Raw genomic sequence first — 224,762 nt, 5'->3', positions numbered from 1 at the left:
ACGTCGGTGAAGTTGGAGATCCGGGGGAGGCGTACGACGGCGACCTTCCGGGTGGCGCCGGCCGCTGCGCGGCGGCCCTCGAGATCGAGGGCGTCCTCCGAGTCGAGCCACAACGACGGGTCCCAGGGGAGCACACCGAAGACCGGGCGCTCGGTGAGCTTCTCGAGGGAGGTGAGCCCGGGAGTCAGCAGCCCGACGTCACCCCGGAACTTGTTGATCACGAAACCGCTGATCAGGGCTTGGTCCGCGGCATCGAGAAGAGCGAGGGTGCCGTACATCGCCGCGAAGACCCCGCCCCGGTCGATGTCACCCACGACCACGGTCGGCAGCCCGGCATGCTGGGCCAGCCCCATGTTCACGTAGTCGCCCGCCCGCAGGTTGATCTCGGCCGGACTCCCCGCGCCCTCGGCGACGATCACCTCGAAGCGGGCGGAGAGATCGTCGTACGCCGCATGGGCCGCGGTCGCCAGATGCCGGCGTCCCGCCTCCCAGTCGTGCGAGGACACCTCCCCGGCGGGCTGCCCCATCAGCACCACATGGCTGCGGCGGTCGGAGCCCGGCTTGAGCAGCACCGGGTTCATCGCCGGCTCCGGGCTCACCCGGGCCGCCAGCGCCTGCACCCACTGCGCCCGGCCGATCTCGGCCATCGTCCCGTCGGGCGCCTGGCAGACCATCGAGTTGTTGGACATGTTCTGCGCCTTGTAGGGCGCCACCTTCACGCCACGGCGGGCGAACGCCCGGCACAGCCCGGTAGTCACCACCGACTTCCCCGCGTCAGAGGTCGTGCCGGCGACGAGCAGCCCGCTCATCGCCGCGGGGCCCGCAGGAGGTAGATGTCCATGACCCAGCCGGACGTCTCCCGCAGCCGGTTCCGAGCCTTCTCGATCGCCGGAAGGACCTCACCGACGGTGCCGGCGACCAGCTCCTCCTCACGAGTGCCGAGGTTGCCGCCCCACCAGATCCGCCAGTCCTCCAGGCCGGGCAGATCGACGACGCGGTTGAGCATCACCACGAGATTGTCGTGACCGGCCTCGACGGCCTCGTGCACCGCACGGCCGGTGGTGACGTAGAGCGGGCGACCGACGTCATGGAGCACCAGCCGGTGTCGCGCGGCGAGCAGCTGCACCGAGGAGATCCCAGGGATGACGTCGACCTCGACGTCGAGCTGCTCAGCGATCTGGTCGACGACCCGGATCGTGGAGTCGTAGAACGCCGGGTCGCCCCAGACCAGGAAGCCGACGTCGCCGGGGTTCTCGGCCAGCACGGCGAGATACTTCTCGACCCGGGCCCGGTGCCATGCGGCGACCGCCGCCCGATACTCCGCGTCGGTCCCGGTGAACTCCTCGCGCCGCTCGCGGGGCGCGTCGGCGACCTTGACCACCCGGGCAGGCTGCTGGAGGTGACGGTCGAGCAGCTCCTCGCGCGCCCGCACCAGCGGATCCGGCATTCCGCCCTTGGCCGTCCCCGACTTGTCGGTGACGAGGAAGTAGTCGACCGACCGCATCGCGGCGACGGCCTCGAGAGTGACCTGGTCGGGGTCGCCGGGACCGACGCCGATGATCTTGATCCGACGCTTGGCTGAAGAGCTCATTCCTCCTCCAGATCACCTTCGATGTCGAGATAGATCTCCTGCATAGCCGCGACGACCTCGGGGTCGGGCGACTCCCACAGGCCGCGCTCCGCCGCCTCGTGCAGTCGCTCCACGATGCCACGCAGGGCCCACGGGTTCGAGGTCCGCATGAACTCCTGGTTGGTCTCGTCCAGGACGTACTCGCGGGCGAGCTTCTCGTACATCCAGTCCTGCACCACGCCGGCGGTCGCGTCGAAGCCGAAGAGGTAGTCGACGGTCGCGGCCAGCTCGAAGGCGCCCTTGTAGCCGTGCCGCTGCATCGCCGAGATCCAGCGCGGGTTGACCACGCGGGCACGGAAGACGCGGTTGGTCTCCTCCTGCAGCGTCCGGGTCTTGATGGCGTCGGGGGAGGTGGAGTCACCGACGTACGCCTTCGGGTCCGAGCCGGTCAGTGCGCGGACCGTGGCGACCATGCCGCCGTGGTACTGGAAGTAGTCGTCGGAGTCGGCGATGTCGTGCTCGGCGGAGTCGACGTTCTTGGCAGCGACCTTGATCCGGCGGTAGTTGGCGCGCATGTCGTCGGCCGCCGGGGCGCCGTCGAGGTCGCGGCCGTAGGCGAAGCCGCCCCACGCCGTGTAGACATCCGCCAGATCGGCATCGGAGCGCCAGTTGCCGGCCTCGATCACCTGCAGGATCCCGGCACCGTACGAACCGGGCTTGGAGCCGAAGATCCGCGAGGTCGCGCGGCGCTGGTCGCCGTGCTCGGCGAGGTCGGCGAGCGTGTGCGCACGGACGTAGTTCTCCTCGGGCGACTCGTCCAGGTCGGCGACCATCCGGACCGCGTCGTCGAGCATCGAGACGACGTGCGGGAACGCGTCGCGGAAGAAGCCGGAGATGCGCACGGTCACGTCGATCCGCGGCCTGCCCAGCTCCTCGAGCGAGATGATGTCGAGGTGGGTGATGCGGCGCGAGGCCTCGTCCCACTCGGGGCGCACCCCGAGCAGCGCGAGCACCTCGGCGATGTCGTCACCGGCCGTACGCATCGCGGACGTGCCCCACACCGACAACCCCACGCTCGTGGGGTAGTCGCCGGTCTCGTCGAGGTAGCGCTGCAGCAGCGAGTCGGCCATCGCCTGCCCGGTCTGCCACGCCAGCCGCGACGGCACCGCGCGCGGGTCGACGGTGTAGAAGTTGCGCCCGGTCGGAAGTACGTTGACCAGCCCCCGCAGCGGCGAGCCCGAAGGCCCCGCGGGGACGAAGCCACCGTCCAGCGCGTGCAGGATGGCGGACAGCTCGTCGGTCGTCCCGTTCAGCCGCGGCACCACCTGCTCGGCGGCGAAGACGAGCACCTGCTGAACCGCCGGGTCATCGTGGAGCGTCTCGGCAGTGGCCGGGTCCCAGCCTGCTGCGTCCATCCGCTGCACCAGGTCCCGGGCCTTGGCCTCGATCTCGTCGACCGCCGATTTCCCGGTGGTCGAGCCTGTCGAGCGGTGTATCGAGCCTGTCGAGATGACCCCTTCTTTGAGCCCGAGCGCCGCCCGGAGCCCGGGCACGGCGCCCCCGACGCCACCCCAGACCTGCGCGGCCCGCAAGATCGAGAGCACCAGGTTGATCCGCGCCTCACCCTCAGGCGCGGCACCTAGCACGTGCAGCCCGTCGCGGATCTGGGCGTCCTTGATCTCGCAGAGCCAGCCGTCGATGTGGAGCATGAAGTCGTCGAAGTCGTCGTCCTCGGGCCGCTCCTCCAGGCCGAGGTCGCGATGGAGTTCGGCGGCCTTCATCAGTTGCCAGATCTCGCCACGGATGGCGGGCAGCTTGGCCGGGTCCATGGAGGAGATCCGGTCGTACTCCTCCATCAGCCCCTCCAGCCGCGCGATGTCGCCGTAGGACTCCGCGCGCGCCATCGGGGGCACCAGGTGGTCGACGATCGTGGCGTGCGCGCGGCGCTTGGCCTGGGCGCCCTCGCCGGGGTCGTTGACCAGGAACGGGTAGATCAGCGGCATGTTGCCGATGGCCGCGTCCGGACCGCAGGAGGCCGAGAGGGCGGCGTTCTTGCCGGGCAGCCACTCCATCGAGCCGTGCTTGCCGAGATGGACGACCGCGTCGGCCTTGAATCCGTGCTCGAGCCAGCGGTAGGCACCCAGGTAGTGGTGGCTCGGCGGCAGGTCCGGGTCGTGGTAGATCGCGACCGGGTTCTCCCCGAACCCGCGCGGCGGCTGGATCAGGATCACGATGTTGCCGGCCTGGAGCGTGGCCAGGACGAGCTCGTCGTTGTCGTTGACGAAGAGGCTCCCCGGCGTCGGCCCCCAGGTCTCGACCATCTGTTCGCGCAGGTCAGAGGGGAGGTCGGCGGTCCACGCGTCGTAGTCGGCCTTCGAGATGCGGACGTGGGCGTCGGTGAGCTGGGCGTTGGTCAGCCACTCCTCGTCCTGGCCTCCGGCCGCGATCAGCGCGTGGATCAGCGCGTCACCGGCAGCGGTCTCGCGCTCGGAGAGGACTGTGTTGGTCTCGACACCGCTCGCTGCGCTCGCGGGCTCGACCGACGTATCGCTGGTCGAGCCGCCGGAGCCGCTAGGCGGAGGCGTGTCGAGACCAACAGAGTCGATGATGCGTACGACCTCGTTGTCCTGCCCCAGGTCATACCCCTCCTCGCGCAGCCGCCGGAGCATGCGGATCGCGGAGACCGGGGTGTCGAGGCCGACGGCGTTGCCGATGCGGGAGTGCTTGGTCGGGTAGGCGGAGAGCACGAGCGCGAGGCGCTTGTCCTGGTTGGACGTGTGCCGCAGACGCGCGTGGTTGACCGCGATCCGGGCGACCCGGGCGGTGCGTTCGGGGTCGGCGACGTAGTGGGGGAGCCCCTGCTCGTCGAGCTCCTTGAAGGAGAACGGCGCGGTGATGATCCGCCCGTCGAACTCCGGGATCGCGATCTGGTTCGCCGAGTCGAGCGGCGTCACACCGTCGTCGGAGGCCTCCCACTCCGCGCGCGAGCTGGTCAGGCACAGGCCCTGCAGCACCGGGATGTCCAGCGACGCCATCCGCTCCACGTCCCAGGCCTCGTCCTCACCGCCGGCGCTCGCCGAGGCCGGCACGGAGCCGCCAGCCGCGAGCACGGTCACGATGAGCGCATCGAGGCTGCCGAGCGCCTCGTAGAGGTCGTCGGGGGCAGAGCGCAGGGAGCCCGCGAAGACGGGTACGCCGGTGGCCGCTCCGGTCGCGTCGATGGCGTCGGCCAGCGCGTGGGCGAACGCGGTGTTCCCGCTGGTCTCGTGGGCGCGGTAGTAGAGGATCCCGATCTTCGGCTTCCCGCCTGTCGGCTCGAGACCGGCACGTTCGGCGAACCCCCAGGCGGGCACCTCCGCCGGGGGCTCGAAGCCGAACCCGGTCAGCAGGACCGTGTCGGAGAGGAACGCGTGCAGCTGGGCGAGGTTGCCCGGCCCGCCCTCGGCCAGATAGCGGTGCGCCTCCGCGGCGACACCCATCGGGACGGTGGAATGCTCCATCAGCTCGGCGCTCGGCTGCTGCTCGCCGCCGAGGACCACCACCGGGGTGCCGCGCTCCTTGACGGCGCTCAGGCCGTCCCACAGGTCGGTGGGCGAGCCGAGGAGCCGGAAGACGACCAGGTCGGCGTCGGCGACGATGCGCTCGAGGTCGGCGGCCCGCGACGGGTTCGCCCAGACATAGTCGGCCTCGCTGGCACGGGCCGAGAGCAGGTCCGTGTCGGAGGTGGAGAGAAGAGCGATGCGTACGCGTGCAGGATCGGCCACGGCCAGTTCCTCCTCAGGGGTTCTCGCCCCATCGATCGGTCGGATCACCCGTGGCCAGTGTCTGGCTGTGTCCGTGCTCCAACACGGACAACACAGTGGCGGAACCGCCCCGGACTCTCACCGGGTTCCTGCACCACGAGCGTGGTCGCAGCCTACCCCGGCCGGCTCGCGAGCCACTGCGCGCGGGTGATCTCGTACTCGACCTCGCCCTCGGTGTGCCCGGCGAGCGGCTCGTCGAAGTCCTGGTGGAAGCTGCGTGCGAAGCTCATCCCGACCGCGACCATCGTCGCGCGCGAGGCCTCGTTGACGGCCATCGTCTGCGCGATCACCCGGTCGACGCCGAGGTCCTCCAACCCGTGTCGGAGCAGCTCGAGCGAGCCTTCCTTCGCGTAGCCCTTGCGCCAGTGGCGCTGCGGGAGCCGATAGCCGAGCTCGGCGGCATCGGTGCGCGGCGGGTCGTCGGGTGGCTCGAGCATGTAGAGCCCGACCGGCTCCCCGGCGGCGTACGCGATCCACTTGCCCTGCCCGTCGGTCTCCTTCGCCGCCCGGATCCACCGGTGCATCCGCTCCTCGGTCTCCTCCGGCGTCAGCGCGCGGGTGAACAGATAGCGGAGCACCACCGGATCGGAGTTGAGCTCGACGAGGAACGGCAGGTGCTCCTCGCTCAGCGGGACCAGCTCGAGGCGCTCGGTGCGCAGATGGGCCTGTGGCATGAGCGAGACATTAGTGGGGACGTACGCCGCGGGCACCTGGGTTCTGGGACGATCGACCCAATTGACAAATTAGTTTGTCAATTGCATCCTGGTCTCGTGAGCAACAACATCGTCTATGTCGATGAGCCGGACCGGGTGGCCGCGGCGCTGTCGCCTCTTCGTCGGCAGCTGCTCGGTCACCTGCGCGAGCCCACGTCGGCCAGCCAGCTCGCCGCGGCGCTCGATCTTTCTCGCCAGCGGGTCAACTACCACCTGCGGGCACTCGAGTCGGCGGGGCTGGTGGAGCTGGTCGAGGAGCGGCAGCGCCGGGGATTCGTCGAGCGGATCCTCCGCGCGAAGCCGGGTGCGTTCGTGGTCGACCCGTCGGTGATGGGCCGCGGGTCCGAGTCCGCCGAGAACGCGGGGCGGATCCAGGACCAGTTCGCTGCCGGGCACCTCGTCGGGGTGGCCGCCGCCACGGTGCGGGATGTGGCCCGCATGCAGGTCAAGGCGGACGAGCAGGGGAAGCGGCTGCTCACGTTCACGATCGAGGCGGCGGTGCGCTTCGCTGACGCCGCCGACGTGCACAGATTCACCGAGGAGCTGAGCGAAGCGCTTCGACGTACGGCCGAGGGCTTCGACAGTCCGACCGGTCGCCACTACCGCGTGATCATCGGGGGGCATCCCGCCCCGGCTGCGGCGACAGACCCAACCGAACAGGAGCAGAGCAATGAATGACATCCAGCGCGGCGAGACGCCGCGGATCGTGGTCACAGCGGCGGCCTCTGCCGATGCCGCGTGGCAGGCGCTGCGGGACCCGGCCACCATCCGGCAGTGGCACGGCTGGGAGACCGCCGAGCTCGAGACCGAGATCGACTCGATCTACTTCACCGACGTCGTCGAGGAGGCTGACCGGCGCACCCTGGTCGCCAACGGCGGCGACAGGTTCGAGATCCGGCCGGAGGGTGACGGCGTCCGGATCACCCTCACTCGCGCGCCACTGTCCGGCAACCCGGACTGGGACGCCTACTACGACGACGTCACCGAGGGCTGGAGGTCGTTCCTGCATCAGCTCCGGTTCGCGCTCGAGCGCCGGCCCGGGATGAGACGCCGAACGCTGTTCTTCGCCGACCGTGGCACCTACTCGGGCACCGTCATCGAACGGCTCGGCCTCGACGCGGTCGCCGGCCAGCCGGTGGGCAGCCGCTATGCGGCGACGATCGCCGGCGAGGACGTGGCCGGCGAGGTGTGGTTCCGTTCGGCGAACCAGCTGGGCTTGACGGTCGACGCCTGGGGCGAGGGCCTGCTGGTGATCGCCGGCACGGCGCCGTCGGATGCCGACCCGGCCGGTACGTCGATGGCCATCCTCAGCACGTACGGCCTCGACGACACCGACTTCGGGCAGCTCGAGGCGAGATGGTCCGGCTGGTGGGCCGACCACTAGGCGGGTGTGATTCCCCCGGCGCCTATGCCTCGCTCAGGTGGCGCAGAGCGCGGTGAGCGGCGTGGTAACCGCACATGCCGTGGACGCCGGCACTCGGCGGGGTGGCCGCGGAGCAGAGGAACATCCCGGGGATGCCGGTGTCGTAGGTGGCGAGCGTGGGACGGATGATGAGCTGGCGCAGGGTGTTGGCGCCGGTGCCGATGTCGCCGCCGACGTAGTTGAGGTTGTACGCCGCATAGTCGGCCGGCGTGGTGACGTGGGTGTCGACGATCTGGGACCGGAAGCCAGGAGCGAAGCGCTCGATCTGGGCGAGCACGGCATCGGTCGCGTCGCCCTCGTAGGCGTGCGGCACCTGGGCGTAGGCCCAGACGGGGTTCAGGTCGCCGGCCGAGCGGGACGGGTCGGCGACGTACTGCTGGCCCAGCAGCACGAACGGCCGCTCCGGCATCCGGCCGGCTGCGATCTCCCGCTCGCTGTCCGCCACCTCGGCGATGGTCCCACCGAGATGGACCGTCCCCGCGCGGGCGATCTCCGGGTCGCGCCACGGGATCGGGCCGCGGACGGCCAGATCGAGCTTGTACGCCGCGGGGCCGTACTTCCATCTCCGCATCGCCCGGCGTGACCGCGGGGGGAGAGCGGCGCCGGCGATGTCGGCGAGGGCTTCGGGGCTGGTGTCGAACAAGGTGACATCGGACTCGGGCAGGTCGGCGAGGGCGCGGACCGTGGTGCCGGTGACGATCGTGCCGCCGAGCTCCTCGAGAAGCTGCGCCATGGCGAGGGTGATGGCGTGCGAACCGCCCTCGGCGACCGGCCAGCCGTAGCGATGTCCGCTGACCAGGAGCATGGTGCCCACCGCGGCCGTGCCCGGGCGGTGCAGCGGCTGGAAAGCGTGCGCGGCGCAGCCGGCGAAGAGCGCCTTCGCACGCTCCTCACGAAAGGCCCGGGCGAGCACGGTGGCCGGCGGCGCTGCCCGCACCCCGAAGGCGGCCATGCGGAACGGGTGGCGGGGAAGACGCAGTATCGGACCGAGGACGTGGTCGGCGATCGAGTCGAAGTCTCGTACGACCGGGCCGAACACCTGCTCCCAGCGCCGGCCGTCGGCCCCCAGACCGGCGGCGGTCTCCTCGATGGAGCGGTGCAGCAGCGCGGCCTGGTCCCCGTCGAGGGGATGGGCGAGCTCGATCTCGGGATAACGCCAGGCCAGGCCGTACTTCTCCAGCTCGAGCTCACGCAGGAACGGCGACGCCACCCCGAGCGGATGGATCGCCGAGCAGATGTCGTGACGCAGCCCGGGCGCGGTCAGCTCGGCCGTGCGAGTGCCGCCGCCGACCGTCTCCGCAGCCTCCAGCACGACGACCTTCACGCCGCGCCGGGCGAGCACGATCGCGGCCGCCAGGCCGTTGGGTCCGGCGCCGACGACGGTCGCAGTTTGCGTCATGTGAGACATGCTCTCGCTGGTCGGCCGCGAGCGCCAGCGAGGTGTGCTCGCAGGTCGAGCCGCGAGCGCCAGACGGGTGCGTCCCGTCCGTCGGGCCATGAGCGTTGGGCGAGTGTGCCCCGTCGGTCGAGCCATGAGCGTCGGGCGAGGTGCCCCGTCGGTCGAGCCGCGAGCGCCAGCGAGCGTGTCGAGACCAACACGGTCGACTCGAGCGCCGATGGGACCGTGTTGGTCTCGACACGTCGTCGTTCGTTCCTCACGACGACGGCTCGACCGACGGAGAGGCGACGACGGCTGGGCCGACGGATGGATCAGTCGTTCAGGACCCGGTTGGCGACGGCGAAGGCGCTGTTGGCGGCGGGTACGCCGACGTAGACCGAGGTCTGCAGGAGCACCTCGATGATCTCCTCGCGGGTCAGCCCGTTGGTGAGCGCGGCGCGCAGGTGGAACTCGAGCTCCTCGAAGTGCCGTCCGGCGACCAGAGCGGTGAGCACGGCGATCGAGCGGTCGCGACGGGCCAGGCCGGGGCGGGTCCAGATCGTGCCCCAGGCGTAGCGGGTGATGAGGTCCTGGTAGTCGCGGGTGACGTCGGTGATCGCGGCGGTGGCCCGGTCGACGTGCGGGTCGCCGAGCACCTGGCGGCGTACGTTCATCCCTGCCGCATAGGCCGGGTCCGCCGCGGTCACGTGGGACGTGATCAGGGTGGCGACGGTGTTCGGTGCCTCCGCGGGCGCGAGGTGACCGACGCCGTCGAGCGAGACGAGTCGACCGTTCCGCACCCCGACCGCGATCTCCTCGAGCGAGGCCGGCGGAGTCGGGGCGTCCTCGACTCCCGCGACCGTCAGGACCGGTGCGGCGATCTCGGCGAGCCGCCCGCGGACGTCGTACGCCGCCAGCGCCCCACAGACCAGCGCATAGCTCTCCGCATCGGCGTCGCGCAGCGAGTGGAGCAGGGCGCCGCCGCGGGCCGGCTCCCGCTCGAGGAAGCCGGAGGCGAACCAGCGCTGGGTGGAGCCGGCGATCTGGGACGCGGTGCCGGCGGAGCGTACGGTCTCGGCGCGGTCGTTCCAGCCCTCGGGCTCGCCGATCTTGGCGCCGGTGTTGGTGAGCACCGCGGCACTCACCCGGGTGGGCGCGTCGAGCAGCAGCTGGAGGCCGACGGCCCCGCCGACCGAGTCGCCGGCGTAGGCGAACGTGCCGTGGCGCTCGCCGCGGTCGGCGAGGACCGTGTCGACGCTGGCCAGGACGCCGGCCGCGAGGTCAGCCATCGAGAACGCGTCGGTGGTCGGCGAGCCGTGGCCGTGCCCCGGGAGCTCCCACCCGATGACGTGGAAGCTGTCCCCCAGCAGCTCGGCGGTGGCCGACCAGAGCGCGGTCACCGAGGTGCCCAGGGACGGGCCGACGACCAGGATCGGCTTGCTCGGGTCGCCGGCCAGCTCGACAGCGGTGATCCTCGGCGTCATTTCAGGTCCTTCCAGGTTTCGTGGGCACGGGCGACGGTGGCGTCGATAAGAGTGTCAGTGGCGCCGAGGTAGTCCTCTAGCCGGGCAGCAGCCTCCGACCCGGTGAGTACGCCGCCACCCACGAACCCGGTCAGCGACCGCTGCTCGGCCAGCAGGTCCGCACCCGCGGCCTCGGCGGTGGCACGCATCCGGGCGGCGTCGACGCGCAGCCCGCCGAGGAGCTCGGTGGTCTGCGAGGCGGCGACGACGCTGCGGCGCGCGAGGGTCGCCAGGGTCTCCCACTCGACGTGCCAGGCGCCGTCGGGGCGCTCGTCGACATAGCTCGCCGCGGCGGTGTGGAGCGTCGCAGCCAGTGGGGGAGCGGCGAGCGCGTGGCGGCGGACGAGGACCGAGAGCACCGGGTTGGACTTGTGCGGCATCGTCGAGGAGCCGCCGCGTCCTTCGCCGGCCGGCTCGGTGAGCTCGCCGATCTCCGGACGGGTGAGCAGGGTGATGTCGCCGGCGATCCGGCCCCAGGCGCCGGCGGCGGTGACCAGCGCGTCGGCGGCCGCGGTCAACGGTGCGCGGTTGGTGTGCCACGGGGCCCGCGGGGTCAGCCCGAGGGTGGTCGCCGTGGTGGCGGCAGCGGTCTCGGCGGCGGCCACGGGGTCGTCGAGACCACGGAGCCGGGCCAGCCCGACGACTGCCGCCAGCGTCCCGGCGGCACCACCGATCTGGGCGGGCAACGACGTCCGCGCGCGTCGGAGAGCCTCGGCGGCGTCGGTCAGCCCGGAGAGCCAGGTCGCCGCCTTGAGCCCGAAGGTGATCGGCACCGCGTGCTGGGTCAGGGTGCGGCCGGCCATCACGGTGGCGCGGTGCTCCCGGGCGAGGCCGACCAGGGAGGCGGCTTGCGCCGCGAGCTCGTCCTCGACCCGGTCGAGCACATCGGCCAGGCAGAGCACGATCGCGGTGTCCACCACGTCCTGGCTGGTCAGCCCCTTGTGGAGCCACCGCGCGGACTCGCCCTCGAGGCGGCCGCGCAGGAGCTTCACGAGGCCGATGACCGGGTTGCCCCCGGCCTCGGCACCCTCAGACAGCTCCTGGACGTCATCTTCAGAGACGAGGCCGGCCAGCGGCGTACGCGCTTCTCCCGGGGCTATCCCCGCAGAGGCGATCGCGGCCAGCCAGGCCTCCTCGACCCGCACCATCGCAGCGAGGTAGGCCGCCTCGGAGAAGAGATCCCCGGCGCGCTCCTCGCCTGGCCACAGCAGCGACATTCGACTCCTCAACCGTAGGTAAGAAAAGTGGTCTCGCGGTCGCCCTGGAGGTGGATGTCGAATCGCAAGCCGGTTGCGTCCGCAGTGGCCACCAGCGTCGCACGCTCGTCCTCGGACAGCGACACCAGCAGGGCGTCACCGGTGTTGGCGGGGTGCTCGGGCAGGTAGATCCGGGTGTGCAGCTTGTCGAGCAGACCACGGGCGAAGACGGTGACGCCGATGAACGGCGCCTTGCCCTCCTCGGAGGGACCGGGCAGCACCGTCGAGAACGTGTAGTGGCCGTTCAGGTCGGCGGCGGCGCGGCCCCAGCCGGTGAAGGTCCAGCCGTCACGGAGCAGCGAGCCCTCGGCCTGGGGGACGTTGCCCTCGGCGTCGGTCTGCCAGATCTCGATCAGGGCGTCGGGGATCGGGTTCCCGGCGCCGTCGTAGACCCAGCCGTGCAGCCGGATCGAGCCCGGGCTGCCGGGCGGGACCAGGTCCGCGTCGCCCTCGTAGGGGAGCGCGTAGCCGAAGAACGGGCCGATCGTCTGCCCGGGGGTGGGAATCCTAGGGGTGCTCACAGGTCGCCCTCCTCGGGCTCGGTCCAGGTGCGGCTCGGGCCGGTCAGGACGATGTCCCAGCTGTAGCCCATCGAGTATCCCGGGGTGGAGAGGTCATGGTCGTACGTCGCCACCAGCGCGTCTCGCGCCTGCTGCGAGGTGATCGACTGGTAGATCGGGTCGAGCGCGAAGAGCGGGTCGCTGGGGAAGTACATCTGCGTGATCAGTCGCTGCGTGAACGCCCGCCCGAAGAGCGAGAAGTGGATGTGCGCCGGACGCCAGGCGTTGATGTGGTTGCCCCACGGGTACGGTCCGGGCTTGATCGTCTGGAAGCGGTAGCGTCCCTCGTCGTCGGTGAGGCAACGGCCGACGCCGGTGAAGTTGGGGTCGAGCGGTGCCGGGTGCTGCTCGTGCTTGTGGATGTAGCGGCCGGCGGAGTTGGCCTGCCAGATCTCGACGAGCTGGTTGCGCACGGGACGCCCCTCGCCGTCGAGCACCCGCCCGCTGACCGTGATCCGCTCGCCGATCGGCTCGTTGCTGCCGGCGATGGTCAGGTCGGCCTCGAGCGGGTCGACGTCGGAGTGCCCGAAGCACGGCGACCACAGCTCGATGGTCTCCGGGTCCGCGTGGCGCGGGTCCTTCGTCGGGTGGCGCAGGATGCTGGAGCGGTAGGGCGGGTAGTCCAGCAGAGGCTGACGGCTGGGTTCGTCTCCCCGGGCTTGACCCGCTGCGTCCGCCTCGATGCTGAGCTTCTCGAGCTCGGCGATCTCGGCCGAGAGGTCCGCCTGGGTCTCGACTGGCTGTTTCTTGGTGGGCGCTGTCACATCCCGAACGCTAGGTGGCGGGAGCGTACGATGAAAGCACGGACTTCCGGTGAGCGAAAGTGGGCGGTCGAATGGCTGGCGGCAGCGCAGGCCGCACGGTCGCGTCCCGGGTCCTCGGCCTCATCGGCGCCTTCGACCCCGACCACCGCCGGCTCACCCTGAGCGAGCTCGCCGCCCGGGCGGACCTCTCCCTCCCGACCGCCCACCGGCTGGTCGCCGAGCTGGTCGAGTGGGGTGCCCTGTTGCGCGATGAGGACGGGACGTACGCCGTCGGCCGACGCCTGTGGGACGCCGGCCTGCTCGCCCCGGTCGCCACCGACCTCCGCTCGGTCGCGGCCCCGTTCCTCCACGACCTCTACGGCGCCACGCTGGAGACGGTCCATCTCGCCGTCCGCGAGGACGACCACGTCCTCTACCTCGAGACGCTGCGCGGCACCCGCAACGTACCCATCGTCTCCTCCGTCGGCTCTCGCCTGCCGATGTACTCCACCGGCGTCGGCAAGGTGCTGCTGGCCCATGCCCCCGAGGACGTACGCAGCCGAGTGCTGTCCGGGCCGCTGAAGCCGTTCACCCGCCACACCATCACCACACCCGGCCTGCTGCGCCGCCAGCTCGACCGGGTGATCACCGAGGGGTACGCGACCACCGCCGAGGAGATGACCCTAGGCGCCTGCTCGGTCGCCGTCCCGATCAGGACCTCGTCCGGCGTCGTCGTCGGCTCCCTCGGCATCGTCGTCTCCGACCTGCGGCGCAACCGCCTCCGCCTCGTCTCCGCCCTGAAGGTCGCCGCCCAGGGCGCCTCCCGCGCCCTCCCGTAGCCGCCCGTCGGTCGAGCGCCTGACCCGCTGGTCGAGCCGCCGGAGCCGCTAGGCGGAGGCGTGTCGAGACCAACACAGTCGATTCGAGCGCGACAGCAACTGTGTTGGTTTCGACACGCTCGCTTGCGCTCGCGGCTCAACCAGCGGGGACCGGTCCCGACGCCGTGGGGTACCTTGCGCGGGTGACGATCCAGACGCCGAACGAAGACGTACGCCGCGCAGCCACCGAGCGGCTGGGCGCGCTGGCCACGCCGCCGGGTGCCCTGGGCCGCCTCGGCGAGCTGGCGGTCTGGATGACGGCATGCCAGGGCGAGGTGCCGCCGCGGCCGGTCGAGAACGTCCGGCTGGTGATCTTCGCCGGGGACCACGGCGTCGCGCAGCACGGGGTCTCGGCGTTCCCGCCGGCGATCACGGGCGCGATGGTGCGTACGTTCCTGAGCGGACGTGCCGGGGTCAGCGCGCTCGCGAAGGCGCACGGCGTGCAGGTCCGGGTGCTCGACCTCGGTGTCGACGAGGAGTTCGAGGATCTCGACGCGGCGACCCGGGAGGCGCTGACCCGCCACAAGATCCGGCGGGCGAGCGGCGCGATCCACCTCGAGGACGCTTTGACCGCCGAGGAGACCGCGCGAGCGCTGGCGGCCGGCGCCGCCGTGGCCCGCGAGGAGATCGCCGCCGGAGCACAGCTGCTGATCAGTGGTGACATGGGCATCGGCAACACCACCCCTGCGGCGGCGATGGTGGCCGCCGGGCTCGGGCTGCCCGCGAGCGAGGTCACCGGTCGCGGGACGGGCATCGGCGAAGACGCGATGCGGACCAAGACCGACGTCATCACCACCGCCCTCGCGCGTGCCGGTGAACGCGCCGACGACCCGATCGAGACCCTCGCCGCGCTCGGCAGCGCCGACCTCGCCGCGACGACCGGCTACCTCCTCGAGGCCGCCCGCAACGGCGTCCCCGTCCTCCTCGACGGTCTGATGAGCGTCGCGTGCGCGCTCACCGCCGACCGGATCGAGCCTGGCGCCGCGAAGTGGTACGCCGCCGGTCACCGCTCCACCGAGCCGGCCCAGTCGCTAGCCTTGGAGAAGCTCGGCCTGGAGCCGCTGCTCGACCTCGACCTGCGGCTCGGCGAGGGCTCCGGTGCGGTCGCCGCGGTGCCGGTCGTCCGCAGTGCCGTCGCACTGCTGCGCGACGTCGCCCTGCTCTCCGAGCTCGCTCCGGGAGAGCCTGCCTGATGCTCGTGCGGGACGCCTGGCGTCTCGCGGTCGGCACGCTGACCGCGATGCCCGTGCCGCCTCCTGAGCACGTCGACCGTCGCCGGGCCGGGGTAGCGATGGTGCTGGCGCCGCTGGCCTCGCTGCCGCTCGCGCTAGGTGCGGCCGCTATCGCACTCCTGGGGCAGCTCGCCGGGCTGCCGCACCTGGTCACCGCCCTGCTCGCGATCGGCGTCGTGGTCGTCGGCAACCGGGCGCTCCACCTCGACGGTCTCGCCGACACGGTCGACGGGATGGCCGCCTCCTACGACCGCGAGCGTTCGCTGGAGGTCATGAAGACCGGCACCTCCGGCCCTGCCGGCGTCACCGCGATCGTCCTCGTCCTCGGTCTCCAGGTGGCGGGGCTGGCCTCGGTGCTGGCGGGGGAGGGCGGCGTACGCCTGGCCGTCCTCGTCCTCGTCGCCGTCTGTGCCTCGCGCGCGGCGCTGGCGATGTGCTGCACCCGCGGCATCAGGCCGGCGCGTGAGGACGGTCTGGGGCGTACGTTCACCCAGACCGTGCCGCCCCTCGTCACGGTTCTCGTCTGGACCGTCGTCGCCGCCGCGCTCGCCGGCGCCGGCGCCTGGGCGGGCCTGCCGTGGTGGCGAGGCGCCCTTGCGGTCGCCGTTGCCGCAGCCGTCGTCGGCGCGATCATCCTCCGGGCGATCCGGCGGTTCGGGGGAGTGACCGGCGACGTCTTCGGCGCAGCCGTCGAGGCGGCGCTGGCAGCGCTGCTCGTCACCTTGGCCTGACCCCTGCTGGTCGAGCCGGATTCGTGAGGAACGAGCGAATCCGTGTCGAGACCAACACGGTGACCTCCGCGCTCGATGGGACTGTGTTGGTCTCGACACGCTCGGCCGTAGGCGGCCTCGCGGCTCGACCAGCGGGGCAGCTAGAGCTTCAGGACTCGCCCGGCGATGACGAGATGCACCTCGTCGCAGGCCGCTGCCAGCCGCTGGTTGACCAGCCCGAGCAGGTCGCGGAAGAGGCGGCCCGAGCGATGGGCCGGCACGACCCCGAGACCGACCTCGTTGGTCACCAGGACCACATCGCCGCGCTGCTGCTCGAGCACCGCTGCCGCGTCATCGACCAGCGCGGAGACGACCGCGGTCGCCTCCTCCGAGGTGGACTCCCACAGCTCGCGGGCGTCCATGACGGCGGTGAGCCAGGTGCCCAGGCAGTCGACGATCACGGCGTCGCCCGCGGCCAGCCCCTTGGTCAGAGCCCCAGCGAGATCCCGCGACTCGACCGTACGCCACCGGGCCGGCCGCCTGGCCCGATGCGAGGCCAGCCGGGCAGCCCAGTCCGGGTCCGGCTCCTCCTCGAGCGTCGGCCCCGGCGCGACGTACGCCACCGACGGCGTCGCCGCGAGCAGCGACTCGGCGTGCCGCGACTTCCCCGACCGCACCCCACCGGTCACCAGAATCCTCATCGGGCCAGTCTCCCAGCCATCGCATAGCCTGCGGCCCATGACCCCAGAGCGGATCGCGCTGATCTCGGACGTACACGGCAATCTCACCGCCCTTGAAGCAGTCCTCGCCGACATCGAGGCGCGCGGGATCACCAGGATCTTCAATCTCGGCGACTACGTCGGCAAGGGACCGCGAGGACGCGAGGTCGCCGAGCTCTGCCGGGAGCGGTGCGAGGTCAACATCCTCGGCAACTGGGAGGACTTCCTGCTGGCCCCGCAGCCCGACTTCGGTCGCGAGTCGGTCGGGCTGATGTGGTGGCGGTTGCAGGCGTGGGAGCAGGCCGAGTGGCTGCGTACGCTCCCGTTCTGCCACGACTTCATCCTCAGCGGCCGCCGGATCAGGCTCTTCCACGCATCGGAGGAGACCGTCCACCGGCGGGTCAGGTTCGACCATGACGAGCAGGAGTTCCTGGGGCTGTTCCGGAACACCGAGGCGACCGGCCTGGACGTGCCCGAGCCGGACATCGTCGGCTACGCCGACACTCACGACCCCTACTACGAGACCGACCGGGACCGGCGCACCGTCTTCAACACCGGCAGCGTCGGCAACTGCATGAGCGACCCGACCCCGGTCTACGTGATCCTCGAGGGTGTGCTGGACAGCGAGCAGGAGGCTCCGTTCGGCATCCAGTGGGTCCGGGTTCCCTACGACGTGGACGCCGAGCTCGAGTACGCCGCCGGCGTCGGCATGCCCGAGCTCACCGAGTACACCTACGAGCTGCGGACGGGCTTCTACCGGGGCAACCTCAGGAGCGGTGTCGAGAACGGCGAGCAGCCGACCTACCACCGGAAGGGGTAGATCGGCTCTTCACCGTGCTCGATTCGGTCAACTGATCTTGCGGCGGTAGACGGCCATGGCGGCGAAGTACGAGACCACCAGGATGCCCACGCACCAGGCCAGCGCCACCCAGATCTCGTCGCCAACCGGCTCGCCGGCCCACAGCGCCTGGATGGTGTTGACGATCGAGGTGACCGGCTGGTTCTCGGCGAAGGCGCGCACCGGACCGGGCATCGTGTCCGTCGGCGCGAACGCCGAGCTGATGAACGGCAGGAAGATCAGCGGGTAGGAGAACCCGGTGGCTCCCTCCATGGTCTGTGCCGCGAGCCCGGGGATGATCGCGAGCCACGTGAGGGCCAGGGTGAGCAGCGCCAGGATCCCGGCGACCGCGAGCCAGGCACCCAGCCCGGCCGAGGTGCGGAACCCCATCACGAACGCGACGCCGACGATGATCACCAAGGTGAGCATGTTGGCGACCATCGAGGTGCCGACGTGCGCCCACAGCACCGCCGAGCGGGCGATCGGCATCGACTGGAACCGCTCGAAGATCCCGCTCTTCATGTCGGTGAAGAGCCGAAGCGCGGTGTACGCGATCCCCGAGGCGATCGCCATGACCATGATCCCCGGGAGCACGTAGTTGACGTAGTTGTCCGTGCCGGTCCGGATCGCCCCACCGAGCACGTAGACGAAGAGCAGCATCATCGCGATCGGGGTGAGCGCAGTGGTGATGATCGTGTCCGGACTGCGAGTGATGTGCCGCAGCGAGCGTCCCAGCAGGGTGCCGGCATCGGCAAATGCGTACGTGTTCATGCCCGTTCTCCTTGGGTAGAGTCTCCTTGGCTGGTGGAGCCGGTGAGTGAAAGAAATATTTCTTCCAGCGACGGCTGCTTCTCGACGTACTCGACCTTCGCCGGTGGCAGCATCGCCTTGAGCTCGGCGAGGGTGCCGTTGGCGATGATCGTCCCGCCGTGCAGGATGGCGATCCGGTCGGCGAGCTGCTCGGCCTCTTCCAGATACTGCGTGGTGAGCAGCACGGTCGTGCCCTGCGCGGTCAGCTCGCGAACGACCCGCCACACCTCGATGCGTGCCTCCGGGTCCAGCCCGGTGGTCGGCTCGTCGAGGAAGATCACCGACGGCGAGCCGATCAGTGACATGGCGATGTCCAGCCGCCTCCGCATGCCGCCGGAGTAGGTCGCGACCTTCCGGGCGCCCGCCTCGACCAGGTCGAAGCGCTTCAGCAGCCCGTCGGCCACATCACCGGGGGAGGGGAGGTGGCGCAGCTTCGCGACCAGGATCAGGTTCTCCCGCCCGGTCAGGATCTCGTCGACCGCCGCGAACTGGCCGGTCAGCGAGATCGCCTCCCGCACCTGCTGCGCCTCGTCGACGACCGAGGCACCCTCGACCAGCGCCGTGCCGGCATCAGGTTTCAGGAGCGTCGAGAGGATGCGTACGACCGTTGTCTTTCCGGCTCCGTTGGAGCCGAGCAGCGCGAAGATCGTGCCCTGCGCGACCTCGAAGTCGACTCCCTTCAACACCTGGTTCTCTTTGTAGGACTTCTCTAATCCCCGTACGGAGATGGCAGCTGTCGCGCTCATGACTCGTCCTTCCGGTGATCGAGCTTGTCGAGATCACCGTCGGTGATCGAGTTGATGGCGTCCTCGAGCCGGGCGCGCTCCTTCTTGATCCAGGCGCCCTCGGAGTAGTTCCTGGCGAACTCCTCGGCGAACTCCACCGGGTCGTCGCCGACGATCGCGCTGACCGGGGTGCCGTCGGCGGCACCCTGCTCGAAGAGGTCGAGGAGGTCCTCGGCCATCGCTGTCAGGATCGCGCCGTCGGCGATGCCGGCGGAGTACATCAGATAGCGCTCGACCGCGTCGTGCGCCTTGCGGTGGCTCTCGGGAAGCTGCTTCTTGCGGGCCTTGAGCTGCCGCCAGCGCTTCTTGAGCTCGAGCTCGCCGACGACGGACTCGATCATCGATCGGATGGACATGTCTTACTTCCCTTCGGTACGGAGGTTCTCGAGCCGTTCGGCCAGGAACCCCCAGGTGGTCCAGAACTCTTCGAGGTACTTCTCGCCATCTGCGTTGAGCGAGTAGACCTTGCGCGGCGGTCCCTTCTCGGACGGTCGCTTCTCGACGTCCACCAGTCCGTTCTTCTCGATCCGGACCAGCAGCGCGTAGACTGTGCCCTCGGCGATGTCGGTGAATCCCTGGCTCCGCAGCCAGGCGGTGATCTCATACCCGTACGCCGGGTTGCCGGTCAGGAACGCCAGCACGATCCCCTCGAGCGTCCCCTTGAGCATCTCGGTCATCTGCTTGCCCATCGGGCACCTCCTCCACTACTCAGTGTTGCTGACTACCAGTACATAGTAGCGCTGAGTAGTGATCGAAAAGCAAGTCGTTTGGCCAGCTGGTGGCCGAGATGGATGGCTACGATGCAGTTCAGGAAGGTCGCGAGGCCGCGGTGCGTCACGCCGTGATGACCCTTGACCAGCGCTGAACCGTCTGAAACTTTTACGTTTAGAACCCCTGCAACGGGGTATGAGGTGGTTGTAACCATCGCCAAAGGTCTTGGGGGCCGCGCATGAATGTGCAGATGATCGAGGCAGACGTCAGGAAGTCTGCGCAGAAGATCCAAGCAGCAGCGAACAATGTCAAAGGGATCGACTTTTCCGACTCGATCAGTGCGATCACCTCCGCCCTTCCGGGCAGCACGTGTGTCGGCGCGGCTAACAAGCTCAAGACCGAGCTGAAGACCAACCTCGACAGCTGGGTCAAGTCGGCGAACAGCCACCACGAGCTCACCAACAACGCTGCTGACCACATCGTCGCCTCCGATGAGACGAGCGAGCGGACCGGGAACAAGATCAACCAGCAGGTGGGGCCCCGATGACTGTCACCTACGAGAAGCTGCAGAGCTGGAAGCCTGACGGCCTCAGCGGCGCTGCCGACAAGCTCAACAGCGTGCGCAAGACGCTCATCGACCAGCAGGATGAGATGGATGCCGGCAAGCCGCCCGACTCCTGGCAGACCCCGAACAGCTCGGAAGCGGCGCGCAACCGGCACAAGCGCCTGGTCGAGGACCTCAACGACATCGTTGCCCCGCTCTCCGCTGTTGTTGCTGGTCTCGACAGCGCGGCGTCGTCGCTGCGCAGCGCGAAGGAGTCCGCGAAGACGGCCTACGACGGTGCGGTTGCCAAGGGCTGGACGGTCAAGTTCCCTGGTGGCACACAGGTCGAGATCGAGGATCCCAGCCCGCCCGAGTCGACGGCTCCGGGGCACCGTCGAGGAACGCCGACCGGACATCCCGATCAGGCCACGATGGACTCCTACGCGCAGACGATCTCGAAGGCGCTGGCCGACGCGACGGAGGCCGAGACGGAGCTGGAGGGCGTCCTCAACACCGCGACAAGTGGCGGGTACGACGGTGGTGACGGCGAGATCGCCGACGCCATCCCGCCCGAGATCGGCAAGATCCTCGCCGCGGGCCAGGAGGACGGCGACAAGCCTGACAAGGCTGCGATGCAGCGGTACGCCGCTTACATGGATGAGCTCGAGGACGAGCCCGAGCTCAAGCGCGAGATCATGAGCCAGATGGGTCGCGAAGGCATCGCCAACGCCTTCAAGAACGCCGAGGCCGCGGGGGTCGACCTGCACGCCGCGATGGGCGCGACGGGTCGCGGTGTGATCGAAGACTGGGTCGAGCATGACGTCAAGAACAAGGGCGTCAACGGAGACACGACGACCCTTCTCGGCGCGTACAAGAAGGACGCTGAGTTCACCAAGGAGCTCTTCACCAACGTCTCGCCCGCCGAATGGGCTGACGCCATCAAGCATGAGAACGGCGAGGCGTTCAGCCACGGCAAGATCGATGAGGCAGATCGCAAGGTCTACTCCGAGTTCCTCCGCGCCGGCGGAACGGCGCTAGCGACCTACACCCAGGGCCACCCGGATCCGAAGGGGCTTGCCGGCGAGTGGTTCAAGTCGATCACCGATGGGGATGACGAGAACGCTTCTGCTCTGACCCTGATGATCAAGAAGGGCGGCGAGGACGGGGCGACGTTCCAAACCGACTTCATGTACAACCTCGCCGACGACGTCTACAACTGGGAGAAGAGCCACGACGGTGACCCGGTATGGGGCCCGAAGAGTTCTGGGCTGCTGGACCCTGACGCCGACGTCCAGTCAGCGGCGCGTGGTAGAGGCGCCTACGAGTGGACCTCGGGCCGGGCTGACGATGGGATGGCCAATCTGCTTGGCGGCATGGCTAATTCTCCCGAAGCTGCTCAGCAGTTTTTCAAAGATGGAACTCTGGACGACGGTGAGAAGGACGATCGCTACAAGTACTTTATGTTCGACCGCGACTTCTCGGCAGGCGTTGGAAGTGACGAAGGCGATGGCTTCGGGTTGGCGCTCGAAGCAGCGACAGTCGGATCTCGAGAGTCGGGCGACACGGAGTTCGCCAACCACCTCACTGAGAGAATGCTCAAGGATATCGCCCTGCACAGCGGCGAGGACCCTGATCGTGCCTTCGGCGTCGACTGGAACCAGGGGTGGCATACCTGGCCAGAGTTCAATGACAGTCTCGGGACGATCATGTCGGGATACTCCGACGATATCTACAACACCCTGTCGGACGACAATGTTGGAGGTGCTGGTGGCCCAATCGACGTGTCGAGGAATGAGTTGAAACTCGTTCTGGGCGAACTGGGCCGAGGCGAGGACACGGGCCCAGTCGAGATGGTGACGGCGTCCTTGGCGATAGAGGGTAATGAGAGGGTGGATCGCATCATCGCCGAGAACCCGGGGAAGTCTGCGTCTGAGCTTCGAGACCTGATCTCGGGACAGACCACCAAGACCGGATCGGCGCTCGGCAACGCGCTGGGATACTCGGTTCTTGTCGACATGGAGGACTCGGAGAGAGCGGCCGCGCAGGCCGCCTTTACACAAAAGGCGTTTGATGTCGCTGCTGGGTTCGTGCCAGGTTCTGGGGATCTCCTGAGCGAGAGTTTCAAGGCTGGCCTAGGGGGTGCCAAGGAACATCTCCTTACGACCGCCATCGACACCGCTACGTCGGAGGGGCTCGATGCGCTTAAGAACACAGTCGCCGCCACTCCGAGTGCTGGGGACCTGCAGGGAGCCGGAACCACGCCGTCGCCGGAAACGCTGATCGAGCGCAACCTGATGAACAGCTATCTGAAAGCGGGTCTGCTCGAGGATGTCCCGCCTGAGTTTGTAACTAAGACGCCCGATCCGTCTGATCCGAACAAGACGGTCATGACGTTCCGTCCCGACATCTACAAGTCGGATGACATCGCGGATATCCCGGAGTTCAAGGGGCGGACTGACCAACTTGAGGACCAGTGGGAGAAGATGATGACCGAGAACGATAGCGTGGCGCGGTCCTACGAAGCGGCGACAGCAGGCCGACACGAGTATCAGGACCGTTTCGATGACGCAGTCAAGGAGGCGCGTCACGTCGTGGACAAAACCTACGAAGAGCAGGTCGAGTGGATGAAGGCGAACAAGGACGAGATACCTAGTGAGTAGTTCGCTGGCGAAAATTCTGGTCTTCGTTGCCGTTGCCACTGTGGCAGCGGCATGTGGGGGTGGCTCGTCATCTAGTTCGGAGGAACCTATGCGTTATGGAGTGTTTAGTCCGGACGTCGTGAAGGAGGCAGCGGATGATCACGACGTCAAGATGGATAAGTTCGAGGCATCCAGTCGGGGCGTGCTTTGCGTTCTCTACGACGACACCGACACGCAGCCAATCTTGACTGTGCAGGCGAGGAAACGTGGCGACGAGAGCATTCAGTCCCTTGAGGCAGCGGCGTCCAAAGCCACGGACGTAGGTGACCCGATCACGGTGCCGGATTTGGCTGGTATGCCCGTAAGCCAGGTAGCTCGGGAGGAAGCCACGGTCTCCGGTGGCGTACAGGTCAAGTATCACGTTGCGGTGGCAACCGAGCAGAACTACATCTACCTGATCTACACGCCGCCGGCGAACAAGAGAGAGTCAGCGGATTCAGTACTTCGGGCGCTGGTCGAGGATGTTGACAACAACTTGGATGCTGCGTTGGAGCAAAGCAAGTCCTCCGAGACGACGGTCTCGTCGGAGCCTGCCTCGAAACCGATGAATGAAGAGTCGGATATCGGCGTGGTGCCCACGGCCTCGACGCTGTCAAGTCGGCTGGGTTAGGGCACGATGACACAGCCGAACGAGGCGGCAGCGGCAGGACCGGCATGGCCGGCGCCGAACCAGCCGGCACCCACAGGCGGTTCGCGAAGCGGCGGATGGCTCGGGCTTGCCGGGCTGGGGCTCGGAGCGGGAACGCTGGTGTTCGTCGCTCTGGTGCGGGTGATCGTGGGTATACCGAAGGTCAGCCAGAGCTACTACAACTCCTTCTACAACATGGAGGACCGCTCGGTCGTCTGGCTGATCCTGGGGCTTCTGCTCATCGCCTCGATCGTCCCGATCGCCCTCGCGGTCGTCCTCGGCCATGTCGGCGTGAGCCGGGCGAAAGCGGCCGGAACCAGCGCCGCCGTCTCGGGGATCGCGCTCGGGATCGGCTACACGCTGGTGGTCTTCTGGGTCGTACGCCTCATCAACGCGATCACGAACACGGCCCAGTTCGACGGCGGACTCAGGGTTCTCATCGAGTATGGCGGCGTCTGGGCGTAGAGCGGCGCGGCCGAACAGCGATGCCGTTCACGGTCGAGGTACGTCTGCCCAGAACCTCTCGAGCTCGGCGTCGAGCTCAGGGGCGACCTGCATGGGCAGCGAGTGGGTCGTCTTCGGCCAGACCTTGACGGTCGCGGTGCTGATCAGCTCGGCCTTCTCGGCCGCGTCCTCGCCACCGGCCAGTGACTTGTCGCTCGCGATGGCGACGTACACCGGCATCGTCAGCCCACGCATCTGGTCGTCGCTCAGCCGTGAGGGTGTCGGCAGGCTGCCGGAGTCGAAATGGGTCGTGCCGGCGGCGATCATCCGGGCCATCGGATCCTCGGGGTCGACCTCGTCGTCCTCGACGCCGCCGATCCGGTTCAGCGCATGGTCGCGCCAGGAGTCGGGGAGGAACGGGAGCGCTGCCACCGCCGACCAGGCGATCGCCCACACCGGCAGCATGCCGAACGTCATGATCGGCTCGAGCAGGGTGAGGCTGGCCAGGCGGTCCGGGTAGCGCACCGCGACTGCCGCTGCGAGCCCACCTCCCTGAGAGTGGCCGACCAGGTGGATCCGGTCCAGGCCGAGCCCGTCCAGCGCCTCCTCCACCCAGCGGGCGTTGTCGTCCATGTCGCGCAGCGGCAGGGTCTGCTCCGAGAGCCCGCTGTCGCCGATCGCGTCGAAGGCGTAGACGGTGCGGTGCTCGACGAAGTCGCGCAGGTTCTCTCCCCACATGGGTACGCCGCTGGCCCGCCCCGGCACCAGCACGACCGGGACGTCGTCGACCGGGTCCGGATTGATCCAGGCGTACGCACGGACCGTGCCGAAGGTGGTCTCCACGTCATGGGTCCTGGTCGGCTTCGGCAGCGCGGCGAAGGCGGCGTCGTACGCCTCGGTGTAGGCCTGCCGCCCCTCGGGTGTGCGGAAGTGGCCGACGCCCGGCCCGCTCGTGCTGAGCACCATCGCCAGGCAGCCGGTCGAGACGACCGCGATGGTGGTGACGAGGACGACCGGCCAGCGCCGGCGCTTCCTGCGCGTACCGGTGTCCTCGTTCTCGACGTCAGTGCTCATGTCATCCCGTCCCCGATAGCGATGCGATCGCATTGAAACCCGTTGCGATGCGACTGTATTGCTAATCTGGCGTCATGCCAAGAGCCGTCGACCATGAGCAGCGCAGGTTCGAGATCGTCGCCGGCCTCTGGCAGGTCGTCGCCGAGCAGGGGATCGAGGGCGTCAGCCTGCGGATCGTCGCCGCCCGGGCGGGGGTGTCGATGGGTCGCGTACAGCACTACTTCGGCACCAAGGACGCTCTCGTCGTCGCGGGTATCGACCTGCTGGTCAAGCGCGCCGTCATCGAGTACGAGGCGACCGCCGGCCGTCCGCCGCAGGACCGCCTCCTCCACATCCTGCTCCAGCAGATCCCCGCCACAGACGCGGGTCGCATCGGAGTCACCGTCTGGTACGCCTACGTGGCCAAGGCGATGACCCATACCGCCGTACGCCAGATCCTGGCCGAGGCGACGAGGGTCGGCGTCGCGGAGTGCACCCGCCACATCCAGGAGGCTGACGGGCTCGACGAGCCCGAGGCACGTGCGCGCGCCATCGAGCTGCTCGCACTCTCCGACGGCCTCACCCTTCGAGTCCTCATCGGGGACATCACCGCCGACGAGGCCGAGACCTCCATCAGGGCGTACAGGTCGCGGCTTCTGGGGTCATGAAGAGCTCGGCCGAACCTGCCGGACCTGCATCCCCGCGAGGACGTTGCTGAGCCCCCGGTGCTCGTCGGTCCGGGGGAGGGCGACGATGGTTGCGGCGACGAAGACGAGCAGAACGAGGCCGGAGCCGGGGAAGTCGGCGACGAGGAGCAGGGTCAGTCCGCCGACGCCGGTCAGCAGCTTGAAGATCCGGCGCCACCACGTCCCCGACCCGGCAGTGGCGCGAAGGCCGACGACCCACTCACCGACCGTACGTCCGAAGCCGAGGACGGCAATCGCCTCCAGCACGATCGGTGGGCCCCACAGCAGCCAGAACTGAATGGTGGTCGAAACCTCGTCGAACGGCACCTCGAGCCCGTAGAGCTGCCAGGCACGCCAGGCCAGCGCCAGAGGAGCGCCGGTGCCGAGGATGACGAGGAGGTCGGCGACCATGCCGACCAGGCGGCGACCGACGGTGATCGTGCGTGGCGCCGGTCGCGCGTGCGGACGCACCAACAGCACCGAGATCGCCGACCCGAGCACGGCACCGGCGGTGTTGACCAGCAGATCGTCAACGTCGAAGACGCGGTAGGCGCAGGAGTACAGCCCCCAGATCCCGGTGAGCTGGGTGGTCTCGATGAGGAGGGACGTCGCAAGGCCGAGTGCGCCCGCGACCACGATCCCGCGTCCGGTGATCGCACGGACGAAGAACCCCAGAGGTACGAACAGGACGACGTTGAGGGCCACCTGGAGGAACACTGCGTTGGTGAGCAGCGCTCGGGCGCCGATCTCGGCGCGGGTGCGGAGGATGTCCTCGACGAAGCCGAACGCGTGGACATGGGTCCCCGCGCAGGTGAAGGAGCCCGCTTCGGGCATCGGGACGAGGGTGTAGGTCCACAGCGCCACCGCGTAGATCGCGGCCGCCAGCAGGAGCAGGATGCGGCCCAGCGGGAACGAGCCGCTGCGGCGATAGGCGACCGCCGCGGCCGGGACGAACCCCGCGACGGCCAGCCCCAGCCCGAAGAAGATCGCCAGAACCGCGTTCCCGACAACGTTGTCCACGACGTCAGGCTAAGCCAGGATCCGGGCCCGCCAGCGGTACGACGGGGAGATCGACACGACTTACCAGTCGGTAACCCATGCGGTTCTCCCCGTCGTACCGGACTCCTACGCCTCGACCAGGCCCGGCTTGCCGGCCTCGGTGAAGAACCGGCCACCCACCGTCAGCGGCGCGCCGGGAGTGCTGACCTGGGCGACGTTCTTGTAGGTGATCTCCGCGCCGTCGGCATTCAGCGAGACGGTCGTGTAGCCACGGAGGCCGTTGTAGAACTTCATGTGCGGGTTGCGCTCCAGGTAGGCGGCCCAGTTGGCGGGACGCTCGGCGCCGTTGCCGCCCGAGGTGATCGAGCTGGTGACGACCTCGGTCCCGATCACCGGAGACGACAGGTCGTCGAAGTCGTCGTGGATGTTCAGCCCGTAGTGGACGTGTACGTCGCCGGTCAGCACCATCAGGTTCGACTGCCCCGACGCCTTCCAGCCATCGAGGACCCGTCGGCGAGACGCCGGGTAGCCGTCCCAGGAGTCCATCGAGCGCGTGCCGGAGCCGTTGGGGTTGTCGCGGCGGGCGAAGGTGACCTGCTGCGGGACGATGTTCCAGGTCGCCTTGGAGCGACGCCAGCCGTCGGTCAGCCACCTCTCCTGCTCGAGGCCCGGAAGGGTCATCGACTCGGCCTCGGACTCAGCCGTCGGCACCTTCCAGCCGTCGCCGTTGGCCTGGTTGGTGCGGTACTGGCGGGTGTCGAGGATGTCGAACTGCGCCAGCCGGCCCCACTTCAGCCGCCGGTACAGCTTGAGGTCCGGACCGGTCGGCTGCTGCGGAAGACGCAGCGGCTGGTTCTCCCAGTAGGCGCGGTAGGCGGCGGCACGACGCACCAGGAACTCCTCCGGCGGCACCGAGTTCTCCGGGTTGTCGCCGGCGTAGTTGTTCTCGGTCTCGTGGTCGTCCCAGGTGACGATGAACGGGTGCGCCAGGTGCGCGGCGATCTGGTCCGGGTCGGACTTGTAGAGCCCGTAGCGTGCCCGGTAGTCGTCCAGCGTCACGGTCTCGTGGTTGAGGTGCGCGGGCAGCGGCTCGCTGTAGGCCCGCGCGCCGGCGGAGGCGTTCACGGCGTACTCGTAGAGGTAGTCACCCAGGTGGAAGACCGCGTCCACGTCCTCGTTGGCGAGATGCCCGTACGCGGTGTAGTAGCCCTGGTCGTAGCGCTGGCACGAGGCGAGGGCGAAGGTCAGCGATGACACCGCAGCCCCCACCGGCGGTGCGGTCCGGGTCCGCCCGACCGGGCTGATCCACTGGCCGACCCGGAAGCGGTAGAAGTACTCGGTCGCCGCGTCCAGGCCGCGGACCTCGGCGTGCACGGCGTGGTTGAACTCGCTGTGCGCGGCGGCGACCCCGCGGCGTACGACGCGCCTGAAGGCCGAGTCGCGGGCCACCTCCCAGGAGACATCGAAACGTGAGGGTGGCATCCCGCCGGTCGGCTCCAGCGGGAGCGGCGCGAGCCGGGTCCACAGCAGCACCGAGTCGGACAGCGGGTCTCCGGAGGCGACCGCGAGGGTGAACGGGTCGGAGGTGATCGCCGATGGCGAGGCGGCGGGGGAGGCGAAGGCGCCGGTACGCGGCAGGCCGGTGGTGAAGGCCAGCGCAGTCGCGGCGGCCGAGACGGTCAGGAAGCGGCGGCGGTCGAGGCCCCGAAGGGCGCCGCGGAGATCAGGAGTGTTGCTGGGGGCAGGCATGGACGTGCTCCTGTCGATATGGGGGTTATCGACAACAGCGAAGCGGTGCCCGGTGAAGGACTCGTGAAGTGCGGGGGAGGGGTGGGCTACGGCTTGGTGCCCACGTGCACCGGGCACCCGGGCGCGAAGGTGCCGAGCTCCTCGGTGTTGAAGCCGTGCGGGTAGCTCTTGATGCGGGGCATGTCGCGGACGTACGCCGGCTTCTTTCGCGGCGGCAGCACGGCGACGAAGCGCGCCCGCGCCTTCAGCGCCCCACGAGATAGCGCCCGCGCGAGACGCCCGGGCTCGGGGTAGCCGAACGCCTCGAGCAGATGTGGCTCCATCAGCGACAGCGAGAAGGTCCGGATGAGCGGCGCCAGCGGGCGCGGGTAGAAGGTCGTCAGCAGCTCGAGCGTCGAGTCGGCGACGGCGCGGCCGCCTTCGTCGAACCCGAAGTGCTCGGCCTCGTAGGAGTCGAGGAGCTGCTCGAACTCCTCGTAGGTCGCCGGGATGTCCTTGATCCCCATCCGCTTCCCGAGCGCCTGGTAGTAGCGCAGCGCCGCGAGCTGCTCGTCGGGGGTCGACTGCCGCCAGCCGAAGTCCTGGTTCCAGCGTCGCGGGATCACCACGAACGTGGAGAGGACGTAGCGCATGTCGTCGTTCGAGATGTCGTACATCCGGTGCATCTGGTTGATCCGCCGCACCGCGGCCCGGCCGCGGGGACTGTCCAGGTCCTCGATCGCCGTGTCCTCCAGCAGCAGCGCGGTGTCGTCGTAGCGCTTCTGGGTGTTCTCGGTGAACTGGTGCGTGTCGGCCAGCAGTCGGCCGATCGAGGGCACCGCGTACGTCCGGAACAGGGCGAAGCTCAATGCCTGAGTCGTGTCCCAGGGGAACTCGTAGAGTCCCAGGCTCCTCGAGATCTCCTGATAGTCGGTCTCCGGGTCCAGCCCTGCTGTGCGCGACTTCTTGGCCATGACGCCTCCTCGCTCGATACATAACTGTATCGTTTTTCTGCCTCCCTGGGGTGGCTCTCCCCGTACTGTCTTCGGCATGGAGAAGTCGGGAACGCAGACACCGCTGTCCCTTGCTGCCGCCGAGGCAGTCCGAACGTACGCCGCCACCGCCCGCTCCGCTCTCGATTCCGCCGAGTCCCCGGTGATCTCGTACGCAGGTCTGTGGCTGCTCCTCGCCTCGTTGGCGCCCGCCGCGGAGACCGAGACGGACGAGGTCCTGGGCCTGAACCGGGCCGACGCGCGAGCCGCAGCGCTGGCGCTGCTGGAGGCGCCGCACCCCACGATCGGCGCCGCGGTCGCCGGCTGGCTGCGCCCGGGGGTCGAGCTGACGAAAGCTCTGCCGGTCATGCTCGACCCGCTCCCGGAGCAGGCCGGGCTCGACGCGTGGGCTGACGAACACACCCGCGGGCTGATCACGGAGTTCCCGCTGGAGATCGACTCCTCGACCCTTCTTGTCTTCGCCTCTGCGCTGGTGGTGACACCGCGCTGGAGCGAGCCCCTCGACGACGACGGAGACGGGTTGCTGCTGCTCGAGGGCGGATTCCAGGCGGTCGTGGAGACCGAGGCCGCCGGCCCGGTCGCGGTCGCCTGCCCGTCGAGCGAGGACGGCATCTCGGTCTACTCCGTGGTCGCCGCCGACGGAGTATCGGCAGCCGACGTGTGGCTGGCCGCCGACGAGGTCGTCCGGAGGATCGACTCGGGCGAGGTGCGCAACCGCACCTTCGAGCCGGGGACCGATGCCGCGGGCGGCCACGCCTGGGCGGTAGAGGAGGTTACCGTCTTCGGCGGCGCTCCCGCTGACCGCTGGCGCAGCCATCTTCCGGAGTGGAGTGCTGAAGACCGTCACGATCTGGACGCCGCACCGGGAGTGGCCGAGATCGCCCGCGGAGTGATGGCTGCCGTCGAGAAGGAGTCGGAGGCTGCCTGTGTGCAGAAGGCGGTCGCCTCCTACGACCGCGAGGGCTTCGAGGCGGCCGCGGTGACCGGAATGATGGTGCGGGCAGGCGGCGCGCCCCGCGAGACGACGGTGCGGCAGATCGATCTGAGGTTCGACCGGCCGCACGCTGTGGTGGCGGTGGCGCGCGGGGGAGCCTGGGAGGGTATCCCGCTCTTCAGCTCCTGGGTGACCCCGGCATAATTTCCGCTATGGATCAGCTTCCCCCGATCGCCGGCCGTTACCGGCTCCTCACTCTGCTCGGAGCCGGCGGTATGGGAGAGGTCTGGCGCGCGCGTGACACGGTCCTCGACCGCGACGTCGCGGTGAAGCTGCTGCGCGACGTGGACGACCCCACGATGGCCGAGCGATTCCGTCGGGAATCGCACTCGACGGCCCGCGTCGTCCACGACGACGTGGTCAAGATCTTCGACGCGGGCAGCGACGACAACGACGTCTTCCTGGTCATGGAGCTGCTGCCCGGGCCGACCCTGGCCGAGCCGATCGCGCAGCGCGGCGCGTTGCCGATCGACATGGCCGTCGAATACACCCGTCAGGTCGCGGGCGCCCTCGGTGCCGCGCATCGGGCCGATGTGGTGCACCGTGACATCAAGCCGGCGAACCTGATGTTCGACGCTGACGGCCGGCTGACCGTCCTCGACTTCGGCATCGCGTACGCCATGACCGGGGTCGACGCCGGCCTGACCCAGACGGGCCATGTGATCGGGAGCCCGTCCTACCTCTCGCCCGAGCAGGCCTCCGGTGATCCCGTCGGTCCGCCGGCCGACGTCTACTCGCTGGGCTGCGTGCTCTTCGAGATGCTGACCGGGAAGGTGCCCTACTCCGCCCCGCACCCGGTCAGGATCCTGCACATGCACCTGAGCGAGCCGGTGCCGCGGATCACCGACTTCCGGGCAGTCCCGCCGCCGCTGGCGCGCCTGGTCAACCGGATGCTCGACAAGAACCCGGCCGCCCGGCCCTCGATGGACCAGGTAGCGCACGAGCTCGGCTACGTGCTCAACGGCGCCGACCCCGACGCCACCGACCTGCTGTCCGCCGGGCAGGCGCCGCGGCCGACCCAGGCGATGGCGCAGCGACGGCTCGACGAGCCGATGGCGCTGCCCAACTCCCGCACCGGCGTCATGCGCGGCCCCGACACCCCGCCTCCCGTACGCGCGCCCCGCCCGGCCTCGCTCCGGAAGTTCCCCACCAGCCGCCTCCTCGGTGCGGTGGCGATCGTGATCGCCTGCGTCTTCGCCGCCTCCTGGCTGGCCGCGTACGAACCCGCACCTGCCGAGGCCGACCAGCCGTCCCAGAGCTCCGACAACGCCAACGGCTCGGACAACACCGACCGCAGCTCCGACAACTCCTCCGGCTCTGACGACTCCGGCAACTCCGACAACTCCGCCGACAAGCCCACCGACAAGTCGGACAACAAGACCCTCAACCGCCTCGACAAGCTCGACCGCTGGCGCGAGAACCTGGAAACCTGGAACATCATCGACGCCGGCCAATCCCAGGAGTGGGAAGACCAGATCGACCAGATCCGAGACCTCGTCGAGACGGGTGAGAACGCCAAGCGCGAGATGGAACAGCTCCGCGACGAGTTCAAGGGCATCCGTGAAGGCGAAGGCCAGAACGGCGAGAAGATCCTCGACGGGCTGCTCAAGCAGAGCTAGCGGTCGCGGTGGGGGCATCCGTCGCTGTGCTGACATGTCGGCGGCGGACTGAAAACCCCTGCGCGGTGCTGTGGCGCCTGGGCTGGTGGCCGCCGACCCTGTATTGGATGGTGTTCACGCCGGTTCCCGGAGTCAAGGACGGCCTTCGGCCGCCGGCTTCGCCGGTCGCCTGCGGCGATCCTTGACACCGTGATCCGGCGAGAAATTTGGCTGGCTATCGGATCGGCGGCGGGGTCTGGCGCAGCGGTTTCGGGTGGGCACGGGTCTGGGGGTCGTGGCAGGTGTGCTGCTGGTGCGAGGGGACCCGGGGCGTCGGTTCCTACGCCAGTGGGCAAGACCTTGTGAATCGATCACAAGGCCGCCTGAACCGGTGGACAACCCGCAGGACGGGGTTTCCCCATTCCTCCGCACTGTCCCCCACTACCGCGGAGCTTCCCAACTCTCCGGAGCGTGGGGGAACCTCCGTGGGAGTGGGGAAGGTCTGCACGCGTGGGGAAGGATCAGGACGCGCGGAGAAGAACGCGCCGATCGAGGGGGAACATCAGGCCGCACGGGCAGGCGGGCTCCAGGAGTCAGGGCCGAGGAGTGCGGTCGCAATTGGTCGACGGCAGGCGAGCGCGCGTCCTTCCACGCTCCGGCGTCCAGCGTCGACGAGATCTGGACCGTTGACGCTATGCCACACTCTCCGTGCACGTCGAGTGGTCAAGCGGGTCGCCCTGGCCCGGGGCAGGCGAAGGTGCCCGCGCATAGGCGGGTCTTGGCGGGATGGCCGTGGCGGTGTGGTCTCGACTTGCCGGTTTAGGACCGTCGGGCGAACCGGACCGTGCCGTCGGGCAACCGCTCATGAACATAGGCAGGGTTGTGCGCCAGACGATGATGGTGCGGACAGAGCAATACCCCGTCCTTCAGATCCGTCTTCCCGCCAGCAGCCCAGGGTTCTAGATGGATGCTCCTATGCATGTCAAGCGGCGGGTTCGTGCTCTGCGGCTGGTTTGTTGAGGTCTGTCAGGAGAGCGCGGTAGAGCTCGCGGACGGCCGCGCGCTTGAGGCATCGGATGATCTCGCTTTTGGTCTTTCCTTCGGCGGTGCGGCGGGTGACGTAGGCCTTGGTGGGTTCGTGCCATCGGAGCCGGTTGATGATGATCATGTGAATCGCGGAGTTGGCTCTCCGGTCGCCGCCGCGGTGGAGTCGATGCCGGGTTGTGTTGCCGCTGCTGGCTGGGATCGGGGCGACACCGCAGAGGCGTGCGAGTGAGGCCTCGGTTGAGATCCTGTCGCGGTTCTCTCCTGCGGTGGTCAGGAGTTGCGCAGCTGCTTCAGGTCCGGCGCCGAAGACCTGGAGCAGGGCGGGCGCTGCGTGTTGAACGAGTTCTGTGAGTTGCTGGTTGGCTTCCTCGATCTCTTCATCGAGAGCTTGAACGCGCCGTGCGAGTCGGCGCAGCATCGTCTTGGCGATGACTGTCAGCTCCCCGGACTGGGTTGAGGTCGTTGGTCGCAGGCGTAAGCAGCGGGCAACCAGTGCGGCGCGGTTGAGCCCTCGCAGCTGTTCGCGCAGTGGTTCGGGAGCGGAGTAGATCAGGCCGTGCATCTGGTTGATCGCGGCCTTGCGTGCTTTCGAGGCGCTGCGCCTGGTGGTTTGGATCATTCGGATCGCTTCTACGTTCCCGTTGCGTGTCTTGGGGACCGTGGTGGCCATGCCGGCCAGCACGGCGCGCGCAGCATTGATCGCGTCTAGAGGGTCCGACTTGCCCTGCAGATACCGGGCCTGACGGTTCGCGCGGACGACCTCGATGACGACCACGTCGCGGCTGGTGAGGTACCGGGTGAGCCCTGCTCCGTAAGACCCGGTTCCCTCGACCCCGACCGCTTCGACCCTCCCGTACCGCTGCAGCCACTTGAGGGCTTGGGCGTAGCCCTTCGCAGTTGCTGGGAACTCGCTGTCGCCCAGCAACTTCCCTGTTCGCGCGTCGAGCGCAGCGCAGTGGTGAGTGGCGCCGTGGGTATCGACGCCGCCGATCACCTCGCGATCCTCGCTTCGATTCGTCATGCTGGTGATGCCGTCCTCTCCTCGTCGGGTGGATGGACAGACCACCGGCATCGCCAGGGCGGACAACACAGAGATGGGCGTGTTCCTAGCAGGCTCCTATCAAGTCACGCCCAGCGTGCCGGTGGTCTGACAGCACGCCACCTCGTGCAACGGTCGACCAATCCATTTCAGGACAGGCGCGCTTCATGCTCGCGCCGTCAATGAGCGCTCAGAGTCAGGCCGCCACACGAGATGACGCACCGACATCCTCTCTGTGGGCGTCGCACCATTCCGGTGGCATGTCGCAGCCTTCGGCTTGGCAGCACTTCTGCTGCAACCGGAGTGCTTTGCGTTGGATCGGCACGAAGAACCTGCTGGCCCGGCCGGCGTCAAGGACTTCGCTGTCGCCGCCGAGGACCCAGGGGATGATGGTGGCGTTGCACGCCATCCGCCGGGCCTCAGCAGCGGTGATGGTGGTCCCGTTGGTCTCGTCGTAGCCGAGGGTCGCGGTGCCGAGCTCTTTGCGGAGCTCCTCGAGCGAGATCACCACATTCACGACCGTGGCGTCGCCACCGTGTCGGGGCAGCACATTCGGGTCGATGGTCTCGATCAGGCGGGCGAAGCCTTGTCCCATCATCCGCTCCCACGGCGGGAGCGGGGCGCCTTTGTCGACCAGCTGCTGCTTGCGGGGTTGGGCGTAGGCCTCGACCAGCCGTTTGAAGCGCATCCCGATCGAAACAGGGAGGACACCGTCGAAGCCGATGGTGCCGTCGTGGTTGTCCCAGACCCGCAGGGCGGTCTTCTGCTGGGCGCGTTCCTCTTCGGCGAGGAGTGCTTTGGCTTCGGCTGCCTCGAACCGGGCGGGGTCGACCTCGAGCAGGATCCGTTTGCCGACGACCCGCAGTTCCTTGGCTGTGAACTGGGTGGCGTACTCGACCAGCAGCTTCTCAGCGAGAACCAGGTCCTCACCAGTGGCGATCGGGTCGGCGTCGACCTTGTCCAGGGCCTTGGTGATCACCCGGGCTTTCGCCTCGGAGACGATGCCCTCAGCGAGGCCGGCGGCGACCAGCTCGTACTTCGTCACCGCGTTGGCGAGCTTGATCTGCGATCGCGCGGCACCTTTGTCGACGAGCAGTTCGGCGCGCATCCAGGCGGAGGCGTCTTTGTCGCCGGTCTCTGCGGCGATGTCACCGGAGGCAGCGAGGACCCGCAGCGTCAACGCCGCTTGTTGGGCTTGGAGCTTCTCCACCTTGGCCAGGAAGTCTTTCTTCTGGCTGGTGTGCCAGTAGGTCGGGTCCATCGCATGGAGCTGTTGGAGGGAGGTTTCGATGGCAGCAAGAGCCGACGAGACGAGGTCTCCAGGGTTGGTGTCCCAGTGGTCGATGCTCATCGCTGTCACCTCCCTTCAAAGGTGTGTCGTAGTGCCTCCGATTCTACTCCGACCCGGCCTTCGTGAACACCTATTTGTGCAGGTCAAGCGATGTTTTCGCGGTCAGCGAACGGCGTCATACCTGTGGATGGTAGGTGGCTCGAAGGGCCGCCCTCCTGCCCGTTCAACAGCACCGTTCTGAAGCAAGATTGCGCTGCGCCACACCCGGGCCGCCGCCCCGATAGCCAGCCAAATTTTTTCTCGACGTGGTCCGGTGTCAAGGACCGCGAAGCGGCCGGCGGAGCCGGCGCCCGGAGGGCGTCCTTGACTCCGGGGCAGGTCGAGAAGACCCTCGAAGTCGGGTCGGCGGCCCTGTCCGGCCTTGGGGTGGGACGTTCCGGCAGGGAACTGTGTTGGTCTCGACACGCCTCCGCCTAGCGGCTCCGGCGGCTCGACCAGCGGGGGCGAGGGGGTCTCGACAAGCTCGACCAGCGGGGTGAGGTCTCGACGAGTTCGACCAGCGGGGTGAGGTCTCGACGAGTTCGACCAGCGGGGTGAGGTCTCGACGAGTTCGACCAGCGGGGTGAGGTCTCGACGAGCTCGACCAGCGGGGTGAGGTCTCGACAAGCCGACCACCGGGTGGCGAAGTCACCCGAAACAGATGCGCACCACACACTCAAAGGTGCAGACTTCGCGCAACCCGAACGAAGGATGCGCCGATGACCCGACTCCAGCTTGCCCGGGCAGCCGTCTTCGTCGCGTTCGCGATCCAGGGCCTGACCTTCGCCTCGCTGATCACCAGGCTGGAGTCGATCGCGACAAAGCTCGACCTGAGCGCCGGTGACGTGTTCGTCGTGCTCGGAGTCACCACCGCGATCGGGGCGGTCGGCAGCGTCACCGCCGGCCATCTCGCCACCAGGGTCGGCAGCGCGGCGACTCTCTCGCTGATGCTCGGCGGGGCCTCGCTGGCCGCGGTGGCGCCGGCGTTCGCGCCGACGATGGGGACGCTGCTGCTCCTCAACGGCGTCTACGGCTTCTTCCTCGGCGGCGTCGACGCCTCGATGAACATGCAGGGCACGGCCACCCAGGACGCGTACGGCCGCCCGCTGATGAACGGCTTCCATGCGATGTGGAGCGCGGCGGCCGTCCTCGGCGCCGTCTACGCGACCGTGACGATCGCCCTCGGCGTACCTCTTGGTCTGGACATGGTCCCGATCGCCGTCATCGGCCTGGTCGCCAACGCGGCCACGTTCCGGCTCCTGCTCCCGCCGGAGGCGGTGGACGCTGCGGAGAGACGGACCAGCAGTACGCGACGACCGAGGCCCAGGCTGCCGTTGCTGCCCCTCCTCCTGGTCGCGGTGCCGACGTTCGCGATGTGGTTCGTCGACTCCGCGGCCTCCGCCTGGGGCGGGATCTATGTCGTCGACGGCCTGGGTGCCGCGGCGGCGGTCGCGCCGGCGATCTACGCCGCGTACCAGCTGGTGCTCCTGGCTGTACGTCTCCCCGGTGACCGCCTCGTCGCCCGCTTCGGCGCGGAGCGGGTGATCCGGATCGGCGGCGTCATCGGCGTCGGCGCGCTCGTGCTGATCGTCGCCGCCCCGCACTGGAGCGTGGCGGCGGTCGGATTCGCCATCCTCGGTGGCAGCCTGGCGCTGGTCCCGCCGCAGTCGTTCGTCGCCGCCGCCCACATCTCCCCGGACAACGCCGAGGAGGCGATCGCCCGCGTCAACCTCGCCAACTATGCCGGCTATCTCGCCGCCGCCTCGCTGATCGCCGCTGTCGCCGAGGTCTTCGGCGAACGCTCGATGTTCGTCATCCCGCTCGCCGTCGCCGTCCTGATCCCGCTGATGGCCGGCCGCTTCGCCACCCGACCAGCTCTGGACCCCGTGAAGACCGGTTGAGACGCCAGAAATTCTCTTCCCGTTTCTTGACTCATTCAAGATTTCGCGTAGGCTCTGGGGTGTGGGGAACGCGGACTATGAGCAGCTGCTGAGAGGTGCCTCCCTGCGCGTCACTCGCCCGCGAGTGGCCGTTCTGGGAGCTGTCGCCGAGAACGCGCACGCCGACACCGAGACCATTCTCGGCGCGGTGCGCGAACGGCTTCCGGACGTGTCTCATCAAGCTGTCTACGACTCCCTCGCCGCCCTGTCGGCGGCCGGGATCGTTCGCCGCATCCAGCCCTCCGGCTCGGTGGCTCGTTACGAGACCCGGGTCGGGGACAACCACCACCACGTGGTCTGCCGTTCCTGCGGGAACATCGCCGACGTCGACTGCGCCGTCGGCCATACGCCCTGCTTGACGGCGTCGGACGACAACGGCTTCGTCGTCGACGAGGCCGAGGTCATCTACTGGGGCACCTGTCCGCAGTGCCAGGCCGCCCAGCGCAGCAAGTGATCCGAACAAGAAGGATTGGAACCTGATGTCAGAAGAGTCCGTGAGCAAGTGCCCGGTCATGAACGCCGGCCGCGTTCACCCGACCGTCGGCAGCGCCAACCAGGAATGGTGGCCCAACAAGCTCAACCTGAAGATCTTGGCCAAGCATCACCCCGCGGCCAACCCGGTCGACCCCGACTTCGACTACAAGACGGCCTTCGAGGCCCTCGACCTGAACGCCGTCAAGGCTGACATCGCCGCGGTCCTGACGGACTCCAAGGACTGGTGGCCGGCCGACTTCGGCAACTATGGCCCGTTCATGATCCGCCTGGCGTGGCACGCCTCGGGCACCTACCGCAGCCACGACGGCCGCGGTGGCGCCGGCAGCGGTCAGCAGCGCTTCGCGCCGCTCAACTCCTGGCCCGACAACGTCTCCCTCGACAAGGGCCGCCGTCTGCTGTGGCCGGTCAAGGCCAAGTACGGTCAGTCGCTCTCCTGGGCCGACCTGTTCGTGCTGGTCGGCAACGTCGCGCTGGAGACCATGGGTCTGAAGACCTTCGGCTTCTCCGGCGGTCGCGAGGACGTGTGGGAAGCCGACGACGACGTCTACTGGGGCCCGGAGAAGGTCTGGCTCGACGACGAGCGCTACTCCGGCGACCGTGACCTGCAGGCGCCGCTGGCCGCCGTCCAGATGGGTCTGATCTACGTCAACCCGGAGGGCCCGAACGGCGAGCCCGACCCGATGAAGTCCGCGGTGGACATCAAGGAGACCTTCCGCCGGATGGGGATGAGCTCGGAGGAGACCGTCGCGCTGATCGCCGGTGGCCACACCTTCGGCAAGACCCACGGCGCCCACCCCGACGACCTGATCGGCCCCGACCCGGAGGCCGCGCCGCTGGAGAACCAGGGCCTCGGCTGGAAGAACGGCCACGGCACCGGTGCCGGCCCCGACACGGTCACCTCGGGCCTCGAGGTCACCTGGACCTACCACCCGACCCGGTGGGACAACGAGTTCTTCCACATCCTCTACGCCTACGACTGGGAGCTCACCGAGTCCCCGGCCGGCGCCAAGCAGTGGAAGCCGAAGAACAACGGCGGTGCCGACCTGGTGCCCGAGGCACACGGTGAGGGCAAGCGTGAGCCGCGCATGCTCACCTCCGACCTCGCCCTGCGCGTGGACCCGGAGTTCGGCGAGATCTCGCGCCGCTTCAAGGACGACCAGGCCCTGTTCGCCGACGCCTTCGCCCGCGCGTGGTTCAAGCTGACCCACCGCGACATGGGCCCGAAGAGCCGCTACGCCGGCGCCGAGGTCCCGGCCGAGGACCTCGACTGGCAGGACCCGCTCCCGACCGGTTCGGCAGCGACCGACGACGCCGCGATCGCGGCTGCCAAGAAGGCGATCGCCGAGTCCGGTCTGACCGCTCAGCAGCTCGTCTCCACCGCTTGGAAGGCTGCGGCCACCTACCGCAGCTCGGACAAGCGCGGTGGCGCCAACGGTGGCCGGATCCGCCTCGAGCCCCAGGTCTCCTGGAAGGTCAACCAGCCCGACGAGCTCAAGCCGGTCATCGCGGCCTACGAGCAGATCGCGGCCGAGACCGGGGTCTCCTTCGCCGACGTACTCGTCCTCGCCGGTGGCGTGGGTGTCGAGCAGGCCGCGAAGGCCGCCGGCTACGAGGTGACCGTGCCGTTCACGGCCGGTCGCGTCGACGCCACCCAGGAGCAGACCTCCGAGGAGAACTTCGCCTGGCTCGAGCCGGTCGCCGACGGCTTCCGCAACTACGACTCCGGGTTCCTGAACCTGCCCTCGGAGTTCCTGTTCATCGACCGCGCCAACCTCCTGAGCCTCTCCGCCCCGGAGGCGACCGTCCTCACCGGCGGCCTGCGCGTGATCGGCAACAACTGGGACGGCTCCGACCTCGGTGTCTTCACCAAGGCCCCGGGCGCGCTGACGAACGACTTCTTCGTCAACCTGCTCGACTACGACCAGCAGTGGACCCCGTCCGCCGACGAGTCGACCTACACCAGCACCAACGGCTGGGTCGGCTCGCGCGTCGACCTGGTCTTCGGTGCCAACTCCGAGCTCCGCGCCATCGCTGAGCTCTACGCCGGCGCCGACGCCAAGGAGAAGTTCGTCAACGACTTCGTCAAGGCGTGGGTCAAGGTCATGGAGAACGACCGCTTCGACCTGAAGCGCTGATCCCCAGGGATCTGAGGCAGTACGCCGCGGCGTACGACTGACGCGGAGGCCGACCTTTCGGGGTCGGCCTCCGTTGTCATACCCGCCCCGGTAGGATCAACGGCCGCCGTCTCGGGCCTCTCGCACCATGCGCGAGGGAATCTGCTGTCTATGTCAGGTGGAGCAATGGAACAACGGAGACCCGAGCCTCCGAAAGGTCCTATCGGTCCGCCGCCGTCGTGGCGGCCGCCTGCCCCTCCAGCCCCTTCGATCCCGACCGGCCAACGGCCTGCCGCGACGGCCAGCCGTCCCGGAGCGCGTCGTGCGGAGCCCAAGCCGTCCTCGGCTCGGGACTGGCTCGCCAGGGCCGAGCCGGCCAAGGTCTGGGCGACCGAGAAGCTGGCAGCGGCCCGGGAGGCGGCGGCCAAGAGGTCGGCATCGGGAAGCTCAGGGTCGAGGAGCCCGCGATCCGCGACCTGGCGGCGCTGGGGCAAGCTTTCGGCCAAGGTGGCTCTGGTCGGTTTTCTGACGCTCGCGCTGATCGGTTCGGTGACGGCGATCGTGGCGTACAACCGGATCTCGGTGCCGGACCCCAACGCGGCGTTCGAGGTCGAGACCTCGTTCGTCTACTACAGCAACGGCAAGACCGAGCTCGGCCGCTACCAGGACGGCGACCAGAACCGGATCAAGCTGGAAGCCGACGAGATCCCCGAGACCGTCAAGCACGCCGTTGTCGCCGCCGAGGACCGTACGTTCTACGAGAACAGCGGCGTCGATGTCAAGGGCATCCTGCGCGCGGCCTTCTCGAACACGACCGAGGGCACCTCGGGTGGCGCGTCGACGATCACCCAGCAGTACGTCAAGAACTACTACCTCAGCTCCGAGCGGTCCTACTCGCGCAAGCTGAAGGAAGCGGTCATCGCGCTGAAGCTGACCAGGCAGAAGAGCAAGGACCAGATCCTCACCGACTACCTCAACACGATCTACTTCAACCGCGGCGCCTACGGCATCGAGGCTGCCGCGAAGGCCTACTTCGCCAAGCCCACGAAGGACCTGTCCTTGCAGGAGACGGCGGCGTTGGCGGCCATCCTCAACAACCCGGCCGGCTTCGACCCCGCCAGCGCGAAGTTCCGGGGCGCGGAGAAGCTGCTCGGTCGCTACCAGTACGTCCTCTCCGGGATGGTCGACCTCGGCTATCTGAAGCAGGCCGACGCCGACAAGGTGAAGGGCGCGCTGCCGAAGTTCCCCGAGAAGACCGTGCCGAGCCGACTGGGCGGCCAGCGCGGTCACGCGCTCACCATGATCAAGGCCGAGCTCCTCGGCCTCACCGACGCCCGGGGCAAGCCGCTGTTCACCGAGGAGAAGATCGACAGCGGTGGCCTGAGGATCACCGCGACGCTCTCGCCGAAGGTGATGAAGGCCTCGGCGAGTGCGGCCAAGACCGTGAAGCCGAAGAACCGGAAGGCGTACGTCAAGGGCGACCCCGAGCAGAAGAACGCACTGCACGTGGCGACCGCGTCCGTCGACGTCGGGTCAGGTGCGCTCCTCGGCTTCTACGGCGGCCAGGACTACCTCGACAGCCAGCACAACTGGGCCGCGACCGGAGGCCACGCCGGGTCGACGATGAAGGTCTTCGCCACCGCCGCTGCGATCGACAAGGGCTACTCGCTGAAGTCGACCTGGGCGGGCGACTCGCCGTTCACGACCTACGCGGGCTCCGAGGTCGTCAACGAGGGCGAGCAGGCCGGGATCGCCGACGGGATGGACTACGGCCGGCACATCACCATGCTCAAGGCGATGGAGCAGTCGGTGAACACGGCCTACATCGACATGACCGAGTCGATGGGAGGCCCCCAGGCGGGTCGCAAGGCGATCTACGACACCGCGGTCGCTGCCGGTCTCGCACCCGCGAAGCCGAACCCGAAGTTTCCGGGCATCCCCAGCACCACCACCGACTTCGACCACAAGACCGACGACCGGATCGCGCTCGGCCGGGCCAACGTCAGCCCGATCAACCTGGCCAACGCCTACGCCACGATCGCCAACGGCGGCTACCGCCACGATGTGCACGTGGTGAAGAAGGTGCGCGACCGCGCCGGCAACGTCCTCTACAGCTGGAACGGCAGGAAGAACGGGCGGCACGCGATCTCCGAGGACGTCGCCGCCGACGTGACCTACGCGATGCAGGGTGTGGTGCAGAGCGGCTCGGGTCAGAAGGCCCAGACCATCGGTCATCCCGTGGCCGGCAAGACCGGCACCGCCACCTGCGGCGAGTCGCAACACGTGTGCACATCGTGGTTCGCCGGGTTCACCCCGCAGGTCGCCACCGCTGTTCGCTACTCGCGCGGCAACGGCGAGGGGAAGCTCGACGGCGGCTGGATGCCGTCCTACTTCGGCGCCGACTATCCCACCGAGACGTGGGCGGCGATCATGGGGAAGGCCATGGAGGGCAAGGACGTCGAGAGCTTCCCCGAGCCTGTCTACGTCGATGGCCAGGATCCCGAGTCCGGTCACGAGGCCCATCTGATCGCTCCGCCTCCGCCGCCGGAGGGGGAAGGTGACGAAGAGGGCGAAGAGGACTGCGACCCCATCGCGGAGTTCTTCGGAGCCTGTGACGGCGGCGACGGTGGCGGCGACGGTGACGAAGGAAACGGAGACGGCTGGGGAGACGGCGGTCGCCCGGGACGAGGTGGCGACTGACGCGCTGACCGTCCGAATCGCGAGACTTGTGTCCGTGTAGCGAGACGGTCGGTTTGCGGGGGCACTGGGTTCTCCGGCACCATCCTCGGCGAAGGTCACGACTGCCAGCGCGAAGCCCCGGCTTGCTGGCGGGCAACCCTCCCACGCGGCGGGGTGCTCCGGGTGACGACCTGGCCCTCGCCGAGGTGGCGTGGGCAAGCGCGTGCTTCGCCGGGCAGCCCTGGGAAGCCATGACCCCGAAGGGTGCCCCCATGTCCCTGCTTCCGCTCGTCGGCTCGAAGACCCAGGTCCCATTGTTGGACGGCGCCACCACGACGTACGCGAACCTCGACGTCGCTGCCTCGGCACCGGCGCTGCGGAGCGTGGTCGACCGGGTCGCCGAGGTCCTGCCCTGGTACGCCTCCGTCCACCGCGGCGCCGGCTACCTGTCCCAGGTCTCGACCGCCCTCTACGAGGAGTCGCGCGCGACCGTCGGCGCCTACGTCGGTGCCCGCGAGGACGATGTCACCGTCATCACCCGAAACACGACCGACGCGGTGAACCTGCTGGCCGGCTGCGTACCCGGCCGCGTGCTCGTCCTCGACATCGAGCACCACGCCAACCTGCTGCCGTGGCACCGCGTCGAGGCGGGCGTGACCGCCGTCGCCGGGCGCGAGACGCTCGCCGGCACGATCGACGCTCTCGCCGGCGAGCTGGCCCGAGGCGGCTACGCCCTGGTCGCGATCACCGGAGCCTCCAACGTCACCGGCGAGGCCCTGCCGGTCGCCGAGATCGTCACCTTGGCTCACGCCCACGGCGCCCGCGTCTTCGTCGATGGAGCCCAGCTGCTCGCCCACCGTCACTTCTCGCTGGCCGCGACCGGTGCCGACTACGTCGCCTTCTCCGGCCACAAGCTCTACGCGCCCTACGGCGCCGGCGCCCTGGTGGGGCGCCGCGACTGGCTCGACGTCGGCACTCCCTACCTCGCCGGGGGAGGGGCGGTCGACGACGTCGAGGTGGGGGAGACGACGTGGCAGCCTGCCCCGGCGCGTCACGAGGGCGGCTCTCCCAACGTCGTCGGCGCGGCCGCACTGGCCGCTGCCTGCACGGCTCTCGGCGGCCTCGATCCCGCCGAGCTGGACCGCCACGAGGCGTCGCTGAGGGGGCGGCTGGAGGCCGGCCTGTCCGCGCTGGACGGGGTCGAGGTCCTGCGACTCTGGCCCGACTCCGACGAGCCCGTCGGGGTCGTGACGTTCACGGTCGACGACATCGAGCCGGGCAGGGTCGCCGCCTATCTCTCGGCCGAGCACGGCCTGGGTGTACGCGACGGCCGATTCTGCGCCCAGCCGCTCCTCAAGCGCCTAGGGCTCAGCGGTGGCGCCGTCCGCGCCAGCATCGGCATCGGGACCGCGGTCGGTGACGTGGACCGGCTGCTGGCCGGCGTACGGTCCCTGCTGGCGGGTGACGTCCGGGGCGACTACGTCGCCGTCGACGGCGCCTGGACGCTCGCCGAGGACCCACGCCCGCTCGTCGGGCCGGTCGGTCTCACCCGGCTCGCCGACACCGCCGGATCGTGCGGAGCGACCGTCTAGAGGGGATGAAACCGCGCGCTCACGGCGTTGAGAAGATGTGAGCGAACGAGTGCATGGCGAGCGGAAGGTACGCGGCGGCAAGCTGGTCGTCGTCGACGCCACCGTCTCCGCGGACAAGATCATCGATGTCGTCCTCTCGGGCGACTTCTTCCTGGAACCCGACGAGGCGCTCGGGTGGTTGACCGCGGCGCTGGAGGGGCAGTCGGCCGACGTGTCCCTCGACCACCTGACCGCGGTCCTCGACACTGCCGCCCGGGATGCTGACCTGGTCGGCTTCGGCACCCGCGACATCGCCCTGACAGTGCTGCGGGCGCTCGGCCGGGCCACGACCTGGGACGACCTCGACCTCGAGATCATGGAGACCGGGCCGCTGCCGCCGCGGATGCAGATGGCCCTCGACGAGGTCATCGTCCGCCAGGTCGCCGAGGGCCGTCGCGCCCCCAGCCTGAGGTTCTGGGACTGGGCCAGCAGCGCGGTCGTGATCGGCAGCTACCAGTCGCTGTCCAACGAGGTCGACGAGGCCGCCGCCGAGCGTCACGGCATCGAGGTCGTACGCCGCGTCTCGGGCGGAGGCGCGATGTTCATCGAGCCGGGCAACACGATCACCTACAGCCTCGCCGTGCCCGACACGCTCGTGGCCGGCATGTCCTTCCAGGACTCCTACGCGTTCCTCGACGAGTGGGTGCTCCGGGGTCTGCGGAGCGTCGGGATCGAGGCCGCCTACGCCGGCCTGAACGACATCGCCTCGCCGGTCGGCAAGATCGCCGGCGCCGCGCAGAAGCGGATCCCGGGCGGGGTCCTGCACCACGTCACGATGGCCTACGACATCGACGCGGACAAGATGCTCGAGGTGCTCCGGATCGGCCGGGAGAAGATGTCCGACAAGGGCACCAGGAGCGCTGCCAAGCGGGTCGACCCGATTCGTTCGCAGACCGGGCTGAGCCGCGAGAAGGTCATCGACGCGCTGCTGGCCGAGTTCGAGCAGAGCTTCGGGGCTGCGTACGTCGGCCTGGATCAGGCCACGATCGACGAGGCGGCAGCGCTGGTCGAGAGCAAGCACGGGACCGCGGCCTGGCGCGCGAGAGTGCCCTAAAAGTTGGACTCCGCTGCTCGGAGCGTTCCTTGGATGAGATGGGGGGGTCCTCATTCACGACCGACATCACGAGCAGCGGAGCGCCGCCAGTTTGGCACGCCCAGATATGGGGTCGCAATAGGTGAAGCCCCCTCTGTGGCTATTTTCTGTCGGTCGATCTGCAGGGTGGAACTCATGGGGTATGGAAAGTGCCTTTCTAGAGGACTTCGACCCTGTCGACGTCGTCGGCTGCGGGGGTAGGGCAGGACTGCGAATGACTATGGCGGCGGTGGTCGGCTACCCTGGGGACATGCAGATGTCTGTCCTGCTTCTTAGGCAGCCGCGCTGACCCTGAGGGACACACCCCGGTCACGCGGCCACCCCTCCATGTGAGGGGCCCTTCTCATTTGTAGGGCTCATTCCAGAAGCAGTCTTGACGCACGACACTCGACAAGGACGAAAGACCAATGACGCAGGAGCAGGCTGAGCAGGCGACGTACGACGTCGTGGAGCTGCAGGACAAGTGGCGCCCCATCTGGGAGAAGCTGGAGCCGTTCAAGGCCGGCCAGCGTGACGGGGCCGAGAAGCGCTACGCGCTCACGATGTTCCCCTACCCCTCCGGTGACCTGCACATGGGCCACGCCGAGGTGACCGCCCTGCACGACGTGCTGGCGCGCTACTGGTGGCTGAAGGGCTACGACGTCCTCAACCCGATCGGCTGGGACTCCTTCGGCCTGCCCGCCGAGAACGCCGCGATCAAGCGCAACGAGAACCCCGCCGGCTGGACCTACGCCAACATCGAGACCCAGGCGGAGTCCTTCAAGCGCTACGGCATCTCCTTCGACTGGTCGCGCCGGCTGCACACCTCGGACCCTGAGTACTACAAGTGGACGCAGTGGATCTTCCTGAAGCTGTACGAGGCCGGCCTGGCCTACCGCAAGAAGTCGCCGGTCAACTGGTGTCCCAACGACCAGACCGTGCTGGCCAACGAGCAGGTCGTCAACGGCGAGTGCGAGCGCTGCGGCGCGGTGGTCACCAAGCGTGACCTGACGCAGTGGTACTTCAAGACCACGGCCTATGCCGAGGAGCTCTACAACGGCCTGGACCAGCTGCAGGACACCTGGATCGGCAAGGTCGTCAACATGCAGCGCAACTGGATCGGCCGGTCCGAGGGTGCGCACGTCGACTTCGAGATCTCGCTCGCCAAGCAGTCCGGCACAGCGGGTGAGACCAAGAAGGTCACCGTCTTCACGACCCGTCCCGACACGCTCTACGGCGCGACCTTCATGGTCGTGGCCGCCGACGCGGACCTGGCTGCCGAGATCGTGGCGCCGGAGCGGGCGGCCGCGCTGGAGAGCTACCTGGAGGACGTACGCAAGGCCTCCGACATCGACCGGCTGGCGACCGACCGTCCGAAGACCGGTGTCGACCTGGGCGTCACCGCGACCAACCCGGTCACCGGCGAGCAGATCCCGGTGTGGGCGGCCGACTACGTGCTGGCCGACTACGGCACCGGTGCCGTGATGGCCGTTCCCGCGCACGACCAGCGCGACCTGGACTTCGCCAAGGCGTTCTCGCTGCCGGTGCGCCGCGTCGTGGACGTGCCGGGTGCGGAGAACCCGGAGGAGACGTACGTCGCGACCGCCGGCGACGGTGCGTACGTGAACTCTCCCGAGCTCGAGGGCGTCGCCGACAAGGCGAGCGGGATCCACAAGATCATCGAGAAGCTGGAGGCCGAGGGCCACGGCAAGGGCACGATCAACTACCGGCTGCGCGACTGGCTGCTGTCGAGGCAGCGCTACTGGGGCGCGCCGATCCCGATCGTCCACTGCCAGGTCGACGGCGAGGTGCCGGTGCCCGAGACCGAGCTGCCGGTGAAGCTGCCGGAGCTGAAGGGCGCGGACCTGAAGCCGAAGGGTGTCTCGCCGCTGGCGGCCGCCTCGGAGTGGGTCAACGTGTCCTGCCCGAAGTGCGGCGGTCCGGCCACACGCGACTCGGACACGATGGACACCTTCGTGGACTCGTCGTGGTACTTCCTGCGTTACCTGACGCCCAACGACGAGACCCAGGCGTTCGACCCGAAGCTGGCCTCCGAGTGGGGCCCGGTCGACTTCTACCTGGGCGGCGACGAGCACGCGGTGCTGCACCTGATGTACGCCCGCTTCTTCACCAAGGCGCTGCGCGACATCGGCCTGATCGACTGGGACGAGCCGTTCTCGGCGTACCTGTCCCAGGGCAAGGTCATCAACGGCGGCAAGAAGATGTCCAAGTCGCTGGGCAACGGCGTGAACCTGTCGGACGTCCTGGAGGTGTTCGGCGTCGATGCGACTCGGCTGACGCTGGTCTTCGCCTCGCCGCCGGAGGACAACATCGACTGGGCCGACGTCTCGCCGGCCGGTTCGGTGAAGTTCCTGCAGCGGGCCTGGCGCCTGGCCGGTGACGTCACCTCTGCTCCTGGCGTGGATGTCTCGACCGGGGACGTGGCGCTGCGGCGTACGACTCACAAGACGGTGGCCGAGGCCGAGCAGCTGATCGACTCCTACCGCTTCAACGTGGTCGTGGCTCGCATGATGGAGCTGGTCAACGCCACCCGGAAGGCGATCGACTCCGGTGTCGGTCCTGCCGACCCCGCCGTTCGTGAGGCCGCCGAGACGGTCGCGATCCTGCTCTCGCTGGTCGCGCCCTACACCGCCGAGGAGATGTGGGAGCGGCTGGGGCACGAGCCGACCGTCGCGCGGGCCGCGTGGCCGACGCCTCTGCCGGAGCTGCTCGTGGACGACTCCGTGACCGCCGTGGTGCAGATCAAGGGCAAGGTGCGTGCGCGGCTGGAAGTCTCGCCGACGATCTCCGAGGCAGACCTGGAAGCCGCCGCGATGGCCGACCCGACGATCGCTGCCGCGATCGAGGGGCAGACCGTACGCAAGGTCATCGTCCGGGCGCCGAAGCTGGTCAACATCGTCGTGTGACCGGGCTCGGCCGGCTCGGGCCGGCTCTGCTCGTGGTGCCGTCGCGATGGGTCGATCTGTAGGCTGCTGGGCATGGCCCGGGTAGCGATCGTGACTGACTCGACCGCGATGCTTCCATCCGATCTCGGGGATGCTGCGGAGCTGATCACATCGGTCCCGTTGCAGGTGATCGTGGATGGGACCTCGTACGACGACGGCGTGGAGGAGACCTCGCCGGAAGCGCTGCTGGCGGCCCTGGCCGCGCACAAGACCGTGACGACCTCACGGCCTTCGCCGGCACTCCTGGCTGAGGTCTACTCCAAGCTCGCGGCTCAGGGTGTCGAGGAGATCGTCTCGATCCATCTCTCGGCGGAGCTGAGCGCGACGTGCGAGTCCTCGATGCTCGCGGCGAGGGAGTCCCCGGTCCCGGTCTTCACCGTGGACACCCGGCTGGTCGGGCCCGGTGTCGGGTTCGCGGTGATGGCTGCCGCGGCGGTGGCGGGTCGTGGCGGGAGCGCTGCCGAAGCGCGCGAGGCTGCTCTGGAGCGGTCCGCAGCCACCCAGTCCTACTTCTACGTGGACACCCTCGAGTATCTGCGCCGGGGTGGGCGGATCGGTGCGGCCGCCGCCCTGCTCGGCACTGCGCTGGCGGTCAAGCCGTTGCTGACGATCGAGGAGGGGCGGGTCGTGCCGAGCGAGCGGGTGCGTACGGCCGACCGGGCGATCGCGCGGCTGCAGGCCCTTGGGGTCGAGGCCGGAGAGGACGCGGATGCGGTCGACGTGGTCGTCGCTCATCTGGGTAGTCCCGACCGGGCGGCCACGACGGCCGCGGGGGTCGCCGAGCAGCTGGACGGCAAGATCAACGGCGACGTACGCGTCGGGGTGCTGGGCGCGGTGCTCGGTGCGCATGTCGGGCCGGGGTGCGTGGCGGTCGTCGTCGGGCCTCAGCTCTGATCCCGAACCCTGTTTCGGGCACTCTCTCGGGCCGGTTACCGTCCACAGGGCGGGTTGAGGATCGGGTTCTCCACAGGCACTGAATTCGCGCTCGGAACTGTCGGCCCGGACGCATAGTTTCGGCGCCATGCGCACCCGACCGACCTCTGATCACGCCGATGCCGTCGCCCGGCGCCTGGAGCTGCTGCGCGCCGAGCTCGATCCGCCGGACGAGGAGGACGAGGGCGAGGAGGAGTGGCAGCCGCCGTGGTGGGACGGGCCCGGTGCGACCGAGACCGCCGAGCTGGATCCGTTGGTTCCGGTCCCGGGGAGGCACGCGTCTCGGCGTCAGGTCGTGATCTCGCCCGACGCGGTGCTGCCGGAGCCGCTGCGCGGGCGGGTGAGCCTCGGCCCGTGGCACCTCGTCGTCGTCTCGCTGGTGCTGGTCGCCGGCTTGGCGGTGGCGTGCTGGTGGATGATCCGGGCCGACCCGGAGGTGGTGCCGGCCGCCCGGGCGGCGCCGTCGGCCTCTCCGCTGGTGCCGTTGCCGACCGACACCGCGGCGCCCGGAGGCTCGGTTGCGGTTCCGTCGGCCGGGGCATCAGCAGGGGCGTCGGCGGGGACCGTGACGGTCGACGTGGAAGGCAAGGTGCCCAAGCCCGGCATCGTCGTGCTGCCGGTCGGGTCAAGGGTGGTCGATGCCGTCGAGGCGGCCGGTGGGGCGCCCCACAAGCATCTCGCCGGTCTCAACCTCGCCGCCCTGCTCAGCGACGGGCAGCAGATCGTGGTCGGGGCGCCCAACGGTGGAGCGGGTGCTGCGGCACCCGGCGCCGGTGGCCCGGCAGCCGGGGCGACCGGTGCGGGAGTGAGCCTCAACGCGGCCTCCATGGAGGAGCTGGAGACCCTGCCCGGCGTGGGGCCGGTGACAGCGCAGGCGATCATCGACTGGCGCACGACCAACGGTGCGTTCACCTCCGTCGACGAGCTGCTCGAGGTCGACGGGATCGGCCCTCCGACACTCCCAAACTAACCTATAGAGTGGTCTCTTGTGAAGACTCCACAAAGAGCAGTTGTCTACGTCCGCATCTCGGATGACCGAGAGGGCGTCGGCGCCGGCGTCGCGAGACAGGAAGCCGATGCCCGCCAGCTCGCCGCGCGCCTCGGTTGGGAGATCGGCGAGGTGATCGTCGAGAACGACACCTCCGCCTTCAAGCGCCGCAAGGTGCGCACGCCAACCGGCCGAGCAGAGCTCCGCGTCTACCGGCCCGGGTTCCGGCGATTGCTCGACCTCCTGGAGAACGGCACGGCGGACGGGATGTTGGCCTACGACCTCGACCGCACCGCCCGTGACCCGCGCGACCTCGAGGACCTCATCGACGTGGTCGAGTCCCGGGAGCCGCGCCTCCCCGTGGAGTCCGTCTCCGGCTCGCTGCGTCTCGCCAACGATGCCGACGTGACCATGGCGCGAGTGATGGTCGCCGTGGCCAACAAGTCGAGCCGCGACACCAAGCGCCGCGTCGCCCGCAAGATGGAGGAGATGGCCCGCGAGGGCCGTTACGCCGGAGGAGGGGCGCGCCGGTTCGGCTACGAGCGGGACGGGATCACCATCAACGAGCCCGAGGCCGAGGCTATTCGTGAAGCTGCCCAGCGCATCGTTCTCGGCGAGTCGGCCAACGCCATCTGCAAGGACCTCGACGCGCGCGGCATCCGGCCCGTCAGCGCCGCGAAGTGGTCGACCAATAGCCTCATCGGCATCTTGCGCTCAGGGCGCATCGCTGGCCTGCGCGAACACCGCGGGGAAGTCGTGGGCCCTGCCCAGTGGCCGGCCATCATCGACGAGGAGACGCGCGGAGAGGTGCTCGCGGCGCTTGATGTCAGAAGCCGTCACAGGGGCAAGCCGTCGCTGAGGTACTGGCTCAACGACGGGTTACTGATCTGCTCTCAGTGCAAGGGTTTCCTCTATGGCGACTATGGCAACGTGAAGGGGAAGTACCGCTATTGGTGCCGTCCAGACCGCGGAGGCTGCGGCAAGATCGCGATCAAGGGCTCAGGTGCCGAGGGATTGATCGAGGCCCAGGTGCTGGAGATCCTCGCGGACGCCGGGACCCTCTCGGCATTCGCGTCTGGCGCCTCCGCTGCGTCTGCCGCTGAGACCCGACGTGCCATCGCCGAGGAACAGGAGCAGCTGCGCGCCCTGGCGACCGCGCACGGCAACAAGCAGATCAGCATGGCTGAATGGCTGGCCGCACGGGCGCCCATCGACGAGCGGTTGAAGATGCACGAGGCGGCGCTGCGCGCGATCGTGCCGTCGAGCATCCGACAGGTCGTGGAGTCTGGAGACCCCGCGAAGGAGTGGAACGCGCTCGATGCGCACGGCAAACGCCAACTCACTCGAGTCATCCTCGAGGCCGTCGACCGCAGTGGCTGGGAGGTCGCCCCGGCTGACATGACCAAGGCGCGGAAGTTCGACCCCGACCGGATGCGCCTGGTCCGGATCGACACGCCAGGATAGAACAGGTGGTCGAACGGCACTCCCTACCGCTAGACTGACATTCGACCTCACAAGAGGCAGAGCCGAGGGTCGCAGCGCGAGATTCGTCCCGCACGACACACGGTGATTGCAGGAGCTGGAACGTGTAGCAGCCGCGCGGCAGGAGAACCCCACCGCGCCGAAGCCTGACGTGGTATCCGTCAGGGGCCTAGCCGAGTACCTGTCAGATGTGCCACCAGCGTGGCAGAGATTGCGCGCTGGTGGCTTCCTGACAGGAGCAACTCCGTGTCTGCATGGAACGACCCTGAACACCCCACCCCGCGCCGCTGGCTCAATCAGGCCCAGGCCGCCGAGTATCTCGGCGTCACCGACCGCACCGTCCGCGTCTATGTCACCCGCGGCACGCTGACCGGTCACAAGATCAAGGGCTCTCGCCTGATCCGGTTCGACGTCTCCGACCTCGACGCGCTGATGCAGCCGATCCCGATCCCGACCGCGGACGGTGCCGCGTGACCGGCCGGAGGCAAGATCACGACGTCGCCGAGGACGACGCCCGAGAGACTCTCGCGGACATCTGGACGACGCCGGATGCCGAGACCGCCCGACGGATGCTCGCAATCCTCCGAGGCGGTGCTGCATGACCGGCCCGGACGTCGAACGCCGCCCCCTGCCAGAGAGCGGCGCCCAGGTCGACCACAACGACGACAGGGCCGATTCTACCGTCCACTGCTGGCTCTGCGGGCGACCACTGACCGCCAAGGCGTCGGTGCTGCTGGGAATCGGCCCGAAGTGCTGGGCCGACCGGATGGGCGGTGCAGCATGAGCGCCCGCATCCTCGGCCGCTGGGTCATCACGCACTGGCGCTCGCCCGACAGCACCACCGGCCGCATCCTCGTTCGCGGTCGCGATGCTCGAGACACCCTGCAGCGGTACGGCCTGTTCCCGAGCTGGAGCAGCAAGGGGAAGGGCTGGGCGCTCTCTGACGAGTTCCTGTCTGACGCCTGCGCGATCGCCGGCCTAGAGACTCTCGGCTACCGCGTGGCCGATGTCGATGGCAGCGAGTGCCAGCACGCCGACCTTCGGGCCGAGAAGCGCACCGAGCTGCGCGACGTCGACCCGTCTGACGACGGATGCACATGCGCGCTCCCAAACGAGCTGGCGCCGCTGCTGGCCGATGTCCTCGGCGCCGAGGAACTGTGGCATGAGCATCGGGGCGCGGCATGACCGCTCGTCGCGAGAAGCCGTGGGCACGGCACTACCAACACATTTGGCACGAGCGGGCAGCCGACAGCAGGTTCCCCCTCTGGGCACGTGTGGCGTGGTTGGCCTACGGGTCACATCGGGCCAACGGTCACGCGAACTACAAGGCGGGCGAGATCGCTCTGGTCTTCAGCCGCGTGAACACCGCCACCGGTGAGGTTCGACCCGAGGACAAGCACAACATCCAGCGGGCCATCAAGGCAGCCATCGCATCGGGGTGGCTCTCGGAGGGCTCCTCAAGCCTCTGCCTCGTCGTCCCGGCACACGCCGTCGCCGGCGGCATGGGCCATCCCGGCGAGGTCTGCAAGATCCACGAGCGCCGAGCGAAGCGGTCCATTCGCCAGAGCAAAGGTGGGTCAACCAGTGACTCACTCTGACGCAAAGGTGAGTCAACCAGTGACTCACCCGGTGAGTCACCCACTGACTCACTCTCAAGGCGTTTGTGCAGGTCAGGGGTATGCGCCCTCTATATATCTCTCTCACAGGCTTGTCACCGGTGCGTCAGCACCGGAGCACACCCCGCATACCTGCCCGACTCACCCGGGCCAGCCCGCCATCCACTGCGCCTGCCCCGATGGCGAGGCGCGGTCGTCCGAGGACTTCGCCCGCGCGGCCGTCGCGATGTGGGCAGCCGTCACTCGACCGGAGATGACCGCATGAGCGCCTACCGCTGCAGCTGGTGCGACGCGGCCATGACCTACTGCGACGGCAAGACCCGCGTACCCCATCTGTCGTGGTGTCCGCGGGCGCCATACGACCCGCCCGAGCGCCTACCTCTGCTCGAGCCCATCCGAGACGAGGAGTCGGAGGCGGGCAATGAATGACGAGCGTCTCGCGCGGCGGCTCGGCAACACCTCTGCAGTCCTGCGATGGCTTGCCGCCCAGCTCGCCGCGGACAAGCACCCGTTGGCACACGTGCCCGCCGACCTCGCCCGATCGCTGCTGGACGTGCCCGCGGAGGGTTGCCGGTCCTGCGATGGACCGCTCCCGCCTGCCGAGCGCACAGGCCGGCCTCGGGTGCTCTGCCTGACCTGCTCGCCGCGCCGCGGAAAACCCATGCAAAACGCCACTGTGAAGACAGACCACATCACTTCGACCAAGGAGAACACCCATGGCTAGGACCACCAACACCGGATGCCGATGCCGCGTCCCGCTGTCCGACGCGCCGGTTCCGACGATGCTCAGCCAGGGGCTGATGGTGCAGTGGTGCGAGGAGCGCGGTGTCGCTCTCGAGCTGGACCACATGAACCGGCTCAGCATCTCCCTCGATGACGCCTACCGGCTCCGCGCTGAGGCCAACAAGCGCGCCGAGGAGAACGCACGCATCGAAGCGGAGCGGGCCGAGAGGCTGCGCCGCGACATCGCCAAGGCGCAGGAGCGGCGACAGGAGGTCTACCTCAAGGCGTTCCTGAAGTACGAGCGCACCGAAGGCCGCATTGACGCCCTCGGCCTTGCGCAGAAGGAGCTCGACAAGGCAGAGGCCAGCCTCGACCCGTCCGTCCGCGCCCAGCTGCAGCCCGCCCGCATTCCCGCCCAGCAGATGCCATCGCCGACTGCCGGCATGGCCCAGCCCTACTGACCGGCCACAGATCGAGAGGAACAGCCATGGACATGCGAATCACAGACCGAGGCCGCGGCACAGTGGAGATCGCCGCCAGAGCTCGAGGCATCGCCGACTTCCCCAAGCGCTGGGGTACGCCTCAGGGTGACCGCTTCAGCGAGGAACGCCAGGCGTGGATCCGCCGGAACATCGAGGAGGACGAGCGCGACCCCGAGTTCCGGCAGAAGAAGGAGTACATGCGCCAGCATCGCGCACTGAGCCGCTGGACCGACGCACTCGTCGCCACCGTCAACGACCTCGGGGACGTCAGCTACCGGGCCGAGCGTGACGCACAACGCCGCGAGGACGAGCGCGAGCGCCGATACGGATGGACGCGCGAGGCCTGACATGACCCGGCATGCGTGCGTCAACGTCACCGCCTCGGGGGTTACTCATGACTCCATCGCGGATCGAAGGTTGCCCGGTAGGTTCCGCGCCTCTTTCGCGGGGCCGCTCGAAGGTCCTCCTGCGCGCGCACGCCACTCCTCCGGTTTCTTAGAGACCGGGGGGTCCCACTGCAGGCCCGGGGTGGGATCCCTCTCCCCGGGTGAAAAAAACGAAGAAGGGATCCGCCGCCGATGACCACCGACGCCCAGATCGACGACCCGATCGCCGAGTTCGCGGAGCTGCCGCCCGACGTGCAGCAGTCCCTTCTCACCATCACGGCCGCCACCGAGTTGATGCTCCCTGACGAGCGGTCGGAGGCTGCGCACATGCTGCTCGGAGCCGTCGCGATGCTCGAGCAGGTTGACGTCGGTCGCATCACGCGGCTGGTCCTCAACGAGGTCGGATCGCTGCTCGTAGCCGCTGACCGCGAAGAGCGGGCCGCAGACGCAAGGGCCGGCCTCTGACATGGGGATTCGTACCGAGAAGGTAGTCCTCACTCTTGACGACCGATTCTCCACCAAGGGCGCGCGAGTCGCCGCCCAGGCCGCGCTCATGGCCTCGGCAATGGACCGCCTCGGCGACAACGCAGACCGCGCAGGCGTCTCCACCAAGCGCCTGGGCCGCGACGTCGACACGAGCACCAACGCCTTCCGCAAGGCCGGCGCGGACATCGACGTCTTCTCTGGCCGCTTGAAGGTCATGGCGCAGTCCGCCGCCGTCCTCGGGCCCGCCCTAATCCCTCTGACTGGCGCTGCTGTACCCGCGGTCGCCGGCCTGGCCGCCGGCCTGGGCGCCGCTGCTGGTGCTGCCAGCATCGCCATGCTCGCCTTCAACGGCGTCGGCGACTCTCTGGAGGCGCTGAACACGTACCAGCTTGACCCGTCCGCCGAGAACCTGGCCGCACTCCGCGAGGAGTTCGACCGGCTCGGCCCGGACGGTGAGCGATTCGTGCGCTTCCTGGACTCCATCGGTGGCGACCTCGCGGAACTCCAGCAGGTCGCGCGCGAGGGCATGTTCCCCGGCATGGAGCAGGGCATCACCGACCTGCTGACTCTTCTGCCCCAGGTCTCAGACATCGTCTCGCGCATCTCCAACGAGATGGGCGACCTCTCGGCCTCGGCCGGCGCTGCTCTGTCGAGTGACGCCGACTGGGGCGAGTTCTTCAACTACCTGCAGACCGACGCCGCCCCGACCCTCGACGCCTTCGCGCGCTCGGCAGGGAACGTGGCGGCGTCTTTCGCCAATCTCATGGTCGCCTTCGCCCCGCTGTCCCGCGACTTCACCCGAGACATGCTCGAGGGATCCCAGGCGCTGCGCGAGTGGACCGCGAACGGCGACAACTTCCAGGGCTTCATCGACTACGTCCGGTCGGTCGGTCCTCAGGCGTCGGAGTTCCTTGGTGCCCTGGTCGATGCCATCGTTGCACTGACCACGGCCCTTGCCCCCTGGGGCTCGACCGTGCTGCCGATCCTGACCACGGTCCTCGAGCTCTTCACCGCGATCGCGTCCTCGCCCATCGGCGGACCGCTCGCGACGGCTGCCATCGCCATGCTCGCGTTCAACCGTGCGGCGGCCGGATTCGGCGCCGTGATGGGTCGCGTGACGCCTGCCGTGAGCTCGGCCCGCGCTGGCCTGGGCCAGATGCGCGCCGACCTCGGGACCGTGGCGACGAGCTGGGCGACCGCCGGCGCCGCCACTGAGCGCGAGTCCAAGCGCGTACAGGCCGCAGGAGGTCGCATCCGCACCTCGATGGCCGCCATGGGCAAGGGCGCCGGCGTCATCGGTGCTGTCGGCGTCGCGGCCACTGGCGCAGCGTCTGGCATCGGTCTCCAGAACACGGCGATGCTCGGTCTCGCGGGCACGATGATGGGTCCGTGGGGCGCCGCTGCTGGCGCCGGCATCGGGCTCATGCTCGACTTCCAGGCGGCACAAGACCAGGCCGCCGCCTCGGCCGACTCGTTCGCTGCCACCCTCGACCAGCAGACCGGGGCGCTCACCGCGAACTCGACTGCCTGGGCTCTCGATGCACTCACTGGCGACCAGCTCGCCGCCCTGGAGGCCGCGGGCGTGAACATCGAGGAGATGACACAGGCGGTCCTCGCCGGCGCAGATGCCTGGGACCAGTACGCCGCATCGGCAGGCCTGGACACTCCGGCCGCAGACGGAATCCTCGGCCGCTCCTTCCAGGACGAGCTCGGGAAGGCCGCGATCGACCTCAACAAGCTCTCCCTCGAGGTCGACGACGGCCGAAAGAAGTTCGAGCTGACCAAGCCTGCCGTCGATGCCGCGGCTCAGGCGGTCCAGGGCTACGGCGAGACCTCGGCCGAAGCAGCGGCTGCCACGCAGGCCCAGCGCAACGCCGCTCGTTCGACCGCTGAGCAGTTCGTCGGCCTCGGCAACTCCCTCGACAACGCCAAGGTCTCCCTCGGCGGATGGCTCGCCGAGATGGAGAAGGCTGCCCGCGACCTCGAGCGCTTCGGTCGCAACGCCGCGACGGCCGCCCGCAAGGGACTCGACCAGGGCCTGATCGCCTCGCTGAACGAGGCAGGCCCCGCCGGCGCGCGTCGCATGGCACAGCTGGCCAACGCGACCGACGCCGAGATCGCCCGTGCGAACGGTGCATGGCGCCGCGGTCAGAAGGCGATCCAGGACTACGTCAACCTCACGGTGCCACCGAAGACCATCACGGTGCGCGACCAGGCCACTGACACCTTGGCGCGCGTCAAGGCGATCATGAACTCGATGACCGACAAGACGGTCACCTTCACGACCGTCTACCACCAGGTCAACACTCAGTCGAAGGTCGAGCGCCAGCTAGAGCGCGCCAGCGGTGGCCCCGTCCGTGGTCCCGGCACCGGCACCTCCGACGACATTCCCGCCTGGCTCTCGAACGGCGAGTTCGTCATCAAGGCCGCGGCGGTCGACAAGTACGGCGAGGGCTTCTTCGAGCGCCTCAACGCGATGCAGTACGCCGACGGCGGCTCAGTGCGCGTCGACGGCTCTGTCGGCTACGCGCGTGGCGGCCGCGCCAAGGGCCCCTGGGTCCGCGCCGAGGGGTTCGGCAAGATCCGCCACACCGAGCGCGGCTGGAAGGAAGTCGCCAAGCGGATGGACCGTCTCGGCGACCGCCTGGACCGCACTAGCGCTCGCATCGAGAAGTCGATGAAGTCCCACGAGAAGGCGATCGACCGCACCACCAAGACCCTGGAGACGTGGAACCAGCGCCGCGACCAGATCAAGTCGGCAGTCACCGGCTCCCTTGAACGCAACTGGCTCGACGGCGACGCAGGCGGCGTGTGGTCCAGCGACACCAAGTCAGGCACCGCGGCATTCGCTCAGCAGCAGTGGAAGCAGCAGGCGGCCGACGCCAAGCGCCTGACTGCGCTCATTGCGAACATGCGCAAGCGCGGCGCTGGCGACGCGTTCATCGCCGAGATCCTCAACTCATCCGATCCGCTGGCCGCGGCGAAGATGTTCAACGGGCAGACCCCCAGCGCCATGTTGGCCAGCCAGAAGCTGTTCCTCGACGCCTCCCGCGCCACCGCCTCGGCCGCCAACTCGACCTCGTCGATCTATGCCGATGAGCAGCGCCGTGCCACGGCCGAGCTCGCGGGTCTGCGTAAGGACCTCTCCACGCTGGGAAAGCAGCTCGACCGCAACCACAAGCAGGCCGAGCAGACCAGGAAGAAGGAGTCCGCCGCGGCTGCAGCGAGCAAGGGCGCCCGAGACCGCCGCTGACAAGCGTAATTGTACCGTTCGGATACCCAAATGACACTCCGAACGGTACAATTAGCCTCATGGGAAGAGGACTAGGGCCGACGCAGCGGGCACTGCTGGAGTACCTCGACGAGGCCGAAACCAGGGAGGCCCCGCCCGGAAGAGTGGCGCCGGCCTTTGTCACCGTGGCCGAGCTCTCCGAGGTGGTAGGCCGTAGCAACCGGCAGGTGCTGACGGCCATCAGGGCGCTCGAGGCTCGCGATCTGGTCAAGGTGGGCAGGGGCGAATTGCGCGGAGAGCCAACAGGGAGACTCGCGACCCGACGCCCCATCCGCGGCGGACTCGTCGGAACGTCCGAGCCAGTCGTCATCCGCAAGGGCGAGCCGTGGCCCTACAAGCCGGGCTATGTCGCCGCCGAGGACGTCACGATGTACCACGCTTGGAGAGCCGTCCATGGTCTCGTCGTCGCGTCGGTTGCGGTCTTGGAGCGCCGCCTGGAACTACGGGAGGAGAGAAGGGCCGAAACCCACTGACCTGTGGGTTTCGGCCCTTCTAGACTTGCTGAGCCGGTCGAGGGCGTTACGAGCGCTCTCGACCGGCCTTCTGTTCGGTGGCGATGTGTTCCTCGGCCGCAGCCTCGGCCTCCTCACGGGACCCGAACCCGCCGATCGTGCATCCGCAACTGCAGGCGTAGCGGAAGACCGTCCACACGCCCATCAGCGAGCGGCGGATCCGGTAGACGTGCGCCGAGATCGGCTCGTCGTCGCTCACCGGGTGCTCCCGAACAGCAGGAGATCCATCGGGACTCCCGTGGCGTCCGCGACGATGTCGATGTCGTTGACGAACATCGAGCTGGGCTCCTCGATCGCTCGGCCGAGCATGGCACGCCCGATCTCGGCCCACGCCGTCTCGTCGGCGTCCTTGACCGCGCGGGACAGGTTCTTGGCGAGCCGGCGCATGTAGGCGCTGTCTCCGGTGAGGCCGATGTCGTCGAGGGTCTCCTCGTCGAGGGTCTCCCGGGCGTGCTCGTCGCAGATCAGGAGCTGGCCCCAGGGGATACCGGGCTGGTCGGTGGCGATGGTGGCCGCGTGCGTGCACTCGGGCCACTCGCACAGGATGCCGGTGTTGCGCTTGGGGTTGAGTCGGTAGGTGTGGTGGGTGTTGCGGTCGGCGAGGAGCTCGGCTGCCTCGTCGTTGGTGCTGGTGCTCTTGTCGCCGGACTCTGCCGGCAGGGATGATGTAGCCACGGTGGCTGCCTTCTCTCGCTAGGTGGTCGCCCAGGCCCTGGTTGGTGTTCCCGCACCGTCCAGGGCCGCTTTGGCTCTAGGTTGTATTTGTAGCGTCGGTCCGAAGACCTACGACTCGCTGAAACCGCTGGTCACGTTGTGAACGACCTACGCCTCCCGCTTCTCGGGGCCGGAGCCTGGGCAGGGGCGTTGGTCGGGCCCGTCGTCGTCGAGGGCGGACGGGTGGGAGCGGCTCTGCTGATGCTGCTCGCGGTGGTCGTCGGTGTCGGCGGCGGCTGGGCGATCCGGAGACGAGCCGCGACGGCGCTGGCGTTGGCGCTGATGATCGCCGGGTCCGCGGTCGTCGCGGGTCTGCACGCCGCCCGGGTCAGCGACAACCCGGTGGCGGACCTGGCCGCTCGGAAGGCGCAGGTTCGGGTGGTCGCCACGGTCACGACCGACCCGAAGGAGGTGACCGGTGAGCACGCGACCTACCAGCTCCGGCGCGCCAGCGTGCGGGAGGTCAGCGGCCGCGGCGTGGTCTACCGGCTGCGTACGCCGGTGGTCGTGCTCGGTGACGACGCGTGGGCCGAGATCCCGCTGGGGACGACGGTGTCGACGACCGGGCGGCTGAGGGCGAGCGACTCGCACGAGGAGTCCGCGTTGCTGATCGCCGCAGAGCCGCGGGTGGTCGCCGGCCCGGGGGTCTGGTGGCGAGCCTCGGAGAAGCTGCGCGGCTCGATCCGGGACGCCGTGGCACACCGTCCGCCCGACCAGGCCGCCTTGGTGCCGGCGCTGGTCGATGGTGACGACACCGGCCTCTCCGACGACCTCGAGGACGACTTCCACACCACCGGCCTCACGCACCTGCTCGCGGTCTCGGGCACCAACCTGACCCTCGTGGTGGGCTTCCTGCTCATCGTCGCCCGGTGGGCCGGGGTGCGGGGGAGAGGGCTGTACGCGGTCGGGGTCCTCGGCATCCTCGGGTTCATCGTGCTCGCCCGCACAGAGCCCAGCGTCGTACGGGCCGCCGCGATGGGTGCGGTCGGACTGCTGGCGATGACGCACAACGGGCGACAACGTGCTCTGCGTGGGCTCGGGGCGGCGGTGATCGGGCTGCTGCTGATCGATCCGGGGCTGGCGATCTCGATCGGGTTCACCCTCTCGGTGCTGGCCACTGCCGGCATCCTGCTCTTCGGGCCACCGTGGCGAGATGCGCTGCGTCGTTGGATGCCCCAGTGGTGCGCGGAGGCGATCGCGGTCCCGGCCGCGGCGCAGCTGGCGTGCACGCCGGTCGTGGCCGCCATCTCCGGGCAGGTCAGCCTGGTCGCGGTGCTGGCCAACCTGCTCGTCGAGCCCGCAGTTGCCCCGGCGACCGTGCTCGGTCTCCTAGGAGGCCTGTTCGGACTGGTTTGGGATCCGCTCGGGATGGTGGCGGGCACGATCGCGACATGGTGCGTCGCCTGGATCATCGCGGTGGCTCGCTTCGGTGCAGACCAGCCGACCGCGGCGGTCGGCTGGGCGACCGGACCGCTCGCGCTCGCGGTCCTGGTCGCCGTCTGTGCCGCCATCGCCTTCCTGGCGCCACGGGTCCTGCGGCATCCGGTCACCGGAGCGGCCGGATGTCTCGTGCTGCTCGCGGTGGCGCTGGTGCGGCTGCCGAGCCCGGGCTGGCCTCCGTCGGGATGGGTGCTCGTGATGTGCGACGTCGGGCAAGGAGACGCGCTGGTGGTGCGTACGGGGCAGGGGAGCGCGGTGGTCGTGGACGCCGGCCCCGACCCGGACCTCGTCGACGACTGTCTGGACCGACTCGAGATCGAGGACGTTCCGCTCGCGGTGATCACTCACTTCCACGCCGATCACGTCGACGGCGTCGAAGGGGCCTTCGCCGGGCGTCGGGTCGGGGAGCTGTGGACCTCACGTCTCCAGGACCCGCCCGAGGGCGTGCGGGTGCTCGGGGAGACCGCGGCTGCGGCCGGCGTGGTGCCGGTTCCCGCTCCGTACGGAGTCACGACCAGCATCGGCGAGGCCCGGATCCAGGTGCTCTGGCCTACGGGCGAGACCGACACCCGCGGCCCCGGTGACGGCTCCACGGCCAACGACGCGAGCGTGGTCCTCCTCGTCGAGTCCCGCGGCCTGCGCCTGCTGCTGACCGGCGACATCGAACCGGAGGGCCAGGACCAGCTCGCCGACGACCTGGCCGGGCTCGACATCGACGTTCTCAAGGTGCCCCATCACGGCTCGCGCTACCAGGACCTGGCGTGGCTGCGTACGCTGCGGGCGCAGGTCGCGCTCACCTCGGTCGGTGCCGCCAACGACTACGGTCACCCGGCCACGGCCACGGTCCAGGGGCTGGAAGAGAGCGGCACCAAGGTCTACCGCACCGACCGCGACGGCTCGGTCGCGGTCGTCGAGTCAGGAGGTGAGGCCGCGGTGGTGACGCAGTAGGTGTCGGTGCTGTGTGGGAAGGTTTGAGCATGGCACGCACCGCCTCCGCATCGACCCCCACCGACAGCCTGACCGCCTCCGACGTCTTGGGCCGGGTGACCCTGGTGACAGGCAAGGAGGAGTTCCTGGGGGAGCGTATGGTCGCGGCCGCGAAGGCCGCCGTGAAGGCCTTCGATCCCGAGGCAGAGGTCTCGGATGCGACCGCCGCCGACCTGACCCTGGCCACGCTCGGCGAGATGAGCGCGCCCTCGCTCTTCTCGAGGATCCGCTGCGTGGTCGTGCGAAATCTGGAGAACCTGCCGGACGAGTCGGTGGCGGGCCTGATGGAGTATGCCGGCATGCCCTCGGACGAGGTCGCGCTCGTCCTCGTCCACGGCGGAGGGCAGAAGGGCAGCGGGACGCTCGCCAAGCTCCGCAAGCTCCCGAAGGTGACCGAGCACAAGTCGGTCGAGCTGAAGGCGCGCGAGTTCGGCAGCTTCGTGAAGTCCGAGATGCGCCTGCACGGCGCGACCATCGACGAGGAGGGCGCCGACTTCCTGATCCAGGCGGTCGGTCAGGACCTCCGCGCGCTGTCGGCCGCGACCAGCCAGCTCGCCAACGACAACGACGCGAAGCGCCTCGGCCTTGAGCACGTGAAGCAGTACTTCGGCGGTCGGGCCGAGGTGAAGAACTATGTGATCGCCGATGCGATCATCGCCGGTGACCGGGTCAAGGCCCTCGAGGAGATCCGCTGGGCCCTCGACACCGGCTCCTCCCCGGTCTACGTCCTCTCCGCGGTCGCCGGCCAGCTGCGCACCGTCGCCAGCCACGTCGCCGGCATCCGCGACAGCGGCACCCCGCCCTGGAAGCAGAAGACCGTGGCCGGCCTCGCCCGCGGCTGGTCCAGGGAAGGCATCGGCGAGGCCCTCCGCTCGGTCGCCCGAGCCGACGCCGACCTCAAGGGCGCCGCCAGCGACCCGGCGTACACGCTCGAGCGCCTCGTCCTCACCATCGCCGCCCTGCGCCAGCGCTGACCACCCCACGCCGAGACGTCACCCAAGTCGGCCGAGACGTCAGGTAGGTCACCCGAGGCGTCAGGTAGGTCACCCGAGGCGTCAGGTAGGTCGCCCGAGGCGTCAGCACGGTGCCCACTCGGCCGGCGCGAGTGACGTCTCGGCCGACGCGAGTGACGTCTCGAGCGACGCGCGTGACGTCTCGACGAGAATGCGAAAGCCCCCGCCACGGACGACGGGGGCTTTCGACGGGACTTACCTCAGAGAGAGGCGGCCTTCTTGGCGATCGCCGACTTGCGGTTGGCGGCCTGGTTCTTGTGGATGACGCCCTTGGAGACAGCCTTGTCGAGCTTCTTGGCGACAACCTTGGCGTTCTCGACCGCAGCGTCCTTGTCGCCGGCCTCTGCGGCGGCGGTGAACTTGCGGATGACGGTCTTGAGCTCGCTCTTGACGGCCTTGTTGCGCTCGTGCGCCTTCTCGTTCTGCTTGTTGCGCTTGATCTGCGACTTGATGTTCGCCATGGGTGAATAATCTCCAGTGCTTCGACGTGTGGTGGTGCGAGCTCTCAATCCGGCCCCTCGGGGAAATGAGAGGGGAGAGGCCTACGCGAACACGCTTGCGGTCAAGATTACAGACTCGCGTCCCGTGGCCTCAAATCGCCGTACCCGGAGTAGCTACTCCAGGGTAGGCTGTGGTGATCTCGGTCACGAGATTTCCGAGCGGGACCCCTGTTGCGACGCCACTCGAGCGTCTAAGGTCCCCCGCGCGGCGGCTCTCGTGCAAACCGTCCATTGCTCACCCCCCACGCTCATACTGCAGGCCAGGAGAATCATGCCGACCCAGTCCGCGACCGATCTCGCATTTCTCGACGAGATGCCGGCGAACTTCGCCCTTCACTTCCTCAACCGCGTCAAGGCCACCCCGAATGCGGAAGCCTTCCGCTATCCCGTCGTCGGCTCGACGACGGAGGCAGGTGGTGAGGAGTGGAAGTCACTGACCTGGAAGGAGGCCAGCGACCTGGCCAGCCGGCTCGCCGCGGGTCTGGTCTCGCTCGGTCTCGAGCTCGAGCAGCGGGTCGGGATCGCCTCGACCACGCGCTACGAGTGGATCATCGCCGACCTGGCGGTGATGCTCTCCGGTGGCGCCACGACGACCGTCTACCCGACGACCAACGTCGAGGACACCGCCTACATCCTCGGTGACGCCGAGTGCCGCTTCGTCTTCGCCGAGGACGACAGCCAGCTCGCCAAGATCGCCGAGAAGGCTGCAGAGCTGCCCGAGATCGTCAAGGTCATCACCTTCGACGGGGCGACCGACGGCGACCGGGTCATCGGCCTGGACGACCTCGCGGCCCTCGGCGACAAGTACCTCGCCGACCACCCGGGCCTCATCGAGGAGATCGCGGCCAAGATCACCCCGGACCACCTGGCCACGCTGGTCTACACCTCCGGCACCACCGGAAAGCCGAAGGGCGTGCGCCTGCTCCACCGCGCCTGGGTATACGAGGGCGAGGCCGTCCGGGTCCAGGGCGACGTGCTCGGTCCCGACGACCTGCAGTTCCTGTGGCTGCCGATGTCGCACGTGTTCGGCAAGGTGCTGCTCTCGATCCAGATCGCCTGCGGCTTCCCGACCGCGATCGACGGTCGGATGGACAAGATCGTCGACAACCTGGCGATCGTGAAGCCGACCTTCATGGGTGCGGCCCCGCGCATCTTCGAGAAGGTCCACTCCAAGATCGTGATGATGGTCGAGAACGACGGTGGCGTGAAGAAGAAGCTCTTCGACGCCGCCTTCGCCAACGGCATCGCGCGCGACCGGCTCCTGCGCGAGGGCAAGTCGGTGCCGACCGGGATGGCGCTCAAGCACGCTGTGCTCGACAAGCTGGTCCTCAGCAAGGTCCGTGACCGGTTCGGTGGCCGCGTACGTTTCTTCATCTCCGGCTCCGCACCGCTCAACCGCGACATCGCCGAGTGGTTCCGGGCGGCGGGCATCCTGATCATGGAGGGCTACGGCTCGACCGAGAACGCCGCCGGTGCGTCCGTCGGCACCCTGAAGGAGAACAAGCTCGGCACCGTCGGCAAGGCCTTCCCGGGCAGCGAGGTGAAGATCGGCGAGAACGACGAGCTGCTCATCCGCGGTCCGCACATCATGCCCGGCTACCACAACCTGCCCGAGGAGACCGCCAAAGCGCTCGACGCCGAGGGTTGGTACCACACCGGTGACAAGGCCTCGATCGACGAGGAGGGCTACATCACCATCACCGGCCGGATCAAGGAGCTGTTCAAGACCTCGGGCGGGAAGTACGTCGCCCCGCCGGCGATCGAGTCGAAGTTCGCCGCGCTGTGCCCCTACACCAGCCAGTTCCTCGTCTTCGGTGCCAACCGCAACTTCGTCAGCGCCCTGATCGCTCTCGACCCCGAGTCGATCACCGCCTGGGGCGCCTCCCACGGTCTGGAGGGGAAGTCCTACGAGGAGATCGTCACCTCGCCGCAGGTGCGTGAGCTGATCGGCGGCTACGTCGACGAGCTCAACGCGAGCCTCAACCGCTGGGAGACCATCAAGAAGTGGGAGATCCTGGAGCACGACCTGACCGTCGAGAGCGGTGAGCTGACCCCGTCGCTGAAGGTGAAGCGGAAGGTCGTGGAGGAGAAGGAGCAGGCGCGCATCGACGCCTTCTACGCCGGCTCCTGATCCCAGCCTCGACGCTCGATCAGCCAGTCCAGACACACCTCGCCCTGCCACCGCTGCATCCTGCGGAGGTGGGGCGAGGTCGTCTTCACCGGCTGCTCGGCGGCAGCCAGGAAGTAGCCGGCGAAGATGGCCAGGACCGAGTCGATCGCCTCCGGCGCAGCCTTCGAGAGCAACGGATGGCCGGCCAGGAACGACTCGGCGTCGAGACCGTCGCCGCGCGGCCCGATCAGCAGCAGTAGCGAGTCGATCCAGTCGGCGCCGAGGACCGGCCAGGTCCACTCGACGAGCAGCACGCCACCGTCGGGGCGGATGAGGATGGTGTCGTCTCGTACGTCCAGGTGGACCAGCGTCTCGCCTGCGGTGTGCTCCGCGAAGCCGGCGGCCAGCCCAGCCGCCCTCTCGGCGTGCGGGTATTCGACCACCCGCTCCCACAGCTCGGGGTACGAGGCGTGCTCCTCGGCGAAGGTCGGCCAGCCGATGCCCGGAGCCGGGGTGAGCGTGGCGGCGGTCTCGACCAGCGCCTGCGAGACGACCTCGAGATCCGAGGACGTCCAGGGCCGCGACGGCAGCCGACCCTCGACGTGCTCGAAGGCCAGGACCACCCACTCGCCGTCGTCGAACCACTTCAGCTTCGGGGCAGGGACCCAGCCGGCGAGCTTCTTCAGCTTCGCGGCTTCTTCACGATGGAGCGTCGCGGAGTCGCGCTGGGCTTTGGCGGAGGCCGCCTTCACGAAGTGCTTGGAACCGTCCTCGCAGGTCAGCACAGAGGCGAACCCGGGCGTGTAGCCGGCACCGTGCGACTCCGCCGACACCACCGGTCCGCCGCCGAGCCGCTTCTCGATCGCCGACCTCAGGAACGGGGGCAGGTGGGGCCACTCCAAGCGACGGGCAGTCTGTCCGTGCGGGATGTTCGTCGGGATCGCCGGTATCACGGGTACATCTTGGCCGGGAGTCCCCGGCTCCGCCAGATGCGGCAAGACCTCATGACGACGTCGGAGGCAGGGTGAACCTGGTGCCGGGCTCGTCGCCCGAGAGGTCCCAGGCGGTGATTCCCGTGTCCCCTGTCGCCGCGTAGAGCGTCGCGCCGTCGGGGCCGAAGGCGGTCATCACCGGACCCTCGACGGTCCGCCCGGAGTCGACGAGCCCGGCCAGCGTACGTGGCTCGCCGTCGCCGCCGAGGGCCTTCGGGCTCCACACGGCCGCGGCGTTGTCCGCGGCGAAGCCCACCGAGCTGCCCGAGAAGGAGAAGCCGGTCGCATCGGTGGTGGGCAGGGTCTCGACGACCTCGAGATCCTCGACGCTCCAGACCGTCGGTGCGCCGCCCGTGCCCGGGCCCGCCAACCAACGCCCGTTCGGGCTCCACGCGGGTAGGCCCTCGGCGCCGGTCACCTGACCGGTCGACTCGCCGTTGTCCGTGTCGAGGATCTCGACGCCGGCGTCGCTGGTGACGGCCAGCTGCGCACCGTCCGGGCTGAAGGCGAGGGCGCCAGCGCCCTCGACCTTGGCGTCGACGACCTCCTCGCCGTCGATGGTCCAGACCATGAGCGTGTCATCGGTGCCGGTGCCTGCCACGAGCTTCCCATCGGGGCTGATCGCGGCGTCCTGGATCCAGCTCATGTCGGTGACGTCGTCCTCGTAGGGCAACCCGGTGAGGGTGCGTACGCGCTTGCCACTGTCCAGGTCGACGAGCGCGATGTCGCCGCAGCCGCCACCGGTGGCGACCAGCGACCAGTCAGTGGCCAGAGCGATCGGGTTGCCTTCGAAGGCCACCTCGTACGTCCCATCAGCGGTGTCCCACCGGCACAGGCCCTGCCAGCAGCCGGCCGCGACCGCGTCGCCGCCCGGACTCACGCTCAAGCTGTCGGGGAACACCGCGCCGGGAGCGACAGCAGCCGGGCGGAACATCGCGGACGACGAGCAGGACGCGCCCTCGCTGGCGGAGCAACCGGTGAGCAGCGCGGCAAGCAGGATTCCGGATAGGGGCAGTACGGGTTTCATTCAGGGGCCTTCCGCGACCGATTCAGTGGGCGACGAGCTGGGTGGCGTCGAAATGGTAGACGCCGCCGTCGGTCGTTTCGTGGCGGTCGACGTCACGAGCGCCTCTTCGCAGCAGTGACTGGCGGACCGGCGTCTTGCCCATTGCGCGGAGCATGTCGTACTCGTCGTTGATACGCAGCACCGACCACGGGCGCTGCTCGCTCCCGTCACCGGTCGAGCGGATGCTGCGCAGCGCGGCCCGGGCGACCTGTCGCTCGCGCGCCGCGCTCCGCTCATCGCCGGACCGCTCCAGCGCGGCGGCCATCCGCAGGTGCGCTGAGGGGCTGAAGATCGCCCCTGGCATGGCCCGCTGCAGCTCGGCCGTGGCCGCCGCGTACGAACCCTCGGCGAGCAGCCTGTCGGCCTCGTCGAGGTCGAGGTCGGGGGTGAAGCCGGCCGAGCCGCGGACCGCCCGGCGGAGCGGACCGAGGGCGTCGGGGCCGGGGTCGTCGAGGTACGCGCTGACCAGGTCGGCGTACGTCGTCACTTCGACTCCTCCAGGAGGCGGTTGAACTCCTCCTCGGAGAGGTTGTTCAGGTAGTCACGGCCCGACTTGCGGGCGTCGACCTCGACCGGCTGGTTGTAGTACTCGTCGAAGGTGTCGCCCTTGCCGGTGCTCTTGTAGTCGTCGAAGTTCTCCTCCCACTCTTCGGTCTGCTCCTCGGTGATCCCGTCTTCCTTGTGCTCGTCGAAGGGGTCGTCCTCCCACCAGAACTGCCAGTCGTTGTTGTCGTCGATCGCCTCGTACTGGCGACCGTGACGGACCTCGTGGGCGACGGTGTTGATCAGCAGGCCGGGGTCGTCGAGCATGTTGGGGTTGAGCGCCATCTTGCCGTCCCCGTCGCTCCAGTAGCCGTAGGTGATGCTGCCGTCGTCCCAGGTGTCGTTGGCCAGGTCGTCCCAGTCGATGTCAGGCATCTCGACGCCGCTCTCCTCGGCGATCTTCCTGGTCATCTCCTCCAGCACGGCCTTGCGCTCCTCGGTGCTGAGCGTCGCCCACTTCTCCGCGATCGCCGGGTCGATGTTGCCGTACTCGTCGCCGTCCTTGTTGACGCCGGCCGGCAGGGCACGGGCGAGGAGGGCGTCGACGCCGGCGGCTTTGGCGAGGGCGTTGGTGATGTCTTCGGCGATCTCTTGGGCGATGGTGTTGCGGCTGGTGCCCCATTCTTCGGCTTCGTAGCGGTTGGTGAAGGTGGGGGGTGTGGCGGTGCTGGTGACGGTGCCGTCGTCGCTGACGTTGAACTCGCTGGTCTTGGCGCGGTCGAGGATGCCTTGGACGAGGCGTTCGATGGCTTCGACCTGGGTCTCGGCGTTGTAGAGCGCTTTCTGCATCTGTTGTTTGCCGGTGATGTGGCTGGTGAGGTCGGCGACGAGGGTGTTGCGGTGGCTGCGGGCGCCTTCGGCGGCGATGCCTGTCCAGGACTTGGCTACGCCGCCTGCTTCGAGCTCGTCGCGGCTGGTCTCGAGGTTGCGGAGGTCGGCTTTGAGTCCGTCGCCGGCGTCGCCCAGGGGCGCTGCTTTCCAGGTCTTGACCTGGCCGAACGTGATCGCCATCAGACGAGCGTGGTGGCGTCGAAGTGGACGAGGGTCCCGTCGGCGCAGGTGTGGCGGTCGATGCGCCGTCCGTCGGTCTCGAGGAGCTCCTGCTGGCCCGGCACCTTCTTGAGGGCACGGAGCAGGTCGTACTCGTCGTTGATCCGCAGCACCGTCCACGGGTGCTCCTCGGAGCCGTCACCGGTCGACCGGATGCTCCGCAGGGCGGCGCTGGCGACCTGACGCTCGCGGGCCGCAGAGCGTTCCTCGCCGGAGCGCTCCAGGGCCGTCGCCAGGCGCAGATGAGCCGACGGGCTGAAGATCGCCCCGGGCATGAGCGCCCGCAGCGCGGTCGTGGCCTCGGTGTAGGCGCCCTCGGCGAGCAGCTTGTCGACCCCGCCCAGGTCGAGATCGACGGTGAAGTTGGCGGAGTTGCGGACCGCGCGGCGAAGCGGCGCCAGCGTCTCGGCGCCAGGGTCGTCGAGGTAGGCGGTGACCAGGTCGGCGTACGTCGTCATTTCGACTCCTTCAGGAGACGGTCGAGCTCTTCGGGGGTCACGTTGTCGAGATATTCGCGACCGGTCTTGCGGGCGTCGACCTCGACCGGCTGGTTGTAGTAGGCGTCATAGTCGGGGTCGGGGCTCTTGTAGTCGTCGAAGTTCTCCTCCCACTCCTCGGCCTGCTCCTCGGTGATCCCGTCCTCCTCGTGCATGTCGAACGGGTCGTCCTCCCACCAGAACTGGAAGTCGTTGTTGTCCTCGATCGCCTCGTTCTGCCGGGCGTGACGCATCTCGTGGGCCACGGTGTGCAGCAGGTCGGGGTCGCCGAGCCGGTCGGGGTTGAGGCGTACGGCCTTCTCGCTCTCGCTCCACGATCCGTTGCCGCTGATCGAGTCGTCCCAGATGATGTCCTCGACCTCGACGCCGTACTCCTCGGCGAGCTCCTCGATCTTCTGGTCGATGATCGCCTTGCGCTCGGCGTCGGTGAGCTGCGCCCACCGCTCGGCGAGCTCGGGGGACGCCATCCCGCGCTCCCGGCGGGTGTCGTCGAGGCCGTCGTTGGTGCCGGTGGGGATGCCGTCGGTGAGGAGCGCGTCGACGCCGGCGGCTTTGGCGAGGGCGTTGGTGATGTCTTCGGCGATCTCTTGGGCGATGGTGTTGCGGCTGGTGCCCCATTCTTCGGCTTCGTAGCGGTTGGTGAAGGTGGGGGGTGTGGCGGTGCTGGTGACGGTGCCGTCGTCGCTGACGTTGAACTCGCTGGTCTTGGCGCGGTCGAGGATGCCTTGGACGAGGCGTTCGATGGCTTCGACCTGGGTCTCGGCGTTGTAGAGCGCTTTCTGCATCTGTTGTTTGCCGGTGATGTGGCTGGTGAGGTCGGCGACGAGGGTGTTGCGGTGGCTGCGGGCGCCTTCGGCGGCGATGCCTGTCCAGGACTTGGCTACGCCGCCTGCTTCGAGCTCGTCGCGGCTGGTCTCCAGGTTGCGGAGGTCGGCTTTGAGTCCGTCGCCGGCGTCGCCCAGGGGTGCTGCTTTCCAGGTCTTGACCTGGCCGAACGTGATTGCCATCAATTGCCGCCCATGACGCCGCCGGCGTTCACTCCTGCGGTGGCGTCGGCGGCCTCGACCTCGTCGAGAGCCTTCTGCATCTGGGTGGCGAGCCGCTGGGAGCTGTCCGCGGCGGCCTTGGTCTCGTCGGTCCAGCGGTTGCCGAGATCGGACATGTAGCCGACTGCCTCCGCGCCTGGGATCGCGGCGCCCGCCTTGCTCAGGTGGCCGGCGGAATCAGCTTTGCGGACGCTGCTCTCGGCCTCTGTGGCGACCGTGATGGCTGCCTTCATGTCCTTGGGGACGACATGGATCTCGCTCATGGTCTGGTTTGGTCCTCCTGGGCCCGAAACGGGAGACGGCTAGGCGGACCCTAACGGAAACTCGGGTCCAGCGTCTTGGTAAAAAGAGCGCCGCCGTCGATGTCGCGCAGCGTGACGGTGAGCTGCTGCGTACGCCCGTCGATCTCGACCTCGCCGAAGAACTGGAATCCGTCGGCCGGTGAGGCGTTCGCGGCCGGGGGAGCGGCCACGAACTCGGCGGCCGGACCGAAGGTCGCGTCCAGCGTGTTCGGGCCGAAGGCGCCGGCGTTGAGCGGACCGGAGACGAACTCCCAGAACGGGTCGAAGTCCTGGTAGCTGGCGCGGGCGGGGTCGTAGGAGTGCGCCGCTGTGTAGTGGACGTCGGCGGTCAGCCAGACGTGGTTGCGGATCCCGAGCCGCTTGAGCCCGGTGAGGACCTTCGCGATGTCGATCTCGCGGCCGAGCGGCGCGCCGCCGTCGCCCTGGGAGATGCCCTCCTGCAGGGTGCCGTCGGGGACGACCAGGCCGATCGGCAGGTCCGCAGCGATCACCTTCCAGGTGGCGCGAGAGGCGGCCAGCTCGCGCAGCAGCCACCTCGTCTGACGCTCGCCGAGCACGCCACCGTCGGCGCTGGTCTCCGCGTTGGTCGTGTTGGTGTTCTTGTGGGTGCGCATGTCGAGGACGAACAGGTCCATCAGCGGGCCGTAGGAGAGCTTGCGGTAGATCCTGCCGTCGGGGTCGGGGGAGGCGTCGCCGACCGGGATGTACTCGTGGAAGGCCTGCTTGGCGCGGGCCGCGAGGACATCGACGCGGCGCTCGGTGTAGCGACCGTCGTTGGGCAGGATCTCTCCTGGGTACCAGTTGTTGGTGACCTCGTGGTCGTCCCACTGCGCCACGATCGGCGTCTGGGCGAGGAAGGCGCGCCAGTTGTCGGCGAGCATGTTGTAGGCGTACTGCCCACGGAACTCGGCCAGCGTCTCGGCGACCTTGTGCTTCTCCTCGGTGACGATGTTGTTCCAGACCCGCCCGTCGGGGAGGGTCACGGTCGGGGTGAGCGGGCCGTCGGCGTAGACGTTGTCGCCGGAGCTCAGGAAGAAGTCGGCCTCGCGTGCCGCCATCGCGGGCGCGATCCGGAAGCCACCGAAGTCCGGGTTGGCGCCCCAGCCCTGGCCGGCGATGTCGCCGGACCACAGGAAGCGGATGTCCTGGCGGGTGCTCGGTGCCGTACGCAGCCGCCCCAGCTCCCAGTCGCTGCCACGTCGCGGGTCGTCGGCGTCGACGGCGCGGATCCGGTAGAAGTAGTCGCGGCCGGGCTCGAGGCCGTGGACCCGCAGCTCGCCGGTGAAGTCGCTCCGCGCGGTCACCACCGGTCCGTTGACCGGGCGGGCCCGGCGGAACGACTCGTCGGCCGAGATCTCCGCGACCAGTCGGGAGGTCTTGTCGGCGCGGCTCCACAGGACGCCGCCCCGGGTGCCGATATCGCCGGACTGGACGCCGTGGGTGAGGTTCGGGCGGTCGCTCCGTACGAAGTTGGCAGGGCCGAATGCGGGGGCGGAGGCAGCGGTGGCGGGGACGACGGTGGCGGGGACGACGAGTCCGGCACCAGCAGCGGCACCGAGGCCGAGGACGGAGCGGCGGTTGAGTGGGGTCATGTGCACAACCTGCCGATGCCGGCGGAACGGCTGGTTAGTTCCGCAGGTCGTGTCGGTGAACACGTACGCGGTGGGGTGTCTGCCGCGGATGAAGGAAACTTTTTCTTTCACGAGATGTCGAGATCGCTGAGCGGGCTCCGAGAGAAGGGGTGAAGGCCGGAGACGCCGGCCGCAGCAGAGGAGCGACACCATGAACGACGAGTACGCCATGCCCGCAGCACCCGCGCCGAGCCCGGGCATCCGGGCCCTGGACCGGCTCATCGGCACCTGGAAGGTGACCGGTGGAGCGGAGGGCGAGGTGACCTACCGCTGGATGGAGGGCGGCTACTTCCTGCTCCAAGACGTCCGTCTCGAGCAGTTCGGGCAGGTCACGACAGGGATCGAGGTGATCGGCAACCTGCGCCCGTTCGGGGAGGAGCCGAGTGCCGACGTGCACTCGCGCTACTACGACAACACCGGCGCCACCCTCGACTACGTCTATGAGCTCGACGGCGACACCCTGACGATCTGGGGTGGGGAGAAGGGCTCGCCGGTGAAGTTCGTCGGCGCCTTCGACGAGACCGGCGACGTCATGGCCGGCGAGTGGGACTACGCCGGCCAGGGCGGCTACGAGTCGACGATGACCCGCGCCTGACCCGCGCGCCGCAGCAGGTAGTCGCGTTCGGCCTCGTTGGCGGTCATCTCCGCAGCCGCCCGGAACTGGGCGGCTGCGGACGGGTCGTGCCGTTGCTCCAGCAGGTGCGCCCGCACCGCCAGGACCCGCTGTGCGGTCAGCGGGTCGCCGGCGAGGCCGTGCTCGGCGTCGAGCTCGTCCAGCAGCTGCAGGCCGACCACCGGGCCGAACGCCTGGGCCGCAGCGACCACCCGGCCCAGGCGGACCGGAGCGGTGGGCAGCGTACGTTCCAGGAGCAGGTAGAGGCCGAGGATCTCGCGCCAGTCGGTCTCCGCCGCGGACTCCGTGCGGGCATGGACGGCCGCGATCGCGGCCTGGAGCCGGAACGGCCCGGGATCCCCAGACCGCCACACCTCCGCCAGCACTGCCAGCCCTTCGTCGAGCAGAGCGCGATCCCACTGCGTACGGTCCTGCTCGGCCAGCGGCACCAGGCCGAGGTCCGGGGAGGTGCGCGCGGGCCGGCGCGCCTCGGTGAGCAGCATCAGCGCCAGCAGGCCGGCGACCTCCGGCTCGCCGGGAGCGATCCGGGCGAGCATCCGGGTCAGCCGGATGGACTCGTGCGCCAGGTCGACGCGTCCCAGGTCGGCTCCGGCGGTGGCGGTGTACCCCTCGTTGAAGACGAGGTAGAGCACGTCGAGCACGGCGTCGACCCGCTCGGCGAGCTCGGCCCCCTCGGGCGGCGTGAAGCGGGCGCCGGCCTTGCGCAGCGTCTGCTTCGCACGGCTGATCCGGGTGCCCATCGTGGTCTCCGGGACCCCGTACGCATGGGCGATCTCGGCCGTCGTCAGCCCACCCACTGCGCGCAGCGTGAGCGCCACCTGCCCGGTCCGCGACAGAGCCGGATGACAGCACAGCAGCAACAGGGTCAGGCTGTCGTCGGTCGCTGCCGCCGGGCCGGCCGGAGTGACCACCTCGGCGATCCCGACCTGGAGCTCGCGGCGGTGGGCGGCCTGCTCCGAGCGGAGCAGGTCGACCATCCGCCGGTAGCCGATCCGGGTCAGCCAGGAGCGCGGGTTCTCCGGAACGCCGTCGCGTGTCCACTGCTCGCTGGCGTCCAGCAGCGCCTCCTGGACCGCGTCCTCAGCGGCTTCGAACCGTCCGAAGCGGCGGACCAGTGCACTCAGGACGTACGGCGCCTCGGTGCGGAGGAGCTCCTCGAGCGCTGGTCCGGTCATGTCGATAGAGACTAGTTTCGGGGACTAGGTTCAGGGCATGAAATACCTGCTGCTGGGATACACCCCCGCCGATGCGTGGGACGCGGCCGACACGGCCTCCGAGGAGGCCCTCGCTGCGTTCGCGGAGTATCAGAGGTTCGAGGAGGAGCTGGTCGCCAACGGCGAGCTGATCAGCACCGAAGGGCTGGGGCATCCGGCGGTCTCGGTCACGGTGCGGCCTGGGACGAGCGGTCCGGTCGCCACCGACGGCCCGTTCGCCGAGCTGAAGGAGGTGCTGGCGAGCTTCGCGGTCATCGACGTGGCCAGCCAGGAGCGCGCGATCGACATCGTGTCGCGGATGGTCGCCGCCCTCGGGGAGCCGATCGAGATCCGGCCGGTGATGGGAGACGACTTCGCTCAGGTGTGACCCGCTGGGGTCGGGTGGCAGTATCTGCGGTGATGTGGCCGAGAAGGAACACCTACCCCGCTGTGCTGCTGCTCCTGCTGGCACCGGTGCTCTTCGGGTGTGCCGGCGAGCCGGAGACGGGTGCGGAGTCCGCCTCGCCGTCGGCGCCTGCCGAGGTGGTGCCCGAGGAGAAGGCCCCGACGAGCACCGCGCCGCGGCCGCAGGAGTCGATCGAGGTGCCGACGCTTCCGCCGGCGAACGATCGCGGGATCGTCGAGGGCGGCGACGTGAGCTGGCCGCAGTGCCCCAAGGGGATGGGCATCAAGGAGCGCCGGACGCTGGGGCTGCCGATGCCGCTCGAGACGGCGGAGTACGTGGTCATCGGGCTCACCAACGGCCCCGCGTTCCATCCCAACCCGTGCCTGGCCTCACAGGTCGAGTGGGCCAAGAAGAACAAGCTGATGACCTCGGCGTACGCGGTCACCTCGTTCCCCGACGAGGCCACGACCCGCAGGTACGGCGACGAGGGACCGGGCGACCCGGAGACGCGGATCGGCCGGCTGACCAACGTCGGCTACCAGCAGGCGCGGTGGAACCTCGAGACGATGAAGCGCGCCGGGCTCGAGTCGCCCGCGGTCTGGGTCGACGTCGAGCCGGTCGCGGTGTGGGAATGGTCCGACGACATCGCCGCGAACCAGGCGGTGGTCACCGGTGTCGTGGCCGGTTATCAGGATGCCGGGAAGCGGGTCGGCGTCTACTCGATCGAGGGGTTGTGGACGCCGATCGTCGGTGACCTGCAGCTGCAGCTGCCCGAATGGCGCCCGGCGGGCGAGAGCTCGCGGTCCGCGGCCCTGGAGCGCTGCGGTGGTGACTGGATGTTCCAGGGCGGTGCCGCGGTGATGGTGCAGTGGCTCGAGGACAACCGCGACCGCAATGTGACCTGTCCCGGCGAGTCGGTTCAGCTGCCGCTTTGGTTCCATCAGTACTGAGCGTGGGACAATCGAGAGAAGACGTACGTTCCCCCCAAGAGACACAGAGCGAAAGCAGCCCGTGCCCACGAACTCCGCGCCGAAGCCTGGGTCCACCGCCCCGGCCATCATCCGCAACTTCTGCATCATCGCCCACATCGACCACGGCAAGTCGACACTGGCCGACCGGATGCTGCAGTTGACGGGTGTCGTCGGCGAGCGTGAGGCCAAGGCGCAGTACCTCGACCGCATGGACATCGAGCGCGAGCGCGGCATCACGATCAAGTCGCAGGCTGTCCGCATGCCGTGGACGGTGGCGGAGGGCAACGAGGCCGGCGCCGAGCCGGGCACGTACATCCTCAACATGATCGACACCCCCGGTCACGTCGACTTCACCTACGAGGTCTCCCGGTCGCTCGAGGCGTGTGAGGCCGCGATCCTGCTGGTCGACGCCGCGCAGGGCATCGAGGCGCAGACGCTGGCGAATCTCTACCTCGCCATGGGCGCGGACCTGCAGATCATCCCGGTGCTCAACAAGATCGACCTGCCGTCGGCCAACGTCGAGAAGTACGCCGAGGAGCTGGCCAACCTCGTCGGCTGCGACGTCTCGGACGTCCTGCTCACCTCCGCCAAGACCGGTCTCGGCGTCGAGAATCTCCTCAACGAGATCGTGAAGCAGGTGCCCGCGCCCGTCGGCGACCCGGATGCGCCCGCGCGGGCACTGATCTTCGACTCGGTCTACGACACCTACCGCGGCGTGGTCACCTACGTCCGGGTCTTCGACGGCAAGCTGACCCACCGCGACAAGATCAAGATGATGTCGACCGGCGCGGTGCACGAGATGCTCGAGCTGGGTGTGATCAGCCCGGAGCCGGTCAAGGCCGACCACATCGGTGTCGGCGAGACCGGCTACCTGATCACCGGCGTGAAGGACGTCCGCCAGTCGCGCGTGGGTGACACCGTCACCGGCAACAACCGCCCGGCCAAGGAGATGCTCAGCGGGTACTCGCACCCCAACCCGATGGTCTTCGCCGGGCTCTACCCGATCGACGGCGACCAGTACCCGGTGCTGCGCGAGGCGCTCGACAAGCTGCAGCTCAACGACGCGGCCCTGACCTACGAGCCGGAGACCTCGGGCGCGCTCGGCTTCGGCTTCCGCGTCGGGTTCCTCGGCCTGCTGCACATGGAGATCACCCGCGACCGTCTCGAGCGCGAGTTCAACCTCGACCTCATCTCGACGGCCCCCAACGTGGTCTACGAGGTGATCATGGAGGACGGCTCCGAGCACATCGTCACCAACCCGTCGGAGTTCCCCGAGGGCAAGATCCGCGAGGTGCGCGAGCCGGTCGTCAAGGCCACGATCCTCTCGCCGTCCGACTACATCGGCACGATCATGGAGCTGTGCCAGAAGAAGCGCGGCACCCTCGGCGGCATGGACTATCTCTCCGCGGACCGCGTCGAGATGCGCTACGTCCTGCCCATGGGCGAGATCGCCTTCGACTTCTTCGACCAGCTCAAGTCCTCGACCAAGGGGTACGCCTCGCTGAACTACGAGTTCACCGGCGACCAGGCCTCCGACCTGGTCAAGGTCGACATCCTGCTCCAGGGCGAGCCCGTCGACGCGTTCTCGGCGATCGTGCATCGCGAGGCCGCGTACGCCTATGGGGTCATGATGGTCGGCAAGCTGCGCGAGCTGATCCCCAGGCAGCAGTTCGAGGTGCCGATCCAGGCTGCGATCGGCGCCCGGGTGATCGCCCGCGAGACCATCCGAGCCATCCGCAAGGACGTTCTCGCCAAGTGCTACGGCGGTGACATCTCGCGTAAGCGCAAGCTGCTCGAGAAGCAGAAGGAGGGCAAGAAGCGGATGAAGATGGTCGGCCGCGTCGAGGTTCCCCAGGAAGCCTTCGTCGCCGCCCTCTCCACCACCCAGCCCTCCACCGAGAAGTCCGCCGGGAAGAAGTGACCCGACCGGTGGTCGAGATCCGGCCGGTCTCCGGCGAGGCCGAATGGGAGACCGTCGCCTGGTTGTGGCAGGACTTCCGTCATGACCTCGCGCCCATCGTCAATGGCTTCCCGCTCGCGGACGGCCGCTACCGGCACGAATGGCTCGACGAGTATCCGGCCGACGACCGCTGCGGCTATCTCGCCTGGGCGCCCCACCCGAACACCGGGGAGCCCGCGCCAGTGGGTTTCGCGCTCGTTCGGGGCCTGGGGTTCGTGGAGCGCGTCATGCAGGCGTTCTTCGTCGTCCCGGCCGCGCGTCGTGGTGGGTTGGGGCAGACTCTCGCGCTTGACGTGATCGCTCGGCACGCTGGGCCTTGGGCCATTCCGTTCCAGCATGACAACACCAGGGCCATGGCTTTCTGGCGTCGGGTTGCTGAGCGGGCTTGGGGTGAACGATGGGCGGAGACTTTCGAGGCTGTTGCTGGGCGGGATGATGTGCCTCCGGATCATTGGATCCGGAGTCTCTGAGACCTCCCACCCCGCTGGTCGAGCCGCCGGAGCCGCTAGGCGGAGGCGTGTCGAGACCAACACGGTTCGCGTCGGGGAAACCTCGCTGAGCGACTGTTACTTCGTTTCAGCGTTCGCCGCCGACCCTTCTTCGAGTGTTTCTCGATCATGCGCCGCGTCAAGGACGCCCTTCGGGCGCCGGCTTCGCCGGCCGCTTCGCGGTCCTTGACTCGGCACCTGATCGAGAAAGATTTCGCCTGTATCGGGGCGGCGGCGAGGGTGTGGCGCGGGGTTCAAGTTGCTTGTTCGCTGACTGTGTAAATCGGGGCTGACCAGCACAAACAGGTAGCCACAGACGACTCTTTCACATATAATGAGGCGTATGAACGAGACCGTCGACGAGCTTCTCGCCGGGCCGCCTGCGGGTGCGTCCGAGAAGGAGCTGGTCGACTGGATCAGTCGGCTCGAAGAGATCAAGTGCACCGCTGAGGCTGTTCAGGCAGAAGCAGCCGTACGCCTCGAGGAAGCCACCCGCGCCCGGCAGGCCGAGGCCGGGATCCCTGCCCGCAAGCTCGGCGAAGGCGTCACCTCCCAAGTCGCGTTGGCGCGGCGGGTTTCACCCGCCAAAGGCGCCATACTGCTCGGGCTGGCGAAGATCCTGGTTGCGGAGATGCCCCACACCTTCGCTCTGATGAAGGCGGGCCTGTTCTCGCAGTGGCAAGCCACCATCCTCGCCCGCGAGACCGCCTGCCTCTCGATGGAGGACCGGCGGGTCATCGACTACCAGCTCTGCGCGCCCAGCCCCGACGGCGAACCGCCTGCTGTGGTGACGATGGGACTGCGACAGCTCGAGAACGCCGCCAAGAAGCTCGCCATCACCCTCGACCAGGAATCCGTCGTCAACCGAGCCGCGAACGCAGAGAAAGACCGCCGAGTCAGCGTGCGACCGGCACCGGACACGATGACCTGGCTGGGTGCGCTGCTCCCGGTCAAGGACGGCGTTGCCGTCTACGCCGCACTCGATCAGGCAGCCAAGGCTGCCCAAGCTGCTGGGGATGAACGGACCCGCGGACAGGTCATGGCCGACACCCTGGTAGACCGTGTCACCGGACGTGACGGCGTCGATGCGAAGCCTCGGATCGAGGTCAAGATCGTGATGACCGCCGACGCGTTGGCTGCTGACAGCGACCAGCCGGCCATGGTGGAGAGCTACGGACCTGTCCCTGCTGCTTGGGCGCGTGAGTCGCTCGCCGATGCCGAGGTCTTCGTCCGTCGCTTGTTCACCGACCCGGCCGGGCAGCTGGTCGCGATGGAGTCCCGCTCCCGCAAAGCGCCTGAAGGGCTGGCCGAGTTCATCGCCGCCCGCGACGGCGGGATCTGTCGCACCAACGGCTGTGACGCCCCGATCCGCAACGTCGACCACGTCGAACGCCACGCAGACGGCGGCACCACCAACGCCGAGAACCTAATACCCGGGTTACCTAGCGAGACGCTGGCGGCCTAACGGCGGTCGCGGATGGCCTTAGCCACGGCCTTGTCGCGCTTCACGAACTCGTCCTCCAACGCCTTCACCCGCTCCGTAAGCCCTTCCACGACCTTCGCGACCTTCTTGAGCTCGGCCGCCAACTTCTCCTCGTTATCCATGCCGGGCAGGTTGTCAGGGTCTCCGCCGACGCCTCTGGCCTTCGCGATGCGCGTCCTCCACGTTGGGTACGTGTGAATCGTGGGTTCCATCGCCCTGCCAGCTACGACGAGCGTCCTTCGCCCAGGTAACGCTGGCGCTCCCGGAGTCGCTCCTCGAAGTCGGACAACGGCGTGGTGACCGGGGTGGCTGGGGTGTGTCGTCGGAGGAGTGCGCGGAGTTCCATTTGGCGCTCGCCGATCCGGATCACGCGGTCCACGGCCTGGACGTCACCCCGGCGGGCCTTGGACCACAGACCGGCCCTCATGGCGTCGAGCCGGAGCAACTCCACCTCGATCTCGGTGGCCCGGTCATCGCTGTCTCCGTCCTCGTCGTCGCCTGCTGGGGCTGGGTTCGCGGGCGGGGGTTTCCCGGCCGTCAGGGCCCGTCGTACAGCCTTATAGGCACCGCCCTTGTTGGCGTAGTCGAGCACCTCGGCGATCCGCTGATACGGCAGGCCAGCCAGGTGAAGTTCGAGTGCCTTGTCGGCGCGGTCGTCCGGGTCAACGGCAGCCATCCGGGGCTCCTCTCGGGGCCGTTCCGGGGCATCGGGCGTTTCCCAACGGGGGTACTAACCCTATGCCGGAGGAGGGTTGTTGAGGGTGGGGAGAGGGGTCTTCCCCCTGGGGGTCGGTCACCATGTCCGGCTCGTCGCGATCACCTCGACGGCCGGGGCCCGGTGACCTCGGGTGCCGTTGCCTCGACGCTGGTTGCACAGCCGGTGAGCCAGCCGACAGTTGGCCCGGTCGTATGGGTCTCCACCGCGGCTGACCGGTACGACCTCGTCCACCTCGGGCGAGGTGGGGAGCCCTGGTGGAAGTGTGGTGTCGACCGACTGACCGCATAGCCAGCACTCGGTCTCCTCTCGGAGGACTCGGGCCCGCACCTTGTTTCTGCGGTGGCCGTTGCTGCGGCGCGGGTTCGTCTTGGTCGTCATCGTGGTCCCGGTTCGGGTGGGGCAGGTGGGTCGGTACGGGAGAAGTCGGCCCGCTCTCCACCTTCGATCCGGGGTCGGCTCCCATGACTAGCCGTCCCGGTGACGTTGACCCCCACCCCAGGTGCTACTCGCCTGCGGCGGTGAGCCAGTCCTGGATGGGGTCCCAGGACGTCATGGTGGGCGCAGTGTTGATGGTGAACGCTCCGCCGTTGACGCCGCCGGAGCAGACCTCCTGAAGCTGCTCTATCTCGCTGGGCCAGAACATCGCGCGGCGCTGCTGGCGGGTGTCCATCTGCACGGTGAAGGGGCCAGCGGTCTGGGCCTGGAAAGCTCCGGTCCCGGTGTCGTTCCAGCGCAGGATCGCCCCGCGCAAGATCGCCTTGGCGGCGGCCTTCTGGTGGTCGGTCAGGCCGCCCTCGTCGCCTAGGCAGGGGGCGACGAGGACGGCGAGCGCGACCGCGTCGGCGATCATCGCGGTGGCCTGGCTGGCCTCGATGTCGGCGAAGGCCGCCAGGTCGGTGGTCTCGATGAGCGCCATCGTGATCAGTTCTTAGGCCGGGAGGCCGACGGTGAACTTCCCGATGCGCTCGGGGTGCACGACGTTCCAGCCGGAGCGCCAGGTGCACCGGACCCCGATGGAGTCGGCGGCGAAGTAGACGTGCTCACTGGTCGCGACGACGACCTGACCGATAGCCGACATGACAGCGGTCCGGTCGAGGATCATCCCGGTGTCGGCCGGGAGCGCGTTCGTGACGATCACCGGCTTGTCGATCAGGAAGGGGACGGCGTCCTCGGCTCCGACGCCGAGGAGGCTTTCGGCGGAGCCGGTGGCCCGCTTGAGCTTCCTCAGCGAGGCCCACGCGGTCGGGGAGGCCAGGACGTGGGACGGGGTCCCGTCGTTTCCGGCGAGGGTGGCGTCGAGGTCGACGAGCGCGTCGAGGTCTCCGGCGACCTCGCCCCCGTCGATGACTCCGGGGAGGTTGAGCAGGCCGGTGGGACCCACGGCCGGTGCGACCGGTGCGGGCTGCTGGAGGTAGGCGAGGTTGGCCCGCTTGGTGACGGCTCGGGCTACGGACTCCGAGAGCATCCCGGCGGCCCGGTCCTGGTTCCACTGCTCGGCCGAGAGCCGGAGAAGCTGGGTGACCTTGATCGTGGCGACGAGGACTTCGGCGAGGTCGGGGTCGGCCTCGGGGATCGGGTCGCCCTCGGGGGTGATCTGGGCCTCGGCGTCATCGACGTAGGCGACCCGCACGACCGGGGCGTCGCCGTCGACATCACCGGCGATGGTGGAGGTGGAGTTGATCAGGGCGTCGGGGACGGCGTCGGAGGCGGCGAAGTAGGCGTCGGGTGCCCAGGCCTTGGCAGAGGTGGTGGTGGTTTCGGTGGCCACGACGTGGCTCCTTGTCAGGAGGGCGGCCACCTCGATCTGCCGTTGAGGAACTACGCCTCGAAAACGGAGCAGCGGCCGCCGGTGAACGTGTTGTTCACGGGCGGCCGCTGGCCTGGTCCCATGCGCCCCCTGGGGCTGCTGTGAGCCCGCTGCCGGTCACGGACCGGGGTACTGGCTCTGGGGTAAAGCCTACGCGCTGCTCGGCTTGAACGCGTCGGCGAAGGTGCGCTCCTGGAGCTTCGGGGTCCCGGTGTTGCGCCCTTCGAGTGGGACGCGGAGTCCTCGGCGCTGATTGAGTCCGAGGATTTCCACGGCGGCCTTCGCTGCCTTGGTGACCTTGGCGGGGTCGACGTTCCCGTCGTCGGCGAGCAGCTCGGCCAGGGTTGCGCCGGACGCCCACAAGGCTTCGGCCTTGATTCCTTCGGCGACGGCGAGCCGGTTGATCTCGGTCCGCTGGAGCGCCTCGACCTGGCTGGCGAGCCGGTCCCGGTCGGCCTCGGTGTCCCGGAGGCGGCGGCGGTACTTGGCGGCCTCGCGGTTGCCGTCCTCGGCGGTCTCCTCCGGCTCCTCCTGCGGCCCCGTGGAGCCCTCGGGCGGGTCGGTGGGGGTCTCGGGTGCCGGGGTCGGCTCCGGGGTGCCCTGGTCGCCGTTCTGCGGCTCCTCGGGGAGGTCCGAGGTGGTCGTGGTGGTCATGGTTGGTTCCTTCCATTTCGATGGCTAGAGGGATCGGCCCTATGCCGGGGGGTGGGTCGTCATCGAGCCGGGGAGGGGACCATCCCCTCCCCGGTGGCTAGTGGTCGTCCCCTACGACGGTGAGCCAGGGCACGTCCGCCTCGGTGAGTCCGGCGCGGTCGAGCTGCGCCCGGAGCACCGCCCAGGTGTTGGGGCTGTGTACGGCGGTCGGGTCGGCGGCGGCCTTCTCGGCGTCGGCGTTCATCACCAGCAGACGGGCGCGCAGTTCCTCAGGGGACGGTCGCAGGTGCTCCGGCGGACGAGGGCCGAGCAGGTAGTCCGCCGCCGCCTTTCTATAGTCGAGGTCACCGAGGGCTTCGGCGTCGAGGTCCACGTGTCGTCCGGGGTCCGGGGCGTTCTCGGTCATGGTGGTCATCTCCTTCGGTTGGGTTCTCCGCGCGCGCGTGCGTGCGCGTGAGAGTTCTCTTGTTCTTGGCTTCTTTAGGCAGACAGTCAGGGAGACGTGTCACGTGACGCGTCACTTCCCGGGGTGGTTGAGCCGGTAGGTCCGGCTCGTCTTCTTCGACGTCTCCCGCTGCTTCCGCTGCGCGCCGAGCGAGGACCGGATGGTGTCGGCGTGGTGGATCACCTCGAAGTCGTCGCCCCGGTCCCGCCACCAACCGAGGCCGACAAGCTCCTTCGCGGCGACCTCGAACCCTTCCGTGGTCGCGACCTTGCGGAGCATGCGCCTCGGAATCCGGCAGTCCATCCGCTCGACTAGACAGATCCACGTGATGACCTCGTGGTGGGTCCTGTAGGCGGCGTCCGACAAGTCGACGTTGGCCGCGTCGGCGGGGAACTCGGTGCCGGTCCTCACCCACGTCATCCGGTCACCTCCTTGATCCGGCACCGGACGCCGACGAGGTCCCCAGCGGCCAGGAGGTCCGGGAGGTGGGCCCGAGACAGGACCCACCCGTGGCCGCCCTGGGACCAGCGGGCCAGACCGTCGAGGTGGGCGGCCTGGAGAACCTGTTGAGTGGGCGCTCCCCGGAGGAGGACGGCACCTCGGACTGGGTCGTCGTACACCCAGACGAAGGGACTAGTCATTCGACCATCCCCCTAGCGATGCGGACGATGGCTGCGAGCTCGTCGGCGTACGTCCGGCGGAACTCCTGGACGCCGTCGTCGTCCAGTTGGGAAATGCGATCAGCGAGGGTGTCGAGGTCCCTCCGAATGCCCGCGATCAGGGTCGGATCTCCGACGAAGACCGCAGGCGGCTTCCGTTTCGTCACGGGCGGGACGGCCATCCCCATGTCCTCGGTCGAGGCGGCGTCCGGCTTCCCCGAGGGCAACAAGCGGAGCTTCCGGTAGGTCTTCCCGTCTTCGCCGGTGACCGGCGGGGCAGGTGTATCAGATGAGACACCTGCCTCCGCGAGGTCCCGTTGCACGGTGTCCTTGCTGACCCCGACGACCTTGCCGATGGCGCGGGTCGACATGCCCAGCTCGCGCATCTTCGCCACGACAGGGCGTCGGTCATCGCGGCTGATGCCCCTGAGGATGTCGCCGAACTCGGCGGACCAGTACGCCGTCCATGAGGCGTACCCCAGGGCCTTCCACGCTCCGCCGGCCTCCGCCTGCTCCATGAGGTCGACGGCCTTGCTCCACGAGCTTGCTACGGCCTTGAGGGTGTACTGGATCGACAGAGTGACCTTCTCAGCCTCGGCCTTACTCATGGCGACTTCGAGGGCACCCATCAGGCCACCTCCTGGCGACAGAGGCAGACGAAGACACCTCGGCCAGTCCAATAGCCGCGCTGGCATCGGCAGTCGGCGTACGGGTCGAGCCACCAGTCGTCGGGTCGGTCAACGGGATCGAGTCCGAGCTTGCGGCGGTATCGGTCGAGCGGACTGGTGTCGGTGATGCAGTCGACCCCGTTCACGCAGCCGCAAACGCAGCCGGTGGGCCGTACGATGTGGGCCAGAGGTTTGGTCTGCGTCTCCGCCGCCTCCTGGTGTTGGTCGCACCAGGGGCGGCGTTCCTCGTCAGGCGGCGGCATCTGCATCACCGCCCGTCCCCTTGGTGAGCCCAAGGTGGGCGGCGAGACGGCGGACCTTCTCGTCGGGCCACTCGGACAGTGGACGGGTCTTGGCGAGCTGACGGTCGATGGCAGCCTGCACCTCGGGGGCCAGGTCGTCCCACCGGGTCATCACGCGACCTCGTCGGACGGCTCCGGCTGGTCGCCGGTCATCCAGGCGTCGATGGCGCTCTGCCGGATGCGGAGGTTGCGGTTGAACCGCGCTGCTGCGAGGTCGCCTCGACGGATCGCGCGCCGGAGCGTCTCGGGGTGAGCGTCGGCGTATTCGGCCCCATGGGTGAGGGTGAGCCAGGGGTCGGAGATGGGGGTGCGCATAGGCTGGGTCCTGCCTTTCCTGTTCGGATAGGTAGCGGACGCTCGGTGTGTGCTTGGCCGTGCTAACCGGGCGTCCGCGTCAACGGCCGTTATCGACGCGTCGCGATCCATGCAAACAGATGATTTCGACTTTCCGACGGTCACATCCGCATGGGCGTGACCCACCCTGAATGGGGCCAGGCCATAACTCCGATGCCCCGGTGGATAACAGCGGTGCGCCTGTGAACAACCCCGCCCCAAATGTGGAAAGGCCCCGAGTCCGATGTGGACTCGGGGCCTTTCGGGGCCGGTCAGATTCCCTTGGCGAATGTGGTGCCGGAGCGAAAATTGATCTCGGCGACCTGGCAGATCTTCTTCGCTGAGGTGGGGTTCACCCCTCGGCGCGGGCCCATTCCTGGAGCTTGATCGTCACCTGCTCATCGATGGGGGTGTTGCCCTTCCGGGGTCGGCGGTGGACCTCGATGGTCTCCACGACGTCTCGGATCACGTTGCGCAGCGGCTCCTTGTCGTCGGCCTCGACCAGCGCGTCCCAGGCCGCCTCGATGTCCTCCTCGGCGAGCAGTGCGCCGACCGAGGGTCGACGCGACACCTTCGCCGCGCGGGCCTCCGCGTCGGCCTTCTTCGTACGCAGGTCCCGCAGGATCTCGGCCAGGTCGGCGGGGTCAAACTCGGTCCCCAACCGCTTGTAGGAGTCGATCTGCTCCCCGAGGCGGGCAATCTCCTGGCGGGCCAGCATCTCGGCTGCGCCGACGGTGTCGTCGCTGGCGGCCTCCCGGAGACGATCGGCACCCTCGGCGAGGAACTTGCCGAGGTAGCCCAGGACGTAGTCGTCCACGAGGGCCTGCCGCTTGCGGATCTCCAGCTTCCTGCCACAGGTGTAGATCGGGACCGGCGGGTTCTTCTCCCCGGTCCGCCTCGACCGGGAGTGACCCTTCGAGGCGTTCATCGGGCCACCGCACAGCCCACAGCGAGCGATCCCGGACAGCGCCGAGTTGGCAGGGCGACCAGGCGAGGTCCGGCGGGTGGGGTCCTCCAGGAGAAGCTTGACCCGCTGCCAGAGGTCCACCGACACCAGAGCCTGGCCGTCCTTCTCCTTGGCGACCACCTTGTCGCCGTGGGCGACCAGCCCGGCGTTGCGCGGCGAGAGGAGGATCTTGCGGATGTGCAGGCTCTCAGTGAACGGGACGCCGAGGGTGCCGGTCTGACCCTCCTCGGTCAGCCAGCGGGCCACCTGGCGCAGCGACCAGCCCTTGTCGGCGACGTTCTCGTAGGCGTCGGCGACGTACCGTCCTTCGACCGGGTGGGGCACCAGGCCCGCCCTGCTCCCGACACGAGGTCGCGCGTCTGGGGCGTGGGGCTTCCGGTGCTCGCAATCGTCTCCGGCGTCGCAGGGCTGCTTCCAGGCCCAGCCGTAGGGACGGTTGCTGGCGGTCATGGTTCCTCCTTGGGCGCGGTGGCGGGCGTTGGCTGCGACCCGCTCAGCCTTACGACGGGACTCGTGCTCGGCGACGGCGCCGAGCATCTGGGCGCGGAGGATTCCGGCGGCCGTGGTGAGGTCGACCTCGCCCTCCATCATGGCGACGACCTGGGCGTGCGGAACCAACTCCTTGGTGATCCGGGGCAGCTCGTCCAGACGCCGGTAGAGCCGGTCTGAGTCGCGGACTGCGACCGCGTCGAAGATGCCGAGGTCTGCGTCGCGGAGCATGTCCTCGAACCCGTCACGGCGCACGTTCTCCTTGAATGCGGACCGGTCGTCGTCCTTGTAGACCGCTCCGCGCACGATCACCGCGTCGGGGTAGAACCTCTCGATGTAGTGCCGCAGGTCGGCTTCCTGCTCGTCCACGCCCTCCTCGGTGCCGTCGGGGTCGGAGGAGATGCGGGCGTAGATCGCGAACCGGGTCGGGGTGCGTCGGCGAGCGATGTCGCCGTTGATGGCCTCGACGTTGGCGGCGATGAGCGCGTCGAGGTCGAGCGTGAGAGCCGCGTTGGTAGCTGGCGGCTCGGTCAGTAGAGCTGTCATGAGGTTGTCCTTCGTGTGTGCTTGGCCGTACACAAAGGACAGTACCTAATTCGAGTACCAGGAACCTCCAAGGGCTCTGCGAAAGATGCAACCAAGCGAAAGAAGCCCTCGGCTGGCAAGCCAGACCCGGACCCGACGGCAGCATCATCACCATCACACCAACCGGGCACATCTACACCAGCCCACCACCCGACACCTGGCGCCAAGACCCACCACCCCTGTCCAGGGCGGAGTTCGTGCTGCGCGACGTACTGCTGGACCACACCCTCGCCGCCTGATGACCAGTGCACAGCGGTCAGGATCGGATCAGCTCGACGCTATCGAGGACGATGTCGAGATCGTCGAGCCGCTGATCGATGTCGTCGGGGTTCTGCCAGAACAGACGGATGCCGTTGGCCTGCACCTGGACGCAGTCGGCGGGCATGCCGTCGGAGTAGGACCACCAGCTGAGCCGCTCTCCCTCGAGTTCGCCGAAGGCGTCGGTGGGGGCGTCGTAGGTGACGTCCTTGACCTCGTCGTCGCCACCGATGCCCTCGTACTCCTTCAGCTCGCCGTTCAGGTCCAGGAGCGACTCCGTCTCGCCGACCTCGACGCTGAGGAAGCGGTCCTCGGAGGTGCGCCAGGTGCACTGGCCGCCAGGGGTCTGCTCGCTCGGGCCGGTGGACTCGGCGGCGAAGCCGTCCGGTACGACCAGCTTCAGCGTTGCCGCCTTCCCGCCGACCACCGCCAGGCACTCGGCCGCGGCGAAGCCCTGAGGCACCGACGCCGAGGAGGCCGAGAACGGCGTCGGTGCCTCCGTCGTCACCGGGACCGTTTCGGCTCCGCAGCCCGACGTCGCAGCGAGCAGGACGACCATGGGTGCAGCCCGAAAGTGCATGTCGGCCAGTCCATCACAACCGACCCGGGCACCGCTTATGCGCAAGAACGGTCGGGTCGGTGGGGGCTGGGCGGTGGTTGAGTGACACGCATGCGTACAGAACAGGTTCGGTTCCCGGAGGAGTACGGCACGCCCAGCGAGCTGATGGAGTGGGAGGACGTACGCCGGCGGCTGGTCGAGGCGAAGCAGTTCTGGTTCGCGTTCGAGAGGCCGGGGCGGAGTCCGCACGTGACGCCGCTGGACGGCATCTGGTTCGAGGACAAGCTGGTCTACGGCGGCAGTCCGGAGACGTTGCACATGCGGCTCGCGACCGCGCATCCGAAGGTGACGGTGAACCTGCCGGATCCGTGGAAGCTGGTCGTCGTCGAGGGGGAGGTGCGTACGACCTCGTTCTCGCGGGCAGTGGCAGAGGAGATCGCGGCGCTGTTGAACGCGAAGTATCCCGAGTACGGCGAGAACGTCTTCGAGGCGAAGCACTACACGGCGGGGACACCGGCTGTGCATCCACGCCGGATCCGGGCGTGGACGTCGTTCCCGAAGGACGCGACGGCCTTCGTCTTCGACTGACTTCGGGCGTCTCCGCGCTAGTCTCGCAGGGATGCACTTCACCGAGTACGACACCCGCGTGGCGGCGTACGCCGTCGTCGTCGACGACGATGGCCGGATCCTGCTGAGCTGGTTCAAGGGCAACCACCGCAACGAGCCGGGGTGGACGCTCCCGGGTGGCGGTGTGGACTACGGCGAGCAGATGCCGAGCGCGGTGGCGCGCGAGGTGAAGGAGGAGACCGGGTACGACGTCGAGGTCGGCGCTCCGCTGACGACCGACGTGCACGTCGTGCCGTTCGAGCCCGGACGCCGGCCCTACCAGTCCACCCGCGTGGTCTTCGCGGCACGGATCGTCGGGGGCGAGCTGGGCACGCTGGAGGTCGACGGGACCACCGCGTTCGCAGGGTGGGTCGGGGTGGACGATCCCGTGATCGGGGCCGACACCACCAGCCCCATCGTCCGGATGGGGCTGGAGGCGCTGAAGCTCGCTCAGCCGACCCAGTAGTTGTCGTGGAGCTTGTAGAACTCGGCCATGTCGTCCGGGCCGAGCTCGGTGCCCTCGGCCAGCTCGCGCAGCCCCTCGAAGTAGCCCTCCCGCGGCGCGCCGGGGGTGAAGTGGAGCAGCATCGAGGCGGGCTCGTCGGTGGTGTTGCGGAAGCCGTGCAGGCCGCCGACCGGCACGTGCACGAAGTCGCCGGCGCCGGCCGGGATCCACTCCTCGCCGTTGAAGATCCGCACCGTCCCGGTCAGCACGTAGAACGACTCGGCCACCGCACGGTGGAAATGGGGCCCCGGACCGGTCTCACCGGGGCCGAAGTGCCAGCGGTAGAGCCCGTAGTCACCCGCGGTCGTCGCTCCGGTGGCGAGATAGTCGACCTTCACGCCGTTGGGGTAGCTGAGGTCCGGCGGAGTGGCGTCGGGGCGATAGAACGCCGAGACCTCTCCGGCATCGTCGTCGTAGCGCTCGGGCGGGTAGGGAACACCTTTGGTCCCCATCGACTCTGGAAGTGACATGGGCCAAAACTGCCCGATCCGTCCAGGGTTGGGAAGCCCATAGAAATTGCGCCAGTAGGGTTGCCGCCGTGACCCTCGTCCCGGACTCGTTCCTGGCCCTCGCGGCCAACGGTCCATCATGGGCGGCGTGGCTCGACGACCTCCCGGGTCTGCTGCGCGACCTCCTCGAGGAGTGGTCGCTCACCGTCGACGGCCCCTCCACCCACGGCAGCTGCGCCGTCGTGCTCCCGGTGCGCACCGCGGAGGGCGAGGCTGCGGTGCTGAAGGTCGGCTGGCCCCACTGGGAGGCCGAGCACGAGGCGCTCGCGTTGCAGGTGTGGGGCGGTCGGGGTGCCGTACGGCTGCTGCGGGCCGACCCGAAGCGGTTCGCGCTGCTGCTCGAGCGGCTGCACCCCGAGGACCTCTCCGAGCTCTGGGACGTGCAGGCGTGCGAGATCGTGGGCGGTCTCTACCGGCGGCTGCACGTCGCGGCCCCGCCGCAGCTGCGTACGTTGTCGCAGCAGGCCGCACGCTGGGTGAGCGAGCTGGGCGAGAAGGAACGGCGGCTTCCGGTGCCGCCGCGGATGGTCGAGCAGGCCCGGGCGATCGCTGGCGACTTCGCCCGTGACGAGGCCACCGACGGGACGCTGATCCACACGGATCTGCACTTCACCAATGTTCTCCGGGGTGACCGCGAGGAGTGGCTCGCGATCGACCCGAAGCCGCTCTCCGGCGACCCGCACTACGAGCTCGCGCCGATGCTGTGGAACCGCTTCGACGAGTACGCGGGTCGGATCCGTGACGGCGTCCGCGACCGCTTCTTCGCGCTCGTCGACGCCGCCGAGCTCGACGAAGACCGCGCCCGAGCGTGGGTGGTGCTGCGGCTGATCGTCAACGTCAAGGACGAGGTCGAGGACAACCCGACGCCGGACAAGGCTGGACCTGATAAAGAGTGGATCACCGCGATGATCTCGGTCGCCAAGGCGGTCCAGGACTGAGGGCCACCTAGAAGATCGGCCAGGTCCCGCTCGGGACCGGTGTGGTCCCGGCGACCAGCTTCCCGGCGGCGTCATAGGCCGCATAGCCGACGCTGTCCTGTCTCTTCTTCACGTCCTCAGCGCTGAACCAGGCGACGGCGATCCCGTTGTTGACGGCGCCGTCGACGTGCTTGCCGCCGATGAAGAACTTCACGGAGACGGCCTCGGCGGGTACGGGTGACATGAAGTCGAGCCAGTTGGTGGTCCACGCGGTGCTGGAGTTCTCCGACAGGCCCATGCCGGGGAAGGGCGTGACGCGGTCTGCCATCCCGGCGACGTCCTCGGCCCTCGGCAGGCTGGAGCCGGTCGTGTAGCCGCGGCAGTCGATGAGATAGTCGCCGGTCAGGAAGTACGCGCGCAGCTCGTTGTCGTGCTCGGGCCCGAAGTCGTTGCGCCTCTCCGCGAAGATCGGATAGACCTGATCGGGATCCAACGTGTCCGGCATCGACGGGTCCATGCGGCCCGTGTCAGAGACGTCCTGCGCAGCTCCGATGAGGCACCTGCGCTTCATCGTCGCCAGCTCGGCATCGGTGACGTTGGTCGGCTTTCCGGTCCAGGTCAGCACCTCGGGGCGTGCTGGCGCGCTCTGGTCGGCAGGACTCACATCGACGGCGAGCGGGCCGCGCCCGAAACCGGCGAGGACCGCCCCGGCCGTGAGGACGCACGCCGCGGTGATGGCGACAACGAGCAGCGACGTACGTCGCCGGCGGAGCCGGTCACCGCGCACCCGGATCTCGGCGAGCGGCCGGTCGAGGGTGAGGTCACCGCTGGTGCGCAGGGCGTCTTCGAGGTCGGTGCTCATGAGAGTGTCCCTTCGGTGGCGAGATCGGCTCGCAGCGTGGCGAGCGCGAGGTGCAGGTGGGCCGAGACGGTGCCCGGCGAGATGTCGAGGGCGACCGATGTGGTCACCGTGTCGAGGTCGAGGATGTAGCGCAGCGCCACCACCTCGCGCTGCCGCTTGGGCAGGCGGCGTACGGCGGTGATGAGGTCGCGGCGACCGTCTAGGTCGGGGTGGGCGTCCGGTGTGTCCTCGGGAGGGCCGACCTCGCGTCGGCGCTTGCGCCACCAGGAGATGTCGGCGTTGATCGCGGTGCGCACGACCCAGGCGGCCGGCGACCGGGCGTTGCGGACCGTCCGCCACTGCGCCCAGGCGCGGGCGAAGGCTTCGGAGACCGCGTCCTCGGCACGTCCCGGGTCGACTCCGCTCGCGACAGTCGCTCGCAGGCACCGGTCCTTGTGGGACGCGTAGAACGCGCCGAACTCTTCGAAGCTCACAGCCTGTTGACGCATCAGCACCCGGATCCCTTTAGTCGCTGTCGAGAGATTCTCGCCGGAAACCGAACCTGGCAACCGGGTTGGCCGAATCGGCTCCGCCGACCGCGCCCAGCCCCTACGCTCGATCAGCCGGCGACGGCGCCGGCCGCGGGGGCGACGGAGGTCATGATGAGACGTTTCCTGTTCGCAGTGGTGAGTGCCGTGGCCCTGATCGGGGCGATGATGGCCCCCGCGTCACCTGGGGCGGCCGCAGAGAAGGACCCGCCCGAGCAGTGGCGCAGCCTGTGGGTCGACGGCTTCAACCGGGGCATCTACACCCCCGCGCAGGTCGACGAGCTGGTCCAGGTCGCCGAAGACATGCACGTCAACGCGCTGATCGTGCAGACCGCGCGGCGCTGGGACTGTTTCTGCAACGACGCGCTCTATCCGCGTACGGATGCGGCCATCGCCCCCGCCCCCTACGACCCGCTGCAAGAGATCATCACCGAGGCGCACGCGGCCGGGATCGAGGTGCACGCCTGGGTCAACGTGAACACGATGTGGAACTCCGCGACCGCGCCGCGCTCGCCCGAGCACGCGTTCAACCAGCACGGCCCCACTGCGACCGGGGGCGAGCGGTGGCTGAACAAGAAGTACGACGGCACCGAACGCGTGGGCGCGAACGCCTACGCCGACCCGGGGCACCCCGGCGTGGTCGACTACATCGTCGAGGGTGTGCAGTCGATCGTGCAGAACTACGACGTCGACGGGATCAACCTCGACTACGTCCGCTACCCCGACGGCTCTTCGACGACCACCCACAGCGACTGGGGCTACAACGACGTCTCGGTCGCTCGTTTCCAGGCGGCCGCGGGACGTACGGACGTTCCCGCGCCTTCGGACGCTCAGTGGAGCCAGTGGCGCCGTGACCAGGTCACCGGTCTGGTCCGCAAGATCTATCTCGGGCTCTGGTCGGTGGACCCGAGCGCACGGCTCTCGATGGACGCGATCACCTACGGCAACGGCCCCGAGGCCGTGGGCGGCTGGACCAAGACCCGCACGTACGCCGAGGTCCTCCAGGACTGGAAGGGCTGGCTGTCCGAGGGGATCATGGACACCGCCGTGACCATGAACTACAAGCGTGACTGGATGCCGGCGCAGGCGACGATGTACGACGAGTGGTCGGAGTTCCTCGCCGACAACCAGGCCGGGCGGCAGGCGGTCAACGGCCCGGCGCTCTACCTGAACTCCGTGGCCGACTCGGTGGCGCAGGCCTGGCAGGCGGTCACGCCGAGCGCCGCGGGCAACCAGGGCGCCGGCTGGAGCGGGTACGCCTACGCCAACCCGAGCCGCGAGGCCTTGGCCGACCCGTCGAAACGGCCTGCCGAGCTGGCTGCGCTGACAGCTGCGCTCGCCGGGCCCGGAGGGCCCTTCGAGACTCCTGCGGCGGTGCCGGACATGCCCTGGAAGTCGGCCCCGACCGACGGGCACGTGACCGGCGTGGCCCGGCTCGCTGATGGCACGGTGCTCGACCAGACGGCCGTGACGCTGCGACCCCTCGACCACGCAGGACCGTCGCTGTCCGCCAAGGCCGACGGCTCGGGCTGGTTCGGCTTCGTGCACGTGCCGCCCGGGCTCTATCAGGTCCGCGTCGCGGTGCCCAAGGGCGCCGACCAGCGTCCCGTCGATGTCGTACGTGTCAGGGCTGGAGGGATCGCAACGGCCTCGTTCTCCTGAGCCGGGCACCGCCCCGACCACGGAGTCACCGTCTCGACGCTCTTCAAGGCGCTCAGCACCGACCGCAGCCTGCTCCCGAGCGTCATCGGCATCGACGGGCTCGGGGACAAGCCGCGGTCGGCGGCGGAGAGGTACGTGGCGGCCCAGCGCTAAGGGCCGCAGGGCTTTCCGTTGCAACCGCTCAAGGAGTAACCCTCGGGGGAGATGCCCTGGATCTGGAGCTTGTTCAGCTGATCCGTGGTGAGCTTCCCGGTCGGGATCAGCGCGACGGCCACGTTGTCCTCGGTGATGGTCGCGTCGAACCGCTGCTTGCCGACCCAGAACCAGGCGGACTCCAGCGTCTCGTTGCCGAGCGATCGCGTCACCCGGATCCCTTCTGCGGTCTCGGTCCATTCGGTGGTCGGCGGCTCAGGCGCCTCGCCATGAACCAGATTGCCGTCGGCGTCGTAGGCGCGGAAGCTCGCCGACTCGACGGCAACCTCGTGGTCGATCCATGCGACCGCCACGCCGTTGACGATAGTTGCCGGGATCTCCTCTCCGCTCGAGGTGAAGACCACTTCGGTGACGTTCAGCGCCTCCGGGAGAGGAAGCATGAACTCCGTGCTGTCGCCACTGCTTCCACGGGAGAAGTCCTCCCACGGCCCGGTCTCTGCGAAGGAGCCCCAGAACTCCGGCGTCCCGAAGGCCATGGTGAAGTCGGGCCCGGCAGTCGCGCTCCGCTGGGGGTCCGTCGCAGTCGAGCAAGTCACTGCGTAGTCGGTGCCCTTGAAGATCGCCCTAGCCGTCGCTCCACGCTTCTGGGCGAGGAACGGCCAGGTGCCTGCTGGGATCTGCTCGACGTCATCGGGGTCGATGAGGTTGTCCGCCTTGGGTACGAACTCCCGCTCGGCTTCGTAGTTGGCTCTCACATCGCTCCATGCCGTCTCGAGGCATCGCTCGCTCATACTGTCGAGTTCATCGGGCGTGAGGTTGGTCGGCTTGCCCGACCAGTCGACGGGAGTCTTCTGCTGGGACCCGTCCGACGTCGACGGTTCCGGGGTGGCGATGTTCGAGTCGATCAGTCGGTCAGGGATCGCGACGTACGCCATGATCCCGGCGAGCGAGAAGGCCGCGACGGCGGCGACCGCCTTCGACCCGCGACGGAGACGACGCATCCGGTCGCCCCGGCGCAGGATCTCGGCGGCAGGGACATCCAGGGTCTGGCGACTGCTGTTGCGCAGCGAGGTCTCGATGTCTTTCATGACAGCATCCCTTCGGGGTTGGTCAGCTGCAGCCGCAGAGTCTTGAGCGCGTGGTGGAGCGAGGCGGAGACGGTGCCGCGAGCGACGCCGAGCTCGTGGGCCGTCGTCTCGGCATCGAGGTCGAGGAAGTAGCGCAGCGCGACCACCTCGCGTTGACGCGGTGGCAGCCGGCGTACGGCCTCCAACAGGTCGTGGTCGGTGTCGTCGTCGGAGTCGTGGCGGGGGAGCTGTTCGGGAGTGTCGGGAACGGTCAGCTCGCGGCGGCGCTTGCGCCACCAGGAGATGTCGACGTTGATCGCGGTGCGGACCACCCACGCCGCCGGCGAGTTGGCCAGTCTGACCGTCGGCCAGCGTGACCAGGCGCGCGCGAAGGCCTCAGCGGTGGCTTCCTCGGCCCGGCCGGGATCCATGCCGGTGGCGATCGCCGCACGCAGGCAGCGGTCCTTGGCGCCGACGTAGAAGTCGGCGAATTCTTCTCGGCTCACGCCTGGATGACGCACAGCAGTCATTATCGGTTTAGGCGCGACCGAATTAATTGTTTGACGGTTCTGCCCGGTCTCGCCAGACTCACTCCCAAACAACTCTTGGGAAGTTCGGTGGACAAGGAGATCTCGCGGCTGCGGGCGGCTGGGCACCCGCTACGGCTCCGGATGACTGACCACCGACGCGGAGATGTGGGTCGACCCCGAGGTCTGGGAGCGGGTCCGCGACCTCGTCCAGGACGCATCCGACCTGCTCCACGACAACGCTCGCCCGCCGCGTACGGACGGCACGGTCCATGTCAGCCTCACGGCCGCCGCGTTCGTGATGGGTGATCCCGAGGGCGATCGGGAATGAGCATCAAGGAGAGCCTCTTCGTCCTGAAGGACCGCGACTTCGGCTGGTTCTTCGCCTCACGGTTCGTGAACATCGCCGGCACCTCGATGTCGCACATCGCGTTGGCCTTCGCGGTGCTGGAGGTCACCGACTCGGCGTCAGCGCTGGGTGCCGTCGTGGCGGCGCACACCATCCCGATGGTCATCTTCCTGCTGGTCGGAGGCGTGATCGCCGACCGGTTCCCGCGGCGGCTGGTGCTGCAGATCTCGAACCTGTCCTCGGCGCTCACCCAGGCTGTCGCCGCCGGGCTGATCATCACCGGCAACGCCGAGATCTGGATGCTGATCGTCCTCGAAGCGGTCAACGGCACCATGTCGGCGATGGCGTACCCGGCGATGCAGGGGATGGTGCCGCAGCTGGTCGCGAGGAAGGACCTGCAGCCGGCCAACCTGCTGCTGTCGATGTCGCGCGGCGCGCTGACGATCCTCGGGCCGTCGGTCGCGGCCGTCCTGGTCGTCGGGGTCGGCGCGGGCTGGGCGCTGGCGATCGACGCGCTGGCCTGGCTCCTCGCCGCGATCTTCCTGCTGCCGGTGCGGATACCGCACCGCGACAAGACCGGCCCGAAGACGTCGGCCGTCGCAGACCTGGTCGAGGGGTGGACGTACGTCCGTTCCACCACCTGGCTGTGGGTCGTCGTGCTCGCCTTCATGGTGATCAACACGATGTGGGCCGGCGGGATGCAGGTGCTGGGGCCGGTGTACGCCAAGTCGTCCTCCCTGGGCATCCAGGGCTGGGGTCTGGGCAGCTCGGCCCAGGCGATCGGGATCCTGGTCATGACGTTCGCGCTGATGCGGATGACCCTTCGGTATCCGCTGCGTGCCGGGATGCTCGGCGTCACGCTGATGGGACTTCCGTTCATCGCGCTCGGGCTGTGGCCGCAGACGGTGCCGTTCATCATCGTGATGGCCGTCGCCGGCGCCGGGATCGAGATCTTCGGGCTCGGCTGGAACCTGGCGATGATGGAGAACGTGCCCGAGGAGATGCAGTCGCGGGCGTGGTCGTACGACATGCTCGGGTCCTACATCGCGATGCCGATCGGACAGCTGATGTACGGGCCGCTGGGGGCGCTTTTCGGGGCGCAACCGGTGTTCCTGGCGAGCGGTGTGCTCTGCATCCTGATCTGTCTTGCCACGGTTGCGGTGCCCTCGGTGGCTAGGTTGCAACGCATCGAGCAACCTGCCACCGAGGGACGTACGCAAGAGCCGCTTCGAGACTGATCAGCCGCAGAGGAAGCGCTCGGAACCGTCGAGAACGGTCGATGCCTGATCCAGGAGGTCGCCGGTGTCGTTGCCGTCGAGGACCTGGTCCATCGGCCATTCCCCAGCCTGCTGGAGCACGTCCTCGGCGTGCGTCACGCGCTCTTGGTCTCCGGACTCGCGGGCGGCCCGCCATTCATCGCGCCAGACGCAGACCGCGCCACGCGCTAGGTCCAGCGCCAGGTGGTAGCGGTTCGGCTGGAGGCTGGTGATCCGGCCCTCGTCGTAGCTCTCCGGTAGAGGTACGCCGGTGAGCAGCTGCTCGATCGTTGCCGATCGCTCCTGGACGGTGAGATATCGGTCGGGCAGGGCGGAGTCGAACTCAGCATGGTCCGCCCAGCGCAGCTGGGTGAGGAGCTCCTCGAACTCCGCCTTCGACATGCCGGTGCCCTTGATCGCCTGGTAGTGGCCATCCCTGATCGGCAGCACGACCTGGAAGGCGTCCTCGGTCAGCGCGACCTCGCCGGTCTCGACATCGCGGTCACCGACGTCCTTCCCGCCGACGTAGCTCCAGTAGGTCGCCTCCTGGCCGAGAACCTCGATCGGAAGCTCGGTGATGCCGTCGGTGCCGGTGTTGAACGTCCCGCCGAAGGCGAGGGTCTCCTGGTAGGTCGACCTGTCTCCCCAGCTGATGTCGAGGCGCGGGGCGTGAGGCCCGCTGCCCGACGGCTCGTAGAGGATGGCACCGATGTGGGAAGCGTCGGTCACCGAGCCGTCGAACCTGGGCACGACCCACCCGGGTGCGTCGAGCACGAGCCGGTAGGCCTCGGCCGAACGCGGCACCCCGTCATAGGCGAAGCTCATCGCCGGCTCGAACGGGGTCTCGCCGGGGAGGAGCCGGGGCGCGAGGACGGCGCCGGTGACAGCGAGGGCGCCGGCGAGGCCGGCGGTGGCGAGACCACGGGCCCAACGGCGGCGGACGGTGGTGCGGCGGGCGGCTCCCGGACGCGGCGCGCGGGCGATCACTCGCCCTGCGCTGGGTGCGTCCTCGGCGCGCTCGGCGAGAGTGGTGCGGATCAGGTCATCGAGGTCGGTGCTCATCGTGTCTCCTCGGCAAGGGTGGTGGACATGAGGTCGGGGTGGGTGCGCAGCTTGGTGAGAGCGCGCATGGCGTTGCTGCGTACGGTGCCTGCGGAGATGCCGAGCGCCTCGGCGATGTCAGCGTCGGCAAGATCCTCGTAGTAGCGAAGGACCACGACGGCGCGCTGCCGCGGAGGCAGTGCGCCGATGCGCTGCCAGAGCAGGTGACGTACGCCGACTGCTTCTGTCTCGTCCTCGCCGGCTCGTTCCGGCAGGTCGGCGACGACGAGCTCGCTCGAGGCCCGTTTGCGGCGCCAGCTCAGGTGTTGGTTGAGCAGGATCTTGCGGGCGTACGCATGCGGGTCGGCGACGTAGGTCATCCTCGACCAGCGTCGGCACAAGCGTTCCAGGGTGTCCTGAACGAGGTCCTCGGCGCGGTGACCGTCACCCGTCAGCAGGTAGGCGAGCCGCAGCAGCGCGCCGCTGCGCGTCACCACGTACTCGTCGAAGTCTGTGTCCATGCTGTCCTCCGTCTGGGCCCTCGTGTCCGGGGCCTCTGCCTCTTCGATGCGGCGGCATGGCGTGGGTGTTGCGCTGACGATGCAACTGTGGCCTCTAGGCTGCAATGCGTCGAGCAACTTCTGCACCGAAGGAACGCCCGTATGAGTCTCAACACCACCGTCGTCGACGAGCTCTTCTCCCAGCGCTTCGAGGAGAACCTGACTCCGGGGCTGGTCTATGGCGTCGTACGCGGCTCCGAGCTGCTCCACTCCGGTGCGTTCGGAGCGACGACCGAGGGCGGTCCGGCGCCGACCGCGGAGAGCGCCTTTCGGATCGCGTCGATGTCGAAGTCGTTCACGGCGGCCGCGGTGCTTCTGCTGCGTGACCGTGGGCTGGTCGACCTGGACGAGGCGATCGCGCAGTACGTGCCCGAGCTCGTCGACCAGGCGCCCTACTCCGCCTACTCGCCGGCGGTGACGCTGCGGCTGCTGCTCTCGATGTCGGCCGGGCTGCCGACCGATGACCCGTGGGGAGACCGGCAGGAGTCGTTGTCCTACGACGCCTTCGGGACGTTCCTCGACGGGGGCTTCTCGACCGGACAGGAGCCCGGGGTCGGGTTCGAGTACTCCAACCTGGGCTATGCGCTGCTCGGGCGCGCGATCGAGAACGTCGTCGGTGGTTCGTCTCCGGAGGGAGCCAACCGGGACTTCATCGAGCACGAGCTGCTGGCGCCGTTGGGGATGACCTCCTCGGCCTACTCGCCCGATGCGGTGCCGAACCGGGTCCCCGGTCACGTACCGCCGCTGCACCCGGCCTGGGCAGGCGACCGGCTCGAGGGTCCGCGGACATGGGCCGCGATCCCGCCGGTGCCGTCCGGCTCGTTCGCGGCGATGGGTGGCCTGCACTCCTCGGTCGCCGACCTGGCGCGCTGGGTCGGCGGGTTCCTGGGCGCCTTCTCCTCGGCTGCCGACGCGCATCCGCTGTCGAAGGCGTCCCGACGGGAGATGCAGCAGCTGCACCGGTTCGGCTCGGTGTCTGCCTCGCTGGGGTTCTCCGGGTTCTCCGGCGCCGAGGCGGGTGTCGGGGCGGGTGTCGGGGCGGTCGCCACGGGCTACGGCTACGGCCTGATGGTCGACCACGACAGCCGGCTCGGGCAGTTCGTCCACCACTCCGGCGGCTACCCCGGTTACGGCTCGCGGATGGTCTGGCACCCGGCGACCGGGCTGGGCGTGATCACGCTGTCGAACAGCACGTACGCCGGGGCCTCCCCGACCTCGATGGCCGCGCTGCGCTCGCTGGTGTCGGACGACCTCGCCGGTGGTGGTCCGCACCGGTTCTCGACGGTGGTCAAGGGGCTGCGGCCGCGGCTCGACTCGGCGCTGGAGAGGGTGGTCGAGCGGCTGCGTACCTTCGATCCGGCCGGCGCCGAGGCCTTCGCGCTGCCGTCGTTGTTCGCCGACAACGTCGAGCTGGATGCGCCCGATGCCGCCCGGCGCGTCCAGATCACCCAGGCGCGGGCGAAGGTCGGGCTGCCGCTGGGCGGCGCGCCCTACGGCTACTTCTCCCGTGCCATGGGCGTCGCGCTGGCCGTGGTGCCGGCCGAGAAGGGCCGCTACGACATCGAGGTCATGCTCTCGCCGGAGGCCGAGCCGCGCATCCAGACCCTGCGTGTCAACGCCGTCCCCGACGCCCAGGAAGGTGTCCTCGCCGCCGCCCGTGCCGCCCTCGAGGAGGACTCCGCTGTTCTCGCCGCGATGCGGGCCTTCGGCGAGCCCGAGCTGATCACGACGCCCCTGTCCGGTGATGGTTCGTCGAAGGCCGACTTCGTCGTCGTCGCCGGTGCGACCTACTGGAAGATCGCGGTGGCCGAGACCGCCACCGTCACCGCCTTCCCCACCGCCGACCACCCCCGCCTCGCCTACCTCGCCTCCGCGCTCCGCGGCTGACCCCCCCGCGCCGAGACGTCACTTGCGTCGGCCGAGATGGCATTCCGTTGCCCGCTCGGCCGACGTAAGTGACGTCTCGGCCAGCGGGAGTGACGTCTCGACCTTGCTCCGTTCGAACAAATGTTCGATACTCATTGAGTGGGAGTGGTAGCGGGGATCGAACGACACCAGAAGCTGGCGCAGATCGAGCAGCTTCGGTCGAAGGTGCGACGGCTGGAGCAGAAGCCGGGCGTCGGCGCGGAGCTGGCCACGCACGAGGCGCTCGGCGGGGTGGTGCAGCTTCGGGCCGGTGGGACGTACGCGGCCGACTCGCTCTCGCTGGCGATGCTGCTGCTGGCCGGGCCGTCGGGGGCGGGGGAGTGGACCGCCGTCGTCGGGGTGGAGGACTTCGGTGCCGAGGCGGCGGCCGAGGCCGGGGTCGACCTGGAGCGGACCATCCTGGTGCCGCGGCCCAAGGACTCCTGGCTGGAGGCGACCGCGGCGCTGGTCGACGTGGTCACGCTGGTGCTGGTCCGGCCGACCGGTCGGGTGACCCCGGGCGTCGCCGAGAAGATCGGCGCCAGGCTGCGCACCCGCGGCGCCGCGCTGGTCGCGCTGGGGGAGTGGCCGAGAGCAGACGTACGCCTCCGGGCGACCGAGCCGCGCTGGGTCGGGCTGGGCAACGGCGACGGCCACCTCCGGGCGAGAAGGATGGTGGTCGAGGCGGTGCGCGGGACGGCTCCGCCGCGGCGTACGGCGCTCTGGTTCCCGGCTGAGGACGGCGGCATGCGGCGGGTCCTCGAACCGGTCAAGGGCATTGCTGAACTGCGCAAACAGGAGTCCGCATGAATCGCACGCTGGTGGTCTGGTGCGCCGACTGGCCGGTCGCCGCGGCGCTGAGCGAGCAGGGGCTGCCGCGGCATCTGCCGGCGGCGGTCTTCGCGCAGAACCGGGTCCAGGCCTGCAACCAGGCGGCACGGGAGTTCGGGGTCAAGCGCGGGATGCGGCGCCGGGACGCGCAGTCGCGCTGCCCCGAGGTGCAGGTGCTCGCCGCCGACGACGCCCGCGACGCGCGGGTGTTCGAGGAGGTGCTGGTGCGCCTGGAGGAGCTGCGCCCCGGCGTCATGCCGCTGCGTCCCGGACTGGTCGCGCTGCGCTCGCCGGCACGGTTCTACGGCGGCGAGGCCGAGGCCGGCGCCGAGATCGCCGAGTGCGTGGTCGGGCTCGGGATCTGGGACGTACGGATCGGCATCGCCGACGAGCTCTTCACCGCCGAGCAGGCCGCGCGCAGCGCCGGGCTGCAGGAGACGTACGCCGTCCCGGAAGACGGCGGCTCCACCGCGTTTCTTCGCGCGCTGCCGGTCCATGTCCTCGAGGACGCGGACGCGGTCAGCCTGCTGCAGCGACTCGGCCTGACCACGCTCGGCGGCCTCGCCGATCTGCCCGGCGCCGACGTCAAGGCGCGCTTCGGCGCGCAGGCGGCCTGGGTCCGCCGGGTGATCCACGGCGAGGGAGCGCGGCCGGTGACCGGGCGTATGCCACCGCCCGAGCTCACCACCGAGGTGGCCTTCGAGCCGCCGCTCGACTCCGCCGAGGCGGTCTGCTTCTCGGCCCGGCAGGCGGCGGAGGGTTTCGTGAAAGGCCTGGCGGCTCGACAGGAGGTCTGCACCGAGGTGCGGATCGAGGTCGGGATGGAGGACGTCTCGGACTCCGTACGCACCTGGGCGCATCCGCGATGGTTCTCCTCGGTCGATCTCATCGACCGGCTGCACTGGCAGCTGGCCGGGGTCGCGCGCAGGGGCGGGGGAGCGGTGACCGAGGTCCGGTTCGTCCCCGAGGTCGCCGTCTCCGAGGCGGTCCACGCCGACGGCCTCTGGGGCGGCACGAACGAGCGTGTCGATCGCGGCATCGCCCGGGTGCAGGGGCTGCTCGGTCACGAGGCCGTCGTCGCCCCGGTGCTCCAGGGGGGCCGGAGCCCGAGCGACCGGCAGGCGTACGTCCCCTGGGGTGATCGTCCCAGCACCCTCCGCGACCGTGGGCTGCCATGGCCGGGATCGATCCCGCCGCCGGCTCCGGCTCGGGTCCTGGCCGATCCGTGGCCGGCGGAGGTCTGCGACCAGGCCGGGCGACAGGTGCTGGTGCTCCCGCGCGGCGGCGTCTCCGCCGACCCTGCCCGCTACCGGCCCGCAGCCGGCCAACCTTGGCAGCGGATCGCCTCCTGGGCCGGTCCGTGGCCGGTCACCGAGGCGTGGTGGGAGCCCGGCGGCGGGCGGCGGGTCGCCCGTTTCCAGCTCGTCGGGGTCGACGGCCGCGCCTGGCTGGCCACCTTCGACACCGACCACTGGCTCACTGAAGCCAGCTATGACTGACGGGGCTTCGACCGATGGGCTGGAACAACCCCGAGATCCCGTGGAAGGAGCTGGAGCGACGGCTCTCGGGCCGTCCGCCCGCTGATCCCTACGGGGACGCACCGATCTCCCGGCGCAAGAAGCGGCTTCCTGAGGGGGAGGTGCGCGGGCCGGAGGGCCCGGTGGTGCCGTACGCCGAGCTCCACGCCCACTCCGACTTCTCCTTCCTCGACGGAGCGAGCTCGCCGTCGGCGCTGGTCGCCGAGGCGATCCGGCAGGGTCTGCACGGGATCGCGATCACCGACCACGACGGGTTCTATGGGGCTCCTGCCCTAGCGGAGGCGGTAAATGCGTACAGCGCCGAGGCGGCGCAGAAGCTCGCGCCGGGGCAGCGGTTGCTGACCGTCTACGGTGCCGAGCTGTCGTTGGGCCTGACCAAGCCGCAGAACGGGGTCGCCGACCCCGAGGGCAGCCACCTCCTGGTGCTGGCCAGGGGCGTCGACGGCTATCGGCAGCTGGCCGGCGCGATCACGGAGGCACAGCTGCGCGGCGACGAGAAGGGGCGGCCGACCTACGACCTCGATGAGCTCGCCGACCGGGCCCGTTCCGGCAGCTGGCTGATTCTGACGGGCTGCCGCAAGGGCGAGGTCCGCCAGGCTCTCACCAGCACCGGCCCGATCGCCGCGGCCCGGGCGCTGCGGGGCCTCATCGATCGCTTCGGGAAAGAGAACGTAGTCGTCGAGCTGACCGACCGCGGCCACCCGACCGACTCCTACGACAACGACATGCTCGCCGACATCGCCCGCGAGGCCGGTCTGCCCACGGTCGCCACCAACAACGTCCACTACGCCACGCCCGACCGGCACCGGGTGGCAGAAGCACTCGCGGCGGTCCGCGCGCGGCGCACCTTGAGCGACATCGCCGGCTGGCTCCCGGCGGGGCCTGCGGCGTACGTCAGGTCGGGGGAGGAGATGCAGCACCTCTTCCGGCGCTACCCGGGCGCGGTGGCACGCAGCGTCGAGATCGCCGAGGAGTGCGCCTTCGACCTGCGCAAGGCCACCCCGAAGCTGCCCAAGCGCGGGATCCCCGAGGGCGAGACCGCCGCGAGCTGGCTGCGCCACCTGACCGAGGAAGGTTTCGCGGAGCGCTATGCGGAGGCGTACGCCGCCGCCCCGAAGTTCGTCGCGAAGGCCCGCAAGCGTATGGAGCATGAGCTCGACGTCATTGAGCGCAAGGACTTCGCGGGCTACTTCGTGATCGTGCACGACATCGTGGCGTTCGCGCGGAAGGAGAAGATCCTCTGCCAGGGGCGGGGGAGCGCGGCCGCCTCTGCGGTCTGCTACGCGCTCGGGATCACCGCGATCGACCCCGTCTTCTACCGACTGCCCTTCGAGCGGTTCATCTCCGAGCATCGGGAGGAGGAGCCCGACATCGATGTCGACTTCGACTCCGACAAGCGGGAGAAGGTGATCCAGTGGGTCTACGACACCTACGGCCGCCGCAACGCCGCACAGGTCGCGAACATCGTCGGCTACCGGCCGAAGATGGCGGTCAGGGACGCGGCCAAGGCGCTCGGGCACAGCCCCGGTCAGCAGGACGCCTGGTCCAAGCACCTCGGCTACTCCCGCGTCGAGGCACCGGACGACGTCGGCATCCCCGCTCCGGTCCTGGCGCTGGCCGAGGAGATCCACGGAGCTCCGCGCCATCTCGGCATCCACTCCGGCGGCATGGTGCTGACCGAGGAGCCGATCGGCGAGGTGGTGCCCATCGAGCGCGCCCGCATGGAGAAGCGCACCGTGATCCAGTGGGACAAGGACGCCGCCGAATACATGGGGCTGGTGAAGTTCGACCTGCTCGGGCTCGGGATGCTGGCGGCGCTCGACCACATGATGCGGCTGGCTGCGGAGCACCTGGACGAGCAGTGGACCCTGGCGGCCATCCCGAAGGAGGAGCCGGCGGTCTACGACATGCTCTGCCGGGCCGACTCGATCGGGGTCTTCCAGGTCGAGTCGCGCGCGCAGATCGGCACGCTGCCGCGGCTGCAGCCGCGATGCTTCTACGACCTGGCCATCGAGATCGCGCTCATCAGGCCGGGGCCGGTGCAGGGTGGAGCGGTCCATCCCTACGTACGCCGGGCCACCGGTCGCGAGCCCGCCAGCTATGCCCACGAGCTGCTGATCCCGGTGCTGGAGCGCACCCGCGGGGTGCCGCTGTTCCAGGAGCAGCTCATGGAGATGGGCCGGGTGCTCGGCGACTTCTCGCACGACGATGCCGACCTGCTGCGTCGGGCGATGGGCTCCAAGCGCGGCGTCGAGCGCATCGACTCGCTCAAGGAGAAGCTCTACCGCGGCATGCGCGCCAAGGGGATGAGCGAGCAGACCGCCAAGGCGGTCTACACCCAGATCCTCTCCTTCGCGAACTTCGGCTTCGCCGAGTCCCATGCGCTGAGCTTCGCCAAGCTCGTCTACGCCTCGTCGTGGTTCAAGCTCCACTACCCGGCTGCCTTCCTGGCCGGCCTGCTCCGGGCCCAGCCGATGGGCTTCTACTCACCGCAGTCGCTGACCCAGGACGCCCGCCGCCACGGTGTGGACGTACGCCGCCCGGATCTGGTGCTCAGCCAAGCGACGGCCGGCTTGGAGCCCCTCGATCCCGAGACCGAGCCCGTCGAGGCCACCGGGCGGGCGGAGTGCCTGCTCGACGGAGAGCAGACCGAGTGGGTGCCCGGCACCCCCGACCCCACCCCGGAGCACCGGCGTGACGGGAACTTTGCGGTGCGGCTGGGGCTGGACTCCGTACGCGGCATCGGCAAGGACGTCGCCGAGCGGATCGTGAAGGCTCGCGAGGAGGCGCCGCTCAAGGACTCCCTCGATCTCTCCCGACGCGCCGGCCTGGAACGGGCCCAGCTCGAGGCGCTGGCGACCGCGGGATGTCTGGACGTGTTCACCGCGAGCCGTCGCCAGGCGCTGTGGCAGGCGGGCTGGACCGAGTCCGAGGACCAGCTCGAGGGGGTGCGGTTCACCGCCGAGACGCCTGAGCTGCCCGGCCTCGACCCGGTCGAGGAGACCCTCGCCGACCTCTGGGCGACCGGTGTGACCCCCGGCAGCCACCCCTTCGCCCACCTCCGGCCCGGTCTGACCGCGGCGGGGCTCCCGAAGATCAGCGATCTGCCCACCGCAGAGTCCGGCCGACGCATCACCGTCGCCGGCCTGGTCACCCACCGCCAGCGCCCCGGGACCGCGGGCGGGGTCACCTTCATCAACCTCGAGGACGAGACCGGGATGCTCAACGTCGTCTGCTCCGCCGGCCTGTGGAGGAAGCACCGCAAGATCGCGGTCTCCACCTCGGTGATGCTCATCCGCGGCATCCTCGAGCGCAACGACGGAGTCACCAACCTGGTCGCCGACCGCCTCGCCCCGCTCGAGGAGATCCACCCCGAGGCCGCCAAGGCCATCGCCTCCCGCCACCGCTCCCGCGACTTCCGCTGACCGCGGACCCCGCCGAGACGTCACTCCCGTCGGCCGAGACGTCACTCCCGTCGTGCGAGATGGCAGTCGGTGACCTCTCGCACGACGTACGCGACGCCTCGGCCGACGCGGGTGACGCCTCGGCGCTAGCCGGCCGCCTGGAACATCTCGAAGGTCGTACGCCGGCGCTGCTCGAAGCCGAGCCCCAGGTAGACCGAGATGGCGCTGGTGTTGGTGACCGAGGCGTGCATCAACGCCCGACAGCCGCGGGCGTGGATGTCGGCGGTGACGGCAAGGACCAGACGGCGGGCGAGCCCGCGGCGGCGGGCCTCGGGAGCGGTGCAGACGGCACTGATCTCGATCCACCCGTCCGGATGCATCCGCTGACCGGCCATCGCGACGAGGCGGCCCTCGTCGCGCAGCCCCAGATACGTACCCATCGTGTGGGTCGACTTCTCGAACGGTCCGGGCTCGGTGCGAGCGACGAGGTCGAGCATCTCGGGTACGTCGGCGGCCCCGAGCACGACCGCCTCGGGATCAGGCGCCGCGGCGACCCGTGGCGTCTCGACGAGCTGGACCCCTTCGCCACCTCCGAGGACCGACCAGCCGTCCCCGCAGACACCGCCGGCTCCGGTGATGAGCGCGGTGCCACCAGGTCCGACGGCCTCGGCCAGGTCGCGCCACGCCTGCGGCTCGCGCGGGTCGGAGACCGCGGCGAAGGGCGAGACGTCGGGCCGATAGCGGCGAGCGAGGCCGGTCCCCTCCGCGAGCCAGGCATGTGCCCCGGTCAATGACGACCACACCGGGTTGTCGAGGACATCGTCGAGAAGAAGATCGGGCTGAGAGACGGACACCCTGGGATTTTCCCATCATCGCACCAGGCACGGTTAACCATTATCGACAGGTGGCTCGATAATGGACAGGTGCCTTCCGCTCTGCCTCCCGGCGACCCCGCCCCCGCCGACGGGTCGCTGCCGGCCGACTCGCTGAGCACGCTGGGGGAGAAGGGGCTGGGCTTCTACGTCCACGTCCCGTTCTGCACGGTCCGGTGCGGCTACTGCGACTTCAACACCTACACCGCGACGGAGCTCGGCCCCGGCGTGAGCAGGCAGACGTACGCCGACCAGGCCATCGAGGAGATCAGGCTGGCGCGCCGGGTGCTGGGAGCCAGCGACAAGCAGGTCGACACCGTCTTCTTCGGCGGCGGCACCCCGACGCTCCTGCCGGCGGACGACCTGGTCAGCATGCTCGGTGCGATCAAGGACGAGTTCGGTCTCGCCGACGACGTCGAGGTGACGACCGAGGCCAACCCCGACTCCGTCGACCTGGACTACCTGCGGACCCTGCGCGCGGGCGGCTTCACCCGGCTCAGCTTCGGCATGCAGTCAGCGGTGCCGCAGGTGCTCGCAACCCTCGACCGCACCCACGACCCCGAGCGGGTCCCGCTGGTCGTGGAGTGGGCCCGCGAGGCCGGCTTCGAGCAGGTCTCCCTCGATCTCATCTACGGCACGCCCGGCGAGTCGGTCGCCGACTGGAAGACGAGCCTCGACTCCGCGCTGGCCAGCAACCCCGACCACATCTCGGCCTACTCCCTCATCGTCGAGGACGGCACGGCTCTGGCGCGCAGGGTCCGGAGAGGCGAGATCGAGATGCCCGACGAGGACGACCTCGCCGACAAGTACGAGCTGGCCGACGCCACCCTCCGAGCGCACGGCCTGACCTGGTACGAGGTCTCGAACTGGGCCACCGACGAGACCCAGCGCTGTCGTCACAACATGCTCTACTGGCAGGGCGGCGACTGGTGGGGTGTCGGTCCCGGCGCGCACAGCCACGTCGGCGGCACGCGGTGGTGGAACGTCAAGCACCCCAAGGCGTACGCCGATCGCATCACCAGCGGGCAGAGCCCGGCCCACGCCCGCGAGATCCTGGCGGAGGAGGACCGGCGCGTCGAGCGCGTCCTCCTCGAGCTCCGCCTCGCCGACGGGCTGTCCACTCACGCCCTCGACGACGATGGCCGTGCGGCCCTGCCCGATCAGGTACGCCGCGGCCTGGTCACCGTCTCCGACGACACGATCGTCCTCACCGAGACCGGCAGGCTCCTGGCCGACGCGGTGGTCCGGGACCTGCTCCCCTGAGCCCGGGGCATCGGTCCTGATCAGAGGATCAGGGGAGATCCTGATTGGTAAACACCGTCGGACAGGGCATGGTGGAGCTATGGCAACCACAACTCTTTCCCGCCCCTCCAACAACAAATGGATCGCCGGCGTCTGCGGCGGTCTCGGCGAGCGGTTCGGCATCAACGCCAACCTGATCCGGCTGGCCTTCGTCCTCTCCTGCCTGCTGCCCGGACCGCAGGTCGTCGTCTACCTCGTGCTGTGGATCATCATGCCGAAGAAGTCGTCCTACTGATCGCTGCACCACATCACTGCTCGATCACTGCTCGGCCGTCACGAAGTCGATCAGCTCCTCGACCCGACCGAGCAGGTCGGGCTCGAGGTCGCCGAACGTGTTCACGCGCCCCAGGATGTGTTTCCACGCCCGGGCGATGTCGGCCTGGTCGCGGTGGGGCCAGCCCAGGTGCTGGCAGATGCCCTTCTTCCACTCGATCGAGCGGGGCACGTTCGGCCAGGCCTCCAGCCCGACCCGGTCCGGCTTGACCGCCTGCCACACGTCGATGAACGGGTGACCGACGATGAGCACGTGCTGACCGACCTTGGAGCGCCGGATCGACTCCGCGATCCGAGCCTCCTTCGAACCTTTGACCAGGTGGTCGACGAGCACACCGACCCGGCGCGACGGCCCCGGACGGAAGTCGACCAGATGGTCGGCGAGGTCGTCGACGCCGCCCAGATACTCGACGACGACACCCTCGATCCGCAGGTCGTCGCCCCAGATCTTCTCGACCAGCTCGGCGTCGTGGCGGCCCTCGACGAAGATCCGCGACTCACGCGCGACCCGCGCCTTGACGTCGTCGACGGCGACCGAACCCGAGGCCGTCCGGGTTGGCTTCGAGGGCGCAACCCGGGTCACCGGGGGAGTGAGGATGACCGGCTTGCCCTCGAGCCAGAAGCCCGGGCCGAGCGGGAACGTACGCCGCTTGCCGCGCCGGTCCTCCAGGGTCAGCGTGTGCAGGTCGCGGTCGATCTGCACGATCTCGCCGACGAAGTCGGTCTCGACCTCCTCCACCACCGCGCCCAGCTCTGCGGGGGTCTCGACGGCACGCCCATGCTTGGGCTTGCGCCAGTCACCGGACAGGACGTCGGAGCCGTAGCGATCGCTCATCCGGAGAATGCTACTGAGATCAGCAGCGAGAACCGGCCAGCACTCGCCCGAGCTGCTCGAGAACATCGTCCGCCGTGACCGCGGCCTCCGGGAACCGGAACGTCGCGTGGTGGCCGCCGTCGAGGGTGATCCAGGAGACCTCGACGCTCTCGGCGGTGAGGTGAGAGAGGCGTACGCCCACGATGTGGCGAGGCCGCAGCCCGAGCCGCGCCGAGAGCGTGTGGCACAGGTCTGCCTGGTGCTCTTCGTTGGCGTGGGCCGTGATGCGGGTCAGCACCTCGTTGGCGATCATGGACCCTCCAGTGGGGCGGAAGCGATGAAGCGGGATCTCTAAGGTCAGCCTAACCTAAGGCTGTCTCGATGACGAGAGACGTGTCTCGTTCCACAGGGCGGACGACCACCGCGAACTGGTTCCCTGCCGATGAACCGGTAGGATTGGCACTCGCGCGGAATGAGTGCCAGGCAGCCAGGGCGATAGGAGTGCAGATGCAGAACGAACGCAGGCTCTCCGTCCTCCGAGCGATCGTCGAGGACTACGTGAAGACCGAGGAGCCGGTCGGCTCCAAGGCGCTCGTGGAGCGTCACGGCCTGGGTGTCTCGCCGGCAACCGTGCGCAACGACATGGCCGCGCTGGAGGAGGAGGGCTACATCACCGCCCCCCACACCAGCGCCGGCCGGGTGCCGACCGACAAGGGCTACCGGCTCTTCGTCGACCGGCTGACCACGGTCAAGCCGATGACCGCGGCCGAGAAGCGGGCGATCGCTGGCTTCCTCGAAGGCGCCGTCGACCTCGACGACGTCGTGAGTCGCTCGACCCGGCTGCTCTCCCAGCTGACCCGCCAGGTCGCGGTGGTGCAGTACCCGACCCTGAGCCGCTCGACCGTACGCCACGTCGAGCTGGTCGCGCTGGCTCCGACCCGCCTCCTCCTCGTGCTCATCCTCAGCACCGGTCGCGTCGAGCAGCGCCTGCTCGAGGTGACCGAGGAGGTCTCCGAGGAGACCCTGGCGAGCCTGCGTACGCAGATCAACACCGCGGTCGACGGCGTCGTCATCGCCGAGGCGGGTGAGGCGTTGCGCAGCATCGCCCGCCCCGCAGGCCAGCCCGCCGACGCCCCGCACGACACCCTCGCCGCCGCGGTGGCGGAGGCTCTGATCGAGGCGATGAACGACCACCGCTCCGACGAGCGGATCTCCATCGGTGGCACCAGCAACCTGGCCCGCTTCGGCGACAGCTTCGACACCGCGGTGCGCCCGCTCCTGGAGGCCCTCGAGGAGCACGTCGTGCTGCTCAAGCTGATGGGTGAGGCGACCGCGGGCGGACTGGTCACGGTGCGGATCGGTGCCGAGGGCCCCTATCAGGAGCTGTCGCAGACCAGCGTGGTCGCGACCGGATACGGACCGGGCGACGAGGCGCTGGCCACGCTCGGCGTGGTCGGCCCGACCCGGATGGACTACCCCGGATCCATGGCTGCGGTGCGCGCGGTGGCGCGCTACCTCTCCCGGATCCTGGACGAGGCCTGAGCAACAGACTCGATTCAAGGAAGATCAGCGAACTTCGATGGCAGGAAGACCGACGTTGGACCCCTATGAGCTCCTCGGTGTCGACAAGGACGCCGACGACGCAACGATCAAGAAGGCGTACCGGAAGCTGGCGCGCCAGTACCACCCGGACGTCAACCCCGACGCCGAGTCGCAGGAGAAGTTCAAGGAGATCTCCCACGCCTACGAGGTCTTGAGCGACCCGCAGAAGCGGGCTGCGTACGACCGGGGCGGCGACCCGTTCGCTGGCGGTTTCGGCGCGCAGGGCGCGGGCTTCTCGTTCACCGACATCATGGACGCGTTCTTCGGCGGCGCCGGAGCCGGTGGTGCGGGCGCCGGGCGCGGCCCGCGTCCGCGCGTACGCCGCGGCCAGGACGCCCTCATCCGTCTCGACATCGACCTCGCCGAGGCGGCGTTCGGCGTCACCCGCGACCTCAAGGTCGACACGGCGGTCGTCTGTGACGCCTGTGGCGGCGAGGGGGCCGCGGAAGGCTCCCACCCGATCCCGTGCGAGACCTGCCGCGGCCAGGGCGAGGTCGCGGTCGTGCAGCGCTCCTTCCTGGGCGAGATCCGTACGCTGCGCCCGTGCTCGGCCTGCAACGGCTTCGGCACCGTCATCCCCGACCCGTGCCGCGACTGCAGCGGCGAGGGCCGGGTCCGCTCCCACCGCACCCTGACCGTCAAGATCCCGCCGGGCGTCGACGACGGCACCCGGGTGCAGCTCGCCGAGCAGGGTGAGGTCGGCCCCGGCGGCGGCCCCGCCGGCGACCTCTACGTCGAGATCCACGTCGCCAAGCACGCCACCTTCACGCGGCGAGGCAACGACCTGCACTGCATCGCGAAGGTCCCGATGACCGCGGCCGCGCTCGGCACCACGCTCAACCTGCCGACGCTGGAGGCCGACCTGGTCGGCGAGGTCGCCGACCAGATGGACCCCGACGACGTCTCGATCCAGATCGACCTCAAGCCCGGCACCCAGTCCGGCACCGACCACGTCCTGCGTGGCCGCGGTGTCCCCGGGCTGCGCGGCGGTCGCGGCGACCTGATCGTGACCGTCAACGTGGAGACCCCCACCAAGCTCGACCTCGAGCAGGAGGCGCTGCTGCGCCAGCTCGCCGAGATGCGCGGTGAGGAGTCCGTCCAGGGCCAGCTCAAGGCGTCCCACAAGGGCGGCGTCTTCTCCTGGTTCAAGGACACCCTCAACGGGCACTGATCCGCCATGACGCTTCCTGTTCACCTCGTCGAGTCGCTCGCCGGCACCCGTGTCGGCGACGCCGTCGAGGTGGGCGGCGACGAGGGACATCACGCCGTCGTCGTGCGCCGTCTCCGGGTCGGTGAGGAGGTCGTGCTCACCGACGGCGCCGGCGAGGGCGTCACGGGCACGATCACGGCGACCACCAAGAAGTCGATGACCGTACGCGTCGACGAGATCGTCCTCGGCGACGCCCCGCCCGAGCCTGCGCTGACGGTGGTCCAGGCGCTTCCCAAGGGTGATCGCGGCGAGCTCGCTGTCGAGATGCTCACCGAGATCGGCGCCGCCCGCATCGTCCCGTGGGCGGCGGCCCGCTCGGTCGCGGTCTGGAAGGGCGAGCGTGCGGTCAAGTCGCTCGCCCGCTGGCGCGCCACCGCCCGCGAGGCGGCCAAGCAGTCGCGCCGCCTGTGGCACCCCGAGGTCGAGCAGATGGCCACCACCGACGCCGTCGTGACCATGATCGAGGAGGCCGACGCCGCCGTCGTGCTCCACGAGGAGGGCACCCTCCCGCTCGGCGCCGTGCCCGTCGTCGACGCAGGCACCATCCTCGTCGTGGTCGGACCCGAGGGCGGCCTGACGGAGGACGAGATCGCCCTCTTCGAGAAGGCCGGCGCCACCACGATCCGCCTAGGCGACGAGGTCCTCCGCACCTCGACGGCAGGCGTAGCAGCCAGTGCCGCCCTGCTCGCCCGCACCCGCCGCTGGGCCTGACCACGCCGAGACGTCACTTCTTGACGCCGAGACGTCACTTTCTGAAGACGAGATCGCAGGAATTGACGTCTCGCGCTCGTTTTTCGACCTCTCGGTGTCAGATTCCGACCTCTGGCGATCAGAAAGTGACTGCTCGGCGTGGGGGGTTTCAGGTTCGGGGGTGGCGGGTGAACATGGAGGCATGAGGAGCACACGTACGCGTCCGGCTGGCTGCATCATCGCTCTTGCGCTCTGCGGCGTACTCGCCAGCGGTTGCGGGGACGGGAACGCCGTCGCCGAGGACCCGGAGGTCTCGGCCCAGCCGTCGGAGAAGCCGTCGGCGCTGCCGCGTACCTCCGCGCTGATCACACTGTCGGCTCCGGCCGAAGGTGCGGCGGTCTCGGAGAGCTTCGAGGCCTCCGGCAAGGCCAACTCACCTGAGGCGAACGTGCCGTGGGAGGTCCGGGACGGCTCCGGGGAGACGGTCCTCGAAGGGGCCGTGACCGCCGAGGGCTGGATGGACAAGCTCTATCCGTGGAAGACGACGATCGACGTCTCCGAGCTCGAGCCCGGGACGTACCTCTTCATCGCCCGCACCGACGACACCTCCGACGGCGAGGGGAAGCCTGCGGAGGAGGTCGGCGCGAGGATCACTGTCGAGTAGGACATCATCGCTACCGTGATCCTCACCGAACGGCAGCTCAACCGGACTCTCCTGCTGCGCCAGCACCTGCTGTCGCGGGCCTCGCTCACCCCGGCCGAGATGATCGAGCATCTTGTCGGCCTGCAGGCGCAGGAGTCGCTGCCGCCGTTCCTCGGGCTGGCCGCGCGGCTGGAGTCGTTCGACCCCTACGCGCTCAGCGCACAGCTCGAGTCGAGCGCGCTGGTCCGGCTCTCCTCGCTGCGCTCGACGATCCACATGCACACCGCTGCCGATGCGGCGCTGATCAGGGCATGGACCCAGCCGGTCCACGACTTCTACACCCAGCGGGTCGAGATCGTCCGCCCCGCGGCGCAGCTCGAGGGATTCGTGGAGGCGGTCGAGGACGTACTCGCCCTGGGTGCGCTGCCCAACGCGGCCCTCGAGGCCGGTCTGGTCGAGCACTTCCCCGGCATCCCGGCCAAGGCGCTGGGCCTGCGCGCGCGCAACGAGCTGCCACTGGTCCAGCTGCCGCCGCGAGGCCTCTGGAAGGGCTCGGGCGGGCTCGTCTACGACCTGCTGCCGCGCTGGACGGGTGTGTCACCGGTCGTCGCCGACGACGTCGTCCAGGACCTGGCGCCGCAGATCGTACGCCGCTACCTGCTCGCCTACGGGCCGGCGAGCGCCGCGGACATCACCACCTGGTCGTCGTTGACGCGGCTCGGCCCGGTGATCAAGCGGATCGACGGACTGGTGACCTACCGCGACGAGGCCGGAAAGATCCTCTACGACGTCCCGGACGCGCCGCTCGCCACCGGTGACGAGCATGCACCCGTCCGGTTGCTGGGAAGGTTCGACAACCTCTGGCTCTCCCACGCCAACCGGGAGCGGATCACGGCGAAGGGGACCCGCAAGGAGTGGGGGATCGGAGGCGGTGGCGCGGTCATGATCGCGGGCGGTCACCTCGTCGGTCTCTGGAAGCAGGTCGACGGCAAGGTCGAGGTCGTCAAGCTGCTCCGCGACCTCACCCCCGACGAGCGGGACGAGCTCGCCGAGGAGACCGTACGCGTCGAGTCGCTGCTCGCGAGCTGACGCAGGAACTATCCAGTAGGAGCCGGGCGGAGTGCCCGCGTAGCATGGAGGCATCAGCCTCGTGACGAGAAAGGGCCCGCTCCGGGCATCCATGACCGACCGACACCCAAGTCCGCTTCCGACCGACGCCCCCGAACCGGGGGTCAACGCGACCACCAAACACACCGTGGTCGTCCCGAACAGCGTCGACATGGTGACCGTCCTCGGCCCGGCCGATGAGCACCTCGGGATCATCGAGGCTCACTTCGACGCCGACGTGCACGTGCGCGGCAACCGGATCACCCTCCACGGCGCCCCCAGCGAGATCGCGATGATCGAGCGGGTTCTGGAGGAGCTGGTCCAGATCATCCGCACCGGCCAGGGCGTCAGTGGGGAGACCGTGGAGCGGGTGATCGGCATGCTCCGGGCCGACACCACCGAGAAGCCGGCCGACGTGCTGAGCCTCAACATCCTCTCCAACCGTGGCCGGAGCATCCGCCCCAAGACGCTCAACCAGAAGCGCTACGTCGACGCGATCGACAAGCACACGATCACCTTCGGCATCGGCCCGGCCGGCACCGGCAAGACCTATCTGGCGGTCGCCAAGGCGGTCCAGGCGCTGCAGACCAAGCAGGTCAACCGGATCATCCTGAGCCGGCCCGCGGTCGAGGCCGGTGAGAAGCTCGGCTTCCTGCCCGGCACGCTGACGGAGAAGATCGACCCCTATCTGCGCCCGCTCTACGACGCGCTGCACGACATGATGGACCCGGAGATGATCCCCAAGCTGATGGCGTCGGGGACGATCGAGGTCGCTCCGCTCGCCTTCCTCCGCGGCCGGAGCCTCAACGACTCCTTCATCATCCTCGACGAGGCGCAGAACACCACGCCCGAGCAGATGAAGATGTTCCTGACCCGGCTCGGGTTCGGCTCCAAGATCGTGGTCACCGGCGACGTCACCCAGACCGACCTCCCCAACGGGCAGAAGTCCGGGCTCCGGGTCGTGGAGGGCATCCTCGACGACGTCAAGGACATCAGCTTCAACAACCTGACCAGCCACGACGTCGTCCGCCACCGACTGGTCGCCAAGATCGTCGCGGCCTACGAGGAGCACGACGTGCAGAGCCAGGGACGGGCCTCCGGAGAGGGCAGATGAGCACGGAGATCATCAACGAGTCCGAGCAGGAGATCGACGTCGAGCACGTCGCCAAGCTCGCTCGCTTCCTGCTCGAGCAGCTGCGGGTGCACCCGCAGGCCGACCTGCGGATCAAGTTCGGCGACGAGGCCACGATCACCGAGCTCAACGAGCGCTACTTCGACACCGAGGGCCCGACCGACGTGCTCTCCTTCCCCGGTGACGAGCTCCTTCCCGGCCGGCTCGACGAGGAGCCGGAGGAGGGCGACCTGGGCGATATCATCATCGCCCCGACGATCGCCGCCAAGCAGGGCGAGGCAGCCGGCCACGGCACCGTGGCGGAGATCGAGCTGCTGACCACCCACGGCATCCTCCACCTGCTCGGCTACGACCACGTGGACCCCAACGAGCACGCCGAGATGTTCGGCCTGCAGGCCAAGCTGCTCGAGGCCTGGGGCTCCTCGGCCAGACCACCCGAGTAATAGGAGCACCACCACCAACCATGGACGATGCGAGGCTGCTGATCGCAGCCGCAGTTCTGGTCCTGATCGCAGGCATCTTCTCGGCCGCCGACGCGGCGCTGAGCGCCTTCTCCCGTGCCCGGGCCGCCGAGCTGGTCTCCGAGGGCCGCGCCGGCGCCAAGCGCCTGGTGGCGGTGGTCGGCGACCCTGCCCGCTACCTCAACACCGTGCTGCTGCTCAGGCTGCTGTGCGAGATCGGCGCCACGGTGCTGGTCGCGCTGTGGGCCTACGACCTCTACCAGGGGCGCTGGTGGCCGACCGTGCTCACCGCGACCGGCACGATGACCGTGGTCTCCTTCGTCGTCATCGGCGTCGGTCCCCGAACTCTCGGGCGCCAGCACCATGAGCGCATCGCCCTGGCGGTCGCGGGGCCGATCGGCGCGATCACCGCCGTCCTCGGCCCGTTCCCGAGCCTGCTGATCATGCTCGGCAACGTGCTCACCCCGGGCAAGGGCTTCCGCAAGGGCCCGTTCTCGACGGAGACCGAGCTGCGCGAGCTGGTCGACATCGCCGAGGCCAGCGACCTGATCGAGGCCGACGAGCGCCGGATGATCCACTCGGTCTTCGAGCTCGGCGACACCCGCGCGCGTGAGGTGATGGTGCCCCGCGGCGACATCGTCTTCCTGGAGCGCCGCAAGACGCTGCGCCAGGCGCTGTCGCTGTTCCTGCGCTCCGGCTACTCCCGGATGCCGGTGATCGACGACAGCCTCGACGACATCGTCGGGATGGTCTACCTCAAGGACGTCGTCGCGCGCGACTTCGAGGCGCCCGAGGTCGAGACCACCCAGCGGGTCGAGTCGCTGATGCGCACCCCGACCTGGGTCCCCGACTCCAAACCGGTCGACGAGTTGCTCGCCGAGATGCAGCAGCACCGCCAGCACATCGCGGTCGTCGTCGACGAGTACGGCGGCACCGCAGGCCTGATCACCATCGAGGACATCCTCGAGGAGATCGTCGGCGAGATCACCGACGAGTACGACGTCGAGGACCGCGAGCCCCTCCACCTCGGCGACGGCTCCTGGCGGGTGCCGGCCCGCTTCCTGGTCAGCGACCTCGAGGAGCTCATCGGCGTCGCGGTCGAGGAGGACGACGTCGACTCCGTACGCGGTCTCATGGCCAAGCATCTCGGCCTCGTGCCGATCCCCGGGACCGAGGTCGAGGCCCACGGGCTCAGCTTCGTGGCCGAGGAGGCCGCCGGCCGAAGGAACAAGATCGGTACCGTACGCATCAGCGCCATCGTCCCGGCCGAGACCGAGGCCGACGACGAGGACCAGCAGAGCGACAAGTCGGATCGGGTGAAGAACGACCGGGCGGCGAAGTCCGACCGGACGAAGGCAGACCGAGCGGCGAAGGCCGACCGAGCCAAGGCCGACCGAGCCAAGAACGACCGAGCCAAGGCCGACCGAGCCAAGAACGACCGAGCCAAGAACGACCGGGCCAAGAACGACCGAGCCAAGAACGACCGAGCCAAGACGGACAGGACGAAAGAAGCCCATGCCAGAGCAGAGTGAGCTGTCGGCCGAAGACCGCAAGCTGGTGACCCTGGCCCGCGCGACGCGGGCCCGCACCGGTGCGGCCGAAGGGGCAGCCGTACGCGATCTCGACGGCCGCACCTACGCCGCGGCCACCGTGGATCTTCCCTCGCTCCAGGTCTCCGCGATCGGCGTGTGCGTGGCGATGGCGGTGGCCTCCGGCTCGAAGGGTCTCGAGGCCGTCGTCGTGCTCGGCGAGGCGCAGGAGCTCTCCGCGAACGACCTCGCGGTCGTCAAGGAGTTCGCGGGCGAGGACGTCCCGGTCCTGCTCGGCGATCCCCGCGGCAACCTCCGCTAGCGCCTGCTCGATCAGCGAGCGGCTCGGTGGCCGCCGGTCGCACCCGTCTCGGGGACGAGCGGAAGGGTGCCGAGCTCGATCGTGACGTGGATGCCGTCCTCGTCACGGTAGGCCGTGAGGCCGTTCATCGTCGCCATGTCGACGCCCTTCTCGCGCATGTGCACGACGATCTGGTCGATCGCCAGTGCGAGCCGCGCCTGGGACACGGACTTGTTGCGCCACTTGACCTGGTTCTCGGTGAAGTAGGGGGTTGCCTTCTCGGCGAGCGTTGCCACAGCGTCACGATGGGCAGCACTGGACATGGGGACCCTCCAGGGTGCACGAGATGGGGGAGCTCGACGGGTGCAGTCGGCGCTTGCGACTGTAAGCGAACTAACCAAAAAATCGAAACCGAAGATCGATCCCGAGCGTAAAGTGGGTCGAGTGACGGGTGAGACTGGCTGGGGACGACACAACGAAGCAGTCGAACGGCTGACCGATTCTTACGCGAAGATCCCTGACGGCGCTCCCGTCAGACTCGCCAAGCGCACCACCAACCTCTTCAGAGCCCGGGCCGCGACCAGCGCGCCCGGCCTCGACGTCTCCGGCCTCGGCGGCGTGATCGAGGTCGACGCCGCATCGGGCACCGCCGACGTACAGGGCATGTGCACCTACGAGGACCTCGTCGACGTCACCTTGGCGCACGGGATGATCCCCTACGTGGTCCCACAGTTGCGCACGATCACGCTCGGTGGCGCGGTGACCGGCATGGGCATCGAGGCCACCTCGTTCCGCAACGGTCTTCCGCACGAGTCGGTCCTCGAGATGGACATCCTCACCGGCGCCGGTGAGATCGTCACCACCAAGCCTGGGGAGGATCTGTTCGACACCTTCCCCAACTCCTACGGCTCGCTCGGCTACGCCACCAGGCTCAAGATCAAGCTGGAGAAGGTGCCGGGATACGTCGCGCTGCGCCACGTACGCTTCGACGATCTCGGCCTGCTCACCAAGACGATCGCGCAGATCACCGAGACCAGGTCGTACGAAGGCGTCCAGGTCGACGGGCTCGACGGGGTCGCGTTCGAGCCGGGGGAGTACTACCTCACCCTGGCGACCTGGACCGAGAAGGCCACGCAACAGGTCACCGAGCGGGCGAGCGACTACGGCGGCCAGCAGATCTACTACCGCTCGATCCAGCAGCGTGCTGCGTCCGGTTCCGGGGCAGACCTGCTGACGACCTACGACTACCTGTGGCGCTGGGACACCGACTGGTTCTGGTGCTCGGGCGCCTTCGGTGTCCAGAACAAGTACGTACGCCGCCTCTGGCCGCGCCGGCTGCGACGCTCCGACGTCTACATGAAGCTGGTCGGCCTGGACCGGAAGCTCGGCATCGCCGACAAGCTCGACGCGCGCGCCGGGAGGCTGCTGCGGGAGCGGGTGATCCAGGACATCGAGGTCCCGATCGAGAACCTCCCGGCCTTCCTGGAGTGGTTCGACGCCGAGATCGGGATGCGGCCGGTCTGGCTCTGCCCGCTGGTCTCCCAGGGGGTCTCGACAAGCTCGACCACCGATGGGGGCTCGAGCTCCGGGGAACGAGGGAAGTGGCCGACCTACCCGCTCGAGGCGGGCCGCACGTACGTCAACGTCGGGTTCTGGGGCACGGTCCACGTCGGCCCCAGCGCGGTGAACGCTCCGAAGAACCGCGCGATCGAGGAGCAGGTCCACGAGCTCGGAGGACATAAATCGCTCTACTCCGAGGCGTTCTACGACAAGGATGTCTTCGACGCTCTCTATGACGGGGACAACCTCGCCGCCGTGAAGGCGAGGTATGACCCGGGCAATCGGTTGACCGATCTGTACAGCAAGGCGGTGAAGAGACTGTGAACCATATTGCAGAGACCATGAACGAGCTCTTCGATGGTGGGCTGCCGATCAAGCTCACCGCGTACGACGGCAGTGTCGCCGGCGACCGGGACTCTCCCTACGGGATGGAGATCCTGAATCCGCGCGGGCTCGCGTTCCTGCTGACTGCGCCGGGTGATCTCGGCCTGGCCCGCGCCTATGTCAGCGGTGACATGGAGCTCCGTGGGATCCATCCGGGCGACCCCTACCCGCTCCTGGATCTGGTCCTGGAAAAGACCGACTTCAAGCGGCCCAGCCCCCGCGAGACGGTCGAGCTGGTCCGAGCCCTCGGGGCGACGAACTTCGTCCCGCCCAAGCCGCCGCCGCAGGAACACCTGCCCGCGTGGCGGCAGCGGGCCGAGAACGTCCGCAACATCTCCGGCCGCGCGCTCAGCGCGCTGCCGTGGACGCGACACTCTCCCGAGCGCGACGCCGACGCGATCCACCACCACTACGACGTCTCCAACACCTTCTACGAGTACGTCCTCGGCCCGTCGATGACCTACACCTGTGCGCTCTACCCGACCGCGGAGTCCACGCTCGAGGAGGCGCAGGCCGCCAAGTACGACCTGATCTGCCGCAAGCTCGGGCTCGAGCCGGGCATGCGGCTGCTCGACATCGGTTGCGGCTGGGGCGGGATGGTGCGTCACGCCGCCCAGCACTACGGCGTGAAGGCGCTCGGCGTGACCTTGTCGCGGGAGCAGGCCAACTGGGCGCAGCGGGCGATCAAGGCCGACGGCCTCGACGACGTCGCCGAGGTGCGCTACTCCGACTACCGCGACGTGGCCGAGGGGGACTTCGACGCGGTCAGCTCCATCGGGCTCACCGAGCACATCGGGGTGGCCAACTACCCGGCGTACTTCGGCAAGATCTCGAGCAAGCTGCGCGACGGAGGCCGCCTGCTCAACCACTGCATCACTCGTCCCGACAACATCTCGCGGGCGAACGCAGGGGCGTTCATCGACCGCTACGTCTTCCCCGACGGCGAGCTGATCGGCTCCGGCACGATCGTCTCCGCGATCGAGAACACCGGTCTCGAGGTGCAGCACCACGAGAACATCCGGGTCCACTACGCCAAGACGCTCGCGGCGTGGAACGACAACCTCCGCACCCACTGGGACGCCTGCGTCAACGAGGTCGGCCTCGGCACCGCCAAGGTCTGGGGCATCTACATGGCCGGTTCCCGGATCGGCTTCGAGCGCAACAACATCCAGCTCCACCACGTGCTCGCGACCAAGACGGTGGACGGCCTCTCGGGCTATCCCCTGCGGCACACCTTCTGAGACCGGCACTGTCGAGAATGTAGGTCTGTAGATCGAGAATGCAGCTGTGGGCGACGAAAGTAGAGCTTCGTCGCCCACCACTGCAGAATCGGCAAGGTGTCGAAGTGGCGGGCTCTCGTTCGTGGCGTAGGTGAAGGGTCCTGATCCAGCCGAAGGAGACAGTCATGGAGACCTACAACCTTGCCGAGATGTACGACGCCCCGCCGATGTCCTGGGCGGAGGTGACGGCCCGCCTGGACCGCGGGTTCAACCAGGGTCCGGGGTTGCAGGAGGGTGAGCCCGGGCGCCACACGACCTGGGTGAGCACGATCAACGCCGATGGCGGCCCGCACGTCAGCGCCCTCGGCGCCGTGTGGTTCGAGGGCAGCTTCTACCTGGTCACCGGTCCGACGACGCGGCGTGGCCGCAACCTGGCCCGCGACCCCCGCTGCGCCCTGTCGCTCTCGGTGCGCGAGTTCGACCTGGTCGTGGAGGGGCGGGTCGCCCGGGTGCTCCGTGAGGAGCTCGAGCGGGTGGCGAAGCACTACCACGACGACGAGGGCTGGCCGGCCGAGGTCGACGAGTCGGGGGAGGCCGTCACCGCGCCGTTCAACGCGCAGAGCGCGGGCCCCGCCCCCTGGCACGTCTTCCGCATCGACCCGACCTCCGCGCACGCGGTCGCCTGCGTCGAGCCCTACGGTGCGGCCCGCTGGAGGTTCTGATGCCCGACCTGTTCGCCGGGATCCCGGTGACGGACCTCGGCCGAGCGGCCCGCTGGTACGAGGCGCTGCTCGCGGGCCCGCCGGCCTTCTACCCCAACGACACCGAGGCGGTCTTCGAGGTGACCGAGCACGGCTACGTCTACGTCGAGGTGCGACCGGACATCGCCGGCCGAGGCTTCGTCACCATCTTCGTCGACGACCTGGACGCCCGTCTCGCGGCGATCGCCGAGCGCGGTCTGCGGCCGGAGTCGGAGGAGACGTACGACAACGGGGTCCGCAAGGTCCACTTCCGTGACCCCGACGGAAACGAGATCGGGTTGGGAGGTGCCCCTGCCTGATCAGCCCGGGACATGTCAGGCCTCCTCGTGGTGAGCGTCGGGATCGAAGCCGTCGGGGGCGCGATCGATGAACGCGGTGATCGTGGCGATCCGCCCGGACCGGTCCAGACCGAGGACATCGGTTCCCTCGGCGAACGAGCCCTCCTCCTTGCGGATCTCCCAGCGCACCCGGACGTGCCTGTGGTGTGAATCGGGCTCGGCGCGGGCCACGAACGTGTAGGCACCGACACCCTCGGTGAACTGGCGGGTGAAGTCGATCAGCGCCTCGAGGCCGGTGGACTCGCCGACCGGGGTGGAGCGAGCGACGTCGGCGGCGAACAGAGTGGCGCCGAGGGTGCGCTGCTCCTCGGCGGAGAGATTCCAGAACGAGACGTACGCCTCGGCGGTGGCGGCAGGTGAGCGGGGTGTGGTTTCAGTCGTCATGGCCAAGACGATCCGCCACCGGGCGCGCCGTGTCGATTACCTCTCGGGTAGTTGCCGCGCCGCGCTCCGCCCGGCAGCCTGGGTGCATGACAACGGCCCAGCTGAGCGTCGGAGAGCTGCTTCGCGACTGGCGCGAACGACGCCGTCGCTCGCAGCTCGAGGTGGCGATCGCGGCCGACGTGTCGGCTCGCCATCTCAGCTTCATCGAGACGGGCCGTTCGGGCCCGAGCCGGACGATGATCGAGCGGCTCTGCGAAGAGCTCGAGGTTCCGCTGCGCGAGCGCAACAGGCTCTATCTCGCCGCGGGGTTCGCGCCCGTCTACCAGGAGCGACCGCTCGATGACCTCGGCGTCGCCAGGTCCGTCGTCGAGGCAGTGCTCACCGGACATGAGCCCTACCCGGCCTGTGCTGTCGACGTCCGCTGGGACGTGGTCGCGACCAACCGGTCCATGGAGCGCTTCCTGGCTCCGCTGCCCGCCGCGTTGCGGCAGCCGCGGCTCAACATGCTGAGAGCGACGTTGCACCCCGATGGTCTCGCTTCACAGATCCGCAACTACGCCCAGTGGCGAGCCCATGTCCTACGCCGCGTCCGTCGCCAGCTCGACCGGACCGCCGCCGCGGGGCTGACTGAGCTTCTCGCTGAGCTGGAGGGCTACCCGGTCCCCGCTGGCTCCGAAGAGGAGGCGCAGGCCGTCGCGGCGAAGGACCACACGTTGCCGGTGTTGCCGTTGCTGCTGCGTACGAGCCTCGGCGATCTCTCCTTCCTCTACGTCCTCTCCGTGATCGGCGCGCCACAGGACGTGACGGTCGACGAGATCACGGTGGAGGCGATGTTCCCGGCCGACGACGCGACCCGGGAGGCTCTGCTCGCCATCAACCACGAGTGAGTGCGCCGCTGATGCGGGCGGGCCGCGTGTGCGCGGATAACCTTGAGGCGATGAGTGTCAAGGCCCAGCAGTACGCCGCAGAGGTGCTGCGGCGCGAGCAGATCACGCCCCACCTCGTACGTCTGGTGCTCGGGGGCCCCGGGTTGGCCGGGTTCACCTCCACCGGCATCCCCGACGAATGGGTCGGGCTGATCGTGCCGGGGCAGTTCCAGATGCGCTACTACACCGTGCGGTCGTGGCAGGGTGGCGAGCTCACCGTCGACGTCGTCGTCCACGACGTCGGGCTGGTGACCGAGTGGGCCACCCGCACCGACCCGGTGGGGCAGACCGTCACGCTCACCGAGCCCAAGGGCTCCTACGCCGCGCCCGACGACGCGCAGTGGCTCCTCCTGGTCGGTGACCTGACCGCGATGCCGGCGATGGCGCGCATCGCCGAGACCACCACGCTGCCGACACGGATCTGGGCGGAGACCCCTGACGACCTGCCCGGCTATCTGCCCGGCTACACCGAGGTCACCTGGTCGAAACCGCCGTCGGAGACCTCCTCCGACCTGGCGGCGGCCGTGGAGAAGATCGAGTGGCCCGAGGGCCAGGGCTACTTCTGGATGGCCGGCGAGTCGAGCCAGATGCGGGCGATCCGCAAGCATCTGATGCGCGAGCGGAAGCTCGACTCCCATGCGTACGACGTGATGGGCTACTGGCGCGGAGGCGGCCAGAAGCGGCAGCCACGCGCGGTCGACCCAGGACCGGTGTGGCGCGAGGGCAAGGCCCAGGGGCTCACCGACGAGCAGATCTGGCAGCGATACGACGAGCAAGTCCACGAACAAGCACAGGAGCAACAGTGACCGAGCCAAGCCCGGCGCCGCCAGCACCAGAATTTCGGAGCGGCTTCGTGTCGTTCGTCGGACGTCCCAACGCGGGCAAGTCGACCTTGACCAACGCGATGGTCGGCACCAAGGTGGCGATCACCTCCGACAAGCCGCAGACGACCCGAACGGTGGTCAAGGGCATCGTCCACCGGTCCGACGGCCAGCTGATCCTGGTCGACACCCCCGGCATCCACCGGCCTCGTACGCTGCTCGGCGAGCGGCTCAACGACCTGGTCGAAGCCACCTGGACCGAGGTCGACGTGGTCGCGATCTGCTTCCCGTGCAACGAGAAGATCGGTCCCGGGGACCGCCGGATCGCCGAGAACGCGAACAAGCTCAAGAAGGGCATCAAGCGGGTCGCGGTCGCCACCAAGACCGATCTCGCCACGCCTGAGCAGATCGGCGAGCACCTGATGTCGATCCAGACCCTCGGCGCCGACCTCGGCATCGAGTGGGCCGAGATCGTCCCGGTCTCGAGCGTCAACGGCGACCAGGTCGAGCTCCTCGCCGACCTGCTGATCAAGCTGCTCCCCGAGGGCCCGCCGCTCTACCCCGACGGCGAGCTCACCGACTCTCCCGAGGAGATGATCATCGCCGAGCTGATCCGCGAGGCAGCTCTCGAAGGCGTACGCGACGAGCTTCCGCACTCCATCGCGGTCGTCGTCGAGGAGATGCGCCTGCGTGAGGACCGCCCCGAGGACAAGCCGCTGATGGACATCCACGCCTTCCTCTACATCGAGCGCGACTCCCAGAAGGGCATCGTGATCGGCCACAAGGGCTCACGGCTCAAGGACGTCGGACAGCGTGCGCGCCTGCAGATCAAGGAGCTGCTCGGCATGCCGGTCTACCTCGACCTGCACGTCAAGATCGCCAAGGACTGGCAGCGGGATCCTCGGCAGCTGCGCAAGCTGGGGTTCTAGTCCCAGGGGTCCCACCGGCCACAGCGCTCAGGTGTTTGCTGCACTTCTCAGGCACTGCAACGCCAGAGAAGTGCAGGAATACCCGGTTAACCGGGTATTCCAATGGTCAGCTCGGAGCCCAGCAGATCCCGTACGACTGCCCGCCCTGCCACTGCTCGGCGCTGGGGAACTCCCAGGACCACTCGTACTTGAGCGGGTCGTCGGCGACCTCGGCGGCAGCGGCCTTGCAGTCCTCGGCGCCGGCGCTGTTGACCCTCGCCTCGCCGGGGTACTTGCCGGAGCCGAGGTCGATGACCGACAGCGCCCGCCAGGAGTGCTTGAGGGAGCACGGCACGCGCTTGAAGGCCTCGGACTTCGGCGAGGCCGTGCCGCACATCCGGAACGGCTCGGCGGTCCGCGAACTGCTCAAGACGCCCTTCATGTTGCCCTTGAGCGTCATCAGCGCCTCGGGGCCCGCGATGCCGATGACGTCGCAGCGGAACCAGTTGGCGCCCGCCTCGGACTCCTTGATCGTCGGGGTGAACCAGACCGGGCGCAGCATCGAGAGCCGCAGGTCGTCGGCGTTGCCGCCGAGATACTTGGTGACCTTGTTGGGGCACGCGGCCGCGACCTGGGCCGCGACCTGCTCCGAGTCGACCGCGACGAGGTGGCCGTCGACGACGTTCCTCAGCCGGCCCACGGAGTAGGTCTGGGTGGTGTGCTTGCCCTTGCAGGTCACCGCGGTGCCGCCGGCGGTCGGGGCGAGCGCCTCGTCGTAGCTGAGGTTGTAGCAGGCGCCCTCCTTGGGGGCTGGCGCCGGCGAGGCGGAGGCGGACGGGGGTGTCGACGAGGGAGAGGGAGCCGCCTCCGGCTCACCTCCACCACAACCGGCGAGAGCCATCGCTCCAACGACGAGAGCTCCCCACAGAACTGACTGCTTCGGGCTCCGCTTCAGCTCGTTGTGTCGCATGCTCACTCCTCGGTCACTGCCCAGCAGATCGCCCAGCGGTTGCCGGCGTTCCACTCCTTCTCTCCGAACCATGTGTACCCGTAGTCGAAGCTTTCCGGGTAACCCAACGAGGCCTTGACCGAGCCCCTGCAGTACTGCGAGGCCTTCTTCTTGGACTCCGCGACACCGGGGAACGGGGTCTTCGCCTCGCCCAGCTTGATGGTCGTCATCGCCCGCATCTGGTGCGGCTCGGAGCAGGGCACCTTGGCGGACGCGACGCTCTTGCCCTCGGCGCACACCATCCAGCGGTCCTCGATGTCCGCGATGTTCTTGACCTTGAGGAGGTTGCGGGTGGTGGTCGGCAGGTCGACGTACTCGGCGCCCTGCTGCCCGCCGCCGACCACGTCGCAGCGGATCCAGCGGGCACCCTCTTCCCAGGCCTTCTCCGACGGGCCGAAGTAGACGTGGGAGAGCATCGAGCGCATCAGCAGGCTCTGGTCGGAGCCGACGTACTTCTCCAGCAGCTTGCGGCACTGGCTGAAGGCCCACTCGTTGACCTTCTCGTCGCCGTACTCGGCGTTCTTGAACTCGTCCGGGAGGGGGCCGGCGCCGAAGGTCTCGGCGTTGTGCGGCTCGTCGCAGGGCACGTACTTGTCGAAGTTGTAGGCCTCGGCGACGTCCTCGTGGGTGAGGTTGCGGCACTTGCCGACCTCGGGCACCGCCGTCGAGTCGACCTGCTTCGGGTCCTCGCCCTTGGCAGCCGCCCGGTCGCTGCCGCACCCGCTGAGCGCGAGGGCAGCGAGCACCACGATCAGGAGGGACAGAGACGTCGTACGTCTGGGGGTATGGCCGATCACGGAGATCGACTCTACTTGCGAATCCATGAGCGGGCCGAAAGGACGATTCAGTCGAGGACGGCGGCCAGCGTGGCACCCAGCTCGTACGCCGCCTCGGCATGCGAGTCCTCGACGTCTCCCATGACGTCGAGGATGTCGTAGGCCTGGGCCCATCCCAGCGCGCCGACGATGGACTGGACCGACCGGATCGCGCCGGTGGTGTCGTAGCGGCCGTGGACGTAGAGGCCGTAGGGCCGCTTCGCGGTTTCACCGGCAGACTCACCAGCGCCCCCGGAAGGGTCGAGCGCGCCGCCGACCGCCAGGAAGGTCGAGTCGAAGAAGTGCTTGAGAGCACCCGACATGTAGCCGAAGTTGGCGCTCGTGCCGAGCACGTAGCCGTCGGCTGCCAGGACGTCGTCGGCGGTCGCCTCCAGCGCGGGACGTACGACGACCTCGACCCCTTCGATCTCGGGGTCCGCGGCGCCGGAGACCACCGCATCGGTCAGTCGCCGCAGCGACCGGGTGGGGGAGTGGTGGACGACGAGCAGGCGCGGCATCAGCCGGAGACCAAGCGGCGGCCGGTGACCTCCTTGGGGCGCAGTCGCACCCACAACGGACGCGGGCCGGCCGGCCAGGCTTGGAGGTGCTTGACGGTCTCCGGGATCTGGTCCTCGTTGTAGAGGATCTCCGCGTGACCCTTGAACTGCGCCGACCAGCCCACATGGGTGTCGGGGTCGAGGTCGTCGACCAGCAGCGCGACGGCGCTCTCGTCGATCTGCTCCGCCATCGAGGAGTGGGCCGAGGTGCGGATCCAGACGGCCTTCTCGTGCACGACATGGTTGACCGGCAGCACCACCGGGCCGCGCGGGCCGTTCCAGCCGATCCGGGAGATCTGGATGTCGGCCGCGAGCCGCCAGGACTCCTCGACCGTGAGCTCTTCCAGTTGGGCCACGCCCGTCCCTACCCTTCGTCATCGCTTCTGTGTGTCTCAGCGTTGAGGATCATTCGCCTGCCCGGCCAGTCTGCCAGTTCTGTTCTGTTATTGTTACCGAGTCATGATGCGCAGCCTCCTCCTTAGCTGCCGCAGCGGGGTCTGAGAAGCCGGACTCCCTCGCTGCGGAGGTTCGACGTGCGCCGGCACTCGCTCCCATCTGATGAGGATTCCGCATGACCAACCTGAGCAACTCCAGCAATCAGCAGAAGCCGTCGGGGATGCCGCACCAGCGCTATCGCGCGTTCGTGCCCGTCGACGTCCCCGACCGCACCTGGCCCGCCAAGAAGATCACCAAGGCTCCGCGGTGGCTCTCCACCGACCTGCGTGACGGCAACCAGGCCCTGATCGACCCGATGACTCCGGCTCGCAAGCTGCGGATGTTCGAGCTGCTGGTCGCGATGGGCTACAAGGAGATCGAGGTCGGCTTCCCGAGCGCGAGCCAGACCGACTTCGACTTCGTGCGCAAGCTGATCGAAGAGGACCGGATCCCCGACGACGTACAGATCTCGGTCCTGACCCAGGCGCGCGAGGACCTCATCTCGCGCACCGCCGAGTCGATCGCCGGAGCCCCGCGCGCCACGATCCACCTCTACAACGCCACCGCCGAGCTGTTCCGCCGGGTCGTCTTCAACGTGACCCCGGCCGAGTGCATCGGGATCGCGGTGCGTGGCACCGAGATGGTGATGAAGTACGCCGAGGAGCACGTCCCCGAGCTGATCGGCACCGAGGACTTCGGCTACCAGTACAGCCCCGAGATCTTCACCCAGACCGACACCGACTACGCGCTCGAGGTCTGCGAGCGGGTGAGCGATGTGTGGCAGCCCGAGGCCGGCCGCGAGATCATCCTCAACCTGCCCGCCACCGTGGAGATGTCCACGCCGAACACGTACGCCGACCAGATCGAGTACTTCGGCCGCGGCCTGACCCGCCGCGAGCACTCCGCGATCAGCCTGCACCCCCACAACGACCGCGGCACCGCGGTCGCGGCCACCGAGCTGGGCCTGATGGCCGGCGCCGACCGGGTCGAGGGCTGCCTGTTCGGTCACGGCGAGCGCACCGGCAACGTCGACCTGGTCACCCTGGGCATGAACCTCTTCTCCCAGGGCATCGACCCGCAGATCGACTTCACCGTCGGCGGCGGCATCGACGAGATCCGCCGAAACGTCGAGTACGTCACCAACATCAACGTCCACCCGCGCCACCCCTACGCGGGCGACCTCGTCTACACCGCCTTCTCCGGCTCTCACCAGGACGCCATCAAGAAGGGCCTGGAGGACCTCGACCGGATCGCCGCCGAGGCCGGCAAGCCGACCAGCCAGATCCCGTGGGAGGCGCCCTACCTGCCCATCGACCCCAAGGACGTCGGCCGCACCTACGAGGCCGTCATCCGGGTCAACAGCCAGTCCGGCAAGGGCGGCGTGGCCTACCTGCTCAAGACCGAGCACTCGCTGGACCTGCCGCGTCGTGCGCAGATCGAGTTCAGCCGGGTCGTCCAGCAGCACACCGACTCCGAGGGCGGCGAGGTCGCACCTGCGGAGATCTGGTCGATCTTCGCCAAGGAGTACCTCGAGCGCGAGGAGCCGTACGCCCTGGAGAGCTGGTCCTCGGTGACCGACGCCGAGGGTGGTGACGAGCAGATCGTCGACCTGCGGGTCCGCGGCGAGGCACGCACCTACAAGGGTGTCGGCAACGGCCCTGTGGCCGCCTTCGTCGACGCGCTCAAGGAGGCCGGCGCCGAGATCCGGGTCCTCGACTACGCCGAGCACGCCCTCTCGGCCGGCGGCGACGCGGCCGCGGCTGCGTACGTCGAGTGCGAGATCGCCGGTGAGATCGTCTGGGGCATCGGCATCCACGAGAACATCGTCACCGCCTCCCTGCGGGCCGTCGTCTGCGCGGCCAACCGCGCCCAGGCGGTCACGATCCCGCGCGGCTGACACCCTCGGTCGCTCAGGGGTGGCACGTCGCCGTGACGACGTGTCACCCCTGCGGCGTCCGCCCGCGCAGCCCGACCGCCAGACCCAGCGCGACCACCGCCGTGCCCAGCCACACCATCGGGCCCGGCACGACCCCGTGAAGAGGTACGCCGAGGGCCGCGGCAGACACCGGGACGACCCCGGTCAGCAGGCCGGCGCGCCCGGAGCCGAGGCGCCGCACCGCGGTGAACCAGAGCAGGAACGCGATCGTGGTGACGACCACGGCCAGATAGAGCGCGGCCAGCAAGTCGACGGTGTCGAGCGTGGTGACGGCGGTCGGTCCCTCGGTCGCGACGCCCACGACGGCCATGCCGACGGTCGCCATCCACACCGAGTGGAACGAGACGCCGAAGGCGCCGAGGCGGGGGAGGACCGGCATCGCCAGGAGCGTGAAGCCCGCCTCGCAGGCCAGCACCAGGAGGGCGTAGCCGACCCCGGCCGCGTCGGTCCTCCCGAAGCCCTCGACCAGGACGGCTCCCGCAGTCACGACCAAGGCTCCGATGATCACGGGGCGGGCCGGCAGGGTGCGGGTCGCGACGGCCGGGACGACCGCGAGCAGCATCGGGACCGCGGCGACGGCCACGCCGATCACCGCCGGCTCCGCATGGGCGACGCCACGGACGACGCCGACGTTGAAGAGCACCAGACCCGCGGTCGCCACCCCGGCCAGCCAGAGCCACTCGCGCCCACGTGGCCTCGGCACCCGCCAGCCGGTCAGGCGGGCGACCCCGAGCAGGAGCAGCGCGGCGAGGGCGTACCTGACCGTCTGCAGGGTGAAGAGCGGGGCGTCGGTGATCGTGGTGGAGACGGCGACGCTGCTGCCGACGCAGGCCATCCCCGCCGCGGCGAACAGGATGCCGAGGATCGTGCCGCTGGGGCGGGAGGGTTCGCCGGGATCGTCGATGGCGGGACGGGGAAGGACTTCGGTGCTCATGACTACGAGGTTCGCGGGATCTTGGTCCGACAGACAGATCCAAACCAGGCGTGGCAGAGTAGACCAAGTGACCGGGGCGGACTTCCTTCAGCTCGACCCGACCGGCGTTCCGGCCGGTGGGCTCGCGACCTGGCTCACCGGCGCCCTGCGCGAGGCGGTGACCGACGGCCGTCTTGCGGTCGGCGCCCGCGTACCGGCCTCGCGCACCCTCGCCACCCAGCTCGGCGTCTCCCGTGGGGTGGTCGTCGAGGCGTACCAGCGGCTCACCGACGAGGGGCTGCTCTCGGCCCGCAGCGGCGGCGGCACCCGGGTGAGCGCGGCCCCCGAAGCCGTACGCCGCCTCGGTGCTGCCACCCGGCTGCCGACCCCCGACCTGGACCTCTCCCCGGGAGTGCCGGATCTCTCGGCGTTCCCGCGGGCCGCGTGGGCCAAGGCCTCGCGAGAGGTGCTCGCCGAGATCGGCAGCGCTGACCTCGGCTACGGCGACCCGCGGGGTGTGCCGGCGCTGCGAGAGGCGCTCGCGGTCTGGCTGGGACGCACCCGCGGGATCACGGTCTCGCCCGACGAGATCCTGGTGGTCAACGGAGTCGCCCAGGGCCTCGTGCTCCTGGCCCGATGGCTGGAGGAGCGCGGCAGGACCACGATCGGCTTCGAGGACCCGGGGTCCTACGGCGTCCGGGTACACCTGCAGCGGTGGGGGATGACGACGGTCCCGGTGCCGGTGGATGCCGACGGCCTGGATGTGGCGGCGCTCGACGCCCTCGGCGTCGACGCAGTCGCGGCCACACCCGCCCACCAGTTCCCGACCGGCGTCGTGCTCTCTCCGCAGCGTCGACGGGAGCTGGTCGAGTGGGCCAGGGCGGTGCCGCACCGGTTGGTGATCGAGGACGACTACGACGCCGAGCACCGCTATGACAGACCGCCGGTCTCTGCGGTGAAGGTGCTCGCGCCCGACCGGGTCGTCCATCTCGGCAGTGTGTCCAAGACCCTGGCGCCGGCGATGCGGATCGGCTGGCTGGTCGCCCCGCCCGGCATGCAGGAGGAGCTCGTCGAGGCGCGCTACTGGCTCGACCTCGCCACCCCGGCGCTGCCCCAGGTCACGTTCGCCCGGATGCTGACCTCAGGTGCGTTCGAGCGCCACCTGCGGCTGGTCCGGCTTCGGCACAGGGCGAGGCGCGACGCCCTGCTCGAGGCGCTCGCCGAGCATCTCCCCGCCGCTCGGGTCCACGGCGTCGCAGCCGGGCTGCACGTGCTGGCGACGCTTCCCGACGGGATCGACGACACGGCCGTCGCCGCGGCGGCGCTCGAGGCCGGCATCGCCGTCCATCCGCTGGCCCGGCACCGTCAGGTCGACGGTCCGCCCGGCCTGGTGATCGGGTACGCCGCGACGACCCCTGACCGCCTCCGAGAGGCGGTCAGGCGGTTGGCGCCGCTGATCCGCTAGAGGTCACCTAGGACTCGACGTCGTACTTCGCGCACAGACCCAGGCGGCTGCCGGCGATCCAGGCCGTCTTGAACGGCGCTTTGAACATCGTCGCCTCCGACGGACAGCCGCCCAGCCCCTGGATGTTGGTCTCGCTCTGCTCGGGGTAGGCGTCGCCGGTCATCTCGAAGGTGTCGACGACGATGTAGTCGTGAGTGGTCCCGCACCGGACGACCTTGTCGATGGTGCTGTCGATGCAGGCCCGCAGGTCGGTCGGGAACGGGTTGGGGACCGGGTCCTTGGGCAGCTCGATCATCGGAGCCTTCTGGACCGTCACGCCGACGTCGCACCTGACGTAGCGGTCACCGTCGTTCCAGGTGGCCTCCGACGGCCAGTACCAGCTCACGATGTATGCGGTGCGCGCCAGCGCCTCGGGGTGCAGCCCGAGGCCGGTCTCCAGGCGGGTGAAGCAGGCGGCCCCAGCGGCCTCGTTGTCGTTGTAGGCCTTCACGTCGGTGGCGACGTGGAAGGTGTAGAGGGTGTGCGGCTCGGTGCATTCCACCGGCTCCGTCTCGTCGACGAACTCGTTGGCCGCGGCGTAGTCGAGGTTGCGGCACTCGCCGACCTCGGGTACGCCACCGCCCTGGTTGGTCACGACGTAGATCAGCCCGGCGATGAGCCCGATGGCCACCACCGCGGCGGCCACGCCGCCCACGAGCCTGGTGCGCTTCCGCTTCGCTCGGTGCTGCGTGCCGATGCCGGTCGGCACCATCGTGGGCTGCTCGAAGGGCGACCCGGTCGGAGCACCGCTGGGCGGGCCGACCGGCGGAGTGTGGGCCGCCGACTTCTGCCACGGCGAGGTCGAGGACGGTGGCGGAGGCTGAGGTGCGGAATGCGCCTGCGGGGCGGAGGGGGCCCGGGTGCCTTTGACCGCGGCGCGGAGCGCGTCGGCGAACGAGCGTGCGTCGGGCCAGCGGTCCTCGGCCCGGGGCTCCAGCGCCCGGGCGATCGCCTGGCTGATCGAGGCCGGGAGGGGGCGTACGGAACCGGCCTCGGGCACCCGCGAGGTGAGTCCGAGAGCGGGGGCGGGGGAGCGGCCGACGAGCAGGGCCCAGGCGACCGCGCCGAGAGCCCGCACGTCGGCGCGGTGGTCGATCGGCAGCTCCGGGTCGAGCTGCTCGGGCGCCATGTAGGACGGGGTGCCGATGTCGCGGGTGACCTCGTTGAGCGAGTCGAGCGAGCGGGCGACCCCTAGGTCGGCGATCATCGTCCGGCGAGCGCCCGCGGTGCCGCCGGAGGTCTCGGAGGCGAGCAGCAGGTTGGCGGGCTTGATGTCGCGGTGGATCACCCCGCGGGCCTTGAGCGCCATCAGCCCGTCGGCGGCCTGCGTGACGATGTCGGCGACCTCGTGCACGTCCAGGCCGGCCGGGGAGCGCTTGAGCAGGTCGGCGACCGAGCCGCCGTCGGCGTACGACATCACGAAGAAGGGGATGCCGGTGCTCGTCTGGCCGATGTCGTAGACACGTACGACGTGAGGTGAGTCGACCGAGCGGAGCAGCCGCGCCTCCTGGAGGAAGCGCTTGTGGATCTCCGGGTTCGACACCCAGCCGGGAGAGAGCGCCTTGACCGCGACGTGGGAGTCGAGCTCGGGGTCGTAGTAGAGCCATACGGACGCGAACGCACCGGCGCCGATGTGGCGGACCTGCTGCAGCCGCCCGAGATTGGTCGGGAAGGTCTCGCTCATCGCTCCCGTCCCCGAGATCCTTGCCGGTCAGTCATGCCCGAATCATGCCCTGAATCCGACGCGAGGGGCCGTGGTGACACCTACTTCGTCGGAATCGCTGCGGAAATCGAGACCTACGTCGCGCGCCACGAGCGGTCCCGCTTGACCGCGGCGTACTCCTCCGAGCCGATGTTCGATCGCAGCTCCTTGGCCGACTCGCGGATGGCGTCGGAGATGATCTCGTGGACCCGTGGGTCGGCCAGCCCCTCGTCGACCAGACGCAGCACCGTGTCGGCCACGAGCCGGACGACGTCGTCGTGGAAGGGGAGATACCTCAGCTTCCCGGCCGCCTGGTCCTTACGGATGAGGTCGATGATGAGCAGGTCGATCTCCGCGCGGTTCTCCCCGATCGCGCTGGAGATGTGGCGGGTGTAGTTGCCGGTCTGGATCACCGCGATCACCTCGTCGAGCACCGCGACCGTGATCGGCTTGCGGATGGCGTCGACGATGGCTCCGGAGAACCTCGCCACCAGGTACGCCGAGATGCGGTCGCCGAACGCACGGTCGGCCGCACGCATCAGCCGCACGACGATGACCACCACTCGCAGCAGCCGGAGGCTGCGGAAGGCCGGGCTCGCGGCGACCCCGAGCGGGATCATGCCGAGCAGCTCGTACCAGTACAGCAGCGGGAACTTCCAGCCGAGCCCGGAGCGGGTCCAGCGCCCCACGAACTCGACGGCGAAGATCGCGCACACGACGTAGTCGGCGATGACGACCCGGTCGAACCAGACCTTCGGCACGTCCCAGAACGTCACCCACACGACCGCGACGACCGAGACGACCGCCAGCGCCAGCATGAACCAGTCGAGAGCCGTGACCGGCGGGGACGCCGCGGCACCTGGCTTACGGTCGTCGTGTCGGCGGTCGGTGCCTCGGTCGATGCCTGTGGCGCTCATGATCGGCACGATAGGAGACGAGCCCGCCAAAGGCGACGACCCACACGCGTCGTTGCCGTCATGTGGGTCTGTCGCTGCACCGGTTGTCGGTGCGGCGCGGCAGAATGGGCCCGTGCCACTCTACCGCGACGAAGCCATCGTGCTTCGCACCCACAAGCTTGGTGAGGCCGATCGGATCATCACCATGCTCACCCGCGACCACGGACGGGTGCGTGCGGTGGCGAAGGGCGTGCGGCGTACGACCTCGAGATGGGGTTCGCGGCTGGAGCCGTTCACCCACGTCGACCTGCAGTTCGCCGAGGGGCGGACGCTGGACACGATCACCCAGGCCGAGACGCTGACCCTCTTCCACAGCGGGATCGGCCTCGACTACGACCGCTACACCGCCGGCACCGCGATGCTCGAGACCGCCGACCGTCTGGTGCACGAGGAGGGCGAGCCGGCGCCGCAGCAGTATCTGCTGCTCGTCGGCGGGCTGCGGGTGCTCGCGCAGGGCGACCGGCTCCCTCGGCATGTGCTCGACTCCTATCTGCTCCGCTCGCTGTCCGTCGCCGGCTACGCACCGAGCTTCGAGGCCTGTGCGCGGTGCGGGCTGGTGGGCCCGCACCGATGGTTCAACGTGTCCATGGGCGGCGCGCTGTGCACGACCTGCCGGGTGCCGGGCTCGGCGACGCCCTCGCCCGAGACGCTGACCCACCTCGGTGCGCTGCTCTCCGGCGACTGGGATACGGTCGGCGGCGCCGAGGACCGGACCAGCAGGCAGGCGAGCGGGTTGGTCGCTGCGTACCTCTCCTGGCATCTGGACCGAAACCTGCGCTCGCTCGAGTACGTCGAGAGCTGAGGACGATGGCCCACTCCCACTCCCACGGCGGGCACGACGCCGAGGTGGAGGTCGAGGCGCTGCCACGGATGGTGCTGACCGTCTCGCTGGTGCTCGTCGCCGTCGTCACCGTCGTCGGTGCGGTCCTCTGGTGGCCGGACCGCTCCGCCGTCGAGAAGCTCCAGGGGTCGCAGGAGTTCGTCGCCGACGGCGTCGTCTTCGAGACCGCCGAGGTGACCTCGGTCGCCGCGCCGTGCTCCGCCGACGGACAGGCTGACGGGCAGGCGGAGGGCTGCAACACCGCCTCGGCGAAGCTGACCAGCGGCCCCGACACCGGCACCGAGGTGGCGGTGAAGATCTCGACACCGATGGCCACCTCCGGCCTGGAGGCCGGCGACGAGGTCGAGCTCTCCCGCACCGAGCGGGAGGGGGAGGCGAAGTACGCCTTCTTCGACGTCAAGCGCGGCCCGCCGCTGGCGCTGCTGGTCGGCCTCTTCGTGGTGTGTGTCGTCGCGGTCGCCCGGCTGCGTGGGCTGATGGCGGTGCTCGGCTTGGGATTCGCGGGTGCGGTGGTGTGGCTGTTCCTGCTGCCCGCGCTGCTCTCCGGCGAGCCCGCTGCCGGGGTCGCGCTGGTCTCCTCGATGCTGATCCTCTACGTGGTGCTCTACACGACCCACGGTCTCTCGGTGCGTACGTCGGTGGCGCTCGCCGGCACGCTGGCCGGGGTCGCGGTGACCGCGCTGATCGGCACCGTCGCGATCGGCGGGAGCCGGCTCAGCGGTCTGGGCTCGGAGAGCGGTCAGACGCTCTCCTCGCTCGATGCCGACCTCGACCTGCAGAGCCTCCTGGTCGCCGCGGTGATCATCGCCGGCCTCGGTGCGCTCAACGACGTCACCATCACCCAGGCGTCCGCGGTGTGGGAGCTGCGCGCCGTCGGTCCGTCCACCTCGCGGTGGGACGTCTTCCGTGGCGCGATGCGGATCGGCCGCGACCACGTCGCCTCGACGATCTACACGATCGTGTTCGCCTACGTCGGCGCCGCGCTGACGCTGCTGCTGGTGATCCAGCTCTACGACCGCACCTTCTTCTCGCTGCTCACGACCGAGCAGATGGCCGGCGAGATCGTCGCCACGATGGCCGCGGGCATCGGGGTGGTGCTGGCGATGCCCATCACCACGATCATCGGCGCGCTGACCGTCCCCGGCCCGACCGGTCGCCTCGAGGAGATGGAGTACGACGCGCCCCGGCGGCCGATGGTCCCGCCCAGGCCACAGCCGCCCGCCGGCTACCCGCCGACTAGGGTTGGGCCTCGTGAGCAAGCCGGTCCGTACCCCAACACCCCACCCGTCCGGGGCTACCCCGCCCCCGGTCCCCAAGGACCTCGTCCCGCACCACGTGGCGATCATCATGGACGGCAACGGCCGCTGGGCCAAGGAGCGTGGCCTCCCCCGGACCAAGGGCCACGAAGAGGGTGAGTCCTCGCTCTTCGACGTCGTCGAAGGCGCCATCGAGATCGGTGTGAAGGCCATCTCGGCCTACGCGTTCTCGACCGAGAACTGGTCGCGTTCGCCCGACGAGGTGAAGTTCCTGATGGGCTTCAACCGCGACGTCATCCGCCGCCGCCGCGACGAGATGAACGAGCTCGGCGTCCGGGTCCGTTGGGCCGGGCGCGCGCCGCGGCTGTGGAAGTCGGTCATCAACGAGCTGAAGATCGCCGAGGAGATGACGAAGGACAACACCGTCTGCACGCTGACGATGTGCGTCAACTACGGCGGTCGCGCCGAGCTCACCGACGCCGCGTCGCGGATCGCGAAGGACGTCGCAGCGGGTCGTCTGAACCCCGACAAGATCACCGACAAGGTCTTCCAGCGCTACCTCTACGTCCCTGAGCTCCCCGACGCCGACCTCGTCTGGCGCACCTCCGGCGAACAGCGACTCTCCAACTACATGCTCTGGCAGGCCGCCTACTCCGAGCTCGTCTTCACCGACGTGCTCTGGCCCGACGTCGACCGCCGCCACCTGTGGCATGCCATCGAGACGTACGCGAGCCGGGACCGCCGCTACGGCGGCGCCCTCCCCAACCCGGTATAGCCGAGACGTCACTCCCGTCGGCCGAGTTGGCACCGCGGTGCCAACTCGGCCGACGCGCGTGACGTCTCGGCTGGCTAGCGGCAGTCGGTGCAGGTGCCGAAGATCTCCAGGGTGTGGGAGACCTCGGTGAAGCCGTTCTCCTCCGCCATCGTCCTGGTCCAGCGTTCGACGGCGGGGCCTTCGACCTCGACGGTGCGGCCGCAACGACGGCAGACGAGGTGATGGTGGTGGGTGTCGGAGCAGCGGCGGTAGATGGTCTCGCCGTCCTCGGAGCGCATCGCGTCGACAGCGCCGGACTCGGCCAGCGCGGTCAGGGTCCGGTAGACCGTGGCCAGGCCGACGGCGCCGTCGAGGCGCGAGTGGATCTCCTGGGCGGAGTGGAAGCCGTCGTACGTCCGTAGCGCCTCGGCCACGGCGAGCCGCTGCTTGGTGGGCCGCAGGCCGGAGGGGTCGGTCGCCAGGGGATCAGTCGCCAAGGGATCAGTGTTCGTCATAGTGCTCTCCCTCCGCGCCGACGTGCGCCGCGTGCCGGTGGCCGTCGTGGATGTAGTCGACGTGGTCGCCGTGCTCGACCGCGACGTGGCCGCACTTCTCGCCATGGAGGTGCGGATGCGCCTCGTCGACCGGTTTCTCGACGGGCGAGGTCTCTGGATACGGGGCCACCAGCGCCCGCCGGCGGCGTAGCCAGGCACCCACCGGCCAGACCAGGAAGAAGCCGGCGAGCGCGACCAGCACGATGCTGGGGCCGGGCTGGACGTTGGCGCCGGTGCGGGAGAGGGCGGCCGCCAGTACGAGGCCGCCGACCGAGGCGGCCAGCCCGGCGCCCATGGCGCCGAGCAGCGTCATCCGGAACGACCGGGTGAGCTGCTGCACGATCGCGACCGGCACGACCATCAGAGCCGAGACGAGCAGCAGCCCGACGGTGCGCATCGCGATCACCACGCTCAGGGCGGCGAGCACGGCGACCAGGATCGAGTAGAACCGCACCGGCAGCCCGGCGACCTTGGCGTAGTCGGGGTCCTGGGAGACGGCGAACAGCTGCGGCGAGAGCCCGACGCAGAGCACGATCAGCACGACGGAGAGCGCCATCGTCACGAGCAGGTCGTCGACCGAGATCGTCAGGATCGACCCGAAGAGGAACTCCTGGAGCCGGGAGGCGCCGGTGCCGGCGAGCCCGGTGACGAAGACGCCGCCGGCGAGTCCGCCGTAGAACAGCATCGCCAGGGCGACGTCGCCCTCGGCGTGGCCGCGCTCGCGCACGACCTCGATGACCACGGCGCCGGCGATGGCCACGACGACCGCGGTCCAGGTCGGCGAGGTCTGGGTCCACAGGCCGATCGCGACGCCGGTGACGGCGACGTGACCGATGCCGTCACCCATCAGCGCCAGCCGGCGCTGCACGATGTAGGTGCCGACCGCGGGAGCCGCGATCCCGACGAGGAACGCCGCGATCAGGGCCCGCTGCATGAACGGCACCGAGAAGAGCTCGAGGAGAGTCATGGCCTAGAGCTCCTTCAGGGGTGTCGGGACCGCGGCGTTGGGCGCGGCGGTCGAGCCAGCTGAATCGAGCCCAGTGTCGCAGTGGACGTGGCCGGCGTCGAAGCCCTGGGCGTGGACGTCGGCGTCGGTGAGAGGAGCACCGTCGTACGCCTTGCGCCCGTCGCGCATGACGACGGCACGGTCGACCAGCGGCGCCAGCGGTCCGAGCTCGTGGGCGACCAGCACGATCGTGGCGCCGTCTTTCTTGAGGCGCCCGAGCGCCCCGGCCAGCGCCTGCTGGTTGGGCAGGTCGACGCCCGCGGTGGGCTCGTCGAGCAGCAGCAGCTCGGGGCGGCCGGCGAGCGCCCGCGCGATCAGCACCCGCTGGTGCTGTCCGCCGGAGAGCTGGGCGACCCCGCGATGGGCGTACGCCCCCATCCCGACCACGTCGAGCGCCGCACGGATCGCGGCCCGGTCGGCGCTGCGCAGCGGGCGCAGCAGCTTGCGGTGGGTGAGCCGGCCAGAGGCGACCACCTCCCAGACCGAGGCGGGTACGCCGCCGGTGGCGGTGCTTCGCTGCGGCACGTAGCCGATCCGCGACCAGTCGTGGAACCCGGACAGCGTGCGACCGAACAGCTCCAGGCGGCCGGCCGAGAGCGGGTTGAGGCCGACCAAGGTGCGTACGAGCGTCGACTTCCCGGAGCCGTTGGCACCCATCAGTGCGACGAACTCGCCGCGTCTGACCGTCAGGTCCACCTCACGCAGGACGGGGCGTCCGGACAGGGCGACGTCCCCGTGCAGGAGCTGCACGGGGACATCGGCGGGGACTGTGCTCCCGGATTTGCTCACTGACAACCGTTGGCCGCCTTGAGGGCGTTGAGGTTCTGGCGCATGAGGGAAAGGTAGTCCTCTCCCTTGGTGTCCTTCGAGAGCCCCTCGATCGGGTCGAGCACGGCGGTCTCGAGTCCGAGGTCGCTGGCGAGGGTGTCGGCGAGCGCGGTGCTGACCAGGCGCTCGGAGAAGATCGTGGTCACGCCGTGCTCCTTGGCGTGCTCGCCGATCTCGGCGAGCTGCGCGGGGTTGGGCTCGGCGTCGGGGGTCAGGCCGGCGATCGACTCGAACTCCAGGCCGTACTTGTCCAGGTAGGCGAAGGCGTCGTGGGAGACCACGACCTCCTTGATCTTGCACTGCGCCAGACCGGTCTTGAACTCCTCGTCGACCGCGGTCAGGTCCCCGGTCAGGGACTTCGCGTTGGCGGCGTAGGTCTCGGCGTTGTCGGGGTCGGCCTTGCTGAGAGCGTCGCGTACGCCCTCGGCGTACTCGGCCATGAGCGCCGGGTCGTGCCAGAAGTGGGGGTCGATCTCGCCGTGGTCGTGCCCCTCTTCGGCGTGGGCCTCCTCTTCGGCGTGGGCCTCCTCTTCGGCGTGAGCCTCGTCCTCCGCGTGGGGCTCCTCCTCGGCGGCGTGCTCGTCTGCGTGGCCCTCGTCGGCCTTGCGGAGCTCGACGACCTTCTCGACATCGACGACATCAGCCTTGACGTCCTGCTCGATCGCGTCGTCGACGGCGGGCTGGAAGCCGTGCTCGGTGAGAATCACGTCGGCACTCTGCAGCGCCGCGGTCTGGTTGATGCTGAGCTCGAGGTCGTGCGGCTCGACGCCCGGCTTGGTGAGGCCGGTGACGTCGGCGAGGTCGCCCGCGACCCGCTCCGCGACGAACTCCAGCGGGTAGAACGCAGCTGCGATCTGGACCTTCTCCGAGTCGGAGCCGGAGGTGGAGGACCCCGAGTCGTCGGAGAGGGCGGCACAGCCGGAGGTGAGCAGGAGCGCGCCGGCAGCGAGGATGCCGGCAGAGCGGATTGTGGGGGCCATGAGAACCATTCTCAGTTAGGTTGAGAATGGTTGTCAATTCCTTCCGGGATGCCGAACAGCAGGGGTACGCCGGTCACCCGGGGCAGATCGACGCGGTTGCAGCGCTCGGCGAGTCCCGGGTCGCCGGGCCAGGAGCCAATGATCAGCCCGTCGGGCTCGTACCCGCGGGCGCGCAGCGCGGCGACGGTCAGCTCGGTGTGGTTGAGGGTGCCCAGGCCGGCCGCGGTGACCACGACGAAGGAGGTGGCCGTGCCGCCGGCCAAGAGCGCGTCGGCCAGGTCGAGGAGCGTGCCGCCGTCGGTGTCCAGGCGCACTAGCAGGCCTCCTGCGCCCTCGACCAGGACGAGATCGTTGTCACCGGTCAGGGCCGCGATCGGGGGAGCGTACGCAGCCACCGCCGGGATCTCCACCCCCGCCCGCCGGGCGGCGGTATCCGGCGCGAGCGGCTCCTCGAGCCGGGTCAGCTCGTGGACCTCGACCCCGGTCAGCCGCTGGATCTCGGCGGCGTCGCAGTCACCGTCGGCGGTGCCGGTCTGGACCGGCTTCACGACCGCGACCTTCTCGCCGTCGGTGCGCGCCCGGGAGGCCAGCGTCGCCGTCGCGACGGTCTTGCCCACTCCGGTGCTGGTGCCGGTGACGATCACCACCCGCCCGCTCACCTGACATCACCCACGATCACGTCGATGGCCTTGACCGCCCGGTCCCAGTCTTCGTCGGTGACGCCGGCGCCGGCGGTGACCCGCAGCCGGGAGACCCCGTCGGGGACCGACGGTGGACGGAAGCAGCCGACGCGTACGCCCTCGGCGAGCAGGTTCGCCTGGGCTGCGACCGCCGCCTCGGGGGACGGCATCGGCACCGACAGCACTGCGCCGGCAGGGGCCGGGACACCCAGAGTCTGGGCCAGCCCGGTGACCCGAGCACGGATGGTGTCGGAGAGGTCCGGGCGTGCACGCGAAATCCGGGCTGCGGCCAGCGCGGCGGCGGCGGAGGCCGGCGCGAGGCCGGTGTCGAAGATGAACGGGCGGGCGGTGTTGACCAGATGGTCGAGGACGGCACGCGGTCCCAGCACCGCCCCACCCTGGCTGCCCAGGCTCTTGGAGAGCGTCGCGGTGACCAGCACGTCAGGCCGGCCGGCGAGGCCGCGTCGGTGGACGAGCCCCGGCCCGTGCACTCCGACGCCGTGGGCCTCGTCGACGACGAGCAGCGCGCCGTGCTCCGCGCACGCCTCGGCCAGGTCCGTCAGCGGCGCCTCGTCGCCCAGGACGGAGTAGACCGACTCGGCCAGCACGAGCGTGCGTACGCCGGGCCGTGCCGCGAGCGCCGCCCGGACCGCGTCCACGTCGTTGTGAGGCACGACCGTCAGCTGGGCCCGAGAGAGCCGTACGGCGTCGATCAGCGAGGCGTGGATGTGCGCGTCCGAGACGACGTGGGCCGTCCGGTCCGCCAGCGCGCCGACGATCGAGAGGTTGGCGTGGTAGCCGGTCGAGAACGTCAGCGCCCCCGGCTGGCCGAGCCAGTCGGCGAGCTCGTCCTCCAGGTCGCCGTGCAGCGTCAGAGTGCCCGTGACCAGCCGGGACGCACCCGCGCCGCCGCCCCAGAGCATGGCCGCCTTCGCCGCGGCGCGGCGTACGTCCGGGTGTGCCGACAGGCCGAGGTAGTCGTTCCCGGCCAGGTCGACGACGCCGTCATCGGGCCCGCGCGGCCGCAGCCGCCGGGTCAGTCCGGCCGCCTCCCGCGCTGCAGAAGCCTCAGCGATCCAGTCATCCCACATCAGCGTTCACTCCAGTCGGGCCGTCGGTCGTGTCCGGCCCCCGTAGGTCGAGCCGGATTCGTGAGGAACGAACGAATCCGTGTCGAGACCAACACAGTCCCCTCGAGCGCGTCAGCGGACCGTGTTGGTCTCGACACGCCTCCGCCTAGCGGCTCCGAGGTCTGAACGAAGTGGCCTTCGACCAGCGGCTCGACTAGCCGCTCGGTCAGCGGGACCCTTCCCATCAGGCCACCTCCGCGGCGGCCGCGACGGCGCGGCAGATGCGGGCGAGGTCTTCCTCGCCGGTGACATAGGGCGGCATCGTGTAGATGAGGTCGCGGAACGGCCGGATCCAGACGCCCTCCCGCAGGGCGGCGTCGGTGGCCTTCGCGCTGTCGACGGGATGGTCGAGATGGACGACGCCGACGGCACCGAGGACACGGACGTCGGCGACGCCCGGCGCGCCGGCGAGAGGGGAGAGGCCGGCGCTCAGGGCGGAGGAGACCCGGCGTACGTCCTGCTCCCAGCCGCGCGCGGCCAGCAGGTCGAGCGAGGCCAGCGCCACTGCGCAGGCCAGCGGGTTGCCCATGAAGGTCGGGCCGTGCATGAGCACACCCGACTCGCTCCGGGAGATCGCGTGCGCGACCTCGGAGGTGGTCAGCACGGCGGCCAGCGTCAGATAGCCGCCGGTCAGGGCCTTGCCGAGGCAGAGGATGTCCGGCGTGACCTGCGAGGACACGAAGAGGTCACCGGTGCGGCCGAGACCGGTGGCGATCTCGTCGAAGATCAGCACCAGCCCGTGCTCGTCGGCGATCTCACGCAGCACGACCAGGCAGCGGTCGTCGTAGACCCACATCCCGCCCGCGCCCTGGAGCCGTGGCTCGACGATGATCCCGGCGAGCTCGTCGGTGTGCTCGGCCGCGAGGCGGCGTACGCCTTCGGCCCAGCCTTCCACGTCACCACCCGGCGCCGGCGGGCGCTCGGCGAAGACCTGTGGGGCCAGGACCTCGGTGAACATCGAGTGCATCCCGCCGACCGGGTCGCACACGCTCATGCACCCGAAGGTGTCCCCGTGATAGCCGCCGCGCAGCGTCAGCAGCCGCGTACGCTCCGGCCTGCCCTGGCCTCGCTGGGTCTGCAGCGCCATCTTGATCGCGACCTCGACGCTCACCGACCCCGAGTCGGCGAGGAAGACGTGCTGCAGCGGGTCCGGAGTGATCGAGACGAGCCGCTCGGCCAGGTCGACCGCGGGGGCGTGGGTCAGGCCGCCGAACATCACGTGCGCCATCCGTCCGGCCTGGTCGGCGAGGGCAGCGTCCAGCTCGGGCACCCGGTAGCCGTGGATCGCCGACCACCATGACGACATCGCGTCGACGACCTCGAGGTGCTCGCCGTGGTCGTCGAGGTGGAGGCGTACGCCCTCGGCCCCCGTGACCAGACGCACCGGCGCCGGGTCGGTCATCGAGGTGTAGGGGTGCCAGAGGTGCTCGCGGTCGAAGACGAGGAGATCCGCGCCCCGAGCCGCGTCGGGATCAAGCGTTGGCAGCGACATCGGTCCCCGCTCCGCGGCGCCGGATCACCGGACCGTCCTGCTCGTCCTGGTCGCGGTGGTCGCCACAGGCGTCGCCGCAGCCGTCGCCACAGCTGCTGCCGCAGCCCCTCGCCGCGCGGCCGGCGGCCCTGGCGCGTTGCTCCTCGATCAGCTCGTCGAACGCGCTCGCGTCCATCCCGAGGATGACGAAGCCGTTGTCGCGCAGCATCTCCAGGTCGGCCAGCGCGTCCTGCCCCTCGGAGGTCAGGTAGTCGCCGAGGAAGATCGAGTTGGCGACCTGGAGCGCGGTGGCCTGCAGCGAGCGCAGGTGCATCTCGCGCCCGGCCGCGATCCGGATCTCCTTGTCGGGGCAGACGAACCGCGCCATCGTCAGGATCTTCACGCACCGAGTGGGGGAGAGCTCCCAGGTGTTCTCGTACGGAGTGCCGTCGAACGGCATCAGGAAGTTGACCGGGATCGAGTCGGCGTCGAGCTCCTTGAGCGCGAAGAGCGCCTCGACGAGCTGCTCGTCGCTCTCGCCCAGCCCGGCGATCAGGCCCGAGCACGGCGAGAGGCCGGCCTCCTTGGCCTTGCCGATCGTGTCGATGCGGTCGTCGTAGCTGTGGGTCTGGACGATGTTGTCGTGGTTGGACTCGGCGGTGTTGATGTTGTGGTTGTACGCATCCACCCCGGCCGCCTTGAGCCGCTCGGCCTGGCCGCCCTTGAGCAGTCCGAGGCAGGCGCAGACCTCGACACCCTCGTGCTCCTCCTTCAACGCGGAGGTCATCTCGACGACCTTGTCGATGTCGCGCTCGGAAGGCCCGCGGCCGGAGGAGACCATGCAGACCCGGGTGGCGCCGCCGCGCAGCCCCGCGCCGGCCTGCTCGAGGGTCTCGTCCTTGGACAGCCAGGAGTACTTCAGCACCGGCGCCTGCGACCCGAGTGCCTGGCTGCAGTAGTTGCAGTTCTCCGGGCACAGCCCCGACTTGAGGTTGACCAGGTAGTTCACCTTCACGGTGTTGCCGAAGTGCTCGCGCCGCAGCCGCCCCGCCGCGGCGACCACGCTCATCAGGTGCTCGTCAGGAGTGCGCAGCGCCGCCAGTGCGTCGTCCACGGTGGCGGCCCCGCCGGAGAGGATCCGGTCGGCTAGCTGGTCGAAGGCTGTCGTCATGCGGGGCGTCTCCTCGGGGATAACAGAACTGAACGACGTTCAGGTGAACGGTGTTCAGGTTACCTCGTCGGTCGCGCTTGTCGAGACCCCTGCCGGACGACGGTCACCTAGGATCGACTCCGTGCGCATCGAGACGATCCCCGGACTGGTCCTGATCGAGCACGAGATCGAGGTGCCGCTGGACCATCTCGGCGGTGGACCCGAGACGCTGACCGTCTTCGCCCGCGAGGTGCGCCGCCCGGGCGATCGCGACGACCGCGACGCGCTGCTCTTCCTCCAGGGCGGCCCGGGTGGGGAGAGCCCGCGCCCGATCGACCTGCCGACGGTGCCGGGCTGGCTGGACCGAGCCCTCCAGGACTATCGGGTGATCCTCCTCGATCAGCGCGGGACCGGCCGGTCGACGCCGCTCACGGCGATGACTGGGCTGAGCCCTCAGGAGCAGGCCGACCACCTGGCCCACTTCCGTGCCGACTCGATCGTCGAGGACGCCGAGCTCCTCCGCGACCACCTCGGCATCTCGCGGTGGTCGCTCCTGGGCCAGTCCTTCGGCGGCTTCTGCTCCCTGCGCTACCTCTCGACCCACCCCGGTTCGCTGCGCGAGGTCCTGTTCACCGGGGGAGTGCCGCCGGTCGGCCTGCCCATCGACGAGATCTACGCCGCGACCTTCGCCCGCACGATCGAGCTCACCGAGCGTCACTACGCCCGCTTCCCCGGCGACCGCGACCGGATGCGGGCGCTGGTCGAGCGCTGTGATGCCGGCGAGATCCGGCTCCCGCACGGCGGCCTGCTCTCGGCGCGCCAGGCGCGCTCCATCGGCAGCCGGCTCGGGATGACGGGCGGCTCCGAGCAGATCCACTACCTGCTCGAGCGTGATCCGGCCGGCCTCGGCTTCGGTCACGAGGTCGCGTCGCTGCTGCCCTTCAGCGGCCACTCGCCCCTCTACGTACTCGTCCACGAGGCCTGCTACGCCGACGCCCAAGCCACCCGCTGGGCCTCCGCGCGTGTCCAGCCCGCGGCGTACGAAACGGACCCGACCCTCTTCACCGCCGAGCACCTCTTCCCGTGGCACGTGAGCGAGGACCCGCTCCTGGCCCCCTTCGCCGAGGCGGCCGATCTGCTCGCCGAGCGTGAGTGGCCGAGCCTCTACGACCCGTCGGTGCTGGCCTCGGTCGACGTCCCGTCCGCCGCCGCCGTCTACTACGACGACCCCTATGTGCTCCGCGAGCACTCCCTCGCCACCGCCGAGCTAGTCCCCACGCTGCGCCCGTGGATCACCAACGCCCACCTGCACAACGGCGTCCAGGTGGCCCCCGAGGAGGTCCTGGATCGTCTCATCGGGATGGTCCGCGGGCGAGTCTGATCGCAGGAGGACCGTCGACGGTGGCCGTGGTCAGGCGTTCGACTGCCAGGCCGCCGTCAGCCGCTGCAGCTCGTCGGCGCTGAGGACGATCTCCGCGGCTGCCACGTTCGCGCGCACGTGGCTCGCACGCGTCGTCCCCGGCAACGGCACCACCTCGAGGCCGTGGAGGGGCCCACGGCTGTGCACCCACGCGATCGCGACCTTGCCGGCCGACACCCCGTGTGCGGTGGCGATCTCGCGAAGGACCACCTGCTTCTCGTCCGCCGGGGCAGTGTCGTCCGCGGCGCTGTGCAGCACGCCGTGCGATGTCGGAGAGTGCGCGACGAGCGCGACGCCCAGCTCGGCGGCGGTCGGCACGAGCTCACGTTCGATCGTGCGCTCCGCCAACGACCAGTGCTCCTGGAGCGCGGTCACGGGGTGGACGGCGTAGGCGCGGCGGAGATCCTCGGCGGTGACGTTGGAGAGTCCGATCGCACCGATGTCGCCCTTTCGCAGGAGGTCCGCCATCGCGCCGACCGTCTCCTCGATGGGGACCGTATCGCTGCGGTGGTGCAGGTAGTAGAGGTCGATGTGGTCGGTCCGAAGCCGACGAAGGCTCGCCTCGCAGGACCGCCGAACGTGCCCGGCGTCTGCTCGCACCTCGAAACCGTCGGGGTGATGGTCGGCCGCAACGACTCCGAACTTGCTGGCCAGCAACACCTCGTCGCGTCGGGCGGCGATCGTGCGGCCGACGAGCTCCTCGTTCCCGTACAGCTCGGCCGTGTCGATCATCACGACCCCTTCTTCGAGAGCCGTGTTCACCACACGGAACGGGTCCCGGTCCGCGTCGCCGGAATCGTCGTCCCGCAGCCGCATGGCACCGAACCCCTGTCGGCCGAGCTGAAGCGGGCGGGCGGTCGCGAGCTGACTCATGCCGAGATCCTAGAGGCCAGCGCGCTGATCGTCGCGAGGTTCCGGACGCCTGCGAGACTCTCCGCCGTGAGCATCGAGGTGGTCCCCTACGACCCGTCCTGGCCGGCCCGGTTCGAGCAGGTGGCAGCGACGCTGAGGAGCGCGCTGGCCGACGAGTCGGCGGCAAGCGTCCAGCACGTCGGCTCGACCTCCGTCCCCGGCCTCGCCGCGAAGCCCATCCTCGACATCGACGTGATCGTCGCGCCCGAGGACGTCCCGGCTGCCGTCGCCGCGCTCGAACGCATCGGCTATGTCCACCGCGGCGATCTGGGCGTCGCCGGACGCGAAGCGTTCCATGCCCCCGACGACGATCCGCGACGCCACGTCTACGTCTGCGCCGCGGGGACCCTCAACGTACGCAACCATCTCACCGTCCGCGACGTTCTGCGGCGCCGCGACGATCTTCGCGACGAGTACGCTGCCGTGAAGCTCGAGCTCGCCGCCGACCCCGACATGGACATCGACACCTATATCGCCCGCAAGTCCGATGTCCTGCAGAAGGTCCTTGCCGCCTCCGACCTGACCGACGCCGAGCGCCGCCAGATCCTCTCCCTCAACGACCCGAGCCGCTGATGCCTGAGACCGCCGAGACGATCGCGCCCCACCTGCTGCCCAGGCACGTCGGCATGGTGATGGACGGCAACCGCCGTTGGGCGAAGAAGGCAGGCTTCTCGAACCCAGGCGCTGGTCACGACGTCGGTGCCGACCGCCGACCGGCCGGCACACCTCACGATGGCGATCGGCTATGACCCGCACGGCGACATCGTCGAAGGCATCCGCCGCGCCATCGCCGCGGGCGTCACCGAGATCGACGAGCAGGCCATCACCGCGGCACTGCCCGGCGGACCGAGCAAGGAGATCGACCTCGTCATCCGCACCAGCGGCGAGCAGCGCCTCTCCGGCTTCTTCCCCTGGCAGACCGCAAAAGCCGAGATCGTCGTCAGCGAGAAGCTCTGGCCGGACTTCACCGAGCACGACTTCGCCCAGGCACTGGAGTTCTACGCCGCGCACCGAACGGCTGCCCCGTGCGACGAGGTCAGGGGTGAGCGCAGAGGCTCGTGACCTCGATCTCGCCGACGCCCTCATCGAAGCCGAGATGGGCGCTGAGGTGCGGGAAGCCGACGACGGCGAAGTAGTACTCGCCCTTCAACGTGTCATAGGCGCCGCTCGAGCCGATCCAAGCCTCGAGGATGGCGGCCGCCGCGTCCTCGTTGGCGTGGAGGATGGTGTTGAAGTCGGCGTCGTCCTTCGCTGTGGTCAGGTCGCGGGCCGTGTAGCGGCCGGTGAGGCTCAGGATCTCGCCGCCACCGCAGGATGAAATGATCACCTCTGGCGAGGCGAGCCACAGTGTTCCGGTGGGCACCGCGGCCAGAGCGTCGCCGGCGAGCATCTCCAGCTGCGCCCGAACGTCGCTGGGTGTCGGGGTGGGCTCCGTACCTGGCCCGTCGGGATGTGACGCGCGGCCGCGCTCATTGAGTGCCTGCTGGCGAGTGTGCTCCGCGGCGGCCACGGCTGCCGCTCGGAACGCAGTTCGCTTCGGCGAATCGTCTCGTGCCGCGATCGCGCTGCCGGTGGCACCCGTGACCAGGATCAGGATCAGTGCGATCCGACTGGCCGGGTTCACGGCCCCCTCACCCTGCGCTCGACGAAACATGACGGCCAGCGATGCACACAGCAAGGTTGCGGTGAGCAACGCAACCAGTGCGGGCCCGGTCCAGGTCGGGTGTGTTGCGGTAGCGACGCCCTCCTGGATGCACCAGCCCTGCGGTGGGAAAAAGCGGGAGTCGTAGATCGAGGCCGGCGAGTATCGGCAACCTTCTCGATCGGTCAATACGAGCCCCGCCAAACATGCCCACAGCGTCAGTGCGCCAAGTCCGAACAACACCGCCAGCAGAGCGTACGGCATCTCATCGCGCCGGATGCGACAACCGCGCATGTGCGGGGAAGTTGAGAGGTGACCCGTCCATGAGCGCGGTAAAACCGAGCACATGCACCGTTCTGGCGGAGGGGGTCGGGCGGTCCCGCGAGCTGCGTTTGGCGGCAATAGGGTGTCGGTCGTGCTGCGTGCGATCGTCTTTGACCTCGATGACACTTTGGTGGACCAGGCCGGGGCAGCACGGCGGGCGGTAGTCGGGTGGGCGGCGGAGCACGGGATCACCGGGGACGTCGAGGCACGATGGGGTGCAGTGTCCGGGCCGCACTACCAGCGCTACCAGCGTCGAGAGATCAGCTTCCAGGAGCAGCGGCGGGCGCGAACCCGGGAGTTCCTCGGGATCGAGTTCGACGACGCGGAGGCGGACGCGCTGTTCGCCGGGTATCTGACGAGGTACGAAGCGCTGTGGGTTGCCTTCGACGACGCGGTCCCGACGCTGCGCAGGGTGCGCGCCGCCGGTCTCCGAACGGTCGTCCTCACCAACGGAGACGATGACCACCAGCGCCTCAAGCTCGACCTGACCGGCCTCGCCAACGAGGTCGATCTCCACGTCTCGACCTCGACCCTGCCGGCGAGCAAGCCGGACCCGCGGGCCTACCGGCTCACGTGCGAGCGTGCCGGCATCGCGCCAGGCGAGGCGCTGATGGTCGGCAACAGCCTCGCCCACGACGTCCTCGGTCCGCTCGAGGCCGGCCTCGCCGCCGTCCTTCTCGATCGCCACGACGCCCACCTCGAAGCGGCCGTACGCCGTATCAGCACGCTCCACGACCTGCACTGGTAGAGCGACGGGCGCTGAGTTCACAGTCGCAGCGCATGCGCAGCCATCCGGTACGCCACCGCGACGCCTTCGGGGTCATGAGACGAGGCGCCGTCGAGGACCGACTCGGCGTGATCGCGGATGCTCTGGGCGGGGTCCTCGGCGAGCAGGTCCTGGCAGAGGCCGTCGACGACTTCGCGCGCGTCGTGCTCATCGAGCCCCTCGAGGACGTTGCCGAGGTCCAGCAACATCGCCGCCTCGGCGAAGATCTCCTGAAGGGTCTCCAGGTCGACCTCGGTCCCTGGGCGCGCCACCGCCTCCTCGGCCAGCCCGAGGATGGGGCGGAGACGAGGGTCGAGGTCGGATGCGCTCATAGGTCGAGTCTGATCGGGGCGAGTCGCGCGCTCAACAGGGTTTCGCCCCAGGGACGGTCACTGATCGAGATCGTCGAGCTTCAAGCCCATCGGCGACTGCTGTGGGATCTCCCCGGAGGCGACGACGGCCTTGGTCAGCGGCCGCAGCAGAGTGATGAGGTCATCGACCTCGGCCGGCGTCAGGGTCGCGTACGCGGTCGCAGCAAGCGCATCGGTCTGGGACTCGATCCGGGACTTGGTCTCCCGGCCGACGTCGGTGAGTGAGCCGCCGTCGTCGGTGACGAGGCCGCGGGAGCGCAGCGAGGAGACGAGGGAGGTCCATTCGCTCTCGTGGATGTTGCGGGAGGTGGCGTAGACCGACGGGGAGGCGCCGGTGGCGAGCGCATGGAACACGTGCGACTCGCGGCCACCGATGCCCGCGGCGAGCAGCGAGGCCACGTGGCCGTCGCCGCGGTGCTCGCGAAGCAGAGTGGCCGCGTCCCAGAGAGCGGTGAGCGGGTCGTCGGCGACAGGGAGCGAGCGGAGCGCGGCGTAGAGGGCGCGTCCCTCCGGCGGAGCGGCGAGGGCGGCCCGGGAGGCGAGGCCAGCAGCCCGGGCGACGTCGTCGGAGTCGGCGAGCGCGCCGAGCTGACGGCGCAACGCCGCGACGGCTCCGGACTGCCGGGCGGCATGCGCGACCTCGGGCGGTGCGAAGCTCCACGCGTCGGGCAGCGCACGTGAGACGTGGGTGAACGAGAAGTTGTAGAACACGGCGTGCACGACCTCGGCCGGAACGGTCCCCAGCGGCGCGGAGCGAGCCGCGAAGTAGCCCATCCAGTAGCCGCGGTAGCCGGCCTCCTTGAGCAGCGTGACCGGTTCGGGCGAGAAGTAGCCCACCGCATGGATCGGCTCGAGCAGCTTCCACAGACGACGCGCGTTGGACTCCATGACGAGGGACGGTATCGGCACGCGCCCGATCGGCGGAGCGATTTGGCCCGGCGAATTGGCCCAGCGGGCGGCGTACATAACAAGATGACACCGCGGATAGGATTTCCGTAGATCCCCTAGCACCGAGGCCCGGCAGCCGGCCGGGGCTCGCATCGAGCAGAGAGCATTCATCGTGGCAAAGCCGCCAGCATCGACCCTTGACCTCGTCGTCTCCCTCGCCAAGCGGCGCGGATTCGTCTTCCCCAGCGGCGAGATCTACGGCGGCACTCGGAGTGCCTGGGACTACGGCCCCCTCGGCGTAGAGCTCAAGGAGAACATCAAGCGCCAGTGGTGGAAGGCGATGGTCCAGCAGCGCGACGACGTCGTCGGCCTCGACTCGAGCATCATCCTGCCGCGTCAGACCTGGGTCGCGTCCGGCCACGTCGAGACCTTCAACGACCCGCTGGTCGAGTGCCAGTCCTGCCACAAGCGCTACCGCTTCGACCACCTCCAGGAGGAGTACGCGGAGAAGAAGGGCATCGACGACCCTGACACCGTCGTCATCAACGAGGTCGTCGCCTGCCCGAACTGTGGCACCAGGGGCGCCTGGACCGAGCCGCGCGAGTTCTCCGGCATGCTCAAGACCCACCTCGGTGTGCTCGAGGACGAGTCGGGCCTCCACTACCTGCGTCCGGAGACGGCGCAGGGCATCTTCGTGAACTTCGCGAACGTGGTCACCAGCACCCGCCAGAAGCCTCCTTTCGGCATCGCCCAGACCGGCAAGAGCTTCCGCAACGAGATCACGCCGGGCAACTTCATCTTCCGCACCCGTGAGTTCGAGCAGATGGAGATGGAGTTCTTCGTCAAGCCGGGTGAGGACGAGGAGTGGCACCAGTACTGGATCGACGAGCGCATGCGGTGGTACACCGACCTCGGCATCAACCCCGACAACCTGCGCCTCTACGAGCACGCCCAGGAGAAGCTGAGCCACTACTCCAAGCGCACCGTCGACATCGAATACCGCTTCGGCTTCACCGGTAGCGAGTGGGGTGAGCTCGAGGGTGTCGCCAACCGCACCGACTTCGACCTCGGCACGCACATGAAGCACTCCGGCCAGGACCTGCAGTACTTCGACCAGGCCAACAACGAGCGCTACCTGCCCTACGTCATCGAGCCCGCGGCCGGTCTGACCCGTGCGCTGATGACCTTCCTGGTCGACGCGTACGCCGAGGAGGAGGCCCCCAACGCCAAGGGCGGCGTCGACAAGCGGGTCGTGCTCCGGCTCGACCACCGGATCGCGCCGGTCAAGATCGCCGTGCTCCCGCTCAGCCGCAACGAGGCGCTCTCGCCGAAGGCGAAGGCCCTCTCCGCCGAGCTGCGCGCCAACTGGGCCGTCGACTTCGACGACTCCCAGTCGATCGGCAAGCGCTACCGCCGCCAGGACGAGATCGGTACGCCGTACTGCGTCACAGTCGACTTCGACACCCTCGAGGACAACGCGGTCACCATCCGCGAGCGCGACACGATGAAGCAGGAGCGCATCCCGCTCGAAGGCGTCAGCCGCTACTTCGCCGAGCGCCTGATCGGCGCCTGATCGGGGCCTGATCAGGCCCCGAGAGCCGGCGCGGGGCGGCCACCGTTACCGCGTCGTAGCCTCACATGGGACGTCCTGTCGCACGATCTGAAACAGAAGTGCGGCAGGATGTCCCCATGCAACGAGCGGGCTCTCTACGTGCCGCATCCGTCACGGGTGTGGTGATGGCCATGTCACTGATGGGGTGCAGCGGCACCGCACCGAGGACGAACGCGCCCCAGGCGTCCGAGAGCGCCTCGGCGTCGGCTTCCGCCTCGCCGTCGGCCTCGGCCTCGGCCTCGGCCACCGCGGGTGCGCTCACCGAGCCCGGCGCCGACCGCAGGCTCGGCGAGACCGCGACGGTCGAGTGGACGCCCAAGGAGGGCGTCGACGGCGAGCTCTCGATCACGGTCGACAAGCTCGAGTCGACCTCCTACAAGCAGACCTTCTCGGGCTGGAAGCTCGACGAGGCGACGCTGGCGCGCGCCCCCTACTTCGTCCGCGCGACCATCAAGAACGACGGTGACACCGACCTCGGTGGCTACGACGTTCCGCTGTGGGGTCTCGACGACGAGGGCAACCTGGTCGAGGCCGCCGCGTTCAAGGAGCCGTTCAAGCCCTGCGCCGTCAAGACGTTCCCCAAGCCGTTCGCTCCCGGCGCCAGCGTGGACGCCTGCCTCGTCATGCTCGTCCCGGACCAGGGCAAGCTCGTCGGCGTGAGCTTCCGGCCCTACGAGGAGTTCGACCCGATCACCTGGCAGGGCGACCTGACGCCGTACGCAGCGCCCAAGGCCTCTGGCTCCCCGTCCGCCTCGCCGACTTCTTGACGCCGACCGCTTGATTTCGTACGACGCGCCGCTGGTCGGACAATGGAAGGCATGTCTCTCCCCGGCCCCCTGAAGCTCGGCAGCCTGACCGTCGACACCCCTGTGGTGCTCGCGCCGATGGCCGGCGTCACCAACGCCGCCTTCCGGCGCCTGTGCGCCGAGCAGGGCGCGGGTCTCTATGTCTGCGAGATGATCACCTCCCGCGGCCTGGTCGAGGGAGACCAGCACACCAAGGACATGCTCGTCTTCGACGAGGCCGAGACCGTACGCAGCGTGCAGCTATACGGCACCGACCCGGTCTACGTCGGCAAGGCGACCGAGATCCTCTGCGGCGACTACGGGGTGGCGCACGTCGACCTCAACTTCGGTTGCCCGGTGCCGAAGGTGACGCGCAAGGGCGGCGGGGGAGCGCTGCCCTACAAGCGCGGTCTGCTCGGTGAGATCCTGGAGCACGCCGTACGCGCGGCAGAGCCCTACGACGTACCGGTGACGATGAAGACCCGCAAGGGCATCGACGACGCTCACCTGACCTACATGGACGCCGGCCGGATCGCCCAGGAGAGCGGTGCGGCCGCGATCGCGCTGCACGGGCGCACGGTGGCGCAGGCCTACTCCGGCACCGCAGACTGGGACGCCATCGCCGAGCTCGCCGCCTCGATCGACATCCCGGTGCTCGGCAACGGCGACATCTGGGAGGCGGCCGACGCGATCCGGATGGTCGAGGAGACCGGCGTGGACGGCGTCGTCATCGGCCGCGGCTGCCTCGGACGTCCCTGGCTCTTCCGTGACCTGGTGGCCGCATTCGCCGGCGAGAAGGTCAACGTGCTGCCGAATCTGGGCGAGGTGAGCGACATCATGCGGCGCCATGCCGAGCTGCTCTGCGAGCACATGGGCGAGGAGCGCGGCTGCAAGGAGATCCGCAAGCACATCGCGTGGTATCTCAAGGGCTTCAGCGCCGGCGGCGAGCTGCGTCGTACCCTCGGTCTGGTGAACAGCCTCGCCGACCTCGACGAGATGCTCGCCAGGCTCGACCGGAGCGAGCCTTTCCCCTCGTCACAGCTGGGTGCGCCGCGCGGGCGCCAGGGTGCGCCGCGCGACAAGGTGGTTCTCCCGGAGGGGTGGCTGGACGACGCCGACGGGCGTGGCTGCGGGTTCGCGGAGAACGTCTCGGAGACCTCTGGCGGCTGAGGCGGCGCCCTGCCGGATCGGCCCGAAAGGCCATCCACCGGCCCCGGAGTCAGTCGTTCGACAGATACAAAACAACGCAAAAACTCGGTAAGGGAATTGGAATACCCCTCTCCGTGTGTGCTGTACTCATTGCCGCGCCCGGGCCCGAAGGCAACACAGTCCGACGAGTTTCACCCGCTGAAACCGTGGGAGGTGCTCGGACGCAGACCATGTAGTCGAGCAAAGGATTTGCGTGTGGCCGGCAGCCATAGAGGCGACACTCGGGCCGTCCGTAAGACCAAGTCGATAGTTGTCAGCGCAGGGGTCGCCGTCCTTGCGACCGGCGCCGCAGTCGGTGCCGGAGCCGCGTTCGCAGAGCCGACCTCGTCCCTGGTCACCAAGAGCGCAGGCGCATCCTTGACCTCGTCCAAGGCCAACGTGCCGAGCACCCGCGACGACGCGCGCGTCGCCGGGGACCGGCGGGAGACGGTCGTCAGCCGTGACGGCGGCAACCGCGAGTCGGTCTCCTCCGTCGAGACGCTGACCAAGGGTCCCGAGCAGGTCGAGACCGGCACCGCCAAGGCGCTCAAGCGCTGGACCGACGAGACGCTCAACCTCTGGTCGGCCTACGGCAAGCACTCCGCCCAGAAGGGCGAGATCGAGGCCGGCGAGGTGGTCTACGCCACCGGGCGCACCGAGTCCGGCCGCGACGAGATCATCTTCGACGGCGAGGTCGCCTGGGTGACCACCGGTCACCTCAGCGACGAGAAGCCCGAGACCACTGGCGTCGCCGCCGGCGTCAGCGCCGCTGCGTGCGGCGACTCCTCGGTCGAGAGCGGCCTGGTCTCCGACGCCGTCACGGTCTACCGCGCGGTCTGCAACGCCTTCCCGGAGGTCGCCTCGATGACCGTCGGCGGCTGGGACGCCCACGGTGAGCACACCTCGGGCAAGGCGCTCGACTTCATGACCAGCGACAAGGCGCTCGGCGACGCCATCGCGGCCTACCTGCAGAAGCACGCTGCGGCGCTCAACCTCTACGACATCATCTGGTATCAGCAGATCTGGACACCGGTGCGTGCCTCGGAGGGCTGGCGCTCCATGGAGGACCGCGGGTCCGCCACCGCCAACCATTACGACCACGTCCACGTCTCGACGAACTGATTCGTCGGTCTCGACAGCGTTCGGCCCGGGCCTCGAAAGAGCCCGGGCCGAACTGTGTTCTAGCCACTACGACTGCGAGCACGTAACCGTCAGCCGGCCGCCGAGTCGGCTCAGAGGACCGCGCCGCGTGGCGCCACCTCCACTGCGGCGACCCCGCGTGCGTACAACAGCAGCAGCCGGTCGCCGTGTCGGCAGCGGAGGACGCCGGAGTCGCTCGCCAGGATGAGGGTGAGCTGGTCGATCGCCTCGGCCTCGCTCGCTGCCTCTGGGTCGTCGTAGGTGACGTCCATGCTGTCGCCGCTGACCAGTCGGACGCGAAGGACGATGCCGGGCCTGGTCACAGGCCGACCTCTCGCGACGAGGACTCGGACAGAAGGATGGGGCTGTGTGACGTCGGCATGAGGTCCGCCTATCGACCGGCTCGAGCGGCGTCCGGTTGGAGGCCTCGTCTCCGGTCAGTCACCCCAAATCTACTGCGAAACAGCAAGCCTCGACGTCAGACCAGTGCGTCCAGAGGCGTCGGGGTGCGGCCACCGACCCGCTCGACGACGTCGGTGACCGTGGCGAGCTTCCCGAGCCGGGTCGCGGCGCCGAACGAGGTGAGCAGCGGGGCGATGAAGTCCGGTAGCCCGGCGGAGACCAGGCCGGCGGTGTAGGCCTCGTCGTCGACCTGGACGACCTCGACCGGCTTGCCGGACTGCTGCCCGGCGAGCTCGCCCAGATCGGCCGCGGTGTAGGCCCGCGGGCCGGTCACGTCGTACGCCTTGCCCTCGTGTCCCTCGCCGGTCAGCACCCCGACGGCGACCGCGGCGCAGTCGGCGCGGGTGACGTAGGCGGCGCCGCCGTCGCCGATGTTGGTGATCAGCTGTCCGCTCGCGGCGGCCTGGGCGACGGAGTCGACCTGCATGTCGGCGTAGAGGCTGTTGCGCAGCATGGTCCAGGCCAGCCCGCTCTCGCGCAGCGCCTCCTCGGTGGCCGCGTGGTCGGGGACGACGCCCGCGGGGTTGTCCGGGGTGGGCTCGGGCACCGAGGTGTAGGCGATGTGGCGCACGCCGGCCTTGGCGGCGGCGTCGATGGCGGCACGGTGGCCCTCGACGCGGGCGCCGACGACGTCGGTCGAGATCAGCAGCACGCGCTCGACGCCGGCGAAGGCCTCGACCAGCTCGTCGGGCTTGCCGAAGTCGGCCGCGCGGACGTCGGCACCGCGCTCGGCGTAGGCGGCGAGCTTGGCCGGGTCGCGGGTGAGGAGCACGACCTCGGCGGGGTCGACGGTGTCGAGGAGCTGGTCGGCGACGAGGCGGCCGAGCTGGCCGGAGGCACCGGTGATGGCGATGGTCATGAAGCGGTCCTGTCTGTTGGTGGAATCCGTAGTCACGATGATGACGGTTCCGTAAATGTAGTCATAACGATGGCAATAAGGCAAGATGGGGGTATGGCAACCCCGACGAACACCCGTTTCGCGGTGGCCGTCCATGTCCTGACCTACCTCGCGTCGTGTGCAGCCGTGGGACGTACGAGACCGGTCAGCTCCGACGAGCTGGCGGGGAGCACGGCCGTCAACCCGGTCCACGTACGCAAGGTGCTCGGGCCGCTGCGTGCGGCCGGCCTGGTGCGGTCCCGCCCCGGCGCTCACGGGGGATGGGAGCTGGACGCTGATCCGGGCGTGGTCAACCTCGCGCAGGTGTGGCAGGTGCTGCAGGGTGACGACCCGGTCCTCGGCATCCATGGCCCCAACCCCGCCTGCCCGGTCGGTGCCGGCGTCCAGGGTGCGCTGATCGACCTCGACCGCCGCGTCGCCAAGGCCGTCCTGGCCGAGCTCGAGGGCATCTCCCTCAACGACGTCCTCGACGACTCCGGCTTCGATCCGGCGGACCACACGCAGTTCCTCTGCTGACCTAGCCCGGACTCAGCGATAGCCTCTCGGACTGTGGAGCTATACGGAGCCGAGGATCGTGAGCGGATCGTCGCCGAGCCGCCCAAGCGGGTGGCGGCGCCGGAGCGTACGCAGTTCGAGCGCGACCGCGCGCGCCTGGTGCACGCCGCCTCGACCCGGCGGCTCGCCGCGAAGACCCAGGTCGTGGGGCCGCAGGCCGACGACTTCGTACGCAACCGGCTGACCCACTCGCTCGAGGTCGCCCAGGTCGCCCGGGACCTGTCGCGGGCCCTGAACGGGCCGGACTCGCCACAGCCCGACATCGCCGAGACCGCGGCCCTCGCGCACGATCTGGGACACCCGCCGTTCGGGCACAACGGCGAGAGCGTGCTCGCCGAGCGAGCGAAGGGGATCGGTGGGTTCGAGGGCAACGCCCAGACGCTGCGGCTCCTGACCCGGCTGGAGGCGAAGACCTTCGACGCCGAGGGCCGCTCGGTCGGACTCAACCTGACTCGGGCGACGCTGGACGCGTGCACGAAGTATCCGTGGGGCTTCGGGGAGCGGGCGGGGTCGAAGTTCGGCGTCTACGAGGACGACCTGCCGGTCTTCACCTGGCTGCGCGCCGCCGGGGCCGGCCAGCGGCAGTGCGTCGAAGCCCAGATCATGGACCTCTCCGACGACGTCGCCTACTCCGTCCATGACGTCGAGGACGGCATCGTCGCCGGCAAGATCGACCTCGCCCGGCTGGACCTCGACGGCGTCGCCGAGACCGTGGTCGACTGGTACGTGCCGGGCTTCGACCGCGCACTGGCCGAGACGGCTATCACCGACCTGGCGGCGGCCGGATGCTGGATCCCGGACGGCGCTGCCTATGACGCCTCTCGCCGTTCCCGCGCCATGCTCAAGAACCTGACCTCCGACGTCATCGGCCGGTTCTGCGGGGCCGTGAAGGAGGCCACGGACGCCGCCGGCGGCGGTCCCTACGCCCGCTTCGGCGCCGACCTCGTGGTGCCGGAGCAGACTCGTCTGGAGATCGCGTGGCTGAAGGGCATCGCGGCTCACTACGTGATGCGCACCGACGAGCGGGCCGTGAGGATGGATCGTCAGCGCAACCTGCTCGGTGAGCTCGTCGATCACCTCGTCGCCACGGGTCCGGACGATCTCGACCGCCAGTTCGCCGACGACTGGCGGGACGCGTCCGACGACGCGGCTCGGCTCCGCGTCGTGATCGACCAGGTCGCCTCCCTCACCGACATCACCGCGCTGGCCTGGCACGAGCGGCTCTGCCGACGACCCTGACCGGACCGACAAGTTTCGGATGGACGGAGAAGCCTCATGAAACCGGACCGCACCGCGCTCGCCACGGCCGAGCGCCGCGACCTCGCCGACTTCCTCGAGACGCTGACGCCGGAGCAGTGGGACCAGCCCTCGCTGTGTCGTGGGTGGACGGTGCGCGACGTGGTCGCGCACATGCTCAGCTACGAGGAGCTCGGGCTCCGCGAGTTCGCCGGATGCTTCGTGCGCGCTCGGTTCCGGTTCGGCGAGATGAACGCTCGCCGGCTCGAGGAGCTCGGGGAGCGGACCCCGGCCGATCTGCTCGAATACCTGCGCGCGCACGCCGAGCCTTCCGGGCCGACCGCGATTGCCGACTCTCGGATCGGGTTGACCGACGGGCTCATCCATCACCAAGACATCCGCCGGGCGCTCGGGAAGCCGCGGGCGGTGCCGCCGGAGCGGCTCGTCCCGGTCCTCGACTTCGCCCTGATGGCCCCGCCGCTGCCGGCGAGGCGCAACGTACGCGGCCTGCGTCTGCTGACCACCGACGTCGACTGGTCCCACGGGAACGGTGCCGAGATCACCGGCCCGGGCGAGGCGCTGCTGATGGCGATCTCAGGGCGCGCCGACGCGCTGCCCGAGCTCGCGGGGCCGGGGCTGGCGACCCTCGAGAGCCGGGTGCGGCGTACGAGCTAGGGGACGACCACCCAGAGAGCCCCGGCGATCGCGAAGACCGAGAGGCCGAGGGTGGTCTCCAGGACCGTCCAGGTCTTGAGGGTGGTGATGACGTCCATCCCGAAGAAGCGGCTGACCAGCCAGAACCCGGAGTCGTTGACGTGGGAGAGGACGGTCGCGCCCGCAGCAATGGCGAAGACGAGCAGGGAGATGTCGAAGCTGCTCAGGCCCGCCGCGGCGACCTGGGCGGAGATCAGCCCGGCGGTGGTCGTCAGTGCGACCGTCGCGGAGCCCTGAGCGACCCGCAGCAGGGTCGCGATCAGGAAGGCCTGCACGATCAGCGACATCCCCAGGCCGGAGAGCGAGGTGGACAGCGCCTCGCCGATGCCGCTGGTGCGCAGCACGCCACCGAACATCCCGCCGGCGCCGGTGATCAGGATGATCGCGCAGATCGGGCCGAGCGCCTGGTCGACGATCTCGGTTGCGCGGCCCATGGGGAACCGTCCGGGGGAGAGCACGAGCAGGGCGACGAGCACGGTGATCAGCAGCGCGATCGGGGTCTGGCCGATGAGCACCAGCGCGCTGGCCCAGGTGGCGTCCTCGCTGATCGTCCCGGCCGTCCTGAGCGTGGTGATGGCGGTGTTGAGGCCGATCAGGATCATGGGCAGGGCGAGGAGAAGGATGACGACGGAGAACGGCGGGGGAGTCGTCTCCTCCGCCGGGCTCTCCTCCGAGTCCTTCATCGCGAAGACGTTGGTGGGGACCGGGTTGAACCGGGCACCCAGCCGGGTGCCGACGAGGTAGCCGCCGGGGATCCAGGCCAGGACGGCGACCGGTACGCCGATCAGCAGGGTCAGGCCGATGTCGCCGCCGAGCTCGGTGGCCGCGGCGACCGGGCCCGGGTGGGGCGGGACGACCGCGTGCATCGCCGCGAAGCTGGCGGCCGTGGGCAGGGCGTAGATGAGGATCGAGCCGCCGAAGCGGCGGGCCACCGCGAAGATGATCGGCAGGAAGACGACCAGGCCGGCGTCGAAGAAGATCGGGAACCCGAAGATCAGCGCGGCCACCCCGAGCGCCAGCGGCGCACGCTTCTCGCCGAACACGCCGATGAGCGTGTCGGCCAGCACTTGCGCCCCGCCGGTCACCTCCAGCAGGCGCCCCAGCATCACGCCGAACGCCACCAGCAGCGCCACGGAGCCGAGCGTCGTGCTGAAGCCGGTCAGCATCGCGGTCGGCACGTCGGCGACCGGGATGCCGGCCGCGACTGCGGTCACCGCGCTGACCAGCACCAGAGCGATGAAGGCGTGCAGCTTGACCTTGGCGATCAGGACGAGAAGGACGGCGACCGCAACTGCGGCGATCAGGAGCATCACCCATGTGGGGTATGCGGGTGTCAGCGGTTCCATAACGGATACCTTATCGGCGGATGTGACCGGCGGCACCCCTGGGCCGGTATGTTCTCCGCGTGTGAACGAGCTTCAGCGAGTGAGCCATCGGGACAGCATGCGGCCTCGTCCGTATCCTGGCGCTTGCGCCACGGACGTGGTCGCATGAGCGATCCCCTCGTCTGGCTGCCCTTCGACCCGTCCGAGCTGGGCGAGGTGCCCGCGGGCCTCCGCTTCGAGCTCTTCGACCACACCCGCTTCGCACATGCCGAGGTGGAGGTGCCGGACTCGGTCGGCGAGGTGGCCTTCTACCTGCCGCCCTACATGCTCGGCTCGCGCATCTTCGACGTCGTTGACCAGATGACCTCGCTCCAGGTCGTGCAGCTGCTCACCGCGGGCGTCGACGCCGCCCGCGGGCACATCCCCGAGGGGGTGACGCTGTGCAACGGCCGCGGCATCCACGACACCTCGACCGCCGAGCTCGCCCTCACGCTGATCCTGTCGTCGCTGCGGGGCATCCCTGGCCACGTACGTCATCAGGACGAGCATGCGTGGCGGCCGGGCTGGTTCCCGTCGCTGGCCGACAAGCGCGTCCTGATCGTGGGCTACGGCGCGATCGGCCAGGCCATCGAGGCGCGGCTGCTTCCGTTCGAGACCGAGGTCGTCAAGGTGGCCCGGACCGCTCGGGAGGACGTGCACGGCTTCGACGAGCTCGCCACGCTGGTGCCCGAGGCCGACGTGATCGTGCTGGTCACGCCGCTGACCGAGGAGACCCGCGGTCTGGTCGACCGCGAGTTCCTGAGCCGGATGAAGGACGGCGCGCTGCTGGTCAACGTCGCCCGCGGCGGGGTGGTCGTCACCTCCGACCTGGTCGCCGAGCTGGCCACCGAGCGGATCCATGCGGCCATCGACGTCGCCGAGAGCGAGCCGCTCCCGGCGCAGAGCCCACTGTGGAGCTCGCCCAACCTACTCATCACCCCGCACGTCGGCGGCGCGTCGAGCGCGATGTGGCCGCGCGCCTACCGGGTCGTCCGCGAGCAGCTCGAGCGGTTCGCCGCCGGTGAGCCGCTCGCGAACGTGATGTCGGGCGACTATTGAGATAGTCCAGGGAGTTTCCGTCCGTTACTGATCAGTAATCCGACGGAAACTCCCTGGACTACCGCGCCGTCACCGCGTCACCGTGACCGTCGACTCGGCCTTCACGCCGTTCACGACGAGCGTGAGGGTGGCGGTTCCTGGCCGGAGCGCGGTGAGCCTTCGGGTGGCCGGGTCGAGGCGTACGACGCCACGGCCCTGCTCGCCCAAGGCGACCCCGTCCCCGCCCCAGTCGGCGGTGACCGGCCAGGCGACCGGGACGGTCGCGGCACCCTGGCTGAAGGTGGACTCCAGCGTCACCGACGACCCGGCGGCCAACGTCTCCGGGGCGCCGATCGAGACGGCGTCGACCGCCGGTCGGGTCTCGGCGCGCAGCCAGCGCAGTCTCGCCCCCGGGCGCGGGTCGCTGCCGACGACGCCGGCCGAGGGATCGATGCCGACCATCGTCCAGCCCCGGAAGCCACCGCCGGCCGCGTTGCCGGCCGGGTTCTTCCCGGAGTTGCCGTTGACGAGCATCGAGACCCCCTGGGCCGAGGAGCCGTGGAAGACACCGACGTGACCGTTGATGACGGCGACCGACTTGCCCGACGACGTACGGAACCTGCCCAGTCGGTCCTCGAGCTGCTTGGCTTCGATCCGGTCGATCAGCTGGCTGGCCTTGTCGGGCAGCGGGTCTTCGATGGGGTGGTGCATGGCGAGCACGACGCCGGTGACGGCCGGGTCGGCGGCCGCCGCGGTGAGCTGTGACTCCAGCTCGGTCAGCTGGGTCTTGCCGTCGTCGTTGCCGTGCAGCGTGCCGGAGGAGCTGTTGAGGGTGATGAGCTGTGTCGCCCCGATCCGGAACGCGGTGTGCGTGGGACCGAAGACCGCCTTGAAGTTCGAGATCGGACCGCCCATGACCTCGTGGTTGCCGGGGACGTAGGTGTAGGGGACCCGGTCGCCGACCTCCTCGTCCAGGATCCGCTTGGCCAGCGCGATGTCGGCAGGGGAGGCCTCGTCGACCAGGTCACCGTCGATGATCAGGTGGTCGGGACGGGCGGCGACGATCTCACGGAGCGTCTCGCGGACGTGGCGCACCAGGTCGCTGTCGGGGTTGCGCGCCACGAACTGACCGTCCGACATCACCGCGATGCGCTGAGGTCGCTCGTCGACGGTGCCCTCGGTGAGGATCACCGGGTCCTGGACCGGCCCGGTCTGCGTCGGCGGAGCGTCCGGCGCGACATTGGCGACCAGGTCGCTTATCGTCAGGTCGCCGCGGTAGGAGACGTCCGGCCGGGTCTCCAGGAACCGGATCTTGTCCACCCGGATCGGCATCGCGGTGCCCGGCGGGATCGGGTAGGTCACCTGCTGCCATCCGTCCCAGGTGACCAGGTCGCCGTCGAGGTTGCTGACGGTGCCGTCGCCCGAGCGGATCTGGATCCGTGGCCAGATCCCGCTGGCGTCGCCCTCGACCCACAGAGACAGGCTCAGCGGGCTGCCCGGCACGGCGAGACCGGCGGGCGGGACGGCGTAGACGCCACGGGTCCCGGTGCTGGTGGTGAAGTCGTGGCGCAGCCGCAGCGCGTCGCCGCCGTCGTGTCCGCCGCCGCTGACACGCTCGATGGACGCCGCCGCCCGCGCGGTCTCGACCTTCCAGGTGGCGCCGTCGGTGAAGTCGGCCAGGGTGTGCTGCTCGCTGCCGACCAGCACCGACGAGGTCACGTGGTGGCCGCCGACGGCGAAGTCGACGACCGCGGCGCCGCTCTCCATGGTGGGGCGGATGGCGAAGCCATTGGCGCCGTCGCGGGTCACCTCGACGCCGGGGTCGGCGTCCACGGTGACCTCGCTGGGCTCGATCGGAGCCGGACGGCCGTCCGGGTCGTAGCCGGTGATCTGGATCGTCGCCGTCTCGCCGGCCTGCTCGATGGCCAGCTGTGATTTGTCGACCGCGAGCCGGTCGAGCGGGCCGAGGACCGTCAGCGGCATCGTGGCGCGGTGGCGGCTGGTGGTGTAGACGACATCGGCCGAGCCCGTACGCCGCCCGAGGGCAGCCGCACGGTCCTCGTGGACGTCGACGATCCGCACTTCGGGATCCTGGGTGCGGAACCGGCCGGGCTGCTCGACCGCCGCGTAGGCCGCGTCGAGACCCGAGCCGAAGACCGTACGCCGCTGTCCCTGCAGCACGCGATAGGCGCCGGCCCGGTTGGTGGCCGGGCGGACCTGCGCCCCGGTCGCCACGCCGGTCGGCTCGGCGGAGGAGAAGAACAGGAGCGAGTTGGACACCTCGCGCTCGGTGCCGTCGGACGGGGTGTCGACGGTCCTCGGGCTCACGTCGCCCGCGACCCGCGCGGCCATCGTGGTCGAGCCGCCGCCGTCCAGGTTCAGCGACTGATAGGCGCCCAGGCTGAGCATGAACCCGGCCAGCTCCGCGCGCGTCATCCCGCGGCTCGCGCCGGTCTGGCCGTCGAGGGCGAGCACGATCAGCTTCGTGCCGTCGCGGTTGAGCCCGACGGCCGTACGTGAGTGGACGCCGTCGTCGCCGATGCCCGGGCCGACCTTGCCGTCGACCACGAGCTGGACGTTGCCGCTGACCGCCCAGTCGGCCTCCTCGGCCAGCCCGACGGCGACATCGACGCGGTCGCCGACCTCCAGGCCGCGTACGACCCTGGCCCCTGCCTCCCGGCCCAGCAGGACCTGTCCGCCGTCGGGGACGGCCGGCGCACCGGCCTCGTCGGCGACCGCGGTGACGACGCCGTCGACGACGTTCGCGCGGGCGACCTCGGGGGAGGTGTTGCCGGGGCCGCCGACCGGCCGGTCGAGGGTGTAGTCGCCCCAGGCCTGGGTGTAGACACCGATGCCGCCGGTGGGCAGCGACGGGGTGTTGAACCCGGCCAGGTCGTGCTCGGCGCCGTCGATCGTGACGGTCCCGCCCGAGGTCAGCTCGCCGATCGCCGCCTGCGCGCCGGCCATCGACAGGGTCGGGTCGGATCCGAACCGCGCGTTCTGCAGCCCGTCGCGGCTCTTGGCCAGACCGACCGGCGCGCCGGAGGCGTTCATATCGTAGAAGCCGGCGTTGACTCCGGCCACCGCCCCGGTCCCGGACATCTGGCTGGACAAGGTGCCGATCCCGGCGACCTTGCCGGTGTTGCGTACGTCCATCGACAGCGTCGGCTCGGACAGATCGGCGGTGAGGACGTTGCCGCGATTCCAGCCGGTGTCTTCGAGCCGTTGGAAGTTGGTCAGCTTCAGGCCCGGCGCGACGTGCTGCGTCGCGACGGTCGAGAGCGCCTCGCCACCTGCGGCGAAGTCGTAGCCGTTCGACTCCTGCTGGCTCGGGGGGATCCCGCCGGGGGCGAGCGTCACCGCGGTCGGTGGCGGTGGAGGTACGTCGGCGACCGACGGTCCGGCGGTGACGAGGAGGGCAAGGACGAGGGCGAGCGTGGGGGCGAGGGGGCGCACGCTCTCACTGTGGCGACCCTGGCAGCTCCCGTGAAGCGAATTAGCGGAACCATGCGTGGCAGATCCGTGAACGGACGATACGGTCACGTGCGTGCTTCGGATAGCGGTGGTTCAGGAGTCTGCGGTGCCCGGCGACGTGGCGTCCAACGTCGCCACGGCGGCGAACCGAGTCCGCGAGGCCGCGGCGAAAGGCGCCCGGCTGGTCGTGCTGCCGGAGACGTTCACGACCTCGTGGGACCTCGACGCCTTCGACGGCCCGCTGCCGACGCTGGCCGACACCGTCTGGCTCGCCCCGGTGCAGGCCGCGGTGGACGAGACCGGAGCCGTGCTCGTGCTCAACTCGCCCCTCGTCGGTGCCGGACGGCGCTCGATCACGAGCCTGGTCATCGCGCCGGGGGAGGAGCCGGTCGCGGCGTACGACAAGCAGCATCTCTACCCGCCCGAGCGAGAGCGTTTCGAACCCGGTGAGCACGGCACGACCATCGAGATCGACGGCGTTCGGGTCGCGCTGTCGGTCTGCTACGACGCCAACTTCCCCGAGCACGCCGCCGCGGCGGCCGCCGACGGCGCGATCCTCTACGTCAACAGCGGCGCCTACTTCCCCGGCGGTGGCCACCGGCGGGATCTGCACTACGCCGCCCGGGCACTGGACAACTCGATGTACGTCGCGTTCGCCGGCCTCGTCGGCGGACCGCTCGGCCTGATCGGCGGCTCAGCGGTCTACGACCCGCTCGGCCGGCCGGTGGAGCGACTCGACGACGCCACCCCGGGGATTGTCCTCGCCACGATCGACCCGGCCGAGGTCGCCAGGGTCCGCGACGAGCAGCGGATGTGGGCTGACCACCGAGCGGACCTCGGCCCGCGGCGTACGTTGCGCCTTTAGTTGTTCCTCAGGGCGTCGGCTCCTCGGAGACCAGCTTGCCGAAGGCGATCATCCGGTTGTCGGTGTGGAAGAGCTCGGAGCAGGTGGTGAGGGTGATCAGGCGCTGGCCCTTGACCTGCTCGGGCTCGACACCGCCCTCCTCCGGGTTGTCGGGCAGCGGGTCGGTGACCCAGATCGAGGTGAAGGGGACGACCAGGTCGTCGCCGTCGGTGGTGAGCTCGTAGACGTAGGTCTTCTCCATCGTCAGGACGCGGATCTCGTCGCCTTCACGGAGCTTCGGGAGGTCGCGGAGCGGCTCGCCGTGCGTGATCCGGTGGCCGGCGAGCGCGAAGTTGCCGACCTCGCCCGGCTTGGCGGTGCCGGAGAAGTGGCCGAACCCGGCGCCCAGGGCGCGGTCCGAGATCCCCGCCATGACCGGGACCCGGTAGTCCTTGCCGAAGCGCGGGATCTCGATGAGGGCCTCGGCCGACCCGAAGTCGGTGGTCACCTCGGTCTGTCCGGAGTCCCAAGCGCTCTCGATCTTCGAGGTCGCGTCCTGCTGGCGCTGCTTGCTCACGATCGTGGTGCCGTAGAGCTCCCAGGCGACGTATCCGAGGATGCCCGCCCCGGCCAGAACCATCACCAGGCCGAGCCAGAAGATCACCCGGCGGCCCCGCGATCGGGTCTGTGTGGTGGCGGACATCAGGTCAAGCATCTCAGCCACATCCGCTGCCACGTAGGATCAGACGTTGTGGCGGGTCGGATCAAGGAGACGAGCATCCAAGAGGTGCGCGAGAAGGCACGCCTGGACGACATCATCTCCCAGCAGGTCACGCTGCGCCGGGCAGGTCCGGGGACCTACAAGGGCCTGTGCCCGTTCCACGACGAGAAGACGCCGTCGTTCAACGTGAACCCGTCGCGGGGGTTCTACAAGTGCTTCGGCTGCGGCGAGGGTGGCGATGTCATCGACTTCGTGATGAAGCTCGAGGGGCTGAGCTTCTTCGAGGCGGTCGAGCGGCTGGGAGACAAGATCGGGGTCCAGATCCAGCGCGAGGAGGGCGACGAGGCGCCGGTGAAGCGGGGCCCGAGTCGCGGCAAGCTGGTCGAGGCCCACAAGGTCGCCGCGGAGTTCTACGCCGAGCAGCTGCTGACCCCGGACGCGGTGGTCGCGCGGCAGTTCCTCGCCGAGAAGGGCTTCGACCGCGACGCGGCGCTGCACTTCGGGGTCGGCTTCTCACCGCGCGGGGGAGAGGACCTCTACCGCCACCTGCGAGCACGCGGGTTCTCGGACGAGGAGGTCGTCACCGGTGGGTTGGTGGCTCACGGGCGGTCGCACTACGACCGGTTCCGCGGCCGGCTGATGTGGCCGATCCGGGAGTCGGGCGGCGACGTCATCGGCTTCGGCGCGCGGCGGCTCTTCGACGACGACCGGATCGAGGCGAAATACCTCAACACCTCCGAGACGCCTCTCTACAAGAAGAGCCACGTCCTCTACGGCATCGACCTGGCCCGCAAGGAGATGGCCCGCACCCGCGAGGCCGTGATCGTGGAGGGCTACACCGACGTGATGGCCTGCCACCTGGCCGGGATCACCACCGCGGTCGCGACCTGCGGCACCGCGTTCGGCGACGACCACGCCAAGGTCCTGCGCCGATTCATCTCCGACGACCAGCAGCTGCGCGGCGCGGTCGTCTTCACCTTCGACGGCGACGCCGCCGGCCAGACCGCGGCGCTGAAGGCGTTCAAGGGCGACGGCAACTTCACCTCGCAGACCTACGTCGCCGTCGAGCCCGATGGCCTGGATCCCAACGACCTGCGGATCAAGAAGGGCGACGAGGCGGTTCGGGAGCTGCTCGCCAACCGGGTGCCGCTCTACGAGTTCGTGCTCCGCAACATCGCCTCGAAATATGACCTCGACCGTGCCGACGGCCGGGTCGACGCGCTTCGTGAGGCTGCGCCCTTGGTGGCTTCCGTGCGCGACGAGTCCAAGAAGATGGGCTTCACCCGAGACCTCGCTCGGTTCCTCGGCGTGGACCCCGACGAGGCGGCCAGAGAGGTACGCCGCGCCGCCGGTCGGCCCGCGCCCCAGGCCGCTCAGCCTCGGCGCGAGGCCGCGCAGACCGCCCAGGCCGGCTCTGCCGAGGCTCCCGCCGCGCCGCGGCGCCCGCCCATGCCGCATCCGCGCGAGCCGCGGTTCACGGTCGAGCGCGAGACCCTGAAGCTTTTCGTACAGCACCCGGTCGCCCTGGGCCGCACCACCGGCGAGATCACCCCCGAGGCCTTCACCCACCCCATCTACCGGGCGCTGTGGGAGATCATCGCCGGTCTGGGCGGCCCCGGCGCCGGCACCGGCGACGCGAACTGGGCTCAGAAGCTCGGCGCCGCCGCCTCGGACCCGCTGGTCAGCCGCATCCTCGCCGAGCTCGCCGTCGAGCCGATCCCGTCCGCGAAGGAGCCGGATGCGGCGTACGTCCTGCAATATGTCGTACGCCTCCTCGAGCTCCTCGACCAGCGCCGCATCGCCGAGGTGAAGAGCCGTCTGCAGCGCTCCGACGGTGCCGCCGATCCCGAGGCCTACAACCGTCTTTTCGCCCAGCTCGCCGCCCTCGAGCAGCACCGCCGCGGCCTGCGCAACCTCGTCGCTGAGTGACGGCCTGCCGATTTCCGATCGCCGCCGCCGGGTTGCTAAGGTTTCACCCGCGCCGCAAGGAGCATTCCCCGATAGCTCAATTGGCAGAGCATTCGGCTGTTAACCGGAGGGTTGTTGGTTCGAGTCCAACTCGGGGAGCCAGATAACTCCGCCTGACCTGGTCAAACAGGACAGGCGGAGTTCGTCGTTCTACCCCCGGTTTCAGAGGCTTGGTCACCTCGCCAACTACTTTCGAGGGCGCCCGGGGGGCCCAGTGGCCACCTCGGGCCAACTGCCGCGGCAGGTGACTGGCCCGCTCATGTCTAGTTGCGGCGGCGCGTGGGTACCTCCCGACCCTGAGACGCTCGCGTTCTCGGTCGTCGTGGCAAGGATCTTGGAGGCGAGCCGCACCGGGAACCTCCTCAGGAAGGCAGAGCGCGTGAATCCAGCCGATGTTGTGGTTCCTGCTGACGACCGTCCGAGCAGGCGCAGACTGGCTCCCGCGGTCGCAGGCTCGATGGCGCGCGCGGGCGGCCGTGTGCTGCAGGCCGGTGTCGGCGTGCTCGCCTGCCTGCGACCCGCTGACAAGCCGCTGCACCCGCACGGCAAGGTGCACACGGCCTTGCTGCGGCGGCACCCAGGAGCCACCACGGGCGCAGCGTTCCTCGATGAAGGTGGGTCGGACGAGGTGGTCGTACGACTCTCCCGTGCGGTGGGCCTGCCTGAGAAAGTGCCCGACGTCAACGGGCTTGCCGTGCGCGTTCCCACCGCGCGCGGCGAACATGCCGACCTCCTGCTCGCCACCACCGGTCGCGGTCGATGGACCCGGTTCCTGCTGGCTCCCCGGACCCGTCTGTCCGACGGGTTCTTCAGCACGCTGCTCCCGTACCGCGCACCCACCGGCCCGGTCTGGCTGGGAGCGCAATTCGTTGGCGAGGCCACGTGGCGAATGGCGTGGGCAAGGCCCGGGACGGACTGGACATGGTTCGCGACGCTAGAGCTGACCATCGAGTCGGATCGCGACCTGCTGCTCTCCTTCGATCCGACCCGCTCGACACCACCCGGACTCGAGATCTACGAATGGCACCGCCGCCTACGGGCGCCCGCCTACGAGACGGTGCGGCAGTCGAGAACTCAGGTAGACCCGATGTGAGCACCAGCAGTCGGAAGGTTTCTTGCGCTGCGGGAATGGATGACCGGTTCTAATGCTTGGGATCTATACAGGCATTAGAACCGGCCATGCGTGTGGCCACTCCGAAGGGGAAGAACACGATGAACCGAATCGAGCCGCTCCCGCCTCAGGTACGGACCCTGCCGCAGATCCCGCATGCTCGGGCTTACCTGGTACGCCAGCCGTGACCGGGCACTACGCGCAGGTCGCGTTCACGCCGCTGGTGACCAGCCACCAGGCCGCCCATGGGAGCGCCGACGCCTATGCGCGGATGGCTGCCTTCGGGGACGGCCCGGATCGTCTCGGTGCCGACGAGACGGACTTCATCCACTCCCGGGACAGCTTCTTCATCGCGTCGGTCAGCGAGACCGGTTGGCCCTATGTCCAGCACCGCGGTGGTCCGCCCGGCTTCCTCCGCGTGCTCGACGAACGGACCCTCGGGTTCGCGGACTTCCGCGGGAACCGGCAGTACATCACTCGGGGCAACCTGGACCACGACGAGCGGGTCTCGCTCTTCCTCATCGACTACCGGCTCCGGGCCAGGATGAAGATCTTCGGGCGAGCGCGCGTGGTCGAGCCTGAGGACGATGCCGCGCTGGTCGCGTCGCTCGCCCCTCCGGACTACACCGCGAAGGTCGAACGCGCCGTGCTGATCGAGATCGAGGCGCTGGACTGGAACTGTCGTCAGCACATCCCGGAGCTGGTGCCGCTGGACGTGGTGAGGCGCACGATGGAGGAGCTCGCCGGACAGATCGCTGGGCTCGAGGCGGAGCTCGCGGAGGCGAGGGCGGGCGGGGCAGCGAGCGTGGAAGACTCGTCTCGTCCCTAGATGCCGCATGAGGAGGTTGCGATGGAGCTGGAGGTTTCTGTCCTCTACCCGACGCAGCCGAAGGCGGTTCGGTTGATGAACACCGTCTGGGCCGACCGCACAGGCGTCCATGACTCCCTCGCGTCGCTCGCTCACCTACGGCTGTGGGCGGAGGCGGCCGGAATCGGCGAAGGTCGGGTCGAGGAGTCCGACCTCGACCGGGCCAGAGAGCTCCGGGATGCGCTGCGCCGGCTCGCCGCCGAAGCCACGCACGATGACCGTCGAGAAGCGGTGAGCGCGGACCTCGACCACCAGGCGGCGCTGGCCGTGACGAATCGCTTCCTGGCGGACTGCACGCCAGTGCTTCGGTATGAGCCGGGTCAGGACTACGACCGCGGCTGGCGTCCGGCCGGTGCCAGTCCCTTCCAGCAAGAGCTCGCGCTGCTGGCGCTCGAGGGGGCGGACCTGCTGGCCGGGCAGGGCCTGCGGGCCTGCGGCGGTCCCGGGTGCGTCCTCTACTTCGACCGGAGCCAATCCCGGCGGGAGTGGTGCTCGGCGGACTGTGGCAACCGCGCTCGCGTGGCACGGCACTACCAGCGCAAGCGCGAGGGTGAGCGGGCCGGCACGGAATCTGCATGACCGCCGCTTGGCCGGGTACCGCGAGCAGATGACTGAGATGAACCAGGACGACGCCCGCGTACAGGCTCTTCGAGGTGCGGTCGAGCGCGTCACCGCATGGCAGGAGACGGCGCCCGACGGAACGATCCGGGAGGAGCTCGGCAAGGCGCTCCACGAGGCCGGGGTGACCCTCACCGAGGAGCAGCAGGAGCTCGTGACGGAGCAGATCTCGCGTCAGGAGGAGGTCGACGTCGACCTGCTCGCCGCTCACAGCGGCGAAGGTGGGCCTGCCTGAAGTCCGTACGGCTCCGGAGCATCGCCGGACCGGTCATGGGTACCGGTCCGATCATGAGCGAAGATCAGCTTCAGCCAGAGGACACCCTCGACGACCGCGGCGTGGACGACGTCCTGGACGAGGGGTACTCCCCGCCCGAGCGGCCCCGGGGCGTGAACGCCAAGGGGGTGACGCCGCGCGAGGAGATCGAGGGCGAGACCATCGACGAACGCCTCGCGCAGGAAGAGCCGGAGGTCTGGGAGGACGCGGACGCCGAGGCTGAAGCCGACATCCTGGACGGGCCGGTGTCCGGAGAGGTCGGCGAGGCTCGTTCCGGTCGGCTCACCAGTCCCGACATGGGTGCGCGCGAGGACGACGAGGGGCAGCTCATCGGGAACGACGAGGGGATCGACGGCGCCGGCGCGTCCGCTGAGGAGGCGGCTGTGCACGTCGTCGTGGACGACGTCGACTGAGTATGCGCGTTCCGGGGTACCGGTGCAGGGCTGGATCCCTTTCAATCGCAGAGGAGAGCTGCCGTGTCCGAAGACGTGACCGACCTGATCATGCAGGACCATCGGGAGGTGGAGAGTCTGTTCGAGAAGCTTCAGCGCGAGCCGGAGGTACGTGCCGGGTTGACCCCGGTCCTGGTGACGCTGCTGGCCGCCCACAGTCGTGCCGAGGAGGCCGAGGTCTACCCGGCCGCCCGTGACGAGGCGGGGGAGAAGGATGACGTCGCGCACAGCCAGGAGGAGCACCTGCTGGCGGACCGCCTCCTCGCCGAGCTCTCCGAGTGCGATCCCTTCTCCGCGGCCTACGAGAACAAGCTGACCGAGGTCGTCGACGCGGTCACCCACCACGTCCAAGAGGAGGAGGAGACCGTGCTGCCGGGTCTTCGCGACCGACTCGACGACGCGCGTCGTGCCGAGCTGGGCAAGGCCTTCCTGAAGTCTCGGCAGGAGCACCTCGGAGACATGCCGCAGGACATCACCCGCGAGGAGATGCGCCGCCAGGCCGCCAACGCGGACATCCCCGTCGGCGACAAGGACAAGCAGGCCCTACGGGAAGAGCTGGACCAGCACGCCGACAGCTAGCGCGCTGCGGGGTCAGCCGACCGGCGGCCCGACCACGAGGGCGACGGCCGTCAGCGCGGCGACGCTCGCCAGGCCCGCGGCCACGCCGCGTACCGGGTTGTGGAGCAGCCAGGCCAGCGGACGCTCGAGGGGGCGGGTGGGGGTCTCCTCGAGCAGTCGCCACGTCGGGGCGAGCAGACCGTGGCGGCGCGTGTAGCGCTCGAACCACAGGGTGAGGAACGGCGGGATCGAGGACGCGAGACCAGCGATGAGTCGACCGGTCGACCATCGCTGGTCGATCGCGACCACCGTCGTGGTCACGCAGTAGGCGATGAACACGATCCCGTGCAGCATCCCGAAGATGCTGACCCCCAGCTCCGTCGTCTCCGTGACGTACTTCAGGAACATGCCGCCGAGCAATCCGGTCCAGGTCACCGCCTCGGCGGTGGCGACGATCCGATGGACACGAGACGGCGAGCGAAGTGGGGACACGGGACAAGTTTATTCGCACCGGTGTTCAGGCATTAATCGAGTCGCCAGGGGTACCGACCTCGACATGACGAACGACAAGCTGCACTACACGATCCCTGGCCTGGACGAGGACGCTGCCCGGACGACCATCGACCTGCTGCAGTCTCGCCTTCATGCCACCAACGATCTCCAGCTCACCCTCAAGCACGTGCACTGGAACGTCGTCGGCCCGCACTTCATCGCCGTCCATCAGATGATCGACCCCCAGGTCGACGCGGTACGCGCGATGGCCGACGCTCTCGCCGAGCGCATCGCGACCCTCGGAGGCGCCCCGCGAGGCACCCCGGGCGCGCTCGTCGAGGAGCGTACGTGGAACGACTACAGCATCGGCAGGGCCACCACCCAGGAGCACCTCGCCGCGCTCGATGTCACCTATCAGGGCGTGATCGGTTCCTATCGGGAGGCGATCAAGGCCCTCGAGGAACTCGACGTGGTGACCCAGGACATCTTGATCGGCCAGGTCGAGCAGCTCGAGCTCTTCCACTGGTTCGTCCGTGCCCACCTGGAGGACCAGGGCGGCCAGCTGCAGACCAGCGGCGAGTCCACGGAGGCCGGCGCGGCACGCGCCGCCCACGACTGAGGAGATTCCCGTGCGGTGGCGGTTCTCGGCGCTGGCGCTGCTCCCTCCGATGATCCTCACCGGATGCGGCTCGGGCCAGGAAGAGGCGGTGCGCGACAGAGCCACCGTCTTCCAGAAGGCGGTCGCCACCCAGGACTGGGCAGGTGCGTGTGAACTGCTGGCACCGGAGACACTGTCCGAGCTCGAGGCCGCTGCCAAGACGCCTTGTTCGAGCGCGTTGGCCGAGGAGAAGCTTCCCGTCCCGGGCACGCTCGACAGCGTGGATGTCTCCGGGACCATGGCCGAGGTCCGCTACCAGGGCGAGACCCTGTTCCTGAGCCGGTTCGCCGACGGCTGGAGGTTGCTCGCCGCAGGCTGCACACCGCAGCCGCCGAAGCCCTATGAGTGCGCCCTGCACGGAGGTTGAGATGCGGATCATGTACGTCGTCTACCTGGCGGCTATCGGGCTCGGACTGATCTTCACCCTGGTCATCGCCCTGAGGCACGAGTGAGGGAACGACGATGCGCCGCTTTTTGAAGGAGAACTCACTCAGCCTCGTCTTCGGGCTGCTCTTCCTGGCCGCGCTGGTCGGTCAGGCGTTCGCCGGCTGGCACCAGCTGAACGACCAGTTGCTCGCCGACGGCCTCCACCAGCTCTCGCTGGGTCGGTATCTCACCTCGGCGACCTTCGCGGTGGACGTGACCGAGAACTGGCAGAGCGAGTACCTCCAGTTCCTGCTCTTCATCGTGCTCACGGTCTGGTTGGTGCAACGAGGATCCCCGGAGTCGAAGCCGGTGGAGGACGCCGGCAAGGAGTCCGACGAGAGGCAGAAGGTCGGGGCGTACGCTCGTGCCGACTCGCCCATGCTGGCTCGGGTCGGCGGTCTGCGGACCGCGCTCTACTCCCGGTCGCTCGGCATCGTCATGGGCACCATCTTCGTGCTGTCCTGGCTGGTCCAGTCCGTATCCGGGTGGGCCGCCTACAACGAGACCCGATTGCAGCAGCTGCGCGACCCGATCACGTGGACCGCATACCTGGGACACTCGGACTTCTGGTCGCGCACGCTGCAGAACTGGCAGTCGGAGTTCCTCGCGGTCGGCTCCATGGCCGTTTTCGCGATCTACCTCAGGCAGCGGGGATCACCCGAGAGCAAGCCGGTGGGTTCGTCGCACGACACCACCGGGGTCGAGGGCTGAGAACGGCACCCAGGACCGGTTGAGGAGTCAGTCCTCGTCTGGTGCCAGCAGGCGCAGGACCGCGCGTTCGGCGGCAGCTTGGCGGGCCTGCGGGTCGTCGCTCGCTCCCTTGCGCAGCCGGATCGTGCGCCCCTGCTCGTGCAGTTCCAGCACCCGCGGGTCGATGTAGGAGCTCCGGGCCACCGCTGGAGTGTTCCCGAGGTACTCCGCGACCTCCTTGATGGCGGCGACCTGCTGCTTGCGGCGTGATCTGGCGGTCGGCGTCGCCCGCTTCGCGGCTTGGGGATCCTCGGACAGCGCGAGCGCCGCGAGCACGGTGGCGTGCCACGTACGGAAGTCCTTCGCCGACACCTCCAAGCCGCTCACCTCGCGCATGTAGTCGTTGACCACCGCCGGCGTGAGCCGTTGCCACCGCCGGCCCTGCTTGTACGCGAGGATCTCCTCGAAGCCGGCACGCCGGCGCTGCAGCTGGGCGATCGCCTCCGCCGAGAGCGGGTCGTCGATGGTGATGGTGTGGTGGACGCCGGACTTTCCGGTGAAGTCGAAGGCGTAGGAGTCGCCTCGTCTGCGCACGTGGCGACGCTCCAGCGTCGTCAGGCCGAAGCCGCCGTTGTCGTCTGCGTACGCGTCGCTGCCGATCCGGAAGTACCCCAGGTCCAGCAGGCGCAGCGCGAGTGCGGACGCCCGGTCGAGGCTCATCCCGGTGGTGGAGAGGTCCCGTTCCGTCCGGCGGCGTACGCGGGGGAGGACGGCGCCGAGCTCCAGGACCCGGTCGAACTTCTCCTGGTCGCGCTTCGTCCGCCAGTCGGGGTGGTAGAGGTACTGCCGGCGCCCCGCCGCGTCGGTCCCCACGGCCTGAAGGTGCCCGTTCTCGCGCGGGCAGATCCACACGTCCTCCCAGGCCGGCGGGATGGCGAGGGCGCGGACGCGCGTCACCGCCTCCTCAGGCAGCCGGGAACCGGATTCGTCGAGGTATACGAACCCCCGACCCGCGCGGCGCCGGGTCCATCCCGGCTCCTCCGCCGAGACCCGACGAAGCCGAACCACCTGGTGCGCCCGTCAGTCGGTGGTCTCGTCGCTGTCGCGCGCGCTCGCGGCCAGCAGTCGGTGCGTACCGTCACACCACGGCTTGACCGCCGACCTGCCGCACATGCAGACGGCACTGACCGGCCGGACCGTGTGATGGATCTTCCCGTCGGCGTCCTGGATCTCGTGCTTCCCGCGCAGCAGCATCGGCCCCGCCGGGCACATCACGATCGAAGCGTGCTCGAAGTCCGTCATGACGCACCCCACCGGGTGAGCATCGCCTGGGCGTAGCGTGCCTCGAGATCCAGACACGTGAAGACGCCGAAGAGCAGATGGTCCCGTTCGCTCGGCTCCTCGTCCAAGAAGGCCCCGCAGACGTCGCGCACAGCGACCTGCTCGTGAACGGCGTCCGCCTCGACGTGCTCGTCGTAGTAGGCAGCCATCTCCTCTGGGAAGTCCAAGCGTCGCAACCCTTGGGCGAGCTGCCGTGACGGCACCGAGCTCGTCGTCTCGAATGCGGCGAAGTGGCCGAGGGCCGCTGCCCGCAGCCGACGATGCAGTCCGAACAGCGACTGCGCGTTGTTCATCGCGAGGATCTCGACCGGCGCCTCGTCGACGTAGCAGGCGTGATCGGAACGGAGACCGGCAGCCTCCAGGCCACGACGGAACAGATGGTGGTGCAGCCGGTTCGGGTCGCCGCCGCCGTACTCGTCGAACAGGATCTCCATCAGCGCGGCCTTGGGCCGGGTCTCGAGGCGAGGAACGACCCAGCTGGTGGGGTCGGTCTCCTTGAGGTGATAGAGGGAGCGGTGCTGCAGGAGCTCGAGCACCTGTTCACGGTCGGCCCGGCGCTGCACGAACCGTGCCAACGAGGGCCCGTCGTGCTTGTCGACCAGGCCGGTCAAGCCCAGGTCGCTGTCCTCACGCAAGGGGCTCTGCTCCCAGCGCCGCCACAGCTCGGCCTCGAACGACCTCTCCAGGCCACGGCGCACTCGCAGCAGGTCCGGGTCCCACTCCAGGTCGGCATCCACTTCGTCGAAACCGCGATAGTGGAGCTCGTAGAGAGCCCACAGCGCGATCTGCGCGTCCTCTTCGGACTCCGGAGCCGACTCCAGGCCCTCGGTCGCACCGCTCTGCAGCGCGGTGAAAACTGCAGCACTCAACGTGCCGCGCGACTTCGGCAGCATCTCCACCCACCTTCCCCTCAGGCCGTTCGGTACCCGGCGTCCGCGCCAGCCATGCTCGCCGCCCGGGTGAGGTGGACGAGCACCCCTTCACCCGGCGAGTCGCGGACCTCCTGGATCGTCAGACCGCTGCCCTCGACCATATCCGGCAGACGTTCGGCCTGCTCGGCCGTGCCGAGCTGGAGGACGGCCGAGCCGCCGGGGGAGAGGTGCCGGGCTGTCGCTGTCAAGCACGTCTCGGCGACGAGCATCCCGTCGGCCCCGCCGTCGATGGCAGTCCGTGGATCCTCGGGATAGCGCTCGACCTGCGCCGTCGGGACCCACGGTGGATCGGCTATCACCAGGCAGTAGCGCTCATCGGGGTCGAGCGCGTGCTCGATGCTGCCCTCGCGTACCTCGACCAGATGACTCAACCCGGCGCGGTCGGCGTTGGCGCGGTTGAACGCGCATGCGACTGGGTTCGCGTCGACGCACACCAGTCGGCGGCCGACCATCGCGGCCGTGAGCAGGCCGATCTGGCCGGCGCCGGAGCACAGCTCGAGCATCGGCCCGTCCGGCAGGCTGGCCGACAGCTCGGCCGCCCATTCGGACTGACGGACGGTCCAGGTACGCGGGGTGAGCACGCGATCGTCGAAGTCGATGTCGAGATGGCCGAATCGGATCATGGCGGTGGGATCTCCTGCTGGTTCGAGGTTGGTTCGAGGCTGCTTCGGGTTCAGCTGAGCTCTGCGAGCCGGACCACCGCACTGGCGAGCTGACCCTCCTCGGCGAGGATCCTGCGCTGGGTCGAGGAGCCGGTGCCGCGGGTGAAGATCCGGTCGACACCAGTCTCGACGCGGCCGAGGTCCTCGGTCTCGCGCAACGCCGGGGCGATGTGCTCGACGAGGGTCTCGACCACCTCGCGCGCGGGTCTCGGCCGGTGGGTCCGCGGGTCGAGGAGATCACCGGTGATCCCGTGCTTGCCCGCCTGCCACATCGCAAGCCGGAGCACCGCGACCGATGTCGGGTCGGCCGGCTGACCCTGCGCCCACTCCTTGGCCGCGGTATCGACCAGCGCCCGCGCCAGCGCCGCGATGAGGGCGGTGTCACGAGGGTCCAGACAGACGTCGGCGACCCGGACCTCGAGGGTCGGGTAGTGGCGGGACGGGCGGGCATCGAAGTAGGCCATCCCCTCGTCCAGAGGAACTCCGGTATCGACGAGCAGACGCAGGTGATCGAGGTAGGCCTGGCTGCTGCCGAAGATCTCGGTCGGTCCATTGGTCGGCCAACGTGTCATCGCCTGGGACCGGTAGCTCTGGTAACCCGAGTCCGCGCCGTGCCAGAACGGTGAGTTGGCACTCACCGCGAGCAGCACGGGCAGCCAGGTGCGGATCCGGTCGAGAGCCCCCACCGCCTCGTCGTCGGAGTCGACCGAGACATGCACGTGGCAGCCGCAGGTGAGCTGCTCGCTGGCAGTCAGCCCGAACTGCTCGGTGATCGCGGCATAGCGCTCGTCGTCGAAGGTCTGGGGACGCACCGGCAGCGGGGTCGTACCGCTCGCCAGGATCAGCGCGCCCACCTCGGCCGCGGCCGCGCGGGTCCTGTCGCGCCACTGCCTCAGGTCCATCTCGAGCAACCCGAGATGCTCCTCCGGCGGAGTGTCGGTCTCGACCTGCTGCTCCTGCATCTCAGGTCCGACCGAACCGCCGGCCTCGCCGGCATCGACCTCGGTGTCACCGTGCCGACGAGCCACCCGCAGCACCTCGCTGGCCACCGATCGCGGGACGCCGGTCCGGGCGTCGACGAGGAGGAGCTCCTCCTCGACCCCGACTGTCCGGACCTGGTCATGGGTACTGCTCGAAGAGCGTGTATTCACCGCTCGCACCTTTCTCTGGAAGGAGTAACCAGACGATGTGTCGTCTTTTCGGATACGTGGCCGACTCTCCCTGTGCCGTCGCCGATCTGCTGGGAGAGGAGGGGCTGGAAGCGTTCACCTCGCTCACCGCAGTGCATTCCGACGGTTGGGGGATGGCGTGGCACACGGCCGAGGGCACGTGTACGACGAGCTCGCCGCGTTCGGCGGACGTCGATCCGACCTACCGCAGGCACGTCGAGGCTCCGCTCTCGCAGGCCGGCTTCGTGCACCTGCGCTGGGCGACCGGTGGACTCGACGTACGTCAGGAGAACACCCACCCCTTCTTGACCGACGGTGCCGCGTTCGCGCACAACGGCCACGTCTCCCCGATCGCCGATCTCGAGGCGCTGCTCACCCCGGAGTCCCGTGAGCGGCTGCGGGGCGACACCGACAGCGAGCGCTACTTCCACTTCGTGCACCAGAACGTCGAGGAGTGCGGCGACGAGGCCGAGGGAGTCACCCGAGCGCTGGCCACGCTGGTCCAGAAGTTCCCGCGGTGCAGCCTGAACGCGCTGATGCTCACCCGGACACACATGTTCGCGATCCACATCAACTCGCGCGCCGACTCGCCACTGCGTGCGCTGCGTCGGCTCTTCGACGACGAGGACGAGATCCCGCCTCGACACACCACGGAGTACTTCGCGATGGACTACCGCAGGACCGACCACGGTCTCGAGATCGTCTCCAGCGGTCTCGGTCAACCCGGATGGACTCCAGTGCCCGCTGACACCGCGGTGATGGTCGATCTGGCCACGCAGGAGGTCACCAGGTTGGATCCGATTGCGCAGCTCGGCGCCGACGCGACCAGAGCTCAGGGCTGACGACGACGACGTATCGACCGGCTTCCGCTGGACGAGAGTGGGGGCTTCGGCCATGCCTCGCAGTACCCCATCGGGCACGGCTTCATTCCGGGCGGCGGGGACTTTCCCCGCCAGCGCGTGACTGGCTCACAGGAACCACACAGCGAACGGGCGGAGTCTTGAGGCATCAACCGCCTCGACGAACGCTGCTGGGCCCGAGACCGAGGGCCTGGCCGCCTGACCTTCGCCCCACCCCCACCTGCTCGACCCGTCCCGGCCCATCGAGGACGGGTCGAGCAGGGCTCTCAGGTGTTCGGCCCGGATCCACCCTCGCGATGGGCGCTGAGTCCGTCGTCACCCGGGGCGACCGAGTCGTGGAGCCTGATCGTGTGGTCGTAGTGGGCCTCGGACATGGGCAGGTAGTCGATCCGAGGCTCTGTCATCACGCCCTCGAGACGCAGCCGTAGGTCCGCCTCGGTCCGGGCCGTGGCCTGAGCGTCGAGGTCGTCGGCGGCGGTTATCAGGTGCGGGCGCAGCGGATCCATGCCGGTGTACCAGAAGGTGCCGTGCAGCAGCGGCCACAGGACGTCCTCGATGTCACCGCTGATCCCGCGTGGCCCGAGGGTCGCGGCCCGGTCACCGGCGGTGACGACGGTCAGCGCGCGTTTGCCGACCAGGCCGCCTCTGCCGTACTTGAGGGGCTTTCCGGTCTCCGGATCCGGTACGTCGAAGGCGAACCCCGACTCGAAGACCCGGTCGATCCAGCCCTTGAGGATGGCCGGCACCGAGTACCACCACAGCGGGAACTGGACGACCAGGAGATCGGCTCGTCTGAGGCGGTCCTGGTGGCGACGCACGTCGGCCTCGCCCCGCCCCACCAGGAGTGGATTGAAACCTTCACGATAGAGATCGATCTCGTCGACGCTCCAGCCGGCCGCGCCGAGCGCGCTCACGCCCACCTCCCGCAGCCGGCCGTTGAGCGATGACGCGTGCGGATGTGCCCATACCCAGAGTGCGTGCATGGGCCTGTCAACGCTGCCTGACGCGGCGAGATTCCCCTCCGGCGAGGGGCGGCCGAACCCATGGCCCGAGGACAAAGTCCGAACCTTGCTCAAATTAGCGGCCGAAGAGTGTTGACGTATGTGATTGCCATCACTAGCGTAAACCAGGCTTGAAACCTTTCAATTCGAGGAGTTGCCCATGCCGGACACACCCGCCGCACTGGAGCTGCGGGACGTGGCCAAGTCGTTCGGCCCCGTACGCGCCCTCCGGTCCGGAAGTCTCCGGGTCGAGGCCGGATCCATCCACGCGCTCGTGGGGGAGAACGGCGCCGGGAAGTCGACCCTGGTCAAGATCGTCGCCGGGCTCTACCGCCGTGACGCCGGCGACTACCTGCTCGCCGGGGAGCAGGTCGACTTCCGCAACACCGCAGACGCCAAGCAGGCCGGCGTCGCGGTCATCTACCAGGAGCCGACCCTCTTCCCCGACCTCTCGGTCACCGAGAACATCTTCATGGGGCGTCAGCCGACCAACCGCTGGGGCAGGATCGACCGCGCCGCGATGCGCACCGAGGTCGTCGAGCTCTTCGCCAGGCTCGGCGTCCCCATCGAGCCCGACCGCCCGACCGAGGGCCTCTCGATCGCCGACCAGCAGCTGATCGAGATCGCCAAGGCGCTCTCTCTCGATGCCAAGGTGCTGATCATGGACGAGCCGACCGCGGCCCTGTCCGGCAACGAGGTCGACCGGCTGATGACCGTCGCGCGCACGCTGCGCGACCAGGGCTGCGCAGTCGTCTTCATCTCGCACCGGTTCGACGAGGTGTTCGCGTTGTGCGACACGATCACGGTGATGCGCGACGGCGCCTACATCTCCACCGACCCGATCTCCGAGGTCACCGAGGACGAGATCGTCCAGCGTCTGGTCGGGCGCGAGGTCTCCGACCTCTACCCGAAGCTCGAGGCCACCGTCGGCAAGCCCATGCTCGAGGTCAAGGGCCTCACCAGCACCGGCCTGTTCCACGACATCAGCCTCACCGTCCGCGAAGGTGAGATCGTCGGCCTGGCCGGCCTCGTCGGTGCCGGACGCAGCGAGGTCGCGCAGGCGATCTTCGGGGTCGACTCCTACGACAGCGGTGAGGTCACCCTCGACGGCCGGCCGATCCCGCCGGGCGACCCGAGACGGGCGATCGAGATGGGTCTGGCGTTCGTCCCCGAGGACCGCCGTCAGCACGGTCTCGTCCTGGACGCGCCGATCTCGCGCAACATCACCCTGCCGACGAGCGGCCGGCTCGCCCGCAACGGGCTGATCAGCACCGGCATCGAGAACCGTTCGGCCGCCGACTGGGCTGCCCGGCTCGAGGTCAAGGCCGCGACGCTGGATGCGCTGGCCGGCACCCTCTCGGGCGGCAACCAGCAGAAGGTCGTCCTGGCCAAATGGCTCTCGACCCAGCCGAAGGTGCTGATCATCGACGAGCCCACCCGAGGCATCGACGTCGGCACCAAGTCCGAGGTCCACCGGCTCCTCTCGACGCTGGCCCAAGAGGGCCTCGCGATCCTGATGATCTCCTCCGAGCTCCCCGAGGTGCTCGGTATGGCCGACCGGGTGATCGTCCTCAGCGAGGGCCACCAGACGGCCGAGCTGAGCCGCGAGGAGGCGACCCCCGAGGCCGTCATGCGCGCGGCGACGGCACACCACTCCACCACCCTGAACGTCAGCGAGGCATCATGACCACCACGCTCGACGCGCCCGCCCCGGCCGCGCCGCAGCCACGGCACCGAGCAGCCAACCGGCTGACCTGGCTCCTCAAGCAGCGCGAGACCGGCATCGCCGTCGCCTTCGTCGCCCTGCTCGTGGTGACCACGGCGGTGAACCCCAACTTCCTGTTCAGCACGGACGGCTGGCGCGACCTCACCCTGACCCCCGCGATCCTCGTCTGCCTGGCGATCGGTCAGGCGATGGTGATCGTCACCCGCAACGTCGACCTCAGCGTCGGCTCGACGCTCGGGCTGACGGCGTACCTCGCCGGGCGGCTCTTCCTCGACACCGGCCTCCCGGTGATCGTCGTCGTCCTGATCGCCGTCGCCGCGGGCGCCGTGCTCGGCCTGATCAACGGGGTGCTGGTCGCCTTCGCCAAGGTGCCGGCGCTGGTCATCACCCTCGGCACGCTCTACATCTACCGCGGCATCATGCTCGAGTGGGCCGGCAGCGACCGGATCAACGCCTCCGACATCCCGCCCGGGCTGCTCGACTTCGGCACCGGATCCTTCCTGTTCATCCCCAACCTCGCCTGGATCTCGTTCGCGCTGCTGGCCGCCGCGATCTACCTGATGCGCTCGACCCGCGTCGGCCGCGAGTTCTACGCGATCGGCTCCGACCCCGCCGCCGCCACCCTCTACGGGCTGCGCGACAAGCGCCGGGTCCTGCAGGCGTTCGCCACCTCGGGTGCGCTCGCCGGTCTCGCCGGGATCCTGTACGTCTCTCGCTACGGCACCATCAGCTCCGGTGTCGGGCAGGGCATCGAGCTCGAGGCGGTCGGCGCCGCGGTCGTCGGTGGCGTGGCCATCTTCGGCGGCAGCGGCACGGTCCTCGGGGCAGCCCTGGGGGCGTACCTCCTCACCACCATCAACCGGGCGCTCCCGGTCCTGGGCATCCCCGACTTCTGGCAGCAGGCCGTCGTCGGCGCGCTGATCATCGGCGCGATCGTCCTGGACCGCTACTTCGCCCGCCGTCAGCACGACAAGCTTCTCGCAGAGAGGGAAGAGTCATGAGTGAGCGCCAGCGAACGATAACAAGCCTCAGGCCGCCACGTCCGTACGCTTTGTTCCCCTCGACGGAGGTGGCGGCATGAGTCTGCTTGCCGAGAAGACACCGGCCCGGACGTACGCCGCTCACGCCAAGCCGTGGTGGCAGCGCACCCTGATGACCAGGGACGCGGCGATCATCGCACTGCTCGTGGTGGTGTGGACGTACGCGTCGATCGTGATCCTCAACTTCTCCGACCCGATCACGGTCTACTTCCTGGTCCTGGACGTCACGCCGATCCTGCTGATCGCGCTGCCGATGACGCTGATCATCATCACCGGCGAGATCGACCTCTCCGTGGCCAGCGTCGTCGGGCTCTCCAGCGTCCTGTTCGGGGTGCTGCACCGCGAGGGTGTGCCGATGGTCGCCGCGATGGTGCTCGCCCTGCTCGCCTGTGCGGTCGCGGGAGCCTTCAACGGGGTGCTCGTCACCCGCTTCGGGCTGCCGTCGCTGGCCGTCACGATCGGCACGATGGCGCTCTTCCGCGGCATCGCCGTCGGTGCGCTCGGCACCACGGCGATCACCGACTGGCCCGACGCCTGGGGCGACCTCGTACAGGCTCGGATCGGCGACAGTCAGATCCCGCTGATGACGGTTCCCCTGGTCGCCCTGATCGTGATCTTCGCCGTGGTCCTGCACTTCACGCCCTTCGGGCGCGGCATCTTCGCCGCCGGTCTCAGCAAGGACGCGGCTCGCTTCTCGGGCGTCAACGTCGACCGTACGAAGCTGATCCTGTTCACGCTCAGCGGGCTGGTCTCGGGGCTGGCGGGCATCTACTTCACGTTGCGCTACGGCAGCGCGCGGGGCGACAACGCCACCGGGCTGGAGCTCCAGGTCGTGGCGGCGGTGCTGCTCGGTGGGGTGTCCATCTTCGGTGGTCGAGGGGCCATCCCTGGGGTCATCGCCGGTGTCGTCCTCATCGGCACGATCGGTAGCGCGCTGCGCCTGGACGGGCTCAGCGCCAACATCATCCAGATCATCACCGGCGTACTTCTCATCGCAGCGGTCATCGCGGCCAGCGTTCTCGGTTGGACCGGTCGCATCGTCGGCACCTATCGCCGGCAACACAGCTCGGATGAACCATCCTCAAAGCAGTCTCCTCAAAGAAAACGGAGTGAGTGACATGACCAGCAAGTTCCGACGCGCAGGCAGTGCCGTCGCCATCGTTGCGGCCCTCGGCCTCGCCCTGTCCGCCTGTGGCGGCGGGAGCGGTAGCGGCGACGAAGGCGAGGGTGGCGGCGACACCAGCAGCATCACCTTCATCCCCAAGAACCTCGGCAACCCCTACTTCGACGCCTCCGACAAGGGTGGCAAGAATGCCGCGAAGGAGATCGGCACGAAGTGGGCGCAGGTCGGCCCGACCGAGTCGACCCCCGACTCCCAGGTCAGCTTCATCAACACCGCGACCCAGCAGCGGGCAGGCGCGCTCGTGGTCTCCGCCAACGACCCGACCGCCATCGGTGACGCCCTCGAGGAGGCTCGCAACGCCGGCACCAAGGTCGTCACGATGGACTCCGACACCGAGCCGCAGTTCCGCGACGTCTTCGTCAGTCAGGCCGACGCCGCCGGCATCGCCAAGAGCCAGGTCGACCTGATCGCCGAGCAGATCGGTGGAAAGGGCGAGGTCGCGGTCCTCTCCGCGGCGGCCAACGCCACCAACCAGAACGAGTGGATCAAGCTGATGGAGGAGGAGCTGGCTGCCAACCACCCCGACATCAAGCTCGTCCAGACCGTCTACGGTGACGACGACGACCAGAAGTCGTTCGACAAGACCGCCGGTCTGCTGCAGTCCCACCCGAACCTCAAGGGCATCATCAGCCCGACCACGGTGGGCATCGCGGCGGCCGCGCGCTACCTGTCCGACTCGCAGTACAAGGGCAAGGTCGCGCTGACCGGTCTGGGCACCCCGAACCAGATGCGGGAGTACATCAAGGACGGCACCGTGAAGTCCTTCGCGCTGTGGGACCCCGAGCAGCTCGGCTACCTGTCCGCGTACGCCGCCGACGCGCTCGCCTCCGGTGACATCGAGGGCAAGGAGGGCGACAAGTTCGAGGCCGGTGACCTCGGGGAGTACACCGTCGGCGCCGACGGCGTCGTCGTCCTCGGCGAGCCGACCGTCTTCGACGAGTCGAACATCGACGACTTCGACTTCTGAGGTCCGAGCAGTTACCCCAGTCCGCCGCCGAGCTGTGAAGACAGCTCGGCGGCGTTCTTCACGCAGCGCAGGGGCTGGGCTTCATGCGTCTGTCAGGAGAGACGGCCCAGGGTCGAGGCGCGGGCGACGAGCTCGGGGGTGAAGACGACCTGCTCGTGCTGGTGCCCAGGCTCGCCGACCTCGTCGAGAAGCAGCTCGGCGGCACGGCGGCCGAGGTCGTGGCGCGGCTGCCGCACGGAGGTGAGCGGCACGGCCGCGGCTGCGGCGAACTCGATGTCGTCGTAGCCGACGATCGCGAGGTCGCCGGGCACGGTCCGGCCGCTGGAGATCGTCTGCTGGAGCAGTCCGAGCGCGAGCAGGTCGTTGGCGCAGAACGCGGCGGTGGGGCGGCGTCGCGCGGGCAGCCCGACGAGCCGCTCGCCGGCGGCGCGACCACAGGCGACGGTGGGGGCCTCGCAGGAGAGCGTCACCAGGTCCTCGGGCGGGAGTCCGGCCTCGGCCCAGGCCTGCCGGGCACCCTCGCCGCGGTCGCGGACCTGTCCGATCGACTCCGGGCCACCGACGTACGCCACCCGCTTGTGTCCGACGTCGATGAGGTGCTCGACGGCGAGCCGCCCGCCGAGGACGTCGTCGACGGCGACGGAGCAGAAGGAGGACCCCGCACGGGTGCGGTCGACGATGACGACCGGGGTGCCGCGCTCGATCAGCTGGTCGATCTGCGGATCGTCGGGGTCGACCGGGGTGATCAAGATGCCCTGGACGCGCTGCTGCTGCAGGTGGGCCAGGTGTGCGCCCTCGCGGGCCGAGCGGCCGTCGCTGTTGCACAGGAACAGCGAGAGCCCGGCCGTCTCGGCGGCCAGCTCGATGCCACGGGCCACGTCGGTGAAGAACGGGTTGCCGGCGTCGAGCATGACGTAGGCCAGCGAATGGGTGCTGCCGGTGCGCAACGACCGGGCGGACTCGTTGCGTACGAATCCGAGGTCTGCCATCGCCCGCTCCACCCGCTCGCGTGTGGTTCGGCTGACCCGCTCGGGGCGGTTGAGCACGTTGGACACGGTGCCGAGAGAGACGCCGGCGGTGGCCGCGACATCCTTGACCGAGGCGCTGCGAGATGAGCCCGCAGCCGGGGTGATCGCCACCTGGGCTCCTTCCTGAAACGTTCAATCGCAGCATAGGGCCTGGTTGGCGCTGTGACGAGGAAGCGCGGCACGCCCGATTGACCGATTTGGGCATGCTAACTAGCGTCCGTGTCTAAATCGTTTCATCGGAGGTCGTCATGGAGCGCGTCTGCTTTCAGCTGCAGGTCAAGGTCGAGCGCATCGAGGAGTACAAGCAGCGTCATGCCGCCGTCTGGCCCGACATGCTGCGGGCGCTCGCGGAGACCGGGTGGCACAACTACTCGCTGTTCCTCCGACCCGACGGGGTGCTCATCGGCTATGTCGAGACTCCCTCCATCGAGGCCGCCCAGGCTGGGATGGCGGCGACCGAGGTCAATGCCCGCTGGCAGGCGGAGATGGCGGAGTTCTTCGAGGATCTCGACGGTATCGCGCCCGACGAGGGCTTCCTGCGCCTCGAGGAGGTCTTCCACCTCGAGGACCAGCTAGGTCGCCCCTGACCCCGAAGCGTCAGTTCTCGACCCCGAGGAGTCAGTTCTCGACCCCGAGGAGTCAGTTCTCGACCCCGAGGGGTCAGTTCTTGACGCCGAAAAGTCAGTTTCTGAGTGCGAGACGTCGATTCCTGTACGCGGAATGGGACCGCGGCCAGGAACTGACGTCTCGTGGCCAAGAACTGACCTCTCGCGGTCAGAAGCTGACGTCTCGCGGGGAGTGCTGAAACGCAACGAACTCCACGCTCCTCTTGACGCACGTGACGTGCGCCACTAACGTCGGATCCGCGATTTGAAACCTTTCAACCGCACACAGAGAGGCTCACCGATGACGACGTTCGACCAGATCTCGGGCGACCTGGCCGCTCTCGAGATCGAGGTCCCCTCATGGGCCTACGGAAACTCGGGGACCCGGTTCAAGGTCTTCGGCACCCCCGGAACTCCGCGCACCCCTGAGGAGAAGATCGCCGACGCGGCCACCGTGCACCGCTTCACCGGCCTGGCGCCGAGCGTGGCGCTGCACATCCCGTGGGACCGAGTCGACGACTACGCGGCCCTGCGCACCTATGCCGAGGACCAGGGGATCGCGCTCGGCACGATCAACTCCAACACCTTCCAGGACGACGACTACAAGCTCGGTGCGCTCACCCACACCGACGCGAAGATCCGGCAGAAGGCGATCGACCATCACTTCGAGTGCATCGAGGTGATGGACGCGACGGGCTCGCGCGACCTGAAGATCTGGCTCGCCGAGGGGTCCAACTACCCGGGCCAGGCCGACATGCGCGGCCGCCAGGACCGGCTCGCTGAGTCATTGGCGACCATCTATGAGCGTCTCGGTGAGGACCAGCGCATGGTGCTGGAGTACAAGTTCTTCGAGCCGGCGTTCTACCACACCGACGTCCCGGACTGGGGCACGTCGTTCGCCCAGGTCAGCGCGCTCGGCGAGCGTGCCGCGGTCTGCCTCGACACCGGCCACCACGCACCCGGCACCAACATCGAGTTCATCGTGATGCAGCTGCTGCGGCTGGGGAAGCTCGGCTCCTTCGACTTCAACAGCCGCTTCTACGCCGACGACGATCTGATCGTCGGCGCGGCCGACCCGTTCCAGCTCTTCCGGATCATCGTCGAGGTGGTTCGTGGGGGCGGGTTCAAGTCCGTGGCCGAGGGCGGGGTCGCGTTCATGCTCGACCAGTGCCACAACATCGAGAAGAAGATCCCGGGCCAGATCCGCTCGGTGCTCAACGTCCAGGAGATGTCCGCCCGGGCACTGCTGCTCGACACCGACGCTCTCGCCAAGGCACAGGAGGACGGCGACGTACTCCTGGCCAACGAGATCTTCATGGACGCCTTCTACACCGACGTACGCGCCGATCTCGGCGAATGGCGTGAGAGCCGCGGCCTGGCCGCGGACCCGATGCGCGCCTACCTCGCCAGCGGCTACCAGGAACAGATCGAGACCGCCCGAGTCGGCGGCACACAGGCAGGATGGTCATGACCACCGCAGAAGAACTGATCGCGCGCTCGAACCGTCTCGGCGCCGACCCGAAGAACACCAACTACGCCGGCGGCAACACCTCCGCCAAGGGCATCGCGACCGACCCCGTGACCGGCGAGGACGTCGAGCTGCTCTGGGTGAAGGGCTCGGGCGGTGACCTGGGCACGCTCAAGGAGAGCGGCCTCGCCGTCCTCCGCCTGGACCGGATGCGTGCGCTCGTCGACGTCTACCCCGGTGTCGAGCGCGAGGACGAGATGGTCGCCGCGTTCGACTACTGCCTGCACGGCAAGGGCGGCGCGGCGCCGTCGATCGACACCGCGATGCACGGGCTCGTGGACGCCGCCCACGTCGACCACCTCCACCCCGACAGCGGCATCGCGATCGCGACCGCCACCGACGGTGAGGCGCTGACGACGTCGATCTTCGGCGACCAGGTCGTCTGGGTGCCGTGGCGCCGCCCCGGTTTCCAGCTCGGCCTCGACATCGCCGAGATCAAGACCAAGAACCCGCAGGCAGTCGGCTGCGTCCTCGGCGGCCACGGCATCACCGCGTGGGGCGACACCTCCGAGGAGGCCGAGAAGAACTCGCTCTGGATCATCGACACGGCCGCCGCCTACATCGAAGAGCACAGCAAGGTGGAGCCGTTCGGTCCCGCGCTCGACGGCTATCAGTCCCTGCCGGAGGGGGAGCGGCGTACGAAGGCAGCTGCTCTCGCCGCCACGATCCGTGGCATCGCCTCGGCGGACCAGCCTATGGTCGGTCACTTCGACGACTCCGATGTGGTCCTCGACTTCCTCGCGAGCGAAGCCCACCCGCGCCTGGCCGAGCTCGGCACCTCCTGCCCCGACCACTTCCTGCGCACCAAGATCAAGCCGCTGGTCCTCGACCTTCCGGCCACAGCCTCCGTCGAGGAGAGCATCGCCAGGCTGAAGGAGCTCGCGGTCGGCTACCGCGAGGACTACCAGGCCTACTACGACCGGCACGCGGATGCTCACAGCCCCGCGATCCGCGGCAAGGACCCGCTCATCGTCCTGGTGCCCGGCGTCGGGATGTTCTCCTTCGGGAAGAACAAGCAGACCGCGCGGGTGGCGGGGGAGTTCTACCTCAACGCGATCAACGTGATGCGCGGTGCCGAGGGGCTCTCGACGTACGCCCCAATCGAGGAGTCGGAGAAGTTCCGGATCGAGTACTGGGCGCTCGAGGAGGCCAAGCTCCAGCGGATGCCGGCGCCCAAGCCGCTCGCGACCCGGGTCGCCCTGGTCACCGGCGCGGCCTCCGGCATCGGCAAGGCGACCGCGAAGCGGCTCGCCGCCGAAGGTGCCTGTGTCGTGATCGCCGACCTCGATCTCGCCAAGGCCGAGGCTGCGGCCGCCGAGATCGGCGGCCCCGACGTCGCCGTCGGCCTCGCCGCGGACGTCTCCGACGAGGCGGCCGTGCAGGCGATGTTCGACGCGGCGGTGCTCGCGTTCGGCGGTGTCGACCTGGTCGTCAACAACGCCGGCCTGTCGCTGTCCAAGTCCCTGCTGGAGACCACCGAGCGCGACTGGGACCTCCAGCACGACGTGATGGCCAAGGGCTCGTTCCTGGTCTCCAAGGCGGCAGCGAAGGTGCTGATCGAGCAGGAGATGGGCGGCGACATCGTCTACATCTCCTCGAAGAACTCGCTCTTCGCCGGTCCCAACAACGTCGCGTACGGCGCGGCCAAGGCCGACCAGGCCCACCAGGTCCGCCTGCTGGCCGCCGAGCTCGGTGCGTACGGGATCAAGGTCAACGGCATCAACCCCGACGGGGTGGTCCAGGGCTCCGGCATCTTCGCCGGCGGCTGGGGCGCCAAGCGGGCCGAGGTCTACGGGGTCCCGGAGGAGGAGCTCGGCAAGTTCTACGCCCAGCGCACCCTGCTCAAGCGCGAGGTGCTGCCGGAGAACATCGCCAACGCCGTCTTCGTGCTCTGCGGCCCCGACCTGACCCACACCACCGGACTGCACGTGCCCGTCGACGCAGGCGTGGCCGCCGCCTTCTTGCGATGAGCCGGATGAGTCGACACGTCAGGGTCGCGGCAGTCGACCTGGGTGCCACCTCCGGCCGGGTGATGTCCGGCCGGATCCGTGGCGACCGGGTCGAGATCGACGAGCTGCACCGCTTCCCCAACGGTGCGGTACGTGTCCGCGGCTCGCTCTTCTGGGACGTGCTCGGCATCCACCGCGAGATGCTCGCCGGCATCCGTGAGGTGGCCCGGACCGGGCCGCTGCACGGCATCGGGATCGACTCCTGGGCCATCGACCACGGGCTGCTGGACCACGACGGCCAGCTCCTCGGCCAGGTCTTCAGCCACCGCGACGCCCGCGTCGAGGGGGTCGCGGAGAAGGTCCTCGCCCAGATCGGCGCGGCCACGCTCTACGGCACCACCGGCATCCAGCAGCTCCCGTTCAACACGCTCTACCAGCTCGTCGCGGCGCGCGGCACCACCGCGCTCGACTCCGCCGAGACGATGCTGCTGCTGCCGGACCTCCTCGGCTACTGGCTCACCGGTGCGATCGGCGCGGAGCGCACCAACGCCTCGACCACCCAGCTCTACGACGTCCGTCAGGGCACCTGGGCGGTCGACCTGTGCCGGGAGCTCGGGCTTCCCGAGGGGGTCCTCCCGCCCCTTCGGGACCCGGGCTCTCTCCTCGGCCCGCTGCTGCCCGACGTCGCCCAGGACCTGGGCGTCTCCGGCGACGTGCCCGTGGTCGCGGTGGGCTCGCACGACACCGCCTCGGCGGTCGTCGGCGTCCCCGCGGAAGCCCGCGACTTCGCCTACATCTCGTCCGGGACCTGGTCGCTGGTCGGCCTCGAGCTCGACCGGCCGGTGCTGACCGAGGAGGCCCGGCTCGCCGACTTCACCAACGAGGTCGGCATCGACGGGACCATCCGGTTCCTCAAGAACGTGATGGGCCTGTGGGTCCTGTCCGAGTCGCTGCGCTCCTGGAGCGAGCGGCGCTACCCGGCCGCCGAGCTGGGCCCGCTGCTCGCCGCCGCGGCCGAGCTCGAGCCGCTGCGTACGGTGGTCGACATCAACGACCCGCGGCTGCTCGCGCCGGGCACGTCTGCCGACCCCATGCCGGAGCGGATCGCCGCGCTGGCCGCGGAGGCCGGGGAGGCGATCCCGCACTCGCCGGCCGCGATCACCCGCTGCATCCTCGACAGCCTCGCCGTCGCCTACCGACGACACGTCCGCACCGCGGCCGCCCTCGCCGGCACCTCGCCCGAGGTCGTCCACGTCGTCGGCGGCGGCTCGCAGAACCAGCTGCTCTGCCAGCTCACCGCCGATGCCTGCGGTCTGCCGGTCCTCGCCGGACCGGTCGAGGCGGCCGCGCTGGGCAACGTCCTGGTCCAGGGCCGCGCCCTCGGGGCCGACCTGCCCGACCTGCCCGCGATGCGAGACCTCATCCGCCGCTCCTACGACGTACGCCGCTTCGAGCCGCGCGACGGCCTCGACTGGGCCGCCGCCGAGGCCCGGCTGCCGTCCTGACCATCGACCTCCACCGCCCGGAAGGCCCCCACATGACCGACTCGCTCCCCGACCCCCGGCTCGACCGGCGTACGTTGTTCGGCGCTGCCGCTGCCACCCTCGGCGCCGCCACCGTCCTCGGCAGCCCTTTCGTGGTCTCCGCGGCGGCCGCCGCTCCCGGCTCGGCCGGTCTGCCGGCGCAGCTCGTCAAGGCGTTCCGCCGACCGGGCACGGCCACCGCGGCGGGCTTTCGCTGGTGGTGGCCGCACGGCCTCGTCGACCCGGCCGAGATCGTCCGCGAGGTCGACCAGGTCGCCGACGCCGGATTCGGGGTCCTCGAGATCGCCGACGTCACGCACAGCCTCCGCGCCCGCGGCATCGACATCGACACCGCGACCCACGGCTGGGGGACCGCTCCGTGGGTGGCCGGCGTCAAGGCCGCCCTCGCGCAGGCGGCCGAGCGGGACGTCCGTGTCGATGTGACGGTCGGTCCCTCGTGGCCGGCCGCGGTCCCGACGATCACGCCGGACGACGAGGCGGCCTGCACCGAGCTGGTGCACGGGCAGGCGACGGTCACCGCCGGGTCGACCTACGACGAGGCCCTACCCGAGCCGGTCGTGGAGGCCTCGGCCGGAGCGACCCGCGCGGAGCTGGTGACCGTCCAGGCGCACCGGGTCACCGGCTACGTACGTGACCGCAACAACAACATCACCAGCACGATCCTCGACCCGGCCTCCTACCTCGACCTCAGCGCAGACGTCGAGGGCGAGCACCTCACCTGGACCGCTCCTGCAGACCCGGCCGGTGCCACCTGGGTGCTGCTGGCGACCTGGCAGCGCGGCTCGGGCCAGGAGCCCGAGGCGGGTCCGCACACCTCGCCCCGTTCCTACGTCGTCGACCACTTCAGCCGCCGGGGCGCCCAGAAGGTCATCGACCTGTGGCAGGACCGGGTGCTCGACGGCGAGCTGCGGACGCTGCTGCGCGCCGCGGGCGGCTACCTCTTCGAGGACTCCCTCGAGATCGAGACCGAAGCGACGGTCTGGACAAGGGACCTGCTCGACGAGTTCGAGGCGAAGCACGGCTACGACCTGCGGCCGTGGCTGCCGAACGTGTTGGAGAAGGACGAGAAGTACCAGTTCTCGATGGCGGCCACCGACCCCGCGACGGCAGACGGCCTGCGTACCAACGAGGTCCGGGACGACTTCAACATCGTGCTCTCCGACCTCTACCGCGACCAGCACCTGCGCCCGATGCAGGAGTTCGCCAAGACGCTCGGCATGGGGATCCGGATCCAGCCCTACGGCCTGGAGACCGACACCATGCAGCACTCCGCGGTGGTCGACGTGCCCGAGACGGAGTCGCTCGGCTTCAAGAACCTCGACGACTACCGGGTCATGGCCGCGGGCCGCGACCTGGCCGGCCACAAGATCCTGTCCTGCGAGGCGATCTGCTACAACGGCGCCGCCTACAACACGACCTGGGGCGCGAACAGCACGAGCCCGACCGCCCAGAACCAGGCGCTCTTCACGATCAACAGCATCTTCGCCGCCGGCGTGAACCAGCTGATGATCCACGGCTTCCCCTACGCGAAGGCGCCCGACGTCACCTGGCCCGGCTTCGCCGCGTTCTCGCCGTACTACAACAACGCCATCGGCTTCGGCGAGGCATGGGGGCCGCGCACTCCGCAGTGGGAGCACGTCCCCGGCATTGCCGCCTACCTCGCCCGGACGCAGCTGGTGCTGCAGACCGGCGCCCCGAAGTACGACATCGCGTTCTGGCGGCACAAGGGCTGGGCGTCGACGGGCATCGGCCCGCAGTGGATCACCAACAACGGCACCAAGCTCGGCTGGTCGCACTCCTTCGTCAGCTCGTCGCTGCTCGCGCTCGACGGTGTCGACTTCGCGAACGGACGGCTGGCTCCCGATGGCCCCGCCTACAAGGCAGTCGTCGTCGGCCCGGACTCGTTGCGCGGCAACGTGTTCACGATGGACGTCGACGGTGCGAAGCGACTGCTCGCCCTCGGCCGCAAGGGCCTGCCGATCGTGCTCATCGGCGACTGGTCGCAGGCGACCGCGGCCGGTCGCGACGACGCCGCGGCGACCGCGGAGGTCCGCTCGCTGATGGCCGAGGTCGGCGCGCTGGCCACCACCCGCACCGTCCCCGAGGCAGAGGTCGGCGGCGCGCTGGCAGCCCTCGGCGTCGTACGCGATGTCGAGCACGCCGATTCCACGGTGATGCACGTGCGCCGCAGCGCGGGCAAGATCGACCTCTACTATCTGGCCAACGCCCGGCATGCCGAGAACCGGCGGCTCAACCCGGTGCAGCAGGACGTCTGGCTCACTGCCGCCGACCGGACGGCCGTCCCGTGGCTGCTGGACGCATGGACGGGGAAGACCACCCGGATCGCCGCCTACGAGCGCGCCGGAGACCGCATTCGGGTCCGCATCGACCTGGTCCCCGGCCAGTCCACCGTGGTCGCCCTCGCGGCCCCGGGCGCGGGCGTCGCCCGCTCCGTACTCCCCGTCGCCACCGCTGGTCAGACCGTGGTGGCGCGGGGCGCCAACGCCGCGCTGCGTACGACGACGGCCGGTGCGTTCGAGCTCACCTTGGCCGACGGACGTACGGCGAAGGTCGTAGTCGATCGCGTCCGCGAGCCCGTCGTGCCGCAGTCGTGGAGCCTCGAGCTCGAGGACTGGAAGCCCGCGTACTCGGCTGATCCGAAGGACCTCGCGACGACCAAGGAGAGCACCACCCGCGACCTCGCCTCGCTCCAGGCCTGGTCGAAGATCTCCGGCTCCGAGGACGTCTCCGGCATCGGTCGCTATCGCACGAGCGTCGACCTCGGCACCGACTGGACGGCGGACGACGGTGCCTACCTGGAGCTCGGCGAGGTCAACGACACCTTCCGGGTGCGTGTGAACGGCGAGCTGCTGCCCGCGCTCGACCCGATGGACCCGGTCGTCGACCTCGGCCACGTCCTGGGGCCCGGCGCCAACACGATCGAGATCGAGGTGGCCTCGACGCTGCTCAACCGGCTGCGCACCGTCACCCCGTCGGTCTACGGCGTCGCGACCAGGCAGAGCTACGGGCTCGCCGGTCCGGTGCGTCTGGTGCCCTACGTCGAGAAGGTGGTGACCGGATGAGCACGATGTCGTCCCCGTCACGCACCCGCCCTCCGGCCCACCTACCAGTCGGCGTCATGCTGAGACAGGAGTGAACCGTGGCAGCCTCGGGCGATGCACGACCGTCCGCCTCGACCGACCTTCCGTCGGACGAGGTGGAGGTGCTGGCACTGTTCGCCCGGGGCTACACGATCGAGCGGATCGCGCGTGAGCTGGGTATCTCCGAGCGCACCGTACGGCGCCGGCTGCGGGCGGCCGCCGACTCGCTGGGCGCGGGGACGAGTGTGGAAGCGGTCGTGAGGGCCGTACGCACCGGGCTGATCTGAACCGATCTGATCCGGAGCTGTGCTGAACTGATTTGATGGGCAAGAAAAGACGAAGGGGGCATGCCGGATGCGAGTCGCGCTGATGGTCACGTGCATCAACGACGCGCTCTACCCGAGCACGGGTCAGGCCGTCGTACGCCTCCTGCGCCGGCTCGGCGTCGAGGTCGAGTTCCCGCAGGCGCAGACGTGCTGTGGGCAGCCGATGGTCAACACCGGCTATCTGGACGAGGCGGTCCCAGTGCTGCGTACGTTCGTGGACGCCTTCGCCGGCTATGACGCCGTCGTCACCCCGTCCGGATCCTGCGCCGGGTCGGCACGCCACCAGCACTCGATCGTGGCTGTCCGCTCCGGCGACGAGGCCCTCCAAGAGGCCGTCGCGGAGATCGCCCCGAAGGTCTACGAGCTCTCCGAGTTCCTCGTCGACGTGCTCGGCGTGACGGACGTCGGCGCCTACTACCCGCACCGGGTCACCTACCACCCGACCTGCCACTCGCTGCGGATGCTGGGCGTGGGGGACCGGCCCCAGCGACTGCTGGAGGCGGTCAGGGGGATTCGGCTGGTCGGCCTGCCCGGCGCCGATGAGTGCTGCGGCTTCGGCGGCACGTTCGCGGTCAAGAACGCCGACACCTCGATCGCGATGGGGGCCGACAAGGCCCGTCACATCCGGGGGACCGGAGCCGAGATCGTGGTCGCCGGCGACAACTCCTGCCTCACCCACATCGGCGGCGTGCTCTCCCGGCAGCGCTCGGGCGTACGCACCGTCCACCTCGCCGAGATCCTCGCCTCGACCGAGGAGGTGACCCGATGACCGGGACGTTCGTCGGGATGCCGGTCTTCCCCGAGGCCGCGCGCGAGGCGCTGGCCGACTCCCAGCTTCGGCACAACCTCGCCCATGCGACCAGCACCATCCGTGCCAAGCGGGCCAAGGTCGTCGCCGAGGTCCCCGACTGGGAGGAGCTGCGCTTGGCCGGCGCCGCGGTCAAGGAGCGCGCCCTGCTCGACCTCGAGACCCAGCTCGTACGCCTCGAGGAGACCCTCACCGCGAACGGCGCGACCGTCCACTGGGCCCGCGATGCCGCCGAGGCCAACGCGATCGTCGCCGGCATCGCGAAGGCGCACGCCGCGACGGAGGTCGTGAAGGTCAAGTCGATGGTGACCCAGGAGATCGGCCTCAACGAGGCGCTGGCCGAGGAGGGCATCGCGGCCTGGGAGACCGACCTGGCCGAGCTGATCGTGCAGCTCGGCGACGACCTGCCATCGCACATTCTCGTGCCCGCGATCCACCGCAACCGAGCCGAGATCCGGGACATCTTCCGCTCCAAGATGGGGGCCGCGGGCCGACCTGCGCCCGACGACCTCACCGACGAGCCGGCCGTCCTCGCGGCTGCCGCCCGGGAGCACCTGCGCGAGAAGTTCCTGCGCGCCAAGGTCGGGGTCTCCGGCGCCAACTTCGCGGTGGCCGAGACCGGCACCCTCGTCGTGGTCGAGTCGGAGGGCAACGGCCGGATGTGCCTGACCCTGCCCGACGTATTGGTCTCGGTGGTCGGCATCGAGAAGGTCGTCGCCCGCTGGGAGGACCTAGACCCCATGCTCCGGCTCCTGCCGAGGTCCTCGACCGGCGAGCGGATGAACCCCTACACCTCGATGTGGAGCGGGATCGCCCCGGGCGACGGCCCCCAGGAGGTGCACGTGGTGCTCCTAGACAACGGCCGCACCCGTGCGCTCGCCGACGAGGTCGGACGGCAGGCGCTGCGCTGCATCCGCTGCTCGGCATGCCTCAACGTCTGCCCGGTCTACGAGCGCACCGGCGGCCATGCGTACGGCTCGGTCTACCCGGGTCCGATCGGCGCCATCCTCAACCCGCTGCTGAAGGGTGTCGGGCACGACGACCAGATCGACTCGCTGCCCTATGCCTCCTCGCTGTGCGGAGCCTGCTTCGAGGTCTGCCCGGTACGCATCGACATCCCCTCGGTGCTGGTCGACCAGCGTGCCCAGGTCGTCGACGCCCACCGGGGTGGCGTGCCGAAGCCGGAGGCGATGGCGATGAAGGGGGCGGCGTACGTCCTGAAGCGCTCGCGCCGCCTCTCCGCCCTCGAGCGTCTCACCGGTCTCGGCATGCGCTTCGCACGCCGCTTCGGCCCCACCGCCTGGACCGGCGCCCGCGACCTGCCCGACGCGCCGGGGGAGAGCTTCCGGGACTGGTGGCAACGAACTGATGGTGGCCGGAAGGACGACGCATGACCGACGCACGCAGCGAGATCCTCGCCCGAGTCCGCGAAGCGCTGGCCGGTTCGACGGTCGATCCTGTCGAGACCAGCGCTCCGCGGGAGGTCCACCCCGTCGCGAACCCCGAGCTCGTCGACCTCTTCGCCGAGCGGGTCGCGGACTACCGCGCCGTCGTCGAACGCTGCTCGGCCGAGGATCTCGAGGACCGGATCGCCGCCGCCCTCCCGACCGGCCAGGTGATCGTCCCGCCCGGCCTGTCGATCCGCATTCCCGACGCGATCGTCGACGACGGCACCCTCACCGCCGCGCGGCTGGACCTGATCGCGGCGGTCGTCACCGAGGCCCGGGTCGGCATCGCCGAGACCGGCACGATCGTCCTCGACCACACCCCCGACCAGGGCCGCCGGGCCATCTCGCTGGTCCCCGACACCCACATCTGCGTCGTCCGCGAGGACCAGGTGGTCGCCGACGTACCCGACGCCATCGCCCTCCTCGACCCCTCCCGCCCCCAGACCTGGATCAGCGGCCCGTCAGCGACCAGCGACATCGAGCTGGACCGCGTCGAGGGCGTCCACGGCCCCCGCACCCTCCACGTCCTGATAACCCCACCCCGAGACGTCATTTCCTGACCCCGAGACGTCAGTTTCTGACCCCGAGAAGTCAGTTCTTGACCGCGAGACGTCGGTTTCTGAATTCCCACACCGCCGTCAGAAGTCGACTCTCGCGCTCGAGAACCGACTCTTCGTACGCAAGAACTGACGCTTCGGCGCCAGAAACTGACGTCTCGGCGTGCTTGACCGGATCCGGCCACCGCCCGACTCTTCCACTTGTGTGACGAGCGCCATAGTCTTCAGACAAGCAGTGAAACGTATCAATCCGCTCCGGAGGACCCCATGAAGCTCCGCTTGGCCGCGGTCGTCACCAGCGCCCTCGTCGTCACCAGCCTCGCGGCGGCCGTGACCCCGACCGGGGCGGCGACCGCGAACACCGCACCCGCAGCCCCCGCCGGCCTGACCGTCGACGACCTCACCCACCCGCTCAACACGGATCTGACGCCACGGTTCGGCTGGCTGCCTCAGGACAGCGACGCCAACGAGGTGCAGTCCGCCTACAAGCTCGAGGTACGCGACGCGGCCGGTGAGCTCGTCTGGGACTCCGAGAAGGTGTCCTCGGCGCAGCAGGCCTACGTCGACTACGCCGGCGAGACCCTCGAGCCCGGCAGCCGCTACACCTGGCGGGTCAAGACCTGGGACCGCCGCAAGGCACCGTCGCGATGGTCGGCCGGTGCCGCCTTCGAGACCGGTCTCGACGACACCGACTGGGGCGGCGCCAGCTGGATCCGGCGCCCACCGGGCACCGCGGGCAACCCGGCCCAGGAGCGCGACGAGTGGACCCTGGCACGCACGGAGGTCGAGGTCCCGGCAGGCAAGATCGTCAGCGCGCGCAGCTACCTGTCGGCCAGCCACACCGCCGAGCTCTATCTCGGCGGCGAGCAAGCCGACCGGATGAGCAACTTCGGCTACCCGAGCGAGGGCTACTACCAGGCCGCGGACGTCACCGACCTGATCACACCGGGGGAGACCCTCTCCCTCGGCGTCAAGCTGCACTGGTTCAGCGGCGGTCAGGGCCGCGCCGCGGGCATCCCCGGCGTACTCCTGAAGCTCGACCTCACCTACGCCGACGGCGAGACGACCACGATCGTCACCGACGGCTCCTGGAAGGTCCGCCGCGCTCCGTACGTCATGGTCGGCACCCGCAACGGCGAGGGCCTGTGGATCGAGCACCTCGACGGCCAGGCCGCCCAGGCGATCGGCGACTGGACCGAGCGAGGCTATGACGACTCCCAGTGGTCCGGTGCGGTGGTGGTCGGTGCCCACCCGGTGGCGCCGTTCACCCGCCTCGAAGGCCAGCAGACCAGGCTCGAGGAGACCGTCGTCCGCCCCGAGCGCATGCTCCGAGCCATCGACGGCACCCCCGTCGCCGACTTCGGCACGATCATCCCGGCGCGACCCGGTGTGCACTTCGAGAACGGCACGGCCGGACGGCAGGTCATGATCCGGGCCGGCTACGAGCTCGCCGACACCGGCCGGGTCTCGACCACCGGCCTCTCGACGCAGAGCACCAACATGTCCTTCCCCTACACCCAGGCTGCGGGCGAGCAGGACTATCTGGCCGTCGGCCACCTCGGCTTCCGCTACCTCGAGATCCCGGGTGCCGGTGAGGAGATCACCGCCGAGGACGTGACCGCCACCGTCGTCCACTCCGCCTACGACAAGGACGGCGCGGCGACGTTCGAGAGCTCCGACGCCACCCTGGACGACGTCTGGGACCTGATGGACCGCTCGCTGCGCTACTCGGTCCAGGAGACCTTCGTCGACACCCCGACCCGTGAGCAGGGCCAGTTCCTGCACGACACCGCCAACATCTCGATCGGCCTGATGTCCTCCCAGCGCGAGCGCGTCGCGTCCCGTCAGGCGATCCGGGAGTTCCTGCTCAGCCAGGAGCGCTACTGGACCACCGGAAATGACGCCGGCCGCTACAACGCGGTCTACCCCAACGGCGACGGCAAGCGCGACATCCCCGACTTCACCGAGGTCGTCCCCGACTGGATCTGGCGCTACTACCTCGAGACCGGCGACAAGGCCGTCCTCGAGGACACCTACGACAACCTCACCGCCACCGCCGGCTACATCCGCCGCCACATCGCCACCAGCGGCCCGACCGAGGGCTTGGTCACCAACCTTTCCGGCGGCTCCGGCCAGTACCTCTACGGCATCGTCGACTGGCCCGCCCACGGCCGCTTCGGCTACGACATGAGCACCGCCGCCAGGACCACGGTCAACGCGCTCGGCGTCGACGTCCTGCGCAAGGTCGCTCTGGCCGGTGAGGAGCTGGGCCGGCCGGCCGCCGAGGTCGCCGCGCTGCGCTCCGACGCCGACGCTCTCGCGGCGCGGATGAACCAGAAGCTGCGCAAGACCGATGGCACCTACGTCGACGGCCTCCTCGCCGACGGCACCCAGTCGGCCCACGCCGGACAGCACGCCACCTCGTACGCCGTCACCTTCGGCGTCGCGCCGGAGCAGGACGTCCCCGCGCTCGGCGGGCGGCTCGCTGCCCAGGGGATGAAGCAGGGCCCGATGACCGCGCACGTGCTGCTCGAGGCCCTGGCCGAGGCAGACGCAGGCGAGGGCGTGCTGAACCTCCTCACCAACGAGGACGACTACGGCTGGGCCGGCTGGCTCGCGAGCGGTGGCACCTTCACCCCCGAGGCCTGGGAGCTGAGCGGCTCGGCCAACAGTGCCTCCCACGGCTGGGGTTCGCGAGGGATCCTCGACATCACCGAGTCGGTCCTCGGGATCCGCACCACCGCCCCGGGAGCGGCCGAGGTCGAGATCAGCGTCCCGGCCACCGGCCTGACCCACGCCAAGGGCTCGGTCGCGACGCAGCGGGGCCGGGTCGCATCCGACTGGACCCGCGGCGAGGACGGCGTCTCCCTCCGCGCCACCGTCCCGGTCAACGTCACCGCGGTCGTACGCCTCCCCGAAGGCTCCTACCTGGCCACCGGCCCCGGCCGGGCCGCCCCGGAGAGCCTCGGCACCGAGAACGGCGTCACCTCGTACCGGATCGGCTCCGGCGCGTGGACCTTCACGAAGGGCCAGTGACGATGAAGCGATTGCTCGCGACGCTCACCAGCTCGCTCTTCGCGGTCGGCGTCATGGCCGTGCCGGCGATGGCAGCCGGTCCGAAGGATCCCGACGGCATCTACTGGGACCAGCAGCGCTACGACGAGATCGAGCGCACGGTCTATGACCATGTGCCGACGTTCCCGGAGCGCCGTTGCGTGGTCACCGCTGCGGACTATGCGGCGAATGTGCGTCAGGCGCAGGAGGTGTACGCGGTGGGCAACGCGGCCGGCGACCCGGCCGAGACCGACTCGCCGTTGGTCCACGAGAGTCGCCGGGTGTGGTTCTACGGCGACGCGATCAACGCCGCCATCAAGGACTGTCACCGGGCCGGCGGGGGCACGGTCGTCGTCCCCGCCGGCGGATCACGCAACGCCGACGGCGCCTACTACAGCGGTGCCATCAACCTGCTCAGCAACGTGAACCTCCGCATCGAGCCCGACGCCGTGGTCCGGTTCATGCGCAACAAGACCAACGAGTTCTATCCGGTCGTGCGCACCAGCTACGAGGGCACGGACCTCTACAGCTTCTCTCCTCTGATCTACGCCTTCCGTCAGCGCAACATCGCGGTCTCCGGCGGTGGGCTCCTCGACGGGCAGGAGGACATGTGGAACTGGCGTCCTTGGAAGAAGGGCTACTGGGGAGAGCGGTCCGTCGAGGACCGCAGCTTGGATGCCGACTACGGCCAGCAGGGAATCCTCAATGCGATGAACTTCCAGGACGTGCCGTTCGAGGAGCGGATCTTCAGCGATGACGGCCATATCCCGGAGACGATCCCGGTGTGGCGCGACGGGAAGGTCCAGCAGGTGGCGCCGCCCGAGGACGCTGAGGCCCTCGCCTCCACCTTCAGACCGTCGTTCGTCCAGCCCTACGAGTCCGAGAACGTCCTCATCGAGGACGTCCGGATTCGTAACACGCCGTTCTGGGTGGTCCATCCGGTCAGCTCGAAGAACGTGCTGATCCGAGGTCTCGACATCTACAGCAACAAGACCCGGGACTTCGAGAGCCGAGGGTGGAACAACGACGACGGTATCGACCCCGAGTCGAGCCAGAACGTGATCATGGAGGACAACCGCGTCATCGTCAGCGACGACGGGGCCGCCATCAAGGCCGGTCGCAACGTGAACGGGCGAGAGCACCGTCGGCCGAGCGAAGGGATCATCATCCGCGATTCCTACTTCGGCAACGACGGCGGCGGTTCGGCGGCGGTCTCCATGGGCAGCGAGATGTCGGGCGGCATACGCGACGTCTTCATCCACGACAACCGCTTCGGTGGCCCCGGGCTGTCGCTGCTCCTCAAGATCAAGACCAACTCCAACCGTGGCGGCTACGTGGAGAACATCTACGTGCGTGACTCCGTCCTGGAACGAGCGATCGTCGGCCTGGTCGAGTTCGACGCCAACTACAGGGAGACGGTGCCGTTCGCGAACACCGACGTGTTCGATCCGAAGATCCGCAACATCTTCATCGACAACGTACGCACCACCGCCGCGATGCCGCACGGGAAGACCACCTTCAACTTCCCCAGCGCCGCCACGCGCTCACCCGTCGAGAACGTCTACTACCGTGATTCGGTCTTTCACTCGAGCAGCACGCTGCTCGCCGGATTCCGGACGAACAAGCTCATCGACGACCTGGTGGTCGAAGACGTCACCTATGTCGACCCGGCGACCGGTGGCAAGACCAATTACGACACCACTCCGCTGCCGCTGAGCGGCGAGACGGTCGCGGTGGCCCCCGACGGCACTCGTACGCCGCTTACAGTCGCCGACTTCGAGAAGCCTGATCACGTGACGGCGCTCCCGGGCGACACGTTCACCGTGACGGGCCGCATCGACCTGTCCGAACACCCGGGCTTCGCCGAGAACGGCCAGGTGAAGGTCTACGTCGACCGTCGGACGGACCCGGTGCCGGTCGCCGTCGAGCCGGACGGCTCGTTCCGTTCCGGCGAGATCACCCTCGACGACGACCAGCCGTGGTACGTCGACCGGCACTACGTCTCGGTCAACGTCCACGACGGCCTCGACATCACCACGAAGGTGTTCCATGTATCCACCTCGTGACCGGGCAGTGCAGGGCGCGGTCACTCCGCTAGCCTGCCGCCGTGCGCCGAAACTCCGTGCTCGCCGCGGGTCTCCTGATCGGGTCGACCCTGGCCGCCTGCGGCACGACCGAGCCGCGCGAGACGGCCTGGCCCGACGGGCTGACGGCATACGTCGACCAGACCAGGCTGCAGCGCAACACCGGTGACGCGTACGTACGTCTGATCAACGACACCGGCACCCCGATCGAGGTCTCCCGCCTCGAGGTGGGCAGCGACCGGTTCCGAGCCCGCTGGGCGGGCTCGGAACCGGTCGACCCGGAGATGGACTTCGACTTCGACATGCCCAGCGGAAAGTGCGGCGAGGGTGGTGCCGCCGAGCTGACCATCACCTGGCGCTCGGCCGGCGACGACGCGGGGGAGTGGCGCACCAGCACGGGCGAGGCCGAGGACAGGTACGCCAACGTCGACCGCCTCCTCGACCGCGACTGCGCCGAGCGCACCCTCACCGAGGCCGCCGAGATCACCGTCGGCGAGCCCCGGACCGAGGGCGCCGGCAAGCAGAGCGTCTTCGTCCTGCCGGTCACCTTCGCCCCCACCGGTGCCCTCCCGGACGTCACCTTCGACGGCTGGGAGGGCACAGTGCTCTTCCAGCTCGACCCCGGAACACCCACCTGGCCCCGATCGACCCCGGTTCCGATGACCGGCGAGCCGACCACGCTGGAGCTGCGGGTCCTGCCCGCCCGATGCGACCCGCACGCCCTGGCCGACGACAAGGTCGGCAGCCTCTTCCGGATTCATGTCGGCGGCCCCGACGTCCCGGACGACGCCAGCTACTTCCTCCCGCTCACCAAGGCGCAGAAGACCGCCCTCTACGACTTCCTGCCCCTCCACTGTGGCTGGGAGTGAGGCGCGTTCCCGAGGGCGCTCAGCTCCCAGAGTTCACCGGTTCGTGACCTTCGGGCTCCCCACCCGGGCGACCCATGTAGCAGGATTACCTGGGTCCGTAACGCACACTCAGGAGGATTCATGTCCGGGAAGAACCGCTCCGTGCTCACGATGATCAAGCTGCTCCTCGCAGCCCTCGTCGCCACCACCGGCCTGCTCGCCGGAAGCGTCGCGCTGGCGCCCGCCGCCCAGGCCGACTGGTTCGAGAGTTGCACCCACAAGGGCTGCGCCGAGGCCCTCGACTCCAACCGGGTCTGGGCCTCGCTCGGCTACCCGTCCAACCGGGGCTGGCACACCTGGCCGCCGACCGGGACGTGCAACTTCTCCGGTGGCGCCTACCGCAACTACGAGGGCGAGCTGCCCTCGGGCCATGCCTACCTCGAGTTCGACGTCACCCCGCGCGAATGTGGCGCGCAGCGCCAGTCCTACCGGCTCGTGGTGGACACCACAACGCGTGATGTCTACTTCACCCCCGACCACTACAGCACCTTCTACCGTCTGGTCTGAGTGATCCGGTAAACGGGCCTCTGACCTGGGCAGACACGGCGTCGCCGACCCGGGTCAGAGGCCCGTTCCGTGCGTCCGCGGAACCCTGAGACCAGGCTGTGGCTCGGCTGAGACACCCCGGAAACCGGGTCGAGGATCGCGAAGTGCCTGGGCGCCGGCCGTACTCTAGGAGCGTTTGTGACCGCGGGGGAAGGGAACATCTTGAGCTGGCAGGGCAATCCGCCTTATACACCCATTCCGACGCCGACACCGAAGAAGAAGCGGGGGAAGAAGGTCTTGAAGACCTTCTTCGTCGTGATCCTGGTCGGTGCGCTGATCAGCGCCCTGGGTGTGATCGTGGCCTACAACGCCATCCAGATCCCCAGCGCCAACGCGGCCTACGAGAAGGAGACCTCCTTCGTCTACTACCGCGGCGGCAAGGACGAGCTCGGGCGTTACATCGCCGACTCTCAGGACCGCGACTCGCTTCCCTATGAGGAGATCCCGCAGCTGATGCGGGACGCCGCGGTCGCCGCCGAGGACCGCACGTTCTGGGACAACAGCGGCATCGACGTCAAGGGCATCATGCGCGCGGTGGTCAACAACAACACCGGCGGCGCCCAGTCCGGTGCCTCGACGATCACCCAGCAGTACGTCAAGAACCTCTACCTCACCCAGGAGCGCACCTACACCCGAAAGGTGAAGGAGGCGATCATCTCGTTGAAGATCAGCCGGCAGAAGTCCAAGGAGGACATCCTCGCCGGCTACCTCAACACCATCTACTTCGGCCGTGGCGCCTACGGCGTCGAGGCCGCGTCGAACGCCTACTTCGGCAAGCCGGCCGCCGACATCAACCTCCGCGAGGCCGCCGCACTGGCCGCGATCCTCAACGACCCCAACGACCTGGACCCGAGCAACGGCGAGGAGGCGGTCGCCGAGCTCGACGGCCGCTATCGCTACGTGATCAACTCGATGGTCAAGATGGACATGGTCGACCCGGCCGAGGGCGAGAAGGCCAAGGAGTCGCTGCCGAAGTTCAAGAAGCCGCGCTCGGACAGCCGCTACGGCGGCCAGAAGGGTCATGCCCTCAAGATGGTCCGCGACGAGCTCCTCCGCCTCAAGGACGAGCAGGGCACCCCGCTGGTGTCCGAGGACGAGATCAACGGTGGCGGGCTGCGGATCACCACCACGCTGACCAAGAAGACGATGAAGACCGCCGAGGAGGCGGTCGAGGACGTACGCCCTGAGGACAAGAAGGCCTTCGACCCGGGCAACGAGAAGGACGAGCTCCACGTCGGCGCGGCCACGGTCGACGTGAAGAGCGGCGCGCTGCGAGGCTTCTACGGCGGCCAGGACTACCTCGACTCGCAGATCAACTGGGCCTCGACCGGTGCGATGGCCGGGTCGGCGATGAAGGCGTTCACGATGGCCGCGGCGCTGAAGTCGGGCTACTCGCTCAAGGACTCCTGGAACGGCAACTCGCCGATGGAGTTCCCGGGCGTGAGCGTGCGCAACTCGGGCCAGAGCGCCGCCGACCCGTACGGTCACAGCTACGGCTCCAGCGTCAGCAGCCTCCAGGCGATGGAGGACTCCATCAACACCGCCTTCGTCGAGATGTCCGACTCGCTGCCCAACGGGAGCAAGGACGTCTACGACATGGCGCTCGCCGCGGGCCTCCCGCCGGAGAAAGCCGATGCGAAGCATCCCGGGATCGGGATGACGACGCGCGACTTCAGCCCTGAGGACTTCCTGCTCACGCTCGGCAAGAACCGGACCAGTCCGATCAACATGGCCAACGCCTACGCCACCATCGCCAACGGCGGTACGCACAACGACGTCCACGTCGTCTCCAAGGTGGTCGACGCCGACGGCACCGTCATCTATGAGCGCGACGACAAGGGCAGCGGCAAGCGGGCGATGGACGAGGAGGTCGCCGCGGACACCTCGTACTCCCTCCAGCAGGTCGTCTCCAGCGGCACCGGCCAGGCGGCCAGCGCCGTCGTCCAGCCGGCCGCAGGCAAGACCGGCACCGCGACCAACGCCGACGACGAGGTCTCCTCGGCCTGGTTCGTCGGCTACACGCCCCAGCTGGCGACCGCGGTCGCCTACACCCGAGGCGACGGCGACGACGCCCTCGACGGCTGGCTCGACACCTTCTTCGGCGCCGACTACCCGGCCGACACCTGGGTCGCGATCATGGGCCCGCTGACCGACGAGCTCGAGCGCGAGGAGTTCCCGCCCCCGGCCTGGCTCGACGGCGACGCTCCGGAGGAGGGCCACGCCCCCTACGTCCCGCCGGCGCCCGACCCCGAGCCCACCAAGGAGCCGGAGCCGACGAAGAAGCCGGAGCCGTCCAAGGAGCCGGAGCCGACGCCCACGCCGACTCCGACACCCACTCCGCCCCCGACGACCGATCCGCCCGACCCGGAGCTGCCGACGACCGGGCCGTCCGACCCCGACGAGACCGACGACGGCGGGCCGCCGAACCCGCCGGGTCCGCGCCGCGACGGCTGATCCGATGGTGTGGTGACACGGTGCTGCTCGAGATTCGTGGCCACAACCTCCCCGGCCGGACCTGGCATCTCGACGATGCCCCGTGCCACAACGTCCACGTCGGCATCCAGCGGGGAAAGGATCCGGTCGACCTGGTACGCGGCGACAGCGACGGCGCGGTCTGGCAGACCGAGATCGAGGTAGGTGAGATCGAGTCGGGGCTCGACTACCGAGGTGCCGCGGTGCAAGGCCGGCGCGGGGCCCGCTTCGTCTACCTCACCTGGGGAGACGTGGACGGCGACGGCACGTTCACGATGTTCCGTCGCGCCAAGCTGATGCTCGACGATCTCGCCTCGCTGCTGACTCCCGGCGGCGATGAGCACGTCATCGCCACCGTCGACCTCACCGACGAGTGCGGTGGACCGCGATGTGCCCGCCTGGCCCCGCCCGCGCTCGCGCTCCGAAAGACATGATGCGTCGACGCTTGGCCGGGAGCGGTCGTGAGCGGTGCGGCGGAGGGGACCTCATTTCCCTCGGCTTTGCCTGACACGGTTAGATAGTGCCCGTGTCTGTGATCGCCCCCGTCGACGTCCACGATGACACCGCTCTGAAGGCCTGGTACGCCGTGGAGGCGGCATCGATGGCTTTCGATCGACCCTACGCGTCGCACCGCACCTTCGAGGCGCTGGCAAACTCCGTGCGTACCCCGCACGATCACGGCCGCCGCGTCCTCCTCGCCGCGAAGGAGCAGGGGGAGACGATCGGCATCGCCGAGCTCGATCTCCCCGAGGAGGAGCGCAGCCACATCGTCGAGCTCGGCATCCATGTCCTGCCCGTGCACCGCTGGCGCGGCGTCGGCACCGAGCTGTGGCGGGCCGCCGACGACGTACGCCGCACCAGCGGCCGCACGCTGACGACCGCCGAGGTGACCATCCCCCCGAAGTCGTCCCTGGCCTTCGCCCGGGCGCTCGGCTTCAAGTCCGTACGCCGCGAGGACCACCTCGCCGCCGACCTCCCGCTGCGTCACAAGCCCTTCAACGTGCTCGGCTACGAGATCCTGATGTGGGAGGACCGCACGCCCGAGGACCTGCTCGCCCAGTTCGTCGGCCTGCGCAACCAGATGGGCAAGGAGATGCCCGGCAAATCGGAGAACGACGTGGTCGCTCACACCGCCGACCGCATCCGATCGGCCGAGAAGAGCACCGCCCGCTCCTACGACCGCATCACCGCCGCCGCCCGCGAGATCCTCACCGGCGAGCTGGTCGGCTACTCGGTCATCTTCCTGGCCCACGGCAGCGTCGAGGCCATCCAGGACGACACCTTCGTCAAGACCGCCCACCGCGGCAACAAGCTCGGCCTGGCCCTCAAGGTCGCCACCCTCGCCGCCGTCCAGCGCGACCACCCCGAGCGCACCAGCATCCACACCTGGACCGACCCGTCCAACGACGTGATGCAGCGCATCAACAAGCAGTTCGGCTTCCGCAAGATCGAGCTCATGCACGAGGTCCAGCGCACCGATCGCTGGTAGTACCATCTCGCCGTGCCCGACGAGCCTCTTCGCCTCACGGTCCTCGGATCTGCGACGCCCTACCCGAGCGCCGACAACCCATGCTCGGGCTATCTGGTGTCGAGCGGAGATTCGCGGATCTGGGTGGACGCCGGCAGCGGCACGCTCGGCCCGCTCCAGCAGCACGTGAGGCTGGACGAGCTCGACGCGATCTGGATCTCCCACCTGCACGCCGATCACAGCGCGGACCTGCTCACCGCCTACTACGGCGCCCTGTACGCGGATATCCGCCTGACGGCGCCCATCCCCCTCTACGGACCGCCCGGGATCGCCGACCGGCTGGCTGGGTTCCTCACCAACACATCCGTCCGCAGCCCGATCGAGTCAGCGTTCGCCGTCACCGAGCTGAGCGACGGACACCAGGTCACCATCGGGTCCTTCCGGCTGACCACCCGCGCGGTGGTTCACGACGTCTCGGCTTTCGCCGTACGTATCGAAGCAGGGGGTCGGTCGCTGGTCTACTCCGGCGACACCGCGCCCTGCCCGAGCCTCACCGAGCTGGCGGAGGGGTGCGACGTACTGCTGTGCGAGGCCGAGAGCGCACACGCATCCGACGACGGGGAGCAGGTGCACCACACCCCCGAAGACGCCGGCGACACCGCAACCGCCGCCCGAGCTGGCCGTTTGATCGTCACCCACGTCGGCCGCGCCCTGACGCCGCAAGCGGCGGTGGCGCGCGCCGCGGCCAGGTTCGAAGGCCACGTCGCCCATGCCGACCCCGGCGCAACCTTCACGGTCGGCGAGGCGCCGACACCCACGGATCCGCATGTCGGCAGCCCGACCGCTCTCGTAGGCCGTGCGGGACTTGAACCCGCGACCCAGGGATTATGAGTCCCCTGCTCTAACCAACTGAGCTAACGGCCCGCCCAGAGCCTAGCGGTGGGACGTCCGTTGCTGCGCACAGGTCATCCGAACCGGCACCAGGATCGGTACGCCTACGTGATCTCTGATGGTTCGGCCACTGCCATCGCGTGGCCCGTTTGAAAGCTTCTGACCGGGTGCCTGCCTGGCCGGCGCAGGGCATTCTGTCCCCCGTGCGAGCTACCTGCGAGTGTCCACCGTGCGGTGATGATTCCGGGACGGCCGGATCCATATCGTCGAGGTAGTCCGCGGCGCTCCCGCCGCGGCTTCTCACAGAGGAGTCCTCGTGCGTCTGGTATGGCAGCTCTTAGCGGTTGCGGCGGTCTGGATCATCGGCAATCTGGGCATCATCGCGGTGAAGGACAACCCCTGGTCTGCGCTCGTCGCCGGCCTGCTGACGGCCGTCGTCGGCGTCCTGGTCTACGGCTGGGTGGTGCGGCGAACCGAGCACCGGGCTCCCGTCGAGGTGTCGCTGAAGGGGGCAGGTGCCGGGGTCGGCTGGGGCACGTTGCTCGGCATCGTGCTGTTCGGGGCAGTCATCGCGAGCATCGCCTTCTTCGGTGAATACACGATCAACGGCCTGGGTACGCCGGCGGGCGCCGTCGCCCTGCTCGGCATCATGACCGGTGCAGCGGTGACCGAGGAGCTGGTCTTCCGAGGTGTCCTGTTCCGGAACGTCGAGCTCTGGACCGGAACCTGGATCGCGCTCGTACTGACCGGCTCGCTGTTCGGCCTGATCCACCTGCTCAACCCGAACGCCACCCTGTGGGGTGCCGTCGCCATCGTCATCGAGGCAGGCGGGATGCTGACCGCCGCATACATCGCCACCCGCAAGCTGTGGCTGCCGATCGGTCTGCACTTCGGCTGGAACGTCGCCGGAAGTGCCATCTTCAGCACCGAGGTGTCCGGCAGCAACACCGCACAGGGTCTGCTGGACGCGACGATGTCAGGTCCCGCCCTGGTCACGGGCGGCAGCTTCGGACCGGAGGGCAGCATCTACGCAGTGGTGCTCGGCGTACTGGCCACCGGTGTCTTCATGTGGCTGGCCTACCGGCGTGGTCACGTGGTGCCCGTTCGCCGCTCGGCCCGGACGGACCTGGCCGCTACGCTCTCCCGGTGACCGAACTCCGTCGGGTCCTGGACCGGTGGCGTCAGCTCGACGTCACGGTCCGGGACCTGCCGCTCGCACTGCCGCTGGCGGTCGCATCGTTCGTGCCGGCGTACCACGGGCTGGGGACGGAGGTCGGCGCGCTGCCGACCCGTCCCTTCGACGTGCTGGCCGTCGTCGCGATCGTCCTCCAGTCCTTCCCGCTCGCCCTTCGCCGGCGGTGGCCGGCCGCCTGCCTCCTCCTGGTGTCACTCGGCTTCGTCCTCGACCAGCTCCGGGGCTACCACACGTTGTCGGGCGCCGGGCTCGTCATCGCGCTGCTGAGCGCGGGTGTCTACCTGGAACACCGTCGCCGCACGATCGCGATCTTCCTCTCGGGTGCCTACGTGCTGCTGGCGCTCGCGCTCGACCTGCTCGGAGGGGCCGAGCGGGCGGTCGGTTACCTGACGTTCTACCTGGTCCTGGCCCTCGTGTGGGCCGTCGGCTCCTGGCTGCGCTCCACCCGGGCCGTCGAGACCGAACGGCGCCTCCGGGTCGCAGAGGAGACCCGCACCGCGGAACGCACCCGCATCGCCCGCGAGCTGCACGACGTCGTGACGCACCACGTGACGGCGATGGTCGTGCAGACGGAGGCTGCCAAGTACCTGACAGGCGCACCCGACCGGCTCGACGAGACGCTCGATGCCGTCACCGACACGGGCCGGCGGGCGATCGGCGACCTCCGGAATCTGCTGGACCTGCTCGACCCGGGTCACGACGGCGAGACCCGGTCACCGTCAATCCGGGACGTACGCACGCTCGTCGAGCAGACGCGTCAGGCCGGGCAGCCGGTGGAGCTCACCGAGGATGGCACGCCGTCTGAATCCGCCGGGAGCGCGGAGCTGGTCGCCCACCGAGTGGTGCAGGAGGCTCTGACGAACGCGCTCAAGCACGCGCACGGCAGCCCGACAGCGGTCGGCCTACGCTACGACGAACGGGAGATCACCGTGGAGATCCGCACCGCCGGGACCGGACCTGAGCAGGCCCTCAGCGGCGCCCGCCCGAGCTCACCCGGCGGCAGCGGTCGGGGGCTCGCCGGGTTGCGGGCACGGGTGGATGCCCTGGGTGGGGAGTTCGCCGCGGGCCGCGGGACCGACGGCGAATTCGTCGTCCGGGCGAGCATCCCGACCGGGCGGTCGGCATGAGTGCGCCGATCCGGGTCTTGGTCTGCGACGACCAAGCGTTGATCCGCACCGGGTTCGCGACGATCATCGACGCCCAGCCCGACCTCGAGATGGTAGGCGAGTGCGGGGACGGGCAGGCCGCCGTCGACCTGGCTGGACGGCTGAACCCGGACGTCGTGGTGATGGACGTCCGGATGCCGGTGCTCGACGGGATCGAGGCGACCCGCCTGATAGCCGGCGCCGGGGTGGCGCACCCCGTCAAGGTGCTTGTGGTGACGACGTTCAATCTCGACGAGTACGTCTATGAGGCGCTGCGCGCCGGGGCCAGCGGGTTCCTGCTCAAGGACGCACCGACGCCGCAGCTGCTGCATGGCATCCGCACGGTCGCGGCCGGGGCGGCGCTCCTGGCGCCCGAGGTGACCCGAAAGCTAGTCGGCAGGTACGCGGCCCGGATCCGCCCCGCCGAGAGCGCGGCCGCCGACACCGCGCTGACGCCGCGAGAGCTCGAGGTCCTGCGCCTGATCGCCGACGGCCTGTCGAACGGCGAGATCGCTGCGACGCTGGTGATCAGCCAGGAGACCGTCAAGACCTACGTGTCGCGCATCCTGACCAAGCTCGACCTGCGGGACCGCGTCCAGGCGGTGATCCATGCCTACCGCAGCGGCCTGGTGACCTGAGGATTACGCACGACGATGCTCCGCGGACATGACGCGCGGAGCTGTCTGAGCTGAAGGGTCGGTCTTAGCGCATTGCGCGGAAGAACTCGGTGATGTCCTCGGCGAGGAGCTCAGGCTCTTCGTGGGCGGCGAAGTGTCCGCCGCGTGGCATCGCGGTGTACCGGGTGACGTTGTAGGTGCGTTCGGCCCAGGAGCGCGGTGGGCGGGTGAGATCGGCGGGGAAGACGGCGACGGCGGTGGGCACTTCGACCTTTTCCACGCGCCTGGTCAAGCCGTGGGCGTACTCGTAATAGGGGCGGAACGACGTCGAGATCGTGCCGGTGAACCAGTACAGGGATGCCTGGGTGAGGATGAAGTCGTCGGTGAACCGGGACGACAGGTCGCCGCTGCCCGAGTCGCTCCAGGCGCGGTACTTCTCGACGATCCAGGCCAGCAGGCCGGTCGGGGAGTCGGACAGGGCGTGGGCGAGGGTGAGCGGACGGGTGTTCTGCTGGTGCTGGTAACCGCCCTCCTCCGCGCTCCAGGTGGCGACCTGGTCGAGGTATGCCTGTTCGTCGAGGGTCAGGCTGGCGGCGTCGTACTCCGGGGGTGCGGCGACGGCGAGCAGGTGGATACCGACCAGCGACTCCGGGTAGGCCTCACCCAGACGCGAGGTGATCCCCGCGCCGAGATCACCGCCGTGGGCGGCGTACCGGTCGAAGCCGAGCTCGTCGCGCATGAGCCGGTGCCAGATCTGGTGAGTCTGGAGCGTAGGTGGGAGGGCCGGTCGTTGCGGCGAGAACGCGTAGCCGGGCAGGGAGGGGACGACGACCGTGAACGCATCGGACGCGTCGCCGCCATGGCTCGACGGCTCCGCGAGACGCCGAGCGAGATCGGTGAGCTCCAGGAAGGTGCTGGGCCAACCGTGGGTCAGGACGATCGGCAGGGCGCCGGGCTGCTCGCCGTCGAACCGGAGGTAGTGGACGGGCGTGCCGCCGATAGCGGCCGTGTGGTGCGGCAGGGCGTTGATCCGCGCCTCGTGGGTGCGCCAGTCATAGCCTGTGGCCCAGTACGCCGCCAGGCGGCGTATCTCGGTGGTGTCGGCGCCCGCTTCCCAGCCGGCCAAGGGCCACCGGGTGGGCCACCGGGTGGCCATCAGCCGCGAACGAAGGTCTTCGAGATCTGCATCGGTCACCGCGATCAGCGGCGGATGGTCGGTCATGGGTTCTCCTGAACCCATCAGATGACGGGACCGTCAGCTGACGGGAAGTAGTGACCGTTGTCCATGTCGGCGAGCAGGCCGGGCTGCGCCGGCTCCCAGCCCAGGGTCCGGCGCGTGATGAGGTTTGACGCCGGGTAGTTCTGCGTGACGACGTTCGCGAGGAACCCGAAGTATCCCGGCAGCATCAGTTCGTCCAGCGGTACGCTCACGGCGGGCAGGCCCAGGCGGCTGCCTATGGCCTCGGCGATCTCGCGGACCGGGATGCCCTCGTCGCCTACGGCGTGCCAGTACTTGCCGGCCGGACCCTTCTCCAGTGCCAGGCGGAACACGGCGGCGGCGTCCCGGGCGTGCACGGCGTTCCATTGGTTCGTGCCGTCTCCGGGGTAGCCGGCGAAGCCCTTCTCCTTCGCGAGGGCGATCAGCGTGGGCAGAAATCCGGCCCGGTCGGTGGTGCTGTGTGCGATGTTGGCGATCCGCACGACGGACGATCGCACTCCCTGCTCGGCGAGGCCGATGACTGCGGTCTCGACCACGTTGCGGGCTCGGAGGGTGCCCTTGTGCTCATCACCGACGGGAAGAGCCGGGTCGTCCTCGGTGGCCGGCCGGCCCAGGTTCCGTCCCGCGTTGCCGGGCGACCCGATGCTCCCCGCTACGACCAGCGGCTTTCCGGTCCCCGCCAGTGCCTCGCCGTACGCGAGCATGATCGGGAGCTCGGCGGCGGCCACGGCGTCGATCCCGCCGGACGGCAGCAGATCCTGCCGGTGCGCGACGTGGATGACACCGTCCGAGCCCGCCGCCGCCTCCTTGAGCCCGTCGAGGTCCTCGAGGTCGCCGCGGCGCGTCTTCGCGCCGAGCTCGGACAGCGCCGCGGCGGCCGTGTCCGACCGGGCCAGGCCGGTGACCTCGTGCCCGGCGGCGATGAGCTCGGGGATGATGTGCGAACCGGAATGGCCGGTCCCGCCGGTGACGAAGACGTGCATGTTGCTACTCCTTGTTGGTGATGCGGCGGGAAGATGGTTTCTGCGAGTGCGCTCAGCCGGGGAAGTCGACGCTGAGGGCGACGTCGAAGGTCCCTGCGCCGTTGCGGGCCAGGCCCATCAGCAGCGGCCCGACCGCCTCCAGCCAGTGAGCCATCTCCAGGCCGCCGCTATCGAGGGGACGCAGTCCGAGGCTCTCGATGAACGCCGACACGCTCTCCTTGGCCTGCGCGTCATCTCCGGCGAAGAGCACGTCCAGCCGACGCTCCTGGACCAGGACGTGGCCGAAGACGGTGTTGAACGCCTTCACGACGTGCGCGCTCGCCGGGGCCGCCTTGGCGATCTCCTGCGCACCGGACGTGCCGTCGGGGGTGACCAGCGCGGTGGCGTCGGCGTTGAAGGTGTTGGTGATGTCGATGATGACCTTGCCGGCCAGCGCGTCCCCGTACTGGGTGACGACCTGAACAGCGCTGGCGTACGGCACGGCCAGGACGACGATGTCGCCCACCGGGATGGTGCCGAACGTCCCCGTCGTGGCCCCGGCGCCGAGTTCGGCGGCCAGGCCCTTGGCCTTGACCGGGTCGCGGCCGATGAGCTCGACCGAGTGGCCGCTCGCGACCGCGCGTGCGGCGATGGCGTGAGCCATCCCGCCCAGTCCGATGAAACTGATGCTGCTCATGATGAGTGCTCTCTTCCTTGGGTGGTCGTTCCGTGGTCGCTTCTGCGAGTCGGGGGACCGTCGGCGAGCAGAGCGCACGGCGCTCTGCTCGCCGACGGCCCGGCCCGGCTCAGCCGGTAACTTCCGTGACGCCGAGGGCGAAGTTCCCGTGGCCGACCCCGTTGCCTGCGAGGCCGACGGTGAGTACGCCCGCTCCTTCCAGCCAGTGCGCCATCTTCAGGCCGCCGACGTCCATCGGGCGCAGCCCGAGGCTCTCGATGAACGTCGCCACGTCAGCCTTGGCCTGCGCATCGTCGCCGGCGAAGAAGACGTCGGGGCGGCCCTCCGCCAGGACGTTGCGAAAGATGGTGTTGAAAGCCTTGAACACACTGGCGCTGGCCGGAGCCACCTTGGCGACCTCTTGCGCGATCGAGGTGCTCGCCTCGCTGTGGGCGAGTCCGTCGAACGTCGCGTTGAAGGGGTTGCTGATGTCGACGATGATCTTGCCCGCGAGGGCGTCTCCGTACTCGGCGATGGTCGAGACGACGCCGGCGTACAACATGGCCGTGATGACGATGTCCCCGGCAGGGACGGCGCCCCACTTACCCGTCGTGGTGCCGCCGCCCAGGGCATCGGCCAGGGCCTCGGCCTTGGACTGATCGCGTGCCATGATCTCGACGGTGTTGCCGCCTGCCACTGCGCGCGTGCCGATCGTGCGGGCCATGTTGCCCGCACCGATGAAGGTGATGCTGCTCATGAGCTGTGCCTCTTCCTGTTCTCAGGCGCCCGTTCTCCAGGCGCCGTTCTGGCTGGTTGTGTGGTTCGGTCTCGTTCGTGCGGTTCAGATGGCGGTCGTGCCGCCGTCGGCGACCAGCTCCAGGCCGTTGACGTAGCTGGAGTCGGCGGAGGCCAGGAACAGGGCGATGCTGGCGATCTCTTCGGGACGGCCCATCGATCCACGAGGGATGAGTGACTCGAATGCGGCGCGCGTCTCTTCGTCGAACAGCTCTTCCTGCTTGGCGGTGCCGACCTGCCCAGGGGTCAGGACGTTCACCCGGATCTTGCGGTCTCGCAGCTCGTTCAGCCAGACACGGGCCCAGGCCTGCTGGACGGCTTTGCTACCCGCATAGAGACTCCAGCCGGGGAAGGCGCCGAGGGAGGCGTTGGACCCGGTCATGAGGATCGAGCCGTGGTCGTTGATCAGTGGCAGGGCCTTCTGCACGGTGAACAAGGTGCCGCGCGCATTGAGCGAGAAGGAACGTTCGAACTGTTCCTCTGTGATCTCGCCGAGGACGGCAGGTTCTCCCATCCCGGCGCTGGCCCACAGCACGTCGATCGAACCCTTCTCCCGCTTGACGGTGTCGAACAGGCGATCCAGGTCGCCCAGATCGGACGCGTCACCTTGGACGGCGGTGACGTTGCGGCCGATCAGCTCGACCGCGTCGTCCAGCGCGTCCTGCCGCCTGGCCTGGATGAAGACGTACGCGCCTTCCTCGACGAACAGCTGGGCGCCGGCCAGTGCCAAGCCGGTGGACCCACCGGTGATCACCGCGACTTTTCCATCGAGCTTTCCCATGGTCATTCCTTTGGTTTGATGAATTTCCGAAACAGGAAAGGAGGAGGCCCAATTCTTTGATGTGCTAATTCTGATATGGGCACTGCTGTCAGGTTCCGATCCCGAATTCTTGGACCGATATCTCTCGGCCACGTAAACCATGACACCGGCCTTGAGCGCACGTCCAAGACCTATTTCCGCCGTGGTGATACCCTCGAGGCATTGCCGGACCGAGGGGCCTCATGGATCTGGATTTGCGCAAGCTGCGCTACTTCGTCGCCGTCGCCGACAGGCTGCACTTCGGCCGCGCCGCCGATGACTTGCACATCGCGCAGCCGGCGCTCAGCCGGCAGATCCGCGCGCTGGAACAGGATCTCGGCGCCCCCCTGTTCATCCGGGACAGCCACGGCGTCACGCTGACTGACGCGGGCCGACAGCTGCTCGACGACGCCGGTCCGCTCCTTGCCTCCGCACACGCGGTTCGGCGCCGGGTTTCCGTGGCCGCCCGCGGCGGTCAGCGGCTGGTGGTCGGCTTCCGGGCCGGCATCCCCGTCATCCCTGCAGCGCGGGCGTTCGAGGTCAAGCATCCGGACGTGGTCGTGGAAGTGCAGCGCATGGAATGGGACGACCAGGCCCCGATGCTGCTCGACGGCCGCGTCGACGTCGGCTTCGTGCGGCTGCCCATCGACGAGACCGGCCTGCGCCTGACTCCGCTCTACACCGAGCCGCTCATGGTGGCGCTGCCTGCCGACCACCGACTGGCTGGCAAGGATGAGGTCAGCGAGGCCGACCTGGCCGGTGAGCCGCTGATCTGGCATGCCGGCCCGAGTACGCATCCCACCCGGCGCCCACACCCCGACTCCGGACTCCGGGCACGCGGTGTGGAGGAGAAGCTCGAGCACGTCGCGGCTGGCCGCGGCATCTCGTTCGTGGGGCGTTCGGAAACCGTGTTCTACTCACGCCCGGACATCAGCTATGTGGCCGTCTCAGACCTCGCGCCCGACCACGTATTCGTCGCAATGGCGAAATCGCGCACCTCGCCCCTCACCGACGACTTCTTTGCAGCGGCACAGGCAACGGCTGAGATCACGGCAGAGTGCGGGAACTATGAGATGTGGCAGCTCGCAAATGACGCTATTTCAAAGCGCGGTTGAGCGGTTCCGCTGACAGCGTGAGCAGCGCGGCGACCGCGATGGCCGCTGCAGTCACGACGACGGTCGCGGACCAGCCGACCAGTTCGACCGCGGCTGAGCCGAACGCGGTCCCGAGACTGCCACCGACGAAGTAGACCAGCATGTACGTGCTGTTGTAACGCGCCGGGGCGGCGGGATCGATGGCCAACACGGTGCTCTGATTGGCCACCTGAGCGGCGAACAGGCCGGCATCGAACAGGGCAAGGCACGCCAGCGTCGCGATGGTGCTCGGCAGCGCGAAGGTCAGGGCCGTCGCCGAAGCCCCGGCCACTGCCAGACCCACCAGGATCACCCGCCTGGCTCCCACTCGGTCGGTCCAGGCACCGGCAGCCTGAGCAGCCAGGATGCCCGACAGTCCGGCCAGCGCGAAGAGTCCGATCTGTGCGGCGGAGTAGGCGTACGGCGCCTCCGACAGGGCTACTGCGAGGCCTGCCCATACGGCGCAGAACGCGAAGAACCACAGGGCACCGCGGGCTCCCGCGAGCCGGAGCGCGGTGTCGCGCAGGAGCAGTCCCGGCAATGACCGAAGCGTGGCGAGGTAGCCGCGTGTGGACGTTCCCTTTGCGGCCGGGAGGGCCAACACCGAACAGACCGCGACGATCGCGCAGGCAACCGCGAAGACCAGCACCATGTTGCGCCAGCCGATCTCCTCGGCAAGCCAACCGCCCACGATCCGACCCGCCAGGATGCCGACGGAGATCCCGGCGGTGACGATACCGAGCACGGTGCCGCGCCGATGGGTGGGTGCGAGGCGGCCAGCCACCGAGCTCAGGCCGGCACCCACGACCGAGCAGGCTCCGGCGACACCGATCAGCAACCCCAGCACCAAGAGGTTGCTGATCAGCGCGGTCAGGCCCAGAGCCAGGGACAGGACCCCGAACTGGATCCCGAGCACGCGCCTCGGAGAACAGCGGTCGACCAGCGGAACCAACAGGCCCAGCCCGATCATGTAGCCCACCGGGCCGGCGGCCAGGGCTACGCCGACAGCCGTGATCGAGGAGCCGACAGAGTGTGCGACGTCGGCTATCGCGGGCTGCAGCGGGTAGATCGTCGAGGTCCCCAGCGCCGCCGCAAGTGCCATGAACCACACGACTGAGCCGCGCAACGGCGCGACAACGGGAGCCTCAGCGGCAAGGTCAGTACTCATGACGATGGACTGTAGGTAGCGGCACCGCGACGCGCTGGCCGGAAACGGACATCACCGTTCGGCCGGGCGTATCAGCGCAGGCTCCGGCTCAGCCCTCGCTGTTGATGAGGTACTTCCCGTCGGCGTAGACGAGCCCCAACGTCACGGTGCCACCGTCCTCGCGGCCGTCCTTCATCGTGTACCTGTAGGTGTAGGTCACCTTGAGCGGGTCGACGCTGGGGGAGACCGACACGACGTTGGTGCTCGCGACGGAGCCCCACCAGGTGCGATAGCCCTCGATGCCGCCGCTGCTGGCCTGGAACGCCGGGGTCAGCATCGAGCTGAAGGTGCCGTCAGGGTTCGCGGGTGCGGAGGCGAGATAGCTGCGGATGAAGGTGTCGACGCCCTCGGCGGTCGCGCCGGCCGTCTCGCTCGCCGTGGGGCTCTCGCTGGGGGAGGGGCTGGTCGTCTCGCTGGACGTGGGCTCCTCGGAGGCCTCCTCAGCGGACTCCTCCGGCTCCTCGTCCTCGTTCGGCTCCTCGTTCGGTTCCGACAACGGCGATCCAGAGGCGGTCGGCGCCGGGTCGGCCTTCGGGTCGTCACCGCGGTTGGCCCACAGGGCCCCACCGATCAGCAGCACCAGCACTGCGGCGACGGTGGCGACCGTGATCGGTAACCAGCGGCGTCGCGCCGGTGCACTGGTCGACTGTGCCTGGCCCGATGGCGCCGCGGTCGGCGGCTTCGCAACCGCGGCGAGCGTCTGCGTACGCCGCGCGACCGGCTCCAGCTTCTCGTCCGGGAGCCGCCCCGCGAGGAAGTCGACGACGTCCGCGGCCGACCACCGCTCGGCGGGGTCGTAGGCCATCGTGTGCTCGAGCAGCGGCGCGAGCCGACCGGCCAGCGGCGTACGCGGCGGGTCCTCGTGCACGACCCGATAGAGCGTCGCGAGCGCGTTGTCGCCGATCCCGTAGGGAGGCTCGCCCGTCAGCGCCTGGAAGAGCGTGGCCCCCAGCGACCACATGTCGCTGGCCGGAGTGGCCCGCCCGCCGGTGGCGATCTCCGGAGCCAGGTACGCAGGGGAGCCGGTGACCTGCCCGGTCTGAGTGGTCTGGGAGTCGACGCCACGCGCGATCCCGAAGTCGGTCAGCTTGGCGCGGTCGGCACGGCCGACCACGATGTTGGCGGGCTTCACGTCGCGGTGGACGATGCCGGCGGCGTGCGCGGAACGCAGCGCGGAAGCGATCTGACCGATCAGCCTCGCAGCGTCCTCGACGGACATGGGGCCGTCGTCGCGCACCATGTGGGCGAGGGTCTTCCCCTCGACGTACTCCATCACCAGCCACGGCTTGTCGTCGTCCCGCACCAGATCGAAGACGGCGACCACGTTCGGGTGGACCAGGCGTGCGGCGAGCTGTGCTTCGCGTTCGACCGCGGCATCAGACACGCCGTCGAGTGAGATCAGCTGCTTGAGCGCCACCGAGCGGCCCAAAACCTCGTCGGTGGCGAGCCAGACGGCTCCCATAGCTCCCCGGCCGAGCTCCCTCTCGAGCCGGTACCTCCCTGCGATCACCCAGTCCCCTCAAATCTCGTCCACGTTCGCCAGGTCAACTCTAGGGGGTATCGCCTACTACCCTTGCTTCCGGGACAACCCGCTCCGGGCCCCGAAAACACCACCTGAGAACGATCTGAAAGGCACCACGTGTCCATCGATCCCACACTCCTCGACGACCTCGAGCGGCGAGGTCTCATCGCCGACTCGACGGACCGCGACGCGCTCCGAGAAGCGCTGACCGGCGGGAGTGTGAAGTTCTATATCGGGTTCGACCCCACCGCGCCGAGCCTGCACATGGGCAACCTCCTCCAGATCACGATGGCGATGCGCCTCCAGCAGGCCGGCCACACTCCTTACGTACTGGTCGGTGGCGCCACCGGCATGATCGGTGACCCCCGCGACTCGGGCGAGCGCACTCTCAACTCGCCCGAGACGGTCAACGAATGGGTAGGGAAGGTGCGCGGCCAGATCGAGCGCTTCGTCTCCTTCGAGGGGGAGACCGCGGCGACGATGGTCAACAACGCCGACTGGACGGCGTCGTTGTCGGTCATCGATTTCCTCCGTGACATCGGCAAGCACTTCCCGGTCAACCGGATGCTCGCCCGCGACACGGTCAAGAAGCGCCTCGAGGACGGCATCTCCTACACCGAGTTCTCCTACATCCTGCTGCAGTCCATGGACTACCTGAACCTCCTCCGTACGCACGGGGTGAGCCTTCAGTTCGGCGGCTCGGACCAGTGGGGGAACATCACCGGCGGTGTCGAGCTGGTCCGCCGGGTGGCCGGTGAGACCGTCCACGCGTTCACGACCCCGTTGATCACGAAGGCCGACGGCACCAAGTACGGCAAGACAGAAGGCGGCGCCCTCTGGCTCGACCCGACGATGATGTCGCCCTACGCCTTCCATCAGTTCTGGCTCAACGTCGAGGACGTCAAGGTGGGGGAGATGCTGCGCGTCTTCACCTTCCTGTCCCACGAGGAGATCGAGAGCCTGGAGGCACAGCACGCGGAGAAGCCGTTCCTGCGCGTGGCCCAGAAGGCGCTCGCCGATCACATGACGACTCTCGTCCACGGGGCAGGGGAGACCGAGCAGGCCAAGCAGGCCGCAGCCGCGCTCTTCGGCGGCGGCGACCTGGCATCCCTGAGCAGTACGACGCTGGCCGCCGCGATCACCGAGGCCGGTGCCGTCGAGGTGGAGCGT

222 protein-coding genes, 2 tRNA genes, 2 pseudogenes and 2 riboswitches (2 of these 228 cut by a window edge) are annotated in these 224,762 nt (G+C 69.2%); of the genes and pseudogenes, 128 read left to right on the top strand and 98 right to left on the bottom strand.

What is annotated here, in order from left to right; genetic code table 11:
* The 4 genes from BJ988_RS17150 to BJ988_RS17135 all read right to left on the bottom strand — a co-directional run.
* Positions 1-809: the 5' portion of a cobyric acid synthase gene (locus tag BJ988_RS17150; RefSeq protein ID WP_179659097.1), read on the bottom strand. Its footprint begins 787 nt before the window's first position; the window shows 809 of its 1,596 coding nt (coding positions 1-809); it begins with the start codon at positions 807-809; the stop codon falls past the left edge of the window.
* Complete coding sequence (gene cobF, locus BJ988_RS17145) at positions 806-1,591, bottom strand: precorrin-6A synthase (deacetylating) (RefSeq protein WP_179659096.1); 786 nt, start codon at positions 1,589-1,591, stop codon at positions 806-808. Before cobF ends, BJ988_RS17150 begins: the two co-directional genes overlap by 4 nt.
* Positions 1,588-5,334, bottom strand: coding sequence for a cobaltochelatase subunit CobN (cobN, locus tag BJ988_RS17140; RefSeq protein WP_179659095.1), 3,747 nt, complete (start codon positions 5,332-5,334; stop codon positions 1,588-1,590). Before cobN ends, cobF begins: the two co-directional genes overlap by 4 nt.
* Positions 5,335-5,369: 35 nt before the next feature.
* Positions 5,370-5,487, bottom strand: a riboswitch (cobalamin riboswitch).
* Positions 5,487-6,047, bottom strand: a complete 561-nt coding sequence (locus tag BJ988_RS17135; protein ID WP_179659094.1) for a GNAT family N-acetyltransferase — start codon at positions 6,045-6,047, stop codon at positions 5,487-5,489. (Overlaps the previous riboswitch by 1 nt.)
* Before the next feature lie 96 nt (positions 6,048-6,143).
* Here BJ988_RS17135 and BJ988_RS17130 point away from each other — a divergent pair, with 96 nt between their 5' ends.
* Together BJ988_RS17130 and BJ988_RS17125 are read left to right on the top strand one after the other, a co-directional pair.
* Positions 6,144-6,764, top strand: a complete 621-nt coding sequence (locus BJ988_RS17130) for a helix-turn-helix domain-containing protein (protein ID WP_179659093.1) — start codon at positions 6,144-6,146, stop codon at positions 6,762-6,764.
* A complete protein-coding gene (locus tag BJ988_RS17125) occupies positions 6,757-7,470 on the top strand; it encodes an SRPBCC family protein (RefSeq protein WP_179659092.1) in 714 nt (237 codons plus the stop codon). Before BJ988_RS17130 ends, BJ988_RS17125 begins: the two co-directional genes overlap by 8 nt.
* 22 nt (positions 7,471-7,492) lie before the next feature.
* Here BJ988_RS17125 and BJ988_RS17120 read toward each other — a convergent pair whose 3' ends face one another.
* From BJ988_RS17120 to pcaH, 5 genes are all read right to left on the bottom strand, one after another.
* Positions 7,493-8,908 carry a phytoene desaturase family protein gene (locus BJ988_RS17120; protein ID WP_179659091.1) on the bottom strand — a complete coding sequence of 472 codons (1,416 nt, stop codon included), beginning with the start codon at positions 8,906-8,908 and terminating at the stop codon, positions 7,493-7,495.
* Between the two features lie 311 nt (positions 8,909-9,219).
* Positions 9,220-10,371, bottom strand: coding sequence for a bifunctional 3-oxoadipate enol-lactonase/4-carboxymuconolactone decarboxylase PcaDC (pcaDC, locus tag BJ988_RS17115; RefSeq protein ID WP_179659090.1), 1,152 nt, complete (start codon positions 10,369-10,371; stop codon positions 9,220-9,222).
* A complete protein-coding gene (locus BJ988_RS17110; RefSeq protein ID WP_179659089.1) occupies positions 10,368-11,627 on the bottom strand; it encodes a lyase family protein in 1,260 nt (419 codons plus the stop codon). The genes pcaDC and BJ988_RS17110 overlap by 4 nt, the downstream gene beginning before the upstream one ends.
* Before the next feature lie 8 nt (positions 11,628-11,635).
* Positions 11,636-12,187, bottom strand: coding sequence for a protocatechuate 3,4-dioxygenase subunit alpha (pcaG, locus tag BJ988_RS17105; RefSeq protein ID WP_179659088.1), 552 nt, complete (start codon positions 12,185-12,187; stop codon positions 11,636-11,638).
* Positions 12,184-12,990, bottom strand: coding sequence for a protocatechuate 3,4-dioxygenase subunit beta (gene pcaH / locus BJ988_RS17100; RefSeq protein WP_179659087.1), 807 nt, complete (start codon positions 12,988-12,990; stop codon positions 12,184-12,186). The genes pcaG and pcaH overlap by 4 nt, the downstream gene beginning before the upstream one ends.
* 71 nt (positions 12,991-13,061) lie before the next feature.
* Between pcaH and BJ988_RS17095 the strand changes: the two genes are divergently transcribed.
* From BJ988_RS17095 to BJ988_RS17085, 3 genes are all read left to right on the top strand, one after another.
* Entirely contained in the window at positions 13,062-13,808 is a 747-nt protein-coding gene (locus BJ988_RS17095; RefSeq protein WP_179659086.1) for an IclR family transcriptional regulator, read from the top strand.
* Between the two features lie 182 nt (positions 13,809-13,990).
* Positions 13,991-15,040: a nicotinate-nucleotide--dimethylbenzimidazole phosphoribosyltransferase gene (gene cobT / locus BJ988_RS17090; RefSeq protein ID WP_343051660.1), complete on the top strand. Its 1,050-nt coding sequence runs from the start codon at positions 13,991-13,993 to the stop codon at positions 15,038-15,040.
* Positions 15,040-15,810, top strand: coding sequence for an adenosylcobinamide-GDP ribazoletransferase (locus BJ988_RS17085; protein WP_179659085.1), 771 nt, complete (start codon positions 15,040-15,042; stop codon positions 15,808-15,810). Before cobT ends, BJ988_RS17085 begins: the two co-directional genes overlap by 1 nt.
* A 140-nt stretch (positions 15,811-15,950) precedes the next feature.
* Here BJ988_RS17085 and cobU read toward each other — a convergent pair whose 3' ends face one another.
* Positions 15,951-16,490 (bottom strand): bifunctional adenosylcobinamide kinase/adenosylcobinamide-phosphate guanylyltransferase, encoded by a 540-nt coding sequence (gene cobU / locus BJ988_RS17080; RefSeq protein WP_179659084.1) that lies wholly within the window; start codon positions 16,488-16,490, stop codon positions 15,951-15,953.
* A 37-nt stretch (positions 16,491-16,527) separates the two neighbouring features.
* Here cobU and BJ988_RS17075 point away from each other — a divergent pair, with 37 nt between their 5' ends.
* Positions 16,528-17,328, top strand: a complete 801-nt coding sequence (locus BJ988_RS17075; RefSeq protein WP_179659083.1) for a metallophosphoesterase family protein — start codon at positions 16,528-16,530, stop codon at positions 17,326-17,328.
* Positions 17,329-17,355: 27 nt separating this feature from the next.
* Here the strand turns inward: BJ988_RS17075 and BJ988_RS17070 are convergent, their stop codons facing one another.
* The 4 genes from BJ988_RS17070 to BJ988_RS17055 are packed head-to-tail and all read right to left on the bottom strand — an operon-like array spanning position 17,356 to position 19,630.
* Positions 17,356-18,117, bottom strand: coding sequence for an ABC transporter permease (locus BJ988_RS17070; RefSeq protein ID WP_179659082.1), 762 nt, complete (start codon positions 18,115-18,117; stop codon positions 17,356-17,358).
* The gene (locus BJ988_RS17065; protein ID WP_179659081.1) at positions 18,114-18,902 is read right to left on the bottom strand and encodes an ABC transporter ATP-binding protein; all 789 of its coding nucleotides are present in this window, start codon (positions 18,900-18,902) and stop codon (positions 18,114-18,116) included. The genes BJ988_RS17070 and BJ988_RS17065 overlap by 4 nt, the downstream gene beginning before the upstream one ends.
* Positions 18,899-19,297 carry a DUF1048 domain-containing protein gene (locus tag BJ988_RS17060; RefSeq protein WP_246321513.1) on the bottom strand — a complete coding sequence of 133 codons (399 nt, stop codon included), beginning with the start codon at positions 19,295-19,297 and terminating at the stop codon, positions 18,899-18,901. The genes BJ988_RS17065 and BJ988_RS17060 overlap by 4 nt, the downstream gene beginning before the upstream one ends.
* 3 nt (positions 19,298-19,300) lie before the next feature.
* Positions 19,301-19,630 carry a PadR family transcriptional regulator gene (locus tag BJ988_RS17055; protein ID WP_179659080.1) on the bottom strand — a complete coding sequence of 110 codons (330 nt, stop codon included), beginning with the start codon at positions 19,628-19,630 and terminating at the stop codon, positions 19,301-19,303.
* 260 nt (positions 19,631-19,890) lie between these two features.
* On the opposite strand from BJ988_RS17055, the gene BJ988_RS17050 reads away from it, so the two are divergent.
* The 4 genes from BJ988_RS17050 (at position 19,891) to BJ988_RS17035 (ending at position 23,988) form a co-directional block, all read left to right on the top strand.
* Positions 19,891-20,199 carry a hypothetical protein gene (locus tag BJ988_RS17050; RefSeq protein WP_179659079.1) on the top strand — a complete coding sequence of 103 codons (309 nt, stop codon included), beginning with the start codon at positions 19,891-19,893 and terminating at the stop codon, positions 20,197-20,199.
* Positions 20,196-22,856: a hypothetical protein gene (locus tag BJ988_RS17045; RefSeq protein ID WP_179659078.1), complete on the top strand. Its 2,661-nt coding sequence runs from the start codon at positions 20,196-20,198 to the stop codon at positions 22,854-22,856. The genes BJ988_RS17050 and BJ988_RS17045 overlap by 4 nt, the downstream gene beginning before the upstream one ends.
* A 118-nt stretch (positions 22,857-22,974) precedes the next feature.
* Positions 22,975-23,505, top strand: a complete 531-nt coding sequence (locus BJ988_RS17040; protein ID WP_179659077.1) for a hypothetical protein — start codon at positions 22,975-22,977, stop codon at positions 23,503-23,505.
* 6 nt (positions 23,506-23,511) lie between these two features.
* Entirely contained in the window at positions 23,512-23,988 is a 477-nt protein-coding gene (locus BJ988_RS17035; RefSeq protein WP_179659076.1) for a hypothetical protein, read from the top strand.
* Positions 23,989-24,015: 27 nt separating this feature from the next.
* Here BJ988_RS17035 and BJ988_RS17030 read toward each other — a convergent pair whose 3' ends face one another.
* Positions 24,016-25,041 (bottom strand): alpha/beta fold hydrolase, encoded by a 1,026-nt coding sequence (locus BJ988_RS17030; RefSeq protein WP_179659075.1) that lies wholly within the window; start codon positions 25,039-25,041, stop codon positions 24,016-24,018.
* Positions 25,042-25,115: 74 nt separating this feature from the next.
* On the opposite strand from BJ988_RS17030, the gene BJ988_RS17025 reads away from it, so the two are divergent.
* Entirely contained in the window at positions 25,116-25,688 is a 573-nt protein-coding gene (locus tag BJ988_RS17025) for a TetR/AcrR family transcriptional regulator (protein WP_179659074.1), read from the top strand.
* On the opposite strand, the gene BJ988_RS17020 is transcribed toward BJ988_RS17025, so the two are convergent.
* The 3 genes from BJ988_RS17020 to BJ988_RS17010 form a co-directional block, all read right to left on the bottom strand.
* The gene (locus BJ988_RS17020) at positions 25,683-26,726 is read right to left on the bottom strand and encodes a VanZ family protein (RefSeq protein WP_179659073.1); all 1,044 of its coding nucleotides are present in this window, start codon (positions 26,724-26,726) and stop codon (positions 25,683-25,685) included. The genes BJ988_RS17025 and BJ988_RS17020 overlap by 6 nt on opposite strands.
* 105 nt (positions 26,727-26,831) lie before the next feature.
* The gene (locus BJ988_RS17015; RefSeq protein ID WP_179659072.1) at positions 26,832-28,454 is read right to left on the bottom strand and encodes an alkaline phosphatase D family protein; all 1,623 of its coding nucleotides are present in this window, start codon (positions 28,452-28,454) and stop codon (positions 26,832-26,834) included.
* Between the two features lie 86 nt (positions 28,455-28,540).
* On the bottom strand, positions 28,541-29,407 hold the full coding sequence (locus BJ988_RS17010) for an oxygenase MpaB family protein (RefSeq protein ID WP_179659071.1): 867 nt from the start codon (positions 29,405-29,407) through the stop codon (positions 28,541-28,543).
* Positions 29,408-29,483: 76 nt separating this feature from the next.
* On the opposite strand from BJ988_RS17010, the gene BJ988_RS17005 reads away from it, so the two are divergent.
* Positions 29,484-30,584 (top strand): hypothetical protein, encoded by a 1,101-nt coding sequence (locus tag BJ988_RS17005; RefSeq protein ID WP_179659070.1) that lies wholly within the window; start codon positions 29,484-29,486, stop codon positions 30,582-30,584.
* 8 nt (positions 30,585-30,592) lie between these two features.
* A complete protein-coding gene (locus tag BJ988_RS17000; RefSeq protein WP_179659069.1) occupies positions 30,593-32,059 on the top strand; it encodes a protein kinase domain-containing protein in 1,467 nt (488 codons plus the stop codon).
* A 961-nt stretch (positions 32,060-33,020) separates the two neighbouring features.
* Here BJ988_RS17000 and BJ988_RS16995 read toward each other — a convergent pair.
* The gene (locus BJ988_RS16995) at positions 33,021-34,106 is read right to left on the bottom strand and encodes an IS110 family RNA-guided transposase (RefSeq protein ID WP_179656809.1); all 1,086 of its coding nucleotides are present in this window, start codon (positions 34,104-34,106) and stop codon (positions 33,021-33,023) included.
* A gap of 214 nt (positions 34,107-34,320) precedes the next feature.
* Positions 34,321-35,475 carry a DUF222 domain-containing protein gene (locus BJ988_RS16990; protein WP_179659068.1) on the bottom strand — a complete coding sequence of 385 codons (1,155 nt, stop codon included), beginning with the start codon at positions 35,473-35,475 and terminating at the stop codon, positions 34,321-34,323.
* A gap of 698 nt (positions 35,476-36,173) precedes the next feature.
* On the opposite strand from BJ988_RS16990, the gene BJ988_RS16985 reads away from it, so the two are divergent.
* From BJ988_RS16985 to BJ988_RS16885, 21 genes and pseudogenes are all read left to right on the top strand, one after another.
* Entirely contained in the window at positions 36,174-37,355 is a 1,182-nt protein-coding gene (locus tag BJ988_RS16985) for an MFS transporter (RefSeq protein WP_179659067.1), read from the top strand.
* Between the two features lie 61 nt (positions 37,356-37,416).
* The gene (locus BJ988_RS16980; protein WP_179659066.1) at positions 37,417-37,848 is read left to right on the top strand and encodes a transcriptional repressor; all 432 of its coding nucleotides are present in this window, start codon (positions 37,417-37,419) and stop codon (positions 37,846-37,848) included.
* A gap of 25 nt (positions 37,849-37,873) precedes the next feature.
* Complete coding sequence (katG, locus tag BJ988_RS16975) at positions 37,874-40,024, top strand: catalase/peroxidase HPI (RefSeq protein ID WP_179659065.1); 2,151 nt, start codon at positions 37,874-37,876, stop codon at positions 40,022-40,024.
* A gap of 165 nt (positions 40,025-40,189) precedes the next feature.
* Positions 40,190-42,703 carry a transglycosylase domain-containing protein gene (locus BJ988_RS16970; RefSeq protein WP_246321512.1) on the top strand — a complete coding sequence of 838 codons (2,514 nt, stop codon included), beginning with the start codon at positions 40,190-40,192 and terminating at the stop codon, positions 42,701-42,703.
* A 93-nt stretch (positions 42,704-42,796) separates the two neighbouring features.
* Positions 42,797-42,910, top strand: a riboswitch (SAM riboswitch).
* 44 nt (positions 42,911-42,954) lie between these two features.
* A complete protein-coding gene (locus BJ988_RS16965; RefSeq protein WP_179659064.1) occupies positions 42,955-44,274 on the top strand; it encodes an aminotransferase class V-fold PLP-dependent enzyme in 1,320 nt (439 codons plus the stop codon).
* 37 nt (positions 44,275-44,311) lie between these two features.
* A complete protein-coding gene (gene lplB, locus BJ988_RS16960) occupies positions 44,312-45,367 on the top strand; it encodes a lipoate-protein ligase small subunit (protein ID WP_343051659.1) in 1,056 nt (351 codons plus the stop codon).
* 446 nt (positions 45,368-45,813) lie between these two features.
* Complete coding sequence (gene leuS, locus BJ988_RS16955) at positions 45,814-48,312, top strand: leucine--tRNA ligase (RefSeq protein WP_179659063.1); 2,499 nt, start codon at positions 45,814-45,816, stop codon at positions 48,310-48,312.
* Positions 48,313-48,384: 72 nt separating this feature from the next.
* Positions 48,385-49,245 carry a DegV family protein gene (locus BJ988_RS16950; protein WP_179659062.1) on the top strand — a complete coding sequence of 287 codons (861 nt, stop codon included), beginning with the start codon at positions 48,385-48,387 and terminating at the stop codon, positions 49,243-49,245.
* 127 nt (positions 49,246-49,372) lie between these two features.
* Positions 49,373-50,254, top strand: a complete 882-nt coding sequence (locus BJ988_RS16945; protein ID WP_179659061.1) for a helix-hairpin-helix domain-containing protein — start codon at positions 49,373-49,375, stop codon at positions 50,252-50,254.
* A gap of 18 nt (positions 50,255-50,272) precedes the next feature.
* Positions 50,273-51,070 (top strand): annotated as a pseudogene (locus tag BJ988_RS31585) (recombinase family protein); the annotation flags it as partial.
* A gap of 930 nt (positions 51,071-52,000) precedes the next feature.
* Positions 52,001-52,228: a helix-turn-helix domain-containing protein gene (locus BJ988_RS30525; protein WP_179659059.1), complete on the top strand. Its 228-nt coding sequence runs from the start codon at positions 52,001-52,003 to the stop codon at positions 52,226-52,228.
* 124 nt (positions 52,229-52,352) lie between these two features.
* Positions 52,353-52,538, top strand: coding sequence for a DUF6011 domain-containing protein (locus BJ988_RS16930; RefSeq protein WP_179659058.1), 186 nt, complete (start codon positions 52,353-52,355; stop codon positions 52,536-52,538).
* On the top strand, positions 52,535-52,939 hold the full coding sequence (locus BJ988_RS16925) for a hypothetical protein (protein ID WP_179659057.1): 405 nt from the start codon (positions 52,535-52,537) through the stop codon (positions 52,937-52,939). Before BJ988_RS16930 ends, BJ988_RS16925 begins: the two co-directional genes overlap by 4 nt.
* Positions 52,936-53,352, top strand: a complete 417-nt coding sequence (locus tag BJ988_RS16920) for a hypothetical protein (protein WP_179659056.1) — start codon at positions 52,936-52,938, stop codon at positions 53,350-53,352. Before BJ988_RS16925 ends, BJ988_RS16920 begins: the two co-directional genes overlap by 4 nt.
* A gap of 279 nt (positions 53,353-53,631) precedes the next feature.
* The gene (locus BJ988_RS16915; RefSeq protein WP_179659055.1) at positions 53,632-53,799 is read left to right on the top strand and encodes a hypothetical protein; all 168 of its coding nucleotides are present in this window, start codon (positions 53,632-53,634) and stop codon (positions 53,797-53,799) included.
* The gene (locus BJ988_RS16910) at positions 53,792-54,094 is read left to right on the top strand and encodes a hypothetical protein (protein WP_179659054.1); all 303 of its coding nucleotides are present in this window, start codon (positions 53,792-53,794) and stop codon (positions 54,092-54,094) included. The genes BJ988_RS16915 and BJ988_RS16910 overlap by 8 nt, the downstream gene beginning before the upstream one ends.
* Positions 54,087-54,554, top strand: coding sequence for a hypothetical protein (locus tag BJ988_RS16905; RefSeq protein WP_179659053.1), 468 nt, complete (start codon positions 54,087-54,089; stop codon positions 54,552-54,554). Before BJ988_RS16910 ends, BJ988_RS16905 begins: the two co-directional genes overlap by 8 nt.
* 26 nt (positions 54,555-54,580) lie before the next feature.
* A complete protein-coding gene (locus tag BJ988_RS16900) occupies positions 54,581-54,922 on the top strand; it encodes a hypothetical protein (protein WP_179659052.1) in 342 nt (113 codons plus the stop codon).
* A gap of 231 nt (positions 54,923-55,153) precedes the next feature.
* A complete protein-coding gene (locus tag BJ988_RS16895) occupies positions 55,154-55,426 on the top strand; it encodes a hypothetical protein (protein WP_179659051.1) in 273 nt (90 codons plus the stop codon).
* A 1-nt stretch (position 55,427) separates the two neighbouring features.
* Positions 55,428-58,700, top strand: coding sequence for a hypothetical protein (locus BJ988_RS16890; protein ID WP_179659050.1), 3,273 nt, complete (start codon positions 55,428-55,430; stop codon positions 58,698-58,700).
* Positions 58,701-58,759: 59 nt separating this feature from the next.
* The gene (locus BJ988_RS16885; RefSeq protein ID WP_179659049.1) at positions 58,760-59,212 is read left to right on the top strand and encodes a hypothetical protein; all 453 of its coding nucleotides are present in this window, start codon (positions 58,760-58,762) and stop codon (positions 59,210-59,212) included.
* Between the two features lie 46 nt (positions 59,213-59,258).
* Here the strand turns inward: BJ988_RS16885 and BJ988_RS16880 are convergent, their stop codons facing one another.
* Together BJ988_RS16880 and BJ988_RS16875 are read right to left on the bottom strand one after the other, a co-directional pair.
* On the bottom strand, positions 59,259-59,450 hold the full coding sequence (locus BJ988_RS16880) for a hypothetical protein (RefSeq protein WP_179659048.1): 192 nt from the start codon (positions 59,448-59,450) through the stop codon (positions 59,259-59,261).
* Positions 59,447-59,926: a hypothetical protein gene (locus BJ988_RS16875; RefSeq protein WP_179659047.1), complete on the bottom strand. Its 480-nt coding sequence runs from the start codon at positions 59,924-59,926 to the stop codon at positions 59,447-59,449. The genes BJ988_RS16880 and BJ988_RS16875 overlap by 4 nt, the downstream gene beginning before the upstream one ends.
* Before the next feature lie 138 nt (positions 59,927-60,064).
* Between BJ988_RS16875 and BJ988_RS16870 the strand changes: the two genes are divergently transcribed.
* On the top strand, positions 60,065-62,353 hold the full coding sequence (locus BJ988_RS16870; RefSeq protein ID WP_179659046.1) for a ComEC/Rec2 family competence protein: 2,289 nt from the start codon (positions 60,065-60,067) through the stop codon (positions 62,351-62,353).
* Positions 62,354-62,382: 29 nt separating this feature from the next.
* Positions 62,383-63,366, top strand: a complete 984-nt coding sequence (holA, locus tag BJ988_RS16865) for a DNA polymerase III subunit delta (protein ID WP_179659045.1) — start codon at positions 62,383-62,385, stop codon at positions 63,364-63,366.
* A 239-nt stretch (positions 63,367-63,605) separates the two neighbouring features.
* Here the strand turns inward: holA and rpsT are convergent, their stop codons facing one another.
* Positions 63,606-63,866, bottom strand: coding sequence for a 30S ribosomal protein S20 (rpsT, locus tag BJ988_RS16860; RefSeq protein WP_179659044.1), 261 nt, complete (start codon positions 63,864-63,866; stop codon positions 63,606-63,608).
* A gap of 310 nt (positions 63,867-64,176) precedes the next feature.
* Here rpsT and BJ988_RS16855 point away from each other — a divergent pair, with 310 nt between their 5' ends.
* A complete protein-coding gene (locus BJ988_RS16855; protein ID WP_179659043.1) occupies positions 64,177-66,036 on the top strand; it encodes an AMP-dependent synthetase/ligase in 1,860 nt (619 codons plus the stop codon).
* Here the strand turns inward: BJ988_RS16855 and BJ988_RS16850 are convergent.
* From BJ988_RS16850 to BJ988_RS16815, 8 genes are all read right to left on the bottom strand, one after another.
* Positions 66,021-66,917 (bottom strand): protein kinase family protein, encoded by an 897-nt coding sequence (locus tag BJ988_RS16850; RefSeq protein ID WP_246321511.1) that lies wholly within the window; start codon positions 66,915-66,917, stop codon positions 66,021-66,023. The genes BJ988_RS16855 and BJ988_RS16850 overlap by 16 nt on opposite strands.
* A gap of 100 nt (positions 66,918-67,017) precedes the next feature.
* Entirely contained in the window at positions 67,018-68,034 is a 1,017-nt protein-coding gene (locus BJ988_RS16845) for a WD40 repeat domain-containing protein (protein WP_179659042.1), read from the bottom strand.
* A gap of 22 nt (positions 68,035-68,056) precedes the next feature.
* Positions 68,057-68,560 carry a DUF4919 domain-containing protein gene (locus BJ988_RS16840; protein WP_179659041.1) on the bottom strand — a complete coding sequence of 168 codons (504 nt, stop codon included), beginning with the start codon at positions 68,558-68,560 and terminating at the stop codon, positions 68,057-68,059.
* The gene (locus BJ988_RS16835; protein WP_179659040.1) at positions 68,557-69,627 is read right to left on the bottom strand and encodes a hypothetical protein; all 1,071 of its coding nucleotides are present in this window, start codon (positions 69,625-69,627) and stop codon (positions 68,557-68,559) included. Before BJ988_RS16835 ends, BJ988_RS16840 begins: the two co-directional genes overlap by 4 nt.
* Positions 69,627-70,124, bottom strand: a complete 498-nt coding sequence (locus BJ988_RS16830) for a DUF4919 domain-containing protein (RefSeq protein ID WP_179659039.1) — start codon at positions 70,122-70,124, stop codon at positions 69,627-69,629. Before BJ988_RS16830 ends, BJ988_RS16835 begins: the two co-directional genes overlap by 1 nt.
* Positions 70,121-71,170 carry a hypothetical protein gene (locus tag BJ988_RS16825; RefSeq protein ID WP_179659038.1) on the bottom strand — a complete coding sequence of 350 codons (1,050 nt, stop codon included), beginning with the start codon at positions 71,168-71,170 and terminating at the stop codon, positions 70,121-70,123. Before BJ988_RS16825 ends, BJ988_RS16830 begins: the two co-directional genes overlap by 4 nt.
* Positions 71,170-71,472, bottom strand: a complete 303-nt coding sequence (locus BJ988_RS16820) for a hypothetical protein (protein ID WP_179659037.1) — start codon at positions 71,470-71,472, stop codon at positions 71,170-71,172. Before BJ988_RS16820 ends, BJ988_RS16825 begins: the two co-directional genes overlap by 1 nt.
* Before the next feature lie 50 nt (positions 71,473-71,522).
* Positions 71,523-73,103, bottom strand: coding sequence for an alkaline phosphatase D family protein (locus BJ988_RS16815; protein WP_179659036.1), 1,581 nt, complete (start codon positions 73,101-73,103; stop codon positions 71,523-71,525).
* 190 nt (positions 73,104-73,293) lie between these two features.
* On the opposite strand from BJ988_RS16815, the gene BJ988_RS16810 reads away from it, so the two are divergent.
* Positions 73,294-73,737: a hypothetical protein gene (locus BJ988_RS16810; RefSeq protein ID WP_179659035.1), complete on the top strand. Its 444-nt coding sequence runs from the start codon at positions 73,294-73,296 to the stop codon at positions 73,735-73,737.
* Here the strand turns inward: BJ988_RS16810 and BJ988_RS16805 are convergent.
* Positions 73,710-74,951 carry an RNA polymerase sigma factor gene (locus BJ988_RS16805; RefSeq protein WP_179659034.1) on the bottom strand — a complete coding sequence of 414 codons (1,242 nt, stop codon included), beginning with the start codon at positions 74,949-74,951 and terminating at the stop codon, positions 73,710-73,712. The two genes, BJ988_RS16810 and BJ988_RS16805, sit on opposite strands and share 28 nt — an antisense overlap.
* Before the next feature lie 37 nt (positions 74,952-74,988).
* Between BJ988_RS16805 and BJ988_RS16800 the strand changes: the two genes are divergently transcribed.
* The 5 genes from BJ988_RS16800 (at position 74,989) to BJ988_RS16780 (ending at position 80,259) form a co-directional block, all read left to right on the top strand.
* Positions 74,989-75,357 (top strand): YciI family protein, encoded by a 369-nt coding sequence (locus BJ988_RS16800; protein WP_179659032.1) that lies wholly within the window; start codon positions 74,989-74,991, stop codon positions 75,355-75,357.
* 32 nt (positions 75,358-75,389) lie between these two features.
* Positions 75,390-76,325, top strand: a complete 936-nt coding sequence (locus BJ988_RS16795; RefSeq protein WP_179659030.1) for a glycoside hydrolase family 25 domain-containing protein — start codon at positions 75,390-75,392, stop codon at positions 76,323-76,325.
* 61 nt (positions 76,326-76,386) lie between these two features.
* Positions 76,387-78,267, top strand: a complete 1,881-nt coding sequence (gene lepA / locus BJ988_RS16790) for a translation elongation factor 4 (protein ID WP_179659029.1) — start codon at positions 76,387-76,389, stop codon at positions 78,265-78,267.
* Positions 78,268-78,275: 8 nt separating this feature from the next.
* Positions 78,276-78,776, top strand: a complete 501-nt coding sequence (locus tag BJ988_RS16785) for a GNAT family N-acetyltransferase (protein ID WP_218860926.1) — start codon at positions 78,276-78,278, stop codon at positions 78,774-78,776.
* Between the two features lie 361 nt (positions 78,777-79,137).
* Positions 79,138-80,259 carry an HNH endonuclease gene (locus BJ988_RS16780; protein WP_179659027.1) on the top strand — a complete coding sequence of 374 codons (1,122 nt, stop codon included), beginning with the start codon at positions 79,138-79,140 and terminating at the stop codon, positions 80,257-80,259.
* Here the strand turns inward: BJ988_RS16780 and BJ988_RS16775 are convergent.
* The 14 genes from BJ988_RS16775 to BJ988_RS16710 form a co-directional block, all read right to left on the bottom strand.
* Positions 80,256-80,399 (bottom strand): hypothetical protein, encoded by a 144-nt coding sequence (locus tag BJ988_RS16775; RefSeq protein WP_179659025.1) that lies wholly within the window; start codon positions 80,397-80,399, stop codon positions 80,256-80,258. The genes BJ988_RS16780 and BJ988_RS16775 overlap by 4 nt on opposite strands.
* Before the next feature lie 101 nt (positions 80,400-80,500).
* Positions 80,501-80,953: a hypothetical protein gene (locus BJ988_RS16770; RefSeq protein ID WP_179659023.1), complete on the bottom strand. Its 453-nt coding sequence runs from the start codon at positions 80,951-80,953 to the stop codon at positions 80,501-80,503.
* A 117-nt stretch (positions 80,954-81,070) separates the two neighbouring features.
* The gene (locus BJ988_RS16765; protein ID WP_179659021.1) at positions 81,071-81,373 is read right to left on the bottom strand and encodes an HNH endonuclease; all 303 of its coding nucleotides are present in this window, start codon (positions 81,371-81,373) and stop codon (positions 81,071-81,073) included.
* 124 nt (positions 81,374-81,497) lie between these two features.
* Positions 81,498-81,911, bottom strand: coding sequence for a hypothetical protein (locus tag BJ988_RS16760; protein ID WP_179659019.1), 414 nt, complete (start codon positions 81,909-81,911; stop codon positions 81,498-81,500).
* A gap of 12 nt (positions 81,912-81,923) precedes the next feature.
* Positions 81,924-82,763: a phage major capsid protein gene (locus BJ988_RS16755; protein ID WP_179659018.1), complete on the bottom strand. Its 840-nt coding sequence runs from the start codon at positions 82,761-82,763 to the stop codon at positions 81,924-81,926.
* Between the two features lie 189 nt (positions 82,764-82,952).
* Positions 82,953-83,456 carry a hypothetical protein gene (locus BJ988_RS16750; RefSeq protein WP_179659017.1) on the bottom strand — a complete coding sequence of 168 codons (504 nt, stop codon included), beginning with the start codon at positions 83,454-83,456 and terminating at the stop codon, positions 82,953-82,955.
* Between the two features lie 97 nt (positions 83,457-83,553).
* Positions 83,554-83,871, bottom strand: coding sequence for a hypothetical protein (locus BJ988_RS16745; protein WP_179659014.1), 318 nt, complete (start codon positions 83,869-83,871; stop codon positions 83,554-83,556).
* Positions 83,872-83,973: 102 nt separating this feature from the next.
* Positions 83,974-84,321 (bottom strand): hypothetical protein, encoded by a 348-nt coding sequence (locus BJ988_RS16740; RefSeq protein WP_179659013.1) that lies wholly within the window; start codon positions 84,319-84,321, stop codon positions 83,974-83,976.
* Complete coding sequence (locus BJ988_RS16735) at positions 84,318-84,542, bottom strand: hypothetical protein (protein ID WP_179659012.1); 225 nt, start codon at positions 84,540-84,542, stop codon at positions 84,318-84,320. The genes BJ988_RS16740 and BJ988_RS16735 overlap by 4 nt, the downstream gene beginning before the upstream one ends.
* On the bottom strand, positions 84,539-85,189 hold the full coding sequence (locus BJ988_RS16730; RefSeq protein WP_179659010.1) for a hypothetical protein: 651 nt from the start codon (positions 85,187-85,189) through the stop codon (positions 84,539-84,541). Before BJ988_RS16730 ends, BJ988_RS16735 begins: the two co-directional genes overlap by 4 nt.
* 288 nt (positions 85,190-85,477) lie before the next feature.
* Positions 85,478-85,642: a hypothetical protein gene (locus tag BJ988_RS16725; protein ID WP_179659009.1), complete on the bottom strand. Its 165-nt coding sequence runs from the start codon at positions 85,640-85,642 to the stop codon at positions 85,478-85,480.
* Entirely contained in the window at positions 85,642-85,845 is a 204-nt protein-coding gene (locus tag BJ988_RS16720) for a helix-turn-helix domain-containing protein (protein WP_179659008.1), read from the bottom strand. Before BJ988_RS16720 ends, BJ988_RS16725 begins: the two co-directional genes overlap by 1 nt.
* Positions 85,846-86,215: 370 nt before the next feature.
* A complete protein-coding gene (locus tag BJ988_RS16715; RefSeq protein WP_179659006.1) occupies positions 86,216-87,865 on the bottom strand; it encodes a recombinase family protein in 1,650 nt (549 codons plus the stop codon).
* 295 nt (positions 87,866-88,160) lie between these two features.
* Entirely contained in the window at positions 88,161-88,742 is a 582-nt protein-coding gene (locus BJ988_RS16710; RefSeq protein WP_179659004.1) for a hypothetical protein, read from the bottom strand.
* Positions 88,743-88,832: 90 nt separating this feature from the next.
* Here BJ988_RS16710 and BJ988_RS16705 point away from each other — a divergent pair, with 90 nt between their 5' ends.
* Positions 88,833-89,309, top strand: a complete 477-nt coding sequence (locus BJ988_RS16705; RefSeq protein ID WP_179659003.1) for a pyridoxamine 5'-phosphate oxidase family protein — start codon at positions 88,833-88,835, stop codon at positions 89,307-89,309.
* A 31-nt stretch (positions 89,310-89,340) separates the two neighbouring features.
* Positions 89,341-89,793 carry an NUDIX hydrolase gene (locus tag BJ988_RS16700; RefSeq protein WP_179659001.1) on the top strand — a complete coding sequence of 151 codons (453 nt, stop codon included), beginning with the start codon at positions 89,341-89,343 and terminating at the stop codon, positions 89,791-89,793.
* Here the strand turns inward: BJ988_RS16700 and BJ988_RS16695 are convergent.
* Positions 89,778-90,302 (bottom strand): cupin domain-containing protein, encoded by a 525-nt coding sequence (locus BJ988_RS16695; protein WP_246321510.1) that lies wholly within the window; start codon positions 90,300-90,302, stop codon positions 89,778-89,780. The genes BJ988_RS16700 and BJ988_RS16695 overlap by 16 nt on opposite strands.
* Before the next feature lie 68 nt (positions 90,303-90,370).
* Between BJ988_RS16695 and BJ988_RS16690 the strand changes: the two genes are divergently transcribed.
* A complete protein-coding gene (locus tag BJ988_RS16690) occupies positions 90,371-91,279 on the top strand; it encodes an aminoglycoside phosphotransferase family protein (RefSeq protein WP_179658998.1) in 909 nt (302 codons plus the stop codon).
* Positions 91,280-91,286: 7 nt separating this feature from the next.
* Here the strand turns inward: BJ988_RS16690 and BJ988_RS16685 are convergent, their stop codons facing one another.
* Positions 91,287-92,120, bottom strand: a complete 834-nt coding sequence (locus BJ988_RS16685; RefSeq protein ID WP_179658997.1) for a hypothetical protein — start codon at positions 92,118-92,120, stop codon at positions 91,287-91,289.
* Positions 92,117-92,608: a SigE family RNA polymerase sigma factor gene (locus tag BJ988_RS16680; protein ID WP_179658995.1), complete on the bottom strand. Its 492-nt coding sequence runs from the start codon at positions 92,606-92,608 to the stop codon at positions 92,117-92,119. The genes BJ988_RS16685 and BJ988_RS16680 overlap by 4 nt, the downstream gene beginning before the upstream one ends.
* A gap of 153 nt (positions 92,609-92,761) precedes the next feature.
* On the opposite strand from BJ988_RS16680, the gene BJ988_RS16675 reads away from it, so the two are divergent.
* On the top strand, positions 92,762-94,309 hold the full coding sequence (locus BJ988_RS16675) for a family 10 glycosylhydrolase (RefSeq protein WP_179658994.1): 1,548 nt from the start codon (positions 92,762-92,764) through the stop codon (positions 94,307-94,309).
* A gap of 149 nt (positions 94,310-94,458) precedes the next feature.
* Here BJ988_RS16675 and BJ988_RS16670 read toward each other — a convergent pair whose 3' ends face one another.
* Positions 94,459-95,550, bottom strand: a complete 1,092-nt coding sequence (locus BJ988_RS16670) for a hypothetical protein (RefSeq protein ID WP_179658992.1) — start codon at positions 95,548-95,550, stop codon at positions 94,459-94,461.
* Entirely contained in the window at positions 95,547-96,035 is a 489-nt protein-coding gene (locus BJ988_RS16665) for a sigma-70 family RNA polymerase sigma factor (RefSeq protein WP_218860924.1), read from the bottom strand. The genes BJ988_RS16670 and BJ988_RS16665 overlap by 4 nt, the downstream gene beginning before the upstream one ends.
* 187 nt (positions 96,036-96,222) lie before the next feature.
* Here BJ988_RS16665 and BJ988_RS16660 point away from each other — a divergent pair, with 187 nt between their 5' ends.
* Both BJ988_RS16660 and BJ988_RS16655 read left to right on the top strand, forming a co-directional pair.
* Positions 96,223-96,387, top strand: a complete 165-nt coding sequence (locus BJ988_RS16660; protein ID WP_179658989.1) for a hypothetical protein — start codon at positions 96,223-96,225, stop codon at positions 96,385-96,387.
* Entirely contained in the window at positions 96,384-97,643 is a 1,260-nt protein-coding gene (locus BJ988_RS16655) for an MFS transporter (protein ID WP_179658987.1), read from the top strand. Before BJ988_RS16660 ends, BJ988_RS16655 begins: the two co-directional genes overlap by 4 nt.
* Here BJ988_RS16655 and BJ988_RS16650 read toward each other — a convergent pair whose 3' ends face one another.
* Positions 97,644-98,723 (bottom strand): hypothetical protein, encoded by a 1,080-nt coding sequence (locus BJ988_RS16650; protein WP_179658986.1) that lies wholly within the window; start codon positions 98,721-98,723, stop codon positions 97,644-97,646.
* The gene (locus BJ988_RS16645; RefSeq protein ID WP_179658985.1) at positions 98,720-99,223 is read right to left on the bottom strand and encodes a SigE family RNA polymerase sigma factor; all 504 of its coding nucleotides are present in this window, start codon (positions 99,221-99,223) and stop codon (positions 98,720-98,722) included. The genes BJ988_RS16650 and BJ988_RS16645 overlap by 4 nt, the downstream gene beginning before the upstream one ends.
* A 141-nt stretch (positions 99,224-99,364) precedes the next feature.
* Here BJ988_RS16645 and BJ988_RS16640 point away from each other — a divergent pair, with 141 nt between their 5' ends.
* The 4 genes from BJ988_RS16640 (at position 99,365) to BJ988_RS16625 (ending at position 106,961) form a co-directional block, all read left to right on the top strand.
* Positions 99,365-101,149 carry a serine hydrolase domain-containing protein gene (locus tag BJ988_RS16640; RefSeq protein WP_179658984.1) on the top strand — a complete coding sequence of 595 codons (1,785 nt, stop codon included), beginning with the start codon at positions 99,365-99,367 and terminating at the stop codon, positions 101,147-101,149.
* Between the two features lie 138 nt (positions 101,150-101,287).
* Positions 101,288-101,977 (top strand): hypothetical protein, encoded by a 690-nt coding sequence (locus BJ988_RS16635; protein WP_343051656.1) that lies wholly within the window; start codon positions 101,288-101,290, stop codon positions 101,975-101,977.
* Entirely contained in the window at positions 101,974-103,497 is a 1,524-nt protein-coding gene (locus tag BJ988_RS16630; RefSeq protein WP_179658983.1) for a DNA polymerase Y family protein, read from the top strand. Before BJ988_RS16635 ends, BJ988_RS16630 begins: the two co-directional genes overlap by 4 nt.
* A gap of 14 nt (positions 103,498-103,511) precedes the next feature.
* Complete coding sequence (locus tag BJ988_RS16625) at positions 103,512-106,961, top strand: error-prone DNA polymerase (protein ID WP_179658981.1); 3,450 nt, start codon at positions 103,512-103,514, stop codon at positions 106,959-106,961.
* 125 nt (positions 106,962-107,086) lie between these two features.
* On the opposite strand, the gene BJ988_RS31390 is transcribed toward BJ988_RS16625, so the two are convergent.
* Positions 107,087-107,794 carry a GNAT family N-acetyltransferase gene (locus tag BJ988_RS31390; protein WP_179658979.1) on the bottom strand — a complete coding sequence of 236 codons (708 nt, stop codon included), beginning with the start codon at positions 107,792-107,794 and terminating at the stop codon, positions 107,087-107,089.
* Between the two features lie 69 nt (positions 107,795-107,863).
* On the opposite strand from BJ988_RS31390, the gene hemW reads away from it, so the two are divergent.
* Both hemW and BJ988_RS16610 read left to right on the top strand, forming a co-directional pair.
* On the top strand, positions 107,864-109,075 hold the full coding sequence (gene hemW / locus BJ988_RS16615) for a radical SAM family heme chaperone HemW (RefSeq protein WP_179658978.1): 1,212 nt from the start codon (positions 107,864-107,866) through the stop codon (positions 109,073-109,075).
* Between the two features lie 79 nt (positions 109,076-109,154).
* A complete protein-coding gene (locus BJ988_RS16610; protein ID WP_179658976.1) occupies positions 109,155-109,349 on the top strand; it encodes a PspC domain-containing protein in 195 nt (64 codons plus the stop codon).
* 24 nt (positions 109,350-109,373) lie between these two features.
* Here BJ988_RS16610 and BJ988_RS16605 read toward each other — a convergent pair whose 3' ends face one another.
* Together BJ988_RS16605 and BJ988_RS16600 are read right to left on the bottom strand one after the other, a co-directional pair.
* Positions 109,374-110,222 (bottom strand): DUF3097 domain-containing protein, encoded by an 849-nt coding sequence (locus tag BJ988_RS16605; RefSeq protein ID WP_179658975.1) that lies wholly within the window; start codon positions 110,220-110,222, stop codon positions 109,374-109,376.
* A 19-nt stretch (positions 110,223-110,241) separates the two neighbouring features.
* Positions 110,242-110,514, bottom strand: a complete 273-nt coding sequence (locus tag BJ988_RS16600) for a hypothetical protein (protein WP_179658974.1) — start codon at positions 110,512-110,514, stop codon at positions 110,242-110,244.
* Between the two features lie 194 nt (positions 110,515-110,708).
* Between BJ988_RS16600 and hrcA the strand changes: the two genes are divergently transcribed.
* The 9 genes from hrcA to BJ988_RS16555 all read left to right on the top strand — a co-directional run bounded on the left by hrcA (position 110,709) and on the right by BJ988_RS16555 (position 118,897).
* Positions 110,709-111,743, top strand: coding sequence for a heat-inducible transcriptional repressor HrcA (gene hrcA / locus BJ988_RS16595; RefSeq protein ID WP_179658973.1), 1,035 nt, complete (start codon positions 110,709-110,711; stop codon positions 111,741-111,743).
* A gap of 37 nt (positions 111,744-111,780) precedes the next feature.
* Positions 111,781-112,974, top strand: coding sequence for a molecular chaperone DnaJ (gene dnaJ, locus BJ988_RS16590; RefSeq protein ID WP_179658972.1), 1,194 nt, complete (start codon positions 111,781-111,783; stop codon positions 112,972-112,974).
* Positions 112,975-112,980: 6 nt separating this feature from the next.
* Positions 112,981-113,724 carry a 16S rRNA (uracil(1498)-N(3))-methyltransferase gene (locus BJ988_RS16585; RefSeq protein ID WP_179658971.1) on the top strand — a complete coding sequence of 248 codons (744 nt, stop codon included), beginning with the start codon at positions 112,981-112,983 and terminating at the stop codon, positions 113,722-113,724.
* A gap of 181 nt (positions 113,725-113,905) precedes the next feature.
* On the top strand, positions 113,906-114,367 hold the full coding sequence (locus BJ988_RS16580) for a Gmad2 immunoglobulin-like domain-containing protein (RefSeq protein ID WP_179658970.1): 462 nt from the start codon (positions 113,906-113,908) through the stop codon (positions 114,365-114,367).
* A gap of 15 nt (positions 114,368-114,382) precedes the next feature.
* Positions 114,383-115,435, top strand: coding sequence for a DNA glycosylase AlkZ-like family protein (locus BJ988_RS16575; RefSeq protein WP_179658969.1), 1,053 nt, complete (start codon positions 114,383-114,385; stop codon positions 115,433-115,435).
* A gap of 91 nt (positions 115,436-115,526) precedes the next feature.
* A complete protein-coding gene (locus tag BJ988_RS16570) occupies positions 115,527-116,567 on the top strand; it encodes a PhoH family protein (RefSeq protein ID WP_179658968.1) in 1,041 nt (346 codons plus the stop codon).
* Positions 116,564-117,028: an rRNA maturation RNase YbeY gene (ybeY, locus tag BJ988_RS16565; protein WP_179658967.1), complete on the top strand. Its 465-nt coding sequence runs from the start codon at positions 116,564-116,566 to the stop codon at positions 117,026-117,028. Before BJ988_RS16570 ends, ybeY begins: the two co-directional genes overlap by 4 nt.
* A gap of 20 nt (positions 117,029-117,048) precedes the next feature.
* Entirely contained in the window at positions 117,049-118,578 is a 1,530-nt protein-coding gene (locus BJ988_RS16560; RefSeq protein WP_179658966.1) for a CNNM domain-containing protein, read from the top strand.
* The gene (locus BJ988_RS16555; protein WP_179658965.1) at positions 118,562-118,897 is read left to right on the top strand and encodes a cytidine/deoxycytidylate deaminase family protein; all 336 of its coding nucleotides are present in this window, start codon (positions 118,562-118,564) and stop codon (positions 118,895-118,897) included. Before BJ988_RS16560 ends, BJ988_RS16555 begins: the two co-directional genes overlap by 17 nt.
* 11 nt (positions 118,898-118,908) lie before the next feature.
* Here the strand turns inward: BJ988_RS16555 and BJ988_RS16550 are convergent, their stop codons facing one another.
* The gene (locus BJ988_RS16550; protein WP_179658964.1) at positions 118,909-119,199 is read right to left on the bottom strand and encodes a hypothetical protein; all 291 of its coding nucleotides are present in this window, start codon (positions 119,197-119,199) and stop codon (positions 118,909-118,911) included.
* A gap of 121 nt (positions 119,200-119,320) precedes the next feature.
* On the opposite strand from BJ988_RS16550, the gene BJ988_RS16545 reads away from it, so the two are divergent.
* The 4 genes from BJ988_RS16545 to BJ988_RS16530 all read left to right on the top strand — a co-directional run bounded on the left by BJ988_RS16545 (position 119,321) and on the right by BJ988_RS16530 (position 123,100).
* A complete protein-coding gene (locus BJ988_RS16545) occupies positions 119,321-120,760 on the top strand; it encodes an FAD-binding protein (protein ID WP_179658963.1) in 1,440 nt (479 codons plus the stop codon).
* A gap of 17 nt (positions 120,761-120,777) precedes the next feature.
* On the top strand, positions 120,778-122,061 hold the full coding sequence (locus tag BJ988_RS16540) for a class I SAM-dependent methyltransferase (RefSeq protein ID WP_218860923.1): 1,284 nt from the start codon (positions 120,778-120,780) through the stop codon (positions 122,059-122,061).
* Positions 122,062-122,225: 164 nt separating this feature from the next.
* Positions 122,226-122,762, top strand: coding sequence for a pyridoxamine 5'-phosphate oxidase family protein (locus tag BJ988_RS16535; protein WP_179658961.1), 537 nt, complete (start codon positions 122,226-122,228; stop codon positions 122,760-122,762).
* Positions 122,762-123,100: a VOC family protein gene (locus tag BJ988_RS16530; RefSeq protein ID WP_218860921.1), complete on the top strand. Its 339-nt coding sequence runs from the start codon at positions 122,762-122,764 to the stop codon at positions 123,098-123,100. The genes BJ988_RS16535 and BJ988_RS16530 overlap by 1 nt, the downstream gene beginning before the upstream one ends.
* Positions 123,101-123,115: 15 nt before the next feature.
* Here BJ988_RS16530 and BJ988_RS16525 read toward each other — a convergent pair whose 3' ends face one another.
* Complete coding sequence (locus BJ988_RS16525) at positions 123,116-123,523, bottom strand: isomerase (protein ID WP_179658960.1); 408 nt, start codon at positions 123,521-123,523, stop codon at positions 123,116-123,118.
* A gap of 86 nt (positions 123,524-123,609) precedes the next feature.
* Between BJ988_RS16525 and BJ988_RS16520 the strand changes: the two genes are divergently transcribed.
* From BJ988_RS16520 to era, 3 genes are read left to right on the top strand one after another with little or no spacing between them, the layout of a single operon-like run.
* Positions 123,610-124,410, top strand: coding sequence for a helix-turn-helix domain-containing protein (locus BJ988_RS16520; protein WP_179658959.1), 801 nt, complete (start codon positions 123,610-123,612; stop codon positions 124,408-124,410).
* A 50-nt stretch (positions 124,411-124,460) separates the two neighbouring features.
* A complete protein-coding gene (locus BJ988_RS16515; protein ID WP_246321508.1) occupies positions 124,461-125,255 on the top strand; it encodes a siderophore-interacting protein in 795 nt (264 codons plus the stop codon).
* A complete protein-coding gene (gene era / locus BJ988_RS16510) occupies positions 125,252-126,199 on the top strand; it encodes a GTPase Era (protein ID WP_179658958.1) in 948 nt (315 codons plus the stop codon). The genes BJ988_RS16515 and era overlap by 4 nt, the downstream gene beginning before the upstream one ends.
* 106 nt (positions 126,200-126,305) lie before the next feature.
* On the opposite strand, the gene BJ988_RS16505 is transcribed toward era, so the two are convergent.
* Genes BJ988_RS16505 through BJ988_RS16490 form a run of 4 tightly spaced genes read right to left on the bottom strand, consistent with a single transcriptional unit; the run spans position 126,306 to position 128,915 of the window.
* The gene (locus BJ988_RS16505; RefSeq protein ID WP_179658957.1) at positions 126,306-127,148 is read right to left on the bottom strand and encodes a septum formation family protein; all 843 of its coding nucleotides are present in this window, start codon (positions 127,146-127,148) and stop codon (positions 126,306-126,308) included.
* Positions 127,149-127,150: 2 nt separating this feature from the next.
* Positions 127,151-127,984, bottom strand: coding sequence for a septum formation family protein (locus BJ988_RS16500; protein WP_179658956.1), 834 nt, complete (start codon positions 127,982-127,984; stop codon positions 127,151-127,153).
* A gap of 47 nt (positions 127,985-128,031) precedes the next feature.
* A complete protein-coding gene (locus BJ988_RS16495; protein ID WP_179658955.1) occupies positions 128,032-128,520 on the bottom strand; it encodes a flavodoxin family protein in 489 nt (162 codons plus the stop codon).
* A complete protein-coding gene (locus tag BJ988_RS16490) occupies positions 128,520-128,915 on the bottom strand; it encodes a pyridoxamine 5'-phosphate oxidase family protein (protein ID WP_179658954.1) in 396 nt (131 codons plus the stop codon). The genes BJ988_RS16495 and BJ988_RS16490 overlap by 1 nt, the downstream gene beginning before the upstream one ends.
* Before the next feature lie 215 nt (positions 128,916-129,130).
* Here BJ988_RS16490 and leuA point away from each other — a divergent pair, with 215 nt between their 5' ends.
* A complete protein-coding gene (gene leuA, locus BJ988_RS16485; RefSeq protein WP_179658953.1) occupies positions 129,131-130,891 on the top strand; it encodes a 2-isopropylmalate synthase in 1,761 nt (586 codons plus the stop codon).
* Positions 130,892-130,934: 43 nt separating this feature from the next.
* Here the strand turns inward: leuA and BJ988_RS16480 are convergent, their stop codons facing one another.
* Positions 130,935-131,864: a DMT family transporter gene (locus tag BJ988_RS16480; protein WP_179658952.1), complete on the bottom strand. Its 930-nt coding sequence runs from the start codon at positions 131,862-131,864 to the stop codon at positions 130,935-130,937.
* 67 nt (positions 131,865-131,931) lie between these two features.
* Here BJ988_RS16480 and pdxR point away from each other — a divergent pair, with 67 nt between their 5' ends.
* Positions 131,932-133,308, top strand: a complete 1,377-nt coding sequence (pdxR, locus tag BJ988_RS16475) for a MocR-like pyridoxine biosynthesis transcription factor PdxR (protein ID WP_343051652.1) — start codon at positions 131,932-131,934, stop codon at positions 133,306-133,308.
* A gap of 7 nt (positions 133,309-133,315) precedes the next feature.
* On the opposite strand, the gene BJ988_RS16470 is transcribed toward pdxR, so the two are convergent.
* Positions 133,316-135,031, bottom strand: coding sequence for a serine/threonine-protein kinase (locus BJ988_RS16470; protein WP_179658950.1), 1,716 nt, complete (start codon positions 135,029-135,031; stop codon positions 133,316-133,318).
* A 113-nt stretch (positions 135,032-135,144) separates the two neighbouring features.
* Positions 135,145-135,966, bottom strand: coding sequence for an ion transporter (locus tag BJ988_RS16465; RefSeq protein ID WP_179658949.1), 822 nt, complete (start codon positions 135,964-135,966; stop codon positions 135,145-135,147).
* A gap of 112 nt (positions 135,967-136,078) precedes the next feature.
* Between BJ988_RS16465 and recO the strand changes: the two genes are divergently transcribed.
* The 3 genes and pseudogenes from recO to BJ988_RS16450 all read left to right on the top strand — a co-directional run bounded on the left by recO (position 136,079) and on the right by BJ988_RS16450 (position 138,877).
* On the top strand, positions 136,079-136,807 hold the full coding sequence (gene recO / locus BJ988_RS16460; protein WP_179658948.1) for a DNA repair protein RecO: 729 nt from the start codon (positions 136,079-136,081) through the stop codon (positions 136,805-136,807).
* A 5-nt stretch (positions 136,808-136,812) separates the two neighbouring features.
* Positions 136,813-137,964, top strand: a pseudogene (locus BJ988_RS30515) (YibE/F family protein); the annotation flags it as partial.
* A gap of 124 nt (positions 137,965-138,088) precedes the next feature.
* On the top strand, positions 138,089-138,877 hold the full coding sequence (locus tag BJ988_RS16450; protein WP_218860919.1) for an isoprenyl transferase: 789 nt from the start codon (positions 138,089-138,091) through the stop codon (positions 138,875-138,877).
* 74 nt (positions 138,878-138,951) lie between these two features.
* On the opposite strand, the gene BJ988_RS16445 is transcribed toward BJ988_RS16450, so the two are convergent.
* From BJ988_RS16445 to bioB, 8 genes are all read right to left on the bottom strand, one after another.
* Positions 138,952-139,371 (bottom strand): Fur family transcriptional regulator, encoded by a 420-nt coding sequence (locus tag BJ988_RS16445; protein ID WP_179658946.1) that lies wholly within the window; start codon positions 139,369-139,371, stop codon positions 138,952-138,954.
* On the bottom strand, positions 139,358-140,377 hold the full coding sequence (locus BJ988_RS16440; RefSeq protein ID WP_179658945.1) for a metal ABC transporter permease: 1,020 nt from the start codon (positions 140,375-140,377) through the stop codon (positions 139,358-139,360). The genes BJ988_RS16445 and BJ988_RS16440 overlap by 14 nt, the downstream gene beginning before the upstream one ends.
* 3 nt (positions 140,378-140,380) lie before the next feature.
* Positions 140,381-141,205 carry a metal ABC transporter ATP-binding protein gene (locus BJ988_RS16435; RefSeq protein WP_343051650.1) on the bottom strand — a complete coding sequence of 275 codons (825 nt, stop codon included), beginning with the start codon at positions 141,203-141,205 and terminating at the stop codon, positions 140,381-140,383.
* A complete protein-coding gene (locus tag BJ988_RS16430) occupies positions 141,202-142,224 on the bottom strand; it encodes a metal ABC transporter substrate-binding protein (protein WP_179658943.1) in 1,023 nt (340 codons plus the stop codon). Before BJ988_RS16430 ends, BJ988_RS16435 begins: the two co-directional genes overlap by 4 nt.
* An 11-nt stretch (positions 142,225-142,235) precedes the next feature.
* Positions 142,236-142,883, bottom strand: coding sequence for a dethiobiotin synthase (gene bioD, locus BJ988_RS16425; RefSeq protein ID WP_179658942.1), 648 nt, complete (start codon positions 142,881-142,883; stop codon positions 142,236-142,238).
* Positions 142,880-143,995 (bottom strand): 8-amino-7-oxononanoate synthase, encoded by a 1,116-nt coding sequence (locus tag BJ988_RS16420; RefSeq protein WP_179658941.1) that lies wholly within the window; start codon positions 143,993-143,995, stop codon positions 142,880-142,882. Before BJ988_RS16420 ends, bioD begins: the two co-directional genes overlap by 4 nt.
* A 223-nt stretch (positions 143,996-144,218) precedes the next feature.
* Positions 144,219-145,526, bottom strand: coding sequence for an adenosylmethionine--8-amino-7-oxononanoate transaminase (locus tag BJ988_RS16415; RefSeq protein ID WP_179658940.1), 1,308 nt, complete (start codon positions 145,524-145,526; stop codon positions 144,219-144,221).
* The gene (bioB, locus tag BJ988_RS16410; RefSeq protein WP_218860918.1) at positions 145,507-146,676 is read right to left on the bottom strand and encodes a biotin synthase BioB; all 1,170 of its coding nucleotides are present in this window, start codon (positions 146,674-146,676) and stop codon (positions 145,507-145,509) included. Before bioB ends, BJ988_RS16415 begins: the two co-directional genes overlap by 20 nt.
* Positions 146,677-146,797: 121 nt before the next feature.
* Between bioB and BJ988_RS16405 the strand changes: the two genes are divergently transcribed.
* Complete coding sequence (locus BJ988_RS16405) at positions 146,798-148,036, top strand: alpha/beta fold hydrolase (protein ID WP_179658939.1); 1,239 nt, start codon at positions 146,798-146,800, stop codon at positions 148,034-148,036.
* Between the two features lie 30 nt (positions 148,037-148,066).
* Here BJ988_RS16405 and BJ988_RS16400 read toward each other — a convergent pair whose 3' ends face one another.
* The gene (locus BJ988_RS16400) at positions 148,067-148,948 is read right to left on the bottom strand and encodes an aldo/keto reductase (RefSeq protein WP_246321506.1); all 882 of its coding nucleotides are present in this window, start codon (positions 148,946-148,948) and stop codon (positions 148,067-148,069) included.
* Positions 148,949-149,014: 66 nt separating this feature from the next.
* Here BJ988_RS16400 and BJ988_RS16395 point away from each other — a divergent pair, with 66 nt between their 5' ends.
* From BJ988_RS16395 to BJ988_RS16385, 3 genes are read left to right on the top strand one after another with little or no spacing between them, the layout of a single operon-like run.
* Complete coding sequence (locus BJ988_RS16395; RefSeq protein WP_179658938.1) at positions 149,015-149,560, top strand: GrpB family protein; 546 nt, start codon at positions 149,015-149,017, stop codon at positions 149,558-149,560.
* A complete protein-coding gene (locus BJ988_RS16390) occupies positions 149,560-149,736 on the top strand; it encodes an undecaprenyl diphosphate synthase family protein (protein ID WP_179658937.1) in 177 nt (58 codons plus the stop codon). The genes BJ988_RS16395 and BJ988_RS16390 overlap by 1 nt, the downstream gene beginning before the upstream one ends.
* On the top strand, positions 149,720-150,049 hold the full coding sequence (locus BJ988_RS16385) for an undecaprenyl diphosphate synthase family protein (RefSeq protein ID WP_179658936.1): 330 nt from the start codon (positions 149,720-149,722) through the stop codon (positions 150,047-150,049). Before BJ988_RS16390 ends, BJ988_RS16385 begins: the two co-directional genes overlap by 17 nt.
* Here the strand turns inward: BJ988_RS16385 and BJ988_RS16380 are convergent.
* Positions 150,024-150,611 carry a hypothetical protein gene (locus BJ988_RS16380; RefSeq protein WP_179658935.1) on the bottom strand — a complete coding sequence of 196 codons (588 nt, stop codon included), beginning with the start codon at positions 150,609-150,611 and terminating at the stop codon, positions 150,024-150,026. The genes BJ988_RS16385 and BJ988_RS16380 overlap by 26 nt on opposite strands.
* Before the next feature lie 433 nt (positions 150,612-151,044).
* On the opposite strand from BJ988_RS16380, the gene BJ988_RS16375 reads away from it, so the two are divergent.
* Positions 151,045-151,701 (top strand): HAD-IA family hydrolase, encoded by a 657-nt coding sequence (locus BJ988_RS16375; RefSeq protein WP_179658934.1) that lies wholly within the window; start codon positions 151,045-151,047, stop codon positions 151,699-151,701.
* Positions 151,702-151,718: 17 nt separating this feature from the next.
* On the opposite strand, the gene BJ988_RS16370 is transcribed toward BJ988_RS16375, so the two are convergent.
* Positions 151,719-152,051 carry a hypothetical protein gene (locus tag BJ988_RS16370; RefSeq protein WP_179658933.1) on the bottom strand — a complete coding sequence of 111 codons (333 nt, stop codon included), beginning with the start codon at positions 152,049-152,051 and terminating at the stop codon, positions 151,719-151,721.
* A 57-nt stretch (positions 152,052-152,108) separates the two neighbouring features.
* Positions 152,109-152,978 carry an SCO6745 family protein gene (locus BJ988_RS16365; RefSeq protein ID WP_179658932.1) on the bottom strand — a complete coding sequence of 290 codons (870 nt, stop codon included), beginning with the start codon at positions 152,976-152,978 and terminating at the stop codon, positions 152,109-152,111.
* A 172-nt stretch (positions 152,979-153,150) separates the two neighbouring features.
* On the opposite strand from BJ988_RS16365, the gene BJ988_RS16360 reads away from it, so the two are divergent.
* From BJ988_RS16360 to BJ988_RS16345, 4 genes are all read left to right on the top strand, one after another.
* Complete coding sequence (locus BJ988_RS16360; protein ID WP_179658931.1) at positions 153,151-154,551, top strand: glycine--tRNA ligase; 1,401 nt, start codon at positions 153,151-153,153, stop codon at positions 154,549-154,551.
* 170 nt (positions 154,552-154,721) lie between these two features.
* The gene (locus BJ988_RS16355; protein WP_179658930.1) at positions 154,722-155,357 is read left to right on the top strand and encodes a hypothetical protein; all 636 of its coding nucleotides are present in this window, start codon (positions 154,722-154,724) and stop codon (positions 155,355-155,357) included.
* A 51-nt stretch (positions 155,358-155,408) separates the two neighbouring features.
* Positions 155,409-156,545 carry a tRNA dihydrouridine synthase DusB gene (dusB, locus tag BJ988_RS16350; protein ID WP_179658929.1) on the top strand — a complete coding sequence of 379 codons (1,137 nt, stop codon included), beginning with the start codon at positions 155,409-155,411 and terminating at the stop codon, positions 156,543-156,545.
* Positions 156,546-156,779: 234 nt separating this feature from the next.
* Positions 156,780-157,685: a VldE C-terminal domain-containing protein gene (locus BJ988_RS16345; protein WP_179658928.1), complete on the top strand. Its 906-nt coding sequence runs from the start codon at positions 156,780-156,782 to the stop codon at positions 157,683-157,685.
* 110 nt (positions 157,686-157,795) lie between these two features.
* On the opposite strand, the gene BJ988_RS16340 is transcribed toward BJ988_RS16345, so the two are convergent.
* The gene (locus tag BJ988_RS16340; protein WP_343051647.1) at positions 157,796-158,026 is read right to left on the bottom strand and encodes a hypothetical protein; all 231 of its coding nucleotides are present in this window, start codon (positions 158,024-158,026) and stop codon (positions 157,796-157,798) included.
* Positions 158,027-158,181: 155 nt separating this feature from the next.
* Positions 158,182-159,024 (bottom strand): SDR family oxidoreductase, encoded by an 843-nt coding sequence (locus BJ988_RS16335; protein ID WP_179658927.1) that lies wholly within the window; start codon positions 159,022-159,024, stop codon positions 158,182-158,184.
* Between the two features lie 93 nt (positions 159,025-159,117).
* Between BJ988_RS16335 and BJ988_RS16330 the strand changes: the two genes are divergently transcribed.
* Genes BJ988_RS16330 through BJ988_RS16320 form a run of 3 tightly spaced genes read left to right on the top strand, consistent with a single transcriptional unit; the run spans position 159,118 to position 161,529 of the window.
* A complete protein-coding gene (locus BJ988_RS16330; protein ID WP_179658926.1) occupies positions 159,118-159,579 on the top strand; it encodes an Rrf2 family transcriptional regulator in 462 nt (153 codons plus the stop codon).
* Between the two features lie 33 nt (positions 159,580-159,612).
* A complete protein-coding gene (locus BJ988_RS16325; RefSeq protein ID WP_179658925.1) occupies positions 159,613-160,857 on the top strand; it encodes a deoxyguanosinetriphosphate triphosphohydrolase in 1,245 nt (414 codons plus the stop codon).
* Between the two features lie 36 nt (positions 160,858-160,893).
* Positions 160,894-161,529 (top strand): maleylpyruvate isomerase family mycothiol-dependent enzyme, encoded by a 636-nt coding sequence (locus BJ988_RS16320; protein WP_179658924.1) that lies wholly within the window; start codon positions 160,894-160,896, stop codon positions 161,527-161,529.
* Here the strand turns inward: BJ988_RS16320 and BJ988_RS16315 are convergent.
* Positions 161,526-162,914, bottom strand: a complete 1,389-nt coding sequence (locus tag BJ988_RS16315; protein WP_179658923.1) for a GntP family permease — start codon at positions 162,912-162,914, stop codon at positions 161,526-161,528. The genes BJ988_RS16320 and BJ988_RS16315 overlap by 4 nt on opposite strands.
* A 144-nt stretch (positions 162,915-163,058) precedes the next feature.
* Between BJ988_RS16315 and BJ988_RS16310 the strand changes: the two genes are divergently transcribed.
* On the top strand, positions 163,059-163,991 hold the full coding sequence (locus tag BJ988_RS16310; protein WP_179658922.1) for a 2-hydroxyacid dehydrogenase: 933 nt from the start codon (positions 163,059-163,061) through the stop codon (positions 163,989-163,991).
* A gap of 69 nt (positions 163,992-164,060) precedes the next feature.
* Here the strand turns inward: BJ988_RS16310 and BJ988_RS16305 are convergent, their stop codons facing one another.
* The gene (locus BJ988_RS16305) at positions 164,061-167,426 is read right to left on the bottom strand and encodes a phosphodiester glycosidase family protein (RefSeq protein WP_179658921.1); all 3,366 of its coding nucleotides are present in this window, start codon (positions 167,424-167,426) and stop codon (positions 164,061-164,063) included.
* Positions 167,427-167,517: 91 nt separating this feature from the next.
* On the opposite strand from BJ988_RS16305, the gene BJ988_RS16300 reads away from it, so the two are divergent.
* Positions 167,518-168,309 carry a nitrilase-related carbon-nitrogen hydrolase gene (locus BJ988_RS16300; RefSeq protein ID WP_179658920.1) on the top strand — a complete coding sequence of 264 codons (792 nt, stop codon included), beginning with the start codon at positions 167,518-167,520 and terminating at the stop codon, positions 168,307-168,309.
* A 7-nt stretch (positions 168,310-168,316) separates the two neighbouring features.
* Here the strand turns inward: BJ988_RS16300 and BJ988_RS16295 are convergent, their stop codons facing one another.
* Positions 168,317-168,991: a class E sortase gene (locus BJ988_RS16295; RefSeq protein WP_246321505.1), complete on the bottom strand. Its 675-nt coding sequence runs from the start codon at positions 168,989-168,991 to the stop codon at positions 168,317-168,319.
* A gap of 48 nt (positions 168,992-169,039) precedes the next feature.
* Between BJ988_RS16295 and dnaG the strand changes: the two genes are divergently transcribed.
* From dnaG to BJ988_RS16255, 8 genes are all read left to right on the top strand, one after another.
* Complete coding sequence (dnaG, locus tag BJ988_RS16290; protein WP_179658919.1) at positions 169,040-170,938, top strand: DNA primase; 1,899 nt, start codon at positions 169,040-169,042, stop codon at positions 170,936-170,938.
* A 65-nt stretch (positions 170,939-171,003) separates the two neighbouring features.
* A tRNA-Asn gene (locus BJ988_RS16285) sits at positions 171,004-171,079 on the top strand.
* Positions 171,080-171,356: 277 nt separating this feature from the next.
* Positions 171,357-172,070 (top strand): hypothetical protein, encoded by a 714-nt coding sequence (locus BJ988_RS16280; protein ID WP_179658918.1) that lies wholly within the window; start codon positions 171,357-171,359, stop codon positions 172,068-172,070.
* Between the two features lie 202 nt (positions 172,071-172,272).
* Complete coding sequence (locus BJ988_RS16275; protein WP_179658917.1) at positions 172,273-172,917, top strand: pyridoxamine 5'-phosphate oxidase family protein; 645 nt, start codon at positions 172,273-172,275, stop codon at positions 172,915-172,917.
* Positions 172,918-172,938: 21 nt separating this feature from the next.
* Complete coding sequence (locus BJ988_RS16270; protein ID WP_179658916.1) at positions 172,939-173,535, top strand: CGNR zinc finger domain-containing protein; 597 nt, start codon at positions 172,939-172,941, stop codon at positions 173,533-173,535.
* Positions 173,536-173,563: 28 nt separating this feature from the next.
* Positions 173,564-173,809, top strand: a complete 246-nt coding sequence (locus BJ988_RS16265; RefSeq protein ID WP_179658915.1) for a hypothetical protein — start codon at positions 173,564-173,566, stop codon at positions 173,807-173,809.
* 53 nt (positions 173,810-173,862) lie between these two features.
* Positions 173,863-174,261: a DUF5709 domain-containing protein gene (locus BJ988_RS16260; RefSeq protein ID WP_179658914.1), complete on the top strand. Its 399-nt coding sequence runs from the start codon at positions 173,863-173,865 to the stop codon at positions 174,259-174,261.
* A gap of 63 nt (positions 174,262-174,324) precedes the next feature.
* The gene (locus BJ988_RS16255) at positions 174,325-174,879 is read left to right on the top strand and encodes a hemerythrin domain-containing protein (protein WP_179658913.1); all 555 of its coding nucleotides are present in this window, start codon (positions 174,325-174,327) and stop codon (positions 174,877-174,879) included.
* A 12-nt stretch (positions 174,880-174,891) separates the two neighbouring features.
* On the opposite strand, the gene BJ988_RS16250 is transcribed toward BJ988_RS16255, so the two are convergent.
* Positions 174,892-175,350, bottom strand: coding sequence for a DUF3817 domain-containing protein (locus BJ988_RS16250; protein WP_179658912.1), 459 nt, complete (start codon positions 175,348-175,350; stop codon positions 174,892-174,894).
* A gap of 64 nt (positions 175,351-175,414) precedes the next feature.
* On the opposite strand from BJ988_RS16250, the gene BJ988_RS16245 reads away from it, so the two are divergent.
* From BJ988_RS16245 to BJ988_RS16235, 3 genes are all read left to right on the top strand, one after another.
* Entirely contained in the window at positions 175,415-175,969 is a 555-nt protein-coding gene (locus BJ988_RS16245; RefSeq protein ID WP_179658911.1) for a Dps family protein, read from the top strand.
* A gap of 10 nt (positions 175,970-175,979) precedes the next feature.
* Positions 175,980-176,375 carry a hypothetical protein gene (locus BJ988_RS16240; RefSeq protein ID WP_179658910.1) on the top strand — a complete coding sequence of 132 codons (396 nt, stop codon included), beginning with the start codon at positions 175,980-175,982 and terminating at the stop codon, positions 176,373-176,375.
* A gap of 95 nt (positions 176,376-176,470) precedes the next feature.
* On the top strand, positions 176,471-177,145 hold the full coding sequence (locus BJ988_RS16235; protein WP_179658909.1) for a DUF6766 family protein: 675 nt from the start codon (positions 176,471-176,473) through the stop codon (positions 177,143-177,145).
* Between the two features lie 27 nt (positions 177,146-177,172).
* Here BJ988_RS16235 and BJ988_RS16230 read toward each other — a convergent pair whose 3' ends face one another.
* From BJ988_RS16230 to BJ988_RS16210, 5 genes are read right to left on the bottom strand one after another with little or no spacing between them, the layout of a single operon-like run.
* Positions 177,173-178,192, bottom strand: a complete 1,020-nt coding sequence (locus BJ988_RS16230; protein ID WP_179658908.1) for a DNA topoisomerase IB — start codon at positions 178,190-178,192, stop codon at positions 177,173-177,175.
* Positions 178,193-178,204: 12 nt separating this feature from the next.
* On the bottom strand, positions 178,205-178,426 hold the full coding sequence (locus BJ988_RS16225) for a CDGSH iron-sulfur domain-containing protein (protein ID WP_179658907.1): 222 nt from the start codon (positions 178,424-178,426) through the stop codon (positions 178,205-178,207).
* The gene (locus tag BJ988_RS16220) at positions 178,423-179,358 is read right to left on the bottom strand and encodes an iron-containing redox enzyme family protein (protein WP_179658906.1); all 936 of its coding nucleotides are present in this window, start codon (positions 179,356-179,358) and stop codon (positions 178,423-178,425) included. Before BJ988_RS16220 ends, BJ988_RS16225 begins: the two co-directional genes overlap by 4 nt.
* A gap of 17 nt (positions 179,359-179,375) precedes the next feature.
* Positions 179,376-180,020: a class I SAM-dependent methyltransferase gene (locus tag BJ988_RS16215; protein ID WP_179658905.1), complete on the bottom strand. Its 645-nt coding sequence runs from the start codon at positions 180,018-180,020 to the stop codon at positions 179,376-179,378.
* A 50-nt stretch (positions 180,021-180,070) separates the two neighbouring features.
* A complete protein-coding gene (locus BJ988_RS16210; RefSeq protein ID WP_179658904.1) occupies positions 180,071-181,210 on the bottom strand; it encodes a glutamate--cysteine ligase in 1,140 nt (379 codons plus the stop codon).
* Positions 181,211-181,245: 35 nt separating this feature from the next.
* Here BJ988_RS16210 and BJ988_RS16205 point away from each other — a divergent pair, with 35 nt between their 5' ends.
* The gene (locus tag BJ988_RS16205) at positions 181,246-182,070 is read left to right on the top strand and encodes a class II glutamine amidotransferase (RefSeq protein ID WP_246321504.1); all 825 of its coding nucleotides are present in this window, start codon (positions 181,246-181,248) and stop codon (positions 182,068-182,070) included.
* A 284-nt stretch (positions 182,071-182,354) separates the two neighbouring features.
* Here BJ988_RS16205 and BJ988_RS16200 read toward each other — a convergent pair whose 3' ends face one another.
* A complete protein-coding gene (locus tag BJ988_RS16200; protein ID WP_179658902.1) occupies positions 182,355-183,071 on the bottom strand; it encodes an NAD(P)H-dependent oxidoreductase in 717 nt (238 codons plus the stop codon).
* 178 nt (positions 183,072-183,249) lie between these two features.
* Here BJ988_RS16200 and BJ988_RS16195 point away from each other — a divergent pair, with 178 nt between their 5' ends.
* The 4 genes from BJ988_RS16195 to rhaS all read left to right on the top strand — a co-directional run bounded on the left by BJ988_RS16195 (position 183,250) and on the right by rhaS (position 188,005).
* Positions 183,250-184,776, top strand: coding sequence for a sugar ABC transporter ATP-binding protein (locus tag BJ988_RS16195; protein ID WP_179658901.1), 1,527 nt, complete (start codon positions 183,250-183,252; stop codon positions 184,774-184,776).
* Positions 184,773-185,816 carry an ABC transporter permease gene (locus BJ988_RS16190; RefSeq protein ID WP_179658900.1) on the top strand — a complete coding sequence of 348 codons (1,044 nt, stop codon included), beginning with the start codon at positions 184,773-184,775 and terminating at the stop codon, positions 185,814-185,816. Before BJ988_RS16195 ends, BJ988_RS16190 begins: the two co-directional genes overlap by 4 nt.
* A 76-nt stretch (positions 185,817-185,892) precedes the next feature.
* Positions 185,893-186,972, top strand: a complete 1,080-nt coding sequence (locus BJ988_RS16185; RefSeq protein WP_179658899.1) for an ABC transporter permease — start codon at positions 185,893-185,895, stop codon at positions 186,970-186,972.
* 1 nt (position 186,973) lies between these two features.
* The gene (gene rhaS / locus BJ988_RS16180; RefSeq protein ID WP_179658898.1) at positions 186,974-188,005 is read left to right on the top strand and encodes a rhamnose ABC transporter substrate-binding protein; all 1,032 of its coding nucleotides are present in this window, start codon (positions 186,974-186,976) and stop codon (positions 188,003-188,005) included.
* Positions 188,006-188,097: 92 nt separating this feature from the next.
* Here the strand turns inward: rhaS and BJ988_RS16175 are convergent, their stop codons facing one another.
* Complete coding sequence (locus tag BJ988_RS16175; protein ID WP_179658897.1) at positions 188,098-189,144, bottom strand: substrate-binding domain-containing protein; 1,047 nt, start codon at positions 189,142-189,144, stop codon at positions 188,098-188,100.
* A gap of 137 nt (positions 189,145-189,281) precedes the next feature.
* Between BJ988_RS16175 and BJ988_RS16170 the strand changes: the two genes are divergently transcribed.
* From BJ988_RS16170 to BJ988_RS16090, 17 genes are all read left to right on the top strand, one after another.
* Positions 189,282-189,620 (top strand): L-rhamnose mutarotase, encoded by a 339-nt coding sequence (locus BJ988_RS16170; protein ID WP_179658896.1) that lies wholly within the window; start codon positions 189,282-189,284, stop codon positions 189,618-189,620.
* 319 nt (positions 189,621-189,939) lie between these two features.
* Positions 189,940-191,109: an L-rhamnose isomerase gene (gene rhaI, locus BJ988_RS16165; RefSeq protein ID WP_179658895.1), complete on the top strand. Its 1,170-nt coding sequence runs from the start codon at positions 189,940-189,942 to the stop codon at positions 191,107-191,109.
* Positions 191,106-193,136: a bifunctional aldolase/short-chain dehydrogenase gene (locus BJ988_RS16160; RefSeq protein WP_246321503.1), complete on the top strand. Its 2,031-nt coding sequence runs from the start codon at positions 191,106-191,108 to the stop codon at positions 193,134-193,136. The genes rhaI and BJ988_RS16160 overlap by 4 nt, the downstream gene beginning before the upstream one ends.
* A 5-nt stretch (positions 193,137-193,141) precedes the next feature.
* Entirely contained in the window at positions 193,142-194,620 is a 1,479-nt protein-coding gene (locus BJ988_RS16155; protein ID WP_179658893.1) for a rhamnulokinase, read from the top strand.
* A 32-nt stretch (positions 194,621-194,652) separates the two neighbouring features.
* Positions 194,653-197,742, top strand: coding sequence for a glycosyl hydrolase (locus BJ988_RS16150; RefSeq protein ID WP_179658892.1), 3,090 nt, complete (start codon positions 194,653-194,655; stop codon positions 197,740-197,742).
* Positions 197,743-197,819: 77 nt separating this feature from the next.
* A complete protein-coding gene (locus BJ988_RS16145; protein WP_179658891.1) occupies positions 197,820-198,047 on the top strand; it encodes a helix-turn-helix domain-containing protein in 228 nt (75 codons plus the stop codon).
* 67 nt (positions 198,048-198,114) lie between these two features.
* Positions 198,115-198,855: a (Fe-S)-binding protein gene (locus BJ988_RS16140; RefSeq protein ID WP_179658890.1), complete on the top strand. Its 741-nt coding sequence runs from the start codon at positions 198,115-198,117 to the stop codon at positions 198,853-198,855.
* Positions 198,852-200,288: a lactate utilization protein B gene (locus BJ988_RS16135; RefSeq protein WP_179658889.1), complete on the top strand. Its 1,437-nt coding sequence runs from the start codon at positions 198,852-198,854 to the stop codon at positions 200,286-200,288. Before BJ988_RS16140 ends, BJ988_RS16135 begins: the two co-directional genes overlap by 4 nt.
* Positions 200,285-200,902 carry a LutC/YkgG family protein gene (locus BJ988_RS16130; protein ID WP_179658888.1) on the top strand — a complete coding sequence of 206 codons (618 nt, stop codon included), beginning with the start codon at positions 200,285-200,287 and terminating at the stop codon, positions 200,900-200,902. The genes BJ988_RS16135 and BJ988_RS16130 overlap by 4 nt, the downstream gene beginning before the upstream one ends.
* A gap of 264 nt (positions 200,903-201,166) precedes the next feature.
* Entirely contained in the window at positions 201,167-203,935 is a 2,769-nt protein-coding gene (locus tag BJ988_RS16125; protein WP_179658887.1) for a family 78 glycoside hydrolase catalytic domain, read from the top strand.
* 2 nt (positions 203,936-203,937) lie between these two features.
* Positions 203,938-206,019: a glycoside hydrolase family 28 protein gene (locus BJ988_RS16120; protein WP_179658886.1), complete on the top strand. Its 2,082-nt coding sequence runs from the start codon at positions 203,938-203,940 to the stop codon at positions 206,017-206,019.
* Positions 206,020-206,060: 41 nt separating this feature from the next.
* On the top strand, positions 206,061-206,906 hold the full coding sequence (locus tag BJ988_RS16115; protein WP_179658885.1) for a hypothetical protein: 846 nt from the start codon (positions 206,061-206,063) through the stop codon (positions 206,904-206,906).
* A 120-nt stretch (positions 206,907-207,026) separates the two neighbouring features.
* The gene (locus BJ988_RS16110) at positions 207,027-207,452 is read left to right on the top strand and encodes a ribonuclease domain-containing protein (protein WP_179658884.1); all 426 of its coding nucleotides are present in this window, start codon (positions 207,027-207,029) and stop codon (positions 207,450-207,452) included.
* 177 nt (positions 207,453-207,629) lie between these two features.
* The gene (locus BJ988_RS16105; protein ID WP_343051642.1) at positions 207,630-209,945 is read left to right on the top strand and encodes a transglycosylase domain-containing protein; all 2,316 of its coding nucleotides are present in this window, start codon (positions 207,630-207,632) and stop codon (positions 209,943-209,945) included.
* A 20-nt stretch (positions 209,946-209,965) separates the two neighbouring features.
* Positions 209,966-210,397 carry a DUF5990 family protein gene (locus BJ988_RS16100; RefSeq protein WP_179658883.1) on the top strand — a complete coding sequence of 144 codons (432 nt, stop codon included), beginning with the start codon at positions 209,966-209,968 and terminating at the stop codon, positions 210,395-210,397.
* 92 nt (positions 210,398-210,489) lie between these two features.
* Complete coding sequence (locus tag BJ988_RS16095) at positions 210,490-211,452, top strand: GNAT family N-acetyltransferase (RefSeq protein ID WP_179658882.1); 963 nt, start codon at positions 210,490-210,492, stop codon at positions 211,450-211,452.
* Positions 211,453-211,464: 12 nt separating this feature from the next.
* Positions 211,465-212,322, top strand: coding sequence for an MBL fold metallo-hydrolase (locus tag BJ988_RS16090; RefSeq protein WP_179661545.1), 858 nt, complete (start codon positions 211,465-211,467; stop codon positions 212,320-212,322).
* On the opposite strand, the gene BJ988_RS16085 is transcribed toward BJ988_RS16090, so the two are convergent.
* A tRNA-Ile gene (locus tag BJ988_RS16085) sits at positions 212,282-212,355 on the bottom strand. The genes BJ988_RS16090 and BJ988_RS16085 overlap by 41 nt on opposite strands.
* 283 nt (positions 212,356-212,638) lie before the next feature.
* Here BJ988_RS16085 and BJ988_RS16080 point away from each other — a divergent pair.
* The 3 genes from BJ988_RS16080 to BJ988_RS16070 are packed head-to-tail and all read left to right on the top strand — an operon-like array spanning position 212,639 to position 215,300.
* Positions 212,639-213,472 carry a CPBP family glutamic-type intramembrane protease gene (locus tag BJ988_RS16080; RefSeq protein ID WP_179658881.1) on the top strand — a complete coding sequence of 278 codons (834 nt, stop codon included), beginning with the start codon at positions 212,639-212,641 and terminating at the stop codon, positions 213,470-213,472.
* Positions 213,469-214,644 (top strand): histidine kinase, encoded by a 1,176-nt coding sequence (locus BJ988_RS16075; RefSeq protein WP_179658880.1) that lies wholly within the window; start codon positions 213,469-213,471, stop codon positions 214,642-214,644. The genes BJ988_RS16080 and BJ988_RS16075 overlap by 4 nt, the downstream gene beginning before the upstream one ends.
* Positions 214,641-215,300 carry a response regulator gene (locus tag BJ988_RS16070; protein ID WP_179658879.1) on the top strand — a complete coding sequence of 220 codons (660 nt, stop codon included), beginning with the start codon at positions 214,641-214,643 and terminating at the stop codon, positions 215,298-215,300. The genes BJ988_RS16075 and BJ988_RS16070 overlap by 4 nt, the downstream gene beginning before the upstream one ends.
* 64 nt (positions 215,301-215,364) lie before the next feature.
* Here the strand turns inward: BJ988_RS16070 and BJ988_RS16065 are convergent, their stop codons facing one another.
* The 5 genes from BJ988_RS16065 to BJ988_RS16045 form a co-directional block, all read right to left on the bottom strand.
* On the bottom strand, positions 215,365-216,501 hold the full coding sequence (locus BJ988_RS16065; protein ID WP_218860912.1) for an epoxide hydrolase family protein: 1,137 nt from the start codon (positions 216,499-216,501) through the stop codon (positions 215,365-215,367).
* 17 nt (positions 216,502-216,518) lie between these two features.
* Entirely contained in the window at positions 216,519-217,481 is a 963-nt protein-coding gene (locus BJ988_RS16060) for an SDR family oxidoreductase (RefSeq protein ID WP_179658877.1), read from the bottom strand.
* Between the two features lie 52 nt (positions 217,482-217,533).
* Entirely contained in the window at positions 217,534-218,157 is a 624-nt protein-coding gene (locus BJ988_RS16055) for an NADPH-dependent F420 reductase (RefSeq protein ID WP_179658876.1), read from the bottom strand.
* Positions 218,158-218,266: 109 nt separating this feature from the next.
* Entirely contained in the window at positions 218,267-218,893 is a 627-nt protein-coding gene (locus BJ988_RS16050; RefSeq protein WP_179658875.1) for an NADPH-dependent F420 reductase, read from the bottom strand.
* Positions 218,894-218,977: 84 nt separating this feature from the next.
* Complete coding sequence (locus tag BJ988_RS16045; RefSeq protein ID WP_246321502.1) at positions 218,978-219,853, bottom strand: SDR family NAD(P)-dependent oxidoreductase; 876 nt, start codon at positions 219,851-219,853, stop codon at positions 218,978-218,980.
* Between the two features lie 80 nt (positions 219,854-219,933).
* Between BJ988_RS16045 and BJ988_RS16040 the strand changes: the two genes are divergently transcribed.
* Positions 219,934-220,845: a LysR family transcriptional regulator gene (locus BJ988_RS16040; protein ID WP_179658874.1), complete on the top strand. Its 912-nt coding sequence runs from the start codon at positions 219,934-219,936 to the stop codon at positions 220,843-220,845.
* On the opposite strand, the gene BJ988_RS16035 is transcribed toward BJ988_RS16040, so the two are convergent.
* Positions 220,826-222,031 (bottom strand): MFS transporter, encoded by a 1,206-nt coding sequence (locus BJ988_RS16035; RefSeq protein WP_179658873.1) that lies wholly within the window; start codon positions 222,029-222,031, stop codon positions 220,826-220,828. The two genes, BJ988_RS16040 and BJ988_RS16035, sit on opposite strands and share 20 nt — an antisense overlap.
* A gap of 88 nt (positions 222,032-222,119) precedes the next feature.
* Positions 222,120-223,580, bottom strand: a complete 1,461-nt coding sequence (locus BJ988_RS16030) for a serine/threonine-protein kinase (protein ID WP_343051640.1) — start codon at positions 223,578-223,580, stop codon at positions 222,120-222,122.
* A gap of 129 nt (positions 223,581-223,709) precedes the next feature.
* Here BJ988_RS16030 and tyrS point away from each other — a divergent pair, with 129 nt between their 5' ends.
* Positions 223,710-224,762 carry the 5' portion of a tyrosine--tRNA ligase gene (gene tyrS / locus BJ988_RS16025; RefSeq protein WP_179658871.1) on the top strand. It continues 219 nt past the right edge of the window, so 1,053 of the gene's 1,272 nt are visible here — the first part of the coding sequence; it begins with the start codon at positions 223,710-223,712; its stop codon lies beyond the right edge, outside the window.

The organism is Nocardioides panzhihuensis, from assembly GCF_013408335.1.
Classification (GTDB): Bacteria; Actinomycetota; Actinomycetes; order Propionibacteriales; family Nocardioidaceae; genus Nocardioides; species Nocardioides panzhihuensis.
This window is presented reverse-complemented; position numbering and strand designations above follow the sequence as displayed.

Excerpts from the sequence above, each read along its gene's own strand:
- cobF (WP_179659096.1), bottom strand. The coding sequence starts at position 1,591 with ATGAGCTCTTCAGCCAAGCGTCGGATCAAGATCATCGGCGTCGGTCCC.
- BJ988_RS17135 (WP_179659094.1), bottom strand. The coding sequence starts at position 6,047 with ATGCCACAGGCCCATCTGCGCACCGAGCGCCTCGAGCTGGTCCCGCTG.
- BJ988_RS17125 (WP_179659092.1), top strand. The coding sequence starts at position 6,757 with ATGAATGACATCCAGCGCGGCGAGACGCCGCGGATCGTGGTCACAGCG.
- BJ988_RS17120 (WP_179659091.1), bottom strand. The coding sequence starts at position 8,908 with ATGACGCAAACTGCGACCGTCGTCGGCGCCGGACCCAACGGCCTGGCG.
- pcaDC (WP_179659090.1), bottom strand. The coding sequence starts at position 10,371 with ATGACGCCGAGGATCACCGCTGTCGAGCTGGCCGGCGACCCGAGCAAG.
- BJ988_RS17110 (WP_179659089.1), bottom strand. The coding sequence starts at position 11,627 with ATGTCGCTGCTGTGGCCAGGCGAGGAGCGCGCCGGGGATCTCTTCTCC.
- BJ988_RS17095 (WP_179659086.1), top strand. The coding sequence starts at position 13,062 with ATGGCTGGCGGCAGCGCAGGCCGCACGGTCGCGTCCCGGGTCCTCGGC.
- BJ988_RS17085 (WP_179659085.1), top strand. The coding sequence starts at position 15,040 with ATGCTCGTGCGGGACGCCTGGCGTCTCGCGGTCGGCACGCTGACCGCG.
- cobU (WP_179659084.1), bottom strand. The coding sequence starts at position 16,490 with ATGAGGATTCTGGTGACCGGTGGGGTGCGGTCGGGGAAGTCGCGGCAC.
- BJ988_RS17075 (WP_179659083.1), top strand. The coding sequence starts at position 16,528 with ATGACCCCAGAGCGGATCGCGCTGATCTCGGACGTACACGGCAATCTC.
- BJ988_RS17070 (WP_179659082.1), bottom strand. The coding sequence starts at position 18,117 with ATGAACACGTACGCATTTGCCGATGCCGGCACCCTGCTGGGACGCTCG.
- BJ988_RS17065 (WP_179659081.1), bottom strand. The coding sequence starts at position 18,902 with ATGAGCGCGACAGCTGCCATCTCCGTACGGGGATTAGAGAAGTCCTAC.
- BJ988_RS17060 (WP_246321513.1), bottom strand. The coding sequence starts at position 19,297 with ATGTCCATCCGATCGATGATCGAGTCCGTCGTCGGCGAGCTCGAGCTC.
- BJ988_RS17055 (WP_179659080.1), bottom strand. The coding sequence starts at position 19,630 with ATGGGCAAGCAGATGACCGAGATGCTCAAGGGGACGCTCGAGGGGATC.
- BJ988_RS17050 (WP_179659079.1), top strand. The coding sequence starts at position 19,891 with ATGAATGTGCAGATGATCGAGGCAGACGTCAGGAAGTCTGCGCAGAAG.
- BJ988_RS17045 (WP_179659078.1), top strand. The coding sequence starts at position 20,196 with ATGACTGTCACCTACGAGAAGCTGCAGAGCTGGAAGCCTGACGGCCTC.
- BJ988_RS17035 (WP_179659076.1), top strand. The coding sequence starts at position 23,512 with ATGACACAGCCGAACGAGGCGGCAGCGGCAGGACCGGCATGGCCGGCG.
- BJ988_RS17030 (WP_179659075.1), bottom strand. The coding sequence starts at position 25,041 with ATGAGCACTGACGTCGAGAACGAGGACACCGGTACGCGCAGGAAGCGC.
- BJ988_RS17025 (WP_179659074.1), top strand. The coding sequence starts at position 25,116 with ATGCCAAGAGCCGTCGACCATGAGCAGCGCAGGTTCGAGATCGTCGCC.
- BJ988_RS17015 (WP_179659072.1), bottom strand. The coding sequence starts at position 28,454 with ATGCCTGCCCCCAGCAACACTCCTGATCTCCGCGGCGCCCTTCGGGGC.
- BJ988_RS17010 (WP_179659071.1), bottom strand. The coding sequence starts at position 29,407 with ATGGCCAAGAAGTCGCGCACAGCAGGGCTGGACCCGGAGACCGACTAT.
- BJ988_RS17005 (WP_179659070.1), top strand. The coding sequence starts at position 29,484 with ATGGAGAAGTCGGGAACGCAGACACCGCTGTCCCTTGCTGCCGCCGAG.
- BJ988_RS17000 (WP_179659069.1), top strand. The coding sequence starts at position 30,593 with ATGGATCAGCTTCCCCCGATCGCCGGCCGTTACCGGCTCCTCACTCTG.
- BJ988_RS16995 (WP_179656809.1), bottom strand. The coding sequence starts at position 34,106 with ATGACGAATCGAAGCGAGGATCGCGAGGTGATCGGCGGCGTCGATACC.
- BJ988_RS16990 (WP_179659068.1), bottom strand. The coding sequence starts at position 35,475 with ATGAGCATCGACCACTGGGACACCAACCCTGGAGACCTCGTCTCGTCG.
- BJ988_RS16985 (WP_179659067.1), top strand. The coding sequence starts at position 36,174 with ATGACCCGACTCCAGCTTGCCCGGGCAGCCGTCTTCGTCGCGTTCGCG.
- katG (WP_179659065.1), top strand. The coding sequence starts at position 37,874 with ATGTCAGAAGAGTCCGTGAGCAAGTGCCCGGTCATGAACGCCGGCCGC.
- BJ988_RS16970 (WP_246321512.1), top strand. The coding sequence starts at position 40,190 with ATGGAACAACGGAGACCCGAGCCTCCGAAAGGTCCTATCGGTCCGCCG.
- BJ988_RS16965 (WP_179659064.1), top strand. The coding sequence starts at position 42,955 with ATGTCCCTGCTTCCGCTCGTCGGCTCGAAGACCCAGGTCCCATTGTTG.
- leuS (WP_179659063.1), top strand. The coding sequence starts at position 45,814 with ATGACGCAGGAGCAGGCTGAGCAGGCGACGTACGACGTCGTGGAGCTG.
- BJ988_RS16950 (WP_179659062.1), top strand. The coding sequence starts at position 48,385 with ATGGCCCGGGTAGCGATCGTGACTGACTCGACCGCGATGCTTCCATCC.
- BJ988_RS16945 (WP_179659061.1), top strand. The coding sequence starts at position 49,373 with ATGCGCACCCGACCGACCTCTGATCACGCCGATGCCGTCGCCCGGCGC.
- BJ988_RS16930 (WP_179659058.1), top strand. The coding sequence starts at position 52,353 with ATGACCGGCCCGGACGTCGAACGCCGCCCCCTGCCAGAGAGCGGCGCC.
- BJ988_RS16925 (WP_179659057.1), top strand. The coding sequence starts at position 52,535 with ATGAGCGCCCGCATCCTCGGCCGCTGGGTCATCACGCACTGGCGCTCG.
- BJ988_RS16920 (WP_179659056.1), top strand. The coding sequence starts at position 52,936 with ATGACCGCTCGTCGCGAGAAGCCGTGGGCACGGCACTACCAACACATT.
- BJ988_RS16915 (WP_179659055.1), top strand. The coding sequence starts at position 53,632 with ATGAGCGCCTACCGCTGCAGCTGGTGCGACGCGGCCATGACCTACTGC.
- BJ988_RS16910 (WP_179659054.1), top strand. The coding sequence starts at position 53,792 with ATGAATGACGAGCGTCTCGCGCGGCGGCTCGGCAACACCTCTGCAGTC.
- BJ988_RS16905 (WP_179659053.1), top strand. The coding sequence starts at position 54,087 with ATGGCTAGGACCACCAACACCGGATGCCGATGCCGCGTCCCGCTGTCC.
- BJ988_RS16900 (WP_179659052.1), top strand. The coding sequence starts at position 54,581 with ATGGACATGCGAATCACAGACCGAGGCCGCGGCACAGTGGAGATCGCC.
- BJ988_RS16895 (WP_179659051.1), top strand. The coding sequence starts at position 55,154 with ATGACCACCGACGCCCAGATCGACGACCCGATCGCCGAGTTCGCGGAG.
- BJ988_RS16890 (WP_179659050.1), top strand. The coding sequence starts at position 55,428 with ATGGGGATTCGTACCGAGAAGGTAGTCCTCACTCTTGACGACCGATTC.
- BJ988_RS16885 (WP_179659049.1), top strand. The coding sequence starts at position 58,760 with ATGGGAAGAGGACTAGGGCCGACGCAGCGGGCACTGCTGGAGTACCTC.
- holA (WP_179659045.1), top strand. The coding sequence starts at position 62,383 with ATGGCACGCACCGCCTCCGCATCGACCCCCACCGACAGCCTGACCGCC.
- rpsT (WP_179659044.1), bottom strand. The coding sequence starts at position 63,866 with ATGGCGAACATCAAGTCGCAGATCAAGCGCAACAAGCAGAACGAGAAG.
- BJ988_RS16855 (WP_179659043.1), top strand. The coding sequence starts at position 64,177 with ATGCCGACCCAGTCCGCGACCGATCTCGCATTTCTCGACGAGATGCCG.
- BJ988_RS16845 (WP_179659042.1), bottom strand. The coding sequence starts at position 68,034 with ATGAAACCCGTACTGCCCCTATCCGGAATCCTGCTTGCCGCGCTGCTC.
- BJ988_RS16835 (WP_179659040.1), bottom strand. The coding sequence starts at position 69,627 with ATGGCGATCACGTTCGGCCAGGTCAAGACCTGGAAAGCAGCGCCCCTG.
- BJ988_RS16830 (WP_179659039.1), bottom strand. The coding sequence starts at position 70,124 with ATGACGACGTACGCCGACCTGGTCACCGCCTACCTCGACGACCCTGGC.
- BJ988_RS16825 (WP_179659038.1), bottom strand. The coding sequence starts at position 71,170 with ATGGCAATCACGTTCGGCCAGGTCAAGACCTGGAAAGCAGCACCCCTG.
- BJ988_RS16820 (WP_179659037.1), bottom strand. The coding sequence starts at position 71,472 with ATGAGCGAGATCCATGTCGTCCCCAAGGACATGAAGGCAGCCATCACG.
- BJ988_RS16815 (WP_179659036.1), bottom strand. The coding sequence starts at position 73,103 with ATGACCCCACTCAACCGCCGCTCCGTCCTCGGCCTCGGTGCCGCTGCT.
- BJ988_RS16810 (WP_179659035.1), top strand. The coding sequence starts at position 73,294 with ATGAACGACGAGTACGCCATGCCCGCAGCACCCGCGCCGAGCCCGGGC.
- BJ988_RS16805 (WP_179659034.1), bottom strand. The coding sequence starts at position 74,951 with ATGACCGGACCAGCGCTCGAGGAGCTCCTCCGCACCGAGGCGCCGTAC.
- BJ988_RS16800 (WP_179659032.1), top strand. The coding sequence starts at position 74,989 with ATGAAATACCTGCTGCTGGGATACACCCCCGCCGATGCGTGGGACGCG.
- BJ988_RS16795 (WP_179659030.1), top strand. The coding sequence starts at position 75,390 with ATGTGGCCGAGAAGGAACACCTACCCCGCTGTGCTGCTGCTCCTGCTG.
- BJ988_RS16780 (WP_179659027.1), top strand. The coding sequence starts at position 79,138 with ATGAACGAGACCGTCGACGAGCTTCTCGCCGGGCCGCCTGCGGGTGCG.
- BJ988_RS16775 (WP_179659025.1), bottom strand. The coding sequence starts at position 80,399 with ATGGATAACGAGGAGAAGTTGGCGGCCGAGCTCAAGAAGGTCGCGAAG.
- BJ988_RS16770 (WP_179659023.1), bottom strand. The coding sequence starts at position 80,953 with ATGGCTGCCGTTGACCCGGACGACCGCGCCGACAAGGCACTCGAACTT.
- BJ988_RS16765 (WP_179659021.1), bottom strand. The coding sequence starts at position 81,373 with ATGACGACCAAGACGAACCCGCGCCGCAGCAACGGCCACCGCAGAAAC.
- BJ988_RS16760 (WP_179659019.1), bottom strand. The coding sequence starts at position 81,911 with ATGGCGCTCATCGAGACCACCGACCTGGCGGCCTTCGCCGACATCGAG.
- BJ988_RS16750 (WP_179659017.1), bottom strand. The coding sequence starts at position 83,456 with ATGACCACCACGACCACCTCGGACCTCCCCGAGGAGCCGCAGAACGGC.
- BJ988_RS16745 (WP_179659014.1), bottom strand. The coding sequence starts at position 83,871 with ATGACCACCATGACCGAGAACGCCCCGGACCCCGGACGACACGTGGAC.
- BJ988_RS16740 (WP_179659013.1), bottom strand. The coding sequence starts at position 84,321 with ATGACGTGGGTGAGGACCGGCACCGAGTTCCCCGCCGACGCGGCCAAC.
- BJ988_RS16735 (WP_179659012.1), bottom strand. The coding sequence starts at position 84,542 with ATGACTAGTCCCTTCGTCTGGGTGTACGACGACCCAGTCCGAGGTGCC.
- BJ988_RS16730 (WP_179659010.1), bottom strand. The coding sequence starts at position 85,189 with ATGGGTGCCCTCGAAGTCGCCATGAGTAAGGCCGAGGCTGAGAAGGTC.
- BJ988_RS16725 (WP_179659009.1), bottom strand. The coding sequence starts at position 85,642 with ATGACCCGGTGGGACGACCTGGCCCCCGAGGTGCAGGCTGCCATCGAC.
- BJ988_RS16720 (WP_179659008.1), bottom strand. The coding sequence starts at position 85,845 with ATGCGCACCCCCATCTCCGACCCCTGGCTCACCCTCACCCATGGGGCC.
- BJ988_RS16715 (WP_179659006.1), bottom strand. The coding sequence starts at position 87,865 with ATGACAGCTCTACTGACCGAGCCGCCAGCTACCAACGCGGCTCTCACG.
- BJ988_RS16710 (WP_179659004.1), bottom strand. The coding sequence starts at position 88,742 with ATGCACTTTCGGGCTGCACCCATGGTCGTCCTGCTCGCTGCGACGTCG.
- BJ988_RS16705 (WP_179659003.1), top strand. The coding sequence starts at position 88,833 with ATGCGTACAGAACAGGTTCGGTTCCCGGAGGAGTACGGCACGCCCAGC.
- BJ988_RS16700 (WP_179659001.1), top strand. The coding sequence starts at position 89,341 with ATGCACTTCACCGAGTACGACACCCGCGTGGCGGCGTACGCCGTCGTC.
- BJ988_RS16695 (WP_246321510.1), bottom strand. The coding sequence starts at position 90,302 with ATGTCACTTCCAGAGTCGATGGGGACCAAAGGTGTTCCCTACCCGCCC.
- BJ988_RS16685 (WP_179658997.1), bottom strand. The coding sequence starts at position 92,120 with ATGAGCACCGACCTCGAAGACGCCCTGCGCACCAGCGGTGACCTCACC.
- BJ988_RS16680 (WP_179658995.1), bottom strand. The coding sequence starts at position 92,608 with ATGCGTCAACAGGCTGTGAGCTTCGAAGAGTTCGGCGCGTTCTACGCG.
- BJ988_RS16675 (WP_179658994.1), top strand. The coding sequence starts at position 92,762 with ATGAGACGTTTCCTGTTCGCAGTGGTGAGTGCCGTGGCCCTGATCGGG.
- BJ988_RS16670 (WP_179658992.1), bottom strand. The coding sequence starts at position 95,550 with ATGAAAGACATCGAGACCTCGCTGCGCAACAGCAGTCGCCAGACCCTG.
- BJ988_RS16660 (WP_179658989.1), top strand. The coding sequence starts at position 96,223 with ATGTGGGTCGACCCCGAGGTCTGGGAGCGGGTCCGCGACCTCGTCCAG.
- BJ988_RS16655 (WP_179658987.1), top strand. The coding sequence starts at position 96,384 with ATGAGCATCAAGGAGAGCCTCTTCGTCCTGAAGGACCGCGACTTCGGC.
- BJ988_RS16650 (WP_179658986.1), bottom strand. The coding sequence starts at position 98,723 with ATGAGCACCGACCTCGATGACCTGATCCGCACCACTCTCGCCGAGCGC.
- BJ988_RS16645 (WP_179658985.1), bottom strand. The coding sequence starts at position 99,223 with ATGGACACAGACTTCGACGAGTACGTGGTGACGCGCAGCGGCGCGCTG.
- BJ988_RS16640 (WP_179658984.1), top strand. The coding sequence starts at position 99,365 with ATGAGTCTCAACACCACCGTCGTCGACGAGCTCTTCTCCCAGCGCTTC.
- BJ988_RS16630 (WP_179658983.1), top strand. The coding sequence starts at position 101,974 with ATGAATCGCACGCTGGTGGTCTGGTGCGCCGACTGGCCGGTCGCCGCG.
- BJ988_RS16625 (WP_179658981.1), top strand. The coding sequence starts at position 103,512 with ATGGGCTGGAACAACCCCGAGATCCCGTGGAAGGAGCTGGAGCGACGG.
- BJ988_RS16610 (WP_179658976.1), top strand. The coding sequence starts at position 109,155 with ATGGCAACCACAACTCTTTCCCGCCCCTCCAACAACAAATGGATCGCC.
- BJ988_RS16605 (WP_179658975.1), bottom strand. The coding sequence starts at position 110,222 with ATGAGCGATCGCTACGGCTCCGACGTCCTGTCCGGTGACTGGCGCAAG.
- BJ988_RS16600 (WP_179658974.1), bottom strand. The coding sequence starts at position 110,514 with ATGATCGCCAACGAGGTGCTGACCCGCATCACGGCCCACGCCAACGAA.
- hrcA (WP_179658973.1), top strand. The coding sequence starts at position 110,709 with ATGCAGAACGAACGCAGGCTCTCCGTCCTCCGAGCGATCGTCGAGGAC.
- dnaJ (WP_179658972.1), top strand. The coding sequence starts at position 111,781 with ATGGCAGGAAGACCGACGTTGGACCCCTATGAGCTCCTCGGTGTCGAC.
- BJ988_RS16585 (WP_179658971.1), top strand. The coding sequence starts at position 112,981 with ATGACGCTTCCTGTTCACCTCGTCGAGTCGCTCGCCGGCACCCGTGTC.
- BJ988_RS16580 (WP_179658970.1), top strand. The coding sequence starts at position 113,906 with ATGAGGAGCACACGTACGCGTCCGGCTGGCTGCATCATCGCTCTTGCG.
- BJ988_RS16570 (WP_179658968.1), top strand. The coding sequence starts at position 115,527 with ATGACCGACCGACACCCAAGTCCGCTTCCGACCGACGCCCCCGAACCG.
- ybeY (WP_179658967.1), top strand. The coding sequence starts at position 116,564 with ATGAGCACGGAGATCATCAACGAGTCCGAGCAGGAGATCGACGTCGAG.
- BJ988_RS16560 (WP_179658966.1), top strand. The coding sequence starts at position 117,049 with ATGGACGATGCGAGGCTGCTGATCGCAGCCGCAGTTCTGGTCCTGATC.
- BJ988_RS16555 (WP_179658965.1), top strand. The coding sequence starts at position 118,562 with ATGCCAGAGCAGAGTGAGCTGTCGGCCGAAGACCGCAAGCTGGTGACC.
- BJ988_RS16550 (WP_179658964.1), bottom strand. The coding sequence starts at position 119,199 with ATGTCCAGTGCTGCCCATCGTGACGCTGTGGCAACGCTCGCCGAGAAG.
- BJ988_RS16540 (WP_218860923.1), top strand. The coding sequence starts at position 120,778 with ATGAACGAGCTCTTCGATGGTGGGCTGCCGATCAAGCTCACCGCGTAC.
- BJ988_RS16535 (WP_179658961.1), top strand. The coding sequence starts at position 122,226 with ATGGAGACCTACAACCTTGCCGAGATGTACGACGCCCCGCCGATGTCC.
- BJ988_RS16530 (WP_218860921.1), top strand. The coding sequence starts at position 122,762 with ATGCCCGACCTGTTCGCCGGGATCCCGGTGACGGACCTCGGCCGAGCG.
- BJ988_RS16525 (WP_179658960.1), bottom strand. The coding sequence starts at position 123,523 with ATGACGACTGAAACCACACCCCGCTCACCTGCCGCCACCGCCGAGGCG.
- BJ988_RS16520 (WP_179658959.1), top strand. The coding sequence starts at position 123,610 with ATGACAACGGCCCAGCTGAGCGTCGGAGAGCTGCTTCGCGACTGGCGC.
- BJ988_RS16515 (WP_246321508.1), top strand. The coding sequence starts at position 124,461 with ATGAGTGTCAAGGCCCAGCAGTACGCCGCAGAGGTGCTGCGGCGCGAG.
- BJ988_RS16505 (WP_179658957.1), bottom strand. The coding sequence starts at position 127,148 with ATGCGACACAACGAGCTGAAGCGGAGCCCGAAGCAGTCAGTTCTGTGG.
- BJ988_RS16495 (WP_179658955.1), bottom strand. The coding sequence starts at position 128,520 with ATGCCGCGCCTGCTCGTCGTCCACCACTCCCCCACCCGGTCGCTGCGG.
- leuA (WP_179658953.1), top strand. The coding sequence starts at position 129,131 with ATGACCAACCTGAGCAACTCCAGCAATCAGCAGAAGCCGTCGGGGATG.
- BJ988_RS16480 (WP_179658952.1), bottom strand. The coding sequence starts at position 131,864 with ATGAGCACCGAAGTCCTTCCCCGTCCCGCCATCGACGATCCCGGCGAA.
- BJ988_RS16470 (WP_179658950.1), bottom strand. The coding sequence starts at position 135,031 with ATGAGCGAGACCTTCCCGACCAATCTCGGGCGGCTGCAGCAGGTCCGC.
- BJ988_RS16465 (WP_179658949.1), bottom strand. The coding sequence starts at position 135,966 with ATGAGCGCCACAGGCATCGACCGAGGCACCGACCGCCGACACGACGAC.
- BJ988_RS16445 (WP_179658946.1), bottom strand. The coding sequence starts at position 139,371 with ATGACGAACACTGATCCCTTGGCGACTGATCCCCTGGCGACCGACCCC.
- BJ988_RS16440 (WP_179658945.1), bottom strand. The coding sequence starts at position 140,377 with ATGACTCTCCTCGAGCTCTTCTCGGTGCCGTTCATGCAGCGGGCCCTG.
- BJ988_RS16430 (WP_179658943.1), bottom strand. The coding sequence starts at position 142,224 with ATGGCCCCCACAATCCGCTCTGCCGGCATCCTCGCTGCCGGCGCGCTC.
- BJ988_RS16420 (WP_179658941.1), bottom strand. The coding sequence starts at position 143,995 with ATGTGGGATGACTGGATCGCTGAGGCTTCTGCAGCGCGGGAGGCGGCC.
- BJ988_RS16415 (WP_179658940.1), bottom strand. The coding sequence starts at position 145,526 with ATGTCGCTGCCAACGCTTGATCCCGACGCGGCTCGGGGCGCGGATCTC.
- bioB (WP_218860918.1), bottom strand. The coding sequence starts at position 146,676 with ATGACGACAGCCTTCGACCAGCTAGCCGACCGGATCCTCTCCGGCGGG.
- BJ988_RS16400 (WP_246321506.1), bottom strand. The coding sequence starts at position 148,948 with ATGAGTCAGCTCGCGACCGCCCGCCCGCTTCAGCTCGGCCGACAGGGG.
- BJ988_RS16390 (WP_179658937.1), top strand. The coding sequence starts at position 149,560 with ATGCCTGAGACCGCCGAGACGATCGCGCCCCACCTGCTGCCCAGGCAC.
- BJ988_RS16385 (WP_179658936.1), top strand. The coding sequence starts at position 149,720 with ATGGCGATCGGCTATGACCCGCACGGCGACATCGTCGAAGGCATCCGC.
- BJ988_RS16370 (WP_179658933.1), bottom strand. The coding sequence starts at position 152,051 with ATGAGCGCATCCGACCTCGACCCTCGTCTCCGCCCCATCCTCGGGCTG.
- BJ988_RS16365 (WP_179658932.1), bottom strand. The coding sequence starts at position 152,978 with ATGGAGTCCAACGCGCGTCGTCTGTGGAAGCTGCTCGAGCCGATCCAT.
- BJ988_RS16355 (WP_179658930.1), top strand. The coding sequence starts at position 154,722 with ATGTCACTGATGGGGTGCAGCGGCACCGCACCGAGGACGAACGCGCCC.
- dusB (WP_179658929.1), top strand. The coding sequence starts at position 155,409 with ATGTCTCTCCCCGGCCCCCTGAAGCTCGGCAGCCTGACCGTCGACACC.
- BJ988_RS16335 (WP_179658927.1), bottom strand. The coding sequence starts at position 159,024 with ATGACCATCGCCATCACCGGTGCCTCCGGCCAGCTCGGCCGCCTCGTC.
- BJ988_RS16330 (WP_179658926.1), top strand. The coding sequence starts at position 159,118 with ATGGCAACCCCGACGAACACCCGTTTCGCGGTGGCCGTCCATGTCCTG.
- BJ988_RS16320 (WP_179658924.1), top strand. The coding sequence starts at position 160,894 with ATGAAACCGGACCGCACCGCGCTCGCCACGGCCGAGCGCCGCGACCTC.
- BJ988_RS16315 (WP_179658923.1), bottom strand. The coding sequence starts at position 162,914 with ATGGAACCGCTGACACCCGCATACCCCACATGGGTGATGCTCCTGATC.
- BJ988_RS16310 (WP_179658922.1), top strand. The coding sequence starts at position 163,059 with ATGAGCGATCCCCTCGTCTGGCTGCCCTTCGACCCGTCCGAGCTGGGC.
- BJ988_RS16295 (WP_246321505.1), bottom strand. The coding sequence starts at position 168,991 with ATGTCCGCCACCACACAGACCCGATCGCGGGGCCGCCGGGTGATCTTC.
- BJ988_RS16270 (WP_179658916.1), top strand. The coding sequence starts at position 172,939 with ATGGAGCTGGAGGTTTCTGTCCTCTACCCGACGCAGCCGAAGGCGGTT.
- BJ988_RS16265 (WP_179658915.1), top strand. The coding sequence starts at position 173,564 with ATGACTGAGATGAACCAGGACGACGCCCGCGTACAGGCTCTTCGAGGT.
- BJ988_RS16260 (WP_179658914.1), top strand. The coding sequence starts at position 173,863 with ATGAGCGAAGATCAGCTTCAGCCAGAGGACACCCTCGACGACCGCGGC.
- BJ988_RS16245 (WP_179658911.1), top strand. The coding sequence starts at position 175,415 with ATGACGAACGACAAGCTGCACTACACGATCCCTGGCCTGGACGAGGAC.
- BJ988_RS16235 (WP_179658909.1), top strand. The coding sequence starts at position 176,471 with ATGCGCCGCTTTTTGAAGGAGAACTCACTCAGCCTCGTCTTCGGGCTG.
- BJ988_RS16225 (WP_179658907.1), bottom strand. The coding sequence starts at position 178,426 with ATGACGGACTTCGAGCACGCTTCGATCGTGATGTGCCCGGCGGGGCCG.
- BJ988_RS16220 (WP_179658906.1), bottom strand. The coding sequence starts at position 179,358 with ATGCTGCCGAAGTCGCGCGGCACGTTGAGTGCTGCAGTTTTCACCGCG.
- BJ988_RS16215 (WP_179658905.1), bottom strand. The coding sequence starts at position 180,020 with ATGATCCGATTCGGCCATCTCGACATCGACTTCGACGATCGCGTGCTC.
- BJ988_RS16205 (WP_246321504.1), top strand. The coding sequence starts at position 181,246 with ATGTGTCGTCTTTTCGGATACGTGGCCGACTCTCCCTGTGCCGTCGCC.
- BJ988_RS16200 (WP_179658902.1), bottom strand. The coding sequence starts at position 183,071 with ATGCACGCACTCTGGGTATGGGCACATCCGCACGCGTCATCGCTCAAC.
- BJ988_RS16195 (WP_179658901.1), top strand. The coding sequence starts at position 183,250 with ATGCCGGACACACCCGCCGCACTGGAGCTGCGGGACGTGGCCAAGTCG.
- BJ988_RS16190 (WP_179658900.1), top strand. The coding sequence starts at position 184,773 with ATGACCACCACGCTCGACGCGCCCGCCCCGGCCGCGCCGCAGCCACGG.
- BJ988_RS16185 (WP_179658899.1), top strand. The coding sequence starts at position 185,893 with ATGAGTCTGCTTGCCGAGAAGACACCGGCCCGGACGTACGCCGCTCAC.
- rhaS (WP_179658898.1), top strand. The coding sequence starts at position 186,974 with ATGACCAGCAAGTTCCGACGCGCAGGCAGTGCCGTCGCCATCGTTGCG.
- BJ988_RS16170 (WP_179658896.1), top strand. The coding sequence starts at position 189,282 with ATGGAGCGCGTCTGCTTTCAGCTGCAGGTCAAGGTCGAGCGCATCGAG.
- rhaI (WP_179658895.1), top strand. The coding sequence starts at position 189,940 with ATGACGACGTTCGACCAGATCTCGGGCGACCTGGCCGCTCTCGAGATC.
- BJ988_RS16160 (WP_246321503.1), top strand. The coding sequence starts at position 191,106 with ATGACCACCGCAGAAGAACTGATCGCGCGCTCGAACCGTCTCGGCGCC.
- BJ988_RS16155 (WP_179658893.1), top strand. The coding sequence starts at position 193,142 with ATGAGTCGACACGTCAGGGTCGCGGCAGTCGACCTGGGTGCCACCTCC.
- BJ988_RS16150 (WP_179658892.1), top strand. The coding sequence starts at position 194,653 with ATGACCGACTCGCTCCCCGACCCCCGGCTCGACCGGCGTACGTTGTTC.
- BJ988_RS16140 (WP_179658890.1), top strand. The coding sequence starts at position 198,115 with ATGCGAGTCGCGCTGATGGTCACGTGCATCAACGACGCGCTCTACCCG.
- BJ988_RS16135 (WP_179658889.1), top strand. The coding sequence starts at position 198,852 with ATGACCGGGACGTTCGTCGGGATGCCGGTCTTCCCCGAGGCCGCGCGC.
- BJ988_RS16130 (WP_179658888.1), top strand. The coding sequence starts at position 200,285 with ATGACCGACGCACGCAGCGAGATCCTCGCCCGAGTCCGCGAAGCGCTG.
- BJ988_RS16125 (WP_179658887.1), top strand. The coding sequence starts at position 201,167 with ATGAAGCTCCGCTTGGCCGCGGTCGTCACCAGCGCCCTCGTCGTCACC.
- BJ988_RS16120 (WP_179658886.1), top strand. The coding sequence starts at position 203,938 with ATGAAGCGATTGCTCGCGACGCTCACCAGCTCGCTCTTCGCGGTCGGC.
- BJ988_RS16110 (WP_179658884.1), top strand. The coding sequence starts at position 207,027 with ATGTCCGGGAAGAACCGCTCCGTGCTCACGATGATCAAGCTGCTCCTC.
- BJ988_RS16070 (WP_179658879.1), top strand. The coding sequence starts at position 214,641 with ATGAGTGCGCCGATCCGGGTCTTGGTCTGCGACGACCAAGCGTTGATC.
- BJ988_RS16065 (WP_218860912.1), bottom strand. The coding sequence starts at position 216,501 with ATGACCGACCATCCGCCGCTGATCGCGGTGACCGATGCAGATCTCGAA.
- BJ988_RS16060 (WP_179658877.1), bottom strand. The coding sequence starts at position 217,481 with ATGCACGTCTTCGTCACCGGCGGGACCGGCCATTCCGGTTCGCACATC.
- BJ988_RS16055 (WP_179658876.1), bottom strand. The coding sequence starts at position 218,157 with ATGAGCAGCATCAGTTTCATCGGACTGGGCGGGATGGCTCACGCCATC.
- BJ988_RS16050 (WP_179658875.1), bottom strand. The coding sequence starts at position 218,893 with ATGAGCAGCATCACCTTCATCGGTGCGGGCAACATGGCCCGCACGATC.
- BJ988_RS16045 (WP_246321502.1), bottom strand. The coding sequence starts at position 219,853 with ATGGTTTACGTGGCCGAGAGATATCGGTCCAAGAATTCGGGATCGGAA.
- BJ988_RS16040 (WP_179658874.1), top strand. The coding sequence starts at position 219,934 with ATGGATCTGGATTTGCGCAAGCTGCGCTACTTCGTCGCCGTCGCCGAC.
- BJ988_RS16035 (WP_179658873.1), bottom strand. The coding sequence starts at position 222,031 with ATGAGTACTGACCTTGCCGCTGAGGCTCCCGTTGTCGCGCCGTTGCGC.